Below are 229,209 nucleotides of genomic sequence, written 5' to 3' on the forward strand. Positions count from 1 at the left end.
AGCTGCGCCAGACGGGTTCGCAATACCCCCTCTTCCAGAGGCGTATGACTCAGGTTGAGATGCGTCATGACCGACTGCGAAAGATCGAGCCGGGAGAGATGCTGGTCGAGATAAGCGCAGCTGACTGAAACCTTACAGGTACCCGAACGGGGGGCAATCTCGCCGAGGAGGGTTTTTAACAGCGTCGATTTGCCGCAGCCGTTCGGTCCCTTTAACGCCACGCGCATCGGTCCGTCCATCCGCAAGTTGAGCGGAGGAACAGGCACATGCGGCAGCACCAGATCCTCCAGCACCAGCACCTGCTTCCCCTCCGGGATCTGACTCCCCGGCAGGGTGAACATCACCGGGTTATCTTCCTCAACGCGTTCACGCGCCTTATTTACCGCGGCGTTGAGGGCTTCATTTTGCTCGCTGTGCTGTTTTTTCCAGGAACCGATCCGCTCCTTCGCCGCGCCTTTATATTTGACCCGCTCGAACGACGCGATATTCAGTGTATCGACGGTGCGCAATGTCTTTGCCGAACGCCGCTGGCTGTCATCATGCTCTTTTTGCATGCGTACCCGAGTGCGTTTGCGCTCGGTTGCCGCATGTTCCAGCGCCGCGCGGGCCGCCTGCTGTTCGGCATCGCGCTGGGTTTGATAATCCGCATAATTCCCGCCGTAGCTGCGCAGGCCCGAGGCGCTCAGCTCAAGGATACGCGGTACCTGCTCCAGAAGTTCGCGGTCATGGGAGGCCACCAGCACGCCGCCCTGAAAACGGCTGAGCTGGTCGTAGAACCACGCCCGGCCCTGTCGGTCCAGATGGTTAGTGGGCTCGTCCAGCAGCATGAAATCGGCTTCAGCCGTAAACGCCCCGCACAGCAGGGCGCGGATGCGCTCGCCGCCGCTGAGTTCGCCGGCGGGTTTATCCGGGTCAAACGGTGGTAGCTCCGCATTGATAAACGCCTCGCTCAGGCGCTCGGCAACATCCCAGTGGCCGTCAAGCAGCTCCAGATCGTCAGGCTGGTAATCGCCGCTGTCGATGCGCTTACGCGCCGTAAAAATCGCGTCATACCCGAGCAGTTCAGCCAGCGTCGTCTGCGGCGAAATGACGTGCTGCTGCGCCACCCAGGCATGCGAGCCAAAGCGTTCAATATGACCGGTAGCCGGTTCGTCCAGCCCCGCCAGCAGACGCAGCAGACGCGTTTTCCCGCTGCCGTTACGGCCAACCAGCGCGCACAGGGAGGGTTCCAGCGTGAGATTCAGCGGACCAAAAAGGGTATCGCCCGTCGGAAACTGACAGGTGACCTGATGCAAAATAAAAGAAGGGGACAGCGCAAAATGAGCCATAAGCACTCCTGAATGAAATCAAAACATCCCCTGCCGACGCGGTGGCGTTTAGCAAGGATCGAAATTCATCAGTCGTGTTTGTTCATTTTTGGGGGGCGCTCCGGCGCGAGAAAGTTAACGCGGATAAGAATAGCGGTAATGTGTTGACGGTTTCAAGGTTAAATTTTCATCGATGCGCCATAAAAAAACCCGCCGAAGCGGGTTTTTCTCACCTGTAGGCCCGTGTAAGCGAAGCGCCGCCGGGCAACGGGCACGTTACTGCAGCAGCGAAATATCCGCTACGCGCAGGAACAGCTCGCGCAGTTTCTCGAGCATGGAGAGACGGTTAATACGCAGTTCTTTATCTTCTACGTTCACCATCACTTTCTCGAAGAAGGCGTCGATCACGTCACGCAGCTCGGCCAGCTCCACCAGCGCTTCCTGGTAGCGACCTTCCGCGAAGTACGGCTCGAGCTTGTCGCGCAGCACCACAACCTGCATCGCCAGAGCGATCTCTTCCGGCTCTTTCAGGGTTGCGGCGTTCACGCGCTCGTTCAGCGTCTCGTCAGATTTCGCCAGAATGTTGGATACACGCTTGTTGGCCGCGGCCAGGGCAGATGCCGCTTCCAGGGTACGGAAGTGGGAAACCGCCTTCATACGCGCATCGAAATCAGCCGGACGGGTCGGACGACGCGCCAGCACCGCCTGAATGGTGTCAACGGTGTAACCTTCGTCCTGATACCACGCGCGGAAACGACCGAGCATAAAGTCGATCACGTCATCCACAACCTTCGCGTTGGTCAGCTTGTCGCCGTACAGACGCACCGCTTCTTCGGTCAAGGTCTGCAGATCGAGGTTCAGGTTCTTCTCAACGATGATACGCAGCACGCCCAGCGCAGCACGACGCAGCGCAAACGGGTCTTTATCGCCTTTCGGATGCTGGCCGATACCGAAGATACCCGCCAGGGTGTCCATCTTATCGGCAATCGCCACGGCGCACGCAACCGGGTTGGACGGCAGGTCGTCACCCGCGAAGCGCGGCTGATACTGCTCGTTCAGGGCCACGGCCACGTCTTCCGCTTCGCCATCGTGACGCGCGTAGTGCATGCCCATCACGCCCTGGGTGTCGGTAAATTCGAACACCATGTTGGTCATCAGGTCGCACTTGGACAGCAGGCCTGCACGGGTCGCGTGGTTGACGTCGGCACCGATTTCACGGGCGATCCAGCCGGACAGCTCCGCAATGCGGTCGGTCTTGTCGCGCAGCGTGCCCAGCTGCTGCTGGAACAGCACGGTCTGCAGACGCGGCAGGTTATCTTCCAGACGCTTTTTACGGTCGGTGTTGAAGAAGAACTCTGCATCCGCCAGACGCGGACGAACAACTTTCTCGTTACCGGAGATAATCTGGATCGGATCTTTCGATTCGATGTTCGCCACGAAGATGAAGTTTGGCAGCAGCTTGCCGTCGTTGGCGTATACCGGGAAGTACTTCTGGTCACCTTTCATGGTGTACACCAGCGCTTCAGCCGGAACGGCCAGGAATTTCTCTTCGAACTTCGCGGTCAGCACAACTGGCCATTCAACCAGAGAGGTCACTTCTTCCAGCAGGCTTTCGCTCAGGTCAGCGTTACCGCCAATCTGGCGCGCCGCTTCTTCAGCGTCCGCTTTAATTTTGGCTTTACGCTGTTCGTAGTCGGCAATAACTTTACCGCGCTCCAGCAGGATCTGCGGGTACTGGTCGGCATTGTCGATGGTGAACTCAGGCTCGCCCATGAAGCGGTGGCCGCGGATCACGCGATCGGACGCCACGCCCAGAATGGTCGCCGGGATAACGGTATCGCCCAGCAGCAGGGTCACGGTGTGAACCGGACGCACGAAGTGCACGTCGGACGCGCCCCAGCGCATCAGCTTAGGAATCGGCAGCTTCGCCAGAGACGTGGCAATCATGTCCGGCAGCAGCGCTTCCGCGCTTTCACCTTTCACGTGCGCACGGTACAGCAGCCATTCGCCTTTATCCGTGGTCAGACGCTCGGCCTGATCAACGGTGATGCCGCAGCCGCGCGCCCAGCCTTCAGCCGCTTTGCTCGGCTTGCCTTCCGCGTCAAACGCCTGGGCAATCGCCGGGCCACGTTTTTCGACTTCACGATCCGGCTGAGACGCCGCCAGATTTGCTACTTTCAGCGCCAGACGGCGCGGTGCAGCAAACCACTCAATTTTACCGTGTGCCAGGCCAGCGTTATCCAGCTCGGCGGTCACGTTCGCAGCGAAAGATTCAGCCAGGCTGCGCAGGGCTTTTGGTGGCAGCTCTTCGGTGCCGATTTCCACCAGGAAAGTTTTCTCAGACATGGCCGCCTCTTATTTGTTTCGGTTGCACATCGGGAAGCCAAGGGCTTCACGGGACGCGTAGTAAGCTTCTGCAACGGCTTTGGTCAGGGTACGAATACGCAGAATGTAGCGCTGACGTTCAGTCACGGAGATGGCTTTGCGGGCGTCCAGCAGGTTGAAGCTGTGGGCGGCCTTCAGAATACGCTCGTAAGCAGGCAGCGGCAGCGGAGTCTCCAGCGCCAGCAGCTGCTGCGCTTCTTTCTCGTACTGCTCGAAGCAGGTGAACAGGAAGTCCACGTCCGCGTATTCGAAGTTATAGGTGGATTGCTCCACTTCGTTCTGATGGAACACGTCGCCGTAGGTGGTTTTACCCAGCGGGCCGTCGCTCCAGACCAGGTCGTAAACGCTGTCTACGCCCTGAATGTACATCGCCAGACGTTCCAGACCGTAGGTGATTTCACCGGTGATCGGCTTACATTCCAGACCACCCACCTGCTGGAAGTAAGTGAACTGGGTCACTTCCATGCCGTTCAGCCACACTTCCCAACCCAGACCCCAGGCACCCAGCGTTGGGTTTTCCCAGTTATCTTCCACGAAACGGATGTCGTGGATGGTTGGATCCATACCCAGCTCTTTCAGCGACCCGAGGTACAGTTCCTGAATGTTGTCTGGTGATGGCTTAATCACCACCTGGAACTGATAGTAATGCTGCAGTCGGTTCGGGTTCTCACCGTAACGACCATCGGTCGGACGACGGGAAGGCTGCACATACGCGGTCGCCATTGGCTCTGGCCCCAACGCGCGCAGGCTGGTCATCGGGTGTGAAGTGCCGGCGCCGACTTCCATGTCCAAAGGTTGAACAATGGTACAGCCCTGACGAGCCCAGTAATCCTGTAAGGTCAGGATCAGGCCCTGGAAGGTCTTGGTATCAAACTTTTGCATAGTATTTCGTGCTGGATACGTGTGGTTTTAAATGGAAGGGACCAGTATACCCGCTGGCTGCAAGATATACAGTACGAAACGGGGTTGTTTAGGGAAAATTGGGAAATAAGCCTTGCTGCCAGAACGCTGACGGCGTCTGGCTGCTGATTATGCGAGCAGGCTAGCGCATAGAGAGGTGTAAAAACTGACCGTCCGCATCAAACGAGCAGACAAAGCCCTCTTTGCGCGACGTATGGCCCCGCAGCTCATAGCTTCCCTGAAAACGCTCAAACCCGGTGACATCAATTTTCTGCACGTCCGAGTTATAGCGGCGAGCGGCCCGATCTTTACAGAGCGCTTCCATATCCAGTGAACGTTCCGGGCTCATTTTACCCTGCTGCGCTTTTTGCACAGGTGCTTCTTGCGGCGCACTGCATCCCGCCAGGCTCGCCAGCAGAAAGAGTGACGCCACACGCTTCATCATCATTTTTATTACCGCCCTGGTCAGTGGCTGTTATTTTTAGTATCAAAGCTTTTATAGATTAAGGTCCGGCATTCTGCGAATCTCGCGGCCTCCCTACAAGCCTGCTGAATAAAACTCAGAATTTTCCAAGCGAAGACTTTTGGACAATGGCAGTCACACTCAATTTACAGGGAATACGAGGAACTGATGCAGTCAAAAATTAACTGGATTGATAACCTGCGAGGAATAGCGTGTCTGATGGTGGTCATGATCCACACGACGACCTGGTACGTCACGAATGCCCACAGCATCAGCCCCGTTAACTGGGATATCGCCAATATTCTCAACTCTGCGTCACGCGTCAGCGTGCCGCTGTTCTTTATGATTTCCGGCTTTCTCTTTTTTGGCGAACGTAGCGCGCAGCCGCGGCACTTCATTCGCATCGCGGCCTGTCTGGGGTTCTACAGCGCCGTTGCCCTGCTCTATATCACGCTGTTCACCTCCATTAACGCCGGGCTATCGCTGAAATACGTGCTGCAAAAACCGGTGTTTTACCACCTGTGGTTCTTCTTCGCCATTATCGTTATCTATCTGGTCTCCCCGCTCATCCAGGTAAAACACGTCAGCGGGAAAATGCTGCTGGCCCTCATGGTGGTTATCGGCATTGTCGCCAACCCGAATACGCTCTCACAGAAAATCGACGGATTTGAGTGGCTGCCGATCAATCTCTATATCAACGGGGATACTTTTTACTACGTGCTTTACGGCATGCTGGGGCGCGCCATTGGGATGATGGACACGCAAAAACGCGGTCTGAACTGGCTCTGCGGGGCGCTATTTATCGCTGGGGTGGCGGTGATTTCGCGCGGAACGCTGCACGAGCTGCAGTGGCGCGGCAATTTTGCCGATACCTGGTATCTCTATTGCGGGCCGATGGTCTTTATCTGTGCCGTTTCGCTGCTCACGTTCGCCAAAAATACCCTGAACGCGCGCGCCCTGCCCGTGCTGAGTCTTATCTCGCGGCACTCTCTCGGGATTTACGGTTTTCACGCGCTGGTGATCCACGCGCTGCGCACGAGAGGCGTTGAGCTAAAAAGCTGGCCGGTGCTGGATATCGTCTGGATTTTTGCCGCCACGCTGGCGATCAGCCTGCTGCTGTCGATGCTGCTGCAAAAAATAGACGCTCGCCGCTTCGTCAGCTAATGCTTCGCTGCCGGGCGCGATGGTACTGGCGCGGGGAGGAAAAACCCGCCGCCAGTGAAGCCTGCTCAACGCCGCGCCCCTGCAATAGCCACTGCTCCGCCACCGCCAGACGCAGCTGTTCCAGATAATCGCGAACGCTAATCCCTAAATGTGACTGGAAAAGCCGGGTGAGATGACGCGGGCTGACGTGCGCCAGTGCGGCAATGTCAGGCAAGCTCCACGTTTTTTGCGGCTCGGCGGTGAGCGCATCCTGCGCCCGATGGATCGCCGGATGAAGATGATTGCGGTAGCGTAGCCACGGGGATAGCTGGGGATCGTCACCGGAACGGCGGAACCAGACCACCATTTCGCGCGCCACGGCCAGCGCCTTTTCGGGGCCGCACAGGCGGTTAATCATGTGCAGCGCTAGATCGATGCCAGACGTGATCCCCGCGCTGGTCCAGATATTCTCATCCTGCACAAAGATGCGGTTTTCTTTAATCGTCGCCGTGGGGGCAGCGGTGCGTAAACGACTAATAACATCATGATGGGTCGTGCACTGTCGGTTGTTCAACAGGCCCGATTTCGCCGCCAGTAAGGCCCCTGAACAGACGCACATCATGGTGATTTCCTGGCGCTGGATCTGCGGCTGCAGGCGCATCAGCCAGTGCTGGATCTGCTGCGCCTGTGGCGTGGAGAACTGAAAGCGGGAGTCGCTCACCCCCGGCAGCACCAGCAGGCTGCCTTCCGGGAGACGATCCGGCAACAGCTGGATACCGCTCATCGTCAGGCCTATCGACGTCGGAACCTCCGGCTGCGGGCCAATGTAATGCAGGCGAAACGCATCGCCAGCCAGCACAAAGGTCTCTGCCGGGCCGGTCATGTCTAATGACAGCACTCCGGGCAACATCACGAACCAGACGTCGATGCTCATTACAGGGACTCCAGCGTCTCCGCTACCGTTTTAATCTCGGCAAAACGCCCGGACAGTACCGTCTCGGTACGATGGCGAATTTCCGCTGCGCTAAGGGTAATGCCCTTGTACGTCATGGGAAACGTCAGCGTTGCCTCACTGACAAAGGTCACAGCATAACCCAGATCGGATGCCACCCGAGCGGTGGTTTCGCAGCACTGTTCAGTGCGAATACCGCAGATAATCACACTGTTGATATCGCGCTCGCGCAGCCAGCGGTCAAGCCCGGTACCCGTAAACGCATTATGGACGTGTTTCTGGAAAACCACATCCGGCTGATGACGCAAAAAGGCCATCGGTTTGACATAGCCGCTTTCCAGGGTGAAAGGTTCGTCTTCATCCACATGAAAAATATCAACGACCGGAATATTGCGCGCCTGGCAGCCTTCAATCAGCCCCAGCATCGCCTGCTGAAAGGCAGGGATCTCGCCTTCCTGCCAGTAATTGCGGTGGTGAAATGACTGCTGAGTATCGATGTTGATTAATGCAGTGCGTGACATGATGGATCTCCTCGCCAGTGGGTGTGACACCATACTGGCAAGGAAAGGAAGGCACGCACAGACCAAAAAAGGACATCCTCGAGCCTCTCCCGGACAAGCCTATTTACGACATCAGCGGCAGCAGCTGCTGGTAGATTTTGCGGAACACGTCGCGCCTTTCCGCGTACCGCGCATGGCGCGCCGCGTCAGGTACATGCGCCTGTTCAAGCGTAAGCTGCGGCAACAGTTGCGAAAGCGGTTGTTCCGGATGAATGGCTATCTGCGCCAGACGCGCGGCGCCGAGCGCGGGCCCGACGTCCCCGCCGGTGCGGAAATCCAGCTGCAACCCGCTGATATCCGCCAGCATCTGTCGCCAGTAAGGGCTTCGCGCACCGCCGCCAATCAGGGTGACGCTCGTCGGCTTCAGACCGCAGTCGTGCACCACGTCCATCCCGTCGGCTAGCGCATACCCCACGCCTTCCAGAACCGCGCGCGCCAGCTCTGCCGGGCCATGTTGATGGGTTAAGCCAAAGAACACCCCTTTCGCTTCCGGGTTGTTGTGCGGCGTACGCTCGCCGGAAAGATACGGTAAAAACCAGACGGTACCCGCAGCGTCATCCGCCTGCTGGGCTGCGGAAATGAGCGCCGGAACGTCGGCCATGCCGGTGAGTTTTGCCGCCCAGTCCAGGCAGGACGCCGCGCTGAGCATTACCGACATCAAATGCCATTTCCCGGGAAGGGCATGACAGAAACTGTGCACAGCGCTTTCTGGATTACTGCGATACCCGTCGCTGACGGCAAAATAGACGCCGGACGTTCCCAGCGACAGCATCGCCTGACCCGCCTCAACCATGCCGACACCGACAGCGCCCGCCGCGTTATCGCCGCCTCCGGCCACCACGGGTACGGCAGGCATATTCCAGCGCTCAGCAACGGCTGGCAGCAGTTCGCCTGTTACCTCACAGCCTTCGTAGAGCGCGGGCATATGTTCCCGGGTCAGATGGCAGGCATCCAGCATCGCCTCGCTCCAGTCGCGCTTCGCCACGTCGAGCCACATGGTGCCCGCGGCATCGGACATGTCGCTGGCGAAATCGCCCGTCATGCGAAAACGCAGATAGTCTTTCGGCAGCAGGACTTTCGCCACCTGACGGAAAACCTCCGGTTCGTGGCGCTGCACCCACAGTAATTTGGGCGCAGTAAAGCCGGGCATCATCAGGTTGCCGGTAATCTCGCGGGAGGCAGGCACGCGCGCCTCAAGAAGCGCGCACTCTTCCGCACAGCGGCCATCGTTCCAGAGGATCGCAGGACGCAGCACGCGATGCTGGCTATCGAGCAGCGTAGCGCCGTGCATTTGTCCGGCAATTCCCAGCGCTTTCACGTCACGAAGGCTGTGCTGCTCACCTAAGGCTTTGATTGCGCGGTCCGTCGCCTGCCACCACTGCTCCGGATCCTGTTCCGACCACAGCGGATGCGGACGTGAAACCTGCAGCGTTTCCGTCTGCGTGGCTAACACGTCGCCCTGCTCGCTCAACAGGATGGCTTTCACACCCGATGTGCCAAGATCGATCCCGATATACATTACGGTGACTCCTTTTACAGAAATGCCCGGTGGCGCTAACACTTACCGGGCCTACGTGCATCTTCAGCTCAATCACTTATCAAACAGATAGTGGTTTACGAGATTTTCCAGCAGTTCCTGGTGCCCGCTCTGGTGCTGCGGCGCCAGCTGCTGCTGTTCAGCGTACTTCGCAATTTCCGCCAGCGATAACTGACCTTTCAAGATTTGCTGGCCCAGCTCACTGTTCCAGCCGCTGTAACGCTTCGCTACGCGTTTATCCAGCTCGCCGTCTTCAATCATGCGCGCCGCCACTTTCAGCGCCAGCGCCATGGTGTCCATCGCGCCAATGTGGCCGTAGAACAGATCGTATTTGTCGGTGCTCTGACGACGTACCTTGGCGTCAAAGTTCAGGCCGCCTGTGGTGAAACCGCCCGCTTTGACGATCTCGTACATCACCAGGGCATTCTCTTCCACGCTGTTCGGGAACTGATCGGTGTCCCAGCCCAGCTGTGCATCGCCACGGTTCGCATCGACAGAGCCGAAAATGCCCAGCGCAATGGCAGACGCGATCTCGTGATGGAAAGAGTGGCCCGCCAGCGTGGCGTGGTTGGCTTCAATGTTCACTTTAATCTCTTTTTCCAGACCGAACTGCTTCAGGAAGCCATACACCGTCGCCACGTCGTAGTCATACTGGTGCTTGGTCGGTTCCTGCGGTTTCGGCTCGATCAGCAGCGTGCCGCGGAAGCCGATTTTGTGCTTATGGTCGACAACCATCTGCATAAAGCGGCCAATCTGCTCGCGCTCCTGACGCAGGTCGGTGTTCAGCAGCGTTTCATAACCTTCACGGCCACCCCACAGGACATAGTTCTCGCCACCCAGCTGATGCGTAGCGTTCATTGCCGTCACCACCTGCGTGGCTGCCCAGCTAAACACTTCCGGATCCGGATTGGTTGCCGCGCCCGCGCCGTAGCGTGGGTTGGTGAAGCAGTTTGCTGTACCCCAGAGCAGCTTCACGCCGCTTTGCTGCTGTTTCGCCGCCAGTACATCCACCATCTGCGCAAAATTGTTCAGATACTCTTTCATCGACGCGCCTTCCGGCGACACGTCCACGTCATGGAAGCAGTAGTACGGCACGTTTAGCTTGTGGAAGAACTCAAACGCCACATCGGCTTTGCGCTTTGCCAGCTCGATGGCCTCACCCGGCTGCTGCCACGGGCGGTCAAAGGAACCCACGCCGAACATATCGGCGCCGTTCCAGCAGAAGGTATGCCAGTAACAGGCGGCAAAGCGCAGATGATCTTCCATGCGCTTACCCAGCACCAGCTCATCCGGGTTGTAGTGACGAAATGCTAAAGGATTGGTCGTTTTTGGGCCTTCGTAACGAACACGATCGAGTTGGTCGAAATAAGCTTGCATATTGAGCTCCATAATCAGGGTATGCGGCGAGTCGTTGATACAGGAGTAATAGTGAATAGACATTTTGGGTTGCTCAATTACGTTATTTCACACTGCTATTGAGAGAATGCACAACTGTGCGCTGGCTCGCAAAATAATGCGCAGACAAACTATTTTTCGGCGCGTATTCCAGAATCAAATGTAATTAAGACGTTACGTATTTTAAAATCCGATCGCGGTCATAAATTCAGAAATAAACCAAATATCATAATGAGAAGATAAAAATCTGTAATTGCCAGCCCGCCTTTCCGCGTTAAAAATTTGCTGCGTCTCAGCAGTGAATGTTTCTTTTATCTCAGCAACACATACCCCTACAAAAAGGCCTAATAATTATGAAGATAAAGAACCTGACTCTAACGCTCTGCACTACGCTCCTCCTTGCAAGCTTTGCAGGACATGCCAAAGAGGTCAAAATTGGCATGGCGATTGACGACCTGCGCCTGGAGCGCTGGCAAAAAGATCGCGATATTTTTGTTAAAAAAGCAGAATCCCTCGGCGCCAGCGTGTTTGTTCAGTCGGCTAACGGCAACGAAGAAACACAAATGTCGCAGATCGAGAATATGATCAACCGTGGCGTCGATGTTCTGGTCATTATCCCCTATAACGGCCAGGTATTAAGTAACGTGGTGAAAGAAGCCAAACAGGAAGGCATAAAAGTCCTGGCCTATGACCGCATGATTAATAATGCGGATATTGATTATTATATTTCATTCGACAATGAAAAAGTCGGGGAATTACAGGCGCAAAGCCTGATCGATAAAGTGCCTCAGGGCAATTATTTCCTGATGGGCGGCTCTCCGGTAGATAACAACGCCAAACTGTTCCGCGAAGGGCAAATGAAAGTCCTTAAGCCGTACATCGACAACGGGAAAATTAAAGTGGTTGGCGATCAGTGGGCCGACGGCTGGCTGCCAGAAAACGCGCTGAAGATTATGGAAAACGCGCTGACGGCCAACAACAACAAAATTGACGCGGTTGTGGCCTCCAACGATGCCACCGCAGGCGGCGCTATCCAGGCCCTGAGCGCCCAGGGGCTGGCCGGTAAAGTCGCTATTTCAGGACAGGATGCCGATCTGGCTGGCGTAAAACGCATTATCGCAGGCACCCAAACCATGACGGTCTACAAACCGATTACCCAGCTGGCCAATACGGCGGCGGAAATCGCCGTAGAGCTGGGCAATGGCAAACAACCTAAAGCAGACGCGACCCTGAATAACGGGCTGAAAGACGTTCCGGCGCGCCTGCTCACGCCGATTGAAGTCAATAAAGAGAACATTGACGCTACCGTGGTTAAAGACGGTTTCCACAAGAAGAGCGAACTGTAATCCGGCGCGGCCCCTGCTCTGCGGGGGCGCATCACGTTGTACTGTTCTTCCCTCGGGCTATGTGGAGCGGTTATGCCTTATTTACTTGAAATGAAAAGCATCACCAAACGCTTCGGCATGGTGAAAGCCGTCGACAACGTCAGCCTCCGGTTGAACCCCGGCGAAGTGGTTTCGCTGTGCGGTGAGAACGGTTCGGGCAAGTCGACGCTGATGAAAGTGCTGTGCGGGATCTACCCACACGGCAGCTACGAAGGTGAAATCGTCTTTGCCGGCGAAGTGATTCAGGCAACACACATCCGCGATACCGAGCGCAAAGGCATCGCCATCATTCACCAGGAGCTGGCGCTGGTGAAGCATCTCACCGTGCTGGAGAACATCTTCCTCGGGGCCGAAATTTCCCACCGCGGCGTGCTGGATTACGACACCATGACGCTCCGCTGTGAAAAGCTGCTGGCGCAGGTGAGCCTCAACATTTCACCGGACACCCGCGTGGGGGATCTGGGCCTCGGGCAACAGCAGTTGGTCGAAATAGCGAAAGCGCTAAATAAACAGGTCAGGCTGCTGATCCTCGATGAGCCAACGGCCTCGCTCACCGAACAGGAAACTGCGGTTCTGCTCAATATCATCCGCGACCTGCAAAACCACGGCATCGCCTGTATCTACATCTCGCACAAGCTGAACGAGGTCAAAGCCATTTCGGACACCATCTGCGTGATCCGCGACGGGCAGCACATCGGCACGCGTGAAGCCGCAGGCATGAGCGAAGATGACATCATCACCATGATGGTGGGCCGCGAGCTGACGGCGCTCTACCCGAATGAGCCCCACGCAACGGGCGGTGAAGTGCTGCGCGTGGAAAACCTGACCGCGTGGCACCCCGTTAACCGCCACATTAAGCGCGTCAATAACGTCTCGTTTTCCCTTCACAGCGGTGAAATTCTTGGAATTGCTGGCCTCGTCGGTGCCGGGCGCACCGAAGCCGTACAGTGTCTGTTTGGCGTGTGGCCTGGGCGCTGGGAGGGCACGGTTTACATCGACGGTCAGCCGGTGAAAATCGACAACTGCCAGCAGGCGATTGCCCGCGGCATTGCCATGGTGCCGGAAGATCGTAAGAAAGACGGCATCGTACCGGTGATGGCAGTGGGTAAAAACATTACGCTTGCGGCACTCGATCGATTCTCCGGCGCGCTGAGCAGCCTGGACGACGCCGCCGAGCAGCAGTGTATCCTCCAGTCGCTTGCCCGGCTGAAGGTCAAAACCTCCTCGCCGGAACTGGCGATTGGCCGTCTGAGCGGAGGAAACCAGCAGAAGGCGATTCTGGCGCGCTGCCTGCTTCTCAATCCACGCATATTAATCCTTGATGAGCCCACGCGCGGAATTGATATCGGTGCCAAATACGAAATCTACAAACTGATTAATCAGCTTGTACAGCAAGGGATTGCCGTCATTGTCATTTCGTCTGAGTTACCCGAAGTGCTCGGCCTGAGCGACCGCGTGCTGGTCATGCACGAGGGAAAACTGAAAGCCAACCTGATTAACCAGAACCTGACGCAGGAGCAGGTGATGGAAGCCGCTTTAAGGAGCGAACGTCATGTCGAAAAGCAATCCGTCTGATATCAAAGTCGCTGTTCCGACGCCCGGTGCGTTCGCGGGGCTAAAAGCGCTTAACCTGCAGGTTTTCGTGATGATCGCGGCCATTATCGTCATTATGCTGTTCTTTACCTGGATGACCGATGGCTCGTACTTAAGCGCGCGTAACGTCTCCAACCTGCTCCGCCAGACCGCCATCACCGGCATTCTGGCCGTGGGCATGGTGTTCGTGATTATCTCCGCGGAGATCGACCTGTCAGTCGGTTCGATGATGGGACTCCTCGGCGGCGTGGCGGCGATTTTTGACGTCTGGCTCGGCTGGCCGCTGCCGCTGACCGTGGCGGTCACGCTGGTGCTGGGTCTGGTTCTGGGTGCCTGGAACGGGTGGTGGGTTGCCTACCGTAAGGTGCCATCGTTCATTGTCACTCTGGCGGGGATGCTGGCCTTCCGCGGGATCTTAATTGGCATCACTAACGGCACCACCGTCTCCCCGACCAGTGCAGCTATGTCGCAGATTGGCCAGAGTTACCTCTCAGACAGCATAGGCTTTACGATCGGTGTGATTGGGTTGCTGGCCTTTGTCGCGTGGCAGTGGCGTGGACGCATGCGTCGTCAGGCGCTGGGGCTGGCTTCTCCGGCGTCAACCTCGGTGGTGGGGCGTCAGGCGCTCACGGCGGTCATTGTGCTGGGCGCCATCTGGCTTTTAAACGACTATCGCGGTGTCCCGACACCCGTCCTGCTGCTGGCGCTTTTACTGCTGGCCGGTATGTTTATGGCGACGCGCACCGCGTTTGGCCGCCGTATTTATGCCATTGGCGGCAACCTTGAAGCTGCTCGCCTCTCAGGTATCAATGTCGAGCGCACCAAGCTGGCGGTCTTCGCCATTAACGGCCTGATGGTCGCTATCGCCGGGCTGATCCTCAGCTCGCGTCTCGGAGCTGGATCGCCCTCCGCCGGTAACATTGCCGAACTGGATGCTATCGCCGCCTGCGTCATTGGCGGCACCAGCCTCGCAGGGGGTATCGGTAGCGTGGCAGGCGCGGTCATGGGGGCATTTATCATGGCGTCGTTGGATAACGGGATGAGTATGATGGACGTCCCGACGTTTTGGCAGTATATCGTCAAGGGGGCCATTCTTTTACTGGCAGTCTGGATGGACTCGGCCACCAAGCGACGGGCCTGATAACCGTATTGTGACTTAATTGGGAAGTGAGCCATGTTTGAAAAGCGTCACCGCATTACGTTGTTATTCAATGCCAATAAAGCCTACGACCGTCAGGTGGTGGAAGGTGTTGGTGAATATTTGCAGGCGTCGCAATCCGAATGGGATATTTTTATTGAAGAAGATTTTCGCACCCGTCTGGAGAACATCAAAGACTGGCTGGGCGATGGCGTCATCGCCGACTATGACGATCCCGTCATCGAGCAGCTGCTGACCGACGTCGACGTCCCGATTGTGGGCGTCGGCGGCTCCTACCATTCGCCCGAACACTATCCGCCGGTCCACTACATTGCCACCGATAACCATGCCCTGGTCGAGGCCGCCTTTCTTCATTTAAAAGAGAAAGGCGTCCATCGCTTCGCGTTTTATGGGTTACCGGCCACCAGCGGCAAGCGCTGGGCCATTGAGCGAGAACACGCGTTTTGCCAGCTGGTCGCGCAGGAGAAGTATCGCGGCGTGGTCTATCAGGGGCTGGAAACCGCGCCGGAAAACTGGCAGCACGCGCAAAACCGCCTGGCGGACTGGCTGCAAACGCTGCCGCCGCAAACCGGTATTATCGCCGTGACGGACGCCCGCGCGCGGCACGTGCTGCAGGTCTGCGAACATTTACACATTCCGGTGCCCGAAAAGCTGTGCGTGATTGGCATTGATAACGAAGAACTGACCCGCTATCTGTCTCGCGTGGCGCTCTCCTCCGTTGCTCAGGGCACGCGTCAGATGGGTTATCAGGCGGCGAAGCTGCTGCATCGTCTGCTCGATAAAGAATCTCTGCCGCTTCAGCGTTTGCTCGTGCCTCCTGTCCGCGTGGTGGAACGTCGCTCAACCGATTATCGCTCCTTAAGCGACCCGGCCGTCATTCAGGCCATGCACTATATTCGCAACCACGCCTGCAAAGGGATTAAGGTCGATCAGGTGCTGGATTCGGTGGGCATTTCGCGTTCGAATCTGGAGAAGCGCTTTAAAGAAGAGGTGGGCGAAACCATTCATGCCGTCATCCATGCTGAAAAGCTGGAGAAAGCACGCAGCCTGCTCGTTTCCACGTCGCTATCGATCAACGAAATCTCGCAGATGTGCGGTTACCCGTCTCTGCAATACTTCTATTCGGTGTTCCGCAAAGAGTATGACACCACGCCGAAGGAGTATCGGGATCGCCACAGCGAGGTGCTGATATAGAAAAGAAAACGCCTTCCAGTGGAAGGCGTTTTCTTTGAGATTACATATGGGCGGCGATTAAGCGCTGGTTATCCTGGTACATGGCGAACAGATAGTTGTTATAGCTCTGTCCCTTTGTCGAATAACCTTTCAGCTTGTGGATCATCGTACTGGCCGTCACTTCCTGGTCCGCTTTACGCAGCTGAGCGCGTGATTTACGGAACGATGAGTAGGCCGGATGCGTGTTCAGATTCACTACGTAAGCGCTGACGGAATCTTTCACAGATTCAAACTGCGAATAGCCTTTCACCTTGCCAGGGGCATTATTACAACGACCTTTCACACATTTCATGCCGAAAAGGTTGTTGTTGCTACGCGCAAGCTTAGAAGTACCCCAGCCGCTTTCGGCAGCAGCCATGGTAGCAACCATGCTGCCCGGGATGATATCTACACGCTCAAGGAGAGCATTCCACGGCACACGACGCGTGTTACCGTTCCAGCTCAACTTGTAGCGCTTCGTGATATCTTTCAGACGCGCGCGCTCTGACGGCGACCAGCGGCTATCGTACTGTTTGGAAATCAGCCAGTTACGATCCGCAGTAATCGCGGCATTTTGACTCGTGATGTAAGGCATTACCGTCCGGAGAAACGCTTTTTTCCTTGGTGTTCCGGAAGGGTATTTTCGCAAATCAGGAAGTGAACTACTCTTTGCACTATTGCGAGAATACTCTTGTTTACTGCTAACCTTACTACTTGTCGTCTGTATTACGTGGGCTTTCTTACTCGTTGTATCCGTGTGCGTCTTCGCAAGCACCTCACCCGAAAATGCCGTGGTGAGTAACATGAGTATCGCAGCCCCATATCGTCGAATGGGAGTCGATATCATTAGGTCTCCTGGTCGGATGTAATCATCCCAACACCTTATTTTTTTCACAAATTTGAGAGCGGAATCTCAAATCATATCAAAAATAGACTTCAAGAGCACGTATAGAAATAGTCCAATTCCGAAACTATGTCACCTGAAACTTGCTCATAAAAACATCATTCCACAAAAACTGTGTGCGCTATCGCAGATAACTGCCTAATTTTGCGCGAGATCACTCATCCTCACGCATCCTCCTGACAGAAAGCGACAGGGGATGAGTTTCAGCACCTCGCCTGATGGCACACTGGTCAAAAATGCCGCGACAGGAAAAAGGAATGAAACGTACCGCATTAGCCTTTCTGATGTTACCCGCACTGGCGCATGCCGACTGGTCATCGCCGGGGTTTAACGCATTTAGCGCCGAAGGCACCGGGGTCTTCACCAGCCAGGCAAAGCTTGCGAAGGGTACGCGTCCTCTGACGCTGAGTTTTGACAAGACGTGCTGGCAGCCTGCGGATGCGATAAAACTTAATGAGATGCTGTCGCTCAAGCCCTGTGACGGCACGCCGCCGCAGTGGCGCCTTTTCCGCGACGGTGACTACCAGATGCGGATTGATACCCGCTCCGGCACGCCCACCCTGCTGCTGACGATTCAGAGTGCCTCAGAACAGCCGGTTGCAAACGTCATCCGCCAGTGTCCGAAGTGGGACGGCAAACCGCTGACGCTGGACGTCAGCAGCACCTTCCCGGAAGGCTCCGTGGTGCGCGACTACTACAGTAAACAGACGGCGACGGTGCAGAATGGAAAAATCACCCTGCAGCCAGCCGCCAACAGTAACGGCCTGCTGCTGCTTGAGCGCGCCGAAACCGACAAGCCTGCGCCGTTTAGCTGGCAAAACGCCACCGTCTATTTTGTGCTGACCGACCGTTATGTGAATGGTGACCCTGGCAACGACAACAGCTACGGTCGTCATAAAGACGGTATGCAGGAGATTGGCACCTTCCACGGCGGGGATCTCAAAGGACTTGCCGGCAAGCTCGATTATTTACAGCAGTTGGGAGTGAACGCGCTCTGGATAAGCTCCCCGCTTGAGCAGATCCACGGCTGGGTAGGCGGTGGCACCAAAGGAGATTTCCCCCACTACGCCTATCACGGCTACTACACCCAGGACTGGACCAAGCTCGACGCCAACATGGGCACCGAAGATGATTTACGCCATCTTGTCGACGAAGCGCACAAGCGCGGGATCCGCGTTCTGTTTGATATCGTTATGAACCACGTTGGCTATGCCACGCTGGCAGACATGCAGGAATTTCAGTTTGGTGCCCTGTACCTTCAGGGTGATGAGCTGAAAAAGACGCTGGGAGAACGCTGGACGGACTGGAAGCCGGGCGCGGGCCAAAGCTGGCACAGCTTTAACGACTACATCAACTTTAGCGACAAAGTCGCATGGGAGAAATGGTGGGGCAAAAAGTGGATCCGCACGGACATCGGCGATTACGACAACCCTGGCTTCGACGATTTGACCATGTCGCTGGCATTTCTGCCGGATCTGAAAACGGAATCCACGACGCCTTCCGGGTTGCCTAATTTTTACCAACACAAGCCCGACACCGACGCGAAGGCCATCCCGGGATATACCCCGCGCGATTATCTGACCCACTGGCTGAGCCAGTGGGTACGTGACTACGGCATCGACGGTTTCCGGGTGGATACGGCGAAGCACGTTGAGCTTGCGGCCTGGCAACAGCTGAAAGACCAGGCAAGCCAGGCGCTGGCCGCCTGGAAAGGGGCAAATCCGGATAAAAAGCTCGACAACGCACCGTTCTGGATGACCGGGGAATCCTGGGGCCACGGGGTGATGCAAAGCGATTATTACCGCCACGGTTTTGATGCGATGATCAACTTTGATTATCAGGAACAGGCGGCAAAAGCGGTGGATTGCCTGGCCGATATGGATCTCACCTGGCAGCAGATGGCGGAAAAGCTGCAGAGCTTCAACGTGCTGAGCTATCTCTCATCACACGATACGCGTCTGTTCCGCGAAGGGGGCCAGCGAGCTGCGGAGCTGCTTCTGTTAGCTCCGGGCAGCGTACAAATCTATTACGGGGATGAATCCGAGCGTCCGTTCGGGCCGACAGGTTCTGACCCGCTGCAGGGCACCCGGTCAGATATGAACTGGCAGGACGTCACGGGCAAGCAGGCCCTAACCGTCGCCCACTGGCAAACGCTGGGCCAGTTCCGCGCCCGCCATCCGGCGATCGGTGAAGGCAAGCAAACCACATTATCGCTGAAAGAGGGGTACGGCTTCGTGCGCGAGCATAAGGGCGATAAGGTGATGGTGGTATGGGCAGGTAATCAATAATTCACCCCCTCACCCTAACCCTCTCCCCGCAGGGGAGAGGGAACCGCACGGCGCCGTCTTTTCCCCCTCTCCCTTTTGGGAGAGGGTCGGGGTGAGGGGAAATCCACCAGAACTATTCACTGTATAAATCCAACTCCGCCATACAAAACAACAAATCCGACCACATCACCCGATTTGCACCAGCACGGTGCTAGCGTTATGGTTACCCACTTTCAAAATAAGCTCGACAGATCACCTGCTATGACGTTTTCACTTTTCGGCGACAAATTTACCCGCCATTCAGGCATTACTCGCCTGATGGAGGACCTCAACGACGGGCTGCGCACACCGGGCGCAATCATGCTCGGCGGCGGAAACCCGGCTCAAATCCCGGAGATGAATACCTATTTCCAGACGCTGCTCGCTCAGATGCTGGAAAGCGGCAAAGCAACCGATGCGCTTTGCAATTACGACGGCCCGCAGGGTAAAACCGAACTGCTGGCACTCCTCGCCGAAATGCTGCGTGACGAGCTGGGTTGGGATATCGAACCACAGAATATTGCACTGACAAACGGCAGCCAGAGCGCGTTTTTCTACTTGTTTAACCTGTTCGCAGGGCGTCGCGCCGACGGCACCACCAAAAAAGTGCTGTTCCCGCTGGCGCCGGAGTATATCGGCTACGCCGATTCCGGCCTGGAAGAGGATCTGTTCGTCTCCGCGCGCCCGAACATTGAGCTGCTGCCGGAAGGCCAGTTCAAATATCACGTCGATTTTGAACACCTGCATATTGGTGAAGAGACGGGCATGATCTGCGTATCGCGTCCGACTAACCCAACGGGCAACGTGATCACCGACGACGAACTGATGAAGCTGGATGCGCTGGCGAATCAGCACGGCATTCCGCTGGTGATCGATAACGCCTACGGCGTGCCGTTCCCGGGCATTATCTTCAGCGAAGCACGTCCGCTGTGGAACCCGAACATTGTCCTGTGCATGAGCCTCTCTAAGCTGGGTCTGCCGGGCAGCCGCTGCGGCATCATCATCGCTAACGAGAAAATCATCACCGCCATTACCAATATGAACGGCATTATCAGCCTTTCACCGGGGGGCATTGGCCCGGCGATGATGTGCGAAATGATTAAGCGCAACGACCTGCTGCGTCTGTCAAATGATGTGATCAAGCCATTCTATTACCAGCGCGTACAGGAGACGATTGCGATACTTCGCCGCTACTTGCCGGAAGAACGCTGCCTGATCCATAAACCTGAAGGGGCGATTTTCCTGTGGCTGTGGTTTAAGGATTTGCCTATCACCACCGAACTGCTCTACCAGCGCCTGAAAAAGCGCGGCGTGCTGATGGTTCCAGGCGATTATTTCTTCCCGGGGCTTGATAAGCCGTGGCCGCATACTCACCAGTGCATGCGCATGAACTATGTGCCCGATCCGGAAAAAATCGAAGCGGGTGTTAAAATTCTCGCCGAAGAAATTGAAAAAGCCTGGCGCGAAGACGGTCAGTAAGTTCTTACGCCAGATTATGCAGCCGTTCGGCGCGTAGTCTGGCAGGCTCAACGCAGCGCAACGCGTGGGTTGGACAGGCCTCCACGCAGGCCGGTCCGCCTTCGCGATGCAGGCATAAATCACATTTCAGCGCCTGCGGCTTATTTCCCTCCAGGCGCACCTGCATCGCCCCAAACGGACATGCCACCACACAGCTTTTGCACCCAATGCAGCGCGTCTGCTCAACGAGCCAGGCTCCCGCCGTACGGCTGATGGCATGGGTTGGACAGACGTTAGCACACGGCGCATCCTCGCACTGATGGCAACCCACTGCCGTTGTGTAGTCGTCCCCCTTAACCACCCGAAGGCGGGGCGTAAAAGCATGAGCGGAGACGGCGTCCTGATGCGACACCGCGCAGGCCACTTCGCAGGTGCGGCACCCAATGCATTTTTCCGCATCCGCCACGATAAATCGGTTCATCTGTTACGCCTCGCGCACGTTAAAATCCAGTTCTTTTGAGATATCCGCTGGCGCTACCGTTGGAATCAGAATGAATGTAAGCCGGATAAAACATAACGACTCCTGATATCCGTGCTTAATTCCCGCCCGTCGCCAAATACGGGCGAGAGTGCCCGGTTTGATTTTCTTTAAGAATGATACACATGATGCACATCTTTATTGATGGCGCAGATCGCATTAGCGTATCAGGAATATTAATGAGGAAGTCATGACGGGAAGGGAAACGGGAGACTGGTACTCTCAAATATGCCCGGCGGCGCTTCGCTTGCTCGGGCCTACGTAAAACTGCGATGACAGTCCATGTAGGCCGGATAAGGCGAAGCCGCCACCCGGCTTTACCGCATCAGAAACGCCAGGTCAGGCCGGTCATCAGCGCAAAGCTGTCGTCGCGGTCGATCATCGGGCTGTTCTTCACGTCGTCAGGCAATACGGTGTAGACCGCGCTGGCGTTGAGATACAGCTTCGGTGTTAACTGATATTTGGCCGCCAGGCCAACGTATGGCGTCCAGCTGTCACCGGCGGTGTATTCATCCAGACCTGAGCGGCGAGACTCGCTGCCGGATACGCCGTAGTAGTAGTCGTTATAGCTTTCGTCGCTATAGAAAATACCGACAGAGGGCGTCAGGGTCAGGCGTTCCATCCTGATTGGACGGAAGTAAGAAACCTCGCCGATCATACCGCCGCTTTCATCCGTGGCATCACCAGAGACCGCCACTTTCAGAGAACCCCAGCTTTCGTGGCGGTAGTACGCGCCGCCGAGGAAGGCAGAGGCTTTACGCTCATCAAGCTGTTTCATCTGATGGTCGTCGTTGTCATCTGGATCGAAATGCAGCGGCATCCACGATGCGGTCAGGCTGAGTTCATTTTTTGCGTCTTTCCACAGGATCCATCCGCCCGTGGTCTGACGAACATAAAAACGATCGCCTTCGTAGCTAATTAACGGTACTGCAGTAGTATTTTCGTTATAGCCTTTGTAAGGAGACTCATTAAATACAGCCCCCGCTCCTAGTGAAAAGTCACCGGCCATTGCTGAGGATGTTGCAAATAACGTGGCAGCGATGAGTAAATTGTATTTAATAGTCATTACGTGTAATCCATTAAAATGCCAAACAAGCGAGGCGCATAATAATGGTTACAAATTTGCCAATGCAACGCTGCGGTTTATATAATATTATATATAAAATCATATAGATGGGTGCGCATGATGAATAAATTACAGCTAAAACCACGCGAATTAAAAATCATATCCGTCATCGCAGCAACCCACAGCATCGGCGATGCCGCCGCCCTGCTGGGCATGGCGCAGGCCAACGTCAGTAAATATCTGTCTGATTTTGAAACGCGGGTTGGACTCAAGGTTTTTGAGCGCACCACGCGCCAGCTGGCCCTGACCCAGTTTGGTGAAGCGTTACTCCCTTACGTTAATGCCACGCTGGACAGGAACAGTCAACTCGTTAATTTTATTGCTGATTATAAGCATGAGAAGCGCGGAAAGGTCACGATATATGCCCCTACAGGTATCGTAACCTATCTCGCGCGCCACGTGATCCATCAGATAGAGGATATCGGTGACATCCGCATCTCCCTGAAAACCTACAACCTTGACCGGAATGAATTTTCAGAAGGCGTTTCCTTTCCGGATGACTGCGACATTTTAATTACCTATGCGCAACCGAAAGACGAAAGTCTGGTTGCCAGCGTGTTAACAAAATATTCCGTTACGGCATTTGCAACCGTTGAGTATTTAAATAAGCATCCCTTAAAAGGACCTGAAGATTTAATTAATCACTCCTGTATTCTCATTGACTCCATGCTGGTCGATGATGCAAATATCTGGCGTTTTCGCGTGCACGGCAGTGATAGCGTGCATGACTACCGGGTGACCGGTAATTATATTTGCGACAATACGCAGACGGCCCTGGAGCTGGCAAGAAATAATCTTGGGATTGTTTTTGCGCCAAAAGAGAGTCTGAAAAAAGAATTAACGCAAGGGATGCTGGTTCCCTGCTTCCCGCATCAGGAAGAGTGGTGGCTCGATCTGACGGCCATCTTCCGCAAACGCGAATACCAGCCCTGGCGCGTGCAATACGTTCTGGATGGCGTTCTGAACTGCCTGCGCCAGCAAATAGCTCAGGCCGCCCATGGACGGCCTGAGCTGGGCGATTAGAACAGCCCCAGCGGTTTATCGGAGTAGCTGACCAGCAAACATTTCGTCTGCTGATAATGCTCCAGCATCATCTTATGGGTTTCACGCCCGATGCCCGATTGCTTATAACCGCCAAATGCCGCGTGCGCAGGATAGGCGTGGTAGCAGTTGGTCCAGACGCGCCCGGCCTGAATGCCTCTGCCCATTTTATAGGCCAGATTACCGTTGCGGCTCCAGACGCCGGCTCCCAGGCCATACGGGGTGTCGTTGGCAATCTCCAGCGCCTCCTCCATCGTTTTGAAGGTGGTCACGGCCAGTACCGGCCCGAAGATTTCCTCCTGGAAGACGCGCATGTTGTTCTGACCGAACAGGATCGTTGGCTCAAGGTAATACCCTTCCTGCAGATCCCCTCCCAGCACCTTACGGCGACCGCCGGTCAGAATATCCGCCCCTCTTTCTTGCCGATATCGATGTAGTTGAGGATGGTTTCCAGCTGTCCGTGCGAGACCTGCGCCCCCATCTGCGTGACGTTATCGAGCGGGTTACCGCTGCGGATAGACTCGACGCGGCGAATGGCCCGCTCCATAAAACGCTCATAGATGGACTCCTGCACCAGCGCGCGGCTTGGGCAGGTGCAGACTTCGCCCTGGTTAAACGCAAACAGCGCAAACCCTTCCAGGGCTTTATCGAAGAAGGCATCCTCTTCCTCCATGACGTCCGCGAAGAAGATGTTCGGGGATTTCCCGCCCAGCTCCAGGGTCACCGGAATGATGTTCTGCGTGGCGTACTGCATGATCTGCTGGCCCACTTCCGTCGACCCGGTAAACGCCACTTTAGCAATCCGTTTCGAGGTAGCCAGATATTCCCCTATCTCACCGCCCGCACCGTTGACCACGTTAATCACGCCCGGCGGCAGAAGATCGCCAACGATTTCCATCAGCAGCAGCACCGAGAGCGGGGTCAGACGCGCCGGTTTAAGAACAATGCAGTTGCCAGCCGCCAGCGCGGGCGCCATTTTCCAGCTCGCCATCAGCAGCGGGAAGTTCCACGGAATGATTTGCCCAACGACGCCCAGCGGTTCGTGGAAGTGATACGCCACGGTGTCGCTGTCTACCTCGCTTATTCCGCCCTCCTGAGCGCGAATGCAGGAGGCAAAATAGCGTAAGTGGTCGATGGCAAGCGGCACGTCTGCCGCCATCGTTTCCCGGATCGGCTTGCCGTTATCCCAGGTTTCCGCCGTCGCCAGCAGCTCCAGATTCTGCTCCATCCGGTCGGCGATTTTGAACAAAATAGCCGCGCGGTCCTGAACCGAGGTATGGCCCCATTTATCTTTCGCTTTGTGCGCCGCATCCAGCGCCAGATCGATATCGCGCCTGCCGGAGCTGGCTATTTCGCACAGCGGCTGGCCGGTTACGGGGGTCAGGTTGGAATAGTATTCGCCGTCGACGGGAGCTACCCAGTCGCCGCCAATAAAGTTGTCATAACGAGGCTTCAGCTTGAGGGGAAAACCATACTCGCCGGGCTGGATACGCGATGAGGGAGGATTGTTTGTCATGACCGTCTCCTTGCTGTTGGTGTACATCAAGGGTAGTTCCGGCTGGCGATTTTCTCGCCAACCGGTAACGGCTTTACGACGGGGGTCACGGAGTTTCAGGAAATAATAACGAATCTCGCAATAAATGATCGTTACCGCGACGGCGGGTAAAGCCGATGCGGTTGAAATACTCCAGGATCTGAATCGCCAGCTTGCGGCCCACGTTCAGCCGGTCGCGGAAATCGGCCGCGCAGGTAGAGCCCCGCTCCTGATCCAGCTCGCGGATCAGGTTCGCAAACGCCACAATGCGATCGTTACGGTAATAACGATCTTTCACGATCGCGACTATCAGCCCCTGCTGCGCCGCATGGCGCAATACTTGACGCATCACCTGCTCGTCGGTATTCGTTTCGCGGGCCAGATCGCGAACCCACCACGGCTCATCGCCAAACAGCGAGGCCACTTTTTGCCATACCGCTTCTTGCTCTGCGGTGAACCCGGCCTTGTGATCCGGCAAATGGAGCCAGCCGTGGTGGCTTTTGATCGCCCCGCTTTCGCGCATGTTTTCAATCAGCAGCAGCACCAGCGCATCGTCTTCCATCGGCAGCGCCATGCGCCGCAGACGCTCACGGCCCGGGCCAGGCTCATCCTGATGCTGTTCATGATACGTTGCGAGCGTGCTCAGTATCTTACGCTGCCAGCGTGCAGCAACCGGGGCGTTTAGCAGACTGTTTCCAGCCTGAATAAAACCCGGCTGCTGGGCCAGCAGGCGTAACCCTTCCTCGCTCAGCTGGCGTGCCCATGCAAAATCACGCAGGCTCACCGCACCGCGCTCAAGATGCACCCGCAGCGCGGCGTTATCATCGCTGGCCTGCGCCAGAGCAGCCAGCCACTGGAGATATTCAGGTTTACGCTTGCCGCGTCGCGGTGGATTCAGCGCGACCACCCGTGCCCCGGCCAGCGTTTCCCGCGCGGAAATATCACGCAGAACCAGACGATCGTTGTCTGCAAGCCAGAGCGGTGAATCGAATACCAGTTCGGCAAGGTCGTTTTCCAGCAGCGACACGCGCCCGGTGATATGGCTGGCCGCGTGGTGAATATGCAGCGGCTGCCATTGGGTCAGGGGCACGTTTGACTGCAGGGAAACAATGACGCGTTCAGACGGTTCAGGTGGGGCATCGGCCAGCAGCCAGTCCCCACGGTTAAGCTGCTCTTTTTCCGCATCCCCGGCAATGTTCAGCGCGATCCGCTGCCCGGCATGTGCATGCTCTGCGGGCTGGTTTTGCGCATGTAAGCCGCGCACGCGCATCGGCTTGTTAACGCCCGTCAGCCAGAGCGTATCACCTACGTTCACTTCACCGCTCAGCGCCGTACCGGTCACCACCAGCCCCGCGCCTTTGACGGTAAACGCCCGGTCAATCGCCAGACGGAAGCGGTGGTGGCTGGCGTGGTCACGCGACGAAAGCTGCTGTAAGTGGTGGCGAAGTTCATCGATACCGCGCCCTTCTGTCGCCACAGTAACAAAAAGCGGTGCATCGGCAAAACCATACTCTTGCAAGGTCGCCTGTACCGTTTCGCGCACTTCGCTGACGCGTGCGTCATCCACGCGATCGGCTTTGGTCAGCGCCACGGTCAGCTGCGGGTTGCCGGTCAGCTGCAGGATCGCCAGATGCTCACGAGTTTGCGCCATGACGCCATCATCGCAGGCCACCACCAGCAGGGCATGATCGATACCCCCCACGCCCGCCAGCATGTTGGACAGAAACTTTTCATGCCCCGGAACATCAATAAAACCCAGTACGCGACCGTCAGGCTGGGGCCAGTAGGCATAGCCCAGATCGATGGTCATGCCGCGCTTTTTCTCTTCCGGCAGGCGGTCGGCGTTTATGCCGGTAATCGCCTGCAGCAACGTGGTTTTTCCGTGGTCGACGTGACCGGCGGTGGCAATAATCATTTCAACAACATCTCCAGAAATCGCTCTTCATCTTCAAGGCAGCGCAGATCCAGCCACATTCGGCCATCGTAAATCCGCCCGATAACCGGCGCAGGCAGGCCACGCCAGCGCGCCGACAGGGCTTCAAGGTGGCTGCCTCGCCCGTCACGCGGGGTGAACGTGAGCGCTTCACTCGGCAGCCTGTCCACCGGCAGCGAACCGCTGCCAATCTGCGACTGGCAGGGCTCAATGCGAACGTCAAAATCGGGGTAGTGCGGGGCAATGCGCGGCAGCAGTAATTCGGCCTGGGCGCGAATCGAGGCGGCATCGCGGGTTAACAGACGCAGCGTAGGAAGGCGGTCGGCCAGTTTCTCCGGATGGAGATAGAGCCGCAGCGTCGCTTCCAGCGCGGCAAGCGTCATTTTATCGGCTCGCAGGGCGCGCTTGAGCGGATGCTGCTGCAGCTTCGCAATCAGCTCGCGCTTGCCGACGATAATTCCGGCCTGCGGCCCGCCCAGCAGCTTGTCGCCGGAAAAGCTGACCAGGCTGACGCCCGCCGCAATCATCTCTTGCGGCATCGGCTCTTTAGGCAGCCCGTAAAGGCTCAGATCCACCAGCGAGCCGCTGCCGAGATCGGCAATCACCGGAATATTCAGTTCGCGGCCAATCGCTGCCAGCTCGCCCTCTTCAACCGTTTTGGTGAAGCCTTCAATATGATAATTGCTGGTGTGAACCTTCATCAGCAGGGCGGTATTTTCATTCACCGCCGCGCGATAATCTTTCGCATGGGTACGGTTGGTAGTGCCCACTTCATGCAACGTGCAGCCCGCCTGGCGCATCACGTCCGGAATGCGAAACGCCCCGCCAATCTCCACCAGCTCGCCGCGGGAAACCACCGCCTCTTTGCCGCTGGCGGTGGCCGCCAGCATCAGCAGCACCGCTGCGGCGTTGTTATTCACAATGCAGGCATCTTCCGCGCCGGTCAGCTGGCACAGCAGGTCTGCCAGCGCCCGGTCACGATGCCCGCGCCCGGCGCCGTCCAGATCGTACTCCAGCGTCACGGGCGCCCGCATGGCTTGCCCAACCGCAGCAACCGCCTCTTCCGCCTGCTGCGCGCGTCCCAGGTTGGTATGCAGTACGGTACCGGTCAGGTTAATCACCGGGCGTAACGCGCTTTGCGCTTTCTCATCCAGCCGGTGCTCAACTTCCTGCTCCCACGCCGCGCACCAGTCGGGCAAGGCGTTTTCTGCCTGAATAGCGCATCGGGCTTCGTCCTGAAGCAGGCGTAACATCTCCACCGTCGCGGTATGGCCAAAACGCTCAACGGCAGCATGAATGCGGGGCTCGCGAAGGAGACGGTCGGTAGCGGGGATCTGGCTGTACAGCGAATGATGAGTAGTCATGAAAGCGCCTGGCGAGTAAATATCTTCCCCCCTCCCGACGGGAGAGGGAGTTAACATGTGGAGGGATTGTACCGCCTCCGACGCCGAAGTGTTATAACCCGCGTCAAGCCTTTGGCGGTTCTGTGCGGGCAAAGCTCTCGCGGCTAAAAAGGGTGTCGGCCAGTTTCACCAGCAGCGGACGGTCGACGCACCAGCCGGGAGAAACCCGGCGGAAGTTGAGATAGCCGATGGCGCAGGCGATAGCGATGGTTGCCAGGTTCAGGCTGTCGGTTTGAATCTTTCCCTCCCGGATAAGCTGTTCGCACATGTCCAGGCTGCGGCTGATTTTTTCCCGCTGGCGTAACAGTTCCGTTTCCGACTGCTGGGCGGCGGGCCTTGCCTGTTCACGCACGGAGGTTAACGCCGCATCCATAATGCCATCGGCCAGGGCTTCGATTTGCTTCACTGCCAGCGCCGCTTTTGGGTCAGCCGGCAGCATTGTCGGGGCAACGCCCAGCAGCTCGATATACTCCGCAATAATCGGGGAATCGAACCAGTATTCGCCCTCGTCCGTCACCAGCGCCGGGACTTTCCCCAGCGGGTTGTACTGCGCGACGCCGTTTTCAGCGTTGTAGGGCTGTTCATTGATGAATTCAAATTCAATCCCTTTCTCCAGCAGGAGAATCGAGATTTTTCGCACGAAGGGACTGGTGTAGCTACCGATGAGTTTCATTGCCTGATCCTTGATGCCGGAAAAAAGTCAGTATGGATCAAGCGATGAAAAAAGGGCAGGTATGCGTGTCGCATTCCTGCCCTGGAAGGATTAGTGATCGAGATAGAGGTAGTGCATCCAGCTGGTCATGCGCAGCAATACTTTACGCATCACCGAGACGTGGGCGAAATGGTCCGAGTAGACCGCCACCTGGGCATAGATACCGTCCGGCAGCGCATCGACTTCCGCATTCGGATCCAGCTCAATCGTACCCAACACGCCGTCCGTTCCCGGCACCACCGTCAGCGACTGCAGCGCGCCCTGCGCCTGATAGGAGCCTCCCGGCACCACCGGCAGAATCGCGGTGAGCTTCCCGGAGAACACCTGGCCCGGCAGCGCGTTAAACACCACTTCCGCTTCATCGCCCGGCTTCAGACGCAGCAGCGAGTTCTGACGGAACTGGGCCACGATCTGACGCTTCTGTTCAGGAATAAAGACCATCACCGGACGCAGTGGCAGCGCGGCGGCGTACGTCCCGGGACGAATCAGCACCTGGGTGATGTAGCCATCGCTTGGCGCACGGACCACGGTCTGATCCAGATTGTATTTCGCTTCAGCAAGCTGCGCGCGTAAGGAGGCAATCTGCGACTGTTCGCCGTTCACCATGCTGTCCAACTGGCTTTGAATTTGCGTCTGTTCAGCAACAGAGCCTTTTACCAGCGCATCCTGCGCGAGATAGTTCTGCCGCGCGTTGTCGATATCGCTTTCAGAGAACGGATTTACCTTCGCCTGGCTGCCTTTCAGGTAGCGCTGATAATCTTTATACAGGCGGTCACGCTCTGCGGAGACGCGCGTCGTATTGGCGACGGCCTCCACCAGCTGCGCTTTCAGATTGTCGATATTGTGCGTCGCGGTCACCAGGTCGGCCTGGAGTCTGTCGACGCGCGCCTGATAGCGGCCCGGATCCAGTTTAAATAACACTTCGCCTTTTTTAATAAGCTGGTTGTTTTTATCGGTGACTTCACTGACCACCCCGGTAACCTGCGGCGTAATCGGAATAGAAATAACCGCCTTTTGCGCCGTAAAGGTGTACGGATGGTTATAGTTCATTAACAGAATAAGTCCGGCAACAATAAACACCCCGCCTAATGTCGCGGTGGCAAGCGTCCACTGGTTTACCGGAATACGGAATATTTTAAAAATCACCCAGGCAAATGCCACATAGGTCAAAATAATCAACAGATCCATGATTAGCGCTCCAGCGTGTTTTTATCAGCAGCGGGATGTACCGCGGCCAGCTTTTGTTCTAATTCGGCCACGCGTTTGGCCAGCGCATCCATTCCCGGAACCTCATCAGGCTTGGTGATGTGGTTTTGCATCCCCCAGCCGCGATCTTCACGGTACAACGTGGCCCATATCCACAGGAACGGCCAGATGGCATGGAGAGTAAACAGGCTAATCCAGCCTGCCGTGTGAATCGCATCGGCATGCGGATGGTTACGCTTTTTGGCCATATTATAAGGAATGTCATGGATGGCGATGATTCCATAAAAGAGAACCAGAAATACAAAAATCAATACGCCCAGCGCAAAATAGTTGAGAAACATATTCTCCTCACTTAAACAACGTCAACTCATTGAATTAATAAAACAGTACGCAACCTAATTAATTTATTTTGAAATACACAAGGTATGCTGGTTATTTCCGAGCCGGGGAGTATCGGTTTTTATAATATCTCCATGCAAGTTTATAAGCGTGTCAAAATATATCCTGAATAATAATATACTTAACCTTACAATATGAGCGTAATCCACGTTTTAACTTTTCGCCATACCACACATCAAAAGTGGTTTTTTAGCTTAACGTGTCGCGCTATGCCATCCTGACGCCGAATCGCTAAACAGAGTTTGCCGCCGATCACAGCCGGAGAAATCTGCATAAAAATATTTTGTGAAATCAGTCACAATCCAGAAACAAACACACAAAATCAAATCGTGACAACCGTCACAGAAAAGGGTGATTTTTGCCGCATTTCTCGCCATCGTATTTTTTTTGCCCACCTTTTTTGTGACCAGGATCACCTCATTGACATCCACACCCCCTACCTTTACGTGATATGCGTCACACAAATTTTCGCTGTCTGGACAGTTGAACGATTCAGTGCCAGATTTCACAGCATCAGAACAGGGTCCGGCTACCTCTGCCGCCTCATTAACAATAAACCTCGGGCCGCAAGCCTAAGCGTAAACAGAAGAAGGGGTGTTTTATGTCATCCGATTTCAAGATCAAAGTTCAAAGCTTTGGTCGTTTCCTCAGCAACATGGTGATGCCAAATATCGGCGCGTTTATCGCGTGGGGTATCATCACTGCATTGTTCATTCCGACAGGGTGGTTGCCTAACGAAACGCTGGCGAAACTTGTTGGCCCAATGATTACCTATCTCCTGCCGCTGCTCATCGGTTTCACCGGTGGTCGTCTGGTGGGCGGTGACCGTGGTGGCGTAGTGGGTGCTATCACGACCATGGGTGTTATCGTCGGTGCGGATATGCCGATGTTCCTCGGTGCAATGATTGCCGGTCCTCTGGGCGGCTGGGCGATTAAGAAATTCGACGTCTGGGTTGATGGTAAGATCAAATCCGGCTTCGAAATGCTGGTGAACAACTTCTCTGCGGGCATCATCGGGATGATCCTCGCGATTCTGGCGTTCCTCGGCATTGGCCCTGCGGTTGAAGTGCTGTCCAAAATTCTGGCGGCAGGCGTTAACTTTATGGTTGCGCACGACATGCTGCCGCTGGCGTCTATCTTCGTAGAACCGGCGAAAATCCTGTTCCTGAACAACGCCATCAACCACGGCATCTTCTCGCCGCTGGGTATTCAGCAGTCTCACGATCTCGGCAAGTCTATCTTCTTCCTGATTGAAGCCAACCCGGGTCCGGGTATGGGCGTTCTGCTGGCGTACATGTTCTTTGGTCGCGGCAGCGCTAAGCAGTCTGCTGGCGGTGCAGCAATCATTCACTTCCTGGGCGGTATTCACGAAATTTACTTCCCGTACGTGCTGATGAACCCACGTCTGATCCTGGCCGTTATCCTTGGCGGTATGACCGGCGTGTTCACCCTGAGCGTGCTGGGCGGCGGTCTGGTGTCTCCGGCCTCTCCGGGCTCTATCCTGGCGGTGCTGGCGATGACGCCAAAAGGGGCGTACTTCGCCAACATCGCGGCCATCTGTGCGGCCATGGCCGTCTCCTTCGTGGTCTCTTCTATCCTGCTGAAAACCAGCAAAGTGAAAGAAGACGACGATATTGAAGCGGCGACCCGTCGTATGCACGACATGAAAGCCGAATCCAAAGGCGCAACCCCGCTGGCGGCTGGCGATGTGTCTAACGACCTGAGCCACGTGCGTAAAATCATCGTTGCCTGTGACGCCGGTATGGGTTCCAGCGCAATGGGTGCAGGCGTGCTGCGTAAGAAAGTGCAGGATGCGGGCCTGACCAACATCTCCGTCACCAACAGCGCTATTAACAGCCTGCCGCCGGACGTTGACCTGGTCATCACGCACCGCGACCTGACCGAACGCGCCATGCGTCAGGTGCCGCAGGCACAGCACATCTCGCTGACTAACTTCCTCGACAGCGGCCTGTACACCAGCCTGACCGAACGTCTGGTTGCGGCGCAGCGTCACGAAGACAATGAAGTGAAAGTGCGCTCAAGCCTGCAGGACAGCTTTGACGAGAGCAACGCCCACCTGTTCAAACTGGGTGCGGAAAACATCTTCCTCGGTCGCACAGCGGCAACCAAAGAAGAAGCGATTCGCTTTGCCGGCGAGCAGCTGGTGAAAGGCGGCTACGTTCAGCCTGAATATGTTGATGCGATGCTGGAACGCGAAAAACTGACGCCAACCTACCTGGGCGAATCCATCGCGGTGCCGCACGGTACGGTTGAAGCGAAAGATCGCGTCCTGAAAACCGGCGTCGTATTCTGTCAGTATCCGCAGGGCGTGCGCTTCGGTGAAGAAGAAGACGACATCGCCCGTCTGGTGATTGGTATCGCCGCTCGCAACAACGAGCACATTCAGGTGATTACCAGCCTGACCAACGCGCTGGACGATGAGTCTGTCATTGCGCGTCTGGCGAGCACCACCAGCGTGGAAGAAGTCCTGGCACTGCTCAACAAATAACGGTACTCCTCCCTCTCCCCCATGGGGAGAGGGCTAGGGTGAGGGGAAACGTTCCTCACCCCAGCCCTCTCGGGTAAAAACATTGATGAAGGTTAACACTATGAAAGCATTACATTTTGGCGCAGGTAATATCGGTCGTGGTTTTATCGGTAAACTGCTGGCAGACGCGGGCATTACGCTGACATTCGCCGATGTGAATCAGGTGGTCCTGGATGCCCTGAATGCGCGTCATAGCTATCAGGTCCATGTGGTCGGTGAAAACGAGCAGGTTGAGACGGTATCCGGCGTTAACGCGGTCAGCAGCATCGGTGAAGACGTTATCGACCTGATCGCCAGCGTTGATCTGGTCACGACGGCCGTCGGTCCGGTTGTCCTTGAGCGCATCGCTCCTGCGGTCGCGAAAGGCCTGGCAAAACGTAAAGCGCAGGGCATCAATACCCCGCTGAACATCATCGCCTGTGAAAACATGGTGCGCGGCACCACGCAGCTGAAAGGCCACGTGTTCAACGCTGTAGCCGACGAAGACAAAGCCTGGGTTGAAGCGCACGTCGGGTTTGTGGATTCCGCCGTGGACCGCATCGTTCCGCCGTCTGAATCCGCCACCAACGACCCGCTGGAAGTGACCGTGGAAACCTTCAGCGAGTGGATCGTTGATAAAACCCAGTTTAAAGGCGCCCTGCCGACCATTCCGGGAATGGAATTAACCGATAACCTGATGGCATTTGTCGAACGCAAACTCTTCACGCTGAACACCGGGCATGCTATAACCGCGTACCTCGGAAAATTGGCCGGTCATCAGACCATTCGTGACGCTATCCTCGATGAGAAGATCCGCGCGGTGGTAAAAGGGGCAATGGAAGAGAGCGGCGCGGTGCTGATCAAACGCTACGGTTTTGATGCTGATAAACATGCAGCATACATCCAGAAAATCCTCGGTCGCTTTGAAAACCCGTATCTGAAAGATGACGTTGAGCGCGTGGGCCGTCAGCCTCTGCGCAAACTGAGCGCGGGCGATCGCCTGATTAAGCCGCTGCTGGGCACGCTGGAATACGGCCTGCCGCACGCCAACCTGGTGAAAGGGATTGCCGCCGCGATGCACTACCGCAGCGAGCAGGACCCACAGGCGCAGGAACTGGCTCAGCTGATTGATGACAAAGGCGCGCAGGCTGCGCTGGCGCAGATTTCCGGTCTGGACGCCAACAGCGACGTGGTTGTGGAGGCGGTTAACGCATACAACGCAACCAAATGATGCACAGTGCGGCGCAGGTTAACCTGCGCCCAGATAATAGATTGTCAGATATGCAGGCAATAATGGAACAAACCCAGGCCTTTGAAAATCGTGTGCTTGAGCGTCTGAATGCTGGCAAAACCGTACGAAGCTTCCTGATTGCCGCCGTCGAGCTGTTAACCGAGGCGGTGAATATCCTGGTGCTTCAGGTGTTTCGCAAAGACGACTACGCGGTAAAATATGCTGTAGAACCGTTACTGGACGGAGACGGACCGCTGGGCGATTTATCCGTGCGTCTGAAGCTGATTTATGGTCTTGGCGTGCTGAACCGGCAAGAATATGAAGATGCGGAGCTGTTAATGGCGCTGCGCGAAGAACTCAATCATGACGGTAATGAGTACACCTTTACCGATGATGAGATCCTGGGGCCCTTCGGCGAGCTGCACTGCGTCACCGCGCTGCCCCCTGCTCCCCATTTTGATAACAGCGACCCTGAGCTCTACGCGATGCAAAAGCTGCGTTATCAACAGGTTGTCCGTTCCACGATGGTTCTCTCCCTGACTGAGCTGATTTCCCGAATCAGCTTAAAAAAAGCGTTTCAGAAGTAAGCCTGCTCACATTGGTGTATCCTTCCCTGTAAATTCCCCGTTTTCAGAGTTATTTGTCATGAAAGAAGTCGAAAAGAACGAAATTAAACGCCTGAGCGACCGCCTGGATCTGATCCGCCACCAGATGGCTGGCCTGTCACTGGTCGAGTCCGCCGAGAAGTACGCCGAGCTGGAAAAAGAAGCTGCCACGCTGGAAACAGAAATCGAGCGCCTACGCGAAGTTAAAGGCCAGAAGTTGAGCAAAGAAGCGCAGAAGCTGATGGACATGCCGCACCGTCGCGCGATCACCAAAAAAGAGCAGGCCGACATGGGCAAGCTGAAGAAAAGCGTCCGTGGTCTGGTGGTGGTGCACCCGATGACCGAGCTTGGCCGCGAAATGGGCCTGAAAGAGATGACGGGCTTTTGTAAGACCGCGTTCTGATACTTATCCCCCTCACCCTAACCCTCTCCCCAAAGGGGCGAGGGAACTGTACGGTGCGTTTTTCTCCCACTCCCCGTGGGAGAAGGCTGGGGTGAGGGCTTCAGGCCCCATCCCGCTTCAAATTGGCCCAACCAATCCCCGTTTTCTTTCTTCCCCGGTTCACAATTCCATTAATTCTGCTCACAAACTCATTGCCTGACCATAACATTTGGTTAACCATTCATTGTCATTAACCCTACAACACAACATTGGCAGGACCACTTTTACACAACCTGTGACGCAGAGTTGAGCGGAGACTCACCCGCAGCGCAGGCTGTCTGGTCCCCAGGAGACCTGCATGAGCCTCTGGCAACAAAACTACGACCCGGCCGGTAATATCTGGCTGTCGAGCCTGATCGCATCGCTTCCGATCCTGTTCTTCTTCTTTGCGCTGATTAAGCTCAAGCTGAAGGGCTACCTCGCCGCGACGTATACCGTTGCTATCGCCCTGATGGTGGCGCTGTTCTTCTATAAAATGCCGGTCGATCGCGCGCTGGCCTCCGTCGTCTACGGTTTCTTCTACGGCCTGTGGCCGATTGCGTGGATCATCATCGCGGCGGTGTTTGTCTATAAAATCTCGGTGAAAACCGGGCAGTTCGACATTATCCGCTCGTCGATTCTCTCCATCACGCCGGACCAGCGCCTGCAGATGCTGATTGTCGGCTTCTCCTTCGGGGCGTTTCTGGAAGGTGCGGCAGGCTTTGGCGCACCGGTGGCGATCACCGCCGCGCTGCTGGTCGGTCTGGGCTTTAACCCGCTCTATGCCGCGGGCCTGTGCCTGATTGTGAACACCGCGCCGGTTGCGTTTGGCGCGATGGGTATTCCGATTCTGGTGGCCGGACAGGTCACCGGGCTGGACAGCTTCGAGATCGGCCAGATGGTTGGCCGCCAGCTGCCCTTCCTGACCATTATCGTCCTGTTCTGGATCATGGCGATTATGGACGGCTGGCGCGGCGTGAAGGAGACCTGGCCTGCGGTGATGGTGGCGGGTGGTTCGTTCGCGATTGCCCAGTACCTCAGCTCGAACTTCCTCGGCCCGGAGCTGCCGGACATCATCTCTTCGCTGGTATCGCTGGTCTGTCTGACGCTGTTCCTGAAACGCTGGCAGCCGGTACGTATCTTCCGCTTCGCCGACATGGGCGCCTCGCAGGTTGATCAAACCCTGGCCCGTACGGGCTATTCGGCAGGACAGGTGATCCGCGCCTGGTCGCCGTTCCTGTTCCTGACCGCAACGGTCACCCTGTGGAGCATCCCGCCGTTTAAAGCCCTGTTTGCCCCGGGCGGCGCGCTGTACGACATGGTGATTAACATCTCCGTACCGTTCCTCGACAAAATGGTCGCCCGTATGCCGCCGGTGGTGCACGCCGCCACGCCGTATGCCGCGGTCTATAAATTCGACTGGTTCTCCGCCACCGGTACCGCCATCCTGTTTGCCGCACTCCTTTCCGTGGTGTGGCTGCGCATGAAGCCTGCGGCCGCGGTGCAGACCTTTGCGGCGACCATTAAAGAGCTGATGCTGCCGATTTACTCCATCGGCATGGTGCTGGCGTTCGCGTTTATCTCGAACTACTCCGGCCTGTCATCAACGCTGGCACTGGCCCTGGCACATACCAGCCACGCCTTCACCTTCTTCTCGCCGTTCCTCGGCTGGCTGGGGGTGTTCCTGACCGGTTCCGATACCTCGTCTAACGCCCTGTTCGCCGCGCTGCAGGCAACGGCGGCCCAGCAGATTGGCGTATCTGACGTCCTGCTGGTGGCCGCGAATACCACCGGCGGCGTAACCGGAAAAATGATCTCTCCACAATCCATCGCCATTGCCTGTGCGGCGGTGGGACTGGTCGGTAAAGAGTCGGATCTGTTCCGCTTTACCGTGAAACACAGCCTGATATTCACCTGCATGGTCGGGGTGATCACCACCCTGCAGGCCTATGTCTTAACCTGGATGATCCCATGATAGTGATGCCCAGACGCCTGTCCGACGAGATTGCCTCTCGCGTGCGGGCGCTGATTGAAGAACAACAGCTGGAAGCGGGCATGAAGCTGCCCGCCGAACGCCAGCTCGCCGCCCAGCTTGGCGTGTCGCGCAACTCACTGCGCGAGGCGCTGGCGACGCTGGTCAGCGAAGGGGTGCTGGTGAGCCGTCGCGGCGGCGGCACCTTTGTGCGCTGGCAGCATGACGACTGGTCCGAGCAAAACATCGTGCAGCCGCTGAAGACGCTGATGGAGAACGACCCGGACTACAGCTTCGACATCCTTGAAGCGCGTCACGCCATCGAAACCAGTACCGCCTGGCACGCGGCCATGCGGGCAACCGACGCCGACAAAGAGAAACTCATCGCCTGCTTTGAGGCCACGCAAAGCAGCGACCCGGATATCGCCTCCCAGGCGGACGTCCGTTTTCACCTGGCGATTGCCGAGGCGTCGCACAACGTGGTGCTGCTCCAGACCATGCGCGGGTTCTTCGACCTGCTGCAATCCTCCGTTAAACAGAGCCGCCAGCGCATGTATCTGGTTCCACCGGTGTTTGCCCAGCTTACCGAACAGCACGAGGCGGTGCTCAACGCCATTCTGGCCGGTGATGCCGAGGCCGCACGCAAAGCGATGATGGCGCATCTCGGCTTCGTGCACACCACCATTAAACGATTCGATGAAGACCAGGCCCGACAGGCGCGTATTACCCGTCTGCCTGGCGACAGTGATATTTCCAGGGAGAACAAAGCATGATTATTTCAGCAGCCAGTGACTATCGCGCCGCGGCGCAGCGCATTTTGCCCCCGTTCCTGTTCCACTATATCGACGGCGGGGCGTATGCCGAATACACCCTGCGCCGCAACGTGGAAGATCTATCGGAAGTGGCTCTGCGCCAGCGCGTGCTGAAGAATATGTCTGACCTGAGCCTGGAGACAAAGCTGTTCAACGAAACGCTCTCCATGCCCGTGGCGCTCGCGCCTGTAGGCTTATGCGGCATGTATGCCCGCCGTGGCGAAGTGCAGGCAGCCGCGGCGGCGGATGCCAAAGGCATTCCATTTACGCTTTCCACCGTGTCCGTCTGCCCGATCGAAGAGGTCGCCCCGACCATCAAGCGCCCGATGTGGTTCCAGCTGTACGTCCTGCGCGATCGCGGTTTTATGCGCAACGCGCTGGAGCGCGCCAAAGCGGCGGGCTGCTCGACGCTGGTCTTTACCGTCGATATGCCGACCCCCGGGGCGCGCTATCGTGATGCCCACTCCGGCATGAGCGGCCCGAATGCTGCGTTACGCCGCTACTGGCAGGCGGTTACTCACCCGCAGTGGGCGTGGGATGTCGGCCTGAATGGTCGGCCTCACGACCTCGGGAATATCTCGGCTTACCTCGGTAAACCGACCGGGCTGGAGGATTACATCGGCTGGCTGGCGAACAACTTCGATCCGTCGATCTCGTGGAAAGACCTGGAGTGGATCCGCGAGTTCTGGGACGGCCCGATGGTGATCAAAGGGATCCTCGATCCGGAGGATGCCCGCGATGCGGTTCGCTTTGGCGCAGACGGGATTGTGGTCTCTAACCACGGCGGACGCCAGCTCGACGGGGTGCTCTCCTCCGCACGCGCCCTGCCGGCCATCGCCGATGCGGTGAAAGGCGATATTGCCATCCTGGCCGACAGCGGCATCCGCAACGGGCTTGACGTGGTGCGCATGATTGCGCTGGGCGCCGACAGCGTGCTGCTGGGGCGCGCGTATCTTTATGCGCTGGCGACGGCGGGCCAGGCGGGCGTGGCGAATCTGCTCAACCTGATCGAAAAAGAGATGAAGGTGGCGATGACGCTGACCGGTGCAAGAACGATTAGCGAAATCAGTAAGGATTCTCTGGTGCAGGAGTTAAGCAAATTACCGGCGGCGCTGGCTCCCCTTGCTCAGGGAAACGCGGCCTGACCTTCTCCGGTTAATCCCCCTTTCTCACGCGCCCGATTTCCCCCTCGGGCGCTTTTTTATGCCAAAAATAACATCCAGATAACATATTGGATAAGAAAATTTGACATCCACCCGCCGTCCGCAATTGTATAGACAAGCAAATACAAGAACACAAAAACAACATCAGATCGGAGTGGAGCGTATGGCGTATTCAGGTAAGGTGGATATTCAGCAGGTGATCGATGAGAGTCCCTTTTCAGGGTTTCACTGGCTGCTCATTGTGCTGGGCTTTCTGGTTCTGGCGATTGATGGTTTTGATACGGCAGCGATGGGTTACATCGCGCCTACGCTGTCGGCAGAATGGGGGATACACAAACAGGATCTGGGGCCGGTGCTGAGCGCAGCGCTGCTGGGGCTGTCGCTGGGCGCGCTGATTGCCGGTCCGGTATCTGACCGGATGGGGCGCAAGCGGGTGCTGGTCTTTTCGTGCCTGTTCTTCGGCCTTGCGAGCCTGGGAACGGCCTGGGCGCAAAGTCTGAATACCCTGATGCTGTGGCGCTTTCTGACGGGCCTGGGGCTCGGCGCCGCAATGCCTAACGCCATCACGCTGATCTCCGAGTTTGCCCCCCAGCGCTGTCGCGCCATGGCGATTAATACCATGTACTGCGGCTTCCCTTTGGGTGCGGCGGGCGGCGGCGCGATCTCTTCCTGGCTTATCCCCCACCACGGCTGGCGAAGCGTGCTGCTGACCGGCGCGATTGCGCCGCTGATTTTAACGCTGCTGCTGGCGCTGTTTTTACCGGAGTCTGTGAAGTTTCTGGTGCAGCGCGGGAAGGACGTCATGCAGGTCCGCCGCATCGCCAGCCGGTTCGCCCGCAGCACGCTGGATAGCGTCACGGGCTTTTTCCTGGCGGAGGAGAAAGTCGCCTCTAAAAAAGGGAGCGTGTCGCAGCTGTTTTCCATGCCCTGGCTGCCCGGCACCCTGATGCTGTGGGTGACCTACTTTATGGGGCTGGTCATTTACTACGTTCTGCTAAGCTGGATGCCAACGCTGATGCAGGGGATGGGCTATGCTCTGGCGGAATCCGCCTGGCTCACCTCGCTGTTCACCTTCGGCGGCACCGCAGGCATTCTGCTCGCGGGCTGGATGATGGACCGCTGGGAAGCGCACTGGGTGGTCGCGTGTGGTTTCGTGCTGACAATGGGCCTCATCCTTTTGCTTGGCATTGAGCATAACCATATCGCCCTGTTTGGCGGGTTGATTTTCCTGATGGGGATCGCGATGAACGGCGCGCAGTCGGGCATGCAAACCCTGGCCGCCACCTTTTACCCTACCGAGTGCCGCGCGACGGGCATCGCCTGGATGCAGGGGATCGGCCGCTTTGGCGGCGTGGCGGGAACCATGACCAGCGCCCAGCTTCTCTCTATGCAGTGGCAGGCAGACAGTATTTTAATGATCCTCAGCGTGCCCGCTCTGGTGGCCGCTGCGGCAACCGTCTACAAAATGCTGTACAGCCGCTCGCAGGAACCCGGCGTCGCGTAGTTCCTCTCTTTTCTGCTATTCTGCCCCCGCAATTAAGGGGGCAGCATGCTTAACATCGTTTTATTCGAACCAGAAATTCCGCCGAATACCGGCAATATCATCCGCCTGTGTGCGAACACCGGTTTTCGTCTGCATATCATTGAGCCGATGGGCTTTACGTGGGACGACAAACGTCTGCGTCGCGCAGGGCTGGATTATCATGAATTTACCGCCGTCGTTCGTCACCACGATTACGCCGCGTTTCTGGAAGCAGAGAAGCCGCAGCGCATGTTCGCCCTGACCACCAAAGGCACGCCAGCGCATAGCGCCGTGAGCTATCAGGCAGGTGACTATCTGATGTTTGGCCCGGAAACCCGCGGCCTGCCGGCCACGATCCTGGATGCCCTGCCCGCCGAGCAGAAAATCCGTATTCCAATGATGCCGGACAGCCGCAGCATGAACCTGTCGAACGCGGTGTCGGTGGTGGTGTATGAAGCCTGGCGCCAGCTGGGTTACCCGGGCGCCATTCTCAGAAGTTAAATGCCGTCACCATACTCGAAGGTATGGTGAATGCCGTTGAAGTGCTGATCCATGTCCATAGACGGCTTATCGCTGTCTGGTTTACCGACGATGCGCGCCGGTACGCCAGCGGCGGTGGTATGCGGTGGCACGGGCTGGAGCACTACGGAGCCTGCGCCGATCTTCGCGCCGCGCCCGACTTCAATATTGCCGAGGATTTTGGCACCCGCGCCAATCATCACCCCTTCACGAATTTTCGGATGGCGATCGCCGCTGGTTTTACCGGTACCGCCCAGGGTAACCGACTGCAGGATCGAGACGTCATCTTCAATCACCGCCGTTTCCCCGACGACAATCCCGGTGGCGTGGTCGAGCATGATCCCGCGGCCAATCTTTGCCGCCGGGTGAATATCGACCTGAAACGTTACGGAAACCTGGTTTTGCAGGAAGATCGCCAGCGCGCGGCGGCCTTCATTCCACAGCCAGTGGCCGATGCGGTAAGCCTGCAGGGCGTGGAAGCCTTTCAGGTACAGCAGCGGCGTAGAATATTTATCGACCGCCGGGTCACGCGTGCGCACAGCCTGAATATCGCAGGCGGCAGAGGCGATCATTTCCGGGTCTGCAGCGTAAGCCTCTTCCACCACTTCACGAATGGCGATAGCTGGCATGATCGAGGAAGCCAGCTTGTTGGCGAGCATATAGCTCAGCGCGCTGCCGAGATTTTCGTGCTTGAGTAGCGTCGCGTGGTAGAAACTGGCCAGCATAGGCTCGCAGTCGGCCAGCGCCCGGGCTTCGGCTTTAATATTGTTCCAGACGATATCCAGTTCTTCACACGGCATTGCTTACTCCAGACGATAGTTAATGACCAGCCAGTTCTGCGCTGGCTGGGTCATTCAGGTGACAACGGTTCCGACTAGTTACTGCTGCGCTCGTCCTTGCGCGCACGACCTAATAAGGTCAATGCTGCCTCGCGCGCATTTTTTCCGCAATACAATACCTGATAAATTTCCTCGGTTATTGGCATTTCGACACCGAAACGGTGCGCCAACTCGCGGACTTCTTTGGTATTGCGGTAGCCTTCAACCACCTGACCAATCTTATCCTGCGCGCCTTTTACATCGCTGCCCTGTCCGAGCATCATGCCAAAGCGGCGGTTACGAGACTGGTTGTCGGTACAGGTCAGCACCAGGTCGCCCAGGCCAGCCATCCCCATAAAGGTGGCCGGATCGGCACCCAGCGCTTCGCCCAGGCGGGACATTTCGGTCAGCCCTCGGGTGATCAGCGCCGTACGCGCATTGGCACCAAAGCCAATGCCGTCTGACATCCCGGCGCCAATCGCAATCACGTTCTTCACCGCACCGCCCAGCTGCACGCCGATAAAATCGGGGTTGCTGTAGACGCGGAAGCTCTTGCCGCAGTGCAGCAGTTGTTGAAGATCGTCGGAGAAAGCCTGATCGGTGGAGGCCAGCGAAATCGCCGTCGGCAGGCCAGCGGCCAGCTCTTTGGCAAAGGTCGGGCCGGAGATGACCGCCAGCGGGATCTCATCACCCAGCGCTTCGCGCGCAACGTCCTGCAGCAAGCGTCCGGTTTCGGCTTCCAGTCCTTTTGTCGCCCAGACAATGCGCGCATCCGGGCGCATCAGCGGCTTAATCTGACGGAGCACGTCGCCAAATACATGGCTCGGAACCACAATCAGAATGTTGCGGCTGGCCGCCAGCGCGGTCGCAAGGTCGCTTTCAAGATGCAGGGAGTCGGGGAACGGAACGTCAGGAAGAAACGCCACGTTACAACGGTCGCGTTGCAGCGTTGCGATATGTTTTGGGTCATGGCCCCAGAGAACCACTTCGTGACCATTTCTTGCCAGCGTGATGGCAAGAGCGGTGCCGTATGAGCCGGCACCGATCACAGTCATTGACGCATTAACAGTGCTCATCAGGCATCCTGATGTTGTTCAGCACCTTCGCCAGCTTGCTGCTGCAGATAGTTCATGAACAGCGCATCAAAGTTAACTGGCGCAAGGTTCAGTTGCGGGAATGTACCGCGAGAAACCAGGCTGGTGATGCATTCACGCGCATACGGGAACAGAATGTTCGGGCAGTACGCACCCAGGCAATGCGCCATCTGGTTGCCTTCGATACCGCCGATAGAGAAGATGCCGCCCTGCTGTACTTCACACAGGAATGCAGTTTCTTCGCCCAGAGACGCGGTAACGGTAACACGCAGCACGACTTCATACACGTCATCTGCCAGTTGGGTAGATGCGGTATCCAGATCAAGTTTAACCTCTGGCTGCCAATCTTTCTGGAAAACATGTGGCGCATTTGGCGCTTCGAAAGAGACGTCCTTGGTGTAGATACGCTGGATCTGGAAAGTCATTTCGGTGTTGTTTTGTTCTGACATGGAAATACCCTTTTTAATTGTCCTAAAGTCTCTTAGCTCAGCAGCGGATCGAGTCCACCACGGGCGTCGAGCGCATACAAGTCATCACAGCCGCCAATGTGCTGCGCATCAATAAAAATCTGCGGAACCGTCGTGCGACCACTACGTTTGATCATCTCTTCGCGTTTAATCGCGTCACCGTCGATCGGCAGTTCCTGGAACGTGACGCCTTTGCTGTTCAGCAGCGCTTTCGCACGATGACAGAACGGGCACGTCGCTTTGGTATAGATCTCAATATTGGCCATGACTGAACTCCTTATTTACCGCGAACCAAAGGAAGATTTTCCCCGCTCCAGCCGGAAATACCTTCTTTCAGTACCGTTACGTTTTCGAAGCCTGCTTTATGAAGCGCGCTGGCAGATTCCTGTGCCTGCATGCCGGTCGCATCGACAACGATAATCGGCTGGGCTTTGTGTTTCTCAAGCTCACCGACGTTGTTCGCTTTGATTTCAGCTGGCAGCAGGTTGATTGCCCCCGCAATGTGACCTTTACGGAAATCGTCACGCTGACGCAGATCGACCACGACGGCATCTTCTTTGTTGATCAGACGCGTCGCTTCACCACGGGTGATAACCTTAATTTTAGACGTCAGGCTCTTAAATGTGGTGAACAGCACAGCAGCCAGCAGGCCAATCCACGCGATGCTCAGAACCGGATGGCGGCTAACGAATTGCATAATTTCTTGCATGGAGGGTAACTACTCCCGACTAAGTGATAAAAAAAACCAGGACAGGAGTATACCTGTGCGTTCTGGCAAATACAGCCAGCGACCATAACCTAATCCATTTTCTGCGGCATGCCACCTAAAAAAATGCCTCAAAATGGCCTGGTGAACATCTTGCCCCTGCGCTTTCTTTGATCTTCTGCGGCTATTTGATCGATTCAGCTGTAGTAAAATTACGCAAATTTTGACTCTTGAGCATGAGGTTGTCGCAATGTCGGTTTCTAAAAAACCTATGGTACTGGTGATTCTGGATGGCTATGGCTACCGTGAAGATAGCCAGGATAACGCTATTTTCAACGCCAAAACCCCGGTCATGGATGCCCTGTGGGCGAAACGTCCGCATACGCTGATTGACGCGTCTGGCCTGGAAGTGGGCCTGCCGGACCGCCAGATGGGCAACTCCGAAGTCGGTCACGTGAACCTGGGCGCCGGGCGTATTGTGTATCAGGATCTGACGCGTCTGGACGTTGAAATCAAAGAACGCACCTTCTTCTCCAACCCAACGCTGTCTGGCGCGGTCGATAAAGCCGTTGCCGCTGGCAAGGCCGTACACATCATGGGCCTGCTCTCTGCGGGCGGCGTGCACAGCCACGAAGATCACATCATGGCGATGGTTGAACTGGCCGCCGAGCGCGGTGCGGAAAAAATCTATCTGCACGCCTTCCTGGACGGTCGCGATACGCCACCACGCAGCGCAAAAGGCTCTCTGCAAGCCTTCGAAGAGAAGTTCGCCGCGCTGGGCAAAGGCCGCGTAGCGTCCATCATTGGCCGTTACTACGCTATGGACCGCGACAACCGCTGGGATCGCGTTGAACAGGCCTATGACCTGATGACCCTGGCAAAAGGTGAATTCCAGTTCGCGACCGCCGTTGAAGCGCTGGAAGCGGCCTATGCACGTGATGAAAACGACGAATTCGTGAAAGCGTCAGTGATCCGCGCTGAAGGCCAGGCCGACGCCGCCATGGAAGATGGTGACGCGCTGATCTTCATGAACTTCCGCGCTGACCGCGCGCGTGAAATCACCCGTGCGTTCGTTAACAGCGACTTCGACGGTTTTGCCCGCAAAAAAGTGGTAAACCTCGATTTCATCCAGCTGACCGAATACGCCGCAGACATCAAAGCGCCTTGCGCGTATCCGCCAGCATCTCTGGCAAACACCTTTGGCGAGTGGATGGCGAAGAACGACAAAACGCAGCTGCGTATTTCCGAAACTGAAAAATACGCGCACGTCACCTTCTTCTTTAACGGCGGCGTTGAAGAGCCGTTCAAAGGCGAAGACCGCATTCTGATCAACTCCCCGAAAGTCGCTACCTACGATCTGCAGCCAGAAATGAGCTCTGCAGAATTGACGGAAAAACTGGTTGCGGCCATCGAGAGCGGTAAGTACGACACCATCATCTGTAACTACCCGAACGGCGACATGGTTGGGCATACCGGGGTGATGGAAGCGGCAGTGAAAGCGGTTGAAGCGCTGGACCACTGCGTTGAGCAGGTAGCGAAAGCGGTTGAATCCGTTGGCGGCCAGCTGCTGATCACCGCTGACCACGGTAACGCTGAACAGATGCGCGACCCGGCGACCGGCCAGGCGCACACGGCCCATACCAACCTGCCTGTTCCGCTGATTTATGTGGGTGATAAATCACTGAAAGCAGTGGAAGGCGGCAAGCTTTCTGACATCGCGCCAACCATGCTGTCGCTGATGGGTATGCCGATCCCTGAAGAGATGACTGGTAAGCCGCTGTTCATCGTGGAATAATCGCTCCCCATGAGGGGAAAGGCGATTTTTTCAATCACATGGGTCGTGAAGCCGCTTAGGTTATCAGTCAGACCTCTGTTTTACGCCAGCGCACTCAGCGCTGGCGTATTGCTGTGCGCCGCATCCGCCCACGCGGATGACCGCGACCAGCTGAAATCCATTCAGGCCGATATCGCCGCCAAAGAGCGTGCGGTACGCCAGCAGCAGCAGCAACGCTCCGCCCTGCTCGCCCAGCTTAAGCAGCAGGAAGAGGCGATCTCCGCCGCCACGCGTAAACTCCGTGAAACGCAAAACACCCTCGCCCAGTTGAATAAACAGATCGACGAGATGAACGCGTCGATTGCCAAACTCGAGCGCCAGCGTGACGCGCAGGAGCGCAATCTTGCCGCACAGCTTGATGCCGCATTCCGCCAGGGCGAACATACCGGACTCCAGCTGATCCTCAGCGGCGAAGAGAGTCAGCGCGGTCAGCGCCTGCAGGCCTACTTTGGCTATCTCAACCAGGCGCGTCAGGAGACTATCGCGCAGCTGAAGCAGACGCGCGAAGAGGTCTCCACGCAAAAAGCCGAGCTGGAAGAGAAGCAGAGCCAGCAGCAGACATTGCTCTACGATCAGCAAGCCCAGCAGGCGAAGCTTGAGCAGGCTCGCAACGAGCGTAAGAAAACCCTTTCCGGCCTTGAATCCTCCATTCAGGAAGGTCAGAGCCAGCTCAGCGAAATGCGCGCCAACGAATCAAAACTGCGTAACAGCATCGCCCGTGCGGAAGCGGCGGCGAAAGCGCGCGCCGAAAAAGAGGCTCGCGAGGCGCAGGCCGTTCGCGACAAACAGCAGGAAGCGTCCCGTAAAGGCACGACCTACAAGCCAAGCGAGAGCGAACGTTCCCTGATGTCGCGTACCGGCGGTTTGGGCTCTCCTCGCGGTCAGGCTTTCTGGCCCGTTCGCGGTTCAATTCTGCATCGCTATGGCGAACAGCTGCAGGGTGAGCTACGTTGGAAAGGGATCGTTATCGGTGCGTCTGAAGGTAGCGAAGTGAAAGCCATCGCCGATGGCCGCGTAATTCTGGCCGACTGGCTGCAGGGTTACGGACTGGTGGTGGTGGTCGAACACGGTAAAGGTGACATGAGCCTTTACGGCTACAACCAGAGCGCGCTGGTCAGCGTCGGCACGCAGGTGCGCGCAGGCCAACCCATCGCCCTTGTGGGCAGCAGTGGCGGTCAGGGCCGCCCGTCACTCTATTTCGAAATTCGTCGCCAGGGTCAGGCGGTCAATCCACAGCCGTGGTTGGGAAGATAAGTTTTGCTTCAATTTCGTCGAATGGTTTTCTCCGTCGTCAGCGCGCTGGCGCTGGCTGGACCGGTATATGCAGGTAAACTCGCTATCGTGATTGATGACTTCGGTTATCGTCCACACTATGAAAATCAGGTGCTGGCGATGCCGTCGGCCATTTCTGTCGCCGTTCTTCCAAATGCGCCCCACGCGCGTGAGATGGCGACCAAAGCCCATAACAGCGGTCATCAGGTGCTGATCCATCTGCCCATGGCCCCGCTCAGCAAGCAGCCGCTGGAAAAAGACACTCTGCGCCCGGACATGAGCAGCGAGGAGATCGAGCGCATCATCCGCGACGCCTACAACAAAGTGCCGTATGCCGTAGGGCTGAACAACCATATGGGCAGCGCGATGACATCAAGCCTGTACGGGATGCTCAAAGTGATGCAGGCGCTGGAGCGTTACAACCTCTACTTCCTCGACAGCATGACCATCGGCAACAGCCAGGCAATGCGTGCCGCTCAGGGAACGGGCGTAAAGGTGATTAAGCGCAAGGTGTTCCTAGATGATACCCAGAACGAAGCCGATATTCGCATGCAGTTTAATCGCGCGGTACAGCTGGCACGCCGCAATGGCTCAGCCATCGCCATCGGTCATCCGCACCCGTCTACCGTTCGCGTTCTGCAGCAGATGCTGCCGACCTTGCCTGCCGATATCACGCTGGTGCGTCCGAGCGATCTGCTGAACGAGCCGCAGGTGGATTCCTCTACACCAAATTCTGCGCAGCCTGCCCCGACAGCGCTGCGTAATCCGTTCCGCGGCGTGAAACGCTGTGTACCTAAGCAACCGCTTGAACCGGTCTATGCTACCCGCTTCTTCTCCGTCATCGGAGACAGCATCAGTAACAGTACGCTGGTGAAATACGTCCAGCAGCAGTGGCAGGGATGGGGTAAGAAAGCCTGACGCTTATTTCGCAATCTGAGAGTCCGTCTGCTCGTTAGCAACGGGCTCTTTTTTTTCCTGATGCTGATACCAGGATTTGAAATACTTCAAAAAGCTATAGGCTGTGGCGTACAGTCCCGTTGCCACCCCCACTTTGCCCTTACGCCAGGCGCCGCTAAACAGATACCATTTGAAAAAAGCCCCGATGGCGCTGATTACGCCGCGCCCAATAGAGGGCCGTATTTTTTGATGTTGGACCAGGCGAGTTGTATAACAATTTAATTTATTAAAAAGCTCATGCAGCGTGGGAAACGTATCATGTTTTACATAACCCGGAATACGCGCACAACGGAGAAAACCTTCGACCTGATCGTCTACCGGTCGGTTATTAAACCGGGACTGCTTACGGTTAAAAAGACGCACAGGATAATCGGGTGATGAAACAGGATAGATCGTCCGGACCTCTTCACCCAGAACAAACCAGTGGCGGCATATTTGCCATGCCATACCGGGGTCTGGCTCATCGCCTGCTTTTAACGTTAAAACGGCATTAACCGTTTCCTGGTCAAGAATTTCGTCGCTGTCGATGCACAGGACCCAGTCATGGCTGGCTAAGGATATGGCATGGTTCATCTGCTCGCCATGCCAGCCAAATTTTTTATAGACGGGTTGCAGGCCAAAGCTTTCACAAATATATCGTGTTTTATCCGTACTGCCGGAATCGACCACGACAACTTCATCCGCTATTTTTAAAAGAGGCGGGATAACATCGTGCAATAATCTTTCAGAATTAAACGTTAATAAGCAGACCGTTATTTTAAACATTTTCCCACTCTCAATAGCAGCCTAAATTAATATTATTAATACTATATAAAGGAGTAGAGACGATTAAAGTCCTGAATCACACTTTTCAAATAAGCACGCTTGAAATGTTGTCTAATCCTGAAGCGCAATAAAATAGAAAAATCTATTTTATTTCAACAGATTCTTTATAATGCAGTCAGATGAAGGGTAGCACACGGATTCAGACATGCCGCACAAAAGTAAAATTCTCCTCCTGGATACGGGTAAAGAATGGGGGGGAGGCACCAACAGTATGCTTGAGCTCCTGAAGCGAATTAATCGCGATAAATTCGATATTACCTGTTGTTTTTACAGTGATTATAGTCGTGCTGAAGGTGAGACAATTGGCCAGGTGCTCAACGGCATCGGCATCCCGCTCATCGTGATCCCTCAACGCCAGCAGCCGGTCTGGGCCAAATTGCTGAAGGAAGCGGGACGTAGCCTGCTGTTTTTCTCACGCGGCGCCCGCAAAGCATTTACGCGTCATGTGGATATCATGTGGCGCATCAGGCCTAACGTCAGCAAAATCGAAACCCTTTTCACGCAGGGCGGTTTCGATACGCTCTATATGAATAACCAGCCGGGCTCAAATGAGGAAGGCTATCTCGCGGCGGCGAATCTGCAGGCGCGGTTGATCCAGCACTGCCGCATTGAGCCTGTTTTGACCCCGCCGCTGGTAAAGCTGGTTAATGCCCATGCCACAAAAATCATCGCCGTCTCGCACGGCGTTGAACGCGTGTTGCTTCAGCATGGCGTCCGGCCCGAACTGTGTACGACGGTCAATAATGCCATCGACATCCACCAGCCTTTACCTGACCGACGCGCGATGCGCCAGCGCCTGAACATTGATGACGACACGTTTGTGTTCGGCAGTATCGGGTCGTTAATCCCTCGCAAAGCCAACCACCACACGCTGGAGGCTCTGGCACAGTTCAGCCAGAAACATCCCCAGGCGAAATGGAAAATGGTGCTGGTCGGAGAAGGTGCCGAACGCCGCGCTTTAACAGAACAGGCCCGAGCGCTGGGAATTGAATCCCGCGTCATCTTCACCGGTTTTCAGAATACCCCCTTTGATTACCTTGCTACGTTTGACGCCTTTATTCTCGCCTCAAAAAGTGAAGGGCTGCCGCGCGTGGTGCTGGAAGCGATGCTTCTCAATATCCCAGTGATTGGCTCTCAGGTGACCGGCACGGCGGAATTGATTGATCATGATTCGACAGGGCTGCTCTTCCCCTGGAGCGATGTTTCACAGCTTGCACAGCATCTGGACAATATCTGGGCAGACGCGGAGCTGCGGGCTCGACTGGCTGCGGCTGCATACCAGAACGTCTGTCATACCTATGCCATCGAAAACTATGTCAGCGGTGTCGAAGCCGTGCTTGGCGCGCACTAACCAAACGAGATAACTATGTTTAAATTTCTTAATGCTCGCTATCGTCATATCACCGGGCGACACAACATTCCTTACAGCTCTCTGCCCGTGACGGGCGCGCTTGCTGCGGTGGATTCTATTGTGATTCCGTGTACCGGCGCAGATTTCGTCGAAGAAGCATTACTCTCTGCCACCTTCGCGGAACGCTACGCCACCGGGGTGAGCGAAATCGTCATCGTCAGCGATCAGCCTGAATCCGCCTTTGGGGTACTGCCGCCGAAAACACGCGTAGTGACCCTTAACCTTCCGGTTCGTGAGGAAGGTTACCGCTATAAGCAGATCTACCTCAGCCGTCTGGTGAAGCTTAACGCCCCGCTGCAGGCGCGCGGTGAAGGCGTATTGATGATCGATTCCGATCTCAACCTGCTGAAAATGCCCGAAATCAACATGGCCGACATGCACATCTACTCCAGCTTCCGTCAGGGCAAAATGATTGCCAAGCTGGACGGTGCGCCAGCGGAGAAAGTGCCGGCGTATTACAAAGAGACGGTACGCCCGTATCTGGTCGATCACGTTAACGGCGCGTTTCTTGCGGCAACCAAAAAAACCTGGCGCCGCATCTGCCCGCTGTGGCTGACGCTCTTCCAGGATACCTGGGAGCTGATGGACGATACGCAGCCGCCGACCGATCAATTACCCCTCGCCGCGCTGCTGGACATGCTGGATCTAAAAACGGTTAACCTGGGCGACTGGATGAACTGGCCGGTCTCCAAGAAGATCGGCGGTCAGGAAGCCGTTGTGCCGAAAGAGGTGATTGGCGCGCACGGCGGTTTCCCCCTCTCCGAATGGCAGAAGTATCTTGAATCGCCGGATAACAAACTATTGTTCAAAGGTCAGGACTACACCCGCAAGGTGCGTTACCTGACGGACGAAGAGAAAAAGAATCAATGAAAGAAGGGGACTCAGGCCCCTTTTTGATTACTTATCCCAGCTCAGGATCACTTTTCCTGACTGGCCGGAACGCATCGCGTCGAAGCCCTGCTGGAACTCATCGATGGAGAAACGGTGAGTAATAATCGGGGACAGATCCAGACCGGACTGGATCAGCGCCGCCATCTTGTACCAGGTCTCGAACATCTCGCGGCCATAGATGCCCTTGATGAACAGCCCCTTGAAGATGACTTTGTTCCAGTCGATAGACATATCTGACGGCGGAATACCCAGCATCGCGATACGGCCACCGTGGTTCATGGTGTCGAGCATGGTGCGGAACGCCGGCGGCGCACCGGACATCTCCAGGCCAACGTCAAAGCCTTCGGTCATGCCCAGCTCTTCCATCACGTCGGTCAGGCTCTCTTTCGAAACATCTACCGCGCGGGTGACGCCCATTTTGCGCGCCAGCGACAGACGGTATTCGTTCACGTCGGTGATCACAACGTTGCGCGCGCCCACGTGCTTCGCTACGGCTGCCGCCATAATGCCGATTGGGCCCGCACCGGAGACCAGCACGTCTTCACCGACCAGGTCGAAGGAGAGCGCCGTGTGCACCGCGTTGCCGAACGGGTCGAAGATGGAGGCCAGATCGTCAGAGATATTGTCCGGGATTTTGAACGCGTTAAACGCCGGGATCACCAGGTATTCCGCGAAGCAGCCCGGACGGTTTACGCCCACGCCAATGGTATTACGGCACAGGTGCGTACGTCCGCCGCGGCAGTTACGGCAGTGGCCGCATGTGATATGGCCTTCACCGGAGACGCGGTCGCCAATTTGGAAGCCTTTCACTTCCTGGCCGATACCCACCACTTCACCGACATATTCGTGACCGACAACCATCGGTACCGGAATAGTTTTCTGCGTCCACTGGTCCCAGTTGTAGATGTGAACGTCAGTACCGCAGATGGCGGTTTTACGAATTTTGATCAGCAGATCGTTATGACCGACTTCCGGCTCCGGCACGTCGGTCATCCAAATCCCTTCTTCCGCTTTCAGTTTGGATAACGCTTTCATCACACGTCCTCAGGCAATTACGCCCAGCTGTTTGCCGATGCGGGTAAAGGCTTCCACCGCACGTTCAATTTGTTCAGGCGTATGCGCCGCAGACATCTGGGTGCGGATACGCGCCTGACCTTTTGGCACCACCGGGAAGAAGAACCCGGTGACGTAAATCCCTTCTTTCTGCAGCTCGCGGGCAAATTGCTGCGCGACGACCGCATCGCCCAGCATCACCGGAATGATCGCGTGGTCAGCACCGGCCAGGGTAAATCCTGCGGCGCTCATTTTGTCACGGAACAGACGGGCGTTGGACCACAGGCGGTCGCGAAGCTCAGCGCCGGACTCCACCATCTCCAGTACCTTGATGGAGGCGGCAACAATCGCCGGTGCCAGGGAGTTGGAGAACAGATACGGGCGGGAGCGCTGGCGCAGCCACTCAACCACCTCTTTACGCGCGGCGGTATAGCCGCCGGACGCGCCGCCGAGCGCTTTGCCCAGCGTACCGGTGATGATGTCCACGCGGCCCATCACGTCACAGTATTCGTGGGAACCGCGGCCGTTTTCGCCGACAAAACCGACCGCGTGAGAGTCATCGACCATCACCAGCGCGTCGTATTTATCCGCCAGGTCGCAAACGCCCTTCAGGTTGGCGATCACGCCGTCCATGGAGAACACGCCGTCGGTGGCGATCAGCACGTGGCGAGCCCCCGCTTCACGCGCCTCTTTCAGGCGCGCTTCCAGCTCGACCATGTCGTTGTTGGCGTAGCGGAAACGCTTCGCTTTACACAGGCGTACGCCGTCGATGATGGAGGCGTGGTTCAGGGCATCGGAGATAATCGCATCTTCTGCGCCAAGCAGGGTCTCAAACAGACCGCCGTTGGCGTCAAAGCAGGAGGAGTACAGAATCGCGTCTTCCATTCCGAGGAAGCTCGCCAGCTTTTGCTCAAGCTGCTTGTGGCTGTCCTGCGTACCGCAGATAAAGCGTACGGAGGCCATGCCGAAACCGTGGGTGTCCATGCCGTTTTTTGCAGCGGCAATCAGCTCAGGGTGATTCGCAAGACCTAAATAGTTGTTCGCACAAAAGTTGATCACATGGCTGCCGTCGGCAACGGTGATGTCCGCCTGCTGGGCAGACGTGATAATACGCTCTTCCTTGAACAACCCTTCCGCACGTGCGGTGTCGAGGTCGCTGTTTAACTGTTTGTAAAAATCACCACGCATTGCAATTCTCCAGACTCGGCAAATTTCGGGACATATTACCCAAACCTATAGTTCATGACGAGATGACACGTCATCTCTTGTCGTTTTTGCAGCATAAATCACGCGTACCCCTGCGCTGTGAAGGTGAATGGCTGAAGGGCAGCCATACTAATGATATGATAGAGACATTAGCATCCGGGATTGTCCCCGGGCTCCACACTTCAAAGGTTACAGTTATGATCATCGTTACCGGCGGCGCGGGCTTTATCGGCAGCAATATTGTTAAGGCTCTCAATGACAAAGGCATCACCGACATCCTGGTGGTTGACAACCTGAAAGACGGCACCAAGTTCGTCAACCTGGTGGATCTGAACATCGCTGACTACATGGATAAAGAAGACTTCCTTATCCAGATTATGGCAGGCGAAGAGTTCGGCGAGATCGAAGCCATCTTCCACGAAGGTGCGTGTTCTTCCACCACCGAGTGGGACGGTAAGTACATGATGGACAATAACTATCAGTACTCCAAAGAGATCCTGCACTACTGCCTTGAGCGTGAAATTCCGTTCCTGTATGCCTCTTCCGCGGCAACCTACGGCGGCCGTACCTCTGACTTCATCGAATCCCGCGAGTATGAGCAGCCGCTGAACGTCTACGGTTACTCCAAATTCCTGTTCGACGAGTACGTGCGTCAGGTGCTGCCAGAAGCGAACTCGCAGATCGTCGGCTTCCGTTACTTCAACGTCTACGGACCGCGCGAAGGCCACAAAGGCAGCATGGCGAGCGTGGCGTTTCACCTGAACACCCAGCTGAACAACGGCGAAAGCCCGAAACTGTTCGAAGGCAGCGACGGCTTTAAGCGCGACTTCGTTTACGTGGGCGACGTTGCCGCAGTGAACCTGTGGTTCTGGGAAAACGGCGTATCCGGCATCTTCAACCTGGGTACCGGCCGCGCGGAGTCCTTCCAGGCCGTGGCTGACGCAACGCTGGCATATCACAAAAAAGGCAGCATTGAGTACATTCCGTTCCCTGACAAGCTGAAAGGCCGTTATCAGGCGTTCACCCAGGCCGATCTGACCAACCTGCGCGCCGCAGGCTACGACAAGCCGTTCAAGACCGTTGCCGAAGGCGTAACGGAATATATGGCCTGGCTGAACCGCGACGCGTAAGTATGAAGATTCTGGTGATCGGCCCGTCATGGGTGGGCGACATGATGATGTCGCAAAGTCTCTATCGCACGCTCAAGGCGCGTTATCCCCAGGCGATAATCGACGTGATGGCACCCGCGTGGTGCCGTCCGCTGTTGTCGCGTATGCCAGAAGTGAACGAGGCGATCCCGATGCCGCTTGGCCACGGGGCGCTGGAAATTGGTGAACGCCGTAAACTCGGCCATAGCCTGCGCGAGAAGCGCTACGATCGGGCGTATGTCCTGCCAAACTCCTTCAAATCCGCCCTGGTGCCCTTTTTTGCGGGTATTCCACATCGCACCGGCTGGCGCGGTGAAATGCGCTACGGCCTGCTGAACGATGCGCGAGTGCTGGATAAAGAGGCCTGGCCGCTGATGGTGGAGCGCTATGTGGCGCTGGCCTACGACAAAGGCGTGATGCGCAGTGCGCAAGACCTGCCGCAGCCCCTGCTCTGGCCACAGCTTCAGGTCAACGACGGTGAAAAATCCCAGACCTGTAACGCGTTTGGTCTTTCGTCTGAACGCCCGATGATTGGCTTCTGCCCCGGTGCAGAGTTCGGGCCGGCAAAACGCTGGCCGCACTACCACTATGCGGAGCTGGCGAAACAGCTGATTGACGAAGGCTACCAGATTGTCCTGTTCGGTTCGGCAAAGGACCACGAGGCAGGCAACGAAATTCTCGCGACGCTCAGTAATGAACAGCAGGCCTGGTGCCGCAACCTGGCGGGAGAAACGCAGCTTGAACAGGCGGTTATTCTGATTGCCGCCTGTAAGGCCGTGGTCAGCAACGATTCGGGCCTGATGCACGTCGCTGCCGCGCTCAACCGCCCGCTGGTGGCGCTGTATGGCCCAAGTAGCCCGGACTTCACGCCCCCGCTTTCTCATAAAGCGCGGGTCATCCGCCTGATCACCGGCTACCATAAAGTTCGCAAGGGCGATGCCGCAGAAGGCTACCATCAGAGCCTGATCGACATTACGCCAGAGCGCGTTCTCGAAGAGCTTAACGAACTGCTGTTGAGTGAAGAAGGATAACGAATGCGGGTACTGATCGTTAAAACTTCTTCGATGGGCGATGTGCTGCATACGCTCCCGTCACTGACGGACGCCATGCGGGCCGTTCCCGGCATTCGTTTTGACTGGGTAGTGGAAGAAGGCTTCGCGCAGATCCCCACCTGGCATGAAGCGGTTGACCGCGTGATACCGGTGGCGATTCGCCGCTGGCGCAAAGCGTGGTTCTCCGCGCCGATTAAAGCCGAACGCAAGGCCTTCCGTGAGGCGGTGCAGGCGCAGCGTTACGACGCTATCATCGACGCCCAAGGGCTGGTGAAAAGCGCCGCGCTGGTGACGCGTCTGGCACACGGCGTAAAGCACGGCATGGACTGGCACACCGCCCGCGAACCGCTGGCGAGCCTGTTCTATAATCGTCGCCACCACATCGCAAAGCAACAGCACGCCGTCGAACGTACCCGCGAGCTGTTTGCAAAAAGCCTGGGCTACGCGAAACCGGAAACCCAGGGCGACTACGCCATTGCGCAGCACTTTTTGCGCAATACAGATCCCTGTGCTCAGCCTTATCTTGTCTTCCTGCATGCCACAACGCGCGACGATAAACACTGGCCGGAATCGCACTGGAGAAGCCTGATTGAACTAATGCAACCCACCGGCATCCATATTAAACTGCCCTGGGGCGCTGAACATGAGCGGCAGCGTGCAGAACGCCTGGCAGCAGGCTTTTCACACGTCGAGGTATTGCCGAAACTCACGCTGGCGCAGGTTGCAGCGCAGCTGGCGGGAGCGAATGCTGTTGTTTCCGTTGATACAGGTTTAAGCCATTTAACCGCGGCGCTGGATCGTCCGAATATTACGATTTTTGGTCCGACCGATCCTGGATTGATCGGGGGTTACGGCAAAAACCAGCATCAGATGGTCAGCCCGACCCAGCAAACGAAGGATATCAGTGCAGATGCTATTTTTTCATTTTTACAGGGCAGCCGTTGGCTTTCCAACAGGGATATCTAACGCATGAGTTACGTATTTCTGCTGATTTTACTCTTTCCGGTGAAGCTTATCCGGAAGCTGTTACGCAAAGAGACAGGTAAAAACCTGGTCATTCAGACAGCAAAAATCGGCGATTTTATTAATGCCACTCCCCTCCTGGCATACCTGCAAAAAAGCGACGTGCTCATCAGTCGTAGCGTGAGTGCGCTGGCAAAGCATGATGAGACGATCGATAAGATTTTTTTTATCGAGCAGCATAAGCGTAACCTGTGGCGAAAGCTGGTCTTTGCCTGCCGGCTCATGAACCGCTATGACAATGTCTATCTCCTGCAACCCAACAGCGTGAACCTCTTTTTCGCCTCCGTATGTAACGCTAAAAACAAACAGTTTTTAAGCACATACACGCGCAGATGGTATCACGGTATTTTCTATGCAACGGCAGACGGCACTGTTGAACACGGCCGAAAGACGCTGTCTGTCACGAACTATCTCAAACTGGCCGATCGCGCTCTGAGCTGGCAAGACTCGCCAAAGCACGCCACAAAACCCCTTTTCAAACCCGCGACCTATCCGGCAATCCTCGATAAACCCGGCGTGATCCGCATTGGCATTAGCGTTGCCGCCGGGAATAAAGCGAAAACCGTTCCGCCGGTTATCTGGAAGCAAATTGCCGATCGTCTCGCCGACCTGCCCTGCGAATTTTATGTGTTTGGCGCCCCGAATGAACAATCGTGGATGGATGATATCACCCGCGCTTATGGTGAACTGCCCAACTTTATTAATCTGATTGGCAAAATCTCGCTTGAAGAGCTGCCGTGGGCCATTTCCAAAATGGATTGCTACATCGCGTCTGACTCGGGGAATGTCTATATTGCTGATGCTGTTGATGTACCAGTGGTATTGCTGTTTGGGCCTTGTTGTCATTATGAACAACGCCCGCTGGGCAACGTATTGCTGATTGGTAATGATGACAACATTTGCTCATATGTTTTTGAAACACGATATTACTTCTCACAAAGCCGGGAAGAACTCTTCGCTGTAACAGACGAAGCGCTACGTGACCTCAAAAATTTTATTTGCGAGTTACCAACAATTAACGCAACTGCATACTCCTTTGATGCTCAGGAAAACTGATTATTATGGCTTTTCTTAGCATCATTATTGCCGCGCATAACGCCAAAGATACGCTTCACACTACGTTAGAAAGCCTGCAAAACGCGATTGAAGGTGCGGGCGATGATGTAGAGATCATTATCTTTAACGACAGTTCCAATGACTCAACACAGGATATTATTGAGGCGTGGCTACCAACGCTTCCGAATGCGCAATCCCGATACGTTGAGTACCGTAACGTAGGTCATGTTCGAAACAGTGCCCTCTCGCTGGCCTCAGGTGAATACATTACCATGCTAGATAGCGATGATCGGATGAAACCGGGCAGCATAAGGGACGCCGTGGCGTTTCTCAAATCAGAGCGCCCTGATATGTTACTGACGCGTCTGCTGGAAATTCGCGACACCAAAAAAATTACAGCCGACTGGCAGGGGTTCTCTCCGGTTGCTTTGTCGCAATATGAGGCAATAAAGCGATTCCTGCAGCACAAAGATTTTCAGGCACATCTCATCGGGCAATTTATTCATCGGAAATTGTATGTAAATAACCCCATTCCTTCGATGGTTTGCTATGAAGATTTCGCCGTATTTCCCGGCATGCTGATGCAAGCGAGTAAAATAGTCTATCAGCGTCAGGGACACTATTATTACATCAAACGTAACGATAGTTTGTCGAGCCGACTCGACGCCAGTAAAATCGCTACGCTGGTTGATTGTACATTGCAAATGGAAAAAACGTTCCCTCGTTCTTTTACGCATCTTGTTAATTGTCACTGGTTTGATATCTACAGAAACCACCGACCGCATCTGACTGACCTGCAACTCAAACTGGTTAAACAGCGGGTTAATGCACTTTATTCTCTCTCTTTCTTCTTCTCCAGAGATGTACGTTTCAGCTACAAAAAAAGGGTCATTGAGGCATTATGGAAAAAGTAAAACTGCGGCTTTATCAGCTGACGCTGATTTTGAGCCTTATTTCGCTTGCGCTGGCGCTGCTGAGTTCAGGTAAACAGCGAGAGTTTTTCTATATTGCAATTTATGCCAGCATTATCGGCTTAGCGTGCGAATATAAAAAAATCACAATGCGTCCTTTTTCTATCGCACTACCAATTTTGCTCATTGGGTTACTTAATCTTTGCTGGTACATGGTGTATGAATACCATAGCGAAGGCCTGAACGTTTATAGCGATTATCTTGGTGCAAGTAAAAAATTGATTCTGGCGAGCATCCTCATTTTCTATCTTGACCGGTTTAAGTTTTATATTGATAAAACATCCTTCCAGAAATATTTTTTATACGCCTCTGGTGCAGGGTTTATACTTGCGACTGGCTATGGTTTATGGCAGGCATCACTGGGTATGACACGTATTGAGATGGCCATTAATCGTGCGACCGTGTCGGCTTATGTTTACTCAGTCTTATCACTGGCCTTCATATATAGTCTTTTTCTTCAGAAAAATACTAAGCTGTATTTTATCGCTGGCCTCACTATTTTAATCTCCTGGTATATCATACTGCTGACAGGCACACGTGCCGCAATGGGTTTGTATTTGCTTCTGGCGATAGTACTGACACTCTACCACTTCAGAAGAATTCATCTTAAATCGACACTAATATTCTTATGTATTGTGGCGGGTATTGCTATCGTAAGCTACAAACCGTTAATTTCCCCCAAGATAACGCAAGCACAAGTTGAAGTAGAGAAATATCAAAGTGGCGTTGACGGTACCTCCCTTGGCTCGCGTTTTACCATGTGGAACGTGGGTATTCAGAATGGACTTAAGCATCCGCTCGGCCAATCACTGGAAAATCGTTATAACTGGACACAGCGTTATGTTAATGATGGACATCCTAATTTAATCACTGCACTCGGCTATTTAAAAGTACATCTACATAATGAGTTTATTGAAAAATATTCTCTGCAGGGGATCCCCGGGCTGGCGATATTATTCTTTTTCTATATATCGATGATCGCTTACGCGCTTAAAAACAGGAATGGCCTGCTGCTGACGACCATGCTTCTTTTATTACTCTATGGCCTGACGGACGTCATACTGTTGAGTTCTGAGGCTTTAATCTTCTTTGTCACCGTGTTTGCGCTGAGCACACCTTTTTCGCAAACCAGACAACGTCAATAAGTGATAATGCCCGCTTCGCGGGCATTATTTTTTCTTGTATTGATAAAACTCCGCCAGCGTCATCCCCACCGTCTTATCGGATAACCAGCTAAAGAGCGTTTCTAAATCCTGATACAACCCTTCGATCGCCGCCTCATCTTTAAACGTGGGGCTTCCGCCAGGCATAAATTCCGACGAATGAAGCATAAACTCCACGTACTCACTTCCCTGAGACAGGCATTGCTGTGCAACCTGAATCATCTGTGCCGCATTCCCACCGGACGGTCTTAGCCAGTTGACCGAGGGTGAGCGGTATTTACCGCGAAGCCTGTCGTAACCTTGTTTAATCGTGTTCAACCAGGCCGGGTGTTTATACTGAATGCTCATAGGCACTTCGAGTAATGGGCTATTGCCCGCCCGGGAAATATTGTCTAAATCCATGTAATAGGCGTGGTCGGGAAAATGCTGATAATCCGTTCCGCCATTACCCTGCGGCGCACCTTTCGCATTGCGCCAGTTCACCCGCGGCGTCACGGAGCAATCAACCTGGTAACCCAGTTCAACGAGCAATTTTGCGTAGCGACTGTCAAATGCCCAACGTCCGGCACGGTGGCTTAACATTTTGGTCTGGAATGTCTCTTCCAGCAGGCGGGTCATGAACAGCACTTTCTCGCGCATCACCTCATCCGAAAATTCAATCAAATAAGGCTGCCAGCGCCAGTCGTCTCCCGTGAGATCGTGTTCCGGCGGGCTATTCCATGCGTGAAGGTGCATCCCCACCTCCCCCTGACCGCGGGCGATCGCGTCCCTGGCGAATTCGATGAAAACGGGCTCGATCGCCATCTCGTAATTGGTCAGCCACACGGGCTTAAAACCGAAACGCTCACAAAGCGCCTGGAACCGCGCCAGATAGCGCGCGTTTTCCGTTTTAATGACGCGGTGATTTTGCCAGAGATTATCGCCCTCAGTATCAATTGTGATGATAAACGCTGGTTTGTTCATAATGAGTCCGCAAGACAGGAAAGTTAGCGCTATGTTACGCACTCTCCAAAGCATGAGTAAACCCTTCCTGGGAAATTACTGAGATTATGGAGAAAGAGTGCAAGTCGCTATCAGGTCTATTAGAATTGCCATCAGTACAACGCCGATAAGATGATGATGAATAACTTACCTGACACGCCTGATTTGCGCATTTTACTTATCAAACTCCGCCATCATGGCGACATGTTGTTGACCACTCCCGTCATTGATTCGTTACGTCAAAAATGGCCGCAGGCGCAGATTGATGTCCTGCTGTATGAAGAAACGCGCGATATGCTCGCCGCGCATCCGGCGATCGGTACAATTTTTGGAATCGATCGTAAATGGAAGCAGCTGGGCACGCTGAAGCATCTTCAAAAAGAGTGGCAGCTGCTGTGTGCGTTAAGGAATCAGCATTATCATCTGGTTATTAACCTCGCCGATCAATGGCGTAGCGCAATTGTCACCCGCTTCACCGGTGCACCCGTTCGCCTCGGATTTGCGTTTAACAAACGCAATAGTGCCTTCTGGCGTTTTTGTCATACCGATCTGGTCTCTGTCGACGGCCACAAATCCCTGCATACGGTCGAACAGAATCTCTCCATTCTGGCGCCATTACCTGTCGCGTCGCAGCCTGCCGTCACCATGGCCTACACCGCAGAAGACTGGGATCATGCCCGTCAAAGACTGACGCAGACGGGTGTGGGCGACAGCTACATCGTGATCCAGCCGACGTCCCGCTGGTTCTTTAAATGCTGGAGCGAGGACAAAATGGCGCAAACCATTACTGCACTGCAGCAGGATGGTCATACGGTTGTGCTCACCGCGGGGCCGGATAAAAAAGAGCTGGCGATGATCGATCGCATCCTCGCCGCCTCGCCGAAGACGGGAGTCGTCTCTCTGGCAGGCCAGTTAACGCTGCGCCAGTTGGCCTCACTCATCGATCATGCGCGTCTTTTTATTGGCGTTGACTCCGTTCCAATGCATATGGCCGCCGCGCTGCAAACGCCCTGCGTGGCATTGTTTGGTCCATCAAAACTGACGTTCTGGTCACCGTGGCAGGTTAAAGGGGAAGTGATCTGGGCCGGCGATTACGGCCCGCTACCCGATCCGGATGCCATTGATACCAAAACGAAAGAACGCTATCTCGACGCCATTCCTGTTGATGCTGTCGTCTCCGCCGCAAGGAGATATCTGTCATGAAACACCATCGTCTGGCCATTGTTCGCCAAAAATATCGCCCTGATGGCGGGGCGGAACGCTTCGTTTCGCGCGCGCTCACCGCGCTGAGCAATCAGAACCTTGAACTCAACGTCATCACGCGTGAGTGGCAGGGAGAGAAGCAAGACGACTGGCATATCCACATTTGCAATCCTCAAAAATGGGGCCGCATCAGTCGAGAACGCGGATTTGCACAGGCCGCGCGCGCGCTGTGGCAGCAACAGCAGTTTGATATTGTTCAGAGCCATGAGCGCATTCCGGGTTGTGATATCTATCGCGCGGGTGATGGGGTCCATCGCCGCTGGCTGCTGCAGCGCGCGCGCATTTTACCTGCCTGGCGTGCGCAAATGCTGATGTATGACCGCTATCACCGCTACGTGATGCGTGCGGAACGGGAAATGTATCAGGCGCCTGAGTTAAAAGCCGTAATTTGTAATGCGGAGATGATCAAACGCGAAATCGTTGAAGACTTTGATATTGACGCAAATAAAATTCATGTGATTTATAATTCTATTGATTCCAGCCGCTTCGTTCCGGCCCAGGAGGCACAGCGTGCGATTTTGCGCCAACAATTTGGTTTGCCAGCCGATGCCGTTGTGTTCTGTTTTGTAGGCTCAGGGTTTGAACGAAAAGGATTGGCCAGCGCCATACGCGCTATCGCGGGAACATCAGCCTGGCTGATTGTGGTTGGGCAAGATAAAGCAGAACGTCGTTATCGCGACCTCGCCCGTTCGTTAGGCTGCGAGGGGCAAATCCGTTTCCTGGGGATGCAAAAAGAAACTCTGCCTTTTTATCAGCTATCCGATGGTTTACTGTTGCCAACGCTGTATGATCCCTTTCCTAACGTCATTCTTGAAGCGATGGCCTGCGGCTTGCCCGTCATTACTTCAGAGAGTTGCGGTGGTGCAGAGTTTATTCAACAAGGCCAGAACGGATTTTATTGTGACGCACTTGATATCAGTACATTGAAGGAAGCGGTAGCCGCCATCCCTTCACTGGAAAAAAATAATAATATGGGACGAGCTGCACGTGAACGTGTAAAAGACGCAACTCCCGAAAAACTATCAAGTCAGCTTATTACGCTTTATCAAAAATTACTGGATTAAAAATGCGCATCCTAATGATTATTGATGGTTTACCCGGTGGAGGAGCCGAAAAAACGGTTCTTACACTCTCCCGCGGGTTAATAGAAATGGGGCATCAGGTCTCTCTATTCTCTCTGCGGAAAGTGTGCGACTACGCCATCCCGGAAGGCATCGATTATCAGGTTGTTCAGGACACATGTAAAAAACCGTGGCGAAAGCTGACGGAGATCCCACGCCGCGCCCAACTGCTGGATCAGGCGATTGAGCGAGCTGAACGCAGCGGCAAATTTGATGTGGTGTTCTCTCACCTGCACAAAACCGACCGCATTGTGGCGCACTGCCGCGCGCTGGAACGTGACAAAGTCTGGTTCTGCGTGCACGGCATGTTCTCGTTTTCCTATCTTCGCCATCGCAGCGGACTTTCGCGCTGGTTTAAACATCTTAAAATTCGTCATACCTACGAAAACCGCAACGTTGTCGCCGTCTCAGGCGCCGTGTTGAAAGATCTTTCCGAGACGCTGGCGCTCAATCTTCGACGCAAAGCGGTTATCCATAATCCTTTCGATATTCCTGAAATTCAGCGTCTGGCGGATGCGCCCTTCGAGATGCAGGGAAAGGATTACATTATTCATGTTGGCCGCTTCCATGAGCACAAACGCCATGACCGGCTCTTACGTGCGTTCGCCCTGAGTAAAATTGACACCACGCTGGTCATGATGGGCAATGGATCTGACGCTCAAATTCGCAAGCTCAAGCAGCTTGCAGCCGAGCTGGGTATTGAAAACAAAACGGTTTTCCGCCCGTTCGATTCCAATCCCTATCCGTGGATTAAAGGGGCACGCCTTTTAGTGTTAAGTTCTGACTGCGAAGGTTTTGGTAATGTGCTGGTCGAAGCCATTATCTGCCAGACGCCACCGGTCAGTACAAATTGCCCCGGAGGCCCTGCCGAAATCCTCACCGGCGCCTTAGCGCGCGGGCTGGCAGAGTTAAATGACGCGTCACTGGCAAAAACGCTGGCGGATATTTATACCGCCCCGCCGGTCGTTGGCGATGCGACCATCGCGTCGTTCGGTATCAATGCCATTTGCCAGCAATATATTGCTCTGGTCGACAATCAAAAATAATCAGGTTTCTTATGCAAAATTCTGCCCCATTGTTAAGCGTGGTGGTTGCCGTTTATAACGGTGAAGCTTTCCTGGATCAGTTCTTTACCTGCCTTGTGAATCAACGCATCGACAACATGGAAGTCATCATTGTCAATGACGGCTCTACTGACCGCTCGATGGAGATCGTCGAAAAATGGCGAGAAAAACTACCGCAGATGCAGGTTATAGAACAGCAAAACCAGGGCGTATCCATCGCGCGTAACACCGGTCTGGCCGTTGCGACGGGTCAATATCTCTCTTTCCCGGATATTGATGATGTCTTTAAACCCGGCATGTACCAGCGCCTGCTGGATATGGCCGTCACGCAGGATCTGGATGTCGCCACCTGTAACGGGAACTACGTCTGGGAGAATAACAAGAAACCCTCGCGCCCGATCTTCCCTGAAGACAAACTGGCTTCGACAGGGGTCATGGCTGGCCCTGCGTGGTTAAAAATGGCGCTGGATTCACGTAAGTTCCTTCACGTCACCTGGTTGAACATCTATCGCCACGACTTTATCCGTAAACACAGTTTCCATTTCGAACCCGGCCTGCGCCATCAGGATATCCCATGGACCACCGAAGTGCTGCTTGCGGCAGAGCGGGTTCAGTACACCAGTGAACGTTATTACGACTACTACATTCACTCCGCATCGGTGTCCCATATGCCGGACAATGACGACACGCTGATTCGCTCCGCGCGTCACTACATGAAAATCCTGCAGATGCTCGATGCCATCAATCAGCGCTACCCGGATAAAGTAAAAGGGATCCCTGCCTGCCACTGGCAAATTGCCAAAGAAGGGCTGGGCATTATTCACACCTTCGACAACATGAAGGATGAGAAGAAGAAATCAATGATTATTAAAGAGTTCTTCGAAACAGGCATCTGGAAACTCATCTGGAAAAGTGCAAAAAGTCCGCGTCTGCGCTGGCGGCTGGGTCGACGTTATTTCCGTTTGAAACGGTATCTGGCATAAGAGATAGCTTTACCTGGCCTAAATGCTTAGAATTTGCCCGCCGAAACTAAAAAAACGGATAATCGCTTGGAATTGTTGTATACCGCTCTGCTCTACATCATTCAGCCACTGGTGTGGCTGAGACTGTTGCTTCGTAGCCGGAAAGCGCCTGCGTATCGTAAACGCTGGGCTGAACGCTATGGCTTCTGCCGCAATAAAGTCGTACCGGACGGTATTTTGCTGCATTCCGTTTCTGTCGGTGAAACGCTGGCGGCGATCCCGCTGGTTCGCGCCCTGCGTCACCGCTACCCTTCGCTGCCAATCACCGTCACGACGATGACGCCAACCGGCTCGGAGCGCGCGTTATCCGCTTTCGGTAAAGACGTGCAGCACGTCTATCTGCCTTACGATCTGCCCTGCGCCATGAATCGTTTCCTCAACACCGTGCGCCCGAAGCTGGTGATCGTGATGGAAACCGAACTGTGGCCGAACATGATTTCCGCTCTGCATGCCCGTAAAATCCCGCTGGTCATTGCCAACGCGCGCCTGTCAGAGCGCTCGGCGAAAGGTTACGGCAAGCTGGGTAAATTTATGCGCCGCCTGCTGAGCAAAATTACGCTGATTGCCGCGCAGAACGAAGAGGACGCGGCGCGCTTTATCTCTCTGGGCCTGAAACGCAACCAGCTTGCGGTAACGGGGAGCCTGAAGTTCGATATTTCCGTTACCCCTGAGCTCGCCGCCCGCGCCATCACGCTGCGTCGCCAGTGGGCCCCGCGTCGTCAGGTCTGGATTGCGACCAGTACCCATGATGGCGAAGAAGAGATCATCCTGCAGGCTCACCGCAAGCTGCTGGAAAAATTCCCTGATTTACTGCTGATCCTCGTGCCTCGCCATCCGGAGCGTTTTAAAGATGCCCGTGAAATGGTGCAGAAAGGCGGCTTCAGCTTCACGCTGCGCAGCAGCGGTGAAATCCCTTCCGGCAGCACCCAGGTGGTGATTGGCGATACGATGGGCGAACTGATGCTGCTGTACGGAATCGCTGATCTCGCGTTTGTCGGTGGCAGCCTGGTAGAACGCGGCGGTCATAACCCGCTGGAGCCGGCAGCCCACGCCATTCCGGTGCTGATGGGGCCGCACACGTTTAACTTCAAAGATATCTGCGCGAAATTACAGCAGGCCGATGGCTTATTTACCGTGACCGATGCGGATTCGGTGGTCAAAGAGGTATCGACCCTTCTGACTGACGAAGATTATCGCCTGTGGTACGGGCGTCATGCCGTCGAAGTGCTGCACCAGAACCAGGGCGCACTGACCCGTCTGCTGCAGCTTCTGCAACCTTATCTGCCCCAGCGGAGCCACTGATGTCAACGCGTCTGTCGGTCGTCATGATCGCCAAAAACGCCGCCGACCTGCTTCCGGATTGCCTGGCGTCGGTTGCCTGGGCTGACGAGATAGTCATTCTTGACTCCGGAAGTACGGACAACACGGTGGACGTTGCCCGGGCAGCAGGCGCAAAAGTCTTTGTCGACGCTGACTGGCAGGGCTACGGCATCCAGCGCCAGCGCGCGCAGGGACATGCCACAGGTGATTATGTCCTGATGCTCGATACTGACGAGCGCATTACGCCAGAACTTCAGCAGGCCATTCAGGCGGTGCTTTCCTCGCCCCAGCCTGGCGCCGTATACAGCATTGCCCGCCGCAACTACTTCCTTGGCCGTTTTATGCGCCACAGCGGCTGGTATCCTGACCGCGTGATGCGCCTCTACGAGCGCGAGCGGTATCAGTACAACGACAATCTGGTGCATGAATCCCTGAGCTGCGATAGCGCTCAGGTCATCCCCCTGAAGGGCGACCTGTTGCACCTGACCTGCCGTGATTTCGCGAGCTTCCAGCGTAAACAGCTCAACTATGCCACCGCATGGGCGCAGGAGCGTCACCAGCGCGGCAAGAAGGCCTCGCTGACGGGTATCTTCACCCACACGCTGGGCGCGTTTCTGAAAACGCTGCTGCTGCGTGGTGGCGTGCTGGACGGTAAGCAGGGCTGGTTACTCGCGGTAGTGAATGCCCAGTATACTTTCAACAAATACACCGAGCTGTGGGCGCTCTGCCGCGGCTACTCAGAGAAAACGTGAGCCATGAGCACAAAAGCGATTTATCCGGGTACCTTCGATCCGATCACCAACGGTCATCTTGATATCATCACCCGTGCGGCGTGCATGTTCGACAAGGTGATCCTGGCCATTGCCGCCAGCCCCAGTAAAAAGCCTATGTTTGACCTCAACGAGCGCGTAAAGCTCGCCACCGATGCCATTTCGCACCTGCCGAATGTTGAGGTGGTCGGGTTCAGCGACCTGATGGCTAACTTCGCCCGCGCTCAGCAGGCAAACATTCTGATCCGTGGTTTACGCGCGGTGGCAGACTTCGAGTATGAGATGCAGCTGGCGCACATGAACCGCCACCTGATGCCGGAGCTGGAGAGCGTGTTCCTGATGCCCTCCAAAGAGTGGTCGTTTATCTCTTCCACGCTGGTAAAAGAGGTGGCGCGTCATCACGGCGATGTCACCCATTTCCTGCCGACTAACGTCCACCAGGCATTGATGGAAAAGCTAAAGTAGCCCTATTTCTGGCACTGACGGCAGTAGAACGTGGCGCGCTGGGCGTGCTTCGTAGCAATAACGGGCGTGCCGCAGACTCTGCACGGTTCGCCTTTACGGCCATATACCTGCAGCTCCTGGGCAAAATAGCCCGGCTTGCCGTCACTCTGCAGGAAGTCCTTCAACGTTGTCCCGCCCTGCTCAATAGAGCGCAGCAGTACCGCCTTAATCACCCGGACCAGCAGCTCGCACTCCTGCGCCGACAGCGAAGAGGCCAGCCGATCGGGATGGATCCCGGCCGCAAACAGCGATTCGCTGGCGTAGATATTCCCCACGCCGACCACCAGCTTGTTATCCATCAGCCAGGGCTTAATCGGGCTTTTCTTCTTCGCACACTTCGCCTTGAGGTATTCCGCGTTAAACGCGTCTGAGAGCGGCTCCGGGCCCAGATGCGCCAGCACGTTATGCCCTTCCAGCTCCTTCGTCCACAGCCACGCGCCAAAGCGCCGTGGGTCGGTGTAACGGAGCACTTTGCCGTTGCTCATCACCAGATCGACGTGGTCGTGCTTTTCCGCAGGCAGTTCTTCGGTAAGAATGCGCAGGCTCCCGGACATTCCCAGGTGGATAATAATCCAGCCGTCGGGCAGTTCCAGCAGCAGGTATTTCGCGCGACGCTGTACGCTAAGGACGGGTTTATCGCTCAGGGCATGGATCTCATCGGACACCGGCCAGCGCAGACGTCCATTGCGGACCACCGCGTGAAGAATCGTCGCGCCGACCAGATGGGGCTCAATGCCGCGACGGCTGGTTTCTACCTCAGGTAATTCAGGCATGGTTCCTCCGTTGAGATGCAGAATGCAAAAAACCCCGCAGTTGCGGGGTTTTTCGATACAAGGAGACTAAAATTATTTGATTTTAGCTTCTTTGTACAGTACGTGCTGGCGTACAACTGGATCGAATTTTTTCAGTTCCAGTTTTTCCGGCTTAGTACGTTTGTTCTTCGTGGTGGTGTAGAAGTGACCTGTACCAGCAGAAGAAACCAGCTTGATTTTCTCGCGAATACCTTTAGCCATGATTTATTTCCTCTTTAAGTACTTAGTACTTTTCGCCACGGGCACGCAGTTCGGACAGAACTGTATCGATGCCTTTCTTATCGATTACACGCATACCTTTAGCAGATACGCGCAGGGTGACAAAACGCTTCTCGCTCTCAACCCAGAAACGGTGAGAGTGCAGGTTCGGCAGGAAACGGCGTTTAGTCGCGTTCAGTGCGTGGGAACGGTTGTTACCGGTCACCGGACGCTTGCCAGTAACTTGGCAGACTCGGGACATGTCTATTCTCCAAAAATCAAATTAGCTCGAGCTTCGTATGGGGTATCGGCGCCTCGTCAGGCTTTACAGCCCGGTCATCGCATAGTTCTAAGTGAACTCTCGATTGCCAGGCCCAAATGCCAAACCCGAGATTCTCAAAGGTGGCGTAGTATACGCTGACTCGGCGGTGTGCTCAAGTCCCGAACAGACAAAGATCCCGATGGATCGCGAGAAATAGCCTAAATCCAGCCATGTTCTGCGAAAGAAATGTACTCACCGCGGCCAATTATCAGATGGTCCAGCACACGAATGTCCATGAATTGACAGCATTTGATAATGCGTTCGGTGATTTCTTTGTCCGCTCTGCTCGGTTCTGCACAGCCAGAGGGGTGATTATGCGCGAGGATCACGCCCGCTGCATTCACTTTTATCGCTTCCCGCACAATTTCACGCGGATGCACCTCAACGTGGCTCAACGTGCCCGCAAAGAGACAGCTATGTTTCAGCACCCGATTTCTGTTATCGACAAAGATCACCATAAAGATCTCGCGTTCAATATCGGTTAACTGGCTTTGCAGGAATTCACGCGTCATTTCTGGCGTCAGGATCGGATCTTCCTTCTCCATGCGGACATTGTAAAAACGGCGGGCAAGTTCAGCAATGCCCCTCAGCTGGGCATATTTCGCCACGCCAATCCCCTCAACGTGCTTAAACTGCGCCAGATCGGCGGTCAATAAACCATACAGCGAACCGAAATGTGCTATCAGCTCTTTTGCCAGCGTAAATACCGTTTTTCCGGGCGTTCCGGTACGTAAAAAGAGCGCCAATAGTTCATCGTCTTTTAACAGGGTGACGCCATAGCGCAGCAGTTTTTCGCGCGGCAGCAGCTCCTCATCCTCTTCTTCCATGCTCTTTCTCCTTTTTTAACCTCATGCTGCCACAGGCTAATCCGTCGCTCGACGGTCACATTGTGTTCTTGCGTAGCGCCTCGCAAAGTGGACGAAGTACAAAATCACTCCGCTTTGGGGATTGTGATAAAATGCCCGCTCTCTGGTGAAACCCAACAGGAAAGAATCATGATGAGCCTGGCCGGTAAAAAAATCGTTCTTGGCGTGAGCGGTGGCATTGCTGCTTATAAAGCGCCGGAGCTGGTGCGTCGTCTGCGCGAGCGCGGAGCTGACGTGCGGGTCGCGATAACCGAAGGCGGTAAAGCCTTTATCACTCCCCTGAGCCTGCAGGCCGTTTCAGGATACCCGGTATCTGACAGCCTGCTCGATCCGGCTGCCGAAGCCGCGATGGGCCATATTGAGCTGGGTAAATGGGCAGACCTGGTTATCCTCGCCCCCGCCACGGCTGATTTAATCGCTCGGGTGGCGGCCGGTATGGCAAACGACCTGGTCTCTACCATTTGTCTGGCCACGCCTGCGCCTGTTGCCGTCGTTCCTGCCATGAACCAGCAGATGTACCGTAACGCGGCCACCCAGCATAATCTGGAGACGCTGGCCTCACGCGGCCTGCTTATCTGGGGTCCGGACAGCGGCAGCCAGGCCTGCGGCGACGTTGGCCCGGGTCGCATGCTTGACCCGCTGACGATTGTTGATATGGCCGCAGCCCATTTTTCGCCTGTCAACGATCTGCAACATCTCAACATCATGATTACCGCGGGCCCCACGCGCGAGCCGCTGGATCCGGTGCGCTACATCACCAACCACAGCTCCGGCAAAATGGGCTTCGCGATTGCCGCCGCCGCCGCAAGGCGTGGCGCGCACGTCACGCTGGTGAGCGGCCCGGTATCGCTACCTACCCCTGCATTTGTGAAGCGAATTAACGTGACTACCGCGCAGGAGATGGAAGCCGCCGTGCAGGCACATGCGCAAAGCCAGCAGATTTTTATCGGCTGTGCGGCCGTTGCAGACTATCGTGCCGAGACGATCGCCGAGGCTAAAATTAAAAAGCAAGGCGATGAATTAACACTAAAAATGGTGAAAAACCCGGACATTGTTGCCGGCGTCGCCGCACTAAAAAGCCATCGTCCATACGTTGTTGGGTTTGCCGCAGAAACGAATAATGTGGAAGAATATGCCCGGCAAAAACGTACCCGCAAAAACCTCGATTTGATTTGCGCGAACGACGTATCGCTGGCCACACAAGGATTTAACAGCGACAGCAACGCACTGCACCTTTTCTGGCAGGATGGAGATAAAGTCTTACCGCTTGAGCGCAAGGAACTCCTGGGCCAACAATTACTGGACGAGATCGTTACCCGTTATGATGAAAAAAATCGACGTTAAGATTCTGGACCCGCGTGTTGGCGAGCAATTCCCGCTGCCAACCTATGCCACCTCCGGCTCTGCCGGTCTTGACCTGCGCGCCTGTCTCGATGACGCCGTAGAACTGGCTCCGGGTGCCACTACCCTGGTTCCAACTGGCCTGGCGATTCACATTGCTGACCCGTCGCTGGCAGCCGTGATCCTGCCGCGTTCTGGTCTGGGCCATAAGCACGGCGTTGTGCTGGGTAACCTGGTGGGCCTGATCGACTCCGACTACCAGGGTCAGCTGATGGTCTCCGTCTGGAACCGCGGTCAGGACAGCTTCACCATTGAACCGGGCGAGCGTATCGCCCAGTTGGTCTTTGTACCGGTGGTACAGGCAGAATTTAACCTGGTGGCAGACTTTGACGCCACCGACCGTGGCGAAGGCGGCTTCGGCCATTCCGGGCGCAAATAACGGCCCGAAAGACACGTATCTCACAGCGTCATAATGCAATAACAAACCGCAAACGCCAGTTTGCGGTCGCTGTGTGGATGCCAGCCTGGCAAGTGCTTATTTTCAGGGGTATTTTGTAACATGGCAGAAAAACAAACCGCGAAAAGGAATCGTCGCGAAGAAATACTTCAATCTCTGGCTCTGATGCTTGAATCCAGCGATGGCAGTCAACGCATCACCACCGCTAAACTGGCCGCCTCTGTAGGCGTGTCTGAGGCGGCGCTGTACCGTCATTTCCCGAGCAAGACCCGGATGTTCGACAGCCTGATCGAGTTTATTGAAGACAGCCTGATCACGCGCATCAACCTGATTCTGAAAGACGAAAAAGACACCACCGCACGTCTGCGTCTGATTGTGCTGTTAATCCTGGGCTTCGGTGAACGCAATCCGGGCTTAACCCGTATCCTTACCGGCCACGCGCTGATGTTTGAGCAGGACAGACTGCAGGGCCGCATTAACCAGCTTTTTGAGCGTATTGAAGCGCAGCTGCGCCAGGTACTGCGCGAAAAGAAAATGCGTGAAGGCGAAGGTTACACCATCGATGAGACGCTCCTGGCAAGCCAGATCCTGGCGTTTTGTGAAGGGATGCTCTCCCGCTTTGTGCGTAGCGAATTCAAATACCGTCCAACGGACGATTTTGACGCCCGCTGGCCGTTAGTGGCTGCTCAGTTGCAGTAATTCGTAAGCCCGGTAAGCGTCGCGCCACCGGGCAATTTAATTACACCCCGAACTCTTCCCGGTACGCACGTACCGCCGCCAGATGGTCCGCCATCTCAGGCTTCTCTTCCAGATACGCAATCAGGTCTTTCAGGGTAATAATCGACGTCACTTTGCAGCTGTAATCGCGTTCGACTTCCTGAATAGCGGAAATTTCCCCGCGCCCACGCTCCTGACGATCCAGAGAAATCAGCACGCCAGCAAGCGTCGCACCGTTGGCCTGAATAATCTCCATCGATTCACGGATCGCCGTACCCGCGGTGATCACGTCATCGACCAGCATGACGCGGCCCTGCAGCGCGCTGCCGACCAGATTCCCGCCTTCACCGTGGGTTTTGGCCTCTTTGCGGTTAAAGCAGTACGGCACGTCGCGGTCATGGTGTTCCGCCAGCGCAACCGCGGTAGTGGTCGCAATCGGAATGCCTTTATAGGCCGGGCCAAACAGCAGGTCAAAATCAATCCCGGAATCCACCAGCGCTTCGGCATAGAAACGGCCTAACAGTGCCAGATCGCGCCCGGTATTAAACAGCCCGGCGTTGAAGAAATAGGGACTCTTACGCCCGGATTTCAGCGTAAATTCGCCAAACTTAAGTACCTGCTTGTTAAGCGCAAACTCAATAAACTGGCGCTGATACGATTTCATGGATTTGCTCCTTTGGTTTTTCTGTCTTACAGGCAAAAAAAAGGCGACTCATTGGTCGCCTTTAAAATCAATTTTCTAACGCCGCTTTCTGCGTCGTTACAATGGATTCGATTCCCCCTCGGGCCAACGCCAGCAGGGAGAGAAGTTCTTCGTGGGTGAACGGCTCACCTTCCGCCGTGCCCTGCACCTCAATGATGCGACCGTCTTCGGTCATCACTACGTTCATGTCGGTTTCGGCTGCGGAATCTTCAACGTATTCCAGATCGCAAAGCGCTTCGCCGTTAACGATACCGACAGAAACCGCCGCAACCATGCCTTTCATTGGGTTGGTTTTCAGCTTACCGGCCGCAACCAGCTTGTTCAGGGCATCGGCCAGCGCTACGCAGGCACCGGTAATGGACGCGGTACGTGTACCACCGTCTGCCTGAATGACGTCGCAATCGAGAGTGATGGTGAATTCGCCGAGGATTTTCAGGTCAACGGCGGCGCGCAGCGCACGCGCGATCAGACGCTGGATTTCCATGGTACGCCCGCCCTGCTTGCCCTTTGCCGCTTCACGGGCATTACGGGTATGGGTCGCACGCGGCAGCATGCCGTATTCTGCGGTGATCCAGCCCTGGCCCTGACCTTTCAGGAAGCGCGGAACGCCTTCTTCGATGGAGGCGGTGCACAGCACTTTAGTGTCACCAAACTCAACCAGCACGGAGCCTTCAGCGTGTTTTGTATAGTTACGGGTCAGGGTGACGGGACGCACCTGATTGGCGCTACGACCTGATGGACGCATGATGGATTCTCCGGCTTGAAACGAATGTGGCTGCGCATTATACGGATAAAGGACGCTTATTCCTATCCTGAGAAGCCCCCGAAAGCTATAATCCCCCCATCTCTCCTTTAAAAACGGGAATGTCTATGATCCGCAGTATGACCGCCTACGCCCGGCGCGAAATCAAGGGTAGCTGGGGTAGCGCCACATGGGAAATGCGCTCGGTAAACCAGCGTTACCTGGAAACGTATTTCCGTATGCCGGAGCAGTTCCGCAGCCTTGAGCCTGTCGTACGTGAACGTATCCGTACACGTCTGACGCGCGGAAAAGTGGAATGTAACCTGCGCTTTGAGCCCGATGCCAGCGCACAGGGCGAACTCATCCTCAACGAAAAACTGGCGAAACAGCTCGTGAATGCGGCGAACTGGGTCAAAATGCAGAGCGATGAAGGCGAAATCAACCCGGTTGATATTCTGCGCTGGCCTGGCGTCATGGCGGCTGGTGAGCAGGATCTGGATGCTATTGCCGCTGAAATCCTGGCAGCCCTCGACGGCACGCTGGACGACTTTATCGTTGCCCGCGAAACCGAAGGTCAGGCGCTGAAAGCGATGATTGAGCAGCGCCTTGAAGGCGTGAGCACCGAAGTTGCCAAAGTCCGCACCCATATGCCAGAAGTATTGCAATGGCAGCGCGAGCGTCTTGTCGCCAAACTGGAAGAAGCGGAAGTTCAGCTGGAAAACACCCGTCTGGAACAAGAGCTGGTGCTGATGGCGCAGCGTATTGATGTCGCTGAAGAGCTGGACCGTCTGGAAGCGCACGTTAAAGAAACCTACAACATTCTGAAGAAGAAAGAAGCTGTGGGCCGCCGTCTGGACTTTATGATGCAGGAGTTCAACCGCGAGTCGAACACCCTGGCGTCTAAGTCGATCAATGCAGAAGTGACGAATTCAGCGATTGAGCTGAAAGTGCTGATTGAGCAGATGCGCGAGCAGATCCAGAATATCGAGTAATGCCTTTCGGGTGGTGTCGACAGCACCACCCATTACTATTTCTAATCCATCTTAACGTCCATTTTGTCGGTTTACCGCTTTTCATCAAGCTTTCTCTATAGAACTTGATAAAAATTTATAGGGCAAACTGACTCGCCTTAGAAAATCTCAATCGTGATCTTGCGCACAAATCGCTAACCTCCCCCGCGTTCACACCGGAGAGTATATGCTGCTTCACATCCTTTATCTCATTGGCATCACCGCAGAAGCCATGACCGGCGCGCTTGCCGCCGGACGTCGCCGTATGGACACCTTCGGCGTGATCATTATTGCTACGGCGACCGCACTGGGCGGCGGTTCCGTTCGCGATATTCTGCTTGGTCATTACCCGCTCGGCTGGGTTAAACACCCTGAGTACGTGATTATCGTTGCGACGGCCGCCGTGTTAACCACCATAGTGGCGCCCGTTATGCCCCATCTTCGCCGCCTGTTCCTGGTGCTTGATGCGCTGGGGCTGATTGTCTTTTCGATCATCGGCGCGCAAATCGCGCTCGATATGGGGGAAGGACCGGTTATCGCCACCATCGCCGCCGTGGTCACAGGCGTATTCGGCGGTGTGCTGCGCGATATGTTCTGCAAACGCATCCCCCTGGTCTTTCAAAAAGAGCTGTATGCCGGCATCTCCTTTGCGGCAGCGGTGCTTTATATCGCGCTGCAGCATTACGTTTCGAACCATGACGTGGTGGTCATCTCGACGCTGCTGTTTGGCTTTACGGCCCGCATGCTGGCGCTGCGTCTGAAGCTCGGGCTGCCCGTTTTTCATTACAAACACAGCGCCCACTAGCTTCAGAACCCGTTGATGTGCTGTTCAGCGAGCCATTTCGCCAGCACATCAACCTGAGGCGCGTGAATCCAGTTAACGATTTGTCGCGCTTTCTCCTCTCCCGTTCCCGGCAGGCTCTGCCAGTCCTTTGCGTTGCGCCCGCTCATCTTCTGCCACGATATGTCTCCCATCGCCTTCAGCGAAGCCTGGGTCAATGGCACACCCATTGCCATGAGCCAGCGGATAAACGGCTTCTCACGCACCAGATTAAATCGATGCCAGAGCGCCAGCCCGCGTGCTGAGGAAAACCCCGGTGTAGCCTGCAGCTGCGCCTGCGTTAATAACAGCCATGAAAAGAGATGTTCAAAACGATGCGCCTGCCAGAGGGTCCGCCAGCCTGACTCGCCTACTCCTTCAATATCAAATACCTGCTTTGAGCTGAGCCAGGTCAGCCGGGCAAAGAACTGCTCCATACACTCCGGCGAAGCATAGAAACAGCTAAGAGCATGATAGCGCGAGGCCGGAGGCTCTGGTTTATGTCTGTCAGTCCCGCGCCAGAGCACCTTATCAAACCGGGGAATACCCTGCCCGGCCAGGCTGATCTGTATCTGATCCCCTGGAGCAATATCCAGATTCTGCCAGCGCCCAACCGAGCCCAGACTCACCCGCTGCACCTGTTTATCATCCAGTTGCACAGGTTCCAGCGCTGCGACAACGGAAATTTTACCCGTTCTCCCTACGGAAAAATGAATGTCTCTCACCTCTGCGACCTGGGCTGCGGGAGGATATTTCCACGCGACAACCCAGCTGCCTTCTCCCGGTAACCACTCTTCGCCCGCGGGTTCATCCTCCGAACGCACCACAATGCCATCCGTGGCAAAGGGTAATGCGGTCACGTGCCAGGCCGTGCGCTGTTTCTGGACGGCATCGACAGATTCGGCGGGTAGCGTGTACCGTGCCGACAGCGGAAAACCGGCCTGAGACAGTTCAGCTAAGGAGGTACGCATATCTTTCGGTCCGTCCGGCCAGGCCCAGATGAATACGCCGATCTTGCTCAATAGCGCGTTATCCTTTTGCCGCATCATCGCCCCCGCCATCTTTGCGCGAGCGTTCATTCCGCCCAACTGACTCTGAATATGGTTGTCGCATAACCAGTAAAGCTCGCCCTGCAAGACGCTATTCGCCAGCGCGCCGGTGAGCTTTTGCGGAACTGACGGGATTAACCGTACCTTCCCGGTCCAGTCTTCCCCTTTAAGGCCATCACCGCGACTAATAGCCTGAGTTAACTTTCCGTTGCGATAGACCAGCGTTACCGCAACACCGTCAACTTTGGGCTGCAGCCACAGATGCTGTCGGACACGCATCCACTGTCTCAACTCCTCTTTGCTGGCCACTTTATGCACGCCCGTGTGGGCAACAGGATGTTTTACGCTTCCCGTCAGCGCCGGGAGTTTCTCTTCTGAAGGCTCACTGCCAAAACAGCGCTGCCACTGCGTTAACCGCCCGTGAAGCTGGTCGTAAACCTCGTCGTTGATCTCGCTTATGCCCTGCTTCCAGTAGGCCTCATCCCAGCGTTTGATTTGCGCGCTTAACGACGCCATCTCTTTCTCTGCTTTTGCCTGCGACCACACCGGACACACCGCCGCGCCATAGCCACACCACAACAGCATTAACCCGCTTATCCATCGCCACATCGCTACCCCTCCTTTGCATTGCAGGAGGTATACCCGGATGCCTGAAACAACGCTAACAGCAACGTTTCACAATGCGAGACGCTATCCGGTGTTTCTTTTGGTTGCTGAAAACCACAGATAAAACCTGAAAACGGCACGCAAAATTCAATAATCCAGGGGAAAAAGTGTGACAAAGGCTACGTCACACGGCAGTGACGTGTATAATAAGCCCGTATGTAGGACTTCTTCGTTAACACATACAAAAGACTCTCATGGCTCAAGGCACGCTTTATATTGTTTCTGCCCCTAGTGGCGCGGGTAAATCCAGCCTTATTCAGGCACTGTTAAAAACCCAACCGTTGTACGACACACAGGTTTCTGTTTCTCACACCACGCGAGCGCCGCGTCCGGGTGAAGTGCACGGTGAACACTATTTCTTTGTGGATCACGACGAATTCAGAGCGATGATCGGCAGAGACGCGTTTCTTGAACACGCTGAAGTATTCGGTAATTACTACGGTACCTCGCGTGAAACCATTGAGCAGGTTCTGGCCACGGGCGTGAATGTGTTCCTGGATATCGACTGGCAGGGCGCACAGCAAATTCGCAAGAAAATGCCTGACTCGCGCAGTATCTTTATTTTACCGCCATCGAAAGATGAGCTGGATCGCCGCCTGCGTGGCCGCGGTCAGGACAGCGAAGAAGTGATCGCAAAGCGTATGGAACAGGCTGTTGCAGAAATGAGCCATTACGCGGAATATGATTACCTTATTGTGAATGATGATTTTGATGCCGCATTGAGCGATCTCAAAACCATTCTTCGTGCAGAACGTCTGCGTATGAGCCGCCAGAAGCAGCGACATGACGCATTAATCACCAAACTGTTGGCAGACTGAACCCACTTTCAGTATCATGCCCAGTCATTTCTTCACCTGTGGAGCATTTTAAGTATGGCACGCGTAACTGTTCAGGACGCTGTAGAGAAAATTGGTAACCGTTTTGACCTGGTGCTGGTCGCCGCGCGTCGCGCTCGTCAGATGCAGGTAGGCGGTAAAGATCCGCTGGTACCGGAAGAAAACGATAAAACCACCGTTATTGCACTTCGCGAAATCGAAGAAGGTCTGATCAACAACCAGATCCTCGACGTGCGTGAGCGCCAGGAGCAGCAAGAGCAGGAAGCCGCAGAACTGCAGGCCGTAACCGCTATTGCTGAAGGTCGTCGTTAATTAAACCTGCGGGTCGCCCTTGTATCTGTTTGAAAGCCTGAATCAACTGATTCAAACCTACCTGCCTGAAGACCAGATTAAGCGTCTTCAGCAGGCGTATCTCGTTGCACGTGACGCTCACGAGGGCCAGACACGTTCAAGCGGCGAACCCTATATCACGCACCCGGTAGCGGTGGCCTGTATTCTGGCCGAGATGAAACTCGACTACGAAACGCTGATGGCCGCTCTGCTGCATGACGTGATCGAAGATACCCCTGCCACCTATCAGGACATGGAACAGCTGTTTGGCAAAAGCGTTGCCGAACTGGTGGAAGGGGTCTCTAAGCTTGATAAGCTGAATTTCCGCGACAAGAAAGAGGCGCAAGCCGAAAACTTCCGCAAGATGATTATGGCGATGGTGCAGGATATCCGCGTCATTCTCATCAAACTCGCTGACCGTACCCACAATATGCGCACGCTGGGCTCACTTCGCCCGGATAAACGTCGCCGCATTGCCCGTGAAACCCTCGAAATCTACAGTCCGCTGGCGCACCGTTTAGGTATTCACCACATTAAAACCGAGCTGGAAGAGCTGGGTTTTGAAGCGTTGTACCCGAACCGCTATCGCGTGATTAAAGAGGTGGTGAAAGCCGCACGCGGTAATCGTAAAGAGATGATTCAAAAAATCCTCTCGGAAATTGAAGGGCGCTTACAGGAAGCGGGAATTCCGTGCCGCGTCAGCGGTCGCGAAAAACATTTGTACTCCATCTACTGCAAAATGGTGCTCAAGGAGCAGCGTTTTCACTCGATCATGGATATCTACGCTTTCCGCGTGATTGTCCACGACTCGGACACCTGCTATCGCGTGCTTGGGCAGATGCACAGCCTCTACAAACCGCGTCCGGGCCGCATGAAAGATTACATCGCCATTCCAAAAGCGAACGGCTATCAATCTTTGCACACCTCGATGATCGGGCCACACGGCGTGCCTGTTGAGGTGCAAATTCGCACCGAAGACATGGACCAGATGGCAGAGATGGGTGTTGCCGCACACTGGGCATATAAAGAGCACGGTGGCGAAAGCAGCACGACCGCACAAATCCGTGCCCAGCGCTGGATGCAGAGCCTGCTGGAGCTTCAGCAGAGTGCGGGTAGCTCGTTTGAATTTATCGAGAGCGTTAAATCCGATCTCTTCCCGGATGAGATTTACGTTTTCACCCCAGAAGGTCGCATTGTCGAACTGCCTGCGGGCGCAACGCCTGTCGACTTCGCTTACGCCGTGCATACCGATATCGGACATGCCTGCGTCGGCGCGCGTGTCGACAGACAGCCTTATCCGCTCTCTCAGCCGCTCTCCAGCGGCCAGACGGTAGAAATTATTACCGCGCCGGGCGCACGTCCGAACGCGGCCTGGCTGAACTTTGTCGTGAGCTCCAAAGCACGCGCCAAAATTCGCCAGCTGCTGAAAAACCTCAAGCGTGATGATTCCGTCAGCCTGGGGCGTCGTCTGCTCAACCACGCGTTGGGCGGCAGCCGTAAGCTGGCTGAAATTCCGCAGGAGAACGTCCAGCGCGAGCTGGAGCGCATGAAGCTCGCGTCGCTTGACGACCTGCTGGCAGAGATTGGCCTCGGCAATGCCATGAGCGTGGTGGTGGCGAAGAACCTGCAGCAAGGCGACACGACAGCGGTGCCTGCAACCACGCAAAGCCACGGACATCTGCCGATTAAAGGCGCGGATGGCGTGCTGATCACCTTCGCAAAATGCTGTCGTCCAATTCCTGGCGACCCGATTATTGCGCACGTCAGCCCGGGCAAAGGGCTGGTTATCCACCACGAGTCCTGTCGTAACATTCGCGGCTACCAGAAAGAAGCCGAGAAATTTATGGCGGTCGAGTGGGATAAAGAGACCGCACAGGAATTTATCACCGAAATTAAAGTGGATATGTTCAACCACCAGGGTGCCCTGGCGAACCTGACGGCAGCGATCAACACGGCTTCTTCCAACATTCAGAGCCTGAATACGGAAGAAAAAGACGGCCGCGTGTACAGCGCCTTTATTCGTCTGACCGCCCGCGACCGCGTGCATCTGGCGAATATTATGCGCAAGATCCGCGTCATGCCGGACGTGATTAAAGTCACCCGAAACCGAAACTAGGTTTATGAATTCACAACGTTATGCACGTATCTGCGAAATGCTCGCCAGGCGTCAGCCTGACCTGACGGTCTGCATGGAGCAGGTGCATAAGCCTCATAACGTCTCTGCTATCGTTCGTACTGCAGATGCCGTCGGTGTGCATGAAGTGCACGCCGTCTGGCCGGACGGCCGTATGCGCAATACGGTCTCGGCGGCGGCAGGCAGCAACAGCTGGGTGTCTGTCAAAAATCATCACACCATTTGCGAAGCCGTATCGCACCTGAAAGGGCGCGGGATGCAGATCCTCGCCACTAACCTGTCCGCTAAAGCCGTAGATTTCCGCGAGATCGACTACACCCGCCCGACCTGCATTTTGATGGGTCAGGAGAAAACCGGGATCACCCAGGAAGCGCTGGATCTGGCGGATCGGGACATCATCATTCCGATGATCGGCATGGTCCAGTCTCTCAACGTCTCCGTGGCGTCCGCGCTCATTCTGTATGAAGCGCAGCGCCAGCGTCAGAATGCCGGGATGTACGAGCGCAGCAACAGCATGCTGCCGGAAGAGGAACAGCAGCGCCTGCTGTTTGAAGGTGGTTATCCGGTGCTGGCTCGCGTTGCGAAGCAGAAAAAATTGCCTTACCCCCACGTCAACGCGCAGGGCGAAATTGAAGCCGATGCCGAGTGGTGGGCCACCATGCAGTACGCCGGGTAAGCGATGAAAGGCCGCCTGCTGGATGCCATCCCGCTTAACAGCCTGACGGGCGTGGGCGCGGCGCAAAGCAATAAGCTGGCAAAAATTGGCCTGCACACCGTTCAGGATCTCCTGCTTCACCTCCCCCTGCGTTACGAAGACCGCACCCAGCTCTACAAGATTGGCGATCTCCTTCCCGCCATTTACGCCACCGTTGAAGGCGAAGTCCTGAACTGCAATATCACCTTCGGCGGACGCCGAATGATGACCTGCCAGATCAGCGACGGCACCGGCATTCTCACCATGCGTTTTTTCAACTTCAGCGCGGCGATGAAAAACAGCCTGGCGACGGGCCGCAGGGTGCTGGCCTATGGCGAAGCCAAACGCGGGAAGTACGGCGCAGAGATGATCCACCCGGAGTACCGCGTGCAGGGCGATCTCAGCACGCCGGAAATGCAGGAGACGCTCACCCCGGTTTACCCGACAACCGAAGGCATCAAGCAGGCGACGCTGCGTAAGCTCACCGATCAGGCGCTGGAGCTGCTGGATACCTGCGCCATTACCGAGCTGCTGCCGCCCGAGCTGGCGCAGGGCATGATGAGCCTGCCCGAGGCGCTGCGCACCCTGCACCGCCCGCCGCCAACGCTGCAGCTCAGCGATTTAGAAAGCGGCAAACACCCCGCCCAACAGCGTCTTATCCTTGAGGAATTACTGGCCCATAACCTGAGCATGCTGGCACTTCGTGCGGGCGCGCAGCGTTTCCACGCCCAACCCTTAAGCCCGCGTGATGAGCTCAAAGATAAGCTGCTGGCCTCTCTGCCGTTTAAACCCACCGGCGCGCAGGCGCGCGTCACCGCCGAGATTGAACGCGATATGGCGCTCGACGTGCCGATGATGCGCCTGGTGCAGGGCGACGTCGGGTCCGGTAAAACGCTGGTTGCCGCCCTGGCCGCCCTGCGCGCGATCGCCCACGGTAAGCAGGTGGCGCTGATGGCGCCGACCGAGCTGCTGGCCGAGCAGCACGCCAATAATTTCCGCGCCTGGTTTGCGCCGCTGGGGATTGAAGTGGGCTGGCTTGCCGGGAAGCAAAAAGGCAAAGCGCGCCTTGCACAACAGGAAGCTATTGCCAGCGGGCAGGTGCAGATGATTGTCGGCACGCACGCCATCTTCCAGGAGCAGGTGCAGTTTAACGGTCTTGCGCTGGTGATAATCGACGAGCAGCACCGCTTCGGCGTACATCAGCGTCTGGCATTATGGGAGAAAGGCCTGCAGCAGGGTTTCCACCCGCATCAGCTGATCATGACCGCCACGCCGATCCCACGCACCCTGGCGATGACCGCCTACGCCGATCTGGATACCTCCACCATCGATGAGCTGCCGCCGGGCCGTACGCCGGTCACAACGGTCGCGATTCCTGACACGCGCCGCAGCGATATCATCGACCGCGTGCGCAACGCCTGCACCCAGGAAGGGCGTCAGGCCTACTGGGTCTGTACGCTGATTGAAGAGTCTGAACTGCTGGAAGCACAGGCTGCCGAAGCAACGTGGGAAGAGCTTAAGCTGGCGCTGCCGGAGCTGAACGTGGGTCTGGTTCACGGACGCATGAAGCCCGCCGAAAAACAGGCGGTGATGCAGTCGTTCAAACAGGGTGATTTGCATCTGCTGATCGCCACCACGGTGATCGAAGTCGGCGTGGACGTCCCCAATTCCAGCCTGATGATCATCGAAAACCCGGAGCGTCTCGGCCTTGCCCAGCTCCACCAGCTGCGCGGGCGCGTCGGCCGTGGCGCGGTTGCGTCCCACTGCGTACTGCTCTACAAAGCGCCTCTTTCCAAAACCGCCCAGATGCGTCTGCAGGTGCTGCGTGACAGCAACGACGGTTTTGTGATTGCGCAAAAAGACCTGGAGATCCGCGGCCCGGGCGAACTGCTGGGCACGCGTCAGACGGGTAACGCGGAATTCAAAGTGGCGGATTTGCTGCGCGATCAGGCTATGATCCCCGAGGTTCAGCGCCTCGCCCGCCATATTCATGAACGCTACCCCGAACAGGCGGCAGCGTTAATTGAGCGCTGGATGCCGGAAACCGAGCGCTACTCCAACGCCTGATTTCAGGCAAACATCGGCAGCATCAGGTACAGCTTGATCACCAGCGCGTTGACGATATCAATGAAGAAGGCGCCAACCATCGGGACCACCAGAAACGCCATGTGCGATGGCCCGAACCGTTCTGTGATCGCCTGCATATTGGCGATAGCCGTTGGAGTGGCCCCCAGACCAAACCCGCAGTGACCCGCCGCCAGCACCGCCGCATCGTAGTTTTTGCCCATCATGCGCCAGGTCACGAACATGGCGTACAGCGCCATAAACAGCGCCTGTACCGCCAGAATCGCCACCATCGGCAGCGCCAGCGAGGCCAGCTCCCACAGCTTAAGGCTCATCAGCGCCATCGCCAGGAACAGCGACAGGCAGACGTTGCCGAGCACCGATACCGCCCGTTCAAACACGCGATAGAAGCCCATCAGCGCCAGACCGTTGCTCAGGATCACCCCGATAAACAGTACGCAGACAAACGTCGGCAGTTCAAACGCGGAACCCGCAAGCCATTGCGCAACCACTTTGCCCACGGTCAGACAGATGGCGATCGTCGCGATAGTTTCAATCAGCACCAGCGAGGTGATGCTGCGGCCAACGTCCGGCTTTTCGAAAGCGGTCGGCACCAGCTCATCATCCGGCCTGCCGTTTGGCGTGGTGGAGTGCTTCACCAGATACCGCGCCACCGGGCCGCCAATCAGACCACCCAGAACCAGGCCAAAGGTCGCACAGGCCATCGCCACTTCCGTCGCGTTTTCAAACCCGTAGCGCTCGATGAACAGCTTGCTCCACGCGGCCCCGGTTCCGTGACCGCCCGAAAGAGTAATCGACCCCGCCAGCAGCCCCATCAGCGGATCCAGCCCCAGCAGCGTCGCCATCCCGATGCCGATGGCGTTTTGCATTAGCAGCAGCCCCACCACCACAATCAGAAAGACGCCCAGCACCTTACCGCCCGAGCGCAGGCTTGCCAGGTTGGCGTTCAGGCCGATAGTGGCAAAGAAGGCCAGCATCAGCGGGTCTTTCAGGGACATATCAAAATCGATTTCCCAGCCCATGCTTTTTTTCAGTATCAGCAGGGCCAGCGCCACCAGCAGACCGCCGGCGACAGGTTCAGGAATGGTGTACTTTTTCAGAAAGGAAACACTGTGTACCAGCTTGCGACCAAGCAGAAGAACCAGCGTTGCGGCAACAAGGGTCGACAACGTATCGAGATGAATCATAAAAGGCTCCTGTTATGCGCGTGTTCCATACACACGCGGCGTTATCCTGGGCCGGGTTGCGCTCTTCATGAGCCCCCGGCGCAAAAAGTGTAATTTTTTTTCCCGACGCGTTGTAGAAAACCTGCTCACAGCAGCAGATTTTCTTCCCTTTTTTTGCTGGCAATCGTTTGCTTTTACCAGGTGGTCAGATAAAATGCCCGCTTTTCCACCGTGGGATTGCCGCCGATGTCCGTTAACACCATAGAGTCGCCCGATGCGCAACCGATTGCGCAGAAGCAAAATAGCGAACTGATTTACCGCCTTGAGGACCGCCCGCCGCTACCGCAAACGCTTTTCGCCGCCTGCCAGCATCTTCTGGCGATGTTTGTTGCGGTGATCACCCCGGCGCTGCTGATTTGCCAGGCGCTCGGCTTACCGGCGCAGGACACGCAGCACATTATCAGCATGTCTCTCTTCGCCTCCGGCGTGGCCTCGATTATTCAAATTAAAGCGTGGGGTCCGGTGGGGTCAGGTTTATTGTCGATTCAGGGCACCAGCTTTAACTTCGTGGCACCGCTGATCATGGGCGGTACGGCGCTGAAGACCGGCGGTGCGGATGTTCCGACCATGATGGCGGCGCTGTTCGGCACCCTGATGCTGGCCAGCTGCACGGAGATGGTCATCTCCCGCGTTCTGCATCTGGCTCGCCGCGTCATCACCCCGCTGGTTTCCGGCGTCGTCGTGATGATTATCGGCCTGTCGCTGATCCAGGTGGGCCTCACCTCCATCGGCGGCGGCTATGCCGCAATGAGCGACCATACCTTCGGCGCGCCGAAGAACCTGCTGCTGGCGGGTGTCGTGCTGGCGATCATTATTCTGCTTAACCGTCAGCGTAACCCTTACCTGCGCGTCGCCTCGCTGGTGATCGCCATGGCGGTGGGCTACCTGCTGGCGTGGGCGCTGGGCATGCTGCCGGAGAACACCGCGCCGACCAACAGCGCGCTGATCGTCGTTCCCACGCCGCTGTACTACGGACTGGGCATTGACTGGGGCCTGCTGCTGCCGCTGATGCTGGTCTTTATGATCACCTCTCTGGAGACTATCGGTGATATCACCGCCACCTCCGACGTCTCCGAGCAGCCGGTGTCCGGCCCGCTGTACATGAAGCGCCTGAAAGGCGGCGTGCTGGCGAACGGTTTGAACTCGTTTGTCTCTGCGGTATTCAACACCTTCCCGAACTCCTGCTTTGGCCAGAACAACGGCGTGATCCAGCTGACCGGCGTTGCCAGCCGCTACGTCGGTTTTGTGGTGGCGCTGATGCTGATCGTCCTCGGCCTGTTCCCGGCGGTAAGCGGCTTTGTGCAGCACATTCCTGAGCCGGTGCTGGGCGGCGCAACCCTGGTCATGTTCGGGACTATCGCGGCCTCCGGCGTGCGTATCGTCTCCCGCGAGCCGCTGAACCGCCGCGCGATCATGATTATCGCGCTGTCGCTGGCCGTCGGTCTGGGCGTTTCCCAGCAGCCGCTGATCCTGCAGTTTGCGCCTGACTGGGTGAAAAACCTGCTCTCTTCCGGCATTGCCGCGGGCGGTATCACCGCTATCGTTCTGAACCTCGTTTTCCCACCTGAGAAAAATTGATTTCTCTCACGGCAGGCAATAAATGCCTGCCGTGACATCTAATTACACCATTCCCGCCTTGAGGATTGCGCATAAATCGTGCATAACTCCCTTATGTGCGTTTTGCGGGATGGAAGACCATGAAATTTATTGGAAAGCTCCTCATCTATCTTCTGGTAGCCCTGCTCATTGTGCTGCTGGCGCTCTACATTCTGCTCCAGACCCGCTGGGGCGCGTCTCAAGTCAGCAGTTGGGTGACGGTGAATACCGACTACGAACTCAGTTTCGACAAGATGAATCACCGCTTTTCGTCGCCTTCCCACATCATTCTGGAAAACGTCACCTTCGGCCGGGACGGTAAACCCGCCACGCTGGTAGCCAAAAAAGTCGATATTGGCCTGAGCAGCCGCCAGATAACCGATCCGCTGCATATGGACACCATCACCCTGTTCGACGGCACGCTGAATCTCTCCCCCCAGACGGCACCGCTGCCTTTCCAGGCGGATCGCCTGCAGCTGAACAATATGGCGTTTAACAGCCCTAATACCGAATGGGACCTGAGCGCGCAGAAGGTCACAGGCGGCGTCAGCCCGTGGCAGCCGGAAGCGGGCAACGTGCTGGGGAACAACGCGCAGATCCAGATGAGCGCAGGCTCGCTGACCCTGAACGGCGTACCGGCCACCAACGTGCTGATCGAGGGCCAGCTTAACGGTAAGGAAGTGGTGCTAAAAACGATTGGCGCCGACATGGCCCGTGGCTCGCTTACCGGCTCCGCCCTGCGCAACGCCGACGGGAGCTGGATTATCGACACGATGCGCCTGAATGAAATTCGCCTGCAGAGCGATAAAACGCTGATGGCGTTCTTCGCGCCGCTGGCCACTATTCCCTCTCTGCAGATTGGTCGTCTGGACGTGACCGACGCCCGGCTTCAGGGCCCGGACTGGGCGGTGACCGATCTCGATTTAAGCCTGCGCAACCTGACTCTCAGCAAAGGCGACTGGCAGAGCCAGGAAGGCCGTCTGTCCATGAACGCCAGCGAGTTTATCTACGGCTCGCTGCATCTTTTCGACCCGATCCTGAATGCGGAGTTTTCCCCGCAGGGCATGGCGCTGCGTCAGTTCACCTCCCGCTGGGAAGGCGGCATGGTGCGCACGTCCGGTAACTGGCTGCGCGACGGTAAAGCGCTGGTGCTGGACGATGTTGCCATCGCCGGGCTGGAGTACACCCTGCCGCAGAACTGGAAAACGCTGTGGATGGAGCCTCTGCCGGAATGGCTTAACAGCGTCACGCTGCAAAAATTCGGCCTGAGCCGCAACCTGGTGATCGACATCGATCCCGCCTTCCCGTGGCAGATCACCTCTCTGGACGGCTATGGCGCAAACCTGCAGCTGGTGAAAGATCGCCAGTGGGGCATCTGGGGCGGCAGCGCAACCCTGAACGGTGCGGCGGCGACCTTTAACCGCGTGGACGTGCGTCGTCCGTCGCTGGCGCTGAATGCCAACGCCGCCACGGTGAACATTACCGACCTGAGCGCCTTTACCGAGAAAGGTATTCTGGAAGCAACGGCGACGGTTTCGCAGCTGCCGCAGCGGCAGACCACGGTGAGCCTGAACGGGCGCGGCGTGCCGCTCAACGTACTGCAGCAGTGGGGCTGGCCTGCATTGCCGATTACGGGCGACGGCAATATTCAGCTCACCGCCAGCGGTAGCGTGCAGGCAAGTGCCTCGCTGAAGCCAACGGTGAACGGCAAGCTGAACGCGGTGAATATGGATAAACAGCAGGTTCAGCAGACGTTGACGGGCGGTGTGGTATCGACCGCACCCTCACCCCAGCCCTCTCCCTGAAAGGGAGAGGGAGCAAACCCTTCCCTCGCCCCTTTGGGGAGAGGGTTAGGGTGAGGGGAATTAAAAGTGAACCACCACCTCATTCCCCTCCGCTTTCACTACCACACCCCACTCGCTGCCCGCGTGTGAACCACCCTTCACGCCGCTCACCTTCTGCACGTTGCGCAAGCACACCGACCAGTTTTGTGCGTCTCCCGCGCCGGTAAAGGTCACGATGTCGCCCCGACGTGACGCCTTCAGCGTAAACGCCACTGAACCGTCCGCCGCAGGCACTTCGCTCACCGCCGTTGCGCCATCGTCCAGGTTAAACAGCTGGAAGGCCGTCCCCTCATTCCACGCGTAGTCCGGCTTCTGGTTATTGTTACCCAGCGCCAGCAGGGTGTTATCGCGCACGTAGACCGGCAGGCTCATGAAATCGTGCTGCTGCTTATGCCAGCGGCTGCCCTGAATTTCGTCGTTGTGCCACAGGTGCGTCCAGCGGCCTTCCGGCAGATAGAACTGCACGTCGCCCACCTCGGAGAACACCGGCGCGACCATTACCGAATCCCCCAGCATGTACTGGCGGTCGAGGTAATCGCACGCCGGATCGTTCGGGAACTCCAGCATCATCGCCCGCAGCATCGGCGTGCCGAACTCGCGCGCCAGCGCCGCCTGGCGATACAGATACGGCATCAGCTGACACTTCAGCTGGGTGAAGTGGCGCACCACGTCGCAGGACTCGTCATCGTACGCCCACGGCACGCGGTAGGATTTACTGCCGTGCAGGCGGCTGTGGCTGGAGAACAGCCCGAACGCGCACCAGCGTTTATAGACGTGCGCCGGAGCGGTGTTTTCGAACCCGCCGATATCATGGCTCCAGAACCCGAAGCCGGACAGGCCAATCGACAGCCCGCCGCGCAGGCTTTCGGCCATCGATTCATAGTTGGCGTAGCAGTCGCCGCCCCAGTGCACCGGGAACTGCTGTGCACCCACGGACGCCGAACGGGCAAACAGCACCGCCTCTTCCTCCCCCACCGTCTCTTTCAGCACGTTCCACACCAGCTCGTTATAGATGTAGGCGTAGTGGTTGTGCATCTTCTGCGGATCGGAACCGTCGAACCACTGCACGTCCGTCGGGATACGCTCGCCGAAATCGGTCTTGAAGCAGTCGACGCCGATCTCCACCAGGCCTTTCAGCCTGTCGGCATACCACCGGCACGCGTCCGGGTTGGTGAAGTCATAGATCGCCAGCCCCGGCTGCCATTTGTCCCACTGCCACAGGGAGCCGTCCGGGCGCTTAAGCAGGTATCCCTTCTCTTTCAGCTCCCGGAATATCGGGGATTTCTGGCCAATGTATGGGTTAATCCACACGCAGACCTTCAGCCCTTTCTCCTTCAGGCGGCGGATCATCCCTTCCGGATCCGGGAAGGTCACCGGGTCCCACTCGAAATCGCACCACTGGAAGGCCTTCATCCAGAAGCAGTCGAAGTGGAACACGTGCAGCGGCAGGTCGCGCTCGGCCATGCCGTCGATAAAGCTGTTTACCGTCGCTTCGTCGTAGTTGGTGGTGAACGAGGTGGTGAGCCACAGGCCGAACGACCACGCAGGCGGCAGCGCCGGACGCCCGGTGAACCGCGTATAGCGGTTCAGCACCTCTTTCGGCGTCGGGCCGTCGATCACGAAGTACTCGAGATATTCCCCTTCCACGCTGAACTGCACTTTGGAGACCTTCTCGGAGCCGACTTCAAACGAGACGTTTTCCGGATGATTCACCAGCACGCCGTAGCCGCGGTTGGTCAGGTAGAACGGGATATTTTTGTAGGACTGCTCGGTGCTGGTGCCGCCGTCGCGGTTCCAGGTTTCGACCGTCTGCCCGTTGCGCACCAGCGCGGTGAAGCGCTCGCCCAGGCCGTAGACCGTTTCCCCCACGCCCAGATCCAGACGTTCGAACACGTAATTGCGGTCGGCATTGCTGTCCTGCACGTAGCCGTTGTTTTTCAGCTGGCTGCCGGTAATGCGCTGGCCGTTGCGCAGGAAATCCAGCGCCCAGAACTCGCCTTTGGTGACGCGCACGCTGACGCTGCCGCTTTTCAGCTCAGCAAACCCGGCGTTGTTTTCAATCTCAACCTTCACGTCTTTCAGAACGTTCAGCGGATAGTGCGGGCCGTTATTCAGCGCGCCCTGGAAGTGCTCGATGCGCACCCCGACAATCCCTTCCTGCGGGGAAAACAGGCGCACCGTGAACATCAACGTGTCGAGCTGCCAGGTGCGTTCGCGCACGTCGCGCGGCGCAACAAACACCACCAGGTCATTGCCCTGCTGCTCCACGTCGAACACCTGCACCGGATACGTCACGTTCAGGCCCGGTTGAATAAGCCAGTTTCCATCACTGATTTTCATGCTCTCGTCCTCTTAGTTCTGTAATTCTTTGCTGACCGGCAGGTTTTCAAATTCCTGCTGATTGCGGCGCGCGCCCTGCGCCAGCTCGCCCAGGATTTTGGTCAGGAAGGGGGTTTTCAGCGTGTAGTAGCGTTTGGCGATAATGGCGCTCAGCACGTAGCAGACCGCCGGGGCCAGGGTAAACAGGCCGATGATGATGCTGATGGTCGCACTGTTCTGAGTTTTGGCTGCCGCGTCGTAGCCGCCGCCTGCCAGCATCCAGCCGATCATTGCCCCGCCCAGCGCCAGGCCGAGCTTCAGCACGAACAGCGTGCCCGCAAAGCTGATGCCGGTCAGGCGCTTACCGTTGGTCCATTCGCCGTAGTCGACGGTATCGGACATCATCACCCACTGAATCGGCGTCACCAGCTGGTGCAGCACGCCGATGACGAAGATAAAGGCGAACATCAGCACCGTGGCGTGCATCGGGACGAAGAACATCGCCACGCTGACCACCGCCAGCGCGGCGTTGGTCCACCAGAAGATGCTGACCTTGCACTTCCAGTCGGTGAGCGGTTTCGCCAGCGCGGAGCCGATCAGGTTGCCGACGCAGTAGGTGGTGAGGAACGCGACGAACACCTCCGGCGAGCCCATGATCCAGGTGCAGTAGTACATCATCGCCCCGCCGCGCACGCAGACGGCGAGGATGTTGAGGATGGTGAGCACGCCGACGATGCGCCACTGGTCGTTGTGCCAGATGTCGCGCAGGTCTTCCCGCATGGAGGTGGTGCTCGGCGGCACCTGGATGCGCTCTTTGGTGGTAAAGAAGCAGAACGCCAGCATCAGGAACGCGACTACCGACAGCACGGCAATCCCGCCCTGGAAGCCGAACGCCTTATCGTCGCCGCCAATCAGATTCACCAGCGGCATCATCAGTACCGTGGAGAGCATGCCGCCCGCCGTCGCCAGCACAAAGCGCCAGGACTGTAGGGAGATACGCTGCGTCGGGTCGTTGGTGATCACGCCGCCCAGCGCGCAGTAGGGAATGTTGACCACGGTATAGAGCAGGGTCAGCAGGGTGTAGGTAACAGCAGCGTAAACCATTTTGCCGTTGAGGCTGAGGTCCGGCGTGGTGTAGGCCAGCACGCAGACGATGCCGAACGGGATGGCACCAAACAAAATCCACGGACGGAACTTGCCCCAGCGGCTGCGGGTGCGGTCGGCAATCAGCCCCATGCACGGGTCGGAGATCGCATCCAGCGCGCGCGCCAGCAGGAACATGGTGCCGACAAACCCGGCGGGAATGCCGAAAATGTCGGTATAGAAAAACATCATGTACAACATGACGTTATCAAAAATGATGTGGCTGGCGGCGTCTCCCATGCCGTAGCCAATCTTCTCTTTCACTGACAATACTTCGCTCATCTTTTTTTATCCTTCACGCTGTAGGAGGCGCTGAGACCGGTTACAGAGTTTTAAACCATTGTTTCAGGAGCGGGTATTGCGTTTTCTGGTTAGCAGATTACGTTTCTTGTTTTTTGTGATCGCGGTAAATGTTGGGAACCCGAGGGGCTAACATGAGGATTTTCTTAGGAATTAACTGAAACAGGGGTGTACAGGTCAAAAGAGAGGTGAAAAAAGTGTGTCTGGGTATGTGGTAAATGCCTGAAAGTAGCTATAATGCGCCCCGCCTCCATGTAGCAATCGAGGCGCGGAAGATCGTCATCTCCGGTGAGGTGGCTGGACTTCAAATCCAGTTGGGGACGCCAGCGTTCCCGGGCAGGTTCGACTCCTGTGATCTTCCGCCAATTAGCCTCCCCTGAATTCCCCCACAGTCAATAAATCCCTTATACTACCTGCAATTGCAATCAGTTATGTTCTCCTGAGGTCAACTCATGTCTACCAGAATCAAGTACATTTTGGGGGCATTATGGGGGGCATAAAAGATGCCCCCATTTTGAGGTGCCCCCAATGAAGCTAACAGCCCGTCAAGTTGATACTGCTAAACCGAAAGAAAAGCCCTACAAGTTATCTGATGGCGGTGGTCTCTACCTTGAGGTAGCGACCAGCGGCTCACGTTACTGGCGTTTGAAGTACCGTTACGCTGGTAAAGAAAAACGCCTGGCCTTTGGTGTATATCCTGAAGTCTCCTTAGGGAAGGTGCGAATAAGCAGGTCATTTCTTCCCAAGCTGACTCGCTGATTAAAATTTCGCGGATCTGGGCCGATTTTTTTCCCGCAAACACATCGAATCAGCCTATTTAGGCTATTTTTTCCACCATTTCTGGCGTTATTTCCGGTTTTTACTGAGATCTCTCCCACTGACGTATCATTTGGTCCACCCGAAACAGGTTGGCCAGGGTGAATAACATCGCCAGTTGGTTATCGTTTTTCAGCAGCCCCTTGTATCTGGCTTTCACGAAGCCGAACTGCCGCTTGATGATGCGAAACGGGTGCTCCACCCTGGCACGGATGCTGGCTTTCATGTATTCGATGTTGATGGCCGTTTTGTTCTTGCGCGGATGCTGCTTCAAGGTTTTTACCTTGGGAAGGTGCGAACAAGTCCCTGATATGAGATCATGTTTGTCATCTGGAGCCATGGAACAGGGTTCATCATGAGTCATCAACTTACCTTCGCCGACAGTGAATTCAGCAGTAAGCGCCGTCAGACCAGAAAAGAGATTTTCTTGTCCCGCATGGAGCAGATTCTGCCATGGCAAAACATGGTGGAAGTCATCGAGCCGTTTTACCCCAAGGCTGGTAATGGCCGGCGACCTTATCCGCTGGAAACCATGCTACGCATTCACTGCATGCAGCATTGGTACAACCTGAGCGATGGCGCGATGGAAGATGCTCTGTACGAAATCGCCTCCATGCGTCTGTTTGCCCGGTTATCCCTGGATAGCGCCTTGCCGGACCGCACCACCATCATGAATTTCCGCCACCTGCTGGAGCAGCATCAACTGGCCCGCCAATTGTTCAAGACCATCAATCGCTGGCTGGCCGAAGCAGGCGTCATGATGACTCAAGGCACCTTGGTCGATGCCACCATCATTGAGGCACCCAGCTCGACCAAGAACAAAGAGCAGCAACGCGATCCGGAGATGCATCAGACCAAGAAAGGCAATCAGTGGCACTTTGGCATGAAGGCCCACATTGGTGTCGATGCCAAGAGTGGCCTGACCCACAGCCTAGTCACCACCGCGGCCAACGAGCATGACCTCAATCAGCTGGGTAATCTGCTGCATGGAGAGGAGCAATTTGTCTCAGCCGATGCCGGCTACCAAGGGGCGCCACAGCGCGAGGAGCTGGCCGAGGTGGATGTGGACTGGCTGATCGCCGAGCGCCCCGGCAAGGTAAGAACCTTGAAACAGCATCCACGCAAGAACAAAACGGCCATCAACATCGAATACATGAAAGCCAGCATCCGGGCCAAGGTGGAGCACCCATTTCGCATCATCAAGCGACAGTTCGGCTTCGTGAAAGCCAGATACAAGGGGTTGCTGAAAAACGATAACCAACTGGCGATGTTATTCACGCTGGCCAACCTGTTTCGGGCGGACCAAATGATACGTCAGTGGGAGAGATCTCACTAAAAACTGGGGATAACACCTTAAATGGCGAAGAAACGGTCTAAATAGGCTGATTCAAGGCATTTACGGGAGAAAAAATCGGCTCAAACATGAAGAAATGAAATGACTGAGTCAGCCGAGAAGAATTTCCCCGCTTATTCGCACCTTCCTTAACTGGCAAGGAAAAACATGTGGGGGCATAATTGGGGGCACACTTAAAAATCGCATAGAAAAATAATCAATCAATTCAAGGTTATTACTTATCAAATGCGACTCCTGTGATCTCCGCCAAAATGCGGTAATGACTCCAACTTACTGATAGTGTTTTATGTTCAGATAATGCCCGATGACTTTGTCATGCAGCTCCACCGATTTTGAGAACGACAGTGACTTCCTGCCCAGCCTTGCCAGATGCTGCCTCAGATTCAGGTTATGCCGCTCAATGCGCTGCGTATATCGCTTGCTGATAACGTGCAGTTCTCCCTTCAGGCGTGATTCATACAGCGGCCAGCCATCCGTCATCCATACCACGACCTCAAAGGCCGACAGCAGGCCCAGAAGACGCTCCAGCGTGGCCAACGTGCGTTCACCGAATACGTGCGCCACAACCGTCCTCCGTATCCTGTCATACGCGTAAAACAACCAGCGCTGGCGTGATTTAGCGCCGACGTAACCCCACTGTTCGTCCATTTCCGCGCAAACAATGACGTCACTGCCCGGTTGTATGCGTGAGTTTACCGACTGCGGCCTGAGTTTTTTAAGTGTCGTAAAATCGTGTTGAGGCCAACGCCCATAATGCGTGCACTGGCGCGACATCCGACGCCATTCATGGCCATATCAATGATTTTCTGATGCGTACCGGGTTGAGAAGCGGTGTAAGTGAACTGTAGCTGCCATGTTTTACGGCAGTGAGAGCAGAGATAGCGCTGATGTCCGGCAGTACTTTTACCGTTACGCACCACGCCTTCAGTAGCTGAACAGGAGGGACAGCTGATAGAAACAGAAGCCACTGGAGCACCTCAAAAACACCATCATACACTAAATCAGTAAGTTGGCACCATTACCCTTTATCCCGACGTACTTATTTGCATGTATTCCGCACCGGCAAATTCCTGGCTGTGGATACGCGGTGAAATAGACGCCTATCTCTCGCTGCAGGACCCGCTGTATCACTGGCGAGCCAGCGTATTAAAAATGGTCGATAGCCGTTATCGCCCACTAAAAAAACCCACGGCGTTATCGCTGACGCCGGGCGAATGGAGGGTATTGAAGGAACTGCGTAAGGGTCTGGATATGCGTTACATCGCCGAAACAGAGCAGCTTTCTTACCGTCGTGTCAGCGCGTTAAAAAGCTCAGCGATAAGAAAACTCGGGCTCAGGAACAAGACAGATTTGCTGGTCTTTTTAACCAGTTAGACCTGCTGCTTTCAGAGCAAATCTCGACATAACACCATAATGGAATCAGGACAATGAAAGCTCAATTCAATAATAAAACGCTGCTCGCGATCACTATTGCGGCATTACTGCCAGCGGGCACGGCCCTGGCTGCCGGCACCAGCGGCGGCACGGTGAACTTTAGCGGCAAAGTGGTGACCTCCGCCTGCGCCATCAGCGCAGGAAGCGCCAACATTGACGTTGATATGGGTGAAGTGCGTACCGCAACGCTGGCGACCGCCGGCAGCGTTGCCAGCACGGCAAAAGCGTTTGCCATCACCCTGGAAGATTGCGAAATCGCCGATACATCAGCCTCTACGGATGAGAACCCGATTGCCGCCACAACCGTGGCCGTCACCTTCACCGGCACGCCGGACACTTCCGATGTTAATAGCCTGTCCGTCGGGGCAAACGGCAGCGCCAACTCTGCGCAAAACGTGGCTATTCGCCTTTATGACGAGCAGGGCAACGTGGTGAACCTGGGTGAACCTGCTGCGGCCATCCCTCTGCGTAAGGGTGCCAACACCCTGAACTTCAGCGCGAAATATTACTCGCCGAAGGGCGGCGCCACCGCGGGTGATGCCAGCGCCGTCGCGACCTACACCGTAACCTATTCGTAATCCTCAGGCCCGGTCTGCGAGCCGGGCCTGTCTTAGCTTTCAGGAGAAGCACTATGCGCGTAAACACATGGATTTGCCTGGCGGGCGCGTTATGTTCCTCCGCCGTCTATGCCGGCGGCGTGGGGCTGGGCGCAACGCGAATGGTCTACTCCAGCGCCACCAGCCAGGCCATGATGCAGGTGAGAAACACCCATCCCGACGCCACGTTCCTGATCCAGTCATGGATGGAAAATGAGCAAGGCGAACGCACCAACGACTTCGCGATCACGCCGCCGCTGTACGTCATGAAGCCGGCCAGCGAAAGCGCGGTGAAAATTATGTTTAACGGCAAAGCCCTGCCAGCGGATCGGGAGACGCTCTACTGGATGACGGTCAAAGCCATCCCCCAGCAGGCGAAAAGCGGCGCCGGAAATACGCTGCAGTTTGCGTCGGCTAACCGCATCAAGGTCTTTTATCGCCCGGAAGGACTCAGTGAGAGCCCGGGAGAGGCGTGGAAAAAACTGGCCGGTGCCTATCGCGCCGGAAAAGTGACGCTCAGCAACCCCACGCCGTACTACCTCACCACCATCAACGTGAAAATTGACGGTATGCCGGTGCAGCCGGTGATGGTGCCCCCGAAAGGCAGCGTGACGCTGGCCGAAACCTTCAGCCATGCGGGCAGCATGAGTTATCAGACCATTAACGATTACGGGGCATGGACCCCCGCCACGCGCGCGTCGTTATCCCAATAATAAAAACAGTAAGGCGTGACCACGTGAAAATAAAAATCCTGTGCGCCACGGTAATCTCCCTGGTGATTCGGCAAGCCGTGGCTGCTGAAAGCGAGCTGCAATTTAACCCCGCGTTCCTCAACGGCGAGAGCGCAAACAGCGCCGATCTCGCCTGGGTCAACGCCGGGAGCGCGTTGCCGCCGGGTGATTACAACCTCAACGTGTATATCAATACGAATTATGCGTTCACGGGTAACGTCACGTTCCGCCTTGCTGAGGACAGCACGGGTGAAACGCTGCCCTGCCTCACGCCTGAGCAATTCGACGCGCTGGGCATCGATAGCCATCAGGCGAAGGGCGGCGGCCTGCCGCTGGCGCAGCGCTGCATCTTCTTAACAAAGGCGTTTGCGAATACGCAGTTTGATCTGGACCAGAAGTCGCTCACCCTAAGCTTCACCGTACCGCAAAGTGCGATGCGCAATTTGCCGCGCGGATACGTCAGCCCGGAAAGCTGGGAGGCGGGCATTCCTGCCGCGTGGCTGAATTACGTGGTCAACGGCTCGAACAATGAGTATCGCGGCGAGACGCGCACGCGGGAACAGCAGCTGTTTGCAAGCCTCAACAGCGGCGTCAACCTGGGCGCGTGGCGGCTGCGTGATTTCACCACGTGGACCAAAGACAGCAATGAGCTCACCCACGTGCAGACCTGGCTGCAGCGCGATATTCACGCCCTGCGCGCGCAGGTGTATGCCGGGGAAACGTATACCTCGGCGCAAGTCTTCGACTCCGTGGGCCTGCGCGGTATCGCCCTGAAAACCGATGACAACATGCTGCCCGCCAGCCTCAGCGGCTATGCGCCTGAAGTCCGGGGTATCGCGCGCAGCAACGCGACCGTAACGGTTCGCCAGAACGGCAACATCATCTATCAAACCTCCGTCCCGCCGGGGGCGTTTGTACTGAAAGATCTCTACCCGACCTCCTCGGGCGGCGATCTGGCGGTCACCATTCAGGAGAACGACGGCAGCAAAACGCAATACACGCTTCCCTTTGCCAGCGTGCCGAACCTGGTGCGTAACGGACAGGTGAAATATGCCCTCGGCGCCGGGAAATACCGTCCGACGGGCAATCAGGATGCGCCCTCTTTCGCGCAGGGCGAGCTGTTCTACGGCTGGCGATACGGCCTGACGTTTTACGGCGGGGCGCAGTTTGCCGATCGCTATAACGGCCTGGCCCTCGGGTTTGGGCAAAACCTCGGCCGCTTTGGCGCCTACTCCATCGACCTGACCCACGCCCGCAGCCAGCTGGCGGACGATCGGCACTACAGCGGTGATTCGGTGCGCCTGCGCTACAGCAAACTGCTGAACGACATTGGCACGCGGGTGAACTTCTTCTCGCTGCGCTACTCCACGAAAGGGTTTTATACCCTCAGCGACACGACGTACAAAGGGATGTCGGGCGGATCGCCAAAGCAGACGGTGGAAGACGATGGCACCGTCACCACCCATTACGACAACGTGTACAACCTGCGCATGTCGCGCAAGGCAAAAAACCAGCTGCTGCTGTCGCAGCCGATGGGACAATACGGCTCGCTGTCACTGTCGTGGGATCAGCAGACCTACTGGAACACGTCAAATACCACGCAAAGCCTGCAGTTTGCGTGGAACGCCACGTTTCGCAACGTGTCGCTTGGCGTCAGCGTCCAGCGAAGCTCGAGCCTGTATGACGACAAGAAAGATAACATCCTGTCGATGTCGATTTCGGTCCCGCTGGGCAACCCGACGCTGTCGACCCGCGCGCGCTTTACCACGACCCATGCAGACTCCACCGGCACAACCGCCAGCACGGGCGTGAGCGGCTACCTGCCGGGCCAGGAAAACCTGTTCTATAGCGTCAACCAGCGCTACAGCGCCCAGCAGCACTACGGCGGCGATGCCACCCTGCAGTACGAAGGCGCGTGGGGAGACTACAACCTGGGCTACAGCTACGCCAGCGACTCCCGCAACCTCAGCTACGGCATCAGCGGCGGTGCGGTAGTGCATGAAGATGGCCTGACGCTGAGCCAGCCGCTCGGAAATACCAACATTCTGGTAAAAGCCCCGGGGGCCAGCAGCGTCGCCGTGCTTAACCATAAGGGCATCAAAACGGACAGCCGTGGCTACGCGGTGATCCCGTACGCCACGCCGTACCGCGTTAACCAGGTCGCGCTGGACGTGACGACCGCCGGCAACGACGTGGAGCTGGAAAACGCCATCGCCAACAAAACGCCTACCGACGGCGCCCTGGTTCGCGCCACCTTCACCACGCATCAGGGAGCAAAAGCGATGTTTATCGTGCGTCACGGCAACGATGTGCTCCCCTTCGGCACGCTGGTCTCGCTCGATGATGACAAAACCAGCGGCATCGTCGGCGATGGCGGCAGCCTGTATCTTTCCGGTTTGTCAGAAAAGGGCACGCTGAACGCCGTGTGGGGCCGCGGCAGCCGCCAGCGCTGCGCTATTACCTATGCCTTAAACAAGCAGCACTTTAACGCCCGCACCGGTCTCTATTCTCAGGAGGTGGTATGTCAGTAACGTTTCGGATCGGCTGCATCGCACTGCTGGCTTTCGCTCTCCCCGTTCGCGGGTATGACGTGCTGGTCTCCGTTACCGGCAATTTGATCGGCAACACCTGCGTGGTGGCGCAGGACTCCGGGGAGCAAAACGTGCCTCTGGGCACCATTGGTATTAAACAGTTCAGCCGTGCCGGGGCCATCAGCAATATCAAAACGCCCTTCACGCTCAGGCTTGAAGCGTGCGGGCCAACCTTTGCTGGCGTAAAAATCCGCTTCAGCGGTACGCCGGATGATGCCAACCCGCAGCTGCTGAAAATTGCCGACGGTGGCGCTACCGGCGTGGCGGTGCAAATCCTCGATAAAGAGAGCGTACTCATTCCCCTGAACACGCAAACCACCGCGTACGGAACGGCGGGAGATGACAGCGTACAGATGACCTTTTACGCGCAGCTGGTTGCCACCGCTACGCCGGTGAGCGCCGGCGATGTGTCAGCCCTCGCGACCTGGACAACGGAGTATCTATGATGCGTTTAGCGTTTCTTCTCGGCGGATTACTTTTCTGCGCCAGCGTGCAGGCTCTGGACTGGAAATCGGATATTACGCTCTCCCCTCAGCCGATGACCTACAGCGGGCCGGCGGATTCCGTGGTGCCGGGCAGCATTATCGGCTCGACCTGGAGCGCCACCGCCAGCGTGCAGCAGGTGTTCTGGTGCGGGCTTATTTTTACCTGCACCAAAGGGACGCTGCAGCCCAGCAGCAGCGCCATCTCAAGCGGTGCGACGGTCACCGTCGACGGCGCGAATTACACCATTTTTGAGACCGGCGTACCGGGCGTGGGCTATATCATCGGGCTGAAGGATTTTAAGAGCACAAAATATATTCCCCTGCAAACCGGTATCACGCAAAGCTACCCCGCAGAGGGCACCAGTGGGTATGCCCAGGATCTGGGCTGGTCGGCAAAGGTCACCTTTATTAAAACCGGTGCCGCCCTGAAATCCGGCGTCTATAACATCCCGACCATCAACGCCGCGGTGCTCACCGCCTATAACAACGAGACGAAAACGGCGCAGGTGATTATCAGCCCGACCACCATCACGGTAACCGCCAGCGGGTGTACGGTCGGCAGCAAAAACGCCAGCGTGGCGCTGGGCACCATTGATATTCGCACTCTGCCCACGGTGGGAAGCACGTCGCCATCGGGGACGTTTACCGTCGGCCTGACCTGCGACGCGAACGTGGCGGTTCACGCCGTGATGACCGATCAGACCACGCCGTCGAACACCTCGTCGGTGGTAACGCTGACAGGAGACTCCACGGCGTCCGGCGTTGGGGTGCAGTTTTTCTACAACGGCAGCGGGCCGCTGACGATGGGGCCGGACAGCTCGGCCGCGGGTGCGACCGGCCAGTTCTTAATCCAGAGCACCACGGCGGCACAGACGCTCACGTTACCGTTCCAGGCGCAGTACATCCGAACCGGAGAACTGGTCCCCGGCTCGGCCAACGCGCTGGCCAGCATTACGTTTTCCTACCAGTAGGGGCTACTGCTTCACCCACACCAGTTGGTCCACCCGGAAGCCCAGACTGCGCGCGGTGTTCAGGTAATCCTGCTTCACCGCATCCGGAATGGTTGGCGTGCGCGACAGGATCCACAGGTAGTCGCGGTTTGGGCCGCTGACCAGCGCGTACTGGTACTTATCGTCCAGCCTGATCACGTTATAGCCGCCGTAGAACGGACCGAAGAACGACACCTTGAGCGCGGCGGTGGTCGGTTCGCCGGTAAAGTACGCTTTCCCTTCGCTCTCGTTCCACTTGTTCTTCACCGGATCGTAACCGCGGTTAAGCACGCTGATGCCGCCGTCGCTGCGCTTGCCGTAGGTGGCGGTTACCTGCTCCAGCCCGCGTTCAAAGCGGTTTTCCAGACGGGCGACCTCGTACCATTTTCCGAGATAGCGGCTGGCGTCAAAACCAGAGATCGGCTGCACGCCCTTCGGCGGCGTGGGGGATTTACAGGCGACCAGCGTCAGCGCAATAGCAACACCGGTCACAACAGGCCATAGCTTCATGAGAATTCCTTTCATTTGCACGGTTGGACGTTAAGTGTAGTGCACCGTTTCGGCGCTTCATCCCGTTCGGGAAAATTCGTAGTATATTGAGAGTATTCCTCCACTCTGGACACGGACATGGCTTACTCCATCGGCGAATTCGCCAGACTCAGCGGCATCACCGCCACCACCCTGCGGGCGTGGCAGCGTCGCTATGGTTTACTCAAGCCACAGCGCACGGAAGGCGGCCACCGCCAGTACAGCGACGAGGACGTCCAGCAGGCGCTCAAAATCCTCGACTGGGTAAAAAAAGGCGTCCCGATCGGCCAGGTCAAACCGCTGCTGGAACGCCCGATGCCGGGACGGACCAACAACTGGCAAACCCTGCAGCAGAACATGCTGCAACGCCTGCAGGACGGCAAGGTCGAGTCCCTTCGCCAGATGATTTACGACGCCGGACGCGAATATCCAAGGCTGGAGCTGGTCGCGAACGTGCTGCGCCCGCTGCGCAGCCAGGTCTCGGCCAACGTCGCTGCCGCCATGACCCTGCGCGCGATCCTCGACGGCATCATCATCGCCTACACCTCGTTTTGCCTCGAAGGCGATAAAAAAGCGCCGGGCGATAATATTCTGCTCAGCGGCTGGCACCTCAACGACCCGTGCGAGATCTGGCTCGAAGCCTTAACGCGTACCGGGCAGGGCCACCGAATCGACATCCTGCCGGTTCCGCCTGACGCGCTGGCACCGGAAATTTTCCCGGAGCGCAAATGGCTTCTGGTCACCAGCGGCAAACTCACCGCCGGGCGGAAAAAACAGGTGGAGCAGTGGCAGCAGCAGGTATCGCTTGAAGTGATTATCCTCTGATAATTTTCTCCTGCGGGAATCTTCACGAAAAGTTGAATATTTTCCCGCGCCGCAGATGCTAACGTTTTCCTGTGACGAATAACTCCACAGGAAAACACCATGAAAAAAACTGCCCCTCTGCTGATCCTGGCCTCGATGGCCTTTGCCCCTGCTGCCTTTAGCGCCCCTGCCGGCACGCTGAGCGTCCACATTCTCGACCAGCAAACCGGGATGCCGCCGTCGGACGTGACTGTGACTCTCGAAAAGCAACAGCAGGACAAGTGGACCCCGATTGCCAGCGGCAAAACCGACCACGACGGCCGCATCAAATCGCTCTATCCGCAGGATCAGGACATGCAGCCTGGCGTGTATAAAGTGACCTTCAAAACCGCAGATTACTTCCACGGCAAAAAGCTGGACTCCTTCTTCCCGGAGATCCCGGTGCTGTTTACCGTGACCCGCACCAACGAGAAGCTGCACATCCCGCTTCTGCTGAGCCAGTACGGTTATTCGACCTACAAGGGCAGTTAATAAGCATTGATTCTAAAGGAATAAAAAAAATAGTTCCGCGAATACTTGGACAAATTAGTCATGTTGTGTAAGTTTTAATTATATGAACGGGAGGACCACACCATGACAACGAAACCTGTACTCGGTATTAGCGGATGTTTGACCGGTTCCGCCGTTCGCTTTGACGGCGGACACAAACGTATGGGCTTCGTCATGGATGAGCTGGCCCAGTGGGTGAATTTCAGGCCCGTCTGCCCGGAAATGGCTATCGGTCTGCCGACGCCTCGCCCGGCCATACGCCTGACGCTGACGGACAGCGGCGAAACGCAGCTCCGTTTCAGCAAGCCGCCTCATGATGACCTCACGCAGAAAATGGCCGACTTCACGGCGGACTATCTGCCAAAAATCGGCGATCTCTCGGGATTTATCGTCTGTGCAAAATCCCCAAGCTGCGGCCTGGAACGCGTGCGTCTGTACGATGAAAACGGCAACCGGGGCCGCAAGGAGGGCGTCGGGCTGTTCACCGCCGCCCTTCTTGAAACCTACCCGTGGCTGCCCGTCGAGGAAGACGGTCGGCTGCACGACCCGGTGCTGCGGGAAAACTTTATCGAGCGGGTATTTGCCCTGCACGAGCTAAACACGCTGCGCGCTAAAGGTCTGACGCGCCGTGGGCTGCTGGATTTCCACAGCCGCTATAAATTGCAGCTGCTGGCGCACCATCAGGCGGGCTATCGTGAAATCGGCCCGTTCGTTGCCTCGCTGCACGAGTGGGAAGACCTGGACGCCTTCTTCGTGGCGTACCGGGAAAAACTGATGACCATCCTGAAAAAACCCGCCTCGCGGAAGAATCACACCAACGTGCTGATGCATATTCAGGGATATTTCCGTAACCAGCTGAACACCCGCCAGCGCGGCGAGCTGCGCGACGTGATCCTGCACTATCGCAACGGACAGTTGCCTATTCTCGCCCCGATCACGCTGCTGAAGCACTACCTGGCCGAATACCCCGACCGGTATCTGATGACGCAAAACTACTTTGATCCCTATCCTGATGATTTGGGTCTGCGTCTGGCAGTCAAGTGATCATAAAAATGCGAAGGCCCCATTGACCCGTAGAGGCCCAAAGCAGTACCCCGTTTAGACGACATCCTCACTGTCGTCTCTTTTTTGCATTTCATCTCAAAGACTGTGATTATATACAGGCTTATTCTGCAAAAGGGGCCTGCCTGTGATCAACACCCTGCACATTCAAAACTATCGATCCATCCGCGACATGTCGCTGGAGCTGGAGCAGCTCAACATCGTCTTCGGGCCGAACGGCACCGGGAAATCCAATATCTACAAGGCGATTCATCTGATGCACAGCGCCGCTCAGGGGCAGTTTTCCCAGGCGCTGGCAAACGAGGGCGGCATTCTTAAGGTATTCTGGGCAGGCAAAACCCGCAGCGACCAGCTGCGGCGGATGAATCTGGCGGTGGAAACAGAGACCTACGAATACGAGCTACAGGTCGGGTTTGTGGAGAAGCTGCCCTATCCCTCGCAGTTTCAGCTCGATCCGGTGATCAAAGAGGAGTCCATCTGGCTGAGCGGCCAGCACCGTCGGCCTTCGTCACAGCTGATGAAGCGTAAGAACCAGACGGTGTTTCTGAACAACGTGCATCACGAGAAAGTGACCCACAGCGGCACGCTGTACGAGAACGAATCGGTATTCGGGCAGCTCGGCGAACCGCATCTTTACCCGGAAGTGTCGCAGATGCGCGAGTCCCTGCGTAACTGGCGCTTTTATCATGAGTTTTCTGTATCAATCGGCTCGGCGATGCGCGCCCCGCAGGTCGGCTTCCGCTCCCCGGTGCTGGCCAGCGACGGTGCCAACCTGGCGGCAGCGTTTCAGACCATCGTCGAGATCGGCGACGAGCTGCTGCTGATGCGCATCCTTGACCAGGCCTTCCCCGGCTGCGTGTTTTACAGCGACAACACCGGCGGACGTTTTCGCATGATGATGCAGCGCGAAGGTCTTAGCAGGCCGCTGGAACCGGCGGAGTTCTCCGACGGCACCCTGCGCTTCTTGTGCCTGGCGGTAGCGCTGTTAAGCCCGCGCCCACCGGCGTTTATCGCGTTGAACGAACCGGAAAACAGCCTGCACCCGCAGATGCTGCCCGCCCTGGCGAGCTTAATCGCCGAGGCCAGCCGCTACTCGCAGATCTGGCTCACCAGCCACTCGCCGGAGCTGGCGAAGTTGATTGAGAAGCAGAGGTCGTTTTCGTTGTACCAGCTGTCGATGGTGGAGGGGGAGACGAGGGTGGAGAGGTTGGGGTAAGCCGCATTCTCTTCCTTTGAAGCCCAATAAAATGAAATTTTCATTTTTTCTCTTTCACCTGCAGGGACTGCCCCCCTCCAATGATGAACCCTGCGCCTACAGAGATTTTGAGCGCAGCAATCAAGTCGCTCCACTTGAAATCAAAATCATTAAGGAAGAGATACGAGGCCGCTGCAATTATCAGACGGCCTGAAGCCATAGTGATAAAGAGACCTGACATCCAGAGTAATACCAGTAAAAGGAAAAGTTTTAATCGAGGATTAATCATCATTTCTATAACTACCACAATCGCTTTCGTGATATTGATATTTCGTTCGGCAGTACGTCGAGATTAAGGCTCTCTCTTTATCCATATTTCGCTTCAACGTATCATTCCTATAAAGAAACCCAGATACCCGGCCCGACTTAACCATAAAAAGGGGCTAGTGAGGCTCGACAACCTGATACTGGTCAATTCTCTCATGGGTGCCAGCCCATCATTTTTGATAATGAAATTTTTTGCACAATAGCGACAGTGCATAACCAGAAACATAATTCCGGCGATCACAAAACCAAAATAACTTTCGCGACTCCCCCAAAAATGTGCGCTTAATTTTAAATAAGTTAATCCCCATACGCTTAGTAAAAAGACGATAAACGAACATGCTGCGATATTCATGTCTCGCTTACTGCCCAGCCCAAAAAAGAGCGCATCAAAGAAAATCATAGAGGTAAAAGGTGACTGGACGCTTCTTCCCGTCACTTTACTAAAGCGAAGAAACACGGCCGTTCCAACTGCAAAAGCGAAAAGTGCAATTCCTAATAATACATAAATCATTTCATGAGTCCTTTTTGCCACCTCATTCAATGTACCTATCTGTTCTTCGACAGGTAAGAAATTATATTATCGGCATCAGGTTTGTTTGGTTGAGACTTAGTACGCCACACATTTTCTTCTGCCGCTATATGCTCTCCTGTATCAGGCTCCTCGCCTCTGCTTAGTACCATTAGAACAGCAGGCCCGAAGATGCACTTGCTCACGCTATCGTCTGGTTGGCATCATTCATCGCATCACCGGTATTGTTGCCTGCAACCGAGAGTGGAGAGGCTGGGGTAGTTCAATCTCTTCATACCCAACTTACCGGGGTGGGTCTTCGGATCGGTTCTTTTCTTTTGCCATAACGCACTGTATTCCTCCAACGAGGATCCCACCACTAATGGCAAGGGTCGTAGCTTCAACAAGATCACTGATTGGAAAATCAAATTGTCCGATGAAAAAGAAGCTGACCAGGGCAATCAACAAACGTCCAAATAAAAGCGTGGCAAATATTCCTGCTATCCAAACAGCGGCCAGTAACAAAAATAATTTTACCCTTGTAGTAATCATTATTTTTCCTCTGTCTGTATGCGGCAAACCGGTGAAGAACTGTAACCAGTAGCTACTGTAGGTTCCTGAATGCTCAAATTTCTTAACCTGTCGTTATTACAGAACCTTCACGCTAGTTCTGCAGACGAAACGTCTTTCGCCACTCCGCCGGACTGACCCCAAAACGCGCCTTAAACTGCTGTCGCCAGGTGACGGCGGAATTAAACCCCACCAGCTCGGCCACGCGCTCAATCGGCATATTTCCGGCCTCAAGCAGGATCTGGCTGCGCCGCAGGCGTTCGGCGGTAAGCCAGTCGGCGACGCTCATCCCCGTGGCTTTAATGAAATGACGGGTCAGGGTGCGGCGGCTCATCGAAACCACCTCCGCCAGCGAGTCCAGGCTATGCGGTTCAGTGATGTGCTGCTGAAGATAGTCGATCAGGCAGTTAATGCGTCCGTCCCGGGTATCTTTGGGTACCGGCTGGGCGATGAACTGCGCCTGCCCGCCTTCGCGGTAGGGCGGAACAATCATCCGACGGGCAATCTGGTTGGCGACCACGCTGCCAAAGCGCTGGCGAATGATATACAGGCAGCAGTCCAGCGCCGCCGCGGTTCCGGCAGAGGTGATGATATTGCCGTCATCCACGTAAAGGGCATTAATATCCAGCTGAACGTGCGGGAAAAGGGACTGGAACTGATGTTCGAACTCCCAGTGAGTGGCCGCACGTTTGCCGTCGAGGAGCCCCGCATAGGCCAGCACAAACGACCCCAGACACAGCCCGACGATTTCCGCGCCGTTGTCTCTCGCCTGCACCAGGCTGTCGAGCAGCGTCTGGGGCGGGCGTTCAAGGACGTGCTGCCAGTAGGGAACGACGACAATATCGGCCTGACCAATGGCGGTATAGTCCTGCGTGGCGTTGAGGGCGAATCCGTCTTTTGAGGTGAGGAACCCCGGCGTTTCGGCGCAGATCGTCACGTTAAAGCGCTTTTCGCCGGAGACAGAATCGCCAAACAGAATGCAGGGAACGGAGTAGTGGAACGGGCTGAACCCGTCAACCGCGACAATCGCGACGTTGATTAGCGACATCTGTCTCTCCTTTCCCTTTAACGCGCTCAGAATATAACGGTTTCGCCATCCTGGGGAATGCTCACTGCGTCACTCACCTGATTGGCTTCAACGTACTCACGCAGCGCGCTGCGGGTCAACAGGCAGTGGTTAATCGCCTCCATGTGGCTCGCCACAATGTGGGCCTGCGGCAGCAGGAAATGAACGTTGAGCACGTCCTCTTGCCCCATAATAATCGGCCCAAAACCAATGACGTGGGCATAGCCAGCGTTCAGCACCACCACATCCGGCTGGTGCTTTTGCAGATCGGCCGCCACCTCGTCACGCCAGACGGTATCCCCGGCAAGATAAAGCGTCTTCTCATCGGGATGACGCAGCACCACGCCGCAGGCCTCGCCCAGCCGCTCCGCCAGCTCCGGCACGGCGTAAGCGCGATCGGTGCCGTGCTGCCCGCCCTGGGTTTTCGCAATCTGAATATCACCGAAGAAGGTCGCGTCGGTCATGACCGTCAGGTTGCTAAATCCCTGGCTTCGCAGCAGCGCGGCGTCACGATCGTTTTGCACGTAGATCGGTTTGTCTTTGGCGATCAGCTCCGCCGCGGCGCGATCCCAGTGATCGTCATGGGTATGGGTGACGATCACCGCGTCGGCGTCCAGCAGCGTGTTGACGTCAACGGGGAGTTCGACCGTCGGGTTACGGCGTTCGGCATACGCCGTGCCGGGAAAGCCCGGATAAGCCCCCTTCGGGGCCAGCATCGGGTCGATTAAAAGACGTTTTCCGGCGTAGGTAATCAGCTGGGTGGCGTTGCGAATGTGGGTAATGTTCATAGGCTATCCTCCGGTTGGTGTGATAAGGAGGATAGCCAGCCGTCACAATTGACGCTGTGGGCTAAAGGGCGATTACCGATGGAATCGGGCCAATTTAAGCAACCCGTTTTCCGTCAGATCGATTACCAGCCCGGCACCGCCCCGCCGTTGAAGATCGTCTCCGCCGCTTTCGCTACCTCAGGCGACTGATACGACTGGATAAATTCCTTCACGTTCTCCGCGTCTTTGTTGTCTTCGCGCGTCACCACAATGTTCACGTACGGCGAGTTTTTATCTTCAATAAAGACGCTGTCATGCACCGGCGACAGCCCTGTTTGCTGAATATAGGTAGTGCTGATGATGGCGACATCCACTTTCGGGTCGTCCAGCACGCGCGGCAGCTGTGCCCCTTCCAGCTCCATTATTTTCAGCTGTTTAGGGTTGGCGGTAATATCCAGCGCCGTCGGCAGCAGCCCGGTGTCCGGCTTCAGGGTAATGAGCTTCTCCTTTTGCAGCAGCAACAGCGCGCGGCCAAGGTTGGTCGGGTCGTTTGGAATGGCAATGGTTGCCCCGTCCTTCAGGTCAGAGACGGCTTTGATTTTGCGGGAATAGCCGGCCATCGGAAAAACAAAGGTGTTCGCCACGGCCACCAGCTTGTAGCCATGCGCCTTGTTATCCTCAGCGAGGAACGGGCGATGCTGGAAGACGTTGGCATCCAGTTCCCCCTGGTTGGTCGCATCGTTGGGCAACAGCGAGCCGCTGAAGCCGACCAGCTCCACGTCCAGGCCATATTTCTCTTTTGCCACCTTTTTGGCGACTTCCGCCACGTCCTGTTCAGCGCCGTTGATGACGCCCACTTTAATGTGTTTGGCATCGCTGCCACTTTGATCGCACCCTGCCAGCAGCAGGCCAGCAAGTACCAGAGCACCCAATCGACGTTTCACAAGACAGTTCCTTTTGCTGAATGTTGAAGTGACTATATCGACAACGAGGCGGTGGAATAAAAAACGAAAAAGAATCAATAAGAAGGATAAGTTATATGCGGGTATTGCCGGGTGGCGCTGCGCTTACCCGGCATCAGGGATCACGACGTTGTCGTCCAGTCCTCGACGGTAAGCTCCTGCACCATTCTGAATGCACGATCGTTAGTCACAATCGTTGTTCTCCGACTGATGGCATGCGGAGCGATCAGTTGATCGAGATCGCCCATCACTTTTCCTCTCTTCTCCATTGCTGCGCGGAGTTCACCATACGTTGCGGCGGCTTCACTATCCCAGTCGCAAATCGTGATGGTATTGAGAAACTCCTGGATTGTTTCTTTCAATCTACTGCTTTTCTTCTTATCTGCACCATACAGCAACTCTGCTTCGGTAATGCTTGAGATACAAACGTCCCCCGGAGTCAAACATGTCATTCAGCTTATAACTTCCGGGTGTCGTTTAAACAAGTGGCTCACGATATTCGTATCCAGCATATGCCTCATGAACATGCTCCATCCAGAGGGTCTCTTGTCGTAACACTCTGATTGCGTTCCTCTTTGCTCAGAAACGAATCCGGTACGTCCGTAACTGACAGCATGCGGAAAAACGTATCCCAACTCTTTGTCTGAACAGGTTTTGCCGCCAAAACGACATTCCCCTCCTCATCCCGCCGGATGTAGACGCTCTCCGTATCAAAAGCGAATTCAGCAGGTAGCATTACGGCCTGATTCCGCCCCTTTTTGAAGAGTTTTGCTGTGCGTTCCATTGCCATCTCCATGGTTTACTTGACCAGGCCAAAGCATGCGCCAGGGCCTGAAAAGAAGACAAGCAACACGCTTCAAATTAGGAATGCGACTCGCAATAAATAGCTGAATCCATAATCACAGAAACGGATTTAAAGCGCTTTCGCCAGATAATGCCGCTGCATGCCCTCATAAGGGTAATCCTGTAGCGACATCTGCAGCCGGTAGCCCTGTTTTTCATAGAACGGGCGCGCCTGGAAGCTGGCGGTATCGACCAGCGCGTGCTTGCAGCCTTTGCGTCGGGCTTCCTCTTCGGCCGTTTTGATGAGCTGGCTGCCCACGCCAGATCCGCGCACGGTCTCGCTGACCCACAGAAAATCAATGTTCAGCCAGTCGCCTTTACGCACCCCAATCAGCCCGCCCAGCATAGCGCCATTATCGTCCCGCACGTAAACGCCAATATCCCCGCTGAAGGTCGACAGATCTAAAAATTGCCCGTTATAAGATCTCAACCCCGTTAATAACTCTTCTTTTTCAGCGGGCGTTACATTATCTGTTATGCTCAGGTGCATATTTCTCTCCTTATTTTCTATGCAATCTGAATATCTCACAGCTTAACCTCCACAAAAACTCCTAATTTCCTCCATTTTTTAAATACGGAAACATTCCCTCAATATCTAAATAAAAAAGGCCTTTCCAATACGCACCCAAAACGTATACTGAGAACGATCATTCTCACTTTTACACGGTAGCCGACGATGAGCACAAAGCTGGAAGAACGACAAAAACTGCGCCAGGACGAGATCATCACCGCCGCTCGCCGCTGCTTTCGCGCCAGCGGATTTCACGCCGCCAGCATGTCGCAGATAGCCAGCGAGGCGAAGCTTAGCGTCGGTCAAATTTACCGTTATTTCAGCAACAAAGACGCGATTATCGAAGAGATGATCCGCCGCATCATCGACTCGCGCATCGAGGAGATGCAGGGCAAAACGCTGGTAGAAGGGATGCCGCAGGCGCTCGCCTGGCGACAGACCCTCAACGAAGATGACGATGCGCTGATGCTGGAAATGTCCGCGGAGGCTACGCGTAATCCACAGGTGGCGACGATGCTGATCGAAGCCGAATCGCGCATGTTCGCCAACGCCTGCGAGCACCTGAAAAAGCAGTTTCCCCACCTGAGCGACGAGCATATTCGCTGCTGCGTGGAGATTACCGCCGTGATGATTGAGGGGACGATTTATCGTCGATTAACCCCTTTAAAAGTCCCGTCAGAACAATTAGAACCCCTTTATCAGGATATTTTAAATATGCTTTTCTCTGCGAAGTAATCGCATATGAATAATTAGCGGGAATAAGTAATTCCCCTTTTTTACATTTCTGGCTCTGCCAGAGATGCGGTATCGCTGTGACTTTAAATAGCTCTCCTCCCTGTTAAGCCATTAACGGGGCAGGCGTCGTTCACCCTGGAAAAAGATTATGAAAACCATAACAACCTCCATCGCGGCATTACTCCTCCTGACAGGGTGCGATAATGCGCAAACATCTGCTCCCCAGCGTCCTTTACCGGAAGTGGGGATTGTCACCCTCATGAGCCAGCCGGTGTCCGTCGTCAGCGAACTGACCGGCCGCACCACCGCCGCCATGAGCGCCGAAGTGCGCCCGCAGGTGGGCGGCATTATTCAGAAGCGGCTGTTCACCGAAGGCGATACCGTTAAAGCCGGACAGGCGCTGTATCAAATTGACCCTTCCAGCTACCGCGCTGCCTACGATGAAGCCGCCGCGGCGCTGAAGCAGGCGCAGGCGCTGGTGCAGGCCGACTGCCAGAAGGCCCAGCGCTATGCGCAGCTGGTGAAAGACGACGGCGTGTCGCGTCAGGACGCAGAGGACGCGAAGTCCACCTGCGCGCAGGACAAGGCCAGCGTTGAGTCAAAGAAGGCCGCGCAGGAGAGCGCGCGCATTAACCTTAACTGGACCACCGTGACCGCGCCGATTGCCGGACGCATCGGCATCTCCTCCGTCACGCCCGGCGCGCTGGTGACCGCCCAGCAGGATACCGCGCTTGCCACCGTTCGCGGCCTGGACAGCATGTACGTCGATCTCACGCGTTCCAGCGGCGATCTGCTGCGTTTACGCAGGCAAACCCTTGCCACCAATAGCGATACGCTAAGCGTGTCGTTAATCCTCGAAGACGGCAGCACCTACAGCGAGAAAGGCCGTCTGGCGTTAACCGAAGTGGCGGTGGATGAATCAACCGGCTCCGTCACGCTGCGCGCCGTCTTCCCGAACCCGCAGCATCAGCTCCTGCCGGGGATGTTCGTTCGCGCGAGGGTGGATGAAGGCATCATGAACGACGCGATCCTCGCGCCGCAGCAGGGCATCACCCGCGACGCCAAAGGCACCGCCACCGCGCTGGTGGTCAATGCCAGCAACAAGGTCGAGCAGCGTCAGCTGGAGACGGGCGATACCTACGGCGACAAATGGCTGGTGCTGAGCGGCCTGAAGGCGGGCGATAAGCTGATTGTGGAAGGCACCGACAAAGTGACTGCCGGACAGGAAGTGAAGGCCGAAGAGATGAAAACCAGCGGAGGAAACGCCTGATGTTTTCCCGCTTCTTCGTGCGTCGCCCGGTCTTTGCCTGGGTTATCGCCATTCTCATCATGCTCGCCGGGATGCTGGCGATCCGCACGCTGCCGGTGGCGCAGTACCCGGACGTCGCCCCGCCGTCGATCAAAATCTCCGCCACCTACACCGGCGCCTCCGCGCAGACGCTGGAAAACAGCGTGACGCAGGTGATCGAGCAGCAGCTCACCGGGCTGGATAACCTGCTCTACTTCACCTCCACCAGCAGCTCGGACGGGTCGGTGAGCATTACCGTCACCTTCGAGCAGGGAACCGATCCGGACACCGCCCAGGTACAGGTGCAGAACAAGGTCCAGCAGGCGGAATCGCGCCTGCCGACCGAGGTGCAGCAGTCCGGCATTACCGTCGAGAAATCGCAGAGCAACTTCCTGCTGATCATGGGCGTATATGACAAAACCGACACCGCCAGCAGCTCGGATATCGCCGACTGGCTGGTGAGTAATATGCAGGATCCGCTGGCGCGCGTGGAGGGCGTCGGGAGCCTGCAGGTATTCGGGGCGGAATATGCGATGCGCATCTGGCTCGACCCGGCGAAGCTGGCGTCCTACTCGCTGATGCCGTCCGACGTGCAGAGCGCGATTGAAGCGCAGAACGTGCAGGTTTCCGCCGGTAAAATCGGCGCGCTGCCCTCGTCGAACGCCCAGCAGCTGACCGCCACCGTCCGAGCTCAGTCGCGCCTGCAAACGGTCGATCAGTTCAAAAACATTATCGTGAAGAGCCAGTCCAGCGGCGCTATCGTGCGCATCAGCGACGTTGCCCGCGTGGAGATGGGCAGCGAAGACTATACCGCCACCGCGAAGCTGAACGGCCACCCGGCGGCGGGTATGGCGGTGATGCTTTCACCGGGCGCGAACGCGCTCAACACCGCCACGGCGGTAAAAGACAAGATCGCCGAGTTCAAAAAGTCGATGCCGGAAGGCTACGACGTGGCCTACCCGAAAGACAGCACCGAGTTCATCAAGATCTCCGTTGAGGACGTGATTCAGACCCTGTTCGAAGCCATTATCCTCGTGGTGGTGGTGATGTACCTGTTCCTGCAAAACATCCGCGCGACGCTGATCCCGGCGCTTGCGGTGCCTGTCGTTCTGCTGGGCACCTTCGGCGTGCTGGCGCTGTTCGGCTACTCCATCAATACCCTGACGCTGTTTGCGATGGTGCTGGCGATCGGGCTTTTGGTGGATGACGCCATCGTGGTGGTGGAAAACGTCGAGCGTATTATGCGCGACGAGGGGCTGCCCGCGCGGGAAGCCACCGAAAAATCGATGGGCGAAATCTCCGGCGCGCTGGTCGCCATTGCGCTGGTGCTCTCTGCGGTATTCCTGCCGATGGCCTTCTTCGGCGGCTCCACCGGGGTGATTTACCGTCAGTTCTCGGTCACCATTATTTCGGCGATGTTCCTCTCCGTGGTGGTGGCGTTGACCCTGACGCCGGCGCTTTGCGGCGCGATCCTGAGCCACACGGCACCGCACAAAAAGGGCTTCTTCGGCGCGTTTAACCGCTTCTACAGCAGGACCGAGCGCGGCTATCAGAACAAGGTGCTGCGCGCTCTGCGCCGTTCCGGCGGCATGCTGGTCATCTACGCCCTGCTCTGCGGCGCGATGGGCTTCGCCATGCTTAAGCTGCCGGGCAGCTTCCTGCCAACGGAAGACCAGGGTGAAATCATGGTGCAGTACACCCTGCCAGCAGGCGCGACGACGGTGCGTACCGCCGAAGTCAGCCGCCAGGTGCGCGAATGGTTCCTCACGAAAGAGAAAGCCAACACCAACGTGATCTTCACCATTGAGGGCTTCAGCTTCAGCGGCAGCGGCCAGAACGCCGGGATGGCGTTTGTCTCCCTGAAAAACTGGTCCGAACGTAAAGGCGATGCAAACACCGCGCAGGCCATTGCCCTGCGCGCCACGCAGGAGCTAAGCACCATCCGCGATGCGACCATCTTTGCCATGACGCCGCCTGCGGTGGACGGCCTGGGCCAGAGCAACGGCTTTACCTTTGAGCTGATGGCCAGCGGCGGCACCGACCGCGACGCGCTGCTGAAGCTGCGTAACCAGCTGATTGGCGAAGCCAACCAGGACAGCTCGCTGCACGCCGTGCGCGCCAACGATCTGCCGCAGATGCCACAGCTTCAGGTGGATATCGATAACACCAAGGCCGTGTCGCTGGGGCTATCCCTGAGCGACGTTACCGACACCCTCTCCAGCGCCTGGGGCGGGACCTACGTGAACGATTTTATCGACCGCGGCCGCGTGAAAAAGGTCTACATCCAGGGCGACAGCGACTATCGCGCCGTGCCGTCGGATCTCAACAAATGGTTTGTGCGCGGCAGCGACAGCACCATGACCCCGTTCTCCGCCTTCGCCACCACCCGCTGGGAGTATGGCCCGGAAAGCCTGGTGCGCTACAACGGCTCGGCGGCGTATGAAATTCAGGGCGAAAACGCCAGCGGTGCCAGCTCCGGCACGGCGATGAGCAAAATGGAGCAGCTGGCAAACAGCCTGCCGTCCGGCAGCACCTGGGCGTGGAGCGGTTTGTCGTTGCAGGAGAAACTGGCGAGCGGTCAGGCGATGAGCCTGTATGCCCTCTCCATCCTCGTCGTGTTCCTGTGCCTGGCGGCGCTGTATGAAAGCTGGTCGGTGCCGATTTCGGTCATTCTGGTGATCCCGCTTGGCGTGCTGGGCGCGGCCGTCGCCGCCTCCCTGCGCGGCCTGAACAACGACGTCTATTTCCAGGTAGCGCTGCTCACCACCATTGGCCTGTCGTCGAAGAACGCGATCCTGATTGTCGAGTTTGCCGAAGCCAAAGTCGCTGAAGGGTACTCTCTGACGCGCGCCGCCCTGCGTGCCGCCCAGACGCGCCTGCGGCCGATCATCATGACCTCGCTGGCGTTTATCGCAGGGGTGACGCCGCTGGCCGTGGCAACCGGTGCAGGCGCCAACAGCCGCGTGGCGATTGGTACCGGCATTATCGGCGGGACGCTGGCCGCGACGCTGCTGGCGATCTTCTTCGTCCCCTTATTCTTTGTACTGGTGAAACGTCTGTTCTCCGGTAAACACGCGAACCGGAGGTCATAATGTTTCGTGTATCTATTTTAGCGTTAGCCCTGCTGAGCGCAGGCTGTGTGTCGTTAGATCCAACGTATCAACGCCCGGACGCCCCCGTCCCGGCAACCTTGCCCGGCGCGCACGGCGAAGCCACCGCCGTGGTGAGCCAGTGGCAGCAGGTGATGAACGACGCGCGGCTGAAAAGCGTGGTGACGATGGCGCTGAACAGCAACCGCGACGTGCAAAAAGCGATTGCGGATATCGACGCCGCCCGCGCCCAGTACGGTGAAACGCGCTCGTCCCTGTTCCCGACGGTGGACGCCGAGCTGAGCCACACCCGCAGCCGCACGCTGGCGAGCGGCGTGACCACCAGCGACGAAGCCAACGGCGCGGTCTCCAGCTTCGAGCTGGATCTGTTTGGCCGCAACCAGAGCCTCTCCCGCGCCGCGCGTGAAACCTGGCTTGCCAGCGAGTTCACCGCGCAGAACACGCGCCTGACGATGGTTAGCGAGCTAACCACGGCCTGGGTGACGCTGGCGGCGGATAACAGCAACCTGGCGCTGGCGGAATCCACGATGGAGAGCGCGGCGAATTCGCTGAAGATTGTGAAGCGCCAGCAGGACGTTGGCGTGGCGGCCGCCACTGACGTCAGCGAAGCGATGGCGGTGTATCAGCAGGCGCGCGCCAGCGTGGCGAGCTATCGGACTCTGGTGATGCAGGACAAAAATGCCCTCAATCTGCTGGCGGGCGATACGGTGCCGGAGAACCTGCTGCCCGGCACGCTGGAGAGCCTGAGCGACAACGCCATCACGCTGATCCCGGCGGGCGTCAGCTCCAGCGCGCTGCTGCGCCGCCCGGACATTCAGGAGGCGGAACATAACCTGCTGAGCGCCAACGCCAATATCGGCGCGGCGCGCGCCAACTTCTTCCCGACCATTTCGCTGACCGCCAGCGCGGGCGTCGGCAGCGACTCGCTCTCCTCCCTGTTCAGCCACGGGATGAAGGTCTGGTCGTTCGCGCCGTCCATCACCCTGCCGCTGTTCAGCGGCGGGAACAATCTGGCACAGCTGCGCTACGCGGAAGCGGAGAAGAAGGGGCTGATCGCCACCTATGAGAAAGCCATCCAGAGCGCGTTTAAGGACGTGGCCGACGCGCTGGCGCGGCGTGAAACCCTGAGCGAGCAGCTCGACGCCCAGCGCGAATACGTCGCGGCGGAGCAAAAAACGCTGGATGTGGCGACGCGCAGCTATAAGGCGGGCGCGGGAGATTATCTGACGGTACTGACCGCGCAGCGATCGCTGTGGTCGGCGCAGGAATCGCTGATTGCGCTGCAGCAAACCGACCTCGAAAACCGCATCACGCTGTGGCAGTCGCTGGGGGGCGGTATTCAGTAGCGCTTGCCGGGAAGTACATGACAGGCGGTGAAGAGAAAATTCATACTTTCGGCTGGCGTCGCTACACTGAATGTAACGATATATTTCATGGGAAGCATGTGACTTCTAAAGGGGGTTGTTGATGAAAGCTGCGCACCTGGTCTGCCTGCTGGTTTGTCTGCTCTTCGCCGCGTTTGTCCATGCTCAGGAAAAGGATGACCCCGCGAAAGAGGCGCAAATAAAGCAGCAGGTCCTTAAAGATATTAAGAAAACCTGTACGCCACAGAAAAAGCAGAGCGATAAAGCCTGGCAGGAGATGATTTTGTCGTCCGAGGCCAATCAGCTGCTGATCAAAAATGCCATCACCGCCGTGAAGCGCGACAACCTGGATGCCTACTGGGGGGCGATTGGTCAGGTGGATTGTATGGAAGATTATTGAGTTCAAGCCGGGTGGCGCTACGCTTACCCGGCCTGGAAAATTTTTTAACGCTTCCGCATATCCGGAATAATCAAATCCCCGCGCAGAACATAGGACCCCAGCATCTGCGTTTTCTCTGTCAGCCAGCTCACAATGCGCGCCGCCATCGCGTCCATGGAATATTCAATCGCCGGGATCACCGGAATACCCGGCAGGTGCAGCGATCCGGCCAGGCTGAAGACCATAATGTCGTCCGGCACCGATTTATTAAACGCCTGCAGCTGCGGGATCACCCGCTGGGCTTCCTGCTCGTCCGCCACCAGCAGCGCGTTGAAGTTCAGGGTGCTGGCGTTGTTAAGCAGCTCCTGCAGCGCAACGGACGAAGAAGTCGCGTCCATAAAGACCAGGCTGCGATTAAAGGGCAGGAAATTTTTCTCCAGCGCGTGCTTGTAGCCGAGCAGCACCTGGTCGGCAAAACCGCTGCCGTGGGGGTGGATCAGCGCAATCTGGCGACGCCCCTGGCTGGTGAGGTAGTTACAGGCGGTTTCGGCGGCAAAGGCGTGATCGAACTGGATGCTGTTGGAGTTATCAGACTCCATGCAGTCCACCAGAATGACGTTGTCCATATCCACGTCCAGCGGGAAACGGGCGCCAATCACCAGGATGTCGTCACACAGGCCGCAGGAGAGTTCTTCAAGGGCGTGCATCACTTCCGCTTTGCTGTGCGCGAAGCGCAGCAGGAGGTGTTTTTGATGCTGGCTGAGCTGTTTTTCCAGCGCGTAGAGATAACCGGTGGTCTGGTTAATGTTTTCCTGCGCGCAAATCACCCCAATACAGCCCGTCGACTGGCTCAGCAGCGACTGGGCAATCACGTTAGGCCGGTAGTTCAGCTCATCCACCGCTTTCAGTACGGCCTGACGGCTGGCTTCCTTTACGCCACGCGACCCGCTCAACACTCGCGATACCGTGGCTTTAGATACCCCGGCAAGACGTGATACATCATTGATTGTCGACATCTCTTTCCCCTGACAGGCTTACCTCGCGCCTGCAAATTCCATGACCGCTTCGGCTCACATTATAGCCAGAACGGAGTATATCCGTTTCCGTTTTCCATGGAAACCGATTTTCCGTTTCCACTCAAAATGATGTCAAAACACCCAAATTATGTGATGCACATCCGGTTAATTAGCCTCATAAGTAAGGGATCTTGATGGGTATCACACTTCTGTCTTTTATGAATGGAAACCGGTTTCCGTATAATGTCCAATCATCCTCGCAATAACTTTTTACATTTAGAGGATGGTTGTCGATGTTCAAAATTATGCTGTGCTGCTCTGCCGGGATGTCCACCAGCCTGTTGGTCAGCAAAATGGTCGATGTCGCGAAAGAACGTGGTTTGCCGGTGAAGATTGATGCGTACGGTGTTTCCGAATTTGATACGCAGTTTCCGCAATACCAGGTTGTCCTTCTCGGACCGCAAGTGAAATACATGTTAAAGACACTCTCAGACAAGGCGGCGACGCAAGGCATTCCGGTGCAGCCCATCGACATGATGGACTACGGCATGCAGCGTGGCGATAAGGTACTGGACTATGCTCTGTCGCTTATCGAAGCGGCACACTAAAAGGTGTTCACATGAGTTCGTTATATCAATCCATGGTCGCGGTGATTGAGCAGTCAATTACCCCGCTGGCCGCCAAGCTGGGCCAGCAAAAGTATGTGATTGCCATCCGCGACGGCTTTACCGCCGCGCTGCCGTTTATGATCATCGGCTCGTTTATGCTGGTGTTCATCTTCCCGCCGTTCTCGGCGGATACCACCAACAGCTTCGCCCGCGGCTGGCTGGATTTCTCCCAGACCTACCGCGAGCAGCTGATGCTGCCGTTTAACCTCAGCATGGGCGTGATGACCTTCTTCATCTCGGTGGGAATTGGGGCAAGCCTGGGGCGTCAGTTTAACCTCGACCCGGTGATGTCCGGCCTGCTGGCCTTTATGGCCTTCCTGCTGGTCGCCGCGCCCTATGCCGACGGCAAGATCTCGACCCAGTATCTCTCCGGTCAGGGCATCTTCACCGCGCTGATCACCGCCATTTACGCCACCCGCGTCTACGCGTGGCTGAAGCAGAATAACGTGACCATTCGCCTGCCGAAGGAAGTGCCGACCGGCGTGGCGCGCTCGTTTGAGATCCTGATCCCGGTGATGGTGGTGATCGGTACGCTGCACCCGCTGAACCTGTTCATCGAAGCGCAGACCGGGATGATTATCCCGCAGGCGATCATGCACCTGCTGGAGCCGCTGGTGTCTGCCTCTGACTCCCTGCCCGCCATTCTGCTCTCCGTACTGCTGTGCCAGATCTTCTGGTTCGCCGGTATTCACGGCTCGCTGATCGTCACCGGCATCATGAACCCGTTCTGGATGGCGAACCTCTCCGCAAACCAGGCGGCGCTGGCGGCCGGTGCGGCGCTGCCGCACGTTTACCTGCAGGGCTTCTGGGATCACTACCTGCTGATTGGCGGCGTAGGCTCTACCCTGCCGCTGGCGTTCCTGCTGCTGCGCAGCCGCGTTACCCACCTGCGCACCATCGGCAAAATGGGCGTGGTGCCAAGCTTCTTTAACATCAACGAGCCGATTCTGTTCGGCGCGCCGATCATCATGAACCCGATGCTGTTTATCCCGTTCGTGTGCGTTCCGCTGGTCAACGCCTGCCTGGCGTACGGTGCAACGAAGCTCGGCTGGCTGGCACAGGTCGTCTCGTTAACCCCGTGGACCACCCCTGCACCGATTGGCGCCTCGTGGGCGGCAAACTGGGCGCTCAGCCCGGTGGTGATGTGCCTGGTCTGTATGGTGATGTCCGCGCTGATGTACCTGCCATTCCTGCGCGCCTATGAGCGTACGCTCATCAAAAACGAAGAGCAGAAAGCCCAGGCAACCGTCGGCGCCGCCGAGACCGCCAGCAATTAAGTCAAAGAGGAAGAGTTATGAAATACGCATTTCCCGATAACTTCTGGTGGGGCAGCGCAAGCTCCGCTCTCCAGACGGAAGGGGCAAGAGAGGGGGAAACCACGTGGGATTACTGGTTTGCCCGCGAGCCGAACCGTTTTCACAACGGCGTGGGGCCGCAGCAGACCTCCACGTTCTATCAGCACTGGAAAACGGATATTCAGCTGTTAAAGCAGCTGAACCACAACAGCTTTCGCACCTCGATTAGCTGGGCGCGCCTGATCCCCGACGGTATCGGTGAAGTGAACCCGGAGGCGGTCGATTTTTACAATCAGGTCATTGATGAGCTGAATGAACAGGGCATCACGCCGTTTATCACCCTGTTCCACTTCGACATGCCGATGGCGATGCAGGAAATCGGCGGCTGGGAAAACCGCGACGTGGTGGACGCCTACGCCCGCTATGCGCAGATCTGCTTCGAGCTGTTTGGCGATCGCGTCCTGCACTGGTTTACCTTCAACGAGCCGATCGTGCCGGTGGAAGGCGGTTATCTGTACGACTTCCACTACCCCAACGTGGTGGATTTTCGTCGGGCGGCCACCGTGGCGTATCACACCGTGCTGGCCCACGCGAAGGCGGTGCAGGCCTACCGCGCCGGGCATTACGCCGGGGAGATTGGCATCGTGCTGAACCTGACGCCGTCGTACCCGCGCTCGCAGAACCCGGCGGACGTGAAGGCGGCGCACATCGCGGACCTGATGTTTAACCGCAGCTTCCTCGACCCGGTCCTGCGCGGCGAATACCCGGCGGACCTGGTCGCGCTGCTGAAATCCTGCGATCAATTACCCGCCTGTAAACCGGAAGACGGTTTCCTGATTGCGGAAGGGAAAATCGACCTGCTCGGCGTGAACTACTATCAGCCGCGTCGCGTGAAGTGTCGCGACAGCGCGGTGAACCCGCAGGCGCCGTTTATGCCGGAGTGGTTCTTTGATAACTACGAGATGCCGGGCCGCAAGATGAACCCTTACCGCGGCTGGGAAATCTACGAGCCGGGTATTTACGATATTCTGGTCAACCTGCGCGACAATTACGGCAACCCTCGCTGCTTTATTTCTGAAAACGGCATGGGCGTCGAAAACGAGCAGCGCTTTATTGAAAACGGCCAGATTAACGATCGGTACCGCATCGAGTTTATTTCCGAACATTTAGCCTGGCTGCATAAGGGTATTAGCGAAGGGTGCAATTGTCTTGGCTACCATATGTGGACGTTTATTGATAACTGGTCGTGGTGCAACGCGTATAAAAATCGCTACGGATTTATCCAGCTCGATTTAGAGACGCAAAAACGCACCATTAAGAAAAGCGGAGAGTGGTTTGCCGCCACCGCGTTAAATAATAGCTTTGAAAAAGAGTAATGATGATGATCGCACTAGAAGAAGCCGTAATGGAAATTATCGTCAATGCCGGACAGTCCCGCAGCCTGTGCTTTGAAGCGCTGCACGCGGCGCGCCAGGGCAACATTGACGAGGCCAAAAGCCTGCTGCGCGAAGCCGACGGCTACGCGCGCCAGGCGCACAAGATGCAGACCAAACTGATCGAGCAGGATGCGGGCGAAGGCCGCCAGCCGATGACGTTAATTATGGTGCACGCGCAGGATCACTTAATGAATTCCTTATTAGCGCGTGAACTGTCCGAAGAAATTATTCATTTATATCAGAGATAGTCTATGGCGAAATAATTACTGTAATACCTCTGTACCCTAAATAGAGATCCACTTGTTCTGATGATAGCGACATACTCTGTCAGATCGGAGCGGGATGGTTATTGTCTGAATAAAATTAAACTATATTGAGATAACCATGAATACGATTAAAAAACTTCCATTAACCATGGCGGTTATCGCCGCGCTTTGCCCAATTTCCGTGCTCGCGCAGGAATTCACCCAGGAGCAAATCGACGCCATTGTGGCGAAAGCGGTGGATAAAGCCCTGGCCGAACGCCAGGCCAAAATGGATGCGGCGGTCGCGAAAAAAGCGGACGTGGTAACCGAGCCGCAAAGCGCGGCGCAATCTCCGGATATGGCGATCCCGTTCGGGATTAAATTTACCGGCTACGCCCGCTACGGCGCGCACTTCCAGGCCGCCGATCAGAAATACGTCGCGGTGGACGGCTCCTACAACGGCGCGTCCGCCATTGGTCGTCTGGGCAACGAAGGCAACGGCGGGGAATTCCAGCTCTCCAAGGCCTTCAAGGGTGAAAACGGCGCCATCTGGGACATCAACGTGATGATCGACCACTGGGGCGACGAAGTTAACCTGAAAAAAGCCTACGCGGGGGTGACCAACATTATGGCCTCCAACCCGAACGCCTATTTCTGGGCAGGTCGTGACTTCCACCAGCGTCCGCAGCAGGGCATCAACGACTACTTCTGGATGAACCACGACGGCCAGGGCGCCGGGGTGAAAAACTTCGACATCGGCGGCGTGCAGTTCGACGTGGCCGCCGTGGCGGCGGTGGAATCCTGTAGCCCGGAAGTGATGGAAGACGAAGCGAACCCGTCGCGCATCACCTGTACCGGCGGTTCCGGCACGGGCGACAAAGGCAACTACGCCGCGACCTCAAAAATCCACGGCATGAAGCTCGGCCCGATCGACGTGGAGCTGTACGCCAACTACGGCTTTGACTCCAAGGCGGTGGAGAGCGACGAGCGTCTGAACGCCTGGCAGGGCGGCGTGGTGCTGAGCCACACCAACGACAGCGGCGTGAACAAGGTGATCGCCCGCTACTCCGATAACGCGGACAACAGCGTGTTCAACAAAACCGAGGATCTGACCACGGTCTACGCCAGCTTCGAAGGGCTGTACAAATTCACCCAGGCGACGCAGGTGGAGTACATCCTCGCCTTCCACGACTACGACAACAGCCGCGATAAGAGCGACAACCGTAAGAACTACAACGCCATCGTGCGCCCAATGCACTGGTGGAACGACGTTCACTCCACCTGGCTGGAAGCGGGCTGGCAGCACGTGGATTATGACAACGGCGGCGACAACAAGGGCTGGAAGCTGACCCTGTCCCAGAACATGTCTATCGCCATGGGACCGGAGTTCCGCCCGATGCTGCGCTTCTACGTGACCGGCGGCAAGGTGGATAACGAACGCACCGCGCGCGTGAACAATACCAAAGACGAAACGCTCGACGACTTCAACGTCGGCGCGATGTGGGAGGCATGGTTCTAAGCAAGGTAAAAGCAAAACGGCAACGAGAGTTGCCGTTTTTAGTTTTGCTCCCTCTCCCCGTGGGAGAGGGCCGGGGTGAGGGCATCAGGCCGCACACAACCATGCTATGCTGTTGACCGAATTAACGACAACATCGCAGGGGAGAACATGGGTTCCACACGCAAAGGGATGCTGAACGTCCTGATCGCCGCCGTTTTATGGGGCAGCTCGGGGGTTTGCGCGCAGTACATCATGGAGAAAAGCCACATTTCTTCGCCTTACCTGACCATGGTTCGCCTGCTGTTTACCGGCGTGATCCTGCTGACGCTCTCCTTCGTTCACGGCGACAAGATTTTCTCGGTGATCAAACATCGCAAAGACGCCCTCAGCCTGCTGATTTTCTCGCTGGTCGGCGCGCTCACCGTGCAGCTCACCTTCCTGCTGACGATTGAAAAATCCAACGCAGCCACCGCTACCGTGCTGCAGTTTCTGTCACCAACCATTATCGTGGCCTGGTTCGCTCTGGCACGGAAAAAGCGTCCCGGCGTGTTTGTGCTGTCGGCCATCATGACGTCGCTTGTCGGTACCTTCCTGCTGGTCACCCACGGCGACCCAACCTCGCTCTCCATCTCGCCTGCCGCGCTGTTCTTCGGCATCGCCTCGGCGTTTGCCGCCGCGTTTTACACCACCTATCCGTCAACGCTGATCGCCCGCTACGGCACGCTGCCGATTGTCGGCTGGAGCATGTTGATTGCCGGGCTAATGCTGACGCCGTTCTACGCCGGGCGCGGAACCACGTTCGTGATCGACGGCAGCCTGCTGCTGGCGTTTTTCTACCTGGTGGTGATTGGTACGGCGCTAACGTTCAGCCTGTATCTGAAAGGCGCGCAGATGATCGGCGGGCCGAAGGCGAGCATTCTGAGCTGCGCCGAGCCGCTGAGCAGCGCGTTACTATCGGTGATTTTGCTGGGCGTGGCGTTCACCCTGCCGGACTGGCTGGGGACGCTGCTGATTGTGTCGTCGGTGGTGTTGATTTCGATGGATTCGAGAAGACGGGTTCAGACATCGGCGTAGCCTGATGCACTCACCCCAACCCTCTCCCACGGGAGAGGGAGAAAAGCACTACTTCGCCTTAACCTTCCCCGCCACCAGCAGCGCCGTCAGCAGCATCAGCGTACCGGAAATCACCAGCGGTGACGTCAGCCCCAGATGGTCGAGCGCCACGCCGCCAATGGCCGCACCGCAGGTATTCGCCAGCTGGATCACCGCCACCTGAATCGACCCGGCTTTTTCAGCCTGATCGGCCAGCGTGCGGGTGATCCACGTCGACCAGCCCACCGGCACCAGCGCAAAGGCAAAGCCCCAGATAATCGCGATGGCAGAGGCCACCCACTTATCGCTGCCCCACAGCACCAGCACCGCCGCGCTCGCCGCCAGCACCAGCGGCGCACCCGCCAGCGCCACCTTCAGGGAGCGTTTCAGGAACTGAGACGACAGCGAGGTACCGACAAAGCTGGCGATACCGAAGCTCAGCAGCACCAGCGTCAGGCCGTCCACGTCAAATCCCGCCATGGTCATAAACACCGGGCGGATATAGGTAAAGAAGGCAAACTGCCCGGCAAAGGACATAAAGATGGCGGTCATCCCCGCCAGCACGCCGGGGCGCTTCAGCAGCGCGAACATGTTCTGCTTATGATGCGCCGCTTCGCCCGGCAGCGACGGCAGCGCTTTCCACACCCAAATGATGCAGAGCAGGCCCATCACCGCCGCAGCGTTGAAGACGTTACGCCAGCCGATAATCCCGCCGAGGAAGCTGCCGAGCGGCGCGGCAATCACCAGCGCGATAGAGACCGCACCGAAGATAACGGAAAGCGCTTTTGGCACCGTCCGCGCGGGCACCAGTCGCATGGTGAGCGAGGCCGACATCGCCCAGAAGCCACCGAGCCCCAGCCCAAGACAGGCGCGACCGAGCAGCAGCAGGGTGAAGCTTTCCGCGAAGGAGACCAGCAGGCAGGAGAGCGTCAGCAGCACGCTGAACAGGATGACCACCTTGCGGCGGTCGATGGTGCCAATCACCTGGGTGATAAACAGGCTGGCAAACATCGCCACGAAGGCGGTGACGGTAACGGACTGCCCCGCCACGCCCTCGGAAATGCCCAGATCCTGCGCCATCGGCGTCAGCAGGCTCACCGGCAGAAACTCAACGGTAATCAGGCAGGCGACGCAGAACGCCACGGCGAAAACGGCCGACCAGTTGGGGCGAGAAACCTCTTTGGTCTGCGGTCTGGTCGTGGGCTGGATATGTTCTGTCATGGCGTCACCTGAAGATAAAAACGTGCGGAAAAGTCGCGCAGTTTATCATCAAAAGTGTGACGGATTTAACGATTTGACAACTTTTGTCGTTTTTAATGAGCCTGGAGGGAGAGCGTCGTCGACTGATACCTTTTCAGCATAACGAAAATGAAAATTCAGTATCCACATTTGAGGTGAAACAATCATAGCGTCTGAAAAGGAGAACCTATGAAAACACGTATTTTATCTCAAAATCTTACCGTCAGTGCCGTCGGCTATGGAGCCATGGGTCTGAGTGAATTTTATGGCCAGACTGATGACAACGCTTCGCTGCAGGTATTGCACAGCCTCATCGATCTGAACGTGACGTTTATTGATACCGCAAATTTATATGGCCGTGGTCATAATGAAAGACTAATCGGTCATTTTCTTGCCGGGCTGGATAAAAGCACTCGCGAGCAGTTCAAAATAGCCACGAAATGCGGCATCGATCGCTCTCCTGACGAGTCTTACGCCCGCACCATCAACAATACGCCTGACTATATCATCCGCTGCTGTAATGAGTCCCTCAAACGGCTTGGCGTGGAGCGAATCGACCTCTTTTATCTACACAGACTGAGTAACGCCACCCCGGTCGAAGAGAGTATGGATTGTCTGCGCGCCCTGGTTAAAGAGGGCAAGATTAACCACATCGGCCTTTGCGAAGTGTCGGCGTCAACGCTGCAACGGGCCCATGCGGTACATCCGGTCACCGCGCTGCAAACGGAATATTCATTGTGGACACGCGATATCGAGGAAAGCATTCTGCCGGTCGTGAAAGAGTTAGGCATTGGTCTGGTGCCCTACTCGCCTCTTGGCAGAGGCTTCCTGACGGGAAAATACCTGAACAATAGCGAATTTGCAGAGGATGATTTCCGTAAAAATAACGAGCGCTTTATGCAGTCCAGCCTCGATCATAATCGCCAGCTGCTCGATGTCATCCACCCGCTGGCGGCGAAATACGGCTGTACCGCAGGTCAGATTGCCCTTGCCTGGCTGTTAGCGCAATACGATCGGCTGGTTCCCATCCCGGGCACTAAGCACACCGGCTATCTGGCCGAGAACGCGCGCGCTGCCGACATTATGCTTGAGAAGAGTGACATTGAATTATTGAACAACCTGCATCGCCGGATAGAGATTAAAGGCGATCGCTATTCTGCCGAGGGTATGAAGGGCGTGAATGCCTGATACCTCATCGTAAAAATAAAAAAACCGGGCTTCCCCGGTTTTTTTATTCGTTGTCGGCAATGATTATTTTTCATCCATGCTATATGCGGACGTTAACTGGACTCATACGATTTCTCCATCCGGGATTGTTTTGCGGTCAACGTGGCAGGGATAAACACGACAAGCAGAACGGAAAGGCCGATGGCCGTGGCGGCGACGATATACAGGAGCGGCAGTGAAAATGATGAAACTATCCAGGCACCTGCTGACGCGCCGATACCAATGGCAGTATTGAAAAATGACACGTAGATTGCAGAGGCCGGGAAGGTTTTATCCTCTGCCATACGTAAAATCCACGTCTGGAAGCCGACAAATATTCCTGACACGGCCACACCCCAAATAATCATGCCGGTGAATATCAGCCCAGCAGAGAGCGATGATCCTGACAGGCCCAGGATGAACAGCACGGCACATATCAATAGTACAGATATAGAGACCATCAACTTAAGGGTGATGCTGCCAACTTACTGATTTAGTGTATGATGGTGTTTTTGAGGTGCTCCAGTGGCTTCTGTTTCTATCAGCTGTCCCTCCTGTTCAGCTACTGACGGGGTGGTGCGTAACGGTAAAAGTACTGCCGGACATCAGCGCTATCTCTGCTCTCACTGCCGTAAAACATGGCAGTTACAGTTCACATACACCGCCTCTCAACCCGGTACGCACCAGAAAATCATTGATATGGCCATGAATGGCGTTGGATGCCGGGCAACCGCCCGCATTATGGGCGTTGGCCTCAACACGATTTTACGTCACTTAAAAAACTCAGGCCGCAGTCGGTAACCTCGCGCATACAGCCGGGCAGTGACGTCATCGTCTGCGCGGAAATGGACGAACAGTGGGGCTACGTCGGGGCTAAATCGCGCCAGCGCTGGCTGTTTTACGCGTATGACAGGCTCCGGAAGACGGTTGTTGCGCACGTATTCGGTGAACGCACTATGGCGACGCTGGGGCGTCTTATGAGCCTGCTGTCACCCTTTGACGTGGTGATATGGATGACGGATGGCTGGCCGCTGTATGAATCCCGCCTGAAGGGAAAGCTGCACGTAATCAGCAAGCGATATACGCAGCGAATTGAGCGGCATAACCTGAATCTGAGGCAGCACCTGGCACGGCTGGGACGGAAGTCGCTGTCGTTCTCAAAATCGGTGGAGCTGCATGATAAAGTCATCGGGCATTATCTGAACATAAAACACTATCAATAATTTGGAGTCATTACCGACCTGCCAGATGAGCAGCACCTGCGCCGCATTTTGCAAATGCGCCTCGTCCGGCCGCTCAAGGTAGCGGATAAACTCATTGCCCGACGTTTTACCAAACTGGTCGATCATCGACTCAACCGGCATCGGGGTGATCCCCAGACGCTCGCTTAAACGTTTGATGGCGCGGCGGGAATCTGAGGTCAGGACGCGAAATCCCACCACAAACACCACGGCAAGCGTTGCCAGCATTATCCAGACCATGCGTTCTCCTATGAATAGCCGCTCATCATAGCGGGAAACGCAGCGCCTCGACAGCGGGTGGCACCATAATAGTGAACGGAAAAGATGTTGAAGAATTGGGAGAGGAGGAGTTAACGCCGTCGGGGTCAATATAAAAAAGCCCGGCATCACACACCGGGCAAAGAAGTTACCTGCACACTCAGGCTGTTTTTAATTTTTGCGCACGATTCTCACGGCGAATCTTACGTTCTTCCAGCACCGCGACCATCGCCATCAGGACGATACAGCCAATCGCTGCCGCATCCAGCGCCGCGAAGGTGCCCGCCCAGCCGGTGAGGCCGAAAATCGGCGTACCGTCAGCGATCATCCCCAGGCCCAGCTTGGCGAAGCTGTCGCCGATCAGGTAGGCGAAGGTGCCCTTAATCCCATCGGCGGCGCCGATCGCTTTTTTCGGCACGAACCCGACTGCCGCCACGCCAATCAACAGCTGCGGACCAAACACCAGGAAGCCGAGCGCGAACAGGGACGCCAGGTAAACGTACTGGTTGCTGGCGTGCTGGTAAACGCCGAGCGTGGCGATAATCAGCGCCAGCGCGACGCAGGCCACCAGCGCGCGACGGCCGTTGGCGAGGTCAGAGAGCCAGCCCCACAGCAGCGTGCCGACCAGCGCGCCCACTTCGAACAGGGTGAAGCCCTGGATCGCCACTTCTTTAGAAAGCTTCAGCTCCTGGAAGGCATACACGGTCGACCACTGGTCGATGCCGATACGCACCACGTAGAGGAAGATGTTTGAGAAGCACAGCAGCCAGATCACTTTGTTTTTCAGCACGTACTCAACAAAGATCTGCCATTTGGACATCTCGTTTTCTTCGGTCTCTTTGTCCTCTTCGCTGATCTCCTCCCCGAACAGCTCTTCGGCTTTGCCGAGGCCGTAAGATTCCGGGGAGTCGCTGCCGTAGCGCAGGCCGATAAAGCCGACAATCAGGGCGATAATCGACGGGAAGATAAACATGCCGATCACATGGCCGTCGAACAGGTAATTTGCGCCGAACAGCGCTACGCCAGCCGCACCCGCCCCGCCGAGGTTGTGGGAGATGTTCCACATGCCGAGGTAGGAACCACGCTTGCGGCGCGGGGTCCATTTGGTGATGGTGGAATAGCTGCACGACCCGCCGGTACTCTGGAAGAAGCCGCTCAGGGCGTAGAAGGCGATCATCATGAACAAGCTGACGGAGCCCGCGCCCATGCTGGCGCTGAAGCCGAGCATACAGATGGCGGAGAGGATCAGCATAAACGGCAGGAACTGCTTGGTGTTTTTGCCGTCCGCGTAGTAGGAGACGACGGTTTTACCCACGCCGTAGGTGATAGAGAAGCCCAGGCCAATCATCCCCAGCTGCGTCATGCTCAGCCCGTAGGTTGAGATCATGTCGTTCTGCGCGATGTTAAAGTTTTTGCGGATCAGGTACATGGTCAGGTAGCCGATGAAGACCACCAGATAGGACTGCATGAACGGTTTGAACCACATCTTGCGCCGCACGTCGAGCGGCAGATCCAGGGTCGGCTTGCGCACCTGATTTAAGAAGGCCAGCATGACTGAGTTACTCCTGAGCTGATTTTTGCAGCATTGTAAAAATCAGCCGGGAGAGATGCCTGAGACAGCGTCCAGGTAAAACCGGGAAAATTTCCTAGTTTTGCGCCATTCGGGGTGAAAAGGTGAGACGCATCACGCTTCGCTCACCTCGCGCGGTGCCTGCGCGTTCAAAAACGGCAGCAGCAGCAGCGCGGAGATCCCCGCCGCGATAGCGATCACCGCAAAGAAACCGCTCCAGTGCCAGACGTCGATCACCCGCGCCAGCGGCCAGCCGGAGAGCGATGCGCCAAGGTAGGCAAACAGCCCGACAAAGCCCGTCGCCGCGCCTGCCGCCTCTTTGTGGGAACACTCCGCCGCCGCCATGCCGATCAGCATCTGCGGGCCAAACACGAAGAAGCCGGTGGTGAAGAAGCACGCCGCCTGCATCACGTAGCTGGCGAACGGCATCAGCCACAGCGAGCCGACGGAGAGCAAAATCCCGGCGGCGAAAATCAGGTTCATCGGACCGCGGTTGCCGTTGAACAGCTTATCCGATCCCCAGCCCGCCACCAGCGCGCCGATAAACCCGCCCAGCTCGAACATCGTCACCGCCGAGTTGGCGGTCACCAGGTCCACGCCGAGCGTCTCGGACATGTACAGATTGCCCCAGTCGTTGATGGCCGCGCGCACCACGTAGACCAGCACGTAGCAGAGCGACAGCAGCCAGATGTACGGGTTTTTCAGCACGTATTTGGTGAGGATCTCCCTGCGGGTCAGCCCCGCGCCTTCCTGCTGCTGGGCAATCTCCATCTCGTCGTGCCGCCAGTCGCCCACCGGAGGCAGGCCGACGGTTTGCGGCCTGTCGCGCAGGCGCCAGCAGAGGAACAGCCCGGCGACAATCGCGAGGCCACCGGCAATCATCATCCCCGCGCGCCAGCCGTAGTGCAGCGCCGCCGCACCCACCACCATCGGGATCAGCGCCCCGCCGACGTTATGCGCGGTGTTCCAGATTGCCCACCAGCCGCCGCGCTCGTTGCGCGAGTACCAGGCGGTGAGCAGACGAGCGCAGACCGGCGCGCCCCAACCCTGGAAAAAGGCGTTCAGCGCCCACAGTAGGGCAAAGGCCCAAAGCGAGGTGGAGAAACCAAACAGGATGTTCACCACGCCGGTGGCGATCAGCCCAACGCCCATGAAATATCGCGCGTTGGAGCGGTCGCTGACGATGCCGGAGAAGAACTTCGACAGGCCGTAGGTGATGTAAAACAGCGTCGCCAGCAGGCCGATATCGGTGCGCGTCATCACGCCGCTGGCGAGGATTTCCGGCGCGGCGGCGTTGAAGCTTTTGCGGGTGAAGTAGAACAGCGCGTAGCCGAGCCAGATGGTAATCAGGATATGGCGACGCCAGTAGCGGTAGCGGGCGTCGATTTCCGCTTTATCGCCAATCGGCGCGGCGCTGGCAGGGGTTTTAAACATGGTAACTCCGTAGCGGCAGGCTGACGCTGACGCGCGTCCCGTGGGTGCAGGAGAGGTTCAGCGTGCCGCCGAGCGCCTTGACGCGCTCGCGCATGCCCGCCAGGCCAAAACCCTGCTGGCCGGAGCCCGGCGGCAGGCCGCAGCCATCGTCTTCAATTATCAGCTTCAGGCTGTCGTCCTGCTGCCAGCCCTGGATCGTGACCGCGCTGGCGCTGGCGTGCTTGACGATATTGTTCAGCCCTTCCTGACAGACGCGGAACAGCGTCACGCGCTGGCCTTCGCTCAGCGCAGGCTCGTTAATACGCCAGTCGAGATGGCTGACTATTCCGCGGCTTTCCAGCTCCATCTCGCGCATCAGGGAACGCACCGCCTGCTCAAGCGTAAGGTCGTCAAGCTGGCGCGGGCGCAGCCGTCCTAACAGGCGGCGAACGGAGTCATAAACGCCCAGCGAAAGCTGTTCGATATGCGCCCCGCCCTGCTTCACGCCCGCGTTTTCCGCCGCCAGGCGCTGGACAATGCCCGCCTGGGTACGAATAGCGGTGATGGTCTGGCCGATATCGTCGTGCAGCTCGCGGGCGACCTCCTGCCGCACGCTCTCTTCGGTTTCCAGCAGACGCTCCGCCAGACGGCGGTTGCGCGCCAGCTCGGTTTGCAGGGATTGGTTCAGCTCGCGCAGGCGCTGAATGCCCGCGCCGAGCAGCAGCCCGGTCAGGCTCTGGACCAGCAGGGAGAGCAGTAAATCAACAGGATGATCGTGCCAGGTCTGGCTGGCGATCAGCGCGATGGCGTTCATCAGCGTGGCAATCAGCGCCCCCTGCCAGCCGTAGTGCCAGGCCAGGGCGATGATTGGAAGCGCCAGACAAAACGGCGTGAAGCGTGAAAGCTCGGCGGGAAGGCCAAGCTGGAGCCACAGGCTCACAACAAACAGCAGCAGATACCAGATGAGGTGCCGGGCGCGCCAGTTCACCGGCTGGGAAACCAGCGCCGGGCCGAGCGGCTGCCAGACGGTGCTGGTGAGGTAGTGCCAGATCACCAGACAGGTTGGTGCCAGCGTCAGGCCGCCGGTCAGGGTCAGCAGCAGGGCATTGAGCATCTCCTTCTCGCCGACCCACGGAAGCGACTGCAGCAGCGCGGCGGCAATCAGCGCCGCCCCCTGACGCAGCAGCGTGCGCCAGTCGCGCTGGTGGCGGTAGCGGGAAATGAGGGCAACCGGGAGAAGCGTGAGCAGGCTTCCGGTCATCAATAAGGGCAGATGCGCGAGGGCAACTTCCTGCGCCAGCCAGACCAGCATCAGCCACTCTGCGCCGAGCAAAACGGGCCAGTAGCCGCGCGGACACTGGAGCATTAAGCCCAGACGCAGGCCGAAGGGAAACAGCAGCACCGCCAGCTCGGGGCGTTCCACCAGGTGCAGGCTGATGCTCCACAGGCAGAACCAGGCGGCGGAGAAGATAAAAAAGCTGGCGACGACGGCGATCAGCCGTGAAAAAGCGGAACTCATTGCCAGCTGTCAAACATGCGGCGCGCCAGCTCGACGTCGTTGCTGACGTTGAGTTTTTCCATCAGGTTGGCGCGGTGGACGTGCACGGTTTTCGGGGACAGATCCAGCTCGGCGGCAATCTCTTTCACCGACATCCCCTGCGCGAGCTTCTCAGCCACCTGGCGCTCGCGTCTGGTGAGCGGATCCTGACGTCCGGCCGCCAGCTTAATGGCGATATCCGGCGTTAAATAGCAGCCGCCGGTGGAGACGGTGCGCACCGCGGCGATCAGTTCGTCGGGGCTACAGCGCTTGGAGAGAAAGCCGCGCGCGCCCGCGTTGAGCGCCTGCTCGACCAGCGCCGGGCTGTCGTGCACCGACAGCATAATCGTCGCCAGCCCTTTCGGCAGCTGGCTTAACAGCTCCAGCCCGGAGAGATCCGGCATCGAGATGTCGCAGATACAGACCTGTACCCCGCGCCCCGGCAGGCCCGCCAGCGCCTCGCGACCGGAGCCAAACTCGGCCACGACCTGGAAATCCGGTTCGAGGTTCAGAAGCTGGGCAAAGCCGGAGCGGACGATAAGGTGGTCGTCGATGAGAGCGATGGTGGTCATGTGTCTTCCTGCGGTCTAAAAACGCCGGATGGCGCTGCGCTTATCCGGCCTGCAAGCGCGACGCCTGCAGGCCGACCAGGGCGCTTACCTTAAGCGATCTTTATTCGAAAAACACCGCAATTTTGTTAAACATGGTGGGATCGGACTGGTTGCGCGCCACTTTGGTGACGTCTTCCAGCTTGTCGATCTGCGCCATCATCTGCTCCAGACGCTGGTCGTCGTTGACCAGCAGCCAGATGCGGCTGTGCTCGCTGCCCTGAATCGGCAGGCAGAGAATGCCTTCCACGTTAAACGCCCGGCGGGCAAAGAGCCCGCAGACGTGGGTCATGACGCCAGGGTGGTTGCGGACGGTGAGTTCCAGAATGACGTTATCATGTTGTTTCTGCATGGCTTATTCTCCCACCATCTCGGTATTTGCCGCACCCGGCGGCACCATCGGATACACTTTTTGTTCAGGGTCGATACGCACGTGGATCAGCGCCGGGCCGGGGCGAGAAATCGCCGCCTGCAGCGCCGCGTGGGCATCCTCTTCGGCGTTCAGATCGCAGGTGTGCAGGCCAAAGCCGGCGGCAATCTGCATAAAGTTAATCATCCCCGGATAGGTCGCCGCAAACACGCCCTGCTTGTAGAACAGGCTCTGCTGCTGGTGCACCAGCCCCAGCGCCTCGTTGTTCATCAGGATGATTTTCACGTCTAACTGGTTTTCGGCCGCGGTGGCCATTTCCTGAATGTTCATCATCAGGCTGCCGTCGCCGGAGAAGCAGATGACCTTGCGGTCCGGGTTGGCGAGCGCCGCACCCACGGCTGCGGGCAGGCCAAAGCCCATGGTTCCCAGACCGCCGGAGGTCAGCCACTGGCGCGGACGGTTCAGCGGGTAGGCCTGGGCGGTCCACATCTGATGCTGGCCAACGTCGGTGGTGATAATTGCGCTGTCGTCCACGCAGGCGGCCACGGCGTTGATCAGCCCGTAGTGGCTGAGCGGGTCGCCTTCGGTTGGGATAGCGCCAGGGAACTCGCGCTGCAGATCGGCCACCAGCTGACGCCAGTCGGCGCGCTCGGCTGCGTCCGTCTGCGGGATCAGCTGCGCCAGCACCTCGGCCACGTCGCCCTGAATCGCCACGTGCGGCTGCTTGATTTTACCAAGCTCGGCGCGGTCGATATCCACGTGAATGATCTTCGCATTCGGGCAGAACTGCTCGGTTTTGCCAATCGCCCGGTCATCAAAACGTGCGCCCATAACAATCAGCAAATCAGCCTCTTGCAGGATGTAGTTGGTGCTGCGCGCGCCGTGCATGCCCAGCATGCCGAGAGAGAGCGGGTGCGCTTTAGGCAGCATGCCCAGCGCCATCAGGGTCATGGTGGTTGGCAGGTTGGCTTTTTCCGCAAACTCGCGGATTTCATCCGCGGCGTTAATCGCTCCGCCGCCCAGATAGAGCACCGGGCGTTTGGCGGCGTTAATCATAGCGGCGGCATCGCGCACGCTCTCAGCGCTGAATTCCGGCGCGGGGGCACGTTCGCCCGGCTCCGGCAGGACGTCGATCTCGATCTCTGCGGTCTGGACATCCTTAGGAATGTCTATCCACACCGGGCCCGGGCGGCCAGACTGCGCAATGCGGAACGCATCGCTGATAACCTGAGGCAGCTCGCTAATGTCGCGAACTAAATAGTTATGTTTGGTGATGGGGATAGAGATGCCGTAGGTGTCCACTTCCTGGAACGCATCGGTGCCGATCATTGAGGACGGTACCTGGCCGGTAATGCAGATCAGCGGAATGGAGTCGAGACGCGCGTCGGCGATGGCGGTGACCAGGTTGGTTGCGCCCGGGCCGCTGCAGGCCATACAGACCGCGGGTTTACCCTGCGTACGCGCCATACCCTGAGCAATAAAGCCTGCCCCCTGCTCGTGGCGCGCCAGCACGTGGCGGATCTGCGTGCTTTGGCTTAACGCATCGTACAGCGGCAGCACCGTGCCGCCCGGGATACCCGCAACCGTGGTGATGCCCTGCCGTTCCAGCAAATGAACGATCAGCTGCGCGCCAGTAAAACGCGTCCTGGTGGATGTTGTGCCCGAAATTGCCATGCTCCAGTCCTTTTCTTCTGGGCCGACTTTCCGGGGAGGCTCTTAAACGAAAAACCCCGCCCGGTTTGCGCCGGCGGGGTTTTGGATTCGTGTGTTGATCCAGTCCCTACGGCGCATTGCCGACGACCACCACCACACGCACGACGACCACTGCGGCAGGTTGCGCAGTTTTTAGTAGGGTCGAAGTGAAGATGGATGAAGTCATTGGGGACCTGTGTTTGGAATCATTGATGGAATTTATACAAACACAGGTTTTCGGGCGTGACAATGGAAATATTTTCATCTGCGCAAAAATGCGTCAGGGATCACGTTTCGTTTGTTGGGTGATAACTCTCAAAAAGTCGGTTTTAACTCACTCAATAAACAGCGCAGGTGATACCCCAAACCTCGCCGCCAGCTTTTTAATATGGTTCAGAGTAAGCTGTCTCTGACCATTCAGAACCCGTGAAACCATCGATTTACTGCCAATTTCATCCTCAAAATCCGATATCGTCAGGTTGTACTGATCCATCAAGGTTCTTAAAACCGCAATACCGACGGGAACGGACTCCATCTCCTTGCGTAATGCGACAATATCTGGCCGATTGGCTTCGTAACGGCTAATCCTGGCGCACACAATATCCAACAAGGGGCTATCGGGCTCGTTCATAAGAAGATACTCAACCAGCTCTAGCGCATCCTCATAATCTTTCTCGCTCGGCTGTTCACCCAGTAAAGGAACGGCCGCAACAAGGGCATGCGTAGCTTTCATTGCATCAGCGACGATCATCATTTCTTCCCCTTAGTGCGATGTTTCTCCGTAAAACGGTCATATTCCTTATGAGTAAAAACATGGCGCACATAAAACTTTTGGCTTTCAAAGAATATGAGAGCCACTACTCTGAGATTGTTGTTTGCAATATCAATAACATAATGCTTATCCAGATACTTAAAGTTATCCAGCGTCGGAAACAGTTTTTTCAGAGCAGCAGGTGTTGGGCAATGGCTCTTTTCGATGGTGCGACCCAAAAAAAGGAGTTCATCCTTGTGCTGCGGAAACTGGGTTACCGCATCCAAAATAGCTTTCATAGAGATTAAATGCATACTGCATGCCTGCCGCGTCCGTTGCCATTATGGCAATGATGACATTCATTGCCAATAAGTCAACAGGCCTGTTTTTATGGGCAGACCAGAAAACAAAAAACCCCGCCGGAGCGAGGTTTTTATCAGGGTTTTGCGGTTGGTCGCCGCAGAACACACTGTGTTACGTCAACGCAAAAAGTATACGCGATCGAAGACGAACGCGCAATTGAGGCACGGATTTTGACGTTTTTGAGTATGGATGGGGTTTCGGGTTTTGTCCAAAAAATACTGTTCATGCATACAGTATTTATCTATACTGAGGGTGTTCGCAGTGAGCGAGGGGGCCGCAGTTTTACCGGCGCAAAGAAGTCCTGGCTGAAACGGGTGGTGCCGTCAGTGCCTTAACCCCTGAAGTGAGCACACTGTGTTACGTCAATCCAGGTGCTGGCAACAGGCGGCGGAAAGGTACGCCAGCATCGTGCTCCTTTTAACCAAAAGGAGACGCGTATGAGCGTAGTGGATATGGTGATACTTATCCTCAAACTCATTGTTGCTGTACTGCAACTGCTTGATGCTGTCCTGAAATTCCTTCGGTAATTCAGGTTCAAGTCGCACCTGAGAGGGGCGGGCAACCGCCCCTCTTTAATAACGAGGGAATGCTATGTCGCGTCTGTTAATTGAGCCTGTCACACCGGATGAGCCGGGGTATATCGCCCTGAAGGCTGAAAGTATCGCACTGAATTTCAACATGCTGCGCAGGCTGGAAGAGAACTGGCAGCGTGGTGAGAACCGCTTTAACGCGCCGGGTGAAAAGCTGCTGGGCGCGTTTCTCAACGGCAGGCTGGTCGGCGTGTGCGGCCTCAACCGCGATCCGTTCAGCCAGCAGCCGCGCGCCGGACGTATTCGCCATCTCTACGTCAGCGATAAGTGCCGCGGGCTGGGCATTGGCAAACAGCTTTTAACCGTGGTGATGGCCGATGCCAGCATCTGGTTTGATTTCCTGAATACCCACGCGCCGGAGAGCGCGTACGGCTTCTATCACCAGGCGGGTTTTACGCTGGTTTCGGACGAACCGCGGGTGACGCACCGCCTTTTTTGTGCCGTGTAGCCGGCTGGCAGCATCAGGGTGTGAATGTTACAGTTAAGTGACAATTCACCACCCGATACGCTATGACCATCTCCGTTTTTTGCATTTTACTCTTCGCCGCGCTGCTGCATGCCAGCTGGAACGCCATCGTTAAGGCCGGAACGGACAAGCTCTATTCCGCCATAAGCGTCAGCGGATCCGCCACGGTTATCGCTCTGGTCTTACTGCCGTTTTCCCCACAGCCTTCTGCTGCAAGCTGGCCGTTTTTGATTGTCTCCTGCGCCTTACAGGTGGTTTACACCGTGCTGGTAGCGAAGACCTATCAGGTCTCCGATATGAGCCAGACCTATCCGCTGATGCGCGGCACCGCCCCGCTGCTGGTGGCGCTGATCGGCGTGCTGGCGCTCGGCGATCGTCTTTCCTGGCTCGCCTGGTCCGGTATCGGAGTAATTTGCCTTTCGATTCTGGCGATGGCGATGCATGGCCGCATACAGTCACGCAAAGGGATCGGGCTGGCGCTGCTGAACGCCTGTTTTATTGCCGGGTATACGCTGGTGGACGGCACCGGCGTGCGTCTGTCGGACACCGCGCTGGGCTATACGCTGTGGACCTTCTTTATGAACGGCTTCTGCCTGTTGAGTTGGGCGATGGTGGCACGTCGGCGCGAGGCGTCCGGCTACCTGCGCCTGCACTGGCAAAAGGGGCTACTCGGCGGCGTTGGCACCATGGGCTCTTACGGTCTGGCGCTTTGGGCCATGACGCAGGCACCGCTGGCGGTGGTCGCGGCGCTGCGTGAAACCTCCATACTCTTTGGGGCGCTGATCGCGTTTGTCCTTTTAAAAGAGAAGGTTGCGGGCCTGCGCATCGCTGCGGCGTTGGGTATAGCCGGCGGCGCCATTCTGCTGCGCATGGCATAAATCACTGGCAACATTAGTTGCCGATCTTGTTTACAAATCCTGCCTTTCCCGGTTTTTTCATTCACCACGGCAATGCTTAAATTGTCATCTCTCTGTGGTAGATTCCTCGCGCATTTATGGGAATGCGCAGTCACTTATTCTTCATTTTTCTCTTTTGGCAAAAGTATTCAGCGGCATGAAAAAACAAAGGAACGTTAACTTATTGTTGATGCTGGTGTTACTGGTGGCCGTCGGTCAGATGGCGCAAACCATCTACATTCCGGCGATTGCCGACATGGCAAAGGAATTGAACGTCCGCGAGGGCGCGGTGCAGAGCGTGATGGCGGCCTACCTGCTAACCTATGGCGTTTCGCAGCTCTTCTACGGCCCGCTGTCTGACCGCGTCGGGCGTCGCCCGGTGATCCTGGTGGGCATGAGCATTTTCATGGTGGCGACGGTGATTGCCATTACCACGCACAGCCTGACCGTACTGATTGCCGCCAGCGCCCTGCAGGGCGTCGGGACCGGCGTCGGTGGGGTGATGGCGCGAACCTTACCGCGCGATATGTATCAGGGCACCCAGCTCCGTCATGCCAACAGCCTGTTGAATATGGGGATTCTGGTCAGCCCGCTTCTCGCCCCGCTGATTGGCGGTCTGCTGGACACGATGTGGTCCTGGCGCGCCTGCTACGCCTTTCTGCTGGTGCTGTGCGTGATTGTCACCTTCAGCATGGCGCGCTGGATGCCGGAAACGCGCCCGCAGGACGCGCCGCGCACGAAGCTTATCACCAGCTATAAAACGCTGTTCGGCAACGGGTCCTTTACCTGCTACCTGCTGATGCTGATCGGCGGCCTGGCGGGCATTGCGGTGTTCGAAGCCTGCTCCGGCGTGCTGCTGGGCGCGGGGCTGGGCCTGAGCAGCATGGTCGTGAGTATTCTGTTTATTCTGCCGATCCCGGCGGCGTTCTTCGGCGCGTGGTTTGCCGGACGCCCGAACAAACGCTTCTCCACCCTGATGTGGCAGTCGGTGATCAGCTGCCTGCTGGCGGGTCTGATGATGTGGATACCGGGGCTGTTTGGCGTGATGACGGTCTGGACGCTGCTCATCCCGGCAGCGCTGTTCTTCTTCGGCGCGGGGATGCTGTTCCCGCTGGCGACCAGCGGCGCGATGGAGCCGTTCCCGTTCCTCGCAGGCACGGCTGGCGCGCTGGTGGGCGGTTTGCAGAATATCGGCTCCGGCGCGCTGGCCTGGCTCTCGGCGATGATGCCGCAGACCGGGCAGGCTAGTTTGGGCCTGCTGATGACGCTGATGGGGCTGCTGATTTTACTGTGCTGGCTGCCGCTGGCGTCGCGTGTTCCGCATCACGAGCAGCCGGTTTAACCGCATGATGGCCCGGCTTCTCGCCGGGCTTTTCACAGACGGGCGCAATCATCGCCTGCAACAACGGCTCCGGCGCGGGCCGCCAGGCCCCCTCTTCCCCGTCGTAAAACTGGAAATCCGCGTTCAGCGCATACGGAATTTTCGCCTTTTGCAGCTCGCAGGCCATAAAGGTGGAGAACGCCATTTGCGAAGCGGTTGGCGTGAGGTGGTTTGACTCTCCCACGCCCCAGCCCCCGACCCAGCTAACGTGCCCGGTTTTTTGCTGCCAGCGCAGGGCGGTATTGATGCGATTATGGATTGCCGCTTTCTCCGACGCCGTGCCGGACGTCCACGGGTATTTACCGCTATTTTTCAGCGGCCCCCACGGGAAAATATGCCACTCCGCCAGCAGGTAGTTTTGGCTGTGCGCGGGGAGCTTCAGGCTGGATAAATCCTCCGGCGCGGCGCGCAGGCGCGGCGCAATAAAGATCATGCGCTGCGGGTCCATGTCGTGGATCGCTTTAATGGTTTTTTCATACACGCGGTTTAGCGACGCGAGGTTGTGGTTAAGCTTGTCGGCCGGCTCATAAATGAGATCAAAACCCAGCAGTGGATAGCTCTGACCGAAATAGTGCGCCACGGCAATCCACCAGTTGACCGTCTCTTTCTCGTTATCGGCTTTCGGGTCGTTTTTATACTCATCAGCCTGATAGGCGATAATCGGGATCACGCCATACTGTTCGCAGGCTTCTACCAGCTTGCGCAGGTGAATTAGCCGCGCTTCCGTCGGCTCATCGGCGACGCGAATGCGCACGTGGGTAATGCCTTTTGCACGAAAATCGCGTACCACCAGCGGGTCGAATTCGCGTATGCCGCGCTCGGTGCGCGCCCAGTCCACATCCATCCCGACGCCCAGCTGCTGCGCATAACGGGCAGCCGTCAGCGGCGGCTCAGCGGCAATCGCCCAGCCGGAAGAGATCAGTAATGCACAGGCAATAAAAGGCTTTAACACGGTTTACCCTGGATAAATCGAAAGCATTACCTGTATTTAGCACGCTTTTTCACATTTGGTGTAGAGCGAAAGCGTAATAATTCTTCAACCTGCCAGTTCTCTCAGCCAGCCGATAAAGGCGTCTATTTTCGGCCACTGTCGGCCTGAAAGCGTCGAGATATAGTAGTGCTGATGGCATTTCAGAGTTTTTTCACCAAACGGGGCGATAAGCTCGCCCCGCTCAAGCCGTTTCTGCACCAGCCGCTTTCTGCCCATAGCGACGCCGACGTGGTTGATGGCCGCAATAATCGCTAAATCGGAACGATCAAAACCAATGCCCGACGATGGCGGCATATTCACCGAAAAGTGTTGCGCCCAGCTCAGCCACTCATCCGTACCGGAATCGTTGCTCCAGGCCTGACGGTCGTGCAGCAGCGTGCAGCGGCTGAGGTTATCGGGGTTTTTCAGCAGCTCATGCTCGCGGGCATACTGCGGCGAGCAGACGGGCAAAATCTCCTCGTCCATCAGGAAGTGATGAGAGAGGTGGTTTGGTGGCGTATCGTCGAAATAGAGCGCCAGATCGACGCCCGTTCGCTGCATATTGACGTAATCATTGCCGGTAAGGATGGTGAGTGAAATCGACGGATAACGGCGGGTAAAGTCCCCCAGCATGGGCACAAGCCAGCACTGGGCGATCGACGGGCGAGAGTAGACCGTCAGCGTGCCGGAGAGCGCCTGGTTTTTGATATCCAGGATCTCCTGATTCAGGGTATCGAGGGACGATTTCAGCGTCCAGTAAACGCGCTTTCCCTCCTTCGTCAGCTCAACTTTACGGTGCGAGCGGACGAACAGCTGAATGCCCAGCTCCTCTTCCAGCAGGTTGATGCGGTGGCTCACCGCGCTGGGGCTGAGCGACAGCTCCTCCGCCGCCAGGGCGAAGGACTCATGCCGGGCGGCCACTTCAAAGGTGTACATTTTCGACAGCTGCCAGCCGTTTAACAGCCGGTTTCTGGCTTCATTTGCATCGGTCATCACAATTCTCGCGCGGGTTTTCTGCGCTCAGCATACCGCTCAAGGGTGAATTTATGTGAACCTAATACGAATTAAGTGCACTTTTTAGAGCGCAGTCACTCAGTTGATCCAATCTGGCTCACCTGAACGCCAATTTATATCGTTTGTCAGCCCACGCCGTTTTTTCGTCCAATACCCACAGATGACATAAGGGTGAGGTGAGATATGGGATCTCAGGTCTGGGTTGTGGCAACGCTGCTGGTCAGCATTGTGTTGATTGTTTTAACCATCGTAAAACTGAAGTTTCACCCGTTCCTCGCGCTGCTGCTGGCGAGCTTTTTCGTCGGCGCGATGATGGGGATGAGCCCGCTGGATATGGTGAACGCCATCGAGAGCGGAATTGGCGGTACGCTGGGCTTCCTGGCGGCAGTGATTGGCCTGGGCACCATTCTCGGCAAGATGATGGAAGTCTCCGGCGCGGCCGAGCGCATCGGGATTGCACTGCAGCGCAGCCGCTGGCTGTCGGCGGACGTGATTATGGTGCTGGTAGGCCTTATCTGCGGCATTACGCTATTCGTGGAAGTGGGCGTGGTACTGCTGATCCCGCTGGCGTTTTCCATCGCCAAAAAGACCAACACGTCGCTGCTCAAGCTGGCCATTCCGCTCTGTACCGCGCTGATGGCGGTGCACTGCGTGGTGCCGCCGCATCCGGCCGCGCTGTTTGTGACCAATAAATTAGGCGCGGACGTGGGAACGGTCATTGTTTATGGTTTGATGGTAGGCCTGATGGCCTCGCTGGTCGGCGGCCCGCTGTTCCTGAAACTGCTCGGCAATCGTCTGCCGTTTAAACCGGTTCCGGCGGAATTTTCAGACCTGAAGGTGCGTGAAGAGCACACCCTGCCGTCGCTGGGCGCCACGCTGTTCACGGTGCTGCTGCCGATTGCCCTGATGCTGGTGAAAACCATCGCCGAGCTGAATATGGCAAAAGAAGGCACGCTGTATACGCTGCTGGAGTTTATCGGCAACCCGATCACCGCCATGTTTATCGCCGTGTTTGTCGCCTACTACCTGCTGGGGATCCGCCAGCATATGGGCATGGGCACGATGCTGACGCACACCGAGCAAGGCTTCGGCTCTATCGCCAACATTTTGCTGATTATCGGTGCGGGCGGCGCGTTTAACGCCATCCTGAAAACCAGCGGACTGGCGGACTCGCTGGCGCATATTCTCTCGAACCTGCACATGCACCCTATCCTGCTCGCCTGGCTGGTGGCGCTGGTGCTGCATGCCGCCGTAGGCTCCGCGACGGTGGCGATGATGGGCGCCACGGCGATAGTCGCACCGATGCTGCCGCTCTACCCGAACGTGAGCCCGGAGATCATCACCATTGCCATCGGTTCCGGCGCCATTGGCTGCACGATCGTGACCGACTCCCTCTTCTGGCTGGTGAAGCAATACTGCGGCGCGACCCTGAATGAGACCTTCAAATACTATACGACGGCGACGTTTATCGCCTCGGTGCTTGCACTTGGCGGCACATTCCTGCTTTCCTTCATTATCTGAGCGCGAAGAGACGTATTATGGAAAACGCAACTATCACTACTTTAACCGCACAGTTTCCTCTGGTTGAGGATCTGATCGCCCTGAAAGAAACCACCTGGCTTAACCCGCGCACCACGACGCTTGCAGAAGGGTTGCCGTACGTCGGGCTGACCAAAGCCGACGTGGACGACGCCCACGCGCGCCTGAAACGCTTCGCACCGTATCTGGCACAAGCCTTCCCGGAAACGGCGGCAACGGGCGGGATTATCGAATCCGAACTGGTCGCCATTCCGGCGATGCAGGCGCGGCTGGAGAAAGAATCTGCGAAGTCTATTCCCGGCACGCTGCTGCTGAAAAAAGACAGCCATCTGCCGATTTCCGGCTCGATTAAAGCGCGCGGCGGCATCTATGAGGTGCTGACCCATGCGGAAAAACTGGCGCTTGAAGCCGGGTTGCTGAGCGTTGAAGACGACTACAGCATTCTGCTGGAGCCGCGCTTTAAGGACTTCTTCAGCCAGTACAGCATTGCGGTAGGCTCAACCGGCAACCTCGGGATGTCCATCGGCATTATGAGCGCACGCATCGGCTTTAAGGTGACGGTACATATGTCCGCCGACGCCCGCGAGTGGAAGAAAGCCAAACTGCGCAGCCACGGCGTCATCGTCGTGGAATATGAGCAGGATTACGGCGTGGCCGTTGAGCAGGGACGAAAAGCGGCGGAAAGCGATCCGAACTGCTTTTTCATTGACGATGAAAATTCCCGCACCTTATTCCTGGGCTATGCCGTTGCAGGCGAGCGCCTGAAGGCGCAGTTTGCCGAACAGGGCCGCGTGGTGGATGCGGATCATCCGCTGTACGTCTACCTGCCGTGCGGCGTCGGCGGCGGCCCTGGCGGCGTGGCGTTTGGCCTGAAGCTGGCCTTTGGCGATAACGTCCACTGCTTCTTCGCGGAGCCAACGCACTCCCCGTGCATGCTGCTCGGCGTCTACACCGGCCTGCACGATGAGATCGCGGTGCAGGATCTGGGCATTGATAACGTCACGGCAGCGGACGGGCTGGCGGTAGGACGCGCCTCCGGCTTCGTGGGCCGCGCGATGGAGCGCCTGCTTGACGGGGTCTACACCCTTTCCGACCAGAGCATGTACGACATGCTCGGCTGGCTGGCGCAGGAGGAAGGGATCCGCCTGGAGCCGTCGGCGCTGGCGGGCATGGCCGGGCCGGTGCGCGTTCATTCGCATACCAACGTTACCCACCTGGTGTGGGCGACCGGCGGCGGTATGGTGCCGGAAGACGAGATGGCGAAGTATCTGGCGAAAGGGAAGTAATTATGCCGGGTGGCGGCTGCGCCTTACCCGGCCTACAACTGCAAAATTTGTTGAATGTGGGTGACCGCAAACAACAATGACAACGAGAGAACAGCGAGCGCGATCAGGAACTTATCGCGCACCGCTTTCGGCTGCATAAAATCGTCCTGCGCCACGTCCATCAGGTTACGGCTGCGGGTATAGCGCCATAAAATAATGGCCACCAGCGCCAGCACAACCAGCGAAACCCAGAATGGCACCCCCGTGCGGTGCCAGTTGTGCTTGATCGCCAGGGCGATCAGCGCGCCATACCCCAGCAGCGTGCGCAGCCAGGCGAGGGACGTTCGCTCCGGCTGCAGGCCGGGGTCCGCTTCGCGCCGCGCTTTGCGGCTATCCGCCATAGAACACCAGCACCATCACCACGCCCGCCACCGTCAGCAGAATCGTGCTGACGATCAGCAGCCCGCGCGTATAGGGCAAATCCTGCTTCAGACGCATCGCCTTCTCATTGCGCAGCCAGCGCAGGTAGCCGTAAATCGCCAGCACGCCCGCGAACAGGCACAGCAGCAGCGCCAGCACTTCACGAATCAGCGGCGTGGCGAAATCGGGCGCGAGCTGATCGAGACCCACCCCTGCGGCAAGAAAGCCCAGCGCGGTGCGGATCCACGCTAAAAAAGTGCGTTCATTGGCCAGAGAGAAGCGGTAGTCCGGCGCTTCGCCGAGGCGGGAAATTTTCATGAGGGTTCCTTGTCGTGCTTCGGGCAGGCTTCAGCATAGCGTAAATCGACAAGGACAAGGAGACCGGCATCGGGCGATGCCGGTCAGGACGATTAGTGCAGCTCTGGCCAGTAGTCCTTATTGGCCTCGATCAGGTCATCCAGAATCGCTTTCGCGACGGACGCGCTCGGCACGGTTTTCGACAGGGTGATCGCCTGCCAGAGTTTCTGGTACGAGCGCTGCTCCCAGGCATCCACCACCAGTTTTTCCACCGCCACCTGCTGGCTCATCAGCCCTTTCTGGAAGTGTGGAATATCGCCCACCGTAAGCGGCTCAGGGCCGTTATGGCCCACCAGGCACGGGATCTCCACCATCGCGTCGGCATCAAAGTTATGGATGGCCCCGTTGTTTGGCACAATCAGCAGCATCCGCTCCTGGGTGTTGAAGGCTATGGCCGTAGCCAGATCGACGATGTACGACGCATGTTCGTCGATTTCCAGCTCACCGGCGGCAGAGTTACCGGCTTCGATAATCGCCCGGCAGGAACTGAACACGTGCTTCTCGCGGTGATCCATCACTTCATTGGCGCGGGTACGCTCCGGATTCGAGTGCGCGACCACGTAGTCCGGGAACAGATAATACTTCAGGTAGGTGTTCGGCATGGTGTCCGGATCCAGCGCCTGCACGTCTCTGGCTTTTGCAAAGGTATCGTTCCAGCTCGCTTCGGTATGCGCATCTTCCGAAGGCGGCACATAGCCTTTTTTCGCCACGTATTCGCGCAGTTTCGGCATCAGATCGTTGCCGTTCAAATCTTCAATAGACGTCCACCAGCCGAAGTGGTTCAGGCCGTAGTAGCGCACGCGCATCTCTTTGCGGTCCTTCAGGCCGACAATCTGCGCCATGCGCCCTTCAATGCCGATCGGCATATCGCAGATGTTGAGGATTTTGGCGTTCGGACGCAGGCGACGCGTGGCTTCCGCAACAATTGCTGCCGGGTTGGAGTAGTTCAGCATCCACGCGTTCGGGGAGTACTGCTCCATGTAATCCACCAGCTCCAGCACGCCGCCGATAGAGCGCATGCCGTAGGAAATCCCGCCCGGCCCGCAGGTTTCCTGGCCCAGCACGCCGTGGCGCAGCGGGATTTTTTCATCTTTTTCACGCATCGGGTATTTGCCCACGCGGATATGCGCCATCACAAAATCCACATCGGTGAACGCCGCTTTAGGGTCGGTGGTGTAGCTGAATTCAATCTCCGGTGCCTGCTCTCTGAGGATGATTTTGCACGCTTCGGCGATGGTTTCCTGACGCGCGCCGTCGTTGTCATAAAACTTCAGGGCGCGCAGCGGAAAACGGTCACGGTTGGCTAACAGCATCAGGACGATACCAGGCGTAAAGGTGCTGCCGCCGCCTGCAATAACAACTGAGAATTTTTTCATGATATAGCCTCTGTCAGGGTGGTTTGTTCATTTGATAAAGGGGTTTTCATCAGCGATTCCAGCTGGTCGCGCACCTGAGGAACGTGCAGGCCGACAATCACCTGAATGCCGTTGCCGCGTCGCACCACGCCGTGGGCGCCGAGGGCTTTGAAGACGTCATCGCTTTGGGTTTTCGCCATATCCACCAGCGCAATGCGCAAGCGGGTGGCGCAGTTGTTGATGCTTTCGATGTTGGCCGCGCCGCCGAGCGCCTGCAGGAATCCGGCGGCCTGCCCTACCTGCTGGCTGGCCGCTGCCGGGGCGGTGGTTTGCCCGCGCGCCGCCTTATAGTCGGCCTTGCTGTAGAGTTTGATTTCGCTCTCTTCCCGGCCCGGCGTTTTCAGGTTCAGACGTTCGATCAGCGTTTTGAAGACCACGAAGTAAATCCCGGTGAAGCAGACGCCGATGCCGATCTGGGTGAATACCGTCGAGGCGTGGTTATGGAACATTGGGATCCAGTTTTGCGGCAGGAACTGGTCCAGCAGGCCGCCGCCCATGTTCCCTACTACGCCGAAGGCGTACATCACCGTTGCCATGGTGGCCGCCAGCACGGCGTGCACGGCAAACAACAGCGGCGAGATAAACAGGAAGGTGAACTCAAGCGGTTCAGTGATGCCCACCAGCACGGCGGTGAGCGTGGCCGGCACCAGCAGCCCCGCCACCTTGACGCGGTTTTCCGGCGACGCGGTGTACCAGATAGCGAACGCAATCCCGACCGAGCCAAACACTTTAGAGTTGCCGTGCAGCGCGAATCCGCCTTCCGGGAAGAGGGTTTTCAGCGGCAGGGTGCTCTGGCTGAATTCCTGCAGGTGCTGCGCCCAGTAGACCTGAATACCGCCTTCCACCGCCGCCGGGCCGAAGATGAACGGACCGTAGACGAAGTGGTGCAATCCGGTTGGGATCAGAATGCGTTCCAGGAAGGTATACACCCACACGCCCAGCGCTCCGGCAGAGCGCAGGAACGCCTGCAGGGACTCAATGCCCATCTGCACTTTCGGCCAGCCCAGCAGCGTCAGCCAGGCGCAGGGGATCATGACGAAAAACGCGAGGATAACGACAAAGGAGCTGCCCTGGAAAATCCCCAGAAAGACCGGCAGCGGCTTGTCGAAGTAGCGGTTGTGGATGGCGGTGACGATGCCTGAGATCACAATGGCACCGATGATGCTGGTATCGAGCGTTTTGATGCCGGCAATCATCGCCAGCCCGCTACCCGCCGTCGGTTCTGCGGAGAAGTCGACGCCGAAGAAGTGGCCCCAGGTCATCCCCATCGCGTTAATGAAGTAGTTCCAGGTCAGGAAGCTAATCAGCACCGCCAGACAGGCACGGCCCTGCGCCTGCTTCGCCAGGCCAATCGGCAGGCCGACGGCAAAAATCAGCGGCATATTGCGAAACACTGCCCAGCCGCCCTCTTCAATGATGTGAACAATCTGCGCGAAAAGATGATCGGGAGCGGTTAAGGCTTCGCCGACAAACAGCGGGTTGCGAAGCATGATGGCGATTCCCACCACAATCCCGGCGAACGGAAACAGCAACACCGGGGTAAACATGGCACCGCCAAAACGTTGTATTTGACTGAGCATTTTTAAATCCTCATGAAACAACCTGTAGGGGTAGAGGCCTTTATGGTTTTTTGCTGGCCTGAGGTGAGCATAAGAACTTACTGATGCGCGAACATGGCGTGCCGCTGCGATTCGTGATCGCATTCATGGTTTTATTTTGACCAATCAGGTCTACTTTTTGAGGTAAAAATGGACATGTCAGGACACAACCCACGCCCTGATAAGGGCAAAGAGGTCTACTGGTGATCTACAAATCTATCGCCGACAGATTGCGGCTGCGGCTGAATTCGTCGGACTACAACATCGGCAGCCCGCTGCCCGGCGAAAAAGCGCTGGCACAGGAGTTCGGCGTGGCGCGAATGACCATCCGCAAGGCGCTGGACCTGCTGGTGAGCTGGGGGCTGGTTGAGCGGCGGCACGGCAGCGGAACTTTTGTCTCACGCAAAGACGTTCACCACGAAACCACCAACCTGACCGGGCTGGTGGAGGTGCTGCGTCAGCAGGGAAAAGAGGTGCAGAGTAAGGTCTTACAGTTCGAAGTGATGCCCGCCCCACCCGCCATCGCCAGCCAGCTGCGGATCCAGGTGGATGAGCGGATCTACTTTTCACGACGGGTGCGCTACGTGGACGGGAAACCGCTGATGCTCGAGGACAGCTTTATGCCGGTGAAGTTGTTCCGCAACCTGTCGCTGGCGCATCTTGAGGGGTCTAAGTTTGATTACATCGAGAAGGAGTGCGGGATCACCATCAGCGGCAACTACGAGAGCCTGACGCCGGTGCTGGCAGATAAAACGCTGGCCGGTTATATGAACCTGCCGGAACAGACGCCGCTGCTGCGCATTACGTCTCTTTCCTACAGCGACAGCGGCGAGTTCCTCAATTATTCCGTGATGTTCCGAAATACCAGCGATTACCAGGTGGACTACCATCTGCGGCGCATCCACCCGGACGACCTGTTAGCTCATCCCCCAGAACAGCACCGCCAGTAGCTGCGGAGTGATGATGCGCAGGAACATCACCAGCGGATAGACGGTGGCATAGGAGAGCGCGGCCGCACCGCTGGTGGCGTGCAGGTTGTTGGCAAAGGCCAGCGCGGGCGGATCGGTCATGGAGCCCGCCAGCATCCCGCACAGGGTCAGGTAGTTCATTTTGGCGAACATCCGCGCCAGTATTCCCACCGTCAGCAGTGGGATCGCCGTGATAAAGATGCCGTAGCCTACCCAGCTCATCCCTTCGCCCTTGACCAGAGTATCGACAAAATCCCCGCCGGATTTCAGGCCGACCACCGCCAGGAACAGCACGATGCCCAGCTCGCGCAGCGCCAGGTTGGCGCTCGGTGGCATAAACCAGTAGAGCTTCCCGATACAGCCGATACGCCCGAGGATCAGCGCCATAATCAGCGGCCCGCCCGCCAGGCCCAGCTTGAGCGCCACCGGGAAGCCCGGCACGTACACAGGAATAGAACCGAGCAGCACGCCAAGCCCGATACCGATAAACACTGGCAGCATCTGCACCTGCTGCAGTTTTTGCTGGGCGTTACCCACCATATCCGCCACGGCGTCGATGGACGACGGGCGCCCGACCAGGTTGAGGATATCCCCAAACTGCAGGCTGGCCTCCGGGCTGGCGACCAGCTCAACACCCGCACGGTTGAGACGGGAGATCACCACGTCATAGCGCTCTTTTACCTGCAGATCGCGGATTTTCTTGCCAAGAACGTGTTCGTTAGTTACCACAACGCGTTCCACGCGCATATCGGTGCCGCGGGTTGAGAGCGAAGTATCCACTTCCTGGCCAATCACCAGCCGCGCGTTGTTTAAATCGCCGGGCTGGCCGACCAGGTGCAGCAGATCGCCCTGCTGAATGACGGTGCCGGGCGCGGGCACCATCAGCATATCGTCACGCTTGAGGCGGGAGCAGATGATATTGGCGCTGTTGAGGATCGGCACGTCCTGAATCGCCATATTGTTCAGGTTGGGGTTATCGACCCGGATGTTGATAGTTTTGATCGGCATATGGCCGTTGGTGAGCGTGGTTTCGTGATCCTTCGCCTCTTTGTCGACGTTAATGCGAAACAGGACGCGTACCAGCCACATGGAAAGCAGAATGCCGCAAATCCCAAACGGGTAGGCCATGGCGTAGCTCATCCCCATCTGGTCGACGATGCCGGGTTCGATGCCCAAATCGCGCAGGATTTGCTGCCCGGCGCCGAGCGCAGGCGTGTTGGTAACCGCCCCGGAGAAAATGCCCAGCACCACGGGAAGCGGGATATCGAAGATTTTGTGCAGAATTGCGGTGACCAGCCCGCCCATTACCACAATGCCGAGGGCAAACAGGTTGAGCCGCAATCCCGAGACCCGAAGTGAGGCGAAAAAGCCCGGTCCCACCTGAATACCGATGGTATAAACGAAGAGGATCAGGCCGAACTCCTGAGTAAAGTGGAGCATTTCGGCGCTGAGGACCAGCCCGAGCTTGTCGGCGAAGTGCCCGACAAAAATGCCGCCAAACAGTACCCCGCCTATCCCAAACCCGACGCCGCGGATTTTGATATTACCTATCCACAGGCCAACAACAGCGACCAGGGCCAACACGCTGACGGTTAACGCGATATCACTCATGACCCACTTCCTTATCATAACCTTAGTTATGCTAAGGATTCTCTCAGAGCCGGATGCGATTGTATGGGCTATGGCGCACAAAAAAGCCCTGCCGGGGCAGGGCTTTATCTTTTCACCCTCTCCCACAGGGAGAGGGCTGGGGTGAGGGCATCAGCCCGCACAGTGCTAACTATTCAACGCCGGCCGCTCGCTAATGGCGATACGCTGCGGCGCGATGGCTTCCGGCACGTTGCGGATCAGGTCGATATGCAGCAGCCCGTTGGTAAACGTTGCACCGGACACTTCCATATGGTCTGCCAGGGTAAAGCTCAGGCTAAACGGCTGATTAACCAGCCCCTGATGCAGCCATTTGGTCTCGGTCTCTTGTTTTTCCGGCGTGCCTTTCACGGTCAGGCGCGTGCCTTCAAGCTGGATGTCCAGATCGTCCTGGCGGAAACCGGCCAGCGCAAGGGTGATGCGATAGTGGTTATCGTCGCTTTTTTCGATGTTGTACGGCGGAAACGTCTGTTGCTCGGTGGTGCTTTGCAGGGCGTTGGCCAGTTTGTCAAAACCAATCCACTGACGCAGCAGGGGGGATAAATCATAGTTACGCATACTAAATCTCCTTCTGAGAAGCGAGTTCGGCACAGTGTAATTTTGTGCACAGTTGTTCCTGCAAATCCTGATGGATTCGCATATGCTCCCGTTACGGCAAGCAAGTCCGGGTGGGCCGCTCACGCGACCCGCGTAATTAGTTAATTTCGATACGGCGCGGTTTTTTCTCTTCCGGAATCACACGTTCCAGTTCGATAAACAGCAGGCCGTTGACCAGGTTCGCGCCTTTAACGTGAATGTTCTCGGCTAACTGGAACTTGCGTTCAAAGTTGCGCTCGGCGATGCCCTGATAAAGGTAGGTACGTTCTTTCTGCTCGGCCGTATGGGAACCTTTCACCACCAGCAAGTTGTCCTGCGCGGTGATCTCCAGTTCGTTTTCTGCAAAACCGGCGACGGCAATGGCGATGCGGTAGTGGTTTTCGTCAACCAGCTCAACATTGTATGGAGGGTAGCCGTTGCTCTGGCTTTGGTTATTTTCTAAATGGTTAAACAGGCGGTCAAAACCAATTGCAGAACGGTATAGCGGAGAAAGATCGAAGTTACGCATAAATAAAACTCCTGAAATCAGCGAGAAATTGTAGCCTTCCACCATGGACAGGCCTTTGCGCCCCCGAACACCCATCAGGCGAGTTCGTAATCGGGCCACATTCTTAAAATGGGTCTGCAATCGGGCTTTTCAAGAACGACAGCTGCACTTTTTTTTGCACTTTCCGGCATCTCGCTTAGACTGGGACAACAGCACAAAGGGTTAAATTGCGATGGCTGCCACAGTGCGGGGTTATGGGGCTATCCATTTTGGATAAGGCTCGCTATAACCCTGAGTTGCAGGTCTATGCAGTGCCATTAACGATGACTGAGTGATGATGAAAAATGTTCTGATAAAGCTGACGACGTTCAGCGGGGTAGTTTTACTTTGCGGGTGTTCGAGCGTGATGTCTCACACCGGCGGTAAAGAAGGAACATATCCGGGGACGCGCGCCAGCGCGGCGATGATCTCCGATGACGATACAAACTGGGGCACCAAATCCCTGGTTATCCTGGATATGCCGTTTACGGCCGTGGCGGATACGCTTCTGCTGCCGTGGGATATGTTTCGTAAGGACAACTCCGTACGCTCGCGGGTAGAGAAAAGCGAGCAGGAGAATCTGGCGACAAACGCCGTCATCCCGCCCGCAGAGATGCCTCCACGCTAGTACTGCGCGGTTTCCGTTACCCAAAGCTGACGGAAACCGGCTGTCTCTTCCATCCACGCAATAACGCGCCCGTCCGGGGAAAACACGACCGCATCAGCAGACGGTGGGTTGCCGTGATCGGACGTCAAAAACGTCACCTCTCCGGTCCGTGCGTCGCAGCAGGCGATCCGATTTTCGAGCACAAACCCCAGACGATCGCCGGAAGGATGCCAGTTAAATGCTGACTGAATATCGCTCCCGGTACGCGTCAACTGGCGCGGCTCGCCGCCCTCAGGAGAGATCAGCCACAGCTGCACAATGCCGTTATCATCCCGCATCAGAAACGCAATCTGCGTTCCCTGCGGGTTGCAGCGAACCCAGTGACGCGGCACGTTCACCAGGCCCGGGTACGCCCTTTGATGCGTAAAGGTCAAACGACGCTGCTTCACACCCGCAGGCGGCGCAGGAAGGGTCTCCGTCGTGCCCTGTAGCGGCGCATCGCCCGCACGCTTCCAGCCCTGCTCCTCTTCCGGCAAATTTACGATAAACAGTTCGGGTACTTTTTCGCCCTGCGTGGAGAGGGTATCGCCGATAAACGCCAGCCTGCTGTTGCCCACCCAGCCCTCTTCATAAGCGCGGTTGATTTCATCGCTGTCCGGCTGTGGGTCAGGCGTCGTGCGGCTAACCAGCACGCTCCAGAAGGTTCCCGAATAGTCACGGGGATGGTTCCCCTGCGGGTTCACCGGGCCGTAAGGTGCAGCCACGCCGACGTTGCGTAAATCAAGTTTAGGATCGCGCTCGTGCAGCACGTGGTCGTTATAGGTAAAGCTGACGAGCTGCCCGTTCGGGCTGAAGACATGGACGTGGCTGCCGCCGCGCAGCGCGCCTGCGGTGTAAGGCGCGGTGATATCCATCGCGTCCAGGTTGCTCACCTGGCCGTTTTGCGCAACCACTCCCTGACGATGATGAAAATCGTAGTGCCAGTCTGCATCCGGGTTTTTCGGGCCGTGGATAAAGACATATTTCTCTTCTGCAGGATGAACGGTCACCACGCCGACATGCGCGCCGTCAGTGGCACGATATACCACCTCTACCTCACCCGTAGCGACATTGACCCGCTCGATGGTTTCACCGGTGAACGACGCACCGGACGGGCGCACGTCGTAGACCAGCCACTGGCTGTCCGGCGTCCAGGTATTGATGTTGGTCAGCTGATGGTTGCGGGAAGCGAAGGTGATTTGTTTCATGAGGATACCCTGATGCACGGTGAGTGCATCAGGGTAAAACATCCGCAGGGATTAGCCTACTCGTTTCACATCACCTACCAGCAGGATGTAGGAGAGTGCCCCGATCAGCGCCACGGCAGAAATATAGACCAGCGCCGGGCCGAAGCCGTAGTCCTGCGCCAGGTAGCCGATGACCAGCGGTACGGTGATCCCGCCCAGCCCGCCGATAAAGTTGAACACGCCGCCGGTCAGGCCAATCAGCCGCATCGGCGCAAGGGACGACACCAGCGACCAGGTGATAGAGGCGAAACCGTTACCGAAGAACGCCACCGCCATCAGGGTCATAATCCACACCGGATCGTTGGTGTAGTTGGCACCCATGATGCAGGTTGAGATCAGCAAGCCGCAGATGATCGGCGTTTTACGCGCCACACCCAGCGAGTAGCCTTTTTTCACCAGCTTATCGGCCAGCCAGCCGGAGAGCAGCACACCGAAGAATGCCGCGAGAAACGGCACGGTGGTCATAAAGCCCGCCTTCAGCGCCGCGATCCCCTTCTCCTGGGTCAGGTAGTTCGGGAACCAGGTGAGGAAGAACCACAGCGTGGAGGTCACCGCGAACTGGCCCAGATAAACGCCCACCAGCTTACGATGGAAGACCAGCTTCCAGTCCGCTTTGGTCAGCGGCTGGCGCGCCTCTTTTTTCACCGGCGCATCGCCGTCCACCAGGCCACCGCCGTCGCGGATGTAGTCCAGCTCGGCTTTGGTGATGCTTTTGGTCAGACGCGGCGGCTGGTAAACCTTGAACCAGACCAGCGACCAGACAATGCCAATCCCACCCGTGACGATGAATACCCAGTGCCAGCTCAGCAGCTCCTGGATCCAGATCAGCAGCGGCGTCAGGAACGCCAGGCCGACAAACTGCCCGGAGGTGTAAAAGCCAACGGCGGAAGCGCGCTCGTGTTCCGGGAACCAGCTGGTCACCATGCGGTTGTTGGTGGGAAACGCGGGCGCTTCGAACACCCCGGTGATGGCGCGCAGGCCAATCAGCGACATCAGCCCGGTCGCGAAGCCCTGGAACAGGGTCGCCACGGACCAGCCGAAAATGGCGATAAAGTAGGTCAGACGTGAACCGACGCGGTCAAGGAACCAGCCGCCGGGGATCTGGCAGAGCGTATACAGCCAGGCAAACGCCGAGAAGACGTAACCCATTTCCGCTTTGGTGATGCCAAACTCTTCCTGAATATGCGCCGATGCCACGGCAAGGTTGGCGCGGTCGACATAGCAAATGACCACGGTAATAAAGATCATAATCAGCGTCAGGTAGCGGCGACGCCCGGTTTTTGTAGCGGTAACTGGAATATCCATCGCAATCTGTCTCCAGATTTTGGGCATAGCGAAGCCGCTCACCATGCCCTGTAATTTACAGAGGGTTATATTTTTGTATGTATGATTTTTGCCCGGAAGCTTACCGGGTCTACGGGATGGCGACTACCATTCCGCTACGCTGCCATCCTCATGACGCCACAGCGGGTTACGCCAGTCCGGCGCATTTTTACTCAGCTCAATGACTTTGGCTTCGTCAATTTCCACGCCAAGGCCCGGCTTCGTTAACGGTTTAAAGAAACCGCCTTCCATGCAGAAGTCTTCTTTATTTTTCACAAAATCGAGCAGTTCCGCGCCCTTGTTATAGTGAATCCCCATGCTCTGTTCCTGGAACACCGCATTGCGGGAGATAAAGTCGACGTGCAGACAGGCAGCCAGCGCGATCGGGCCAAGCGGGCAGTGCGGCGCCAGCGCCACATCGTAAGCTTCGGCCATCCCGGCAATTTTGTAGCATTCGGTGATGCCGCCCGCATGAGAGAGGTCCGGCTGCAGAATGGCAATGCCGCCCGCTTCGAGCACGCGTTTAAACTCGAAGCGCGAGAACATACGTTCACCCGCCGCGATAGGAATGTGGGTCTGTTCAGCCAGTTTCGGGTAGTACTCGGCCTGCTCGGCCAGCACCGGCTCTTCAATAAACAGCGGACGATACGGCTCCAGCTCTTTGATCAGCACTTTGGCCATCGGCGCGCTGACGCGGCCGTGGAAATCCAGGCCAAACTCGATCTCGTTGCCGAAGGCTTCACGGATTTGCGCCACGGTATTGACCGCCCGGTCTACCGCGCGCGAGTTGTCGATAATGCCCATCTCTTCGCAGCCATTGAGCTTGAAGGTGTCAAAGCCGATGTTGCGCAGCTGCGTGATGCCATCAATCACTTCCGCAGGACGGTCACCGCCGACCCAGCTGTAGGCTTTGATTTTGTCGCGCACCAGGCCGCCCATCAATTGCCAGACCGGCGCGTTCAGCACTTTGCCTTTGATATCCCACAGCGCCTGGTCGATACCGGCGATGGCGCTCATCAGGATCGGCCCCCCACGGTAAAAGCCCGCGCGGTACATCACCTGCCAAAGGTCGTTAATGCGCGCCGGATCCTGACCAATCAGGTATTCACCCAGCTCGTGCACCGCCGCTTCTACGGTACGCGCACGCCCTTCAATCACCGGTTCGCCCCAGCCCACAACACCTTCATCGGTTTCGATTTTCAGGAACATCCAGCGCGGGGGTAAACGGTACGTGGTGAGTTTGGTTATTTTCATTTCACTGCCTCTCGATACGCTTTCACAAATGCTGCCGCCTGCTGTGCTGTCCGTTCAACGGACTGCCCGGCGCGATAAAGATCGCTGCCCAGCCCCGCGCCCACACAGCCAGCGCTTATCCACTGGCCCAGATTTTCTGGCGTTACGCCGCCCACGGCAAAGACCGGCACGCTGGCGGGCAATACCGCTTTCAGCGCTTTGATGTAGTCCGGACCAAAAGCCGATGACGGGAAAATTTTGAGCGACTGTGCGCCTGCATCGAGGGCAGTAAAGGCTTCCGTAGCGGTAGCGCAGCCCGGGCAGACGGTCATGCCGTGCCCCACCGCGCGGCGGATCACCTCAGGCTGAATATTGGGCGTAACGATAAGCCTGCAGCCCATCTTCGCCAGCCGATCCACCTGCTCAGGCTGTAACACGGTGCCTGCGCCAATCAGCGCCTTATCACCAAAGGCCTCCACCACGGCCGGAATGCTTTTTTCCCACTCGGGCGAGTTAAGCGGGATTTCCACCGCGTCGAACCCGGCGTCGATAACCGCGCCGACGTGGGCTAACGCCTCATCGGGCGTGATGCCGCGCAAAATCGCGATAAGGGGAAGATCAGTTTGCCACTGCATGAGCGATGCTCCTTATTCCTGCCTGAAATGCCGTGTCGCCGGATAGCGTTGAAACGTTACGCCCAACGGCGCGAAACGCCTGCTCGTAGCGCGACGTCAGCGATGTGCCTGCGACAATGGTGATGGCCTGCTCGTGCGCGATGAAATCACGCATGCTGGCAACCTCAGCACCAATCAGCAGGCCGGAAAGAAACTCGCTGACCTGCTCGCGCGGGAGATTTCCCAGCACGTGCGAGGCGCGAACCTCAAAAAGGTGCGGCAAAACATCAGGAGAAGCGATCCCACGTTCAAGCCCGGCAGCAAACGCCTCTGCCGAGGCTTCCTGCTCAGGCAAACCGGCCCCGACCAGCGAATGGTTGAGCAGCAGATGGTGCAGCTCGCCGGTCATCACGGTGCGAAAATCGTGGATTTGCTCAGCGTCAGCCTGGACCCACTTGCAGTGCGTTCCGGGCATGACGTAGACAGAAGAAGGCGAAAGCGCGCGCGCGCCAAGCAGCTGCGTCTCTTCGCCGCGCATCACGTTGTGGTTGTCGTCGCGAGAAACGCACAAGCCGGGAATAATCCAGATATTGTCGCCAACGGACGTTAACTGCTCGCCAATCGTGGAGAAATGGGCGGGAACCGGCAGGTAAGGCGCGACTTTCCAGCCTACGTTGCTGCCTACCATACCCGCCATCACTACCGGTGTGGCGCTATCGCGCCAGCGTTGTGTGACCTCTGCTAACACCGCCTCGGGAGATTTACCGTTCAGGCGCGTCACGCCTGCTTCTGATTGCCTGCTTTCCAGGCACTGCTCGCCCTGATACAGCCAGGCGCGCAGATTGGTCGATCCCCAGTCAATTGCGATGTAGCGAGATGTCATGTGATTTCCTTCAGCCTTCGTGTCGAGCTGGCAATCATGGTAAGTGCCGCCTGCTCTGCCGCATCGCCGTCCTGATGCCGTATCGCATCGAACAGCGCTTTATGTTCCTGGAGCGTTTTCGGCATGTTGGCCTCATCGCCCATCCAGGTACGTTCAAATACTGCTCGCTGTAGCGAGCTGATCGCTACGCTAAGCTGCTGTAATACCGGGTTATGCACCGACTGCAGCACCGCTTCGTGGTAACGAATGTCCGCCTCGTTAAACGCCTCCCGGTTCTGGTTATTGGCGATCATGTCGTTTAAAGCCGACTCGATCTGGGCCAAATCGCCGGAAGTTGCGCGTTCCGCCGCCCAGCGGGCGATGGCCGGTTCAACCAGGTTTCGGACTTCGCTCATCGCGCCGATAAGCCGCGGGTCGTAGTCGTTTTCCAGCACCCACTGCAGCACGTCGGTATCGAGGTAGTTCCACTGGTTACGCGGGGCAACAAACGCGCCGCGATAGCGCTTCATTTCAATCAGCCGCTTCGCCATCAGCGAGCGGAATACTTCCCGGATGATGTTGCGGGAGGTTTCAAACTCCTCACACAGTTCGGCCTCTGCCGGCAGCGGCGAACCGGGAACGTATTTGCCACCCACAATCTGTGTGCCCAGCGTGATGACGATGCGATCGGTTTTATTGAGAGTCATGGAGAGTCCTTGTGCTCTGTATGTCCATCACTACTTTACCGCGACCGCTGAATTTCACCTCACTTTTGCAGTACAAACGTGAGGTAGTTCGTCTTTGCCACGGCCTTAATGTAGTACAATCAATTAATGTTGTACTACAATCAAGATCACAAAAAGAACAATCCAATAAATTCAGCGCAAAAAAAAGCCCCGGTTGATAACCGGGGCCGATGAATGCAAACAGGCGTTACTGCAGCACAAACTTCTCAATGGCATAAGCCACGCCGTCTTCGAGGTTAGATTTGGTCACGAAGTTAGCCACTTCTTTCACCGACGGGATCGCGTTATCCATCGCCACGCCCATACCCGCGAACTCAATCATCGCGATGTCGTTTTCCTGGTCGCCCAGCGCCATAATCTCTTCCGGCTTGATACCCAGCGCATCAGCGAGCGATTTCACGCCGGTGCCTTTATTGACGCGTTTATCGAGGATTTCGAGGAAGTACGGCGCACTTTTCAGCACGGTGTACTTCTCTTTTACCTCCGCCGGAATGCGCGCAATCGCTTTATCCAGGATCTCTGGCTCGTCGATCATCATCACTTTCAGGAACTGCGTCGCCGGGTCCATTTTCTCCGCTTCACAGAACACCAGCGGAATGGTCGCAACGTAGGATTCATGCACCGTGTAGTAGCTGATATCGCGGTTGGCGGTATAGAGCGTATTGCGATCGAGCGCGTGGAAGTGGGAACCCACTTCACGGGACAGTTTTTCCAGGAACAGATAGTCATCGTAGCTCAGCGCGGTTTGCGCAACCGTACTGCCATCTGCGGCTTTCTGCACCAGCGCGCCGTTATAGGTGATGCAGTAGTCGCCCGGCTGATTCATGTGCAGCTCTTTCAGATAGCTGTGTACGCCCGCATACGGACGCCCCGTGGTCAGGACCACATTCACGCCCTTTGCGCGCGCCGCGGCGATCGCGTTTTTAACGGCTGGAGAGATGGTGTGGTCTGGCAGCAGCAGCGTGCCGTCCATGTCGATTGCAATGAGTTTGATAGCCATGAGTTCCCCGGAATAAATGAGTGCTGTCTCATGCTAACGCGATTAAGCACACAAAAATAGAGCTATATTGCGCAACAGGAATGCCCCTTTTACGTTTATTCCGGGGAACAAAGGCTTACTCGCGGGTGAGCACAATTTTACCGAACGCGCCGCGATCCAGATGTTCAAACGCCTTTACAAGCTCGTTAAAACGGTAGCGATGCTCGATCACCGGCTTCAGCCCCGTGACGTCAACTGCGCGGACAAAATCTTCCAGCGCCCGGCGATGCCCCACGCCAATCCCCTGAATGACCGGGGATTTCAGCAGCAGTTCGCCAGCAGAGAGGGTAATCTCCGTCCCGGCCAGCACGCCAATAACGGAGATACGTCCGTGAACGGCAACGGCACGCAGGGAATGCTTCAGGTTCTCTCCACCGACGGTTTCGATAATATGGTCGATACCGCGATCCTGCGTGAGCGCCAGCGTATTTTCAGCCCAGTCGCCTTTCAGCCGGTTGATTCCGTGGCTGGCCCCCAGCGTTTTGGCCAGCGCCAGTTTCTCATCGCTCCCCGAGGTGACAAACACCTCCGCCCCGTGCGCTTTTGCGATTTGCAGGGCGAATATCGCCACGCCGCCCGTGCCCTGCACTAGCACCGATTGCCCGGCGCGGAGCTGGCCACGCTCCACCAGCGCAAACCAGGCGGTAAGCCCTGCGCAGGGTAAGGTGCTGGCCTCGGCGTCATCCAGGGTCTCCGGAGAGGCCACCAGCGCGTCGTCCTTCACAATCACATACTCGGACAGCATGCCCTGGAAGTATCCACCGGACGTTTTATAGGGCAGATTGCGCGCGTCGGCCTGCGGCTTACCGTCGATCCACTCAGGGAAGAAGGTTGAGATGACGCGCGCGCCGGGCTGGAAGCGCGTAACCCCTTCACCAATGCTGTCCACCACGCCCGCCATGTCAGACGCCGGGGTAAACGGGAAGGAAAGCGGGATCGGCATTGTGCCTTCAACAACCATTTTATCGCGATAGTTAAGCGCAACGGCATTCACCCTTACGCGCACTTCACCCGGGCCCGGCTGTGGAACGGGCGCCTGAGTCAGCTTGAGGTTCTCGCGCCCGAGGGCATCCATGGACCAGCGTTGCATTGTCTCTGTCATTTTATTTCTCCTGCCATCAGATGAGCTTTAGTCCTGACAGTCTACCGTTGACTAATGGTCGCCAGTGGCGATAAGTTTTCTCTTTATTGACGCCATAACAGATACAATCCATGACCGATACGCTGAAGGATATTCCTGTTTTTGTGGCCGCCGTTGAGGCGGGAAGTTTTGCGCAGGCCGCCATTCGTCTGCATTTGTCACGCTCGGCGGTCGGAAAAAGCATCGCTCGCCTTGAACAACGGCTGGGGGTACGTCTTTTTCAGCGCACCACCCGCAGCCAGAGTCTGACCGATAACGGCGCCCTTTTTTATGAACGCTGCCTGCGCGCGCTGGAGGAGATTCGGGGTGCGGAATCGCTGCTTGAAACCGGAAAACAGCAGGTCAGCGGCCGCCTGCGCATTTCCATGCCGGTGCTGTTTGGTCGCCAGTGTGTCGCCCCGCTGCTGATAGCGCTGGCGCAGGAACACCCCGGGCTTGAGCTGGAAATGTCATTCAGCGACCGCGTGGTGGATCTGGTCGAGGAAGGGTTTGATATGGCGGTGCGTAACGGCACGCTTCAGGACAGCAGCGTGCTGGTCGCCAGAAAGCTGGGAGAACACCGCATGGTGCTGTGCGCCGCCCCGGAGTATCTGCTGAAGAAAGGCCAGCCACAAAGCGTTAATGATTTATCCCAGCATACGGCCATTAACTATTTGAGCGCAGGCAGAGTGTTATCCTGGCAGCTGATGGATAACGAAGGAACGTCGCACACCTTTACACCCCGATCGTCGCTCAATATGGATGATTTGCAGGCGATCTGCGACGCTGCGCTGGCCGGGCACGGCATTGCATGGCTGCCCTGCTGGATGGTCGTCAAAGATATTCACCAGGGTAAACTCGTCCCGCTCCTGAAGCAGGCACCGGATGTGCATTTCAACGTTCATGCGGTCTGGCAGCAGACGCCGCACCTGCCGCTGAGGGTAAGAATAGCGATAGATACGCTGGCGAGCCGTTTACCGTCCGTGATGTCGCTGGATATGCCTGCGCCCACAAAAAAGCCGCGCTAAAAGCGCGGCCAGTTATCGTGCGGTATAACGACAATTAAATATCGATATTTGCCGCTTTCAGGGCGTTCTCTTCAATGAAGGCACGACGTGGTTCAACCGCATCGCCCATCAGGGTAGTGAACAGCTGGTCCGCAGCAATCGCGTCCTTAACGGTGACGCGCAGCATGCGGCGGCTTTCCGGATCCATGGTGGTTTCCCACAGCTGGTCCGGGTTCATTTCGCCCAGACCTTTATAGCGCTGGATCGCAAGGCCACGACGGGACTCTTTCACCAGCCAGTCCAGCGCCTGCTCGAAGCTGGCTACCGGCTGACGACGTTCGCCACGTTCGATGAACGCATCGTCTTCGATCAGGCCGCGCAGCGTCTCGCCAAGCGTGCAGATACGGCGGTATTCCGGACCGGTCACAAACTCGTGTTCCAGCGGGTAGTCGGTATCAACGCCGTGGGTACGCACGCGAATAATAGGCTCGAACTGCTTATCGGCGTTCTGCTGGATATCGCATTTCCACATGCTGCCGTGCTGCTCTTTCTCGTTCAGATCGGTCACCAGGGCGTTCACCCAGCGGGTCACGGTCTGCTCGTCGCTCAGATCGGCTTCGGTCAGGGTCGGCTGATAAACCAGCTCCTTCAGCAGCGTTTTCGGATAGCGGCGTTCCATACGCGTAATCATTTTCTGCGTGGCGTTGAACTCGGACACCAGACGCTCCAGCGGCTCACCGGCCAGTGCAGGGGCGTGCGAGTTCGCGTGCAGGGTCGCGCCATCAAGGGCGATTGCGATTTGATACTGATCCATCGCTTCGTCGTCTTTAATGTACTGTTCCTGCTTGCCTTTCTTCACTTTGTACAGCGGCGGCTGTGCAATGTAGACGTGGCCACGTTCAACGATTTCAGGCATCTGACGATAGAAGAAGGTCAACAGCAGCGTACGAATGTGCGAGCCGTCGACGTCCGCATCGGTCATGATGATGATGCTGTGGTAGCGCAGTTTGTCCGGGTTGTACTCATCGCGGCCGATGCCGCAGCCCAGCGCGGTGATGAGGGTCGCCACTTCCTGGGAAGAGAGCATCTTGTCGAAACGGGCTTTCTCAACGTTGAGGATTTTACCCTTCAGCGGCAGGATAGCCTGGTTCTTACGGTTACGGCCCTGCTTCGCAGAACCGCCCGCGGAGTCCCCTTCCACGAGGTACAGTTCGGACAGCGCCGGGTCACGTTCCTGGCAGTCAGCCAGTTTGCCCGGCAGGCCTGCTAAGTCCAGCGCGCCTTTACGACGGGTCATTTCACGGGCTTTACGCGCCGCTTCACGGGCACGCGCCGCATCGATAATTTTGCCCACCACGATTTTTGCGTCGGACGGGTTTTCCAGCAGGTATTCGCTCAACAGTTCGTTCATCTGCTGCTCAACGGCCGATTTCACCTCGGAAGAGACCAGCTTGTCTTTGGTCTGTGAGGAGAACTTCGGATCCGGCACCTTCACGGAGACAACGGCAATCAGGCCTTCACGGGCGTCATCACCGGTGGCACTGACTTTCGCTTTCTTGCTGTAGCCTTCTTTGTCCATGTAGGCGTTCAGGGTACGGGTCATCGCCGCACGGAAGCCTGCAAGGTGCGTACCGCCGTCACGCTGCGGAATGTTGTTGGTGAAGCAGTAGATGTTTTCCTGGAAACCGTCGTTCCACTGCAGCGCCACTTCCACGCCGATACCATCTTTTTCGGTGGAGAAATAGAAGATATTCGGGTGAATAGGCGTTTTGTTCTTGTTCAGATACTCAACGAACGCTTTGATACCACCTTCGTAATGGAAGTGGTCTTCTTTACCGTCACGCTTGTCTTTAAGGCGGATAGAGACGCCGGAGTTCAGGAACGACAGTTCGCGCAGGCGTTTCGCCAGGATGTCGTACTCGAATTCGGTGACGTTGGTGAAGGTTTCATGGCTCGGCCAGAAACGCACCATGGTACCGGTTTTGTCGGTATCGCCGGTAACGGCCAGCGGTGCCTGCGGCACGCCGTGCGTATAGAGCTGACGGTGAATTTTGCCTTCGCGCTGGATAACCAGCTCCAGCTTCTGCGACAGGGCGTTAACCACGGAAACGCCTACGCCGTGCAGGCCGCCGGAAACTTTATAGGAGTTATCGTCGAACTTACCGCCTGCGTGCAGCACGGTCATGATCACTTCCGCAGCAGAGACGCCCTCTTCCGGGTGAATACCGGTTGGGATGCCACGACCATCATCGGTGACGGAGACGGAGTTGTCCGCATGGATGGTGACCACAATGTCTTTACAGTGACCCGCGAGCGCTTCGTCGATAGCGTTATCTACCACCTCGAATACCATGTGGTGCAGACCGGTGCCGTCATCCGTGTCGCCGATATACATACCCGGGCGCTTACGCACCGCATCCAGCCCTTTCAGGACTTTGATACTGGAGGAGTCATAAGAATTCGACATCAACGTTTCTCGCTCATTTCAACTTGGGTTAATCCGTTATTTTACCCTTTTCCACGGTAAACATCTTCGAATTTTCGTCCGACATGTCTATAACGTGTTCAGCGCTAATGGCGCTGACGAAAACCTGCGACTGCGTGGCTTTTAAGCGGCTGGCAAGCAGCCCGCGCCGCGCGTCGTCAAGTTCCGAGGCAAAATCATCTATCAGGTACAGGCAGCGTCTTCCGCTCTCGCGGGTGAGAAACTCTCCCTGTGCCAGGCGCAGCGCACACATCAGGAGCTTGAGCTGCCCGCGCGACAGCGTGTCTTCCACCGGCGCACCGTCTGCACGAATGCGGAAATCCGCCTTGTGCGGGCCGTGCGCGGTGTAGGTCAACATGCGGTCGCGCTCGAAGCTTCTCTCTAACACCTCAGCATAATCCGTCTCTTTCTCCCAGCCGCGCTGGAAGGAGAAGGTGAGAGAAAACTCGGGTAAAAACTGTTTGCAGGTGTCGGCCATGTCTTCGGCGATACCTGCGCTGTATTCGGCACGCCAGTTGCTGATTTGTTCCGCGAGAGGGATTAACTCCATATCCCACGGACGCAGCTGGGCGTAACGGGTAACCTGGCGCAGAGCAGCGTTACGCTGCTTGAGCAGACGCTTCAGGTTGCTCCAGGCGTTAAAGAAACCGGCTTCGTTGTGAAAGCATCCCCAGTCGAGGAATGCTCTTCTGTATTTGGGGCCGCCGTTGAGTAAAGTAAACCCCTCCGGCGTAATCAGCTGCATTGGCATCAGCAGCGCCAGCTCCGCCACTTTATGGCCGTCGGTGCCGTCGATGCGCACCTTACTGTCGCCCTGCTTGTCTTTGGTCAGGCCGATGGCGGTTTCCCGCTCCGCCCCCTGCAAACGCCCGTGCAGAACAAAGGATTCCTGCTCATGGCGAATGACGCGACCAATCTGCAAACTGCGAAACGCCCGACCGTGGCCGAGCGTATAGATGGCCTCAAGCACGCTGGTTTTGCCGCTGCCGTTTGCGCCAACCAGGAAGTTAAAGCCAGGGGATAAAGCGAGATCCGCGCTTTCGATATTGCGAAAGTCGCGGATCAACAGACGGGTGAGCGACATTACAGTCTCATTGGCATGACAACATAAGCAGCCGACTGTGATGCGGCATCTTCAATCTGTACGCTTGAAACGGAGTCGGTCAGCAGAATGCGCACGTTCTCGCATTTCAGCGCATTCAGCACATCCAGCACGTAGCTGACGTTAAAGCCGATTTCCATCTCGGTTCCGGCGTAGGTGACGTCCAGAATTTCTTCTGCCTCTTCCTGCTCCGGGTTGTTAGCGGTGATTTTGATCTGGTTTTCACTCACGTACAGACGCACGCCGCGGAATTTCTCGTTAGAGAGAATGGCCGCGCGGGCAAAGGCCTGCTTGAGGCTGTCGCAGCCTGCTTCCAGCGTTTTGTCCGGATTCTTCGGCAATACGCGGCGATAATCCGGGAAACGACCGTCAACCAGCTTAGACGTGAAGACAAAATCGCCCACGTGTGCGCGGATGTTGTTGCTGCCGATCTGCACGCGCAGCGGCGTGTCGCCACCGTCGAGCATACGCATCAGCTCAATCACCCCTTTACGCGGCACGATCACCGAATGGTTTGGCAGCGCGTTGCCAATCGGCATAGAACAGACCGCCAGACGGTGGCCGTCGGTGGCTACGGTACGCAGCTCTTCACCTTCGGTTTCGAACAGCATGCCGTTTAAGTAGTAACGGACGTCCTGATGCGCCATGGAGAACTGCGTGGCTTCAATCAGACGCTTCATCGTCGCCTGCGGCAGGGTGAATTCAACTTCGCTCTGCCAGTCGTCCAGGTTCGGGAAGTCAGCAGCAGGCAGCGTGGAGAGCGAGAAACGGCTGCGGCCAGAGCGCACCAGCATACGGTCGCCTTCCAGCTGCACGGCGATTTCAGCGCCTTCCGGCAGCCCGCGGCAGATGTCAAAGAATTTACGTGCCGGAACCGTGGTCGCGCCCGCGTCGTGCGGCTGCGTCAGCGTAACGCGCGCGATCATTTCCATTTCCAGATCTGTACCGGTCAGCGACAGCGTACCGTCCGCGACCTGAAGCAGCAGGTTTCCGAGAATAGGCAGCGTTGGGCGGCCACCTAATGGGCCACTCACCTGTTGCAGCGGTTTTAATAAATGTTCACGTTCAACGGTAAATTTCATAGCGTCACGATGATAATGTTCTGATTAGATTGGAAAAATCTTCTTTTATGTCGTGGCTTTCTTCGCGTAACTGCTCAATCTTGCGACAAGCGTGCAGCACGGTCGTATGGTCACGGCCACCAAACGCATCCCCGATTTCCGGCAGACTGTGGTTGGTTAACTCCTTTGCCAGCGCCATCGCCATCTGACGCGGACGCGCCACCGAGCGGGAACGACGTTTAGACAGTAAATCTGCCACTTTGATCTTGTAGTACTCAGCCACCGTCTTTTGAATATTGTCGATAGTGACCAGTTTTTCCTGCAATGCCAGCAAATCTCGCAGCGCTTCACGCACAAAATCGATGGTGATCGCACGACCGGTGAAGTTGGCATTGGCGATAACGCGGTTCAGCGCCCCTTCAAGCTCACGCACGTTGGAGCGCAGACGCTTGGCAATGAAGAACGCCACTTCGCCCGGCAGGCGAATGTCGTTTTCATCGGCTTTCTTCATCAGGATCGCGACGCGGGTTTCCAGCTCCGGTGGCTCGATCGCCACGGTCAGGCCCCAGCCGAAGCGGGATTTCAGACGATCTTCAACGCCGTTGATCTCTTTTGGATAACGATCCGAGGTCAAAATGATCTGCTGATTGCCTTCCAGCAGGGCATTAAAGGTGTGGAAAAACTCTTCCTGCGATCGTTCTTTATTCGCAAAGAACTGGATGTCATCGATGAGCAGCGCGTCAACGGAACGATAGTAGCGTTTAAACTCTTCGATCGCATTGTTTTGCAGGGCTTTTACCATGTCCTGAACGAAGCGTTCGGAGTGCATATACACCACTTTGGCATTGGGCTTGCGCGCCATTATGCCGTTACCCACCGCATGCAGCAGGTGCGTTTTACCCAGACCCGTGCCGCCATAAAGGAACAGCGGGTTATAGGCCCCACCAGGGTTATCAGCAACCTGACGAGCCGCCGCGCGCGCCAGCTGGTTCGACTTACCTTCAACGAAGTTATCGAACGTATGTTTCACGTTAACGTTAGAGCGGTAGGTTGGCTCAGCCGGTGCAGGGACATTATCCCAGCCCTGACGAGCGGGTGCGACGCGAGGGGCCGGAGCAGGCGCGGCCTGGGCAGGCGCTGCTACGTTCACGGTTTCACGAACGGTTTGGGTGACCGGCTTTGTGCCCACTTCAAAGCGCAGCTGCGGGGCATCAGACCCGCAGAAATCGTTCAGCAGTCCATTGATGTTATTAAGGTACTTGTCCCTTACCCAATCGAGCACAAAACGGTTTGGCGCATACAAAGCCAGCGTGTTATCGCTCAGTTCCGCCTGCAACGGGCGGATCCACATACTGAATTCTGTGGCTGGTAACTCATCCTGCAATCGGGCAAGACACTGCTGCCAAAGCGAAAGTGACACGGCGGACTCCACTCGAACAATAAAAGAAAACTATTGAATATTCATGATTGTTGGCGCACATCGACATGACCCTGTGCAAAAGGGTGATGTGCGAACCGCTATCTGCGGTTATACCCGGCCAGGATCGCTGGATCCCGATCGGGACCGCGGATCATAGCCTAAACTGAGCCAGAGATCTTCTGTTTCTCACAGATTCTTCCCGATTTATCCACAGGAAGATCCGGAACCGGATAAGTGTAAACGATCCTGGCGCCAGTACCCCACGATTTAGTCCGCATATTGGAAAAATTAATGAGCACAGACAATTTATTGCTTAAATGATCTAACGAAGATCCGGGACGATCCTTGCGCTTTGTTGGCGAGGCCGTATAATCCTCGACCCGGCGCGTGATGCTCATCTTCCTGCGTCGTCCGTTGCTCATTTTCCACGCGAAAACGTGCGGAAATACGCGGGAAATAAGGAAAGAGAATTGACTCCGGAGTGTACAATTATTACAATCCGGCCTCTTTAATCACCCACGCTGAGGCGTTAGTCGTTCGAAACTCGTTCGGGTATACGCAAAAGTCAGTGAATTTATTCAAGTTTAGGTAGAAATCGCCATGAAACGCACTTTTCAACCGTCTGTACTGAAGCGCAACCGTTCTCACGGCTTCCGTGCTCGTATGGCTACTAAAAATGGTCGTCAGGTTCTGGCACGTCGTCGTGCTAAAGGCCGCGCTCGTCTGACCGTTTCCAAGTAATAAAGCTAACCCCTGAGTGGTTAAGCTAGCATTTCCCAGGGAGTTACGTTTGTTAACTCCCGCTCATTTCACTTTCGTCTTCCAGCAGCCACTACGGGCTGGCACGCCGCAAATCACCATCCTCGGCCGCCAAAATTCGCTGGGGCATCCCCGCATCGGTCTCACAGTCGCCAAGAAAAATGTTAAGCGTGCGCATGAACGCAATCGGATTAAACGTCTGACGCGTGAAAGCTTCCGTTTACGTCAGCACGAACTGCCTTCAATGGATTTCGTGGTGGTGGCGAAGAAAGGGGTTGCCGACCTCGATAACCGTGCTCTCTCGGAAGCGTTGGAAAAATTATGGCGCCGCCACTGTCGCCTGGCTCACGGGTCCTGATAGCCCTCATTCGGGTCTATCAACGCCTGATTAGTCCGCTACTCGGGCCGCACTGCCGTTTCACACCAACATGCTCAAGCTACGGAATTGAGGCATTGCGCAGGTTTGGAGTGATAAAAGGCAGTTGGTTGACGGTGAAACGCGTATTAAAATGCCACCCTTTACACCCCGGTGGAGACGACCCCGTCCCCCCAGGACCCTTTGATACCAGAGAACACTAACGATGGATTCGCAACGCAATCTTCTTATCATCGCTTTGTTGTTCGTGTCTTTCATGATCTGGCAGGCATGGGAGCAGGATAAAAATCCTCAACCCCAGCAGCAGACCACGCAGACTACGACCACCGCAGCGGGTAGCGCCGCCGACCAGGGCGTACCGGCCAGTGGCCAGGGGAAACAGATTACGGTTAAGACCGATGTGCTTGAGCTGACAATCAACACCCGTGGTGGTGATGTTGAGCAGGCGCTGCTGTTGACCTACCCGAAAGAGCTGAAGTCTAACGAACCGTTCCAGTTACTGGAAACCACGCCTGAGTTTATCTACCAGGCGCAGAGCGGCCTGACCGGTCGTGATGGCCCGGATAACCCGGCTAACGGTGCGCGTCCACTGTATACCGTCGAGAGCGACACCTTTGTACTGGCTGATGGTCAGAACGAACTCGCAATCCCGATGACGTACACCGACGCCGCAGGCAACACCTTCACCAAAACCTTCACTCTGAAACGCGGTGAATATGCGGTGAACGTGGGCTACAGCGTACAGAACGCCAGTGCGAAACCACTGGAACTGTCGACCTTTGGCCAGCTGAAGCAGTCCATCAATCTGCCGTCTCACCGTGACACCGGAAGCAGCAACTTTGCGCTGCATACCTTCCGTGGCGCGGCGTACTCCACGCCAGACGCGAAGTATGAGAAATACAAATTCGACACCATTGCCGATAACGAAAACCTGAACGTCAGCGCTAAAGGCGGTTGGGTGGCAATGCTGCAGCAGTATTTCGCTACTGCGTGGGTGCCAAATAACGACGGTACCAACAACTTCTATACCGCGAACCTGGGTAACGGTCTTGCAGCCATCGGCTACAAATCTCAGCCGGTTCTGGTTCAGCCGGGTCAAACCGGTAAGATGGCAAGCACTCTGTGGGTCGGCCCGGAAATTCAGGACAAAATGGCCGCTGTTGCGCCGCACCTGGATCTGACCGTCGATTACGGTTGGTTGTGGTTCATCTCACAGCCGCTGTTTAAGCTGCTGAAGTTCATCCACAGCTTCCTGGGTAACTGGGGCTTCTCCATCATCGTTATCACCTTCATCGTTCGTGGCATCATGTACCCGCTGACTAAAGCGCAGTACACCTCCATGGCGAAGATGCGTATGCTGCAGCCAAAGATTGCGGCGATGCGTGAGCGTCTGGGCGATGACAAACAGCGTCAGAGCCAGGAAATGATGGCCCTGTATAAAGCAGAGAAAGTAAACCCACTGGGTGGTTGCTTCCCGCTGCTGATTCAGATGCCAATCTTCCTTGCGCTGTACTACATGCTGATGGGTTCCGTTGAGCTGCGCCACGCGCCGTTCGCCCTGTGGATCCACGACCTGTCCGCACAGGACCCGTACTACATCCTGCCGATCCTGATGGGCGTGACGATGTTCTTCATCCAGAAGATGTCGCCGACCACCGTGACCGACCCGATGCAGCAGAAGATCATGACCTTTATGCCGGTCATCTTCACCGTGTTCTTCCTGTGGTTCCCGTCAGGTCTGGTACTGTACTATATCGTCAGCAACCTGGTGACCATCATCCAGCAGCAGCTGATTTACCGTGGTCTGGAAAAACGTGGCCTGCATAGCCGCGAAAAGAAAAAATCCTGATTCGGTAAGTTAACGCTAAAATAAGGGCGGTCGATTGACCGCCTTTTTTATTTGTATTGAACGAGACCAACCATGAGCCATAACGACACTATCGTCGCCCAGGCAACCCCACCGGGACGCGGTGGTGTAGGCATTCTGCGCATCTCCGGCCTGAAGGCGCGCGAGGTGGCCGAAGCGGTGCTGGGTAAACTGCCAAAGCCGCGCTACGCTGATTACCTGCCGTTTAAAGATACCGACGGCACGCCGCTGGACCAGGGCATTGCGCTGTGGTTCCCCGGCCCGAACTCTTTCACCGGCGAAGACGTGCTGGAGCTGCAGGGACACGGCGGCCCGGTTATCCTCGACCTGCTGTTAAAACGTATTCTGACCCTGCCTGGCCTGCGCATTGCGAAGCCGGGCGAGTTCTCCGAGCGAGCCTTCCTCAACGACAAGCTCGACCTTGCGCAGGCAGAAGCGATTGCAGACCTGATCGACGCCAGTTCCGAACAGGCGGCTCGCTCCGCGCTTAACTCGCTGCAGGGGGCATTCTCCGCCCGCGTGAATCATCTTGTGGAAGCACTTACTCACCTGAGGATCTACGTGGAAGCGGCTATCGACTTCCCGGATGAGGAGATTGACTTCCTCTCTGACGGTAAAATCGAAGCGCAGCTCAACCAGGTGATGGCCGATCTCGACGCCGTGCGTGCCGAAGCGCGCCAGGGCAGCCTGCTGCGTGAAGGGATGAAGGTAGTTATTGCCGGACGCCCTAACGCCGGGAAATCGAGCCTGCTGAACGCCCTGGCAGGCCGTGAAGCGGCGATCGTCACCGACATTGCCGGCACCACCCGCGACGTGCTGCGCGAGCATATCCACATCGACGGGATGCCGCTGCATATCATTGATACCGCCGGCCTGCGCGATGCCAGCGACGAAGTGGAGCGCATCGGTATCGAACGCGCCTGGCAGGAGATTGAGCAGGCCGACCGCGTGCTATTTATGGTGGACGGCACCACGACCGACGCCGTGGACCCGGCTGAGATCTGGCCGGACTTTATCGCCCGCCTTCCGGCCAAATTGCCAATCACCGTGGTGCGTAACAAAGCGGACGTCACCGGCGAAACGCTGGGCATCAGCGATGTGAATGGTCACTCACTGATTCGCCTGTCGGCGCGTACCGGTGAAGGCGTTGACGACCTGCGCAACCATCTCAAGCAGAGCATGGGTTTTGACACCAGCATGGAAGGCGGCTTCCTGGCGCGTCGTCGTCACCTGCAGGCGCTGGAAGAGGCGGCAAACCACCTTGTTCAGGGTAAAGCGCAGCTGATCGGCGCGTGGGCGGGCGAACTGCTGGCGGAAGAGCTGCGCCTGGCGCAGCAGAATCTGAGCGAAATCACCGGGGAGTTTACGTCGGACGATCTGCTGGGAAGGATCTTCTCGAGCTTCTGTATCGGTAAGTAAGGCCCGCTCATTGATGGTGATTTCCTCCCAGGAAATCACCATTGTCCAAATGGCAACTCGCCTAATCCCTTTTCACCCCCTATCCTGCATGCCTGCATCTATGGGGGGTTTATGGCGCGTTTTCTGTTTTGTAGTTTTGCATTAGTTCTGCTTTATCCGTCTGGCATTGATATGTATCTGGTGGGATTGCCGCACATCGCCCGCGATCTGGATGCCAGCGAAGCGCAGCTGCACATCGCGTTTTCGGCCTACCTCGCGGGGATGGCGTCGTCGATGGTGTTTGCCGGGAAGATCGCGGATAAGGCAGGCCGTCAGCCTGTCGCCATAACGGGTGCCATCATTTTTGCCCTGGCCTCTCTTCTCTGCTCACAGGCGCAGAACAGCACCGTGTTCCTGGCCGGACGGTTTATCCAGGGCATTGGAGCCGGTGGCTGCTACGTCGTCGCTTTTGCCATTTTGCGCGATACCCTAAGCGCCCAGCGTCGCGCTAAGGTGCTTTCGATGCTGAACGGTATTACCTGCATCATCCCGGTGCTGGCCCCGGTCGTGGGATATCTGATCATGCTGAAATTTCCGTGGCAGAGCCTGTTCTGGACCATGGCGGCGATGGGCGCGCTGGTGTTTATCCTGTCCATCGCCGTGCTGAAAGAGACCCACCCGGGCTCGCAGAATACCGGTCATACCGCAACCATTCACCCAGCCGAGAAGCTGCTTAACCGCTTTTTCCTCAGTCGTCTGGCCGTGACCACGTTAAGCGTGGCGGTGATCCTGACCTATGTAAACGTTTCCCCTGTTTTACTGATGGAAACCATGGGCTTCGATCGGGGTGAGTATTCAACGGTGATGGCATTAACCGCCATGGTCAGTATGGCGGTCTCGTTCTCCACCCCGTTTGCGCTAAATGTTTTCAGCCAGCGCGCGTTGATGCTGACCTCACAGGTTTTATTCCTCACGGCTGGCGCGATCCTGGCAACCGCCAGCTCACATGTGGTGATGCTGGCGGGTATTACCCTCATTTGCGCCGGGTTCTCGGTTGGCTTTGGCGTGGCGATGAGTCAGGCGCTTGGCCCCTTCTCGCTGCGGGCAGGCGTGGCAAGCTCGGTGCTGGGAATTGCGCAGGTCTGCGGCTCGTCGCTGTGGATTTGGCTGGCGGCGGTCATCGGGCTTAACGCGCTGAATATGCTGATCGGGGTTCTGATTGGCTGTAGCATACTGTGCATCACCTTACTTATGGTCATCCAGCCCGCGGCGCATTATGAAGAAGCCCATCAGCAGTCTCGATCTTAACCTGTTGCTGTGCCTGCAGCTTTTGCTGCAGGAGCGCAGCGTCACCAAAGCGGCAAAACGGATGAACGTGACGCCGTCTGCGGTGAGTAAATCGCTGGCCAAGCTGCGTGACTGGTTTGACGACCCGCTGTTTGTCAAAACGCCGTTGGGGCTGCTGCCGACCCCGCTGACGGTAAGCCTGGAGCAGGATCTGGCCGACTGGATGCAAATCGGCAATCAGATCCTCGATAAATTCCACCATGATTCCCCGGGCGGCCTAACGTTCGTGCTGGCCGCCGAAACGCCGTTGATGCTGATCCGCTTTAACGCCCTGCTGGAGCAGGTGAACCAGCGCTATCCGCAGGCTACGGTGAAGATGCGTCACTGGGATTACGACTCGCTGGACGCCATTACGCGTGGAGAGGTGGATCTGGGATTCACCGGACGCGAAACGCACCCGCGCTCGCGTGAATTGCTGAAGCTAATGCCGTGGTTCATCGACTATGAGATCCTGTTCAGCGACCGTCCGTGCGTGTATCTGCGTGAGGATCATCCCGCGCTACAGGACGAATGGAACCTCGAAACCTTCCTGCGCTACCCGCACATCAGCATCTTCTGGGAACGCAGCGACACCTGGGCGCTGGACGAAGTGCTAAAGGAGATGGGTCGGGAGAGAAACATTGCCATGAGCGTGCCGGGCTTTGAGCAGTCGATGTTTATGGCAGCGCAGCCCGGTCACAACTATATCGCCACGGCTCCGCACTACTGCCATCACTACAATCAACTCCACCAGCGGAAGCTGATCGCGCTGCCCATTCCCATTGACGAAGCGCAGGCTGAAAAGCTTACCGTTCCCTTCACGCTGATCTGGCATAAACGGAACAGCCATAATCCGAAAATCCTCTGGCTGCGGGAAACCATCAAGGCGCTGTACGGTGCCAGCGATCCAATTTTTGCCTAAGAAAATGTAAAGTTCGGTCCTAAGGCTTCTCTTACTCCCATTTACTGATTAAAACAGGAGTCAAGTTAAGCGATAATCATGTAACCGTTTAACCGATTACGACCATTATCAAGGAGCGAAAAATGGCTACGCACTTTGCAAGAGGGATACTTACGGAAGGACGTCTCGTATCGGCAAGAATTTCTTCAGCCTGTCACAGTGAAGCACTCACTCTCCCGGAACACCGCAGAACGCGGTATTTAGCGTCCAGAGCGCTTCTCGCAGAACTGCTGTTTATGCTGTACGGCACCAGCGAGCTGCCGGACATCATTACCCAACCCGAAGGCCGCCCGGTCTTTGCCGACCCGGACCTCCCTCGTTTTTCGATTGCCTACGCGGGCAATATCATTGGCGTCGCGCTGACCACCGAAGGGGATTGTGGGCTGGATATGGAACTCCAGCGCGCGACGCGCAGCTTCCATGGCGGTAATGCGCATGAAGACTATCCGCTCTCGAGCAATGAGAAGCTGTGGGTACGCAACCAGAACGATCCTGTCGAAGCCAGAGCCCAGCTCATTACCTTGCGCCAGAGCATTCGCAAGCTCTGTGGATGCGCCTCAGACGACGCCAGCCTGCTGCAGCTGCTTCCAGGCTCCGGACGTCTGCGTGCCACTCAGGCTACGCTGGTAGAGGCACTCAGCGACGCAGAGGATGTGCTCATTTGGTCCATTGCGGTTACCCCCGCCATCGAACGCATGAAAATCTGGGAATTTGACAGCCAACAGGGATGGCGTAGCCTTCCTGATGTGCCCGAGCGCGCCAACGAGCCCGCTGCACGCCTGATGCGTTTAACCAGTTTACCGGCAGAAAAAGCATTCACCCTTAGCTGATCCGATCAGGGTCATCATGATGAAACAGGAGTAATCATGTCTGATACGTTGAAAGTAGTTACGTTACTGGGAAGCCTGCGCAAAGGTTCATTTAACGGGATGGTTGCCCGCACGCTGCCACAGCTGGCACCGGCAGGAATGGAAATTAGCGCCCTGCCGTCTATTGGCGATATTCCGCTGTATGACGCTGACGTACAGCAGGAAGAGGGTTTTCCGCAGAGCGTTGAGGCGCTGGCAGAGCAGATCCGCCAGGCCGACGGCGTGGTCATCGTCACGCCGGAGTATAACTATTCGGTTCCGGGTGGCCTGAAGAATGCCATCGACTGGCTGTCTCGTTTACCTGAGCAGCCGCTGGCAGGCAAGCCGGTGCTGATCCAGACCAGCTCAATGGGCGCCATTGGCGGCGCGCGCTGCCAGTATCATCTGCGCCAGATCCTGGTATTCCTGGATGCGATGGTCATGAACAAGCCGGAATTTATGGGTGGTGTAATTCAGAACAAGGTCGACCCGCAAACGGGTGAAGTGGTGGATCAGAGCACGCGCGATCATCTGTCTGGCCAACTGACGGCGTTTGGGGATTATATTAAGCGGGTGAAGGCGTAGACCGGAGCGGCCTGATGCCCTCACCCTGACCCTCTCCCACAGGGAGAGGGAACAAACATGTTTATTTGGCGTCAATAAACACAATCTTCAGCACAAACAGCAGCGCCACAACGATGACGCACGGGCTGAGGTCGCGGAAGCGGCCGGTACCGATCTTCATTACGCAGTAAGAGATAAAGCCCAGCGCGATACCTTCGGTAATCGAGAAGCTGAACGGCATCATCACGGCGGTAATAAACGCCGGCACCGCTTCGGTTAAATCATCCCACTTCACGCGTGACAGGCTGGAGGTCATCAGCACACCCACATAGATCAGCGCGCCGGCTGCCGCATACGGTGGAACCATACCCGCCAGCGGAGAGAGGAAGATCACCAGCAGGAACAGAATACCCACGACCACCGCCGTCAGGCCGGTACGGCCGCCCACGGACACGCCGGAAGAAGATTCAATGTACGCGGTAACGGACGAGGTTCCGATAAAAGCACCGGTCACAGAGGAGACGCTATCCACAAACAGCGCCTGCTTCATGCGCGGGAATTTGCCTTTTTCATCCGCCAGACCCGCTTTGTCGGTCACGCCAATCAGCGTGCCGGAGGAGTCAAACAGGTTGACCAGCATGAAGGAGAAAATCACGCCCGCCAGGCCCAGGTTCAGGGAACCCGCCAGATCGACGTGACCAATCACGGTAGAGACGCTCGGTGGCGCGGAGACGATACCGTTATAGTGAACGTCGCCCAGCATCCAGCCCAGCAGGGTGGTGACAACGATAGACACCAGCACCGCCGCGTGAATATTGCGGGAAGCCAGGATCGCGATGATAAAGAAGCCCAGCACGCCCAGCAGCACGTTATGAGAAGTCAGGTGGCCGATGCTCACCAGCGTATCCGGGTTTGCCACGATAACGCCGGCGTTTTTCAGCCCCATCATACCGATGAACAGACCAATACCGCTGGTAATGCCCACGCGCAGACTCACGGGAATGTTTGCAATCATCCAGTAACGCACGCGGAAAATGGTCAGCAGCAGCAGGCCAACCGCGCCCCAGAAGATGGCGCCCATGCCAACCTGCCACGGCAGCCCCATCGCCTGAACGACAACGAACGCGAAGAACGCATTCAGGCCCATCGCCGGTGCCAGCGCAACCGGCAGGTTAGCGAACACACCCATCAGAATGCTGCCAAGGGCCGCAATCAGGCAGGTGGTTACAAAGACGGCGCTGGTATCCATGCCAGCGACGCCCAGAATTTGAGGGTTCACAAAAACGATATAGACCATCGTCAGGAAGGTGGTGAAACCAGCGATCACTTCGGTGCGTGCCGTTGTGCCGTGCTCGCGCAGTTTAAAAACGCGCTCAAGCAGACCCTGACCAGATGTCTGGGTAGTGTGTTGTTGACTCATCATCAATTCCGAACAAGGAGGGAAAATTCGTCGCTATCCTATACCAAAATGCGACAATAGTGGCGGTTACGTGATACTTTTTTCATTGATTTTGCTTATACGGCAACGATTGCGTTCCGGCGAACTGCCGTACGTAAACGTTAAACTTGTTAAAAGGGAAAGGCATGTCCGGAATTGAAGCTGTATTTTTCGACTGCGACGGTACGCTGGTCGACAGTGAGGTCATTTGTTCCCGCGCGTATGTCACTATGTTCCAGGAATTTGGCATTACGCTGGAACTCGAAGAGGTGTTTAAACGCTTTAAGGGCGTGAAGCTCTACGAGATCATCGACATCATTAACGAAGAACACGGCGTGGATCTGGCGAAAGCGGATCTGGAACCGGTGTACCGCGCCGAGGTCGCACGCCTGTTCGACTCCGAGCTGGAGGTTATCTCTGGGGCTAACGCGTTGCTGGATGCGATGACGGTGCCAGTCTGCGTCGTCTCTAACGGCCCGGTCAGCAAAATGCAGCACTCGCTGGGCAAGCTTGAGATGTTGCACCATTTCCCGGAAAAACTGTTCAGCGGCTACGATATCCAGCGCTGGAAGCCAGACCCGGCGCTGATGTTCCATGCGGCAAAAGCGATGAACGTCAACGTAGAAAACTGCATTCTGGTGGATGACTCGTCTGCGGGCGCGCAGTCGGGGATTGATGCGGGGATGGAGGTGTTTTACTTCTGCGCCGACCCGCACAACAAGCCGATCGATCATCCCAACGTGACGACCTTTACCGATCTGGCGCAGTTGCCTGAATTGTGGAAAGCACGCGGATGGAATATTACGCGTTAAGCTAACGTAGGGCGGGTAAGCGCCAGCGCCACCCGCCACAAACATCACTCTTTCGGATCTTTACCCGCCAGCAGCTTGTCCAGCTCGTCGCCGCCCACGTGACGGAAGTCATGACCTTTCACGAAGTAGAAGATGTATTCGCAAATGTTCTGGCAGCGGTCGCCGATACGCTCGATGGAGCGCGCGCAGAACAGGGCAGTCAGTACGCTTGGGATGGTACGTGAATCTTCCATCATGTAGGTCATCAGCTGACGCACGATGCCTTCATACTCCTGGTCGACCTTCTTGTCTTCACGGTAGATACGCACCGCTTCGTCCAGATCCATACGCGCAAAGGCATCCAGCACGTCGTGCAGCATCTGCACGGTGTGGCGGCCCAGCGACTCCAGGCTCACCAGCAGCGGCTGGTGCTGCTGTGAGAACTTCTCCAGCGCGGTGCGGCAGATTTTATCCGCAACGTCACCAATACGCTCCAGCTCGGCGATGGTTTTGATGATCGCCATCACCAGGCGCAGGTCGCTCGCCGTCGGCTGACGTTTCGCGATAATGCGCACGCAGGCCTCGTCGATAGCGACTTCCATCATGTTGACGTTTTTGTCGCCTTCAATAACGCGCTTCGCCAGCTCGCTGTCCTGGTTGTGCATTGCCGTAATCGCATCAGAAAGCTGCTGCTCGACCATGCCGCCCATGGTCATTACCTGGGTGCGAATGCTTTCCAGCTCTGCGTTGAACTGGCCGGAAATGTGTTTATTAAGATTGAGGTTGTCCATGGTTTCTCCACATGCACTAAGGCAAATCAACCGTAGCGGCCAGTAATATAATCTTCGGTTTGTTTCTTCGCGGGCCTGGTGAACAGCGCGTCCGTATCGCTGAACTCAATCAACTCGCCCAGGTACATAAACGCCGTGTGATCGGAACAACGTGCAGCCTGCTGCATGTTATGGGTCACGATAACCACGGTGTAATCCTGCTTCAGCTCGGTGATCAGCTCTTCAATACGGCCGGTTGAGATCGGGTCCAGCGCTGAACACGGCTCATCCAGCAGCAGCACTTCCGGGCGAATAGCAATACCGCGCGCAATGCACAGACGCTGCTGCTGACCGCCGGAGAGAGAGTAACCGCTCTGGTGCAACTTATCTTTGGTTTCGTTCCATAATGCGGCCTTGGTCAAAGCCCACTGCACGCGCTCGTCCATATCGGCACGGGAGAGTTTTTCAAACAGACGCACGCCAAACGCGATGTTGTCATAAATAGACATCGGGAACGGCGTTGGTTTCTGGAACACCATCCCCACTTTGGCGCGCAGCAGGGCGATATCCTGAGCCTGGGTCAGAATGTTTTCACCGTCCAGGATGATTTCACCTTCAGCACGCTGCTCCGGATAGAGCGAATACATTTTGTTAAAGGTACGCAGCAGCGTGGATTTTCCGCAGCCGGACGGACCGATAAATGCCGTGACCTGGTTCTTCGCGATATCCAGGTTGATGTTCTTCAGGGCATGGAATTTGCCGTAGTAGAAGTTCAAATCACGAACCTGAATCTTACCCGGGGCAGTATCAACCATACTCATTGACTCATTTCCTCATTCGGCGCCGCGAGCTGCCGCGCCGTAAAAAATTAACCGTGTTTCTTCTTCGCGAAAATGACGCGCGCCAGAATGTTCAGCAACAGTACGCAAAGGGTAATGATCAGCACCCCGGCCCAGGCCAGCTGCTGCCATTCCGCGAATGGGCTCATCGCAAATTTAAAGATCGTCACCGGCAGGTTGGCGATCGGCTGCATCATGTCCGTGCTCCAGAACTGATTGGAGAGGGACGTAAACAACAGCGGCGCCGTTTCACCCGCGATACGCGCAACCGCCAGCAGGATACCGGTCATGATCCCGGAGACAGACGCCTTCAGCGTAATCGCAGAGATCATCTTCCATTTCGGCGTACCCAGCGCATAAGCCGCTTCACGCAGGCTGTCCGGCACCAGTTTCAGCATGTTCTCGGTGGTACGAATAACAATCGGCACCTGCAGCAGCGCCAGGGCAATCACACCCGCCCAGCCGGAGAAGTGTTCCATCTGCGCCACCACCACGGTGTAAACAAACAGACCCACGACGATTGACGGGGCTGACAGCAGAATGTCGTTGATGAAGCGAATCACTTCCGCCAGCCAGGATTTACGACCGTATTCTGCCAGGTAGATGCCCGCCATGATGCCCAGCGGCGTGCCGAAGACCGTCGCCCACAGGATCAGCAGGCCGCTGCCCGCCAGGGCATTCGCCAGGCCACCACCCGCCGTGTTCGGCGGCGGCGTCATTTCGGTGAACAGCGACAGTGACATCCCGTCAATCCCGCGAACGACCGTCGAGAAGAGGATCCAGACCAGCCAGAACAGGCCGAATGCCATCGTTGCCATAGAGAGCGACAGGGCAATACGGTTTTTCATGCGGCGTCTGGCCTGCATTTTACGGCGGGATTCCGCCAGTTCAGCGGTAGCTTGCATTTCGAGAGTGGCCATTAGCGTGCTCCCTCATTTTTAGCGAGGCGCATAATCATCAGCTTGGAAATCGCCAGAACAATGAAGGTGATAACGAACAGAATCAGACCCAGCTCCATCAGCGCCGCCACGTGCAGCCCGGATTCCGCTTCCGCAAATTCATTCGCCAGCGCCGAGGTAATACTGTTACCCGGCATGTAGAGCGACGCGCTGTCGAGCTGGTAGGTGTTACCGATGATAAAGGTGACCGCCATGGTTTCACCCAGCGCACGACCTAAGCCCAGCATCACGCCCCCGATCACCCCATTTTTGGTGAACGGAAGGACAATGCGCCAGATAACTTCCCAGGTGGTGCAGCCGATGCCGTAGGCCGACTCTTTCATCATCACCGGCGTTTGTTCGAAGACATCGCGCATAACCGCCGCAATGTACGGAATAATCATGATGGCGAGGATTACACCTGCCGCCAGAATGCCGATACCGAAAGCCGGGCCAGAGAACAGGGCACCCACAAACGGAATGGCGGAAAGCACGTTACCGACCGGTTCCTGGAAATACGTGGCGAACAGCGGAGCAAAGATGAACAGGCCCCACATGCCGTAAACGATACTTGGAATAGCCGCCAGCAGTTCGATGGCAATACCCAGCGGGCGTCGCAGCCAGCCCGGCGCCAGCTCCGTCAGGAACAGGGCAATACCAAAGCTCACCGGAACCGCAATCAGCAGGGCGATGAACGAGGTCACCAGCGTGCCGTAAATCGGCACCAGGGCACCGTAGATGTCGTTCGGCGCGTCCCACTCTTTGGTCCACAGGAAGGAAAAACCGAATTTCTGAATGCTCGGCCATGAGGAGAAAATCAGAGACACGATAATGCCGCCCAGCAGCAATAGCACAATCAGCGCAGCCAGTTTCACCAGCGCGCTGAAAATCATGTCACCTTTTTTACCCGGAGGGTTAAATGCAGGCTTGGTTGCAGCCATAAATTACTCTTCTGTTTGAGACGTTTTTACGAATATGCCCGGTGGCGCTGACGCTTACCGGGCCTACAGCTTAAACCGTAGGGCGGGTAAGCGCAGCGCCACCCGCCATCTTCGTTAAATATATCCTGTTAGTACAGCGCTTTACCGCTGCTGTCTTTCACGTTGGTTTTCCATGCAGCGCGAATCTGCTCAACCACGTTGTCCGGCAGGGTAGCGTAATCCAGGGCGTTAGCCTGTTTGCCGCCGTTTTTGTACGCCCAGTCGAAGAACTTCAGCACTTCGGCGCCCTGCTCAGGTTTCTTCTGCTCTTTGTGAACCAGGATGAAGGTGGTAGAGGTGATTGGCCACGCACCTTCGCCTTTCTGGTTAGTCAGATCCTGCGCGAAGGATTTGCTCCAGTCAGCGCCTTTCGCCGCGTTAGCAAAGTTTTCTTCGGTCGGGCTAACCGGTTTGCCGTCGGCTGAAACCAGTTTGGTGTAGGACAGGTTGTTCTGCTTGGCGTACGCATACTCTACGTAACCAATTGAGCCAGGCAGACGCTGTACGAACGCGGCGATACCGTCGTTACCTTTACCGCCCAGACCGGTTGGCCAGTTAACGGTAGAGCCGGAGCCGACTTTAGATTTCCACTCTTCGTTCACTTTTGCCAGGTAGCTGGTGAACACGAAAGAGGTACCGGAACCATCCGCGCGGCGAACCACGGCGATGTTCTGAGAAGGCAGCTTCAGGCCTGGGTTGAGTTTAGCGATTGCTTCGTCATCCCATTTTTTGATTTTGCCCAGGTAGATGTCACCCAGGGTTTTGCCGTCCAGCACCAGCTCACCCGACTTCACGCCCGGCAGGTTGATGGCCAGAACCACACCACCGATCACGGTAGGGAACTGGAACAGGCCTTCCTGAGCCAGTTTGTCATCAGACAGCGGAGCGTCTGATGCGCCGAAATCAACAGTGTTCGCGGTAATTTGTTTAACGCCACCGGAGGAGCCGATACCCTGATAGTTAACCTTGTTACCGGTTTCTTTCTGGTAGGTATCTGCCCATTTGGCATACACCGGCGCAGGGAAGGTTGCACCAGCGCCAGTCAGGCTTGCTTCTGCAAATACAGAGAACGCGCTCAGAGATAAGGTCGCGGCGACAACAGTTGCGACAGTGGTACGCATAACTTTCATAATGTCTCCTGCAAGATTTTCGTAAATCGTTGTTTAGTGGCTACGATGAGCAAAATAGGACAAACAGGTGACAGATAAATGTACGAATTATGACAGTTTTATGACAACGTTAATTTCACTTAAAAACCAGCAAAAGAAAGCTTAATTTTCATCGTGTTAGCCGATTTTATGACAAGACGTTTTCAGAAATATTTTCTTTATGTGACACTGAAAAAAGTAGCTGAAGATGACAAATTGTCATTATTAAAAACGAGAAAGGATTGATTAAAAACAAGACGGGCAGGATAAAAAAGCTCCACCCGAAGGTGGAGCCTGAAGGGATTATTCTACGGTAACCGATTTCGCCAGGTTACGCGGCTGGTCAACGTCGGTGCCTTTGATCAGCGCAACGTGATAGGCCAGCAGCTGCAGCGGAACGGTGTAGAAGATTGGTGCGATAACCTCTTCCACATGCGGCATCTCGATAATGTGCATGTTGTCGTTGCTGACAAAACCGGCATCTTTGTCGGCGAAGACGTACAGAACACCGCCGCGGGCGCGCACTTCTTCGATGTTAGACTTCAGTTTTTCCAGCAGTTCGTTGTTTGGTGCCACAACGATGACCGGCATATCCGCGTCAATCAGCGCCAGCGGGCCGTGCTTCAGCTCGCCAGCCGCATAGGCTTCAGCGTGAATGTAGGAGATCTCTTTCAGCTTCAGCGCGCCTTCCAGCGCAATCGGATACTGATCGCCACGACCCAGGAACAGGGCGTGATGTTTGTCAGAGAAATCTTCCGCCAGTGCTTCAATGCGTTTGTCCTGAGACAGCATCTGCTCAATACGGCTCGGCAGTGCCTGCAGGCCGTGAACGATGTCGTGCTCAACGGAAGCATCTTCGCCTTTCAGACGCGCCAGCTTCGCCACCAGCATCAGCAGAACGGTCAGCTGAGTGGTAAACGCTTTGGTGGAGGCCACACCGATTTCGGTGCCCGCTTTAGTCATCAGCGCCAGATCGGACTCACGCACCAGCGATGAGCCAGGAACGTTACAGATAGCCAGAGAGCCCAGGTAACCCAGCTCTTTAGAGAGACGCAGCGCGGCCAGCGTATCCGCCGTTTCACCAGACTGGGAAAGGGTGATCATCAGGCTGTTACGACGCACCGCGGATTTGCGATAGCGGAATTCAGACGCGATTTCCACATCGCACGGCACGCCCGCCAGGGATTCAAACCAGTAGCGAGAAACCATACCGGAGTTGTAGGAGGTGCCGCAGGCCACGATCTGAATATGCTCGACCTTGCCGAGCAGTTCGTTCGCGTTTGCGCCCAGCTCGCTCAGATCCACTTCACCGTGGCTGATGCGCCCGGTCAGCGTGTTTTTGATGGCGTTTGGCTGCTCGTAAATCTCTTTCTGCATGTAGTGACGGTAAGCGCCTTTGTCGCCCGCGTCGTACTGCAGATTCGATTCAATCTCCTGACGTTTCACCTGCTCGCCTTTGGTATCGAATACGGTCACGCTGCGGCGAGTTACTTCCGCGATATCACCCTCTTCGAGGAAGATAAAGCGACGGGTAACCGGCAGAAGCGCCAGCTGGTCAGAAGCGATGAAGTTTTCGCCCATGCCCAGACCGATAACCATCGGGCTACCGGAACGCGCTGCCAGCAGCGTTGACGGATCGCGGGAATCCATGATCACCGTACCGTACGCACCGCGCAGCTGAGGGATAGCACGCAGCACCGCATCACGCAGCGTGCCGCCCTGCTCCAGCTCCCAGTGCACCAGGTGAGCAATCACTTCGGTGTCAGTTTCAGAGACGAAGGTGTAGCCGCGCGCTTTCAGTTCTTCGCGCAGCGGTTCGTGGTTTTCGATAATGCCGTTGTGCACGACCACGATGTGTTCAGACACATGCGGGTGCGCGTTACCTTCAGACGGTTCGCCGTGCGTCGCCCAGCGGGTGTGAGCAATACCGGTACCACCGTGCAGCGGATGTTCTTCCGCGGCCTGGGCCAGCATCTGCACTTTACCGAGACGACGCAGACGGGTCATATGACCTTCTGCATCGACGACAGCCAGACCGGCAGAGTCGTAACCACGGTATTCCAGACGACGTAAACCTTCGAGAAGGATTTCAGCAATATCACGCTGCGCAACTGCGCCAACAATTCCACACATAATTTTAGATTCCGAATTTAGGCATTATGCCTGCGTTGTCGCTGACCTGTATTTGCCCTTTCCGGGCACCCCGAGCCTTGTAGAGAGTGGGGTTATTTTTATGGGTACTGCTTGTGGGTGGAGAATTATATTATCCCCTCACCCCGGCCCTCTCCCCAAAGGGGCGAGAGAGAAAAACACCGCACCGAACGATCCCCTCTCCCCTTTGGGGGGAGGGTTAGGGTGAGGGGTAAATCCGTTACTTTTTCTTCACCGGGCGTTTCCAGCCCTGCTTGCTGACTTGCGGAACGCGGCTTAACACCAGCTCGTTCTCGGCCACATCTCGCGTAACGGTTGTTCCGGCGGCGATAGTCACTCCGTTACCCACGGTAACAGGCGCCACCAGCTGCGTATCGGAGCCAACGAACACGTCGTCACCGATGATGGTTTTAAACTTATTCGCGCCGTCATAGTTACAGGTAATGGTCCCTGCACCAATATTCACGTTATTGCCAATTTCCGCGTCGCCCAGATAGGTCAGATGACCGGCTTTCGAGCCTTTACCCAGACGCGCTTTTTTCATCTCCACGAAGTTACCCACGTGAGCGCCTTCCAGCAGCTCAGCGCCCGGGCGCAGACGCGCAAACGGGCCGATGGTACACGCCGTATCCAGACGGGCATCTTCCACCACGCTGTATGGGCTGATTTCGCAGTCGTCACCGATGACGCTGTTTTTAATCACGCAGCCGGCGCCAATTTTGACGCGATCGCCCAGCGTGACGTGACCTTCGAGGATAACGTTCGTATCAATTTCAACGTCACGCCCGTGAGATAACGAACCGCGCAGATCGAAACGCGCCGGATCGCGCAGCATCACGCCCGCCAGCAGCAGTTTTTCGGCCTGCTCGGACTGATAAATACGCTCAAGACGGGAGAGCTGAAGGCGGTTGTTCACGCCGTCCGTTTCGCTGATGCGCGCCGGATGAACGGCGGCAATTTCACGCCCTTCGTGGTACGCCATCGCAATGATGTCGGTGATGTAGTATTCACCCTGCGCGTTGTTATTGTCGAGTCTGGACAGCCAGCGCTTCATATCCGCGCCGTTGGCAATCAGGATACCGGTGTTGATCTCCTGAATCTGGCGCTGTTCGTCGCTGGCATCTTTATGCTCAACAATACCCGTGACGTTGCCGTTTTCACGGGTGATGCGGCCATAACCGCTTGGATCGTCCAGCACGACGGTCAACAAACCGATGCCGCCCTGCGGTTTGGCTTCACGCAGGCGAGTCAGGGTTTCAACGGAGATCAGCGGGACATCGCCGTAGAGCATCAAAATGTCTTCGTCATCCGCAAAGAAAGGCGCAGCCTGCTGCATCGCATGGCCTGTGCCCAGCTGTTCGGCCTGAAGCACCCAGTTGAGCTTGTCATCGCTCAGCGTCTTTTTAAGCAGATCGCCGCCGTGGCCGTAGACCAGGTGGACCTGACTGGCACCCAGTTCGTTCGCTGCATCAATGACATGCTGCACCATTGGCTTTCCTGCAAGCGTGTGGAGCACCTTAGGCAGATCGGAATACATGCGGGTCCCTTTGCCAGCGGCAAGGATCACCACGCTCATCGCACTGTTTGACATACGCATCCTGACGGTAGTTTGAGTGTGAAGTAAAAACGTTTGATGCTTAAAATTCTACATCTTTTTCATCATGAATTAAGGCCGAAAAAAAAAGCCAGCCTGGGATCCAGACTGGCTTTTGTGCTTTTCAAGCCGGTGTTACATCGCTTTTTTGGTCAACTCGATAACGCGCAGTTTCGCGATCGCTTTGGCCAGCTCCGCAGACGCCTGAGCGTAATCCACGTCACCATGAGAGCTGCTAATGTGCTCTTCAGCCTTACGCTTCGATTCCAGGGCTCGCGCTTCGTCGAGATCCTGGCCACGGATAGCGGTATCGGCCAGAACGGTCACACTGCCAGGCTGCACTTCAAGAATGCCGCCGGACAGATAGATAAACTCTTCGTGACCGAACTGTTTAACGATGCGGATCATACCAGGCTTAATGGCGGTGAGCAGCGGTGCGTGACCCGGGAAAATACCCAGTTCACCTTCACTACCCGTTACCTGGATTTTCTCGACCAGACCAGAGAACATTTGTTGCTCTGCGCTGACGACGTCCAGGTGGTAAGTCATTGCCATATCACCCTCCGATTAAGGCGTTAAAGTTTTTTGGCTTTTTCCACGGCTTCGTCGATGGAACCAACCATGTAGAACGCCTGCTCTGGCAGGTGATCGTATTCGCCTTCCATGATGCCTTTAAAGCCACGGATGGTGTCTTTCAGGGAAACGTATTTACCCGGAGAACCGGTGAATACTTCCGCAACGAAGAACGGCTGGGACAGGAAGCGCTGGATCTTACGCGCACGTGCTACCACCAGTTTGTCTTCTTCAGACAGTTCATCCATACCCAGGATGGCGATGATGTCTTTCAGTTCCTGGTAACGCTGCAGCAGGGACTGTACGCCACGCGCGGTGTCGTAGTGTTCCTGACCCACAACCAGTGGATCCAGCTGACGGCTGGTGGAGTCCAGCGGGTCAACGGCCGGGTAGATACCCAGAGACGCGATCTGACGGCTCAGTACCACGGTTGCATCTAAGTGCGCAAAGGTGGTTGCTGGAGATGGGTCAGTCAAGTCATCCGCAGGTACGTATACCGCCTGAACGGAGGTGATAGAACCGGTTTTGGTAGAGGTGATACGTTCCTGAAGAACACCCATCTCTTCCGCCAGCGTAGGCTGGTAACCTACCGCTGAAGGCATACGACCCAGCAGTGCAGATACTTCCGTACCGGCCAGGGTGTAACGATAGATGTTATCAACGAACAGCAGAACGTCACGGCCTTCATCACGGAACTTCTCAGCCATCGTCAGACCGGTCAGCGCAACGCGCAGACGGTTTCCTGGTGGCTCGTTCATCTGGCCGTAAACCAGGGATACTTTGTCCAGAACGTTGGAGTCGGTCATTTCGTGGTAGAAGTCGTTACCCTCACGAGTACGTTCACCTACGCCCGCAAACACGGAGTAACCGGAGTGCTCGATCGCGATGTTACGGATCAGCTCCATCATGTTTACGGTTTTACCAACACCCGCACCACCGAACAGACCGACTTTACCGCCCTTCGCGAACGGACACATCAGGTCGATAACTTTGATACCGGTTTCCAGCAGTTCCTGAGAGCTGGACAGCTCTTCGTAGGAAGGTGCCGCGCGGTGGATAGCCCAACGCTCTTCTTCACCGATGTCGCCTTTCATGTCGATTGGTTGACCCAATACGTTCATGATACGACCCAGTGTTGCTTTACCTACCGGGACTTCGATCGGGTGCTCAAGGTCTTTGACTTCCAGACCACGACGCAGACCGTCGGAAGAACCCATCGCGATGGTACGCACGATACCGCCGCCGAGCTGCTGCTGAACTTCCAGCACCAGGCTCTCGTTACCATTCTGTACCTCAAGCGCGTCGTACACGCGTGGTACGGCGTCCTGAGGGAACTCGACGTCCACCACGGCGCCGATTACCTGGACAATCTTTCCAGTAGCCATCTTGAATCCTCTACGTAATTCGTAAACCTGGTTAAACCGCGGCGGCCCCCGAGACGATCTCGGTGAGTTCCTGAGTAATGCTGGCCTGACGAGCTTTGTTGTAAACCAACTGCAGCTCTTTAATCAGGCTGCCGCCATTATCGGTCGCGGCTTTCATCGCCACCATTCGTGCGGCCTGCTCGCTGGCCAGGTTTTCTACAACGCCCTGATAAACCTGAGATTCAACGTAACGACGCAGCAGGGTATCCAGCAGCGGTTTCGGATCGGGTTCATACAGGTAATCCCAGGCTTTTTGCTTCAGCTCGTCATCTTCTGATGCCGGTAACGGCAGCATCTGAGTGAGCGTTGGAACCTGAGACATGGTGTTAATGAATTTGTTGCTGACAACGTACAGTCTGTCCAGACGGCCTTCATCATAGGCCTGCAACATCACTTTAACCGGGCCGATCAGTTCGGACAGGGACGGGTTATCACCCATACCGGTCACCTGAGCGACAATGTTGCCACCAACGGAGTTAAAGAAAGAGACGCCTTTAGAGCCGATCATTGCGATATCGCACTGAACGCCTTTTTCAGACCATGCTTTCATATCCGCCAGCAGTTTTTTGAACAGGTTAATGTTCAAGCCGCCACACAGACCACGGTCGGTCGACACCACCAGATAGCCCACGCGCTTAACGTCGCGTTCTTCCAGGTAAGGGTGCTTATATTCCAGATTACCGTTTGCAAGGTGACCAATCACTTTGCGCATGGTTTCTGCATAAGGACGGCTGGCCGCCATGCGATCCTGCGATTTACGCATTTTGGAAGCGGCGACCATCTCCATCGCTTTAGTGATCTTTTGCGTGTTCTGGACGCTTGCGATCTTACTACGTATCTCTTTTGCGCCGGCCATGAGCTTCTCCTCAATGCCAGGCGGCTTGTCCTGAGACAAGCCGCCGGACGATTACCAGGATTGGGTTGCTTTGAAGGAATCGAGGATAGCTTTCAGCTTGCCTTCGATTTCGTCGTTATAGCCACCGGTCTGGTTGATCTCTTGCATCAGCGGAGCGTGATCACGGTCGACGTAAGCCAGCAGAGCGGCTTCGAAGCTACCGATTTTCGCCAGTTCCACATCTTCGAGGTAACCGCGTTCAGCCGCGAACAGTACAAGGCCCTGCTGAGCAACAGACATTGGTGCGTACTGTTTCTGCTTCAGCAGCTCGGTCACTTTCTGACCGTGGCTCAGCTGTTTACGGGTTGCTTCGTCCAGATCGGATGCGAACTGAGAGAACGCAGCCAGTTCACGATACTGTGCCAGCGCGGTACGGATACCACCGGACAGTTTCTTGATGATCTTGGTCTGAGCAGCACCACCAACACGGGATACGGAGATACCCGGGTTAACCGCCGGACGAATACCGGAGTTAAACAGGTTGGTTTCCAGGAAGATCTGACCATCGGTAATGGAGATTACGTTGGTCGGAACGAACGCAGAAACGTCACCCGCCTGGGTTTCAATGATCGGCAGAGCGGTCAGAGAGCCCGTTTTACCCTTCACTTCACCTTTGGTGAAGTTCTCGACGTATTCCGCGTTAACGCGGGAAGCACGCTCCAGCAGACGAGAGTGGAGGTAGAATACGTCGCCAGGGAACGCTTCACGTCCAGGTGGACGACGGAGCAGCAGGGAAACCTGACGATAAGCAACAGCCTGTTTAGACAGGTCATCGTATACGATCAGCGCATCTTCACCGCGGTCACGGAAGTATTCGCCCATTGCGCAACCGGCGTATGGCGCCAGGTATTGCAGTGCAGCAGATTCAGACGCGGTTGCTACCACAACGATGGTGTTAGACAGTGCACCGTGCTCTTCCAGTTTACGAACCACGTTGGAAATGGTGGACGCTTTCTGGCCGATGGCCACGTACACGCATTTGATACCGGAGTCACGCTGGTTGATGATGGCGTCGATTGCCATCGCGGTTTTACCGGTCTGACGGTCACCGATGATCAGTTCACGCTGACCACGACCGATTGGGATCATGGCATCAACGGACTTATAACCTGTCTGAACAGGCTGATCTACGGACTGACGGTCGATAACGCCTGGTGCGATAACTTCGATTGGGGAGAAGCCATCGTGCTCAACCGGACCTTTACCGTCGATTGGCGCACCCAGGGTGTTAACAACGCGACCCAGCAGGCCACGGCCAACCGGCACTTCCAGAATACGGCCAGTACACTTAACCTTCATGCCTTCGGCGAGGTCAGCATATGGACCCATCACAACTGCACCTACGGAGTCGCGCTCCAGGTTCAGTGCGATAGCGTAACGGTTACCCGGCAGGGAAATCATCTCACCCTGCATACAATCGGCCAGGCCGTGGATGCGGATAACACCGTCACTTACAGAAACAATAGTACCTTCGTTGTGAGCTTCACTCACAACACTGAACTGAGCAATGCGCTGCTTGATCAGTTCGCTGATTTCGGTGGAATTCAGTTGCATGCTCCAGTCCCCTTAAGACTGCAAGACGTCTGCAAGGCGTTCAAGACGGCCGCGTACGCTGCCATCAATGACCATATCACCCGAACGGATGATTACGCCTGCCATTACAGACTTATCGATTTTGCAATTCAGCTTAACTTTGCGTGACAGACGTTTTTCCATCGCGGCGGTGATTTTCGCAAGCTGTTCATTACTCAGTTCAGTCGCAGAAGTCACTTCGACTTCAGCGGTTGCTTCACTAAGGGCACGTAAGTGCTCAAACTGCTCGAGAACATCCGGGAGCACACGGAGACGACCATTTTCTGCCATCACCTTAATCAGGTTCTGGCCGTTGGCATCCAGTTGCTCTCCGCACACGGCGATAAACGACGCGGCGAGAGTTTCAGGTGCTAACGCACCGGAAAGCAACTCAGCCATTTGTTCGTTTTTCGTCACCTCAGCGGCAAACGCCAGCATATCCTGCCAGCGATCGACATTTTGGTGTTCGACAGCAAAGTCAAAAGCTGCTTTGGCGTAGGGGCGAGCTACCGTAACAAATTCAGACATCAGCCCCTCCCTCCTTACAGTTCAGCGACAAGTTTGTCCACGATGTCGCTGTTAGCAGCTTCATCCACGGAACGTTCGATGATCTTCTCGGCGCCAGCAACAGCCAGAATCGCAACCTGCTTACGCAGTTCTTCACGAGCACGTTTACGCTCAGCATCAATTTCTGCCTGAGCCTGTGTCACGATCTTAGTACGTTCCTGTTCTGCTTCAGCTTTGGCTTCGTCCAGGATCTGAGAACGGCGTTTGTTAGCCTGTTCAATGATTACCTGAGCTTCAGCTTTCGCTTTTTTCAGCTGGTCTGTCGCGTTGGCCTGTGCAAGGTCCAAATCTTTCTTAGCGCGTTCTGCGGAAGCCAGACCGTCAGCAATTTCTTTCTGACGTTTTTCGATGGCAGCCATTAAAGGCGGCCATACATACTTCATGCAGAACCAGACAAAGAGAATAAACGCGATGGCCTGGCCGAGGATTGTTGCGTTCATGTTCACAGCACAATACCTCTTTAATTTCTGTGGGTTAGGGTTTTAAAACTACTACTACTACGCGACAGCAAACATCACGTACAGACCCAGACCTACAGCGATCATTGGGATAGCATCCACCAGACCCATAACGATAAAGAACTGAGTACGCAGCAGAGGAATCAGATCAGGTTGACGCGCTGCGCCTTCCAGGAATTTGCCCCCGAGGATGCCGATACCGATCGCAGCACCGATAGCCGCCAGACCCATCATCACAGCGGCAGCCATGTACAGCAGATCCATATTCAGGTTTTCCATGACAGTCTCCAGTTTGTTTCAATTAAAACGTAGTAGTGTTGGTAAAAAATCAGTGCTCTTCAGACGCCATCGACAGATAGACGATCGTCAGAACCATGAAGATAAAGGCTTGCAGCGTAATGATCAGGATGTGGAAAATGGCCCATGGCACATTCAGAATCCACTGTGACCACCACGGCAGAAGACCCGCGATCAGAATGAAAATCAGCTCACCCGCATACATGTTGCCGAACAGTCGCAGACCCAGTGAAACAGGTTTGGACAGCAGGCTAACGCCTTCCAGGATCAGGTTGACCGGAATAAACGCCCAGTGGTTGAACGGCTGCAAGGTAAGCTCTTTCACAAAGCCGCTTACGCCTTTCATTTTGATGCTGTAGAAAAGAATCAGGATAAATACGCCCAGCGCCATCGACAGGGTGATGTTCACGTCCGCAGACGGTACAACACGCAGCGCTGGCAGGCCGAAGATGTGCTCGCCGATAAACGGCAGCAGATCGATTGGCAGCAGGTCCATCAGGTTCATCAGGAAGACCCAAACGAACACGGTCAGGGCCAGCGGAGCAATCAGCTTGCTCTTACCATGGTACATGTCTTTGACGCTGCCATGGACAAAGCCGATGATCATTTCGATGAATGTCTGGAATTTCCCTGGTACACCGCTGGTCGCTCGTTTAGCAACACCGCGGAACATGGCCAGGAACAGAAGACCCAAAACCACCGAGAAGAACATGGAGTCGATGTTGATCGTCCAGAAGGTGGCCGGGGGGTTATGTGGATCCACCAGCGAGAATGTACGCAGGTCCAGCTGAAGGTTATTCAGATGGTGACCTATGTAATCCTGCGGCGTCATATTTTCTGAAGCCATGATGCCTTTTACCCTTTGTTATTGATTACAGCTGGAGCCAGAACTTGTACCACCAGCACCAAAACCCACGTTGCTATCAGCGGCATGAAGACCACTTTCAAAACAGCCAGCGCCATCACCAGTAAAGCAAAGGTCAGCAACACCTTACACACTTCGCCGAGGGCGAAGGACCAGGCCACGCGGCCTTTGGCGGGTGTATGCGCCTGATGACGCCAGGCAAAAATCATAAACAACACGTTTGGCAGCACAACCGCCAAACCCCCGCACACGGCGGAGATGCCCCAGAAGGGGTCTTTGAGGCTAAACAGCAGTCCACTTGCTATCACAGCCAGAAACTGAACGAACAGAAGCTTACGAGCAACGTTTCTACTCAAGAGCGACACAGACATCACGTTTTTACTCCTGCTCCCTTCGAGGTATGCCGCGTGTCGTATAAAACGTCCTTTAAGGCTCAGAGTCAAGCATCAAAAAGCGGTCAAATTATACGGTGCGCACCCGTGATTTCAAACATTAAGTAGCGAAAAGGTGAATAAATGTTTAAATATTTTTCCCCACCGCTATTTTTTAACTTTCGCTGAAAGCGTCAACCTTCGACCAAAACTGCAAACAGCGCGAAAACGTTGGCGATAAAGCGTGCACGAGATCACAAAACACACATTTGCGATAAGGTTGTATTTATCAAAGGCGCAAATCGCATAAATTTATCTTTATGAAATTAAAAGCAAAAAGTCGTAACTATTTTCAAAACAGCCCAGTACACAATAAAAACGTTTTATTGACATTCTTAATAAATAATTAACATTGCGTTCTGGTTGCTGCCTTCCACTTTTAGCAGACTTATATTTTCACAGATGACTATCTTCTCGGTGAATAAAAGTGGCCAGGTTAACCAGAAGAAAAACCTTAGTGAAAAAGAGGTTAAAAGCTCACCGGTAAATCCCCGGTAGTTGTGCTGTTTTTTAACATGCGAAGAACAGCACAAATTCCACATTTTTTATTAATTTTTTAAAAATTGTTTGGCTTAATTATCACCAGATGACGCTCCCCATCGAGCTGAGGAATGTGTAATTTCTCGATGGATTCAACAGCAAAACCGTCCGGGAGCTGTTCAATTTCATCGCCTGGCAACTGCCCTTTCAGCGCATAAAAGCGGCCATTCTCTGCAGGCAAGTGCTTACACCAGCTCACCATATCATTGAGCGAAGCAAACGCGCGGCTGATAACACCGTCAAACGGCGGCTCTGCCGGGAACTCCTCTACCCTGCTCTGCACGGGCGTGATGTTTTCAAGCTTCAGCTCATGCTGTACCTGACGTAAAAAGCGCACGCGCTTGCCAAGGCTGTCCAGCAGCGTGAAGTGGCACTCAGGGCGAACTATCGACAGAGGAATGCCCGGTAAACCAGGTCCCGTACCCACGTCGATAAAACGCTCACCTTTCAGCCACGGGGCAACCACGATGCTATCGAGAATATGGCGTACCAGCATCTCGTTGGGGTCACGTACTGAGGTCAGGTTGTACGCTTTGTTCCATTTGTTCAGCATATCGACATAGGCCACCAGCTGATTTTTCTGGTGATCGGTGAGCGAAATACCTGCCTGATCCAGCAGACGAGAGAGTTTGTTAAGCACGGTGAATACCTGTTGGAAAACTTAGGTGGCGGGTGGCGCTTCGCTTACCCGCCCTACGGGTTCATCAGGCCCGGTAAGCGCAGCGCCACCGGGCAATGTTCTGGGAATTACGCGCTGCGGCGCAGCATGCCCTGCTTTTTCAGCCAGACCAGCAGGATCGAAATCGCTGCAGGCGTGACGCCGGAGATACGGGATGCCTGACCGATCGATACCGGTTTGTGATCGTTCAGCTTGGCGATCACTTCGTTGGAAAGGCCCGTCACCTGGCGGTAGTCCAGCATTTCCGGCAGCAGCGTGTTTTCGTTACGCTGCTGTTTCTCGATCTCATCCTGCTGACGCGCGATGTAACCTTCGTACTTCACCTGGATCTCAACCTGCTCTGCCGCTTCGGCGTCTTCCAGGCCCGGCGCAAACGCGGTCAGTTTGACCAGGTTCTCGTAGGTGACTTCAGGACGGCGCAGCAGATCTTCCCCGCTGGCTTCACGCGACAGCGGCGCGGTTAAGTGAGCGTTTACTTCGGCAGCGGTTTCCGCCTGCGGATTCACCCAGGTGGTTTTCAGGCGCTGGCGTTCCTGTTCAATGCGTTCCAGCTTTTCGTTAAACCGCGCCCAGCGCTTGTCATCGACCAGACCCAGCTCGCGGCCCATTTCGGTCAGACGCAGGTCGGCGTTATCTTCGCGCAGCATCAGGCGATATTCCGCGCGAGAGGTAAACATACGGTACGGCTCTTTGGTACCCAGCGTGCAGAGATCGTCAACCAGCACGCCCAGATACGCCTGAGAACGGCCTGGCGCCCAACCCTCTTTCTCAGCGGAGAAGCGTGCGGCGTTCAGACCAGCAAGCAGACCCTGTGCAGCCGCTTCTTCGTAGCCGGTGGTGCCGTTAATCTGCCCCGCGAAGAACAGACCGTGGATGAATTTGCTTTCCAGGGTTGGCTTCAGGTCGCGCGGATCGAAGAAATCGTACTCAATAGCGTAGCCGGGCCGAACGATTTTCGCATTCTCCATCCCCTGCATTGAGCGAACAATTTGCATCTGTACATCGAACGGCAGGCTGGTGGAGATGCCGTTCGGATAAATTTCATTTGAGGTCAGCCCTTCCGGCTCCAGGAAGATCTGGTGCTGGTTACGATCGGCAAAGCGCATCACTTTGTCTTCGATCGACGGACAGTAGCGTGGGCCGATCCCTTCGATCACGCCGGCATACATGGGGCTGCGATCGAGGTTATTGCGGATCACGTTATGGGTTTTCTCGTTGGTATGCGTGATGTAGCACGGTACCTGCTGCGGATGCTGAGCCGCATTGCCCATGAACGAGAACACCGGCATCGGATTATCACCGTGCTGTTGCGCCAGGACGCTGAAATCAATGGTGCGCGCATCAATACGCGGCGGCGTACCAGTTTTCAGGCGGCTGACGCGCAGCGGCAGTTCACGCAGACGGCGAGACAGTGGAATAGACGGCGGATCGCCGGCACGGCCACCGCTGTAGTTATCCAGACCGATATGAATTTTACCGTCCAGGAATGTGCCCACGGTCAGCACCACGGCTTTCGCACGGAATTTGAGACCCATCTGGGTCACGGCACCTACGACGCGATCGTTCTCAACGATAAGATCTTCAACCGCCTGCTGGAAGATCATCAGATTCGGCTGGTTCTCCAGGGCGGTGCGCACAGCCTGACGGTATAGCACGCGGTCTGCCTGGGCACGGGTCGCACGCACGGCGGGACCTTTACTCGCGTTTAGTATCCTAAACTGGATGCCTGCATGATCGATCGCTTTCGCCATCAGGCCGCCAAGTGCATCCACTTCTTTTACCAGGTGTCCTTTCCCAATGCCGCCAATCGCCGGATTACAGGACATTTGTCCCAGCGTGTCGATATTGTGTGTCAAAAGCAGGGTCTGCTGACCCATACGCGCTGCGGCCATTGCGGCCTCAGTGCCTGCATGACCCCCGCCAATGATGATGACGTCAAAAGGATCCTGATAAAACATGGTGATCTGCCTCGCGTAAAGCGGTATGAAAATGGATTGAAGCCCGGGCCGTGGATTCTACTCAACTTTAGTCTTTCGAGAAAGCATTGGGATCCTGGGCTATTAAAAAGAAGATCTTTTTATTTAGAGATCTGTTCTATTGTGATCTCTTATTAGGATCGCGAACTTGTGTGGATAAGTCCGATCTCATAAATAAGATCATGCAGTTAGAAAGGATCGTTTGCTGTGAATGATCGGTGATCCTGGACAGTATAAGCTGGGATCAGATCGCGACTTTATACACAGGTCAAAAACGATACAACAGTTGTTCTTTGGATAACTACGGGTTAATACGAGCTTTTAACCAGAGTTATCCACATCTGTTCGCGCGATCTTTAATCGTTTTTGAGTAAATTTTTCCATTCCGCGAGCCAGATCTCGGCTGGATCCTCCGGAATGTCATGATCGAGGATGTTGATCTTGAGCGTTTCACCCAGCTGTTTTGCTCCACAGGAGGTAACAGCGGCTTCAACTTTCTCTATTGCCCCGCAAAAGGTGTCATATTCACGACTGCCGATCCCCACCGCGCCAAAACGGACGTTTGACAGATCGGGCTGCTGTTCCAGCAGTTCGTCATATAAAGGTTGCAGGTTATCCGGCAGATCGCCCGCGCCGTGCGTGGAGGTGATCAGCAGCCAGACCCCGTCAGTCGGGAGATCTTCAAGCAACGGACCGTGCAGGGTTTCCGTAGAAAAGCCCGCATCTTCCAGCTTTTCAGCCAGGTGTTCCGCTACGTATTCCGCACCACCAAGGGTGCTGCCGCTGATAAGGGTAATGTCCGCCATTGATCGCTCGCCCAGATAAAGAGACGGCCATTGTACGCTGTGAACGAGCTGGGATCTACCTGTGGAAAATGTGGGAATGAATTTGCCCGATCACGGGCGGATGGTACGCATGATCGGGTTTTGCAGGGAGATCAGCGTCTCGGTGGACTGAATTTCATCGATTGTTTGGATCTTGTTGATAAGTACCTGCTGGAGGGCGTCGATGGATCGGCACATGACTTTAATAAAGATGCTGTAATGCCCGGTGGTGTAATACGCCTCGGTGACTTCATCCAGCGCGTTCAGCTTCGCCAGGGCGGAAGGGTAGTCTTTGGCGCTTTTAAGAATGATGCCGATGAAGCAGCAGACGTCGTAACCCAGATGTTTAGGACTGACGTCAATGCGTGCGCCGGTAATGATCCCCGCCTGCTTCATCTTCTCTACGCGGACGTGAATGGTTCCCGGGCTGACGCCAAACTGTTTTGCCAGTTCGGCGTAGGCGGTACGGGCATTGGCCATTAAGGCCTCCAGGATGCCGCGGTCGAGATTGTCGATCTGATAATTTTCCATAGCTTTTTCTTATGAAGATTAATGAATCACCCTATTCTAGCGTTTAATTTTATCGAATCAAAAGTGAAGGTGGCTTTTTGTTGATGAGTTATTGAATATGATGCCATTTCTGTTGCTTAATCAATATCAACAGGACGCAGGAGTATAAATAATGAAAACCGCTTACATCGCAAAACAACGCCAGATCAGTTTCGTAAAATCCTATTTTTCCCGCCAGCTGGAAGAGAAGCTTGGCCTTATTGAAGTTCAGGCGCCGATTCTGAGCCGCGTGGGTGACGGGACCCAGGATAACTTGTCTGGATGCGAAAAAGCGGTACAGGTGAAAGTGAAAACACTGCCAGACGCTCAGTTCGAAGTGGTTCATTCCCTGGCGAAGTGGAAGCGTCAAACTCTGGGGCAACACGACTTCAGCGCGGGCGAAGGGCTCTACACGCACATGAAAGCCCTTCGTCCCGATGAAGACCGCCTTTCTCCGATTCATTCCGTTTACGTTGACCAATGGGACTGGGAGCGCGTAATGGGTGATGGTGAACGCCACGTCGGTACGCTGAAATCCACCGTTGAGGCGATCTACGCCGGGATCAAAGCAACCGAAGCGGCCGTGAGCAAAGAGTTTGGTCTGGCACCGTTCCTGCCGGATACGATCCATTTTGTCCACAGCCAGGAGCTGCTGAGCCGCTTCCCGAATCTCGATGCTAAAGGTCGCGAGCGTGCGATCGCTAAAGAATTAGGTGCTGTATTCCTGATAGGTATCGGCGGCAAACTGTCTGATGGCAAACGCCACGACGTTCGCGCGCCGGATTATGATGACTGGAGCACTGCGGGTGAGGGCGAATTTGCCGGGCTGAACGGCGATATTCTGGTGTGGAACCCGGTACTGGAAGACGCATTCGAGCTTTCATCTATGGGGATCCGCGTTGATGCCGACGCGCTGAAGCGCCAGCTGGCGCTCACCGGTGATGAAGATCGTCTCAAACTCGAGTGGCACCAGGCGCTGCTGCGCGGTGAAATGCCTCAGACGATCGGCGGCGGTATCGGCCAGTCCCGTCTGACCATGCTGCTGCTGCAATTACCCCATATCGGTCAGGTTCAGTGTGGCGTCTGGCCGCAGCAGGTACGTGAAAGCGTCGGTTCTCTTCTGTAATTAACGCTGCCAGCGTCTGAGCAGGCGGCTACGCAACCCGGTATCAAAGCGCCAGATATGATCGAAGATGCGCATGATGCCGGGTTTTCCATGGGCTGACATCGCCACCGCGTGAAAACGGTGCTGATGCACCCGCTGTAACTCCTTCACCTTATTCACCACGTCATCCGGCAGCCGCTGGGCAATAAAATCGGAAATCACCACCGCGTCAGCGTCGTACCAGTCGCCACCCTGCATACGCTCCACAATGCTGCGAAAGCAGCTGGCCAGATCCGTGCCGCCGCGAAAACGCTGGCTCAGGAAGCGGATTGCCTGCTCGATACCCTGCTGGTTCGTCAGCTCATAGCCCACCACCTCGCTGGAGAAAAGCATAATGAAGCAGCGACGGCGATCGGCGAGCGCGACGCGCATCAGTGCCAGACAGAACGCCTTCGCACACTGCTCGTTAAACCCGCCCATCGAACCGGATGTATCCACGCAAACAATGAATGGCCCGCGCGGCTGTTCATCAAAATCCTGATGGACGACCGGCCGTTGGCTGACTTTCTCGCGCCAGGCTTCGCCGTGCAGTCGATAGGTGAGAAGCTGTTTTTCCACCAGCCGACGATAGAACTCATACTCCAGCTCGGTCATCCCCAGCGTGCTCAGCTCGGTCGGCAGCAGGCGCAAAATGTCATCGCTTTGCTGGAGCCCGTCGACCTGCTCCGGCACGGTAGCCGGTTCGCGCACCAGGGTGCGGAAGGTTTCCATCGGGGCATCTTTCTTTGGGACCGATTTTGCCTCCCTTGAGCGACCCAGCTGTTCTGCAAGCTTCATCAGCTCCGGCTGCTGCGCCAGAAAATCGCCGTACTTCACGATCAGCTGGTAGTCACCGCGCTTCAGCTGCCCGGCGCTCATGTCCCACAGACGTCCGGCGGCGTTTTCATTCTCCACCAGCACCTGTTCAAGCTGGCCGCTCAGCGTCATCCGTTCCTGAACTTCACTGAGCAGCTGTTCACGCTCTTCATCCAGCAGCTGCTGATTCAGCGTTGTGGCCTGAACCACCAGGCTGAGGCGCCAGCGCTGTAAGAAGAGGGTATGCAGTGCGGGGGTAAAGGTGGCGTTATCCGTGACCAGCGCCCGGGCCTGGCTGGCAAACGGAGAGTGGACGTTATCGAGCAACGTCAGGGTTTGCGGGAGCTGGACGATAAACTGCGACGTGGAGAGCCGCTGGCACTGCTGATAGCAGGCCACCTCTTCCGTTAACTCAGGAGGAACTTCGGTCTCCCTGAACCGCTGACGCAAATTTTCTCGCCAGCGGGGCAGATCGTCCGTCATCGCCTTTTTAAGCTTCGGAAATTTTTCGAAGAAGGCCGCCAGCTGCGGCGATGCCAGGAGGGTAATAACTACCTCCTCGATCAGACCTTCCTCACTGACGGCCAGCATGACGTTAAGCGTATCCAGCGTTAGCATTGACGCGCCTGTTTGATCTGCGCGCTGACGTCCTGCAGGCTGGCTTCGATGCGACCTAACCAGTCGCTATGAATAAAGAGGCATTTTTGCTGCTCGCTAAAGCGGGTGTGCTGCTGATGCCATTCGGTATCCAGCGCTTCCAGCTGCTGCTTAATCTCTTCCGGCACGCTATCCGAAGCGGTTCCCGGAAGCGCAAGACGCGATCCCTGGAGGCTGACGTCGCGGATCACCAGGTGCTGGCTGCTGTCCACTTCCATATTCAGCGGCTGCGCGAAACCAATGCCGTTGAGTTTTCCTCGGATCTCTCCGCCCTTATCCAGCCACTGCGCCAGCGCCTCGCGCTCAATCGTAATGTGCACCACCTGCATATCATGCAGTTTAAGCGGCTGCTGGAGCAGCAGCGTTAGCGTTGCGCCGGTCAGATCCGCGGGAAGCTCGTAGTGCGGTTTGCGGGCGAACATGCCCCCAAGGCGATTCACTTTCAGCGCGGTTTTATCACTTTGCTGCTGCTGGAGCTGGATGCGTCGCTGGGCAATAGCCCCCAGCTGGTTGAGCATTGCCTGCTGTCCCCAGGCGTGTCCGGTCATCAAAACGTCAAGCTGCTGCTGCATCAGATTCATGCCTTCTGCATCGTGCCAGAGGCAATCTTTCAGCAGGATCAGATCGATTGGCGCGACGGCATCACGGCCGCTGAACAGGGCGCTCGCCTGCAGCAGGCGGATCGCTTTTTCCACCGGCGATCGGAGACATAGGGTGCTGAGGGGATGAGATCAAGCTGCTGGCGCAGCAGATAGATCAGCTCGAAGACAGCGTCTGGCAGTTTGATTTTGCCGATATCCTGCTGCCACTGGTGATACTCCTCATCCGTCACCTGCAGCGAAGCGGATACCGGGTTTTCACTTTCATCCTGCTGGCTGACCAGCATGGAGCGGAAGTTGGACTTATCCTGCACTTTGTCCAGCCACAGGCGGATAAGCATACGGTCATACAGCGCTTCCAGACTGCTGTCGGCTTCAGGCAGTTCGTTAGAGGCGGCCACCAGCAGGCGCATCGGGATTTTCTCTTCACTGGCGCCGTTACGGAATCGACGTTCGTTTATCGCCGTGAGCAGCGTGTTCAGAATAGGCGGCCCCGCTTTCCAGATCTCATCAAGAAAAACAATCTCAGCCTCAGGCAGATACCCCGCCGTCAAGCGCTCATAGCGCCCTTCATCTTTCAGCGCCTGAATGGAAAGCGGGCCAAAAACTTCTTCTGGGGTGGAAAAGCGGGTCATGAGATATTCGAAGGCGCGGGCGTTCTGAAAAGCAAATTTGAGCCTGCGGGCGATCAGGCTTTTGGCAATGCCCGGCGGTCCCAGCAAAAACACGCTTTCACCGCTCAGCGCCGCCAGTAAACACAGGCGAATGGCGTGGCTACGCTCGAAAAGGCCTTTCTCCAGTGCGCTGCTGAGGCGGGAAATTCTTTCTGCTAATAAATGTGAGTGAGCCATAATAGTTTTGCATCCTTTCGCCGTCGTGGCGGCCAATTGAAGCGAGTATAGACGTTTCAGTCAGGGCTGGTAATAGACTGAAGTGCGGCGCAATTTTCTTTGCGCTACATTAATGCGGTTGCATTTAGGGGTACGATTTTGCAATGAATCGTGCATACTGTGCGCTTTTTGTGGGCCAAGGGACCGGGAACACATTTGTTATTTAAACGAAAAGACTAGTCTATGAGCACTGATAATAAGCAATCATTACCCGCAATAACGCTTGCGGCGATCGGGGTTGTCTACGGTGATATCGGCACCAGCCCGCTTTATACGCTTCGTGAATGTCTGTCCGGCCAGTTTGGTTTTGGTGTTGAACGCGATGCCGTGTTTGGCTTCCTGTCCCTCATTTTCTGGCTGCTGATCCTGGTGGTTTCCGTTAAATATCTCTCCTTCGTTATGCGTGCTGATAACGCAGGTGAAGGTGGGATCCTGACCCTGATGTCTCTTGCCGGGCGTAATACCTCTGCCAGGATGACCTCTGTGCTAGTCATTATCGGCCTGATTGGCGGCAGTTTCTTCTACGGGGAAGTGGTGATAACGCCGGCTATCTCGGTGCTGTCGGCGATAGAGGGGCTGGAGATTATCGCTCCGCAGCTCGATTCATGGGTGGTTCCGCTGGCCATTATTGTCCTGACGCTGCTGTTCATGATCCAGAAGCACGGTACAGGGCTGGTGGGCAAACTGTTCGCGCCGATTATGCTGGCCTGGTTCCTTATCCTGGCGGCGCTTGGCTTGCGCAGCATTATCGCGAACCCGGAAGTGCTGCATGCGCTGAACCCTTACTGGGCGGTGCATTTCTTCCTCGAATACAAAGTGGTTTCCTTCGTGGCGCTGGGGGCCGTCGTGCTCTCCATCACCGGTGTGGAAGCGCTGTATGCTGACATGGGCCACTTCGGGAAACTGCCTATCCGCGTGGCATGGTTTATTGTGGTGCTCCCGTCGCTGGTGCTGAACTACTTCGGTCAGGGCGCGCTGTTGCTTAAAAACCCTGAAGCGATCAAGAACCCGTTCTTCCTGCTGGCGCCTGACTGGGCGCTGGTGCCGATGCTGATCCTGGCGACGCTGGCGACCGTCATTGCTTCCCAGGCGGTGATTTCCGGCGTGTTTTCTCTGACGCGCCAGGCCGTGCGTCTGGGGTATCTCTCGCCGATGCGCATCATCCATACCTCAGAAATGGAGTCGGGCCAGATCTACATCCCGTTCGTTAACTGGCTCCTCTATTTCGCTGTTGTCATTGTTATCGTCAGCTTCGAGCACTCCAGTAACCTGGCTGCGGCGTACGGTATTGCCGTAACCGGTACGATGGTGCTGACATCGATTCTCTCCACCACGGTGGCGTACCGAAACTGGCACTGGAATAAATTCCTCGTGGCGATGATTCTGGTGGGCTTCCTGTTTATCGACGTGCCGCTGTTCTCAGCGAACCTCGACAAAATTGTCTCCGGTGGCTGGCTGCCGCTGACGCTGGGTCTGGTGATGTTCATTGTCATGACCACCTGGAAAAGCGAGCGCTTCCGCCTGCTGCGCCGCATGCACGAGCACGGAAACTCTCTTGAGGCGATGATCGCTTCTCTGGAGAAATCCCCGCCGGTCCGCGTGCCGGGTACTGCGGTATATATGTCTCGCGCGCTGAACGTCATTCCGTTCGCGCTGATGCATAACCTCAAGCACAACAAAGTGCTGCACGAGCGCGTGATCCTGCTGACGCTGCGCACCGAAGATGCGCCGTATGTACACAACGTGCGTCGCGTGCAGATCGAGCAGCTGTCGCCGACCTTCTGGCGCGTGGTGGCAAGCTACGGCTGGCGCGAAACGCCAAACGTGGAAGAGGTGTTCCACCGCTGCGGCCTGGAAGGGCTGAGCTGCCGGATGATGGAGACGTCGTTCTTTATGTCGCACGAGTCGCTGATCATCGGCAAGCGCCCGTGGTATCTGCGCCTGCGCGGCAAGTTGTACCTCATCCTGCAGCGTAATGCCCTGCGCGCGCCTGACCAGTTTGAGATCCCGCCTAACCGCGTGATTGAGCTGGGAACGCAGGTCGAGATCTAATCCCTTCTGAAAATGCCGGGTGGCGCTTCGCTTACCCGGCCTACCAAACCCCTCGCCAACCCTCAATAATTGTCTTTGCATTTCACTTAGCGAAACGTTTCGACGTCGATCACAAATCTGTTACGTCATGATGGTTTTCTGAACATTCTTGAGATTAAACTGATGTCAGCGAAACGTTTCGCTAGTGGAGCAAGAAAATGAAGAAAGGCACGGTACTCAACTCAGAAATCTCATCGGTTATTTCCCGTCTTGGGCATACCGATACGCTGGTGGTTTGCGATGCAGGCTTACCGGTTCCGCGCAGCACAACCCGTATCGATATGGCGTTAACGCAGGGTGTACCCTCGTTTATGCAGGTACTGGAAGTTGTGACGGCGGAGATGCAGGTTGAGGCAGCCATTCTCGCGGCGGAAATCAAACAACATAATCCGCAACTCCACGAAACGTTGCTCAGCCATATTGAGCAACTGCAACAACACCAGGGAAACACCATAGAAATTCGTTACACGACGCACGAACAGTTCAAACAACAAACCGCAGACAGTCAGGCGGTGATTCGCAGCGGGGAGTGTTCCCCGTATGCGAATATCATTCTCTGTGCTGGCGTCACCTTCTGAGGCCATCATGGACGCATTACTGCAACTCAAAGGGATCGATAAGTCGTTCCCGGGCGTAAAAGCCCTCTCCGGCGCGGCGCTGAACGTCTACCCCGGGCGCGTGATGGCGCTGGTGGGCGAAAACGGTGCCGGCAAATCCACCATGATGAAAGTGCTGACCGGTATCTATCAACGCGATGCCGGTTCACTCGTCTGGCTGGGAAAAGAGACCACCTTCAATGGCCCGAAATCCTCTCAGGAAGCGGGCATCGGTATTATTCACCAGGAGCTGAACCTGATCCCGCAGCTCACCATTGCGGAAAACATCTTCCTCGGCCGCGAGTTTGTTAACCGGTTCGGCAAAATCGACTGGAAAACCATGTATGCCGAAGCGGACAAGCTGCTGGCGAAGCTGAACCTGCGCTTTAAGAGCGACCGTCTGGTAGGCGATCTCTCCATTGGCGATCAGCAGATGGTGGAAATTGCCAAGGTGCTGAGCTTTGAGTCGAAGGTCATCATTATGGATGAACCGACCGACGCCCTGACCGATACCGAAACCGAATCCCTGTTCCGCGTGATCCGCGAGCTGAAGTCGCAGGGGCGCGGGATTGTCTATATCTCTCACCGCATGAAAGAGATCTTCGAAATCTGCGATGACGTCACCGTCTTCCGCGACGGGCAGTTTATTGCCGAGCGCGAAGTGGCCACGCTGACCGAAGATACGCTTATCGAAATGATGGTGGGACGTAAGCTCGAAGATCAGTATCCGCATCTGGAGAAAGCGCCGGGTGAGATCCGCCTGAAGGTGGACAACCTCTGCGGTCCGGGCGTGAACGATGTGACCTTTACCCTGCGCCAGGGCGAGATCCTGGGCGTGGCGGGCCTGATGGGTGCCGGACGTACAGAGCTGATGAAAGTGTTGTACGGCGCACTGCCGCGCACCAGCGGTTATATCACTCTCGACGGTCATGAAGTGGTCACCCGCTCTCCGCAGGATGGCCTGGCGAACGGCATCGTCTATATCTCCGAAGACCGCAAACGCGACGGCTTAGTGCTGGGCATGTCGGTGAAAGAGAACATGTCCCTGACCGCGCTGCGCTATTTCAGCCGCAGCGGCGGTAGCCTGAAGCATAAAGATGAGCAGCAGGCGGTGAGCGATTTTATCCGCCTCTTTAACGTTAAAACCCCGTCGATGGAGCAGGCGATTGGCCTCTTATCCGGCGGTAATCAGCAGAAAGTGGCGATTGCGCGCGGGCTGATGACGCGCCCGAAAGTGCTGATCCTCGACGAGCCAACCCGCGGCGTGGACGTGGGCGCAAAGAAAGAGATCTATCAGCTGATTAATCAGTTTAAGGCCGACGGTCTGAGCATCATTCTGGTCTCTTCCGAGATGCCAGAAGTATTAGGCATGAGCGATCGCATTATCGTCATGCATGAAGGGCATCTCGGCGGTGAATTCACTCGCGAGCAGGCCACCCAGGAAGTTCTGATGGCTGCCGCTGTGGGCAAGCTTAATCGCGTGAATCAGGAGTAAGAAGATGACTACCCAGGCTGTTTCTGGTCGCCGCTATTTCACAAAGGCATGGCTGATGGAACAAAAATCGCTGATTGCCCTGCTGGTGCTGATCGCGATTGTGTCCACCATGAGCCCGAACTTTTTCACCGTTAATAACCTGTTCAACATTCTGCAGCAGACGTCGGTGAACGCCATTATGGCGGTCGGCATGACGCTGGTGATTTTGACCTCGGGTATCGATCTGTCCGTCGGTTCCCTGCTGGCGCTCACCGGTGCGATCGCCGCTTCGATTGTCGGCATTGAAGTCAACGCGCTGGTGGCTGTGGCCGCTGCCCTGGCGGCAGGCGCGGCGATTGGTGCCGTAACCGGTGTGATTGTGGCAAAAGGCCGCGTTCAGGCGTTCATCGCCACGCTGGTGATGATGCTGCTGCTGCGCGGTGTGACCATGGTTTACACCAACGGCAGCCCGGTTAATACCGGCTTTACCGATAACGCCGATCTGTTTGGCTGGTTCGGTATCGGTCGCCCGCTGGGTGTTCCGACCCCGGTCTGGATCATGGCTATCGTCTTCCTGGCGGCGTGGTACATGCTGCACCACACCCGTCTGGGCCGTTATATCTATGCGCTGGGCGGTAACGAAGCGGCAACGCGACTGTCCGGTATCAGCGTTAATAAAGTCAAAATTATCGTTTACTCCCTGTGCGGTCTGCTGGCGTCACTGGCAGGCATCATCGAAGTGGCGCGCCTCTCCTCCGCGCAGCCGACGGCGGGTACGGGTTATGAGCTGGATGCTATCGCGGCAGTGGTTCTGGGCGGTACGAGTCTTGCGGGCGGTAAAGGTCGCATTGTTGGGACATTGATCGGCGCACTGATTCTTGGTTTCCTGAATAATGGTTTGAATTTGTTAGGTGTTTCCTCCTATTACCAGATGATCGTTAAGGCAGTGGTGATTTTGCTGGCGGTACTGGTAGACAACAAAAAACAGTAACTGACGACACTACAGGACATCTTAGATATGAACATGAAAAAACTGGCTACCCTGGTTTCTGCTGTCGCGCTGAGCGCAACCGTAAGTGCTAACGCCATGGCGAAAGATACCATCGCGCTGGTTGTCTCTACCCTGAACAACCCGTTCTTCGTCTCCCTGAAGGACGGTGCACAGAAAGAAGCGGACAAGCTGGGCTACAACCTGGTGGTTCTGGATTCTCAGAACAACCCGGCGAAAGAGCTGGCTAACGTTCAGGACTTAACCGTTCGCGGCACCAAAATTCTACTGATCAACCCAACCGATTCTGATGCCGTAGGCAACGCCGTGAAGATGGCAAACCAGGCGAAGATCCCGGTGATCACCCTGGACCGTCAGGCGTCTAAAGGTGAGGTGGTCAGCCACATTGCCTCTGATAACGTGCTGGGCGGCAAAATCGCGGGTGATTACATCGCGAAGAAAGCCGGCGAAGGCGCGAAGGTTATCGAACTGCAGGGGATTGCCGGAACTTCCGCAGCTCGCGAGCGTGGTGAAGGCTTCCAGCAGGCTGTGGCTGCACACAAATTCAACGTGCTGGCCAGCCAGCCGGCAGACTTCGACCGTACTAAAGGTCTGAACGTTATGCAGAACCTGCTGACCGCGCATCCTGACGTGCAGGCCGTGTTCGCACAGAACGACGAAATGGCGCTCGGCGCGCTGCGTGCCCTGCAGACCGCAGGTAAATCTGATGTGATGGTTGTCGGATTTGACGGCACGCCGGATGGTGAAAAAGCAGTAAACGATGGCAAACTGGCTGCGACCATCGCTCAGCTGCCTGAGCAGATTGGCGCCACTGGCGTTGAAACTGCCGACAAAGTGCTGAAGGGCGAAAAAGTTCAGGCCAAATACCCGGTTGACCTGAAGCTGGTCATCAAGCAGTAAAAGGCGAATCAGGCAGTCGCTGGCTGCCTGAGGGACACCAATAAAGAAAAGTGTGGCATACGCCACCGGGTAACACCGGTGGCGCTCTCAGATGGACAACCCAACCATGAAAACCGCAGGCAACCTCGTCGTCCTTGGCAGTATCAATGCCGATCACATTCTTAACCTTGAATCGTTCCCTACACCGGGCGAAACCGTCACGGGTAACCAGTATCAGGTGGCATTTGGCGGTAAAGGTGCCAACCAGGCCGTCGCCGCCGGTCGCAGCGGGGCGAATATTGCGTTTATCGCCTGCACGGGTGATGACGATACCGGTGAGCGAGTACGCAAACAGCTGGCGAGCGACAACATTGATATCGCACCGGTCAGCGTGATTGCAGGGGAATCGACCGGCGTGGCGCTGATTTTCGTCAACGCTGAAGGTGAGAATGTCATCGGTATTCATGCGGGTGCTAACGCTGCGCTGACGACGGAGCGCGTGGAAGCGCAACGTGCCATCATCGCCGGAGCGGAAGCCCTGCTCATGCAACTGGAGTCACCGGTTGAAAGCGTGCTGGCCGCCGCGAAAATTGCGCATGAAAATCATACCACTGTCGTACTTAACCCGGCTCCAGCCCGTGTATTATCAGACGAGCTGCTGGCGCTGGTGGATATCATTACGCCGAACGAAACCGAAGCCGAAAAGCTGACGGGCATTTGCGTAGAAAATGATGACGATGCCGCACGAGCCGCGCGTGCACTGCACGATAAGGGCATCGGCACCGTGATTATCACCCTTGGTAGCCGTGGGGTGTGGGCAAGCGTCAATGGCGAAGGCCGCCGCATGCCGGGCTTTAAGGTCAAAGCGATTGATACCATCGCGGCGGGAGATACCTTCAATGGTGCACTGGTGACCGCGCTGCTGGAAGGCAAGAGAATGGATGACGCTATTCGCTTTGCACACGCTGCTGCCGCGATTGCGGTGACGCGCAAGGGCGCACAGCCTTCCGTTCCGTGGCGTAAAGAGATCGATGAATTCTTAAGTCAGCAGGGGTAACGCTTGGCCACAATGAAAGATGTCGCCCGCATGGCGGGCGTTTCTACCTCGACGGTCTCTCACGTTATAAACAACGATCGCTTCGTCAGCGAGGCGATTCGGGAGAAAGTCGAAGCTGCGGTAAAAGAACTCAACTATGCGCCGTCTGCGCTGGCGCGCAGCCTTAAGCTCAACCAGACGCGCACCATCGGTATGCTGATCACCGCCAGTACCAACCCCTTTTATTCAGAACTGGTTCGCGGCGTGGAGCGCAGCTGCTTCGAGCGTGGCTACAGCCTGGTGCTGTGTAATACCGAGGGCGACGAGCAGCGGATGAATCGTAATCTGGAAACGCTGATGCAAAAACGCGTCGACGGGCTATTGCTGCTCTGCACCGAAACGCACCAGCCCTCGAAAGAGATTATCCAGCGTTATCCTTCAATTCCCACCGTGATGATGGACTGGGCGCCGTTCGACGGAACCAGCGATCTCATTCAGGATAACTCCCTGCTGGGCGGTGATATGGCGACTCAGCACCTGATTGATAAAGGACACACTCGCATTGCCTGTATTACGGGGCCGCTGGATAAAACTCCGGCGCGTTTGCGTCTGGAAGGGTATCTCTCCGCCATGGAACGGGCAGGGCTTGCCATTCCTGATGGCTATCGAATCACCGGTGATTTTGAATTTAACGGCGGTTTCGAGGCGATGCAGAAACTGCTGGCGCAAAAGCCGCGTCCGCAGGCGGTGTTTATTGGTAACGACGCGATGGCGTTTGGGGCCTACCAGGCGTTGTATCAGGCGGGGCTACGCGTGCCTGATGATATGGCGGTGATTGGCTATGACGATATCGAACTGGCCAGCTACATGACGCCGCCGCTGACCACGATCCATCAGCCAAAAGATGAACTGGGCGAGCTGGCCATCGATGTGTTGATCCACCGTATGGCGCAGCCCACGCTGCAACAGCAACGCCTGCAGCTTACTCCTGTTCTGATGGAACGCGGTTCGGTTTAGCTTTCTCTTTGTGACGCTCTTTAATCAGGTTTCGGCCGTCTTTCGGTTTTAACAGCATAAAGACCAGCGCCGATACCACGGTAAGTGCGCCCATGGTGATAAAGGTATAGTGGAACTGCTCAACGGTATTTGCGCTGTCGAAACCTTCATAAAACCGCAGCACCGCTGCACTCACGGCAACCCCTAAACTGATCGACAGCTGTTGCGTTACCGCCAGCACGCTGTTGCCGCTGCTGGCGTTCTCGTCAGTCAGATCGGCGAGGGTGATGGTGTTCATCGACGTGAACTGCGTCGACATCGCCATGCCCAACACAAACAGCGGCAGGATCAGCATCCAGACGGGTAACGCGGCGGATTGCAGCGAGAACTGCGCAATCATCAGGCCGATAAAGACCGTCACGCCGACCAGCGTCTTACGATAGCCAAACCAGCGCAGCACCTGCGTGACGGTAGATTTTGCCAGGATCGAGCCCATTGCCGTGGGCGCCATCATGCAGCCGGCAATCAGAGCCGGGTAGCCGAAACCCACCTGCAGCATCAATGGCATCAGGAACGGTACGCAACCCGTCCCCAGACGAGACGCAATGTTCCCTGCAATCCCAACGGAAAACGTTCGGGTGTTAAAGAGCCCCAGGGAAATTAACGGCGTCGGGTGACGGCGCGCGTGACGTATATAAAGAAGGAATAAAAGAATACCGCCGAGGATAACGGAGAGCGCTAACCACGTCGCGACGATCTTCTCGCCAAACAGCTCCATTCCGCTGGAAAATAACACCAGGCTCAGGCCAAACAGGAAAAAGCCGCCCATGTCGAAGCTGCGCCTTGGCGTGGTGAAGTTTGGCATATATTTGCGGGCATACAGCAGTCCCGCAACGCCAATCGGAATATTAATCAGGAAGATCCAGTGCCAGCTTGCCCAGGTGACAAACACGCCACCGAGTACCGGGCCAAGAATCGGGCCGACCAGGCCCGGCATGGTGACGAAGTTGAGCACGGGAAGCAGTTCGCTCCTGGGGTAGGCTCGCAGCAAGGCAAGACGCGCCACCGGCATCATCATCGCGCCGCCAATGCCCTGCAATACGCGAAAGATAACCAGCTCCGTTAAGGATGAGGAGAGCGCACAGGCTAGCGAACCGAGCGTAAAGAGCGTTACGGCCAGCATGAAAACTCTGCGGGTGCCAAAGCGGTCGGCCAGCCAGCCGCTGACCGGAATTAACATTGCGACCGTCAGGGTATAGCTGATGATGGCGGACTGCATCGCCAGCGGCGAGCGGTTAAGGCTTTGCGCTATAGCGGGAAGCGCTGTGTTGAGGATGGTGGCATCCAGTGCCTGCATAAAAAACGCCATGGCTGCAATCCACGGCAATCCGGCCATGCTGCGCGCTTTTTTGTTTGTCATCTATTTACCTGCTGGTGGGTTGGCGCGGCCAGCAGTGCCTGGCACGCACTCAGGGCTCGCTGCCCGTCGCTTTCCTGGATGGCATCTACTATCGCCTGGTGCAAATCCAGTTTTACCACTTCGTTTTGTGTAATAGAGGTAAAGTAGGTGTGATACACCGAATGAAATAAAGAGGCAAAAGAGGTGAGAAACGGATTGGCGCTCATCATATAGATGTGTTCATGCCAGGCCATATCGACCTCAACCCAGCGTTCGCGGTTGAAGTGTTTTTTCAGGAACACCATCTCTTCCATCAATGCGTTAAGCTGCGCTTTCTGCTCTGCCGTTCCTAGCGTGGCGGCAAGCAGACATGCCTGAGGTTCAAGGCTGCTGCGCATCACCAGAAAGTGATCGACGACCTGATGAAAGTTATCTTCCGTCATCCACCAGGAGAGCAGCTCCTGATCGAGAAAATTCCAGTTACTCTGTGGCATCACGCGTGTGCCAATGCGAGGGCGTGGAAGCACCATACCTTTTGCCGTCAGGGTTTTCACCGCTTCGCGAACGGCGGTACGGCTCACCCCAAACTGCTCACCCAGCTCCATCTCACCCGGCAGTATGCTGCCCGGGGCATATTTACCCGCTAAAATCCGCTGAGCCAGCTTTTCTGCCAGCACGTACGACAGGTTTTTTTGGGCGGCCAGCTGTTGTGCGCTTAATGGCATCGCTTTTATTCCTTAAAGATTCATGCTGATAATTATGCCACCTCGAATGTGATTGTGGTTGCAGAGACATCAAATAGAACAATTTGTAGCTTGATTTCACCTCTGTTGGTGAAAAAAAACGCGGATGGAAACTTTTTTTAAATTTCCTCTTGTCACGTCGGAATAACTCCCTATAATGCGCCTCCACTGACACGGAACAACGGCACACACGCCGCCGGGTCAGCAGAGAAAAGCGAAAATAAACGCTTGACTCTGAAGCGGGAAAGCGTAATATGCACACCCCGCGCCGCAGCGAAAAGCGAAGCGGCACTGCTCTTTAACAATTTATCAGACAATCTGTGTGGGCACTCAAAGTGACATGGATTCTTAATGTCTTCGGACAATAAATGAATACCAAGTCTCTGAGTGAACATACGTAATTCATTACGAAGTTTAATTCACGAGCATCAAACTTAAATTGAAGAGTTTGATCATGGCTCAGATTGAACGCTGGCGGCAGGCCTAACACATGCAAGTCGAGCGGTAGCGAGCTTGCTCCTGGGTGACGAGCGGCGGACGGGTGAGTAATGTCTGGGAAACTGCCTGATGGAGGGGGATAACTACTGGAAACGGTAGCTAATACCGCATAACGTCGCAAGACCAAAGAGGGGGACCTTCGGGCCTCTTGCCATCAGATGTGCCCAGATGGGATTAGCTAGTAGGTGGGGTAACGGCTCACCTAGGCGACGATCCCTAGCTGGTCTGAGAGGATGACCAGCCACACTGGAACTGAGACACGGTCCAGACTCCTACGGGAGGCAGCAGTGGGGAATATTGCACAATGGGCGCAAGCCTGATGCAGCCATGCCGCGTGTATGAAGAAGGCCTTCGGGTTGTAAAGTACTTTCAGCGGGGAGGAAGGCGATAAGGTTAATAACCTTGTCGATTGACGTTACCCGCAGAAGAAGCACCGGCTAACTCCGTGCCAGCAGCCGCGGTAATACGGAGGGTGCAAGCGTTAATCGGAATTACTGGGCGTAAAGCCGCAGGCGGTCTGTCAAGTCGGATGTGAAATCCCCGGGCTCAACCTGGGAACTGCATTCGAAACTGGCAGGCTAGAGTCTTGTAGAGGGGGGTAGAATTCCAGGTGTAGCGGTGAAATGCGTAGAGATCTGGAGGAATACCGGTGGCGAAGGCGGCCCCCTGGACAAAGACTGACGCTCAGGTGCGAAAGCGTGGGGAGCAAACAGGATTAGATACCCTGGTAGTCCACGCCGTAAACGATGTCGACTTGGAGGTTGTGCCCTTGAGGCGTGGCTTCCGGAGCTAACGCGTTAAGTCGACCGCCTGGGGAGTACGGCCGCAAGGTTAAAACTCAAATGAATTGACGGGGGCCCGCACAAGCGGTGGAGCATGTGGTTTAATTCGATGCAACGCGAAGAACCTTACCTACTCTTGACATCCAGAGAACTTTCCAGAGATGGATTGGTGCCTTCGGGAACTCTGAGACAGGTGCTGCATGGCTGTCGTCAGCTCGTGTTGAAATGTTGGGTTAAGTCCCGCAACGAGCGCAACCCTTATCCTTTGTTGCCAGCGGTCCGGCCGGGAACTCAAAGGAGACTGCCAGTGATAAACTGGAGGAAGGTGGGGATGACGTCAAGTCATCATGGCCCTTACGAGTAGGGCTACACACGTGCTACAATGGCGCATACAAAGAGAAGCGACCTCGCGAGAGCAAGCGGACCTCATAAAGTGCGTCGTAGTCCGGATTGGAGTCTGCAACTCGACTCCATGAAGTCGGAATCGCTAGTAATCGTAGATCAGAATGCTACGGTGAATACGTTCCCGGGCCTTGTACACACCGCCCGTCACACCATGGGAGTGGGTTGCAAAAGAAGTAGGTAGCTTAACCTTCGGGAGGGCGCTTACCACTTTGTGATTCATGACTGGGGTGAAGTCGTAACAAGGTAACCGTAGGGGAACCTGCGGTTGGATCACCTCCTTACCTTAAAGAACCTGCCTTTGTAGTGTCCACATGTCTGATGAAAAGTAAATAGCAAGGCGTCTTGCGATTGAGACTTCAGTGTCCCCTTCGTCTAGAGGCCCAGGACACCGCCCTTTCACGGCGGTAACAGGGGTTCGAATCCCCTAGGGGACGCCACTTGCTGGTTCGTGAGTGAAAGTCACCTGCCGTCATATCTCAAAACTCATCTTCGGGTGACGTTTGAGATATTTGCTCTTTAAAAATCTGGATCAAGCTGAAAATTGAAACGACACACATGTTATGTGTGTTCGAGTCTCTCAAATTTTCGCAATTTGATGATGAATCGAAAGAAACATCTTCGGGTTGTGAGGTTAAGCGACTAAGCGTACACGGTGGATGCCCTGGCAGTCAGAGGCGATGAAGGACGTGCTAATCTGCGAAAAGCGCCGGCGAGGTGATATGAACCTTTGACCCGGCGATGTCCGAATGGGGAAACCCAGTGTGATTCGTCACACTATCGTTAACTGAATACATAGGTTAACGAGGCGAGGGGGAACTGAAACATCTAAGTACCCCGAGGAAAAGAAATCAACCGAGATTCCCCCAGTAGCGGCGAGCGAACGGGGAGCAGCCCAGAGTCTGAATCAGCTTGTGTGTTAGTGGAACGGTCTGGAAAGTCCGGCGATACAGGGTGACAGCCCCGTACACGAAAGCACACAGGTTGTGAACTCGAAGAGTAGGGCGGGACACGTGGTATCCTGTCTGAATATGGGGGGACCATCCTCCAAGGCTAAATACTCCTGACTGACCGATAGTGAACCAGTACCGTGAGGGAAAGGCGAAAAGAACCCCGGCGAGGGGAGTGAAAAAGAACCTGAAACCGTGTACGTACAAGCAGTGGGAGCACCCTTGTGGTGTGACTGCGTACCTTTTGTATAATGGGTCAGCGACTTATATTCTGTAGCAAGGTTAACCGTATAGGGGAGCCGAAGGGAAACCGAGTCTTAACTGGGCGTTAAGTTGCAGGGTATAGACCCGAAACCCTGATCTAGCCATGGGCAGGTTGAAGGTTGGGTAACACTAACTGGAGGACCGAACCGACTAATGTTGAAAAATTAGCGGATGACTTGTGGCTGGGGGTGAAAGGCCAATCAAACCGGGAGATAGCTGGTTCTCCCCGAAAGCTATTTAGGTAGCGCCTCGTGAACTCATCTTCGGGGGTAGAGCACTGTTTCGGCTAGGGGGCCATCCCGGCTTACCAACCCGATGCAAACTACGAACACCGAAGAATGTTATCACGGGAGACACACGGCGGGTGCTAACGTCCGTCGTGAAGAGGGAAACAACCCAGACCGCCAGCTAAGGTCCCAAAGTCATGGTTAAGTGGGAAACGATGTGGGAAGGCACAGACAGCCAGGATGTTGGCTTAGAAGCAGCCATCATTTAAAGAAAGCGTAATAGCTCACTGGTCGAGTCGGCCTGCGCGGAAGATGTAACGGGGCTAAACCATGCACCGAAGCTGCGGCAGCGACGCTTATGCGTTGTTGGGTAGGGGAGCGTTCTGTAAGCCGTTGAAGGTGTGCTGTGAGGCATGCTGGAGGTATCAGAAGTGCGAATGCTGACATAAGTAACGATAAAGCGGGTGAAAAGCCCGCTCGCCGGAAGACCAAGGGTTCCTGTCCAACGTTAATCGGGGCAGGGTGAGTCGGCCCCTAAGGCGAGGCCGAAAGGCGTAGTCGATGGGAAACAGGTTAATATTCCTGTACTTGGTGTTACTGCGAAGGGGGGACGGAGAAGGCTATGTTAGCCGGGCGACGGTTGTCCCGGTTTAAGCATGTAGGCGGAACGATTAGGTAAATCCGGTCGTTTATTAACGCTGAGGTGTGATGACGAGGCACTACGGTGCTGAAGTAACAAATGCCCTGCTTCCAGGAAAAGCCTCTAAGCATCAGGTAACATCAAATCGTACCCCAAACCGACACAGGTGGTCAGGTAGAGAATACCAAGGCGCTTGAGAGAACTCGGGTGAAGGAACTAGGCAAAATGGTGCCGTAACTTCGGGAGAAGGCACGCTGATATGTAGGTGAAGCCCCTGCGGGTGGAGCTGAAATCAGTCGAAGATACCAGCTGGCTGCAACTGTTTATTAAAAACACAGCACTGTGCAAACACGAAAGTGGACGTATACGGTGTGACGCCTGCCCGGTGCCGGAAGGTTAATTGATGGGGTTAGCGGCAACGCGAAGCTCTTGATCGAAGCCCCGGTAAACGGCGGCCGTAACTATAACGGTCCTAAGGTAGCGAAATTCCTTGTCGGGTAAGTTCCGACCTGCACGAATGGCGTAATGATGGCCAGGCTGTCTCCACCCGAGACTCAGTGAAATTGAACTCGCTGTGAAGATGCAGTGTACCCGCGGCAAGACGGAAAGACCCCGTGAACCTTTACTATAGCTTGACACTGAACACTGGTCCTTGATGTGTAGGATAGGTGGGAGGCTTTGAAGCGTGGACGCCAGTCTGCGTGGAGCCGACCTTGAAATACCACCCTTTAATGGCTGGTGTTCTAACGTAGACCCGTAATCCGGGTTGCGGACAGTGTCTGGTGGGTAGTTTGACTGGGGCGGTCTCCTCCCAAAGAGTAACGGAGGAGCACGAAGGTTAGCTAATCCTGGTCGGACATCAGGAGGTTAGTGCAATGGCATAAGCTAGCTTGACTGCGAGAGTGACGGCTCGAGCAGGTGCGAAAGCAGGTCATAGTGATCCGGTGGTTCTGAATGGAAGGGCCATCGCTCAACGGATAAAAGGTACTCCGGGGATAACAGGCTGATACCGCCCAAGAGTTCATATCGACGGCGGTGTTTGGCACCTCGATGTCGGCTCATCACATCCTGGGGCTGAAGTAGGTCCCAAGGGTATGGCTGTTCGCCATTTAAAGTGGTACGCGAGCTGGGTTTAGAACGTCGTGAGACAGTTCGGTCCCTATCTGCCGTGGGCGCTGGAGAATTGAGGGGGGCTGCTCCTAGTACGAGAGGACCGGAGTGGACGCATCACTGGTGTTCGGGTTGTCATGCCAATGGCATTGCCCGGTAGCTAAATGCGGAAAAGATAAGTGCTGAAAGCATCTAAGCACGAAACTTGCCCCGAGATGAGTTCTCCCTGACCCTTTAAGGGTCCTGAAGGAACGTTGAAGACTACGACGTTGATAGGTCGGGTGTGTAAGCGCAGCGATGCGTTGAGCTAACCGATACTAATGAACCGTGAGGCTTAACCTTACAACGCCGAAGCTGTTTCGGCGAAGAGACAGACAATCAAATTTCAGCTTTGATACAGATTTAACAGAATTTGCCTGGCGGCTTTAGCGCGGTGGTCCCACCTGACCCCATGCCGAACTCAGAAGTGAAACGCCGTAGCGCCGATGGTAGTGTGGGGTCTCCCCATGTGAGAGTAGGGAACTGCCAGGCATCAAATAAGTGAAGAGGCCATCCGAAAGGATGGCCTTTTTGCGTTTAAGCACCTCAGAAATTTGTAGGCCGGGTAGGGCGAAACCGCCCCCCGGTAAGTCAGATCGCACTCCACTCCACTATAAACTCCGTAATCCCTTCCACATCATTTAAGTCCAGCACCGTAACCTCAAGCGGCAATACAACATCACTGGCCACCGCAATCACATGCTCATCCAGCGTTAACTCGCTGATATCATGCCCGGCATCGCTTCTGAACAGCAGGATCTTAGGCACGGCCTCATGCTTAAATCCCTCAACCAGCACCAGATCGAGCGTGGAATGATCCATCCGGCTGACCAGATACGCGAGATCCAGCGGCGCCACATCCGGCGTTTCTGTCATTAACGCCCAGCGTTGAGTACTTGCCACCATCGTTTGTGCTGCTCCCGCTTTACGCAGCTCAAAGCTGTCTTTTCCCGGTGTATCGACATCCATATTATGGTGGGTATGCTTAATCAATCCTGGACGGATACCTCTTGCACAAAGCGCAGTAATGAGCTTTTTCAGCAGCGTGGTTTTCCCGGTCCCACTCCAGGCGGAAATGGCTACAACAGGTATCATCTTTTCTCCTGCATCATCTGCAAATCGTCAGGCGTATTCACATTCACAAATGCTGATTTTAAATCGCTAAAATCAACGGGATGACCGCCAGACTCGCGCATAAAAGCCATCACCCTGCGCTCTCCCGCAGCCAGATAGGACTGCAAGGCTGGCGCCAGGGATCGGTGCATCAATGCGATAGCAGGATGATCACGCTCGCCGTCATGTACCCAAACCACAGGAGCCGTACCGCGAAGCAGCAACAAACGCTCGACAAGACAGGACGGAATAAACGGAGTATCGCATGGACAGAAGATGAACCACTCTCCGCGAGACTGTTGCATGACCGAAAGCATCCCGGCCAGCGGTCCCGGGTAATCCTCAAGGATATCCTGGTAAACGGCGTACCCGCTGAGCTGGTAAGTGTCGATATGCCGGTTAGCACTGATGACCATTGTCGACACCTGGCCTGCGAGCGTATCAGCGACACATTGCCATAAGGGTTTGCCGTTCAGGCGTTGAAGCCCCTTATCTTTTCCCCCCATTCGTGTTGCTCTGCCACCTGCCAGAACGACCCCAATGATTTCCTGGCTAAGATTCACGAATATCGCCTCTTTTATTGTGGGATTGACCCTGCTAACGTGTCACTCTAAATGAAAGGAGCACCACCATGAAATGTAAACGTCTGAATGAAGTTATTGAACTCCTCCAGCCCGCCTGGCAAAAAGAGCCAGAGCTAAATCTGATGCAATTTTTACAGAAACTAGCGAAAGAGTCAGGTTTTGACGGCGATCTGGCAGACCTTTCTGACGACATCCTGATCTACCACCTTAAAATGCGTGATTCTGCCAAAGATGCTGTTATTCCTGGTATTCAGAAGGATTATGAGGAAGATTTTAAGACCGCATTACTGAGCGCCCGAGGCGTAATTAAAGAGTAAAAGCTTGTAAGCGGCGGCACCGAAATCGCCACAAGATGATATCCTGAATCATTCGTATAATTTCCGGATGATCGGATGAACGACCAGGCTTTTACTTTCCAGACATTACACCCGGACACCATTATGGATGCCCTGTTTGAACAGGGTATTCGGGTGGATTCCGGGCTAACACCGTTAAACAGCTACGAAAACCGCGTCTATCAATTTCAGGACGAGGATCGTCAGCGCTTCGTCGTAAAGTTCTATCGCCCTGAACGCTGGTCCGCAGAACAAATTCAGGAAGAGCATCAGTTTGCTCACGATCTGCTGGATGACGATGTTCCCGTTGCCGCACCGCTAAAATTTAATAACCAAACGCTCCTCACGCACGAAGGGTTTTACTACGCTGTATTCCCGAGCCTGGGGGGGCGCCAGTTTGAAGCGGATAATATCGATCAGATGGAGTGGGTTGCCCGCTATCTTGGGCGCATACACCAGACGGGACGCAAAAAAGCCTTTATTGCCCGCCCGACTATCGGAATTCAGGAATACCTTCTTGAACCGCGGGGAATATTCGAAACGTCTGCCATGATCCCCACTGCGTTAAAGGATGATTTCCTCAACGCCACCGATAAGCTCATTGCTGCCGTTAAAACCTGCTGGCGCGACGATATTACCGTTCTGCGCCTGCACGGCGATTGTCATGCCGGAAATATCCTCTGGCGTGATGGCCCGCTGTTTGTCGATCTCGATGATGCGCGTATGGGGCCAGCGGTTCAGGACCTGTGGATGCTGCTCAATGGCGACAAAGCCGAGCAACGCATGCAGCTTGAAACCATTATTGAAGCTTATGAAGAATTTAGCCCGTTTAATTCAGACGAAATTGCCCTGATTGAGCCTTTACGTGCGATGCGTTTTGTTTATTATCTCGCATGGTTAATCAGGCGTTGGGACGATCCCGCATTTCCCCGGAATTTCCCGTGGCTTACCGGAGAGGATTACTGGCGTAGCCAGATATCTACATTTACTGAGCAGGTCAAGGTTCTTCAGGAACCCCCTCTGCAATTAACGCCGATGTATTAATTGGACACACCCAGGAGAGAGTTAATCATGAAAAAAATTTGGCTGGCGCTGGCAGGTATGATTCTGGCATTTAGCGCTTCTGCTGCGCAGTTTACCGACGGCAAACAGTACACCACGCTGGACAAACCGGTCGCTGGCGAGCCACAGGTTCTGGAGTTCTTCTCGTTCTACTGCCCGCACTGCTATCAGTTCGAGCAGGTTCTGCATGTTTCGGATAGCGTGAAGAAAAAGCTGCCGGAAGGCACCAAAATGACCAAGTATCACGTCGAGTTCCTGGGCCCATTGGGTAAAGACCTGACTCAGGCGTGGGCGGTTGCGATGGCACTGGGCGTGGAAGATAAAATCACTGCGCCAATGTTTGAAGCCGTACAGAAAACCCAGACAGTTCAGACTACCGCGGATATCCGTAAAGTGTTCGTTGATGCCGGCGTGAAAGGTGAAGAGTATGATGCCGCGTGGAACAGCTTTGTGGTGAAATCTCTGGTTGCTCAGCAGGAAAAAGCGGCTGCTGACCTCCAGCTTCAGGGCGTTCCGGCGATGTTTGTTAACGGCAAATACCAGCTGAACATGCAGGGCATGGACACCAGCAGCATGGATATCTTCGTACAGCAGTATGCTGATACCGTGAAATATCTGGTTGAGAAGAAGTAATTTCGCTGATGTAAAAACGCCGGTCACTGACCGGCGTTTTTGTATGAAGATTTAATCTTGTCTATCTGTTCGTCTTTCTCTTTCCAGAGCGTATTAAGCCACTGCTGGAAACGACGCTTGAAATTCTTATCGTTAACGTAATCACCGTGCAGCCCGGCATCTATCGGGACCAGATCGACACGCACAACAATGCGCGTAAGTTTGCCGCTGAGCATATCAAAAAACGGCGTCATATCGTTTTCCGGATAGCAGAGCGTGACGTTCAGGAGTTTATCGAACTGTGCTCCCAGCACGTTAAGCGCCATCGCAATACCCGCCGCCTTCGGCGGCAGCAGATGCTGGTAAGGAGAGCGGGTTTGTTGATGCTTCTCTTCCGTAAAACGGGAGCCTTCAACAAAGTTCACGATGGTCGTTGGATGCGCGCGAAACTTTTCGCAGGAACGGCGTGTGGTCTCCACATCTTTGCCGCGACGCTCGGGATGACGAATTAAATAGCTGCGCGAATAGCGTTTCATAAACGGCATATCAAGCGCCCAGCAGGCCAGCCCGATAAAAGGCACCCAGGCGAGCTGCTGTTTCAGAAAGTATTTGTTCATCGGGATGTGTTTGCGAAAAAGTACGCATAACACCACGATGTCCGCCCAGCTGTGGTGATTGCAGATCAGCAGATACCAGTTTTTCTTGTTAAGACTCTCCAGCCCTTTGATATCCCACTTCAGATGCGGGTTCAGGCACAGCAGGATCGCCAGTCCTTCGCACCAGCAGTACATCATGAAATTACAAAATGCGGACACGGCTCGCCACACCACAGGGACAGGCAGCAGCAGTTTAATAATCCCGGCGATAATGATCGGCACAGAGCAGGCGATAGTCACCAGGATAGTTAAAATGATGCTTAACAGTAATGTTATTGCAGCGAGCAATCTCGACATGATGAGCTTTTTCAAATGGTTAGCTGTAAGTGAGCGGTCGGCTATGCAACGCCGGGCGCTGATTTTACCAGAAAACAGACAAATTAATGGCGCTTTGACGTGATGATTTGGCCGCTTTTACACTGTCGCAGAAGATTTCTCTGTGATTCCGCGCTTAACAAGGCTTATATCCACATAGACTAAATTGCCATCAGGTGACCATATAGAGAAGATCTAATGCGATAACAGCATGATAATTAAGATCTAAAAATTAACTCATATGTATTTTTTACGTCTGTTATTCATATGAAGTGAAAATATACACAAACTTATCCACAGTTTGATTTTTGCGAGCGATCCTCACGATCGCAAAATCTTTTCCTGTATCTGGTGCTAATACCTGATGTTTTCATCCTTCTGTGGCATCCTTTACCCATAAATTGATTAAAGGCACGGACATTATGGTTCAGATCCCAGAAAACCCTCTTATTCTCGTCGATGGCTCTTCTTACCTGTATCGGGCGTACCATGCGTTTCCTCCTCTGACCAATAGCGCAGGGGAACCTACCGGCGCAATGTACGGCGTGCTGAACATGCTGCGCAGCCTGATCCTTCAGTATCAGCCAACCCATGCGGCTGTAGTCTTTGATGCGAAAGGTAAAACTTTCCGCGATGAGCTGTTTGAGCATTACAAATCTCACCGTCCGCCAATGCCTGACGATCTGCGTGCACAGATTGAGCCGCTGCACACCATGGTAAAAGCGATGGGGCTGCCGCTGCTGGCCGTCTCTGGCGTTGAGGCTGATGACGTCATCGGCACGTTGGCGCGTGAAGCAGAAAAGATGGGTCGTCCTGTGCTGATCAGCACCGGTGATAAAGATATGGCGCAGCTGGTGACGCCAGACATCACCCTGATTAACACCATGACCAACACCATTCTGGGGCCTGAAGAGGTGGTCACAAAGTATGGCGTGCCGCCCGAGCTGATTATCGACTTCCTCGCGTTGATGGGCGACTCCTCGGATAACATCCCGGGTGTCCCTGGCGTCGGTGAAAAAACCGCGCAGGCGCTGCTTCAGGGGCTGGGCGGGCTGGATACGCTGTACGCGGAATCAGATAAAATCGCCGGGCTCTCCTTCCGTGGCGCAAAAACCATGGCCGGAAAACTGGAAGAGAACAAAGAGGTGGCTTATCTCTCCTATAAGCTGGCGACAATCAAAACCGATGTCGAACTGGAGCTGGGCTGTGAGCAGCTTGAAGTGCAACAGCCTTCAGCTGACGATCTGCTGAGCCTGTTTAAGAAATACGAATTCAAGCGCTGGATCACTGACGTGGAAGCCGGTAAATGGCTACAGGCAAAAGGGGCCAAACCTGCTGCAAAGCCGAAGGAGACGATCGTCGTTGACGCAGAAGAGCAGGCAGAAGAAGAAGCCGTGGCGCTTTCCTTCGACAACTACGAAACCATTCTTGAAGAGTCGCAGCTGATCGCCTGGATCGAGAAACTGAAAAAGGCGCCGGTCTTTGCCTTTGATACCGAAACTGACAGCCTCGATAACATCTCTGCCAATATGGTTGGCCTGTCATTTGCGATAGAGCCGGGTATTGCCGCCTACGTTCCCGTGGCGCACGATTACCTGGATGCGCCGGAGCAGATTTCCCGTGAACGCGTGCTTGAGCTGCTGAAGCCGATCCTGGAAGACGAAAAGGCGCTCAAGGTTGGGCAAAACCTCAAGTACGACCGCGGCATTCTGCAAAACTACGGCATTGAACTGCGCGGGATTGCCTTCGACACCATGCTTGAATCCTACATTCTGGACAGCGTCGCGGGCCGCCATGATATGGATTCCTTATCTGACCGCTGGCTCAAGCACAAAACGATCACCTTTGAAGAGATTGCTGGTAAAGGAAAAAATCAGCTCACCTTTAACCAGATTGCTCTTGAAGAGGCGGGGCGCTACGCGGCGGAAGACGCTGATGTCACGCTGCAGCTGCACCTGAAGATGTGGCCAAAACTACAGAAGCATGAAGGTCCGCTGAACGTGTTCCAGCATATCGAGATGCCGCTGGTGCCCGTGCTGTCCCGCATTGAACGCAACGGCGTGAAGATTGACCCAACGGTGCTGCATAACCACTCCGGGGAGCTGGCGCAGCGTTTGACCGAGCTTGAGCAAAAAGCGCATGAGCTTGCAGGCGAGCCGTTTAATCTCTCTTCACCGAAGCAGCTGCAAACCATTCTGTTTGAAAAGCAGGGCATCAAGCCGCTGAAGAAAACCCCAGGCGGCGCGCCGTCAACCTCTGAAGAGGTGCTGGAAGAGCTGGCGCTGGACTACCCGCTGCCAAAAGTGATTCTGCAGTACCGTGGCCTCGCGAAGCTGAAGTCTACCTACACCGACAAGCTCCCGCTGATGATCAACCCGAAAACGGGTCGCGTGCACACGTCGTACCATCAGGCTGTCGCGGCGACCGGTCGTCTCTCATCAACCGATCCCAACCTGCAGAACATCCCGGTACGTAACGAAGAAGGCCGCCGTATTCGCCAGGCTTTCATCGCACCAGAGGATTATCTGATTGTCTCTGCTGACTACTCGCAAATTGAGCTGCGCATTATGGCGCATCTGTCCCGCGACAAAGGTCTGCTGACCGCGTTTGCCGAAGGGAAGGATATCCACCGGGCAACCGCGGCGGAAGTCTTCGGCTTGCCGCTAGACAGCGTGACCAACGAGCAGCGCCGCAGTGCTAAGGCGATCAACTTCGGTCTGATTTACGGCATGAGCGCATTTGGTCTTTCGCGCCAGCTCAACATTCCGCGTAAAGAGTCGCAGAAGTATATGGATCTCTACTTCGAGCGTTATCCGGGCGTGCTGGAATATATGGAACGCACCCGCGCGCAGGCGAAGGAAAAAGGTTACGTCGAAACCCTGGATGGCCGCCGTCTCTACTTACCGGACATCAAATCCAGCAACGCGGCGCGTCGCGCTGGCGCAGAGCGTGCGGCGATCAACGCCCCGATGCAGGGTACCGCGGCTGACATTATTAAGCGTGCAATGATCGCCGTTGATGCCTGGCTGGAAGAAGAGAAGCCTCGCGTGAAAATGATCATGCAGGTACACGATGAACTGGTATTTGAAGTGCACAAAGACGACATTGACGCCGTGTCGAAGAAGATCCACGAACTGATGGAAAGCAGCATGACGCTTGACGTACCGTTGCTGGTGGAAGTAGGAAGTGGCGAAAACTGGGATCAGGCTCACTAACGGTTCTTCGCATAACGCGCTTTTTATGTAAGTTTGCAACATAACAACGCGCGTTTTGTGACAATCATTAGAATTCCCTATGTAAAGAATGAAAAAAAACTACAAAAAGTGCTTTTTCTGCAGCACAAAAAGGGGTAGAGTTGTCGGCGTAGGGTACAGAGGTAAGATGTTCTATCTTTCAGACCTTTTACTTCACGTAATCGGATTTGGCTGAATATTTTAGCCGCCCCAGTCAGTAATGACTGGGGCGTTTTTTATTGCGTCAAAGAAAAATTCAGGCAAAAAAAACGCGGCTATCGCCGCGCTCGGTATTACTCTTCTTCCGCTTCCGTCGCGGGTTCCAGCTCGCTAAACCAGGTGTCGAGCTTCTGACGCAGCTTGTCCACGCCCTGCTTTTTCAGGGAGGAGAACGGCTCAACCTGCACATCACCGTTGAACGCCAGCACCGCTTCGCGAACCATATTCACCTGCGCTTTACGCGCGCCGCTCGCCAGCTTATCGGCTTTCGTCAGCAGCACCAGCACGGCGATATCGCTTGCTACAGCCCAGTCGATCATCTGCTGATCCAGATCTTTCAGGGGATGGCGAATATCCATCAGCACCACCAGACCTTTCAGGCACAGGCGTTTTTCCAGGTATTCACCCAGCGCACGCTGCCACTTGATTTTCATCTCTTCCGGTACCTGCGCGTAACCGTAGCCCGGTAAGTCGACCAGGCGTTTGCCCTCAGCGACTTCAAACAGGTTGATCAGCTGGGTACGGCCAGGTGTTTTTGAGGTACGCGCCAGGCTCTTCTGATTGGTCAGCGTATTCAGGGCGCTGGATTTCCCCGCATTGGAGCGGCCAGCAAATGCCACTTCAATACCGGTATCAGAGGGAAGGTGGCGAATATCGGGCGCACTGGTGACAAAATGCGTCTGTTGGTAGTTCCAGGTAGTCACGTGGTCGTCTCCAAAATCGTAATCTGAAGGGGATTATACCCGAATGCAGACAAAAGGCTTTTCTGATTGCGATGAGCTGTAGGCGAATGCCCCAACCGGTGTGAGAGATCGGCCAGTGATGCTATGGGAGATTTCAGAGAATTCGCAGGCGTCAAAAAAGCCAAACTGTTTTAAATCATAAGCTTATTTCCGGGTAATTGTCTGAAAATTCCTTTTTGTACCGTTTCGTTGCTTGTTAGTTTAACGGAACAAGGTAAAGTGTGCGTCAGGGCGAGGAAGCCAGCAGGATATCGACTTAAGGACAAGGGTCAGGAGCGCCAGGAGGCGAAGACGCAGGATTGTCAGGATGACCAGCGCCTGGAGGCGTTTTAAAAGGAAATGGAACCGTATCACGGACGGTATTAGCCAAGGGATAAACAGGGTTTGTTGTTGGCAAACACGGAAAGTCTGACCCGCTAAGGGTTGTGAGTCAGGAAAAAAGGCGACAGATTGCTCTGTCGCCTTTTTTCTTTGCTTGCTTTCTGCTAGATTTCGCCGCAATTCTATACTGAAGAAAACGACTTAAAGATAAAACATCATGAAAAAACCAACCTCCGCTGCGGGCGCGAAACGCCCTGCAAAAGCACGCCGCAAAACGCGCGAAGAACTGAACCAGGAAGCGCGCGATCGTAAACGCGACAAAAAACATCGCGGTCATACTGCGGGTAGCCGTGCCAACGGTGGTGGTGCAGCGGGTGCTTCTGCAAAAGGCAAACAGCAGAAAGACCCTCGTATCGGCAGTAAAACTCCCATTCCACTGGGCGTGACAGACACCCCGGTCACTAAGCAGCACAAACCAAAGAGCGAGAAACCTATGCTTTCACCGCAGGCTGAGCTGGATTTGCTGGAGAACGATGAGCGCCTGGACGCGCTGCTGGAACGTCTTGAAGAGGGTGAAACCCTGACCGCTGAAGAGCAGTCATGGGTGGATGCCAAACTGGATCGTATCGATGAACTGATGCAGAAGCTGGGCCTGTCATACGACGATGACGAAGATGAAGAAGAAGACGAGAAGCAGGAAGATATGATGCGTCTTCTGAAGGGTGGAAACTAACATTTGCACCCGGCAGGCACGATAGTCCTGCTTATAACCCTTCCGGTTATATGTTATCTGGTGTGGTTATTCGTTAAACTACGGCGGTTGTCGCGGCGACAGAAGTGGCTGCGCACCCGAATGATGGCCCGCAACGGGGCCAGAACGGGCCGCCGTATACGAACGCGACACCAACGGAAGGAGTGAGCATGTCAGCACCAACTATCGACTGGGATTTGGCCCTAATCCAGAAATATAACTATTCCGGGCCGCGTTATACGTCATACCCCACCGCGCTGGAGTTCTCCGATGCCTTCGGCGAGCGTGATTTCCAGCAGGCTGTCGCGCGCTATCCTGAGCGTCCGCTGTCGCTCTACGTCCATATTCCGTTCTGCCACAAGCTCTGCTACTTCTGCGGCTGCAATAAAATCGTTACCCGCCAGCAGCACAAAGCCGATCAGTATCTTGATGCCCTCGAACAAGAAATTGTCCATCGCGCACCGCTGTTTGCTGGCCGTCACGTC

General features: G+C 56.0%; 211 protein-coding genes, 2 tRNA genes, 3 rRNA genes, 7 pseudogenes and 1 other annotated feature (2 of these 224 only partly in view). Of the genes and pseudogenes, 111 read left to right on the forward strand and 112 right to left on the reverse strand.

The window, feature by feature from the left end; genetic code table 11:
* From ACJ69_RS16305 to ACJ69_RS16320, 4 genes are all read right to left on the reverse strand, one after another.
* On the reverse strand, positions 1–1,328 hold the 5' portion of the coding sequence (locus ACJ69_RS16305) for an ABC-F family ATP-binding cassette domain-containing protein (protein ID WP_059347324.1). Its footprint begins 292 nt before the window's first position; 1,328 of the gene's 1,620 nt are visible here — the first part of the coding sequence; the start codon lies at positions 1,326–1,328; the stop codon falls past the left edge of the window.
* A gap of 255 nt (positions 1,329–1,583) precedes the next feature.
* Positions 1,584–3,653 (reverse strand): glycine--tRNA ligase subunit beta, encoded by a 2,070-nt coding sequence (glyS, locus tag ACJ69_RS16310; protein ID WP_029740977.1) that lies wholly within the window; start codon positions 3,651–3,653, stop codon positions 1,584–1,586.
* 9 nt (positions 3,654–3,662) lie between these two features.
* Entirely contained in the window at positions 3,663–4,574 is a 912-nt protein-coding gene (glyQ, locus tag ACJ69_RS16315) for a glycine--tRNA ligase subunit alpha (protein WP_003860141.1), read from the reverse strand.
* Positions 4,575–4,734: 160 nt separating this feature from the next.
* Positions 4,735–5,040 (reverse strand): YsaB family lipoprotein, encoded by a 306-nt coding sequence (locus ACJ69_RS16320; RefSeq protein WP_047646683.1) that lies wholly within the window; start codon positions 5,038–5,040, stop codon positions 4,735–4,737.
* A 183-nt stretch (positions 5,041–5,223) separates the two neighbouring features.
* Between ACJ69_RS16320 and ACJ69_RS16325 the strand changes: the two genes are divergently transcribed.
* On the forward strand, positions 5,224–6,219 hold the full coding sequence (locus ACJ69_RS16325; protein ID WP_054829941.1) for an acyltransferase: 996 nt from the start codon (positions 5,224–5,226) through the stop codon (positions 6,217–6,219).
* Here ACJ69_RS16325 and ACJ69_RS16330 read toward each other — a convergent pair.
* The 4 genes from ACJ69_RS16330 to xylA form a co-directional block, all read right to left on the reverse strand.
* The gene (locus ACJ69_RS16330; protein ID WP_059347325.1) at positions 6,212–7,132 is read right to left on the reverse strand and encodes a GlxA family transcriptional regulator; all 921 of its coding nucleotides are present in this window, start codon (positions 7,130–7,132) and stop codon (positions 6,212–6,214) included. The genes ACJ69_RS16325 and ACJ69_RS16330 overlap by 8 nt on opposite strands.
* On the reverse strand, positions 7,132–7,671 hold the full coding sequence (locus ACJ69_RS16335) for an isochorismatase family protein (RefSeq protein WP_059347326.1): 540 nt from the start codon (positions 7,669–7,671) through the stop codon (positions 7,132–7,134). The genes ACJ69_RS16330 and ACJ69_RS16335 overlap by 1 nt, the downstream gene beginning before the upstream one ends.
* A 103-nt stretch (positions 7,672–7,774) precedes the next feature.
* Positions 7,775–9,229 carry a xylulokinase gene (xylB, locus tag ACJ69_RS16340; protein ID WP_059347327.1) on the reverse strand — a complete coding sequence of 485 codons (1,455 nt, stop codon included), beginning with the start codon at positions 9,227–9,229 and terminating at the stop codon, positions 7,775–7,777.
* Between the two features lie 72 nt (positions 9,230–9,301).
* Entirely contained in the window at positions 9,302–10,624 is a 1,323-nt protein-coding gene (gene xylA / locus ACJ69_RS16345; RefSeq protein WP_155616789.1) for a xylose isomerase, read from the reverse strand.
* Between the two features lie 371 nt (positions 10,625–10,995).
* Here xylA and xylF point away from each other — a divergent pair, with 371 nt between their 5' ends.
* From xylF to xylR, 4 genes are all read left to right on the forward strand, one after another.
* Positions 10,996–11,988, forward strand: a complete 993-nt coding sequence (xylF, locus tag ACJ69_RS16350) for a D-xylose ABC transporter substrate-binding protein (RefSeq protein WP_032650791.1) — start codon at positions 10,996–10,998, stop codon at positions 11,986–11,988.
* Positions 11,989–12,060: 72 nt separating this feature from the next.
* On the forward strand, positions 12,061–13,602 hold the full coding sequence (locus ACJ69_RS16355; RefSeq protein WP_059347328.1) for a xylose ABC transporter ATP-binding protein: 1,542 nt from the start codon (positions 12,061–12,063) through the stop codon (positions 13,600–13,602).
* Positions 13,580–14,761, forward strand: a complete 1,182-nt coding sequence (gene xylH, locus ACJ69_RS16360) for a xylose ABC transporter permease XylH (protein WP_029740986.1) — start codon at positions 13,580–13,582, stop codon at positions 14,759–14,761. Before ACJ69_RS16355 ends, xylH begins: the two co-directional genes overlap by 23 nt.
* A 33-nt stretch (positions 14,762–14,794) precedes the next feature.
* Complete coding sequence (gene xylR / locus ACJ69_RS16365) at positions 14,795–15,973, forward strand: D-xylose utilization transcriptional activator XylR (protein WP_059347329.1); 1,179 nt, start codon at positions 14,795–14,797, stop codon at positions 15,971–15,973.
* A gap of 40 nt (positions 15,974–16,013) precedes the next feature.
* Here xylR and ACJ69_RS16370 read toward each other — a convergent pair whose 3' ends face one another.
* On the reverse strand, positions 16,014–16,838 hold the full coding sequence (locus tag ACJ69_RS16370) for a protein bax (RefSeq protein ID WP_059347330.1): 825 nt from the start codon (positions 16,836–16,838) through the stop codon (positions 16,014–16,016).
* A 314-nt stretch (positions 16,839–17,152) separates the two neighbouring features.
* Here ACJ69_RS16370 and ACJ69_RS16375 point away from each other — a divergent pair, with 314 nt between their 5' ends.
* Together ACJ69_RS16375 and avtA are read left to right on the forward strand one after the other, a co-directional pair.
* On the forward strand, positions 17,153–19,183 hold the full coding sequence (locus ACJ69_RS16375; RefSeq protein ID WP_059347331.1) for an alpha-amylase: 2,031 nt from the start codon (positions 17,153–17,155) through the stop codon (positions 19,181–19,183).
* A 240-nt stretch (positions 19,184–19,423) separates the two neighbouring features.
* Complete coding sequence (gene avtA, locus ACJ69_RS16380) at positions 19,424–20,680, forward strand: valine--pyruvate transaminase (protein ID WP_023309932.1); 1,257 nt, start codon at positions 19,424–19,426, stop codon at positions 20,678–20,680.
* Between the two features lie 4 nt (positions 20,681–20,684).
* Here the strand turns inward: avtA and ACJ69_RS16385 are convergent, their stop codons facing one another.
* Both ACJ69_RS16385 and ACJ69_RS16390 read right to left on the reverse strand, forming a co-directional pair.
* A complete protein-coding gene (locus ACJ69_RS16385) occupies positions 20,685–21,140 on the reverse strand; it encodes a 4Fe-4S dicluster domain-containing protein (RefSeq protein ID WP_059347332.1) in 456 nt (151 codons plus the stop codon).
* 382 nt (positions 21,141–21,522) lie between these two features.
* Positions 21,523–22,263, reverse strand: a complete 741-nt coding sequence (locus ACJ69_RS16390; protein WP_059347333.1) for a MipA/OmpV family protein — start codon at positions 22,261–22,263, stop codon at positions 21,523–21,525.
* 117 nt (positions 22,264–22,380) lie between these two features.
* Here ACJ69_RS16390 and ACJ69_RS16395 point away from each other — a divergent pair, with 117 nt between their 5' ends.
* A complete protein-coding gene (locus tag ACJ69_RS16395) occupies positions 22,381–23,346 on the forward strand; it encodes a LysR family transcriptional regulator (RefSeq protein ID WP_059347334.1) in 966 nt (321 codons plus the stop codon).
* On the opposite strand, the pseudogene aldB reads toward ACJ69_RS16395, so the two are convergent.
* From aldB to ACJ69_RS16425, 6 genes and pseudogenes are all read right to left on the reverse strand, one after another.
* Positions 23,343–24,880, reverse strand: a pseudogene (gene aldB / locus ACJ69_RS16400) (aldehyde dehydrogenase AldB). The gene ACJ69_RS16395 and the pseudogene aldB overlap by 4 nt on opposite strands.
* Positions 24,881–24,965: 85 nt before the next feature.
* Positions 24,966–26,813: a selenocysteine-specific translation elongation factor gene (selB, locus tag ACJ69_RS16405; protein ID WP_047646694.1), complete on the reverse strand. Its 1,848-nt coding sequence runs from the start codon at positions 26,811–26,813 to the stop codon at positions 24,966–24,968.
* On the reverse strand, positions 26,810–28,195 hold the full coding sequence (selA, locus tag ACJ69_RS16410; protein ID WP_059347335.1) for an L-seryl-tRNA(Sec) selenium transferase: 1,386 nt from the start codon (positions 28,193–28,195) through the stop codon (positions 26,810–26,812). The genes selB and selA overlap by 4 nt, the downstream gene beginning before the upstream one ends.
* A 103-nt stretch (positions 28,196–28,298) precedes the next feature.
* Positions 28,299–28,907 (reverse strand): glutathione S-transferase, encoded by a 609-nt coding sequence (locus tag ACJ69_RS16415; protein ID WP_059347336.1) that lies wholly within the window; start codon positions 28,905–28,907, stop codon positions 28,299–28,301.
* A 90-nt stretch (positions 28,908–28,997) separates the two neighbouring features.
* Positions 28,998–30,134 carry an HlyD family secretion protein gene (locus ACJ69_RS16420; protein ID WP_029740996.1) on the reverse strand — a complete coding sequence of 379 codons (1,137 nt, stop codon included), beginning with the start codon at positions 30,132–30,134 and terminating at the stop codon, positions 28,998–29,000.
* A gap of 2 nt (positions 30,135–30,136) precedes the next feature.
* Entirely contained in the window at positions 30,137–30,493 is a 357-nt protein-coding gene (locus tag ACJ69_RS16425; RefSeq protein WP_054830338.1) for a DUF3302 domain-containing protein, read from the reverse strand.
* 659 nt (positions 30,494–31,152) lie between these two features.
* On the opposite strand from ACJ69_RS16425, the gene ACJ69_RS16430 reads away from it, so the two are divergent.
* The 9 genes from ACJ69_RS16430 to trmL all read left to right on the forward strand — a co-directional run bounded on the left by ACJ69_RS16430 (position 31,153) and on the right by trmL (position 41,305).
* Positions 31,153–33,060 carry a PTS mannitol transporter subunit IICBA gene (locus ACJ69_RS16430; RefSeq protein ID WP_023309922.1) on the forward strand — a complete coding sequence of 636 codons (1,908 nt, stop codon included), beginning with the start codon at positions 31,153–31,155 and terminating at the stop codon, positions 33,058–33,060.
* A gap of 100 nt (positions 33,061–33,160) precedes the next feature.
* Complete coding sequence (gene mtlD, locus ACJ69_RS16435) at positions 33,161–34,309, forward strand: mannitol-1-phosphate 5-dehydrogenase (RefSeq protein ID WP_059347337.1); 1,149 nt, start codon at positions 33,161–33,163, stop codon at positions 34,307–34,309.
* Positions 34,306–34,896: a mannitol operon repressor MtlR gene (mtlR, locus tag ACJ69_RS16440; RefSeq protein ID WP_032661869.1), complete on the forward strand. Its 591-nt coding sequence runs from the start codon at positions 34,306–34,308 to the stop codon at positions 34,894–34,896. The genes mtlD and mtlR overlap by 4 nt, the downstream gene beginning before the upstream one ends.
* A 58-nt stretch (positions 34,897–34,954) precedes the next feature.
* Positions 34,955–35,317: a YibL family ribosome-associated protein gene (locus ACJ69_RS16445; RefSeq protein WP_029742228.1), complete on the forward strand. Its 363-nt coding sequence runs from the start codon at positions 34,955–34,957 to the stop codon at positions 35,315–35,317.
* Positions 35,318–35,654: 337 nt separating this feature from the next.
* On the forward strand, positions 35,655–37,310 hold the full coding sequence (lldP, locus tag ACJ69_RS16450) for an L-lactate permease (protein ID WP_059347338.1): 1,656 nt from the start codon (positions 35,655–35,657) through the stop codon (positions 37,308–37,310).
* On the forward strand, positions 37,307–38,080 hold the full coding sequence (lldR, locus tag ACJ69_RS16455) for a transcriptional regulator LldR (protein ID WP_023294814.1): 774 nt from the start codon (positions 37,307–37,309) through the stop codon (positions 38,078–38,080). The genes lldP and lldR overlap by 4 nt, the downstream gene beginning before the upstream one ends.
* Positions 38,077–39,264 (forward strand): quinone-dependent L-lactate dehydrogenase, encoded by a 1,188-nt coding sequence (lldD, locus tag ACJ69_RS16460; RefSeq protein ID WP_029740822.1) that lies wholly within the window; start codon positions 38,077–38,079, stop codon positions 39,262–39,264. The genes lldR and lldD overlap by 4 nt, the downstream gene beginning before the upstream one ends.
* A gap of 181 nt (positions 39,265–39,445) precedes the next feature.
* Entirely contained in the window at positions 39,446–40,786 is a 1,341-nt protein-coding gene (locus ACJ69_RS16465) for an MFS transporter (RefSeq protein ID WP_059347339.1), read from the forward strand.
* 45 nt (positions 40,787–40,831) lie between these two features.
* Entirely contained in the window at positions 40,832–41,305 is a 474-nt protein-coding gene (gene trmL, locus ACJ69_RS16470; protein ID WP_033147028.1) for a tRNA (uridine(34)/cytosine(34)/5-carboxymethylaminomethyluridine(34)-2'-O)-methyltransferase TrmL, read from the forward strand.
* On the opposite strand, the gene cysE is transcribed toward trmL, so the two are convergent.
* The 5 genes from cysE to ACJ69_RS16495 form a co-directional block, all read right to left on the reverse strand.
* Entirely contained in the window at positions 41,302–42,123 is an 822-nt protein-coding gene (cysE, locus tag ACJ69_RS16475; protein WP_008502718.1) for a serine O-acetyltransferase, read from the reverse strand. The two genes, trmL and cysE, sit on opposite strands and share 4 nt — an antisense overlap.
* Positions 42,124–42,197: 74 nt before the next feature.
* Positions 42,198–43,217, reverse strand: coding sequence for an NAD(P)H-dependent glycerol-3-phosphate dehydrogenase (gene gpsA / locus ACJ69_RS16480; protein WP_054829881.1), 1,020 nt, complete (start codon positions 43,215–43,217; stop codon positions 42,198–42,200).
* Positions 43,217–43,684: a protein-export chaperone SecB gene (secB, locus tag ACJ69_RS16485; protein ID WP_003860835.1), complete on the reverse strand. Its 468-nt coding sequence runs from the start codon at positions 43,682–43,684 to the stop codon at positions 43,217–43,219. Before secB ends, gpsA begins: the two co-directional genes overlap by 1 nt.
* A 32-nt stretch (positions 43,685–43,716) precedes the next feature.
* Positions 43,717–43,968: a glutaredoxin 3 gene (grxC, locus tag ACJ69_RS16490; protein ID WP_023309914.1), complete on the reverse strand. Its 252-nt coding sequence runs from the start codon at positions 43,966–43,968 to the stop codon at positions 43,717–43,719.
* 11 nt (positions 43,969–43,979) lie between these two features.
* On the reverse strand, positions 43,980–44,411 hold the full coding sequence (locus tag ACJ69_RS16495) for a rhodanese-like domain-containing protein (protein ID WP_023309913.1): 432 nt from the start codon (positions 44,409–44,411) through the stop codon (positions 43,980–43,982).
* Between the two features lie 247 nt (positions 44,412–44,658).
* Here ACJ69_RS16495 and gpmM point away from each other — a divergent pair, with 247 nt between their 5' ends.
* Genes gpmM through ACJ69_RS16510 form a run of 3 tightly spaced genes read left to right on the forward strand, consistent with a single transcriptional unit; the run spans position 44,659 to position 48,432 of the window.
* Entirely contained in the window at positions 44,659–46,203 is a 1,545-nt protein-coding gene (gene gpmM, locus ACJ69_RS16500) for a 2,3-bisphosphoglycerate-independent phosphoglycerate mutase (RefSeq protein ID WP_059347340.1), read from the forward strand.
* Positions 46,204–46,236: 33 nt separating this feature from the next.
* Complete coding sequence (envC, locus tag ACJ69_RS16505) at positions 46,237–47,496, forward strand: murein hydrolase activator EnvC (protein ID WP_229231479.1); 1,260 nt, start codon at positions 46,237–46,239, stop codon at positions 47,494–47,496.
* A gap of 3 nt (positions 47,497–47,499) precedes the next feature.
* The gene (locus ACJ69_RS16510; RefSeq protein ID WP_059347341.1) at positions 47,500–48,432 is read left to right on the forward strand and encodes a divergent polysaccharide deacetylase family protein; all 933 of its coding nucleotides are present in this window, start codon (positions 47,500–47,502) and stop codon (positions 48,430–48,432) included.
* Between the two features lie 3 nt (positions 48,433–48,435).
* Here ACJ69_RS16510 and ACJ69_RS16515 read toward each other — a convergent pair whose 3' ends face one another.
* A complete protein-coding gene (locus ACJ69_RS16515; RefSeq protein ID WP_059347342.1) occupies positions 48,436–49,236 on the reverse strand; it encodes a glycosyltransferase family 2 protein in 801 nt (266 codons plus the stop codon).
* Between the two features lie 205 nt (positions 49,237–49,441).
* On the opposite strand from ACJ69_RS16515, the gene ACJ69_RS16520 reads away from it, so the two are divergent.
* Together ACJ69_RS16520 and ACJ69_RS16525 are read left to right on the forward strand one after the other, a co-directional pair.
* Positions 49,442–50,647, forward strand: coding sequence for a glycosyltransferase (locus ACJ69_RS16520; RefSeq protein ID WP_054829882.1), 1,206 nt, complete (start codon positions 49,442–49,444; stop codon positions 50,645–50,647).
* Positions 50,648–50,662: 15 nt separating this feature from the next.
* On the forward strand, positions 50,663–51,577 hold the full coding sequence (locus ACJ69_RS16525) for a hypothetical protein (RefSeq protein WP_032661890.1): 915 nt from the start codon (positions 50,663–50,665) through the stop codon (positions 51,575–51,577).
* A 27-nt stretch (positions 51,578–51,604) separates the two neighbouring features.
* Here ACJ69_RS16525 and tdh read toward each other — a convergent pair whose 3' ends face one another.
* Positions 51,605–52,633, reverse strand: coding sequence for an L-threonine 3-dehydrogenase (tdh, locus tag ACJ69_RS16530; protein WP_059347343.1), 1,029 nt, complete (start codon positions 52,631–52,633; stop codon positions 51,605–51,607).
* Positions 52,634–52,642: 9 nt separating this feature from the next.
* Positions 52,643–53,839, reverse strand: coding sequence for a glycine C-acetyltransferase (gene kbl, locus ACJ69_RS16535; RefSeq protein WP_059347344.1), 1,197 nt, complete (start codon positions 53,837–53,839; stop codon positions 52,643–52,645).
* Between the two features lie 215 nt (positions 53,840–54,054).
* On the opposite strand from kbl, the gene rfaD reads away from it, so the two are divergent.
* Genes rfaD through ACJ69_RS16565 form a run of 6 tightly spaced genes read left to right on the forward strand, consistent with a single transcriptional unit; the run spans position 54,055 to position 60,252 of the window.
* Positions 54,055–54,987 carry an ADP-glyceromanno-heptose 6-epimerase gene (gene rfaD / locus ACJ69_RS16540; protein WP_008502707.1) on the forward strand — a complete coding sequence of 311 codons (933 nt, stop codon included), beginning with the start codon at positions 54,055–54,057 and terminating at the stop codon, positions 54,985–54,987.
* 2 nt (positions 54,988–54,989) lie between these two features.
* Positions 54,990–56,036: an ADP-heptose--LPS heptosyltransferase RfaF gene (rfaF, locus tag ACJ69_RS16545; RefSeq protein ID WP_059347345.1), complete on the forward strand. Its 1,047-nt coding sequence runs from the start codon at positions 54,990–54,992 to the stop codon at positions 56,034–56,036.
* 3 nt (positions 56,037–56,039) lie between these two features.
* Complete coding sequence (gene rfaC / locus ACJ69_RS16550) at positions 56,040–57,023, forward strand: lipopolysaccharide heptosyltransferase RfaC (RefSeq protein WP_047646707.1); 984 nt, start codon at positions 56,040–56,042, stop codon at positions 57,021–57,023.
* A gap of 3 nt (positions 57,024–57,026) precedes the next feature.
* Positions 57,027–58,136 carry a glycosyltransferase family 9 protein gene (locus ACJ69_RS16555; protein ID WP_054829883.1) on the forward strand — a complete coding sequence of 370 codons (1,110 nt, stop codon included), beginning with the start codon at positions 57,027–57,029 and terminating at the stop codon, positions 58,134–58,136.
* A gap of 5 nt (positions 58,137–58,141) precedes the next feature.
* Complete coding sequence (locus ACJ69_RS16560) at positions 58,142–59,050, forward strand: glycosyltransferase family 2 protein (protein ID WP_059347346.1); 909 nt, start codon at positions 58,142–58,144, stop codon at positions 59,048–59,050.
* Positions 59,038–60,252 carry an O-antigen ligase family protein gene (locus tag ACJ69_RS16565; protein ID WP_059347347.1) on the forward strand — a complete coding sequence of 405 codons (1,215 nt, stop codon included), beginning with the start codon at positions 59,038–59,040 and terminating at the stop codon, positions 60,250–60,252. Before ACJ69_RS16560 ends, ACJ69_RS16565 begins: the two co-directional genes overlap by 13 nt.
* Before the next feature lie 24 nt (positions 60,253–60,276).
* On the opposite strand, the gene ACJ69_RS16570 is transcribed toward ACJ69_RS16565, so the two are convergent.
* Positions 60,277–61,233 carry a polysaccharide deacetylase family protein gene (locus ACJ69_RS16570; RefSeq protein ID WP_029740807.1) on the reverse strand — a complete coding sequence of 319 codons (957 nt, stop codon included), beginning with the start codon at positions 61,231–61,233 and terminating at the stop codon, positions 60,277–60,279.
* Positions 61,234–61,383: 150 nt separating this feature from the next.
* Between ACJ69_RS16570 and rfaQ the strand changes: the two genes are divergently transcribed.
* The 7 genes from rfaQ (at position 61,384) to coaD (ending at position 68,276) form a co-directional block, all read left to right on the forward strand.
* On the forward strand, positions 61,384–62,454 hold the full coding sequence (rfaQ, locus tag ACJ69_RS16575) for a putative lipopolysaccharide heptosyltransferase III (RefSeq protein WP_081051443.1): 1,071 nt from the start codon (positions 61,384–61,386) through the stop codon (positions 62,452–62,454).
* Positions 62,451–63,578 carry a glycosyltransferase family 4 protein gene (locus tag ACJ69_RS16580; protein ID WP_059347348.1) on the forward strand — a complete coding sequence of 376 codons (1,128 nt, stop codon included), beginning with the start codon at positions 62,451–62,453 and terminating at the stop codon, positions 63,576–63,578. The genes rfaQ and ACJ69_RS16580 overlap by 4 nt, the downstream gene beginning before the upstream one ends.
* 2 nt (positions 63,579–63,580) lie before the next feature.
* Positions 63,581–64,681 (forward strand): glycosyltransferase, encoded by a 1,101-nt coding sequence (locus tag ACJ69_RS16585; protein ID WP_029740805.1) that lies wholly within the window; start codon positions 63,581–63,583, stop codon positions 64,679–64,681.
* An 11-nt stretch (positions 64,682–64,692) separates the two neighbouring features.
* Positions 64,693–65,682, forward strand: coding sequence for a glycosyltransferase (locus ACJ69_RS16590; RefSeq protein WP_029740804.1), 990 nt, complete (start codon positions 64,693–64,695; stop codon positions 65,680–65,682).
* A 66-nt stretch (positions 65,683–65,748) separates the two neighbouring features.
* On the forward strand, positions 65,749–67,023 hold the full coding sequence (gene waaA / locus ACJ69_RS16595; RefSeq protein ID WP_059347349.1) for a lipid IV(A) 3-deoxy-D-manno-octulosonic acid transferase: 1,275 nt from the start codon (positions 65,749–65,751) through the stop codon (positions 67,021–67,023).
* The gene (locus tag ACJ69_RS16600) at positions 67,023–67,793 is read left to right on the forward strand and encodes a glycosyltransferase family 2 protein (RefSeq protein WP_029740802.1); all 771 of its coding nucleotides are present in this window, start codon (positions 67,023–67,025) and stop codon (positions 67,791–67,793) included. Before waaA ends, ACJ69_RS16600 begins: the two co-directional genes overlap by 1 nt.
* Positions 67,794–67,796: 3 nt before the next feature.
* Positions 67,797–68,276, forward strand: a complete 480-nt coding sequence (coaD, locus tag ACJ69_RS16605; protein WP_032661930.1) for a pantetheine-phosphate adenylyltransferase — start codon at positions 67,797–67,799, stop codon at positions 68,274–68,276.
* A gap of 2 nt (positions 68,277–68,278) precedes the next feature.
* Here coaD and mutM read toward each other — a convergent pair whose 3' ends face one another.
* From mutM to radC, 4 genes are all read right to left on the reverse strand, one after another.
* Positions 68,279–69,088, reverse strand: coding sequence for a bifunctional DNA-formamidopyrimidine glycosylase/DNA-(apurinic or apyrimidinic site) lyase (mutM, locus tag ACJ69_RS16610; protein WP_023309890.1), 810 nt, complete (start codon positions 69,086–69,088; stop codon positions 68,279–68,281).
* 72 nt (positions 69,089–69,160) lie between these two features.
* Positions 69,161–69,328: a 50S ribosomal protein L33 gene (gene rpmG, locus ACJ69_RS16615; protein ID WP_003024094.1), complete on the reverse strand. Its 168-nt coding sequence runs from the start codon at positions 69,326–69,328 to the stop codon at positions 69,161–69,163.
* Positions 69,329–69,350: 22 nt separating this feature from the next.
* On the reverse strand, positions 69,351–69,587 hold the full coding sequence (gene rpmB / locus ACJ69_RS16620; protein ID WP_002436699.1) for a 50S ribosomal protein L28: 237 nt from the start codon (positions 69,585–69,587) through the stop codon (positions 69,351–69,353).
* A gap of 218 nt (positions 69,588–69,805) precedes the next feature.
* A complete protein-coding gene (gene radC, locus ACJ69_RS16625) occupies positions 69,806–70,474 on the reverse strand; it encodes a RadC family protein (protein ID WP_023309889.1) in 669 nt (222 codons plus the stop codon).
* A gap of 171 nt (positions 70,475–70,645) precedes the next feature.
* Between radC and coaBC the strand changes: the two genes are divergently transcribed.
* From coaBC to slmA, 3 genes are all read left to right on the forward strand, one after another.
* Positions 70,646–71,857 carry a bifunctional phosphopantothenoylcysteine decarboxylase/phosphopantothenate--cysteine ligase CoaBC gene (gene coaBC / locus ACJ69_RS16630; RefSeq protein ID WP_153251394.1) on the forward strand — a complete coding sequence of 404 codons (1,212 nt, stop codon included), beginning with the start codon at positions 70,646–70,648 and terminating at the stop codon, positions 71,855–71,857.
* On the forward strand, positions 71,835–72,293 hold the full coding sequence (dut, locus tag ACJ69_RS16635; protein ID WP_054829884.1) for a dUTP diphosphatase: 459 nt from the start codon (positions 71,835–71,837) through the stop codon (positions 72,291–72,293). The genes coaBC and dut overlap by 23 nt, the downstream gene beginning before the upstream one ends.
* A gap of 120 nt (positions 72,294–72,413) precedes the next feature.
* Positions 72,414–73,010 carry a nucleoid occlusion factor SlmA gene (gene slmA, locus ACJ69_RS16640; protein ID WP_010426428.1) on the forward strand — a complete coding sequence of 199 codons (597 nt, stop codon included), beginning with the start codon at positions 72,414–72,416 and terminating at the stop codon, positions 73,008–73,010.
* Positions 73,011–73,050: 40 nt separating this feature from the next.
* Here slmA and pyrE read toward each other — a convergent pair whose 3' ends face one another.
* Both pyrE and rph read right to left on the reverse strand, forming a co-directional pair.
* Entirely contained in the window at positions 73,051–73,692 is a 642-nt protein-coding gene (gene pyrE / locus ACJ69_RS16645) for an orotate phosphoribosyltransferase (protein WP_010426430.1), read from the reverse strand.
* Between the two features lie 67 nt (positions 73,693–73,759).
* The gene (gene rph / locus ACJ69_RS16650; protein ID WP_010426431.1) at positions 73,760–74,476 is read right to left on the reverse strand and encodes a ribonuclease PH; all 717 of its coding nucleotides are present in this window, start codon (positions 74,474–74,476) and stop codon (positions 73,760–73,762) included.
* A gap of 125 nt (positions 74,477–74,601) precedes the next feature.
* On the opposite strand from rph, the gene ACJ69_RS16655 reads away from it, so the two are divergent.
* Together ACJ69_RS16655 and ACJ69_RS16660 are read left to right on the forward strand one after the other, a co-directional pair.
* The gene (locus ACJ69_RS16655; RefSeq protein ID WP_023309886.1) at positions 74,602–75,465 is read left to right on the forward strand and encodes a YicC/YloC family endoribonuclease; all 864 of its coding nucleotides are present in this window, start codon (positions 74,602–74,604) and stop codon (positions 75,463–75,465) included.
* A gap of 205 nt (positions 75,466–75,670) precedes the next feature.
* On the forward strand, positions 75,671–76,288 hold the full coding sequence (locus ACJ69_RS16660) for a trimeric intracellular cation channel family protein (protein ID WP_023334014.1): 618 nt from the start codon (positions 75,671–75,673) through the stop codon (positions 76,286–76,288).
* Between the two features lie 2 nt (positions 76,289–76,290).
* Here the strand turns inward: ACJ69_RS16660 and ligB are convergent, their stop codons facing one another.
* Positions 76,291–77,961, reverse strand: a complete 1,671-nt coding sequence (gene ligB, locus ACJ69_RS16665) for an NAD-dependent DNA ligase LigB (RefSeq protein ID WP_059347351.1) — start codon at positions 77,959–77,961, stop codon at positions 76,291–76,293.
* A gap of 251 nt (positions 77,962–78,212) precedes the next feature.
* On the opposite strand from ligB, the gene gmk reads away from it, so the two are divergent.
* The 5 genes from gmk to recG are packed head-to-tail and all read left to right on the forward strand — an operon-like array spanning position 78,213 to position 84,079.
* Positions 78,213–78,836 carry a guanylate kinase gene (gmk, locus tag ACJ69_RS16670; protein WP_010426438.1) on the forward strand — a complete coding sequence of 208 codons (624 nt, stop codon included), beginning with the start codon at positions 78,213–78,215 and terminating at the stop codon, positions 78,834–78,836.
* A gap of 54 nt (positions 78,837–78,890) precedes the next feature.
* A complete protein-coding gene (rpoZ, locus tag ACJ69_RS16675; RefSeq protein ID WP_000135058.1) occupies positions 78,891–79,166 on the forward strand; it encodes a DNA-directed RNA polymerase subunit omega in 276 nt (91 codons plus the stop codon).
* 19 nt (positions 79,167–79,185) lie between these two features.
* A complete protein-coding gene (spoT, locus tag ACJ69_RS16680) occupies positions 79,186–81,300 on the forward strand; it encodes a bifunctional GTP diphosphokinase/guanosine-3',5'-bis pyrophosphate 3'-pyrophosphohydrolase (RefSeq protein WP_023309883.1) in 2,115 nt (704 codons plus the stop codon).
* A gap of 4 nt (positions 81,301–81,304) precedes the next feature.
* Positions 81,305–81,994: a tRNA (guanosine(18)-2'-O)-methyltransferase TrmH gene (gene trmH / locus ACJ69_RS16685; RefSeq protein ID WP_059347352.1), complete on the forward strand. Its 690-nt coding sequence runs from the start codon at positions 81,305–81,307 to the stop codon at positions 81,992–81,994.
* Positions 81,995–81,997: 3 nt separating this feature from the next.
* The gene (recG, locus tag ACJ69_RS16690) at positions 81,998–84,079 is read left to right on the forward strand and encodes an ATP-dependent DNA helicase RecG (protein WP_023309881.1); all 2,082 of its coding nucleotides are present in this window, start codon (positions 81,998–82,000) and stop codon (positions 84,077–84,079) included.
* A gap of 2 nt (positions 84,080–84,081) precedes the next feature.
* Here recG and gltS read toward each other — a convergent pair whose 3' ends face one another.
* The gene (gene gltS, locus ACJ69_RS16695) at positions 84,082–85,284 is read right to left on the reverse strand and encodes a sodium/glutamate symporter (RefSeq protein ID WP_029740798.1); all 1,203 of its coding nucleotides are present in this window, start codon (positions 85,282–85,284) and stop codon (positions 84,082–84,084) included.
* A 225-nt stretch (positions 85,285–85,509) separates the two neighbouring features.
* On the opposite strand from gltS, the gene xanP reads away from it, so the two are divergent.
* Positions 85,510–86,901, forward strand: a complete 1,392-nt coding sequence (gene xanP, locus ACJ69_RS16700) for a xanthine/proton symporter XanP (protein WP_054829885.1) — start codon at positions 85,510–85,512, stop codon at positions 86,899–86,901.
* Positions 86,902–87,020: 119 nt separating this feature from the next.
* On the forward strand, positions 87,021–88,724 hold the full coding sequence (locus ACJ69_RS16705) for an AsmA family protein (protein WP_059347353.1): 1,704 nt from the start codon (positions 87,021–87,023) through the stop codon (positions 88,722–88,724).
* Positions 88,725–88,784: 60 nt separating this feature from the next.
* Here ACJ69_RS16705 and yicI read toward each other — a convergent pair whose 3' ends face one another.
* Complete coding sequence (yicI, locus tag ACJ69_RS16710) at positions 88,785–91,103, reverse strand: alpha-xylosidase (protein WP_059347354.1); 2,319 nt, start codon at positions 91,101–91,103, stop codon at positions 88,785–88,787.
* A 12-nt stretch (positions 91,104–91,115) separates the two neighbouring features.
* Complete coding sequence (locus ACJ69_RS16715; protein ID WP_059310318.1) at positions 91,116–92,507, reverse strand: glycoside-pentoside-hexuronide family transporter; 1,392 nt, start codon at positions 92,505–92,507, stop codon at positions 91,116–91,118.
* A 288-nt stretch (positions 92,508–92,795) separates the two neighbouring features.
* Here ACJ69_RS16715 and ACJ69_RS16720 point away from each other — a divergent pair.
* Together ACJ69_RS16720 and ACJ69_RS24385 are read left to right on the forward strand one after the other, a co-directional pair.
* Positions 92,796–92,890, forward strand: a tRNA-Sec gene (locus ACJ69_RS16720).
* Between the two features lie 163 nt (positions 92,891–93,053).
* Positions 93,054–93,275, forward strand: a pseudogene (locus ACJ69_RS24385) (Arm DNA-binding domain-containing protein); the annotation flags it as partial.
* On the opposite strand, the gene ACJ69_RS25920 reads toward ACJ69_RS24385, so the two are convergent.
* Both ACJ69_RS25920 and ACJ69_RS16725 read right to left on the reverse strand, forming a co-directional pair.
* The gene (locus tag ACJ69_RS25920) at positions 93,182–93,403 is read right to left on the reverse strand and encodes a hypothetical protein (protein WP_081051444.1); all 222 of its coding nucleotides are present in this window, start codon (positions 93,401–93,403) and stop codon (positions 93,182–93,184) included. The pseudogene ACJ69_RS24385 and the gene ACJ69_RS25920 sit on opposite strands and share 94 nt — an antisense overlap.
* Positions 93,385–93,627: pseudogene (locus tag ACJ69_RS16725) on the reverse strand (IS5/IS1182 family transposase); the annotation flags it as partial. The gene ACJ69_RS25920 and the pseudogene ACJ69_RS16725, both read right to left, overlap by 19 nt.
* A 69-nt stretch (positions 93,628–93,696) precedes the next feature.
* Here ACJ69_RS16725 and ACJ69_RS16730 point away from each other — a divergent pair.
* Positions 93,697–94,677, forward strand: a complete 981-nt coding sequence (locus tag ACJ69_RS16730) for an IS5-like element IS5 family transposase (protein ID WP_000019402.1) — start codon at positions 93,697–93,699, stop codon at positions 94,675–94,677.
* Positions 94,678–94,965: 288 nt separating this feature from the next.
* On the opposite strand, the gene ACJ69_RS16735 is transcribed toward ACJ69_RS16730, so the two are convergent.
* Positions 94,966–95,663 (reverse strand): IS1 family transposase gene (locus ACJ69_RS16735; RefSeq protein WP_223274117.1). Its coding sequence is split into 2 segments (ribosomal slippage): positions 94,966–95,414 and positions 95,414–95,663, totalling 699 coding nucleotides; the frame shifts between segments, so codons are not numbered across the junction.
* A 61-nt stretch (positions 95,664–95,724) separates the two neighbouring features.
* Between ACJ69_RS16735 and ACJ69_RS16740 the strand changes: the two are divergent.
* The 6 genes and pseudogenes from ACJ69_RS16740 to ACJ69_RS16765 form a co-directional block, all read left to right on the forward strand.
* A pseudogene (locus ACJ69_RS16740) lies at positions 95,725–96,069 on the forward strand (helix-turn-helix domain-containing protein); the annotation flags it as partial.
* A gap of 53 nt (positions 96,070–96,122) precedes the next feature.
* The gene (locus ACJ69_RS16745; RefSeq protein ID WP_054830077.1) at positions 96,123–96,707 is read left to right on the forward strand and encodes a fimbrial protein; all 585 of its coding nucleotides are present in this window, start codon (positions 96,123–96,125) and stop codon (positions 96,705–96,707) included.
* Positions 96,708–96,760: 53 nt separating this feature from the next.
* Positions 96,761–97,438: a fimbrial biogenesis chaperone gene (locus ACJ69_RS16750; protein ID WP_059347355.1), complete on the forward strand. Its 678-nt coding sequence runs from the start codon at positions 96,761–96,763 to the stop codon at positions 97,436–97,438.
* Between the two features lie 23 nt (positions 97,439–97,461).
* The gene (locus ACJ69_RS16755) at positions 97,462–99,987 is read left to right on the forward strand and encodes a fimbria/pilus outer membrane usher protein (RefSeq protein WP_059347356.1); all 2,526 of its coding nucleotides are present in this window, start codon (positions 97,462–97,464) and stop codon (positions 99,985–99,987) included.
* On the forward strand, positions 99,978–100,493 hold the full coding sequence (locus ACJ69_RS16760; protein WP_059347357.1) for a fimbrial protein: 516 nt from the start codon (positions 99,978–99,980) through the stop codon (positions 100,491–100,493). The genes ACJ69_RS16755 and ACJ69_RS16760 overlap by 10 nt, the downstream gene beginning before the upstream one ends.
* A complete protein-coding gene (locus tag ACJ69_RS16765; protein ID WP_059347846.1) occupies positions 100,493–101,503 on the forward strand; it encodes a fimbrial protein in 1,011 nt (336 codons plus the stop codon). The genes ACJ69_RS16760 and ACJ69_RS16765 overlap by 1 nt, the downstream gene beginning before the upstream one ends.
* A 3-nt stretch (positions 101,504–101,506) precedes the next feature.
* Here ACJ69_RS16765 and ACJ69_RS16770 read toward each other — a convergent pair whose 3' ends face one another.
* The gene (locus ACJ69_RS16770) at positions 101,507–102,031 is read right to left on the reverse strand and encodes a lipocalin family protein (RefSeq protein WP_033147067.1); all 525 of its coding nucleotides are present in this window, start codon (positions 102,029–102,031) and stop codon (positions 101,507–101,509) included.
* A gap of 117 nt (positions 102,032–102,148) precedes the next feature.
* Between ACJ69_RS16770 and ACJ69_RS16775 the strand changes: the two genes are divergently transcribed.
* The 4 genes from ACJ69_RS16775 (at position 102,149) to ACJ69_RS16790 (ending at position 105,680) form a co-directional block, all read left to right on the forward strand.
* A complete protein-coding gene (locus ACJ69_RS16775) occupies positions 102,149–102,874 on the forward strand; it encodes a MerR family transcriptional regulator (protein WP_059347358.1) in 726 nt (241 codons plus the stop codon).
* Positions 102,875–102,973: 99 nt separating this feature from the next.
* The gene (uraH, locus tag ACJ69_RS16780; protein WP_024906656.1) at positions 102,974–103,384 is read left to right on the forward strand and encodes a hydroxyisourate hydrolase; all 411 of its coding nucleotides are present in this window, start codon (positions 102,974–102,976) and stop codon (positions 103,382–103,384) included.
* Positions 103,385–103,486: 102 nt separating this feature from the next.
* A complete protein-coding gene (locus ACJ69_RS16785) occupies positions 103,487–104,446 on the forward strand; it encodes a YbgA family protein (protein ID WP_023333995.1) in 960 nt (319 codons plus the stop codon).
* 145 nt (positions 104,447–104,591) lie between these two features.
* Complete coding sequence (locus ACJ69_RS16790) at positions 104,592–105,680, forward strand: AAA family ATPase (protein WP_054830078.1); 1,089 nt, start codon at positions 104,592–104,594, stop codon at positions 105,678–105,680.
* 40 nt (positions 105,681–105,720) lie between these two features.
* On the opposite strand, the gene ACJ69_RS16795 is transcribed toward ACJ69_RS16790, so the two are convergent.
* The 9 genes from ACJ69_RS16795 to ACJ69_RS16835 form a co-directional block, all read right to left on the reverse strand.
* Positions 105,721–105,951: a hypothetical protein gene (locus ACJ69_RS16795; RefSeq protein WP_147449228.1), complete on the reverse strand. Its 231-nt coding sequence runs from the start codon at positions 105,949–105,951 to the stop codon at positions 105,721–105,723.
* A gap of 90 nt (positions 105,952–106,041) precedes the next feature.
* The gene (locus ACJ69_RS16800; protein WP_029740773.1) at positions 106,042–106,497 is read right to left on the reverse strand and encodes a hypothetical protein; all 456 of its coding nucleotides are present in this window, start codon (positions 106,495–106,497) and stop codon (positions 106,042–106,044) included.
* Between the two features lie 300 nt (positions 106,498–106,797).
* Positions 106,798–107,046 (reverse strand): hypothetical protein, encoded by a 249-nt coding sequence (locus tag ACJ69_RS16805; protein ID WP_054830079.1) that lies wholly within the window; start codon positions 107,044–107,046, stop codon positions 106,798–106,800.
* 112 nt (positions 107,047–107,158) lie between these two features.
* Positions 107,159–108,112 (reverse strand): GlxA family transcriptional regulator, encoded by a 954-nt coding sequence (locus tag ACJ69_RS16810; RefSeq protein WP_054830080.1) that lies wholly within the window; start codon positions 108,110–108,112, stop codon positions 107,159–107,161.
* Positions 108,113–108,138: 26 nt separating this feature from the next.
* Positions 108,139–108,918 carry an MBL fold metallo-hydrolase gene (locus ACJ69_RS16815; RefSeq protein WP_047646730.1) on the reverse strand — a complete coding sequence of 260 codons (780 nt, stop codon included), beginning with the start codon at positions 108,916–108,918 and terminating at the stop codon, positions 108,139–108,141.
* Positions 108,919–109,040: 122 nt separating this feature from the next.
* Positions 109,041–109,841, reverse strand: coding sequence for a lipoprotein NlpA (nlpA, locus tag ACJ69_RS16820; RefSeq protein WP_054830081.1), 801 nt, complete (start codon positions 109,839–109,841; stop codon positions 109,041–109,043).
* 140 nt (positions 109,842–109,981) lie between these two features.
* Positions 109,982–110,311 (reverse strand): type II toxin-antitoxin system VapC family toxin, encoded by a 330-nt coding sequence (locus ACJ69_RS16825; protein ID WP_232248590.1) that lies wholly within the window; start codon positions 110,309–110,311, stop codon positions 109,982–109,984.
* 65 nt (positions 110,312–110,376) lie between these two features.
* On the reverse strand, positions 110,377–110,643 hold the full coding sequence (locus tag ACJ69_RS16830; RefSeq protein ID WP_054830087.1) for an antitoxin: 267 nt from the start codon (positions 110,641–110,643) through the stop codon (positions 110,377–110,379).
* A 129-nt stretch (positions 110,644–110,772) separates the two neighbouring features.
* Positions 110,773–111,192: a GNAT family N-acetyltransferase gene (locus tag ACJ69_RS16835; RefSeq protein WP_054830082.1), complete on the reverse strand. Its 420-nt coding sequence runs from the start codon at positions 111,190–111,192 to the stop codon at positions 110,773–110,775.
* A 186-nt stretch (positions 111,193–111,378) separates the two neighbouring features.
* On the opposite strand from ACJ69_RS16835, the gene ACJ69_RS16840 reads away from it, so the two are divergent.
* The 5 genes from ACJ69_RS16840 (at position 111,379) to ACJ69_RS16860 (ending at position 118,110) form a co-directional block, all read left to right on the forward strand.
* Entirely contained in the window at positions 111,379–111,948 is a 570-nt protein-coding gene (locus ACJ69_RS16840) for a TetR/AcrR family transcriptional regulator (protein ID WP_029740765.1), read from the forward strand.
* Between the two features lie 148 nt (positions 111,949–112,096).
* Positions 112,097–113,218, forward strand: a complete 1,122-nt coding sequence (locus tag ACJ69_RS16845; protein ID WP_054830083.1) for an efflux RND transporter periplasmic adaptor subunit — start codon at positions 112,097–112,099, stop codon at positions 113,216–113,218.
* A complete protein-coding gene (locus tag ACJ69_RS16850; protein WP_059347360.1) occupies positions 113,218–116,328 on the forward strand; it encodes an efflux RND transporter permease subunit in 3,111 nt (1,036 codons plus the stop codon). The genes ACJ69_RS16845 and ACJ69_RS16850 overlap by 1 nt, the downstream gene beginning before the upstream one ends.
* Entirely contained in the window at positions 116,328–117,692 is a 1,365-nt protein-coding gene (locus tag ACJ69_RS16855) for an efflux transporter outer membrane subunit (RefSeq protein WP_059347361.1), read from the forward strand. Before ACJ69_RS16850 ends, ACJ69_RS16855 begins: the two co-directional genes overlap by 1 nt.
* A gap of 121 nt (positions 117,693–117,813) precedes the next feature.
* Complete coding sequence (locus tag ACJ69_RS16860) at positions 117,814–118,110, forward strand: YicS family protein (protein ID WP_023309843.1); 297 nt, start codon at positions 117,814–117,816, stop codon at positions 118,108–118,110.
* A gap of 44 nt (positions 118,111–118,154) precedes the next feature.
* Here the strand turns inward: ACJ69_RS16860 and ACJ69_RS16865 are convergent, their stop codons facing one another.
* Complete coding sequence (locus ACJ69_RS16865; protein ID WP_047646737.1) at positions 118,155–119,105, reverse strand: LacI family DNA-binding transcriptional regulator; 951 nt, start codon at positions 119,103–119,105, stop codon at positions 118,155–118,157.
* A 293-nt stretch (positions 119,106–119,398) separates the two neighbouring features.
* On the opposite strand from ACJ69_RS16865, the gene ACJ69_RS16870 reads away from it, so the two are divergent.
* From ACJ69_RS16870 to ACJ69_RS16895, 6 genes are all read left to right on the forward strand, one after another.
* Positions 119,399–119,713 (forward strand): PTS sugar transporter subunit IIB, encoded by a 315-nt coding sequence (locus tag ACJ69_RS16870; protein ID WP_010426508.1) that lies wholly within the window; start codon positions 119,399–119,401, stop codon positions 119,711–119,713.
* Positions 119,714–119,724: 11 nt separating this feature from the next.
* Positions 119,725–121,050, forward strand: a complete 1,326-nt coding sequence (locus ACJ69_RS16875) for a PTS sugar transporter subunit IIC (RefSeq protein WP_038417741.1) — start codon at positions 119,725–119,727, stop codon at positions 121,048–121,050.
* A 17-nt stretch (positions 121,051–121,067) separates the two neighbouring features.
* Positions 121,068–122,444, forward strand: coding sequence for a glycoside hydrolase family 1 protein (locus ACJ69_RS16880; protein ID WP_054830084.1), 1,377 nt, complete (start codon positions 121,068–121,070; stop codon positions 122,442–122,444).
* Between the two features lie 5 nt (positions 122,445–122,449).
* Positions 122,450–122,752, forward strand: coding sequence for a PTS lactose/cellobiose transporter subunit IIA (locus ACJ69_RS16885; RefSeq protein WP_029741865.1), 303 nt, complete (start codon positions 122,450–122,452; stop codon positions 122,750–122,752).
* A 136-nt stretch (positions 122,753–122,888) separates the two neighbouring features.
* On the forward strand, positions 122,889–124,268 hold the full coding sequence (locus ACJ69_RS16890; RefSeq protein ID WP_059347362.1) for a carbohydrate porin: 1,380 nt from the start codon (positions 122,889–122,891) through the stop codon (positions 124,266–124,268).
* A gap of 147 nt (positions 124,269–124,415) precedes the next feature.
* Positions 124,416–125,321, forward strand: a complete 906-nt coding sequence (locus ACJ69_RS16895) for a DMT family transporter (RefSeq protein ID WP_029741863.1) — start codon at positions 124,416–124,418, stop codon at positions 125,319–125,321.
* A gap of 48 nt (positions 125,322–125,369) precedes the next feature.
* Here the strand turns inward: ACJ69_RS16895 and nepI are convergent, their stop codons facing one another.
* Positions 125,370–126,560: a purine ribonucleoside efflux pump NepI gene (nepI, locus tag ACJ69_RS16900; RefSeq protein ID WP_059347363.1), complete on the reverse strand. Its 1,191-nt coding sequence runs from the start codon at positions 126,558–126,560 to the stop codon at positions 125,370–125,372.
* 207 nt (positions 126,561–126,767) lie between these two features.
* On the opposite strand from nepI, the gene ACJ69_RS16905 reads away from it, so the two are divergent.
* On the forward strand, positions 126,768–127,766 hold the full coding sequence (locus tag ACJ69_RS16905; protein WP_059347364.1) for an aldo/keto reductase: 999 nt from the start codon (positions 126,768–126,770) through the stop codon (positions 127,764–127,766).
* Positions 127,767–127,858: 92 nt separating this feature from the next.
* Here ACJ69_RS16905 and ACJ69_RS16910 read toward each other — a convergent pair.
* Positions 127,859–128,254: pseudogene (locus ACJ69_RS16910) on the reverse strand (MFS transporter); the annotation flags it as partial.
* Positions 128,255–128,309: 55 nt separating this feature from the next.
* Between ACJ69_RS16910 and ACJ69_RS16915 the strand changes: the two are divergent.
* A protein-coding gene (locus ACJ69_RS16915) for an IS1-like element IS1A family transposase (protein WP_103215986.1) occupies positions 128,310–129,007 on the forward strand; the annotation gives its coding sequence in 2 pieces (ribosomal slippage) (positions 128,310–128,559 and positions 128,559–129,007; 699 coding nt in all).
* 15 nt (positions 129,008–129,022) lie between these two features.
* On the opposite strand, the pseudogene ACJ69_RS16920 reads toward ACJ69_RS16915, so the two are convergent.
* From ACJ69_RS16920 to ACJ69_RS16960, 10 genes and pseudogenes are all read right to left on the reverse strand, one after another.
* Positions 129,023–129,265 (reverse strand): annotated as a pseudogene (locus ACJ69_RS16920) (DUF1198 family protein); the annotation flags it as partial.
* Positions 129,266–129,443: 178 nt separating this feature from the next.
* Positions 129,444–130,835, reverse strand: coding sequence for a hexose-6-phosphate:phosphate antiporter (gene uhpT / locus ACJ69_RS16925; RefSeq protein WP_023333957.1), 1,392 nt, complete (start codon positions 130,833–130,835; stop codon positions 129,444–129,446).
* 132 nt (positions 130,836–130,967) lie between these two features.
* Entirely contained in the window at positions 130,968–132,287 is a 1,320-nt protein-coding gene (uhpC, locus tag ACJ69_RS16930; protein ID WP_029741418.1) for an MFS transporter, read from the reverse strand.
* Positions 132,280–133,785: a signal transduction histidine-protein kinase/phosphatase UhpB gene (uhpB, locus tag ACJ69_RS16935; protein ID WP_059347367.1), complete on the reverse strand. Its 1,506-nt coding sequence runs from the start codon at positions 133,783–133,785 to the stop codon at positions 132,280–132,282. The genes uhpC and uhpB overlap by 8 nt, the downstream gene beginning before the upstream one ends.
* Entirely contained in the window at positions 133,782–134,375 is a 594-nt protein-coding gene (gene uhpA / locus ACJ69_RS16940; protein WP_029741420.1) for a transcriptional regulator UhpA, read from the reverse strand. Before uhpA ends, uhpB begins: the two co-directional genes overlap by 4 nt.
* Positions 134,376–134,475: 100 nt before the next feature.
* Positions 134,476–134,763 (reverse strand): acetolactate synthase small subunit, encoded by a 288-nt coding sequence (ilvN, locus tag ACJ69_RS16945; protein ID WP_010426528.1) that lies wholly within the window; start codon positions 134,761–134,763, stop codon positions 134,476–134,478.
* A gap of 3 nt (positions 134,764–134,766) precedes the next feature.
* The gene (gene ilvB, locus ACJ69_RS16950; RefSeq protein ID WP_059347368.1) at positions 134,767–136,455 is read right to left on the reverse strand and encodes an acetolactate synthase large subunit; all 1,689 of its coding nucleotides are present in this window, start codon (positions 136,453–136,455) and stop codon (positions 134,767–134,769) included.
* 106 nt (positions 136,456–136,561) lie between these two features.
* Positions 136,562–136,660 carry an ilvB operon leader peptide IvbL gene (ivbL, locus tag ACJ69_RS25340; RefSeq protein ID WP_057979964.1) on the reverse strand — a complete coding sequence of 33 codons (99 nt, stop codon included), beginning with the start codon at positions 136,658–136,660 and terminating at the stop codon, positions 136,562–136,564.
* A 147-nt stretch (positions 136,661–136,807) separates the two neighbouring features.
* Entirely contained in the window at positions 136,808–137,224 is a 417-nt protein-coding gene (locus ACJ69_RS16955; protein ID WP_054830330.1) for a helix-turn-helix domain-containing protein, read from the reverse strand.
* Positions 137,224–137,538, reverse strand: coding sequence for a type II toxin-antitoxin system HigB family toxin (locus ACJ69_RS16960; protein ID WP_029741423.1), 315 nt, complete (start codon positions 137,536–137,538; stop codon positions 137,224–137,226). Before ACJ69_RS16960 ends, ACJ69_RS16955 begins: the two co-directional genes overlap by 1 nt.
* A 486-nt stretch (positions 137,539–138,024) precedes the next feature.
* Between ACJ69_RS16960 and tisB the strand changes: the two genes are divergently transcribed.
* The 4 genes from tisB (at position 138,025) to emrD (ending at position 140,881) form a co-directional block, all read left to right on the forward strand.
* A complete protein-coding gene (gene tisB / locus ACJ69_RS24420) occupies positions 138,025–138,114 on the forward strand; it encodes a type I toxin-antitoxin system toxin TisB (RefSeq protein WP_023309830.1) in 90 nt (29 codons plus the stop codon).
* Positions 138,115–138,178: 64 nt separating this feature from the next.
* On the forward strand, positions 138,179–138,625 hold the full coding sequence (locus tag ACJ69_RS16970) for a GNAT family N-acetyltransferase (protein ID WP_059347369.1): 447 nt from the start codon (positions 138,179–138,181) through the stop codon (positions 138,623–138,625).
* Between the two features lie 62 nt (positions 138,626–138,687).
* Positions 138,688–139,521: an EamA family transporter gene (locus ACJ69_RS16975; protein ID WP_059347370.1), complete on the forward strand. Its 834-nt coding sequence runs from the start codon at positions 138,688–138,690 to the stop codon at positions 139,519–139,521.
* Positions 139,522–139,696: 175 nt separating this feature from the next.
* The gene (gene emrD, locus ACJ69_RS16980; protein ID WP_029741426.1) at positions 139,697–140,881 is read left to right on the forward strand and encodes a multidrug efflux MFS transporter EmrD; all 1,185 of its coding nucleotides are present in this window, start codon (positions 139,697–139,699) and stop codon (positions 140,879–140,881) included.
* Here the strand turns inward: emrD and ACJ69_RS16985 are convergent.
* Together ACJ69_RS16985 and dsdC are read right to left on the reverse strand one after the other, a co-directional pair.
* Positions 140,784–141,872 carry a cellulase family glycosylhydrolase gene (locus ACJ69_RS16985; RefSeq protein WP_059347371.1) on the reverse strand — a complete coding sequence of 363 codons (1,089 nt, stop codon included), beginning with the start codon at positions 141,870–141,872 and terminating at the stop codon, positions 140,784–140,786. The genes emrD and ACJ69_RS16985 overlap by 98 nt on opposite strands.
* Before the next feature lie 84 nt (positions 141,873–141,956).
* Positions 141,957–142,883 (reverse strand): DNA-binding transcriptional regulator DsdC, encoded by a 927-nt coding sequence (gene dsdC / locus ACJ69_RS16990; protein ID WP_054830372.1) that lies wholly within the window; start codon positions 142,881–142,883, stop codon positions 141,957–141,959.
* Between the two features lie 204 nt (positions 142,884–143,087).
* On the opposite strand from dsdC, the gene dsdX reads away from it, so the two are divergent.
* Both dsdX and dsdA read left to right on the forward strand, forming a co-directional pair.
* Positions 143,088–144,425, forward strand: coding sequence for a D-serine transporter DsdX (gene dsdX / locus ACJ69_RS16995; RefSeq protein ID WP_059347372.1), 1,338 nt, complete (start codon positions 143,088–143,090; stop codon positions 144,423–144,425).
* A gap of 17 nt (positions 144,426–144,442) precedes the next feature.
* Positions 144,443–145,729, forward strand: coding sequence for a D-serine ammonia-lyase (gene dsdA, locus ACJ69_RS17000; RefSeq protein ID WP_059347373.1), 1,287 nt, complete (start codon positions 144,443–144,445; stop codon positions 145,727–145,729).
* A 32-nt stretch (positions 145,730–145,761) separates the two neighbouring features.
* On the opposite strand, the gene ACJ69_RS17005 is transcribed toward dsdA, so the two are convergent.
* From ACJ69_RS17005 to ACJ69_RS17020, 4 genes are all read right to left on the reverse strand, one after another.
* Positions 145,762–146,109 carry a DUF202 domain-containing protein gene (locus tag ACJ69_RS17005; RefSeq protein WP_054830371.1) on the reverse strand — a complete coding sequence of 116 codons (348 nt, stop codon included), beginning with the start codon at positions 146,107–146,109 and terminating at the stop codon, positions 145,762–145,764.
* On the reverse strand, positions 146,099–146,446 hold the full coding sequence (locus ACJ69_RS17010) for a YidH family protein (protein ID WP_023333944.1): 348 nt from the start codon (positions 146,444–146,446) through the stop codon (positions 146,099–146,101). Before ACJ69_RS17010 ends, ACJ69_RS17005 begins: the two co-directional genes overlap by 11 nt.
* A gap of 92 nt (positions 146,447–146,538) precedes the next feature.
* Positions 146,539–147,861 (reverse strand): 6-phospho-alpha-glucosidase, encoded by a 1,323-nt coding sequence (locus ACJ69_RS17015; protein ID WP_059347374.1) that lies wholly within the window; start codon positions 147,859–147,861, stop codon positions 146,539–146,541.
* Positions 147,858–149,480, reverse strand: a complete 1,623-nt coding sequence (locus tag ACJ69_RS17020; protein WP_047646753.1) for an alpha-glucoside-specific PTS transporter subunit IIBC — start codon at positions 149,478–149,480, stop codon at positions 147,858–147,860. The genes ACJ69_RS17015 and ACJ69_RS17020 overlap by 4 nt, the downstream gene beginning before the upstream one ends.
* A gap of 221 nt (positions 149,481–149,701) precedes the next feature.
* Here ACJ69_RS17020 and ACJ69_RS17025 point away from each other — a divergent pair, with 221 nt between their 5' ends.
* A complete protein-coding gene (locus tag ACJ69_RS17025) occupies positions 149,702–150,448 on the forward strand; it encodes a GntR family transcriptional regulator (protein WP_024907387.1) in 747 nt (248 codons plus the stop codon).
* Here ACJ69_RS17025 and ACJ69_RS17030 read toward each other — a convergent pair.
* From ACJ69_RS17030 to ibpA, 3 genes are all read right to left on the reverse strand, one after another.
* Positions 150,416–152,077, reverse strand: coding sequence for a putative transporter (locus ACJ69_RS17030; RefSeq protein WP_032662051.1), 1,662 nt, complete (start codon positions 152,075–152,077; stop codon positions 150,416–150,418). The genes ACJ69_RS17025 and ACJ69_RS17030 overlap by 33 nt on opposite strands.
* A gap of 165 nt (positions 152,078–152,242) precedes the next feature.
* Positions 152,243–152,671, reverse strand: a complete 429-nt coding sequence (gene ibpB, locus ACJ69_RS17035) for a small heat shock chaperone IbpB (protein WP_032662053.1) — start codon at positions 152,669–152,671, stop codon at positions 152,243–152,245.
* A 136-nt stretch (positions 152,672–152,807) separates the two neighbouring features.
* Positions 152,808–153,218, reverse strand: a complete 411-nt coding sequence (ibpA, locus tag ACJ69_RS17040) for a small heat shock chaperone IbpA (RefSeq protein ID WP_008500162.1) — start codon at positions 153,216–153,218, stop codon at positions 152,808–152,810.
* Positions 153,212–153,283 (reverse strand) — a sequence feature (ROSE (Repression Of Heat Shock gene Expression) occurs in the 5'-region of heat shock genes and acts as an RNA thermometer to modulate expression.). (Overlaps the previous gene by 7 nt.)
* A gap of 248 nt (positions 153,284–153,531) precedes the next feature.
* Between ibpA and ACJ69_RS17045 the strand changes: the two genes are divergently transcribed.
* The gene (locus tag ACJ69_RS17045; RefSeq protein WP_024907391.1) at positions 153,532–153,864 is read left to right on the forward strand and encodes a YceK/YidQ family lipoprotein; all 333 of its coding nucleotides are present in this window, start codon (positions 153,532–153,534) and stop codon (positions 153,862–153,864) included.
* Here ACJ69_RS17045 and ACJ69_RS17050 read toward each other — a convergent pair.
* From ACJ69_RS17050 to ACJ69_RS17085, 8 genes are all read right to left on the reverse strand, one after another.
* Positions 153,861–155,090 (reverse strand): DUF3748 domain-containing protein, encoded by a 1,230-nt coding sequence (locus ACJ69_RS17050; RefSeq protein ID WP_181599600.1) that lies wholly within the window; start codon positions 155,088–155,090, stop codon positions 153,861–153,863. The two genes, ACJ69_RS17045 and ACJ69_RS17050, sit on opposite strands and share 4 nt — an antisense overlap.
* Before the next feature lie 51 nt (positions 155,091–155,141).
* Positions 155,142–156,479 carry an MFS transporter gene (locus ACJ69_RS17055; RefSeq protein WP_081051445.1) on the reverse strand — a complete coding sequence of 446 codons (1,338 nt, stop codon included), beginning with the start codon at positions 156,477–156,479 and terminating at the stop codon, positions 155,142–155,144.
* Between the two features lie 78 nt (positions 156,480–156,557).
* Positions 156,558–157,706 (reverse strand): galactonate dehydratase, encoded by a 1,149-nt coding sequence (dgoD, locus tag ACJ69_RS17060; protein ID WP_059347377.1) that lies wholly within the window; start codon positions 157,704–157,706, stop codon positions 156,558–156,560.
* Positions 157,703–158,320, reverse strand: a complete 618-nt coding sequence (locus ACJ69_RS17065) for a 2-dehydro-3-deoxy-6-phosphogalactonate aldolase (protein WP_059347378.1) — start codon at positions 158,318–158,320, stop codon at positions 157,703–157,705. Before ACJ69_RS17065 ends, dgoD begins: the two co-directional genes overlap by 4 nt.
* A complete protein-coding gene (locus ACJ69_RS17070) occupies positions 158,304–159,182 on the reverse strand; it encodes a 2-dehydro-3-deoxygalactonokinase (RefSeq protein ID WP_059347379.1) in 879 nt (292 codons plus the stop codon). Before ACJ69_RS17070 ends, ACJ69_RS17065 begins: the two co-directional genes overlap by 17 nt.
* Complete coding sequence (gene dgoR / locus ACJ69_RS17075) at positions 159,179–159,868, reverse strand: D-galactonate utilization transcriptional regulator DgoR (RefSeq protein ID WP_003861109.1); 690 nt, start codon at positions 159,866–159,868, stop codon at positions 159,179–159,181. The genes ACJ69_RS17070 and dgoR overlap by 4 nt, the downstream gene beginning before the upstream one ends.
* Positions 159,869–160,094: 226 nt before the next feature.
* Entirely contained in the window at positions 160,095–160,907 is an 813-nt protein-coding gene (gene yidA / locus ACJ69_RS17080; RefSeq protein ID WP_047347427.1) for a sugar-phosphatase, read from the reverse strand.
* Positions 160,908–161,022: 115 nt separating this feature from the next.
* Positions 161,023–162,048 carry a zinc-dependent alcohol dehydrogenase family protein gene (locus ACJ69_RS17085; RefSeq protein ID WP_059347380.1) on the reverse strand — a complete coding sequence of 342 codons (1,026 nt, stop codon included), beginning with the start codon at positions 162,046–162,048 and terminating at the stop codon, positions 161,023–161,025.
* 110 nt (positions 162,049–162,158) lie between these two features.
* On the opposite strand from ACJ69_RS17085, the gene ACJ69_RS17090 reads away from it, so the two are divergent.
* Positions 162,159–163,094 carry a LysR family transcriptional regulator gene (locus ACJ69_RS17090; RefSeq protein WP_029741442.1) on the forward strand — a complete coding sequence of 312 codons (936 nt, stop codon included), beginning with the start codon at positions 162,159–162,161 and terminating at the stop codon, positions 163,092–163,094.
* A gap of 34 nt (positions 163,095–163,128) precedes the next feature.
* On the opposite strand, the gene gyrB is transcribed toward ACJ69_RS17090, so the two are convergent.
* From gyrB to dnaA, 4 genes are read right to left on the reverse strand one after another with little or no spacing between them, the layout of a single operon-like run.
* A complete protein-coding gene (gyrB, locus tag ACJ69_RS17095; protein WP_029741443.1) occupies positions 163,129–165,540 on the reverse strand; it encodes a DNA topoisomerase (ATP-hydrolyzing) subunit B in 2,412 nt (803 codons plus the stop codon).
* 28 nt (positions 165,541–165,568) lie between these two features.
* The gene (recF, locus tag ACJ69_RS17100; RefSeq protein WP_023309805.1) at positions 165,569–166,642 is read right to left on the reverse strand and encodes a DNA replication/repair protein RecF; all 1,074 of its coding nucleotides are present in this window, start codon (positions 166,640–166,642) and stop codon (positions 165,569–165,571) included.
* The gene (dnaN, locus tag ACJ69_RS17105) at positions 166,642–167,742 is read right to left on the reverse strand and encodes a DNA polymerase III subunit beta (RefSeq protein WP_029741444.1); all 1,101 of its coding nucleotides are present in this window, start codon (positions 167,740–167,742) and stop codon (positions 166,642–166,644) included. Before dnaN ends, recF begins: the two co-directional genes overlap by 1 nt.
* Before the next feature lie 4 nt (positions 167,743–167,746).
* Positions 167,747–169,141 (reverse strand): chromosomal replication initiator protein DnaA, encoded by a 1,395-nt coding sequence (gene dnaA, locus ACJ69_RS17110; protein WP_010426558.1) that lies wholly within the window; start codon positions 169,139–169,141, stop codon positions 167,747–167,749.
* Positions 169,142–169,741: 600 nt separating this feature from the next.
* On the opposite strand from dnaA, the gene rpmH reads away from it, so the two are divergent.
* The 9 genes from rpmH (at position 169,742) to ACJ69_RS17150 (ending at position 177,261) form a co-directional block, all read left to right on the forward strand.
* On the forward strand, positions 169,742–169,882 hold the full coding sequence (gene rpmH, locus ACJ69_RS17115) for a 50S ribosomal protein L34 (RefSeq protein WP_000831330.1): 141 nt from the start codon (positions 169,742–169,744) through the stop codon (positions 169,880–169,882).
* A gap of 16 nt (positions 169,883–169,898) precedes the next feature.
* Positions 169,899–170,258, forward strand: a complete 360-nt coding sequence (gene rnpA, locus ACJ69_RS17120; RefSeq protein ID WP_032640303.1) for a ribonuclease P protein component — start codon at positions 169,899–169,901, stop codon at positions 170,256–170,258.
* Complete coding sequence (gene yidD / locus ACJ69_RS24430) at positions 170,222–170,479, forward strand: membrane protein insertion efficiency factor YidD (protein WP_001307474.1); 258 nt, start codon at positions 170,222–170,224, stop codon at positions 170,477–170,479. The genes rnpA and yidD overlap by 37 nt, the downstream gene beginning before the upstream one ends.
* Positions 170,480–170,481: 2 nt before the next feature.
* Entirely contained in the window at positions 170,482–172,125 is a 1,644-nt protein-coding gene (yidC, locus tag ACJ69_RS17125; RefSeq protein ID WP_029741445.1) for a membrane protein insertase YidC, read from the forward strand.
* Between the two features lie 72 nt (positions 172,126–172,197).
* Positions 172,198–173,562, forward strand: coding sequence for a tRNA uridine-5-carboxymethylaminomethyl(34) synthesis GTPase MnmE (gene mnmE, locus ACJ69_RS17130; RefSeq protein WP_021242672.1), 1,365 nt, complete (start codon positions 172,198–172,200; stop codon positions 173,560–173,562).
* A 111-nt stretch (positions 173,563–173,673) separates the two neighbouring features.
* Positions 173,674–174,849 carry an MFS transporter gene (locus tag ACJ69_RS17135; RefSeq protein WP_059347381.1) on the forward strand — a complete coding sequence of 392 codons (1,176 nt, stop codon included), beginning with the start codon at positions 173,674–173,676 and terminating at the stop codon, positions 174,847–174,849.
* On the forward strand, positions 174,818–175,789 hold the full coding sequence (gene yidZ, locus ACJ69_RS17140) for an HTH-type transcriptional regulator YidZ (RefSeq protein WP_029741480.1): 972 nt from the start codon (positions 174,818–174,820) through the stop codon (positions 175,787–175,789). The genes ACJ69_RS17135 and yidZ overlap by 32 nt, the downstream gene beginning before the upstream one ends.
* 122 nt (positions 175,790–175,911) lie before the next feature.
* A complete protein-coding gene (locus ACJ69_RS17145) occupies positions 175,912–176,658 on the forward strand; it encodes a 4'-phosphopantetheinyl transferase family protein (RefSeq protein WP_059347382.1) in 747 nt (248 codons plus the stop codon).
* Positions 176,659–176,694: 36 nt separating this feature from the next.
* Entirely contained in the window at positions 176,695–177,261 is a 567-nt protein-coding gene (locus ACJ69_RS17150) for an NADPH-dependent FMN reductase (protein ID WP_023309798.1), read from the forward strand.
* Between the two features lie 61 nt (positions 177,262–177,322).
* Here ACJ69_RS17150 and adeP read toward each other — a convergent pair whose 3' ends face one another.
* A complete protein-coding gene (gene adeP, locus ACJ69_RS17155; protein ID WP_023309797.1) occupies positions 177,323–178,660 on the reverse strand; it encodes an adenine permease AdeP in 1,338 nt (445 codons plus the stop codon).
* 164 nt (positions 178,661–178,824) lie between these two features.
* On the opposite strand from adeP, the gene yieH reads away from it, so the two are divergent.
* The gene (gene yieH / locus ACJ69_RS17160; protein WP_029741483.1) at positions 178,825–179,490 is read left to right on the forward strand and encodes a 6-phosphogluconate phosphatase; all 666 of its coding nucleotides are present in this window, start codon (positions 178,825–178,827) and stop codon (positions 179,488–179,490) included.
* A 44-nt stretch (positions 179,491–179,534) separates the two neighbouring features.
* Here yieH and phoU read toward each other — a convergent pair whose 3' ends face one another.
* The 20 genes from phoU to asnC form a co-directional block, all read right to left on the reverse strand.
* Positions 179,535–180,260 (reverse strand): phosphate signaling complex protein PhoU, encoded by a 726-nt coding sequence (gene phoU, locus ACJ69_RS17165; RefSeq protein ID WP_059347383.1) that lies wholly within the window; start codon positions 180,258–180,260, stop codon positions 179,535–179,537.
* 26 nt (positions 180,261–180,286) lie between these two features.
* Entirely contained in the window at positions 180,287–181,060 is a 774-nt protein-coding gene (gene pstB / locus ACJ69_RS17170; RefSeq protein ID WP_010426574.1) for a phosphate ABC transporter ATP-binding protein PstB, read from the reverse strand.
* Between the two features lie 47 nt (positions 181,061–181,107).
* Positions 181,108–181,998, reverse strand: coding sequence for a phosphate ABC transporter permease PstA (gene pstA, locus ACJ69_RS17175; RefSeq protein ID WP_023309794.1), 891 nt, complete (start codon positions 181,996–181,998; stop codon positions 181,108–181,110).
* Positions 181,998–182,957, reverse strand: a complete 960-nt coding sequence (gene pstC, locus ACJ69_RS17180) for a phosphate ABC transporter permease PstC (protein WP_023309793.1) — start codon at positions 182,955–182,957, stop codon at positions 181,998–182,000. Before pstC ends, pstA begins: the two co-directional genes overlap by 1 nt.
* A gap of 128 nt (positions 182,958–183,085) precedes the next feature.
* Positions 183,086–184,126, reverse strand: coding sequence for a phosphate ABC transporter substrate-binding protein PstS (gene pstS / locus ACJ69_RS17185; RefSeq protein ID WP_008500186.1), 1,041 nt, complete (start codon positions 184,124–184,126; stop codon positions 183,086–183,088).
* A gap of 321 nt (positions 184,127–184,447) precedes the next feature.
* On the reverse strand, positions 184,448–186,277 hold the full coding sequence (gene glmS / locus ACJ69_RS17190; RefSeq protein WP_023309792.1) for a glutamine--fructose-6-phosphate transaminase (isomerizing): 1,830 nt from the start codon (positions 186,275–186,277) through the stop codon (positions 184,448–184,450).
* Positions 186,278–186,515: 238 nt separating this feature from the next.
* Entirely contained in the window at positions 186,516–187,886 is a 1,371-nt protein-coding gene (gene glmU / locus ACJ69_RS17195) for a bifunctional UDP-N-acetylglucosamine diphosphorylase/glucosamine-1-phosphate N-acetyltransferase GlmU (RefSeq protein ID WP_047646765.1), read from the reverse strand.
* A 138-nt stretch (positions 187,887–188,024) separates the two neighbouring features.
* Positions 188,025–188,444, reverse strand: a complete 420-nt coding sequence (locus tag ACJ69_RS17200; RefSeq protein ID WP_006177560.1) for a F0F1 ATP synthase subunit epsilon — start codon at positions 188,442–188,444, stop codon at positions 188,025–188,027.
* A 20-nt stretch (positions 188,445–188,464) separates the two neighbouring features.
* Positions 188,465–189,847: a F0F1 ATP synthase subunit beta gene (atpD, locus tag ACJ69_RS17205; protein WP_006177559.1), complete on the reverse strand. Its 1,383-nt coding sequence runs from the start codon at positions 189,845–189,847 to the stop codon at positions 188,465–188,467.
* Between the two features lie 31 nt (positions 189,848–189,878).
* On the reverse strand, positions 189,879–190,742 hold the full coding sequence (gene atpG / locus ACJ69_RS17210; protein ID WP_008500191.1) for a F0F1 ATP synthase subunit gamma: 864 nt from the start codon (positions 190,740–190,742) through the stop codon (positions 189,879–189,881).
* Between the two features lie 51 nt (positions 190,743–190,793).
* Positions 190,794–192,335, reverse strand: a complete 1,542-nt coding sequence (gene atpA / locus ACJ69_RS17215) for a F0F1 ATP synthase subunit alpha (RefSeq protein WP_006808751.1) — start codon at positions 192,333–192,335, stop codon at positions 190,794–190,796.
* A 12-nt stretch (positions 192,336–192,347) separates the two neighbouring features.
* Positions 192,348–192,881, reverse strand: coding sequence for a F0F1 ATP synthase subunit delta (gene atpH, locus ACJ69_RS17220; RefSeq protein ID WP_023309790.1), 534 nt, complete (start codon positions 192,879–192,881; stop codon positions 192,348–192,350).
* 14 nt (positions 192,882–192,895) lie between these two features.
* Positions 192,896–193,366 carry a F0F1 ATP synthase subunit B gene (gene atpF, locus ACJ69_RS17225; RefSeq protein WP_014072436.1) on the reverse strand — a complete coding sequence of 157 codons (471 nt, stop codon included), beginning with the start codon at positions 193,364–193,366 and terminating at the stop codon, positions 192,896–192,898.
* Positions 193,367–193,417: 51 nt separating this feature from the next.
* A complete protein-coding gene (gene atpE / locus ACJ69_RS17230; protein WP_000429386.1) occupies positions 193,418–193,657 on the reverse strand; it encodes a F0F1 ATP synthase subunit C in 240 nt (79 codons plus the stop codon).
* A 49-nt stretch (positions 193,658–193,706) separates the two neighbouring features.
* The gene (gene atpB, locus ACJ69_RS17235; protein ID WP_023309789.1) at positions 193,707–194,522 is read right to left on the reverse strand and encodes a F0F1 ATP synthase subunit A; all 816 of its coding nucleotides are present in this window, start codon (positions 194,520–194,522) and stop codon (positions 193,707–193,709) included.
* 8 nt (positions 194,523–194,530) lie between these two features.
* Positions 194,531–194,911: a F0F1 ATP synthase subunit I gene (gene atpI / locus ACJ69_RS17240; protein WP_023333920.1), complete on the reverse strand. Its 381-nt coding sequence runs from the start codon at positions 194,909–194,911 to the stop codon at positions 194,531–194,533.
* A 616-nt stretch (positions 194,912–195,527) separates the two neighbouring features.
* The gene (gene rsmG / locus ACJ69_RS17245; RefSeq protein WP_059347384.1) at positions 195,528–196,151 is read right to left on the reverse strand and encodes a 16S rRNA (guanine(527)-N(7))-methyltransferase RsmG; all 624 of its coding nucleotides are present in this window, start codon (positions 196,149–196,151) and stop codon (positions 195,528–195,530) included.
* Positions 196,152–196,258: 107 nt separating this feature from the next.
* The gene (gene mnmG / locus ACJ69_RS17250; protein ID WP_059347385.1) at positions 196,259–198,148 is read right to left on the reverse strand and encodes a tRNA uridine-5-carboxymethylaminomethyl(34) synthesis enzyme MnmG; all 1,890 of its coding nucleotides are present in this window, start codon (positions 198,146–198,148) and stop codon (positions 196,259–196,261) included.
* 374 nt (positions 198,149–198,522) lie between these two features.
* Complete coding sequence (gene mioC / locus ACJ69_RS17255; protein WP_023309786.1) at positions 198,523–198,972, reverse strand: FMN-binding protein MioC; 450 nt, start codon at positions 198,970–198,972, stop codon at positions 198,523–198,525.
* Positions 198,973–199,062: 90 nt separating this feature from the next.
* A complete protein-coding gene (asnC, locus tag ACJ69_RS17260; RefSeq protein ID WP_023333916.1) occupies positions 199,063–199,521 on the reverse strand; it encodes a transcriptional regulator AsnC in 459 nt (152 codons plus the stop codon).
* A gap of 151 nt (positions 199,522–199,672) precedes the next feature.
* Here asnC and asnA point away from each other — a divergent pair, with 151 nt between their 5' ends.
* Entirely contained in the window at positions 199,673–200,665 is a 993-nt protein-coding gene (gene asnA / locus ACJ69_RS17265) for an aspartate--ammonia ligase (protein ID WP_054829784.1), read from the forward strand.
* Here asnA and viaA read toward each other — a convergent pair whose 3' ends face one another.
* Entirely contained in the window at positions 200,666–202,117 is a 1,452-nt protein-coding gene (gene viaA, locus ACJ69_RS17270; protein WP_054829783.1) for an ATPase RavA stimulator ViaA, read from the reverse strand.
* A pseudogene (gene ravA / locus ACJ69_RS17275) lies at positions 202,111–203,606 on the reverse strand (ATPase RavA). Before ravA ends, viaA begins: the two are co-directional and overlap by 7 nt.
* 222 nt (positions 203,607–203,828) lie before the next feature.
* Here ravA and kup point away from each other — a divergent pair.
* From kup to rbsR, 7 genes are all read left to right on the forward strand, one after another.
* A complete protein-coding gene (gene kup, locus ACJ69_RS17280; RefSeq protein WP_032662093.1) occupies positions 203,829–205,697 on the forward strand; it encodes a low affinity potassium transporter Kup in 1,869 nt (622 codons plus the stop codon).
* A 197-nt stretch (positions 205,698–205,894) separates the two neighbouring features.
* On the forward strand, positions 205,895–206,314 hold the full coding sequence (rbsD, locus tag ACJ69_RS17285) for a D-ribose pyranase (RefSeq protein WP_003862392.1): 420 nt from the start codon (positions 205,895–205,897) through the stop codon (positions 206,312–206,314).
* 7 nt (positions 206,315–206,321) lie between these two features.
* Positions 206,322–207,827 (forward strand): ribose ABC transporter ATP-binding protein RbsA, encoded by a 1,506-nt coding sequence (gene rbsA / locus ACJ69_RS17290; RefSeq protein WP_054829790.1) that lies wholly within the window; start codon positions 206,322–206,324, stop codon positions 207,825–207,827.
* Between the two features lie 4 nt (positions 207,828–207,831).
* Entirely contained in the window at positions 207,832–208,797 is a 966-nt protein-coding gene (rbsC, locus tag ACJ69_RS17295; protein WP_006808742.1) for a ribose ABC transporter permease, read from the forward strand.
* 27 nt (positions 208,798–208,824) lie between these two features.
* Entirely contained in the window at positions 208,825–209,715 is an 891-nt protein-coding gene (rbsB, locus tag ACJ69_RS17300) for a ribose ABC transporter substrate-binding protein RbsB (protein WP_023333911.1), read from the forward strand.
* 106 nt (positions 209,716–209,821) lie between these two features.
* Entirely contained in the window at positions 209,822–210,751 is a 930-nt protein-coding gene (rbsK, locus tag ACJ69_RS17305; protein ID WP_059347847.1) for a ribokinase, read from the forward strand.
* A 3-nt stretch (positions 210,752–210,754) separates the two neighbouring features.
* Positions 210,755–211,747, forward strand: a complete 993-nt coding sequence (gene rbsR / locus ACJ69_RS17310; protein WP_133550759.1) for a ribose operon transcriptional repressor RbsR — start codon at positions 210,755–210,757, stop codon at positions 211,745–211,747.
* Here the strand turns inward: rbsR and mdtD are convergent.
* Together mdtD and ACJ69_RS17320 are read right to left on the reverse strand one after the other, a co-directional pair.
* Positions 211,713–213,146 (reverse strand): multidrug transporter subunit MdtD, encoded by a 1,434-nt coding sequence (gene mdtD, locus ACJ69_RS17315; RefSeq protein ID WP_029741905.1) that lies wholly within the window; start codon positions 213,144–213,146, stop codon positions 211,713–211,715. The two genes, rbsR and mdtD, sit on opposite strands and share 35 nt — an antisense overlap.
* A complete protein-coding gene (locus ACJ69_RS17320) occupies positions 213,143–213,850 on the reverse strand; it encodes a FadR/GntR family transcriptional regulator (RefSeq protein WP_059347386.1) in 708 nt (235 codons plus the stop codon). The genes mdtD and ACJ69_RS17320 overlap by 4 nt, the downstream gene beginning before the upstream one ends.
* A gap of 454 nt (positions 213,851–214,304) precedes the next feature.
* Here ACJ69_RS17320 and ACJ69_RS17330 point away from each other — a divergent pair.
* The 4 genes from ACJ69_RS17330 (at position 214,305) to rrf (ending at position 219,272) form a co-directional block, all read left to right on the forward strand.
* Positions 214,305–215,834, forward strand: a 16S ribosomal RNA gene (locus ACJ69_RS17330).
* A gap of 80 nt (positions 215,835–215,914) precedes the next feature.
* Positions 215,915–215,990 (forward strand) — tRNA-Glu (locus ACJ69_RS17335).
* 192 nt (positions 215,991–216,182) lie between these two features.
* A 23S ribosomal RNA gene (locus ACJ69_RS17340) occupies positions 216,183–219,083 on the forward strand.
* A gap of 73 nt (positions 219,084–219,156) precedes the next feature.
* A 5S ribosomal RNA gene (rrf, locus tag ACJ69_RS17345) occupies positions 219,157–219,272 on the forward strand.
* The 16S, 23S and 5S rRNA genes sit together here with 1 tRNA gene alongside, the layout of an rRNA operon.
* Before the next feature lie 99 nt (positions 219,273–219,371).
* Here rrf and mobB read toward each other — a convergent pair.
* Together mobB and mobA are read right to left on the reverse strand one after the other, a co-directional pair.
* Positions 219,372–219,875 (reverse strand): molybdopterin-guanine dinucleotide biosynthesis protein MobB, encoded by a 504-nt coding sequence (gene mobB, locus ACJ69_RS17350; RefSeq protein ID WP_054829779.1) that lies wholly within the window; start codon positions 219,873–219,875, stop codon positions 219,372–219,374.
* Complete coding sequence (mobA, locus tag ACJ69_RS17355) at positions 219,872–220,456, reverse strand: molybdenum cofactor guanylyltransferase MobA (RefSeq protein ID WP_054829778.1); 585 nt, start codon at positions 220,454–220,456, stop codon at positions 219,872–219,874. Before mobA ends, mobB begins: the two co-directional genes overlap by 4 nt.
* A gap of 68 nt (positions 220,457–220,524) precedes the next feature.
* On the opposite strand from mobA, the gene ACJ69_RS17360 reads away from it, so the two are divergent.
* The 3 genes from ACJ69_RS17360 (at position 220,525) to dsbA (ending at position 222,507) form a co-directional block, all read left to right on the forward strand.
* Complete coding sequence (locus ACJ69_RS17360; protein WP_059347387.1) at positions 220,525–220,794, forward strand: YihD family protein; 270 nt, start codon at positions 220,525–220,527, stop codon at positions 220,792–220,794.
* 75 nt (positions 220,795–220,869) lie between these two features.
* Positions 220,870–221,856 (forward strand): serine/threonine protein kinase, encoded by a 987-nt coding sequence (locus ACJ69_RS17365; RefSeq protein WP_059347388.1) that lies wholly within the window; start codon positions 220,870–220,872, stop codon positions 221,854–221,856.
* A 27-nt stretch (positions 221,857–221,883) separates the two neighbouring features.
* On the forward strand, positions 221,884–222,507 hold the full coding sequence (dsbA, locus tag ACJ69_RS17370; protein ID WP_032662678.1) for a thiol:disulfide interchange protein DsbA: 624 nt from the start codon (positions 221,884–221,886) through the stop codon (positions 222,505–222,507).
* Positions 222,508–222,530: 23 nt separating this feature from the next.
* Here dsbA and ACJ69_RS17375 read toward each other — a convergent pair whose 3' ends face one another.
* Complete coding sequence (locus ACJ69_RS17375; protein ID WP_059347848.1) at positions 222,531–223,439, reverse strand: acyltransferase; 909 nt, start codon at positions 223,437–223,439, stop codon at positions 222,531–222,533.
* A 440-nt stretch (positions 223,440–223,879) separates the two neighbouring features.
* Between ACJ69_RS17375 and polA the strand changes: the two genes are divergently transcribed.
* Entirely contained in the window at positions 223,880–226,672 is a 2,793-nt protein-coding gene (gene polA / locus ACJ69_RS17380; RefSeq protein ID WP_059347390.1) for a DNA polymerase I, read from the forward strand.
* A gap of 166 nt (positions 226,673–226,838) precedes the next feature.
* Positions 226,839–226,886 (forward strand): spot 42 RNA, inhibition of DNA synthesis, encoded by a 48-nt coding sequence (locus tag ACJ69_RS26050; protein WP_071892919.1) that lies wholly within the window; start codon positions 226,839–226,841, stop codon positions 226,884–226,886.
* A gap of 97 nt (positions 226,887–226,983) precedes the next feature.
* Here ACJ69_RS26050 and yihA read toward each other — a convergent pair whose 3' ends face one another.
* Complete coding sequence (gene yihA / locus ACJ69_RS17385) at positions 226,984–227,613, reverse strand: ribosome biogenesis GTP-binding protein YihA/YsxC (protein WP_023309768.1); 630 nt, start codon at positions 227,611–227,613, stop codon at positions 226,984–226,986.
* 577 nt (positions 227,614–228,190) lie between these two features.
* On the opposite strand from yihA, the gene yihI reads away from it, so the two are divergent.
* Both yihI and hemN read left to right on the forward strand, forming a co-directional pair.
* On the forward strand, positions 228,191–228,706 hold the full coding sequence (gene yihI / locus ACJ69_RS17390; RefSeq protein ID WP_033146972.1) for a Der GTPase-activating protein YihI: 516 nt from the start codon (positions 228,191–228,193) through the stop codon (positions 228,704–228,706).
* 188 nt (positions 228,707–228,894) lie between these two features.
* Positions 228,895–229,209 carry the 5' end (the start) of an oxygen-independent coproporphyrinogen III oxidase gene (hemN, locus tag ACJ69_RS17395; RefSeq protein WP_054829777.1) on the forward strand. It continues 1,059 nt past the right edge of the window, so 315 of the gene's 1,374 nt are visible here — the first part of the coding sequence; its start codon is at positions 228,895–228,897; its stop codon lies beyond the right edge, outside the window.

The organism is Enterobacter asburiae, assembly GCF_001521715.1.
GTDB lineage: Bacteria > Pseudomonadota > Gammaproteobacteria > Enterobacterales > Enterobacteriaceae > Enterobacter > Enterobacter asburiae.

What these genes read in the sequence shown, in the direction of transcription:
- glyS (WP_029740977.1), bottom strand. Translation starts at nt 3,653, where the DNA reads ATGTCTGAGAAAACTTTCCTGGTGGAAATCGGCACCGAAGAGCTGCCA.
- glyQ (WP_003860141.1), bottom strand. Translation starts at nt 4,574, where the DNA reads ATGCAAAAGTTTGATACCAAGACCTTCCAGGGCCTGATCCTGACCTTA.
- ACJ69_RS16320 (WP_047646683.1), bottom strand. Translation starts at nt 5,040, where the DNA reads ATGATGATGAAGCGTGTGGCGTCACTCTTTCTGCTGGCGAGCCTGGCG.
- ACJ69_RS16325 (WP_054829941.1), top strand. Translation starts at nt 5,224, where the DNA reads ATGCAGTCAAAAATTAACTGGATTGATAACCTGCGAGGAATAGCGTGT.
- ACJ69_RS16330 (WP_059347325.1), bottom strand. Translation starts at nt 7,132, where the DNA reads ATGAGCATCGACGTCTGGTTCGTGATGTTGCCCGGAGTGCTGTCATTA.
- ACJ69_RS16335 (WP_059347326.1), bottom strand. Translation starts at nt 7,671, where the DNA reads ATGTCACGCACTGCATTAATCAACATCGATACTCAGCAGTCATTTCAC.
- xylB (WP_059347327.1), bottom strand. Translation starts at nt 9,229, where the DNA reads ATGTATATCGGGATCGATCTTGGCACATCGGGTGTGAAAGCCATCCTG.
- xylA (WP_155616789.1), bottom strand. Translation starts at nt 10,624, where the DNA reads ATGCAAGCTTATTTCGACCAACTCGATCGTGTTCGTTACGAAGGCCCA.
- xylF (WP_032650791.1), top strand. Translation starts at nt 10,996, where the DNA reads ATGAAGATAAAGAACCTGACTCTAACGCTCTGCACTACGCTCCTCCTT.
- ACJ69_RS16355 (WP_059347328.1), top strand. Translation starts at nt 12,061, where the DNA reads ATGCCTTATTTACTTGAAATGAAAAGCATCACCAAACGCTTCGGCATG.
- xylH (WP_029740986.1), top strand. Translation starts at nt 13,580, where the DNA reads ATGTCGAAAAGCAATCCGTCTGATATCAAAGTCGCTGTTCCGACGCCC.
- xylR (WP_059347329.1), top strand. Translation starts at nt 14,795, where the DNA reads ATGTTTGAAAAGCGTCACCGCATTACGTTGTTATTCAATGCCAATAAA.
- ACJ69_RS16370 (WP_059347330.1), bottom strand. Translation starts at nt 16,838, where the DNA reads ATGATATCGACTCCCATTCGACGATATGGGGCTGCGATACTCATGTTA.
- ACJ69_RS16375 (WP_059347331.1), top strand. Translation starts at nt 17,153, where the DNA reads ATGAAACGTACCGCATTAGCCTTTCTGATGTTACCCGCACTGGCGCAT.
- avtA (WP_023309932.1), top strand. Translation starts at nt 19,424, where the DNA reads ATGACGTTTTCACTTTTCGGCGACAAATTTACCCGCCATTCAGGCATT.
- ACJ69_RS16385 (WP_059347332.1), bottom strand. Translation starts at nt 21,140, where the DNA reads ATGAACCGATTTATCGTGGCGGATGCGGAAAAATGCATTGGGTGCCGC.
- ACJ69_RS16390 (WP_059347333.1), bottom strand. Translation starts at nt 22,263, where the DNA reads ATGACTATTAAATACAATTTACTCATCGCTGCCACGTTATTTGCAACA.
- ACJ69_RS16395 (WP_059347334.1), top strand. Translation starts at nt 22,381, where the DNA reads ATGATGAATAAATTACAGCTAAAACCACGCGAATTAAAAATCATATCC.
- selB (WP_047646694.1), bottom strand. Translation starts at nt 26,813, where the DNA reads ATGATTATTGCCACCGCCGGTCACGTCGACCACGGAAAAACCACGTTG.
- selA (WP_059347335.1), bottom strand. Translation starts at nt 28,195, where the DNA reads ATGACTACTCATCATTCGCTGTACAGCCAGATCCCCGCTACCGACCGT.
- ACJ69_RS16415 (WP_059347336.1), bottom strand. Translation starts at nt 28,907, where the DNA reads ATGAAACTCATCGGTAGCTACACCAGTCCCTTCGTGCGAAAAATCTCG.
- ACJ69_RS16420 (WP_029740996.1), bottom strand. Translation starts at nt 30,134, where the DNA reads ATGGATCTGTTGATTATTTTGACCTATGTGGCATTTGCCTGGGTGATT.
- ACJ69_RS16425 (WP_054830338.1), bottom strand. Translation starts at nt 30,493, where the DNA reads ATGTTTCTCAACTATTTTGCGCTGGGCGTATTGATTTTTGTATTTCTG.
- ACJ69_RS16430 (WP_023309922.1), top strand. Translation starts at nt 31,153, where the DNA reads ATGTCATCCGATTTCAAGATCAAAGTTCAAAGCTTTGGTCGTTTCCTC.
- mtlD (WP_059347337.1), top strand. Translation starts at nt 33,161, where the DNA reads ATGAAAGCATTACATTTTGGCGCAGGTAATATCGGTCGTGGTTTTATC.
- mtlR (WP_032661869.1), top strand. Translation starts at nt 34,306, where the DNA reads ATGATGCACAGTGCGGCGCAGGTTAACCTGCGCCCAGATAATAGATTG.
- ACJ69_RS16445 (WP_029742228.1), top strand. Translation starts at nt 34,955, where the DNA reads ATGAAAGAAGTCGAAAAGAACGAAATTAAACGCCTGAGCGACCGCCTG.
- lldP (WP_059347338.1), top strand. Translation starts at nt 35,655, where the DNA reads ATGAGCCTCTGGCAACAAAACTACGACCCGGCCGGTAATATCTGGCTG.
- lldR (WP_023294814.1), top strand. Translation starts at nt 37,307, where the DNA reads ATGATAGTGATGCCCAGACGCCTGTCCGACGAGATTGCCTCTCGCGTG.
- lldD (WP_029740822.1), top strand. Translation starts at nt 38,077, where the DNA reads ATGATTATTTCAGCAGCCAGTGACTATCGCGCCGCGGCGCAGCGCATT.
- ACJ69_RS16465 (WP_059347339.1), top strand. Translation starts at nt 39,446, where the DNA reads ATGGCGTATTCAGGTAAGGTGGATATTCAGCAGGTGATCGATGAGAGT.
- trmL (WP_033147028.1), top strand. Translation starts at nt 40,832, where the DNA reads ATGCTTAACATCGTTTTATTCGAACCAGAAATTCCGCCGAATACCGGC.
- cysE (WP_008502718.1), bottom strand. Translation starts at nt 42,123, where the DNA reads ATGCCGTGTGAAGAACTGGATATCGTCTGGAACAATATTAAAGCCGAA.
- gpsA (WP_054829881.1), bottom strand. Translation starts at nt 43,217, where the DNA reads ATGAGCACTGTTAATGCGTCAATGACTGTGATCGGTGCCGGCTCATAC.
- secB (WP_003860835.1), bottom strand. Translation starts at nt 43,684, where the DNA reads ATGTCAGAACAAAACAACACCGAAATGACTTTCCAGATCCAGCGTATC.
- grxC (WP_023309914.1), bottom strand. Translation starts at nt 43,968, where the DNA reads ATGGCCAATATTGAGATCTATACCAAAGCGACGTGCCCGTTCTGTCAT.
- ACJ69_RS16495 (WP_023309913.1), bottom strand. Translation starts at nt 44,411, where the DNA reads ATGCAAGAAATTATGCAATTCGTTAGCCGCCATCCGGTTCTGAGCATC.
- gpmM (WP_059347340.1), top strand. Translation starts at nt 44,659, where the DNA reads ATGTCGGTTTCTAAAAAACCTATGGTACTGGTGATTCTGGATGGCTAT.
- ACJ69_RS16515 (WP_059347342.1), bottom strand. Translation starts at nt 49,236, where the DNA reads ATGTTTAAAATAACGGTCTGCTTATTAACGTTTAATTCTGAAAGATTA.
- ACJ69_RS16520 (WP_054829882.1), top strand. Translation starts at nt 49,442, where the DNA reads ATGCCGCACAAAAGTAAAATTCTCCTCCTGGATACGGGTAAAGAATGG.
- ACJ69_RS16525 (WP_032661890.1), top strand. Translation starts at nt 50,663, where the DNA reads ATGTTTAAATTTCTTAATGCTCGCTATCGTCATATCACCGGGCGACAC.
- tdh (WP_059347343.1), bottom strand. Translation starts at nt 52,633, where the DNA reads ATGAAAGCGTTATCCAAACTGAAAGCGGAAGAAGGGATTTGGATGACC.
- kbl (WP_059347344.1), bottom strand. Translation starts at nt 53,839, where the DNA reads ATGCGTGGTGATTTTTACAAACAGTTAAACAGCGACCTCGACACCGCA.
- rfaD (WP_008502707.1), top strand. Translation starts at nt 54,055, where the DNA reads ATGATCATCGTTACCGGCGGCGCGGGCTTTATCGGCAGCAATATTGTT.
- rfaF (WP_059347345.1), top strand. Translation starts at nt 54,990, where the DNA reads ATGAAGATTCTGGTGATCGGCCCGTCATGGGTGGGCGACATGATGATG.
- rfaC (WP_047646707.1), top strand. Translation starts at nt 56,040, where the DNA reads ATGCGGGTACTGATCGTTAAAACTTCTTCGATGGGCGATGTGCTGCAT.
- ACJ69_RS16555 (WP_054829883.1), top strand. Translation starts at nt 57,027, where the DNA reads ATGAGTTACGTATTTCTGCTGATTTTACTCTTTCCGGTGAAGCTTATC.
- ACJ69_RS16560 (WP_059347346.1), top strand. Translation starts at nt 58,142, where the DNA reads ATGGCTTTTCTTAGCATCATTATTGCCGCGCATAACGCCAAAGATACG.
- ACJ69_RS16565 (WP_059347347.1), top strand. Translation starts at nt 59,038, where the DNA reads ATGGAAAAAGTAAAACTGCGGCTTTATCAGCTGACGCTGATTTTGAGC.
- ACJ69_RS16570 (WP_029740807.1), bottom strand. Translation starts at nt 61,233, where the DNA reads ATGAACAAACCAGCGTTTATCATCACAATTGATACTGAGGGCGATAAT.
- rfaQ (WP_081051443.1), top strand. Translation starts at nt 61,384, where the DNA reads ATGATGATGAATAACTTACCTGACACGCCTGATTTGCGCATTTTACTT.
- ACJ69_RS16580 (WP_059347348.1), top strand. Translation starts at nt 62,451, where the DNA reads ATGAAACACCATCGTCTGGCCATTGTTCGCCAAAAATATCGCCCTGAT.
- ACJ69_RS16585 (WP_029740805.1), top strand. Translation starts at nt 63,581, where the DNA reads ATGCGCATCCTAATGATTATTGATGGTTTACCCGGTGGAGGAGCCGAA.
- ACJ69_RS16590 (WP_029740804.1), top strand. Translation starts at nt 64,693, where the DNA reads ATGCAAAATTCTGCCCCATTGTTAAGCGTGGTGGTTGCCGTTTATAAC.
- ACJ69_RS16600 (WP_029740802.1), top strand. Translation starts at nt 67,023, where the DNA reads ATGTCAACGCGTCTGTCGGTCGTCATGATCGCCAAAAACGCCGCCGAC.
- coaD (WP_032661930.1), top strand. Translation starts at nt 67,797, where the DNA reads ATGAGCACAAAAGCGATTTATCCGGGTACCTTCGATCCGATCACCAAC.
- mutM (WP_023309890.1), bottom strand. Translation starts at nt 69,088, where the DNA reads ATGCCTGAATTACCTGAGGTAGAAACCAGCCGTCGCGGCATTGAGCCC.
- rpmG (WP_003024094.1), bottom strand. Translation starts at nt 69,328, where the DNA reads ATGGCTAAAGGTATTCGCGAGAAAATCAAGCTGGTTTCTTCTGCTGGT.
- rpmB (WP_002436699.1), bottom strand. Translation starts at nt 69,587, where the DNA reads ATGTCCCGAGTCTGCCAAGTTACTGGCAAGCGTCCGGTGACCGGTAAC.
- radC (WP_023309889.1), bottom strand. Translation starts at nt 70,474, where the DNA reads ATGGAAGAAGAGGATGAGGAGCTGCTGCCGCGCGAAAAACTGCTGCGC.
- coaBC (WP_153251394.1), top strand. Translation starts at nt 70,646, where the DNA reads ATGAGCCTGGCCGGTAAAAAAATCGTTCTTGGCGTGAGCGGTGGCATT.
- dut (WP_054829884.1), top strand. Translation starts at nt 71,835, where the DNA reads ATGATGAAAAAAATCGACGTTAAGATTCTGGACCCGCGTGTTGGCGAG.
- slmA (WP_010426428.1), top strand. Translation starts at nt 72,414, where the DNA reads ATGGCAGAAAAACAAACCGCGAAAAGGAATCGTCGCGAAGAAATACTT.
- pyrE (WP_010426430.1), bottom strand. Translation starts at nt 73,692, where the DNA reads ATGAAATCGTATCAGCGCCAGTTTATTGAGTTTGCGCTTAACAAGCAG.
- rph (WP_010426431.1), bottom strand. Translation starts at nt 74,476, where the DNA reads ATGCGTCCATCAGGTCGTAGCGCCAATCAGGTGCGTCCCGTCACCCTG.
- ACJ69_RS16655 (WP_023309886.1), top strand. Translation starts at nt 74,602, where the DNA reads ATGATCCGCAGTATGACCGCCTACGCCCGGCGCGAAATCAAGGGTAGC.
- ACJ69_RS16660 (WP_023334014.1), top strand. Translation starts at nt 75,671, where the DNA reads ATGCTGCTTCACATCCTTTATCTCATTGGCATCACCGCAGAAGCCATG.
- ligB (WP_059347351.1), bottom strand. Translation starts at nt 77,961, where the DNA reads ATGTGGCGATGGATAAGCGGGTTAATGCTGTTGTGGTGTGGCTATGGC.
- gmk (WP_010426438.1), top strand. Translation starts at nt 78,213, where the DNA reads ATGGCTCAAGGCACGCTTTATATTGTTTCTGCCCCTAGTGGCGCGGGT.
- rpoZ (WP_000135058.1), top strand. Translation starts at nt 78,891, where the DNA reads ATGGCACGCGTAACTGTTCAGGACGCTGTAGAGAAAATTGGTAACCGT.
- trmH (WP_059347352.1), top strand. Translation starts at nt 81,305, where the DNA reads ATGAATTCACAACGTTATGCACGTATCTGCGAAATGCTCGCCAGGCGT.
- recG (WP_023309881.1), top strand. Translation starts at nt 81,998, where the DNA reads ATGAAAGGCCGCCTGCTGGATGCCATCCCGCTTAACAGCCTGACGGGC.
- gltS (WP_029740798.1), bottom strand. Translation starts at nt 85,284, where the DNA reads ATGATTCATCTCGATACGTTGTCGACCCTTGTTGCCGCAACGCTGGTT.
- xanP (WP_054829885.1), top strand. Translation starts at nt 85,510, where the DNA reads ATGTCCGTTAACACCATAGAGTCGCCCGATGCGCAACCGATTGCGCAG.
- ACJ69_RS16705 (WP_059347353.1), top strand. Translation starts at nt 87,021, where the DNA reads ATGAAATTTATTGGAAAGCTCCTCATCTATCTTCTGGTAGCCCTGCTC.
- yicI (WP_059347354.1), bottom strand. Translation starts at nt 91,103, where the DNA reads ATGAAAATCAGTGATGGAAACTGGCTTATTCAACCGGGCCTGAACGTG.
- ACJ69_RS16715 (WP_059310318.1), bottom strand. Translation starts at nt 92,507, where the DNA reads ATGAGCGAAGTATTGTCAGTGAAAGAGAAGATTGGCTACGGCATGGGA.
- ACJ69_RS16730 (WP_000019402.1), top strand. Translation starts at nt 93,697, where the DNA reads ATGAGTCATCAACTTACCTTCGCCGACAGTGAATTCAGCAGTAAGCGC.
- ACJ69_RS16745 (WP_054830077.1), top strand. Translation starts at nt 96,123, where the DNA reads ATGAAAGCTCAATTCAATAATAAAACGCTGCTCGCGATCACTATTGCG.
- ACJ69_RS16750 (WP_059347355.1), top strand. Translation starts at nt 96,761, where the DNA reads ATGCGCGTAAACACATGGATTTGCCTGGCGGGCGCGTTATGTTCCTCC.
- ACJ69_RS16760 (WP_059347357.1), top strand. Translation starts at nt 99,978, where the DNA reads ATGTCAGTAACGTTTCGGATCGGCTGCATCGCACTGCTGGCTTTCGCT.
- ACJ69_RS16765 (WP_059347846.1), top strand. Translation starts at nt 100,493, where the DNA reads ATGCGTTTAGCGTTTCTTCTCGGCGGATTACTTTTCTGCGCCAGCGTG.
- ACJ69_RS16770 (WP_033147067.1), bottom strand. Translation starts at nt 102,031, where the DNA reads ATGAAGCTATGGCCTGTTGTGACCGGTGTTGCTATTGCGCTGACGCTG.
- ACJ69_RS16775 (WP_059347358.1), top strand. Translation starts at nt 102,149, where the DNA reads ATGGCTTACTCCATCGGCGAATTCGCCAGACTCAGCGGCATCACCGCC.
- uraH (WP_024906656.1), top strand. Translation starts at nt 102,974, where the DNA reads ATGAAAAAAACTGCCCCTCTGCTGATCCTGGCCTCGATGGCCTTTGCC.
- ACJ69_RS16785 (WP_023333995.1), top strand. Translation starts at nt 103,487, where the DNA reads ATGACAACGAAACCTGTACTCGGTATTAGCGGATGTTTGACCGGTTCC.
- ACJ69_RS16795 (WP_147449228.1), bottom strand. Translation starts at nt 105,951, where the DNA reads ATGATGATTAATCCTCGATTAAAACTTTTCCTTTTACTGGTATTACTC.
- ACJ69_RS16800 (WP_029740773.1), bottom strand. Translation starts at nt 106,497, where the DNA reads ATGATTTATGTATTATTAGGAATTGCACTTTTCGCTTTTGCAGTTGGA.
- ACJ69_RS16805 (WP_054830079.1), bottom strand. Translation starts at nt 107,046, where the DNA reads ATGATTACTACAAGGGTAAAATTATTTTTGTTACTGGCCGCTGTTTGG.
- ACJ69_RS16810 (WP_054830080.1), bottom strand. Translation starts at nt 108,112, where the DNA reads ATGTCGCTAATCAACGTCGCGATTGTCGCGGTTGACGGGTTCAGCCCG.
- ACJ69_RS16815 (WP_047646730.1), bottom strand. Translation starts at nt 108,918, where the DNA reads ATGAACATTACCCACATTCGCAACGCCACCCAGCTGATTACCTACGCC.
- ACJ69_RS16825 (WP_232248590.1), bottom strand. Translation starts at nt 110,311, where the DNA reads ATGACATGTTTGACTCCGGGGGACGTTTGTATCTCAAGCATTACCGAA.
- ACJ69_RS16830 (WP_054830087.1), bottom strand. Translation starts at nt 110,643, where the DNA reads ATGGAACGCACAGCAAAACTCTTCAAAAAGGGGCGGAATCAGGCCGTA.
- ACJ69_RS16835 (WP_054830082.1), bottom strand. Translation starts at nt 111,192, where the DNA reads ATGCACCTGAGCATAACAGATAATGTAACGCCCGCTGAAAAAGAAGAG.
- ACJ69_RS16840 (WP_029740765.1), top strand. Translation starts at nt 111,379, where the DNA reads ATGAGCACAAAGCTGGAAGAACGACAAAAACTGCGCCAGGACGAGATC.
- ACJ69_RS16845 (WP_054830083.1), top strand. Translation starts at nt 112,097, where the DNA reads ATGAAAACCATAACAACCTCCATCGCGGCATTACTCCTCCTGACAGGG.
- ACJ69_RS16850 (WP_059347360.1), top strand. Translation starts at nt 113,218, where the DNA reads ATGTTTTCCCGCTTCTTCGTGCGTCGCCCGGTCTTTGCCTGGGTTATC.
- ACJ69_RS16855 (WP_059347361.1), top strand. Translation starts at nt 116,328, where the DNA reads ATGTTTCGTGTATCTATTTTAGCGTTAGCCCTGCTGAGCGCAGGCTGT.
- ACJ69_RS16860 (WP_023309843.1), top strand. Translation starts at nt 117,814, where the DNA reads ATGAAAGCTGCGCACCTGGTCTGCCTGCTGGTTTGTCTGCTCTTCGCC.
- ACJ69_RS16865 (WP_047646737.1), bottom strand. Translation starts at nt 119,105, where the DNA reads ATGTCGACAATCAATGATGTATCACGTCTTGCCGGGGTATCTAAAGCC.
- ACJ69_RS16870 (WP_010426508.1), top strand. Translation starts at nt 119,399, where the DNA reads ATGTTCAAAATTATGCTGTGCTGCTCTGCCGGGATGTCCACCAGCCTG.
- ACJ69_RS16875 (WP_038417741.1), top strand. Translation starts at nt 119,725, where the DNA reads ATGAGTTCGTTATATCAATCCATGGTCGCGGTGATTGAGCAGTCAATT.
- ACJ69_RS16880 (WP_054830084.1), top strand. Translation starts at nt 121,068, where the DNA reads ATGAAATACGCATTTCCCGATAACTTCTGGTGGGGCAGCGCAAGCTCC.
- ACJ69_RS16885 (WP_029741865.1), top strand. Translation starts at nt 122,450, where the DNA reads ATGATCGCACTAGAAGAAGCCGTAATGGAAATTATCGTCAATGCCGGA.
- ACJ69_RS16890 (WP_059347362.1), top strand. Translation starts at nt 122,889, where the DNA reads ATGAATACGATTAAAAAACTTCCATTAACCATGGCGGTTATCGCCGCG.
- ACJ69_RS16895 (WP_029741863.1), top strand. Translation starts at nt 124,416, where the DNA reads ATGGGTTCCACACGCAAAGGGATGCTGAACGTCCTGATCGCCGCCGTT.
- nepI (WP_059347363.1), bottom strand. Translation starts at nt 126,560, where the DNA reads ATGACAGAACATATCCAGCCCACGACCAGACCGCAGACCAAAGAGGTT.
- ACJ69_RS16905 (WP_059347364.1), top strand. Translation starts at nt 126,768, where the DNA reads ATGAAAACACGTATTTTATCTCAAAATCTTACCGTCAGTGCCGTCGGC.
- uhpT (WP_023333957.1), bottom strand. Translation starts at nt 130,835, where the DNA reads ATGCTGGCCTTCTTAAATCAGGTGCGCAAGCCGACCCTGGATCTGCCG.
- uhpC (WP_029741418.1), bottom strand. Translation starts at nt 132,287, where the DNA reads ATGTTTAAAACCCCTGCCAGCGCCGCGCCGATTGGCGATAAAGCGGAA.
- uhpB (WP_059347367.1), bottom strand. Translation starts at nt 133,785, where the DNA reads ATGAGTTCCGCTTTTTCACGGCTGATCGCCGTCGTCGCCAGCTTTTTT.
- uhpA (WP_029741420.1), bottom strand. Translation starts at nt 134,375, where the DNA reads ATGACCACCATCGCTCTCATCGACGACCACCTTATCGTCCGCTCCGGC.
- ilvN (WP_010426528.1), bottom strand. Translation starts at nt 134,763, where the DNA reads ATGCAGAAACAACATGATAACGTCATTCTGGAACTCACCGTCCGCAAC.
- ilvB (WP_059347368.1), bottom strand. Translation starts at nt 136,455, where the DNA reads ATGGCAATTTCGGGCACAACATCCACCAGGACGCGTTTTACTGGCGCG.
- ivbL (WP_057979964.1), bottom strand. Translation starts at nt 136,660, where the DNA reads ATGACTTCATCCATCTTCACTTCGACCCTACTAAAAACTGCGCAACCT.
- ACJ69_RS16955 (WP_054830330.1), bottom strand. Translation starts at nt 137,224, where the DNA reads ATGATCGTCGCTGATGCAATGAAAGCTACGCATGCCCTTGTTGCGGCC.
- ACJ69_RS16960 (WP_029741423.1), bottom strand. Translation starts at nt 137,538, where the DNA reads ATGCATTTAATCTCTATGAAAGCTATTTTGGATGCGGTAACCCAGTTT.
- tisB (WP_023309830.1), top strand. Translation starts at nt 138,025, where the DNA reads ATGAGCGTAGTGGATATGGTGATACTTATCCTCAAACTCATTGTTGCT.
- ACJ69_RS16970 (WP_059347369.1), top strand. Translation starts at nt 138,179, where the DNA reads ATGTCGCGTCTGTTAATTGAGCCTGTCACACCGGATGAGCCGGGGTAT.
- ACJ69_RS16975 (WP_059347370.1), top strand. Translation starts at nt 138,688, where the DNA reads ATGACCATCTCCGTTTTTTGCATTTTACTCTTCGCCGCGCTGCTGCAT.
- emrD (WP_029741426.1), top strand. Translation starts at nt 139,697, where the DNA reads ATGAAAAAACAAAGGAACGTTAACTTATTGTTGATGCTGGTGTTACTG.
- dsdC (WP_054830372.1), bottom strand. Translation starts at nt 142,883, where the DNA reads ATGACCGATGCAAATGAAGCCAGAAACCGGCTGTTAAACGGCTGGCAG.
- dsdX (WP_059347372.1), top strand. Translation starts at nt 143,088, where the DNA reads ATGGGATCTCAGGTCTGGGTTGTGGCAACGCTGCTGGTCAGCATTGTG.
- dsdA (WP_059347373.1), top strand. Translation starts at nt 144,443, where the DNA reads ATGGAAAACGCAACTATCACTACTTTAACCGCACAGTTTCCTCTGGTT.
- ACJ69_RS17005 (WP_054830371.1), bottom strand. Translation starts at nt 146,109, where the DNA reads ATGGCGGATAGCCGCAAAGCGCGGCGCGAAGCGGACCCCGGCCTGCAG.
- ACJ69_RS17010 (WP_023333944.1), bottom strand. Translation starts at nt 146,446, where the DNA reads ATGAAAATTTCCCGCCTCGGCGAAGCGCCGGACTACCGCTTCTCTCTG.
- ACJ69_RS17015 (WP_059347374.1), bottom strand. Translation starts at nt 147,861, where the DNA reads ATGAAAAAATTCTCAGTTGTTATTGCAGGCGGCGGCAGCACCTTTACG.
- ACJ69_RS17020 (WP_047646753.1), bottom strand. Translation starts at nt 149,480, where the DNA reads ATGCTCAGTCAAATACAACGTTTTGGCGGTGCCATGTTTACCCCGGTG.
- ACJ69_RS17030 (WP_032662051.1), bottom strand. Translation starts at nt 152,077, where the DNA reads ATGAGTGATATCGCGTTAACCGTCAGCGTGTTGGCCCTGGTCGCTGTT.
- ibpB (WP_032662053.1), bottom strand. Translation starts at nt 152,671, where the DNA reads ATGCGTAACTATGATTTATCCCCCCTGCTGCGTCAGTGGATTGGTTTT.
- ibpA (WP_008500162.1), bottom strand. Translation starts at nt 153,218, where the DNA reads ATGCGTAACTTCGATCTTTCTCCGCTATACCGTTCTGCAATTGGTTTT.
- ACJ69_RS17045 (WP_024907391.1), top strand. Translation starts at nt 153,532, where the DNA reads ATGATGAAAAATGTTCTGATAAAGCTGACGACGTTCAGCGGGGTAGTT.
- ACJ69_RS17050 (WP_181599600.1), bottom strand. Translation starts at nt 155,090, where the DNA reads ATGAAACAAATCACCTTCGCTTCCCGCAACCATCAGCTGACCAACATC.
- ACJ69_RS17055 (WP_081051445.1), bottom strand. Translation starts at nt 156,479, where the DNA reads ATGGTGAGCGGCTTCGCTATGCCCAAAATCTGGAGACAGATTGCGATG.
- dgoD (WP_059347377.1), bottom strand. Translation starts at nt 157,706, where the DNA reads ATGAAAATAACCAAACTCACCACGTACCGTTTACCCCCGCGCTGGATG.
- ACJ69_RS17065 (WP_059347378.1), bottom strand. Translation starts at nt 158,320, where the DNA reads ATGCAGTGGCAAACTGATCTTCCCCTTATCGCGATTTTGCGCGGCATC.
- ACJ69_RS17070 (WP_059347379.1), bottom strand. Translation starts at nt 159,182, where the DNA reads ATGACATCTCGCTACATCGCAATTGACTGGGGATCGACCAATCTGCGC.
- dgoR (WP_003861109.1), bottom strand. Translation starts at nt 159,868, where the DNA reads ATGACTCTCAATAAAACCGATCGCATCGTCATCACGCTGGGCACACAG.
- yidA (WP_047347427.1), bottom strand. Translation starts at nt 160,907, where the DNA reads ATGGCTATCAAACTCATTGCAATCGACATGGACGGCACGCTGCTGCTG.
- ACJ69_RS17085 (WP_059347380.1), bottom strand. Translation starts at nt 162,048, where the DNA reads ATGACAGAGACAATGCAACGCTGGTCCATGGATGCCCTCGGGCGCGAG.
- ACJ69_RS17090 (WP_029741442.1), top strand. Translation starts at nt 162,159, where the DNA reads ATGACCGATACGCTGAAGGATATTCCTGTTTTTGTGGCCGCCGTTGAG.
- gyrB (WP_029741443.1), bottom strand. Translation starts at nt 165,540, where the DNA reads ATGTCGAATTCTTATGACTCCTCCAGTATCAAAGTCCTGAAAGGGCTG.
- recF (WP_023309805.1), bottom strand. Translation starts at nt 166,642, where the DNA reads ATGTCGCTCACCCGTCTGTTGATCCGCGACTTTCGCAATATCGAAAGC.
- dnaN (WP_029741444.1), bottom strand. Translation starts at nt 167,742, where the DNA reads ATGAAATTTACCGTTGAACGTGAACATTTATTAAAACCGCTGCAACAG.
- rpmH (WP_000831330.1), top strand. Translation starts at nt 169,742, where the DNA reads ATGAAACGCACTTTTCAACCGTCTGTACTGAAGCGCAACCGTTCTCAC.
- yidD (WP_001307474.1), top strand. Translation starts at nt 170,222, where the DNA reads ATGGCGCCGCCACTGTCGCCTGGCTCACGGGTCCTGATAGCCCTCATT.
- yidC (WP_029741445.1), top strand. Translation starts at nt 170,482, where the DNA reads ATGGATTCGCAACGCAATCTTCTTATCATCGCTTTGTTGTTCGTGTCT.
- mnmE (WP_021242672.1), top strand. Translation starts at nt 172,198, where the DNA reads ATGAGCCATAACGACACTATCGTCGCCCAGGCAACCCCACCGGGACGC.
- ACJ69_RS17135 (WP_059347381.1), top strand. Translation starts at nt 173,674, where the DNA reads ATGGCGCGTTTTCTGTTTTGTAGTTTTGCATTAGTTCTGCTTTATCCG.
- yidZ (WP_029741480.1), top strand. Translation starts at nt 174,818, where the DNA reads ATGAAGAAGCCCATCAGCAGTCTCGATCTTAACCTGTTGCTGTGCCTG.
- ACJ69_RS17145 (WP_059347382.1), top strand. Translation starts at nt 175,912, where the DNA reads ATGGCTACGCACTTTGCAAGAGGGATACTTACGGAAGGACGTCTCGTA.
- ACJ69_RS17150 (WP_023309798.1), top strand. Translation starts at nt 176,695, where the DNA reads ATGTCTGATACGTTGAAAGTAGTTACGTTACTGGGAAGCCTGCGCAAA.
- adeP (WP_023309797.1), bottom strand. Translation starts at nt 178,660, where the DNA reads ATGAGTCAACAACACACTACCCAGACATCTGGTCAGGGTCTGCTTGAG.
- yieH (WP_029741483.1), top strand. Translation starts at nt 178,825, where the DNA reads ATGTCCGGAATTGAAGCTGTATTTTTCGACTGCGACGGTACGCTGGTC.
- phoU (WP_059347383.1), bottom strand. Translation starts at nt 180,260, where the DNA reads ATGGACAACCTCAATCTTAATAAACACATTTCCGGCCAGTTCAACGCA.
- pstB (WP_010426574.1), bottom strand. Translation starts at nt 181,060, where the DNA reads ATGAGTATGGTTGATACTGCCCCGGGTAAGATTCAGGTTCGTGATTTG.
- pstA (WP_023309794.1), bottom strand. Translation starts at nt 181,998, where the DNA reads ATGGCCACTCTCGAAATGCAAGCTACCGCTGAACTGGCGGAATCCCGC.
- pstC (WP_023309793.1), bottom strand. Translation starts at nt 182,957, where the DNA reads ATGGCTGCAACCAAGCCTGCATTTAACCCTCCGGGTAAAAAAGGTGAC.
- pstS (WP_008500186.1), bottom strand. Translation starts at nt 184,126, where the DNA reads ATGAAAGTTATGCGTACCACTGTCGCAACTGTTGTCGCCGCGACCTTA.
- glmS (WP_023309792.1), bottom strand. Translation starts at nt 186,277, where the DNA reads ATGTGTGGAATTGTTGGCGCAGTTGCGCAGCGTGATATTGCTGAAATC.
- glmU (WP_047646765.1), bottom strand. Translation starts at nt 187,886, where the DNA reads ATGTCAAACAGTGCGATGAGCGTGGTGATCCTTGCCGCTGGCAAAGGG.
- ACJ69_RS17200 (WP_006177560.1), bottom strand. Translation starts at nt 188,444, where the DNA reads ATGGCAATGACTTACCACCTGGACGTCGTCAGCGCAGAGCAACAAATG.
- atpD (WP_006177559.1), bottom strand. Translation starts at nt 189,847, where the DNA reads ATGGCTACTGGAAAGATTGTCCAGGTAATCGGCGCCGTGGTGGACGTC.
- atpG (WP_008500191.1), bottom strand. Translation starts at nt 190,742, where the DNA reads ATGGCCGGCGCAAAAGAGATACGTAGTAAGATCGCAAGCGTCCAGAAC.
- atpA (WP_006808751.1), bottom strand. Translation starts at nt 192,335, where the DNA reads ATGCAACTGAATTCCACCGAAATCAGCGAACTGATCAAGCAGCGCATT.
- atpH (WP_023309790.1), bottom strand. Translation starts at nt 192,881, where the DNA reads ATGTCTGAATTTGTTACGGTAGCTCGCCCCTACGCCAAAGCAGCTTTT.
- atpE (WP_000429386.1), bottom strand. Translation starts at nt 193,657, where the DNA reads ATGGAAAACCTGAATATGGATCTGCTGTACATGGCTGCCGCTGTGATG.
- atpB (WP_023309789.1), bottom strand. Translation starts at nt 194,522, where the DNA reads ATGGCTTCAGAAAATATGACGCCGCAGGATTACATAGGTCACCATCTG.
- atpI (WP_023333920.1), bottom strand. Translation starts at nt 194,911, where the DNA reads ATGTCTGTGTCGCTCTTGAGTAGAAACGTTGCTCGTAAGCTTCTGTTC.
- mnmG (WP_059347385.1), bottom strand. Translation starts at nt 198,148, where the DNA reads ATGTTTTATCAGGATCCTTTTGACGTCATCATCATTGGCGGGGGTCAT.
- mioC (WP_023309786.1), bottom strand. Translation starts at nt 198,972, where the DNA reads ATGGCGGACATTACCCTTATCAGCGGCAGCACCCTTGGTGGTGCGGAA.
- asnC (WP_023333916.1), bottom strand. Translation starts at nt 199,521, where the DNA reads ATGGAAAATTATCAGATCGACAATCTCGACCGCGGCATCCTGGAGGCC.
- asnA (WP_054829784.1), top strand. Translation starts at nt 199,673, where the DNA reads ATGAAAACCGCTTACATCGCAAAACAACGCCAGATCAGTTTCGTAAAA.
- viaA (WP_054829783.1), bottom strand. Translation starts at nt 202,117, where the DNA reads ATGCTAACGCTGGATACGCTTAACGTCATGCTGGCCGTCAGTGAGGAA.
- kup (WP_032662093.1), top strand. Translation starts at nt 203,829, where the DNA reads ATGAGCACTGATAATAAGCAATCATTACCCGCAATAACGCTTGCGGCG.
- rbsD (WP_003862392.1), top strand. Translation starts at nt 205,895, where the DNA reads ATGAAGAAAGGCACGGTACTCAACTCAGAAATCTCATCGGTTATTTCC.
- rbsA (WP_054829790.1), top strand. Translation starts at nt 206,322, where the DNA reads ATGGACGCATTACTGCAACTCAAAGGGATCGATAAGTCGTTCCCGGGC.
- rbsC (WP_006808742.1), top strand. Translation starts at nt 207,832, where the DNA reads ATGACTACCCAGGCTGTTTCTGGTCGCCGCTATTTCACAAAGGCATGG.
- rbsB (WP_023333911.1), top strand. Translation starts at nt 208,825, where the DNA reads ATGAACATGAAAAAACTGGCTACCCTGGTTTCTGCTGTCGCGCTGAGC.
- rbsK (WP_059347847.1), top strand. Translation starts at nt 209,822, where the DNA reads ATGAAAACCGCAGGCAACCTCGTCGTCCTTGGCAGTATCAATGCCGAT.
- mdtD (WP_029741905.1), bottom strand. Translation starts at nt 213,146, where the DNA reads ATGACAAACAAAAAAGCGCGCAGCATGGCCGGATTGCCGTGGATTGCA.
- ACJ69_RS17320 (WP_059347386.1), bottom strand. Translation starts at nt 213,850, where the DNA reads ATGCCATTAAGCGCACAACAGCTGGCCGCCCAAAAAAACCTGTCGTAC.
- mobB (WP_054829779.1), bottom strand. Translation starts at nt 219,875, where the DNA reads ATGATACCTGTTGTAGCCATTTCCGCCTGGAGTGGGACCGGGAAAACC.
- ACJ69_RS17360 (WP_059347387.1), top strand. Translation starts at nt 220,525, where the DNA reads ATGAAATGTAAACGTCTGAATGAAGTTATTGAACTCCTCCAGCCCGCC.
- ACJ69_RS17365 (WP_059347388.1), top strand. Translation starts at nt 220,870, where the DNA reads ATGAACGACCAGGCTTTTACTTTCCAGACATTACACCCGGACACCATT.
- dsbA (WP_032662678.1), top strand. Translation starts at nt 221,884, where the DNA reads ATGAAAAAAATTTGGCTGGCGCTGGCAGGTATGATTCTGGCATTTAGC.
- ACJ69_RS17375 (WP_059347848.1), bottom strand. Translation starts at nt 223,439, where the DNA reads ATGTCGAGATTGCTCGCTGCAATAACATTACTGTTAAGCATCATTTTA.
- polA (WP_059347390.1), top strand. Translation starts at nt 223,880, where the DNA reads ATGGTTCAGATCCCAGAAAACCCTCTTATTCTCGTCGATGGCTCTTCT.
- yihI (WP_033146972.1), top strand. Translation starts at nt 228,191, where the DNA reads ATGAAAAAACCAACCTCCGCTGCGGGCGCGAAACGCCCTGCAAAAGCA.